Annotated in this window: 230 protein-coding genes, 3 tRNA genes and 3 pseudogenes (1 of these 236 cut by a window edge); 118 read left to right on the top strand and 118 right to left on the bottom strand. The window is 70.8% G+C overall.

The annotated features are described in order from the left end of the window. The 3 genes from ABGB10_RS14390 to ABGB10_RS14380 form a co-directional block, all read right to left on the bottom strand. Nucleotides 1–648: the 5' portion of a hypothetical protein gene (locus ABGB10_RS14390; RefSeq protein WP_347661370.1), read on the bottom strand. 279 nt of this gene lie to the left of the window's left edge; the window shows 648 of its 927 coding nt (coding positions 1–648); the start codon lies at nt 646–648; its stop codon lies off the left edge, out of view. A gap of 206 nt (nt 649–854) precedes the next feature. Then, entirely contained in the window at nt 855–2,984 is a 2,130-nt protein-coding gene (locus ABGB10_RS14385) for a DEAD/DEAH box helicase (RefSeq protein WP_347661369.1), read from the bottom strand. A gap of 38 nt (nt 2,985–3,022) precedes the next feature. Beyond that, nucleotides 3,023–4,687, bottom strand: a complete 1,665-nt coding sequence (locus tag ABGB10_RS14380; RefSeq protein WP_347661368.1) for an AfsR/SARP family transcriptional regulator — start codon at nt 4,685–4,687, stop codon at nt 3,023–3,025. Nucleotides 4,688–4,829: 142 nt separating this feature from the next. Here ABGB10_RS14380 and ABGB10_RS14375 point away from each other — a divergent pair, with 142 nt between their 5' ends. Next, on the top strand, nt 4,830–5,651 hold the full coding sequence (locus ABGB10_RS14375; protein ID WP_347661367.1) for a hypothetical protein: 822 nt from the start codon (nt 4,830–4,832) through the stop codon (nt 5,649–5,651). 115 nt (nt 5,652–5,766) lie between these two features. On the opposite strand, the gene ABGB10_RS14370 is transcribed toward ABGB10_RS14375, so the two are convergent. From ABGB10_RS14370 to ABGB10_RS14340, 7 genes and pseudogenes are all read right to left on the bottom strand, one after another. Then, complete coding sequence (locus ABGB10_RS14370) at nt 5,767–6,870, bottom strand: branched-chain amino acid ABC transporter permease (RefSeq protein ID WP_347661366.1); 1,104 nt, start codon at nt 6,868–6,870, stop codon at nt 5,767–5,769. Continuing rightward, nucleotides 6,867–7,757: a branched-chain amino acid ABC transporter permease gene (locus ABGB10_RS14365; protein WP_347661365.1), complete on the bottom strand. Its 891-nt coding sequence runs from the start codon at nt 7,755–7,757 to the stop codon at nt 6,867–6,869. The genes ABGB10_RS14370 and ABGB10_RS14365 overlap by 4 nt, the downstream gene beginning before the upstream one ends. Continuing rightward, complete coding sequence (locus ABGB10_RS14360) at nt 7,757–8,482, bottom strand: ABC transporter ATP-binding protein (protein ID WP_347661364.1); 726 nt, start codon at nt 8,480–8,482, stop codon at nt 7,757–7,759. The genes ABGB10_RS14365 and ABGB10_RS14360 overlap by 1 nt, the downstream gene beginning before the upstream one ends. Continuing rightward, nucleotides 8,482–8,883: pseudogene (locus ABGB10_RS14355) on the bottom strand (ATP-binding cassette domain-containing protein); the annotation flags it as partial. The pseudogene ABGB10_RS14355 and the gene ABGB10_RS14360, both read right to left, overlap by 1 nt. Next, nucleotides 8,879–9,067: pseudogene (locus tag ABGB10_RS14350) on the bottom strand (hypothetical protein); the annotation flags it as partial. The pseudogenes ABGB10_RS14350 and ABGB10_RS14355, both read right to left, overlap by 5 nt. Nucleotides 9,068–9,171: 104 nt before the next feature. Further along, the gene (locus tag ABGB10_RS14345; RefSeq protein WP_347661363.1) at nt 9,172–10,155 is read right to left on the bottom strand and encodes a hypothetical protein; all 984 of its coding nucleotides are present in this window, start codon (nt 10,153–10,155) and stop codon (nt 9,172–9,174) included. A gap of 3 nt (nt 10,156–10,158) precedes the next feature. Next, nucleotides 10,159–10,791, bottom strand: a complete 633-nt coding sequence (locus ABGB10_RS14340) for an MBL fold metallo-hydrolase (RefSeq protein ID WP_347661362.1) — start codon at nt 10,789–10,791, stop codon at nt 10,159–10,161. Nucleotides 10,792–10,905: 114 nt separating this feature from the next. On the opposite strand from ABGB10_RS14340, the gene ABGB10_RS14335 reads away from it, so the two are divergent. After that, the gene (locus ABGB10_RS14335; RefSeq protein WP_347661361.1) at nt 10,906–11,856 is read left to right on the top strand and encodes a DUF4349 domain-containing protein; all 951 of its coding nucleotides are present in this window, start codon (nt 10,906–10,908) and stop codon (nt 11,854–11,856) included. On the opposite strand, the gene ABGB10_RS14330 is transcribed toward ABGB10_RS14335, so the two are convergent. Both ABGB10_RS14330 and ABGB10_RS14325 read right to left on the bottom strand, forming a co-directional pair. Then, nucleotides 11,813–13,072, bottom strand: coding sequence for an amidohydrolase (locus tag ABGB10_RS14330; RefSeq protein ID WP_347661360.1), 1,260 nt, complete (start codon nt 13,070–13,072; stop codon nt 11,813–11,815). The two genes, ABGB10_RS14335 and ABGB10_RS14330, sit on opposite strands and share 44 nt — an antisense overlap. 446 nt (nt 13,073–13,518) lie before the next feature. Next, complete coding sequence (locus tag ABGB10_RS14325) at nt 13,519–15,102, bottom strand: methylmalonyl-CoA mutase family protein (protein WP_347661359.1); 1,584 nt, start codon at nt 15,100–15,102, stop codon at nt 13,519–13,521. 206 nt (nt 15,103–15,308) lie between these two features. Between ABGB10_RS14325 and ABGB10_RS14320 the strand changes: the two genes are divergently transcribed. Together ABGB10_RS14320 and ABGB10_RS14315 are read left to right on the top strand one after the other, a co-directional pair. Next, nucleotides 15,309–17,381: a serine/threonine-protein kinase gene (locus tag ABGB10_RS14320; protein WP_347661358.1), complete on the top strand. Its 2,073-nt coding sequence runs from the start codon at nt 15,309–15,311 to the stop codon at nt 17,379–17,381. Nucleotides 17,382–17,429: 48 nt separating this feature from the next. After that, nucleotides 17,430–19,097 (top strand): phospho-sugar mutase, encoded by a 1,668-nt coding sequence (locus ABGB10_RS14315; RefSeq protein WP_347661357.1) that lies wholly within the window; start codon nt 17,430–17,432, stop codon nt 19,095–19,097. Nucleotides 19,098–19,230: 133 nt separating this feature from the next. Here the strand turns inward: ABGB10_RS14315 and ABGB10_RS14310 are convergent, their stop codons facing one another. Together ABGB10_RS14310 and upp are read right to left on the bottom strand one after the other, a co-directional pair. After that, a complete protein-coding gene (locus tag ABGB10_RS14310) occupies nt 19,231–19,908 on the bottom strand; it encodes a GPP34 family phosphoprotein (protein WP_347661356.1) in 678 nt (225 codons plus the stop codon). A 74-nt stretch (nt 19,909–19,982) separates the two neighbouring features. After that, entirely contained in the window at nt 19,983–20,615 is a 633-nt protein-coding gene (upp, locus tag ABGB10_RS14305) for a uracil phosphoribosyltransferase (RefSeq protein WP_347661355.1), read from the bottom strand. 123 nt (nt 20,616–20,738) lie between these two features. On the opposite strand from upp, the gene deoC reads away from it, so the two are divergent. The 10 genes from deoC (at nt 20,739) to ABGB10_RS14255 (ending at nt 32,510) form a co-directional block, all read left to right on the top strand. Next, complete coding sequence (gene deoC / locus ABGB10_RS14300; protein WP_347661354.1) at nt 20,739–21,698, top strand: deoxyribose-phosphate aldolase; 960 nt, start codon at nt 20,739–20,741, stop codon at nt 21,696–21,698. Nucleotides 21,699–21,704: 6 nt separating this feature from the next. After that, on the top strand, nt 21,705–23,135 hold the full coding sequence (locus tag ABGB10_RS14295) for an aldehyde dehydrogenase family protein (protein ID WP_145786264.1): 1,431 nt from the start codon (nt 21,705–21,707) through the stop codon (nt 23,133–23,135). Continuing rightward, nucleotides 23,128–23,952, top strand: a complete 825-nt coding sequence (locus tag ABGB10_RS14290; RefSeq protein WP_278137444.1) for an aldehyde dehydrogenase family protein — start codon at nt 23,128–23,130, stop codon at nt 23,950–23,952. The genes ABGB10_RS14295 and ABGB10_RS14290 overlap by 8 nt, the downstream gene beginning before the upstream one ends. Nucleotides 23,953–24,243: 291 nt before the next feature. Further along, nucleotides 24,244–24,705 carry a BlaI/MecI/CopY family transcriptional regulator gene (locus ABGB10_RS14285; RefSeq protein ID WP_347661353.1) on the top strand — a complete coding sequence of 154 codons (462 nt, stop codon included), beginning with the start codon at nt 24,244–24,246 and terminating at the stop codon, nt 24,703–24,705. Nucleotides 24,706–24,715: 10 nt separating this feature from the next. Beyond that, complete coding sequence (locus ABGB10_RS14280) at nt 24,716–25,621, top strand: M56 family metallopeptidase (RefSeq protein ID WP_347661352.1); 906 nt, start codon at nt 24,716–24,718, stop codon at nt 25,619–25,621. Between the two features lie 394 nt (nt 25,622–26,015). Beyond that, nucleotides 26,016–27,266 (top strand): cytochrome ubiquinol oxidase subunit I, encoded by a 1,251-nt coding sequence (locus ABGB10_RS14275; protein ID WP_347661351.1) that lies wholly within the window; start codon nt 26,016–26,018, stop codon nt 27,264–27,266. Between the two features lie 18 nt (nt 27,267–27,284). Further along, complete coding sequence (locus tag ABGB10_RS14270) at nt 27,285–28,292, top strand: cytochrome d ubiquinol oxidase subunit II (protein WP_347661350.1); 1,008 nt, start codon at nt 27,285–27,287, stop codon at nt 28,290–28,292. Then, complete coding sequence (cydD, locus tag ABGB10_RS14265) at nt 28,289–29,965, top strand: thiol reductant ABC exporter subunit CydD (protein ID WP_347661349.1); 1,677 nt, start codon at nt 28,289–28,291, stop codon at nt 29,963–29,965. The genes ABGB10_RS14270 and cydD overlap by 4 nt, the downstream gene beginning before the upstream one ends. After that, nucleotides 29,962–31,767 (top strand): thiol reductant ABC exporter subunit CydC, encoded by a 1,806-nt coding sequence (gene cydC, locus ABGB10_RS14260; RefSeq protein ID WP_347661348.1) that lies wholly within the window; start codon nt 29,962–29,964, stop codon nt 31,765–31,767. The genes cydD and cydC overlap by 4 nt, the downstream gene beginning before the upstream one ends. A 68-nt stretch (nt 31,768–31,835) precedes the next feature. Further along, nucleotides 31,836–32,510 (top strand): permease prefix domain 1-containing protein, encoded by a 675-nt coding sequence (locus ABGB10_RS14255; protein WP_347661347.1) that lies wholly within the window; start codon nt 31,836–31,838, stop codon nt 32,508–32,510. Between the two features lie 47 nt (nt 32,511–32,557). Here the strand turns inward: ABGB10_RS14255 and ABGB10_RS14250 are convergent, their stop codons facing one another. Then, complete coding sequence (locus tag ABGB10_RS14250) at nt 32,558–32,899, bottom strand: helix-turn-helix transcriptional regulator (RefSeq protein WP_347661346.1); 342 nt, start codon at nt 32,897–32,899, stop codon at nt 32,558–32,560. Nucleotides 32,900–33,059: 160 nt separating this feature from the next. Here ABGB10_RS14250 and ABGB10_RS14245 point away from each other — a divergent pair, with 160 nt between their 5' ends. Further along, nucleotides 33,060–34,022 carry a DNA primase gene (locus ABGB10_RS14245; RefSeq protein ID WP_347661345.1) on the top strand — a complete coding sequence of 321 codons (963 nt, stop codon included), beginning with the start codon at nt 33,060–33,062 and terminating at the stop codon, nt 34,020–34,022. Between the two features lie 39 nt (nt 34,023–34,061). Beyond that, on the top strand, nt 34,062–36,488 hold the full coding sequence (locus ABGB10_RS14240; RefSeq protein WP_347661465.1) for a transposase: 2,427 nt from the start codon (nt 34,062–34,064) through the stop codon (nt 36,486–36,488). Nucleotides 36,489–36,752: 264 nt separating this feature from the next. Here the strand turns inward: ABGB10_RS14240 and ABGB10_RS14235 are convergent, their stop codons facing one another. The 4 genes from ABGB10_RS14235 to ABGB10_RS14220 form a co-directional block, all read right to left on the bottom strand. Then, a complete protein-coding gene (locus tag ABGB10_RS14235; protein ID WP_278137435.1) occupies nt 36,753–37,346 on the bottom strand; it encodes an ATP/GTP-binding protein in 594 nt (197 codons plus the stop codon). A gap of 1 nt (nt 37,347) precedes the next feature. Beyond that, complete coding sequence (locus ABGB10_RS14230) at nt 37,348–37,725, bottom strand: DUF742 domain-containing protein (RefSeq protein ID WP_030329021.1); 378 nt, start codon at nt 37,723–37,725, stop codon at nt 37,348–37,350. Nucleotides 37,726–37,823: 98 nt separating this feature from the next. Continuing rightward, on the bottom strand, nt 37,824–38,228 hold the full coding sequence (locus ABGB10_RS14225) for a roadblock/LC7 domain-containing protein (RefSeq protein WP_030329023.1): 405 nt from the start codon (nt 38,226–38,228) through the stop codon (nt 37,824–37,826). Beyond that, nucleotides 38,225–41,833, bottom strand: a complete 3,609-nt coding sequence (locus ABGB10_RS14220) for a nitrate- and nitrite sensing domain-containing protein (protein WP_347661344.1) — start codon at nt 41,831–41,833, stop codon at nt 38,225–38,227. Before ABGB10_RS14220 ends, ABGB10_RS14225 begins: the two co-directional genes overlap by 4 nt. Before the next feature lie 460 nt (nt 41,834–42,293). Here ABGB10_RS14220 and ABGB10_RS14215 point away from each other — a divergent pair, with 460 nt between their 5' ends. Then, the gene (locus ABGB10_RS14215) at nt 42,294–42,629 is read left to right on the top strand and encodes a hypothetical protein (protein WP_347661343.1); all 336 of its coding nucleotides are present in this window, start codon (nt 42,294–42,296) and stop codon (nt 42,627–42,629) included. A 5-nt stretch (nt 42,630–42,634) separates the two neighbouring features. Here ABGB10_RS14215 and ABGB10_RS14210 read toward each other — a convergent pair whose 3' ends face one another. Both ABGB10_RS14210 and ABGB10_RS14205 read right to left on the bottom strand, forming a co-directional pair. Next, on the bottom strand, nt 42,635–43,708 hold the full coding sequence (locus ABGB10_RS14210) for an adenosine deaminase (RefSeq protein ID WP_347661342.1): 1,074 nt from the start codon (nt 43,706–43,708) through the stop codon (nt 42,635–42,637). 45 nt (nt 43,709–43,753) lie between these two features. Then, nucleotides 43,754–44,170 (bottom strand): PPOX class F420-dependent oxidoreductase, encoded by a 417-nt coding sequence (locus ABGB10_RS14205; RefSeq protein ID WP_347661341.1) that lies wholly within the window; start codon nt 44,168–44,170, stop codon nt 43,754–43,756. A 58-nt stretch (nt 44,171–44,228) separates the two neighbouring features. Between ABGB10_RS14205 and ABGB10_RS14200 the strand changes: the two genes are divergently transcribed. Both ABGB10_RS14200 and ABGB10_RS14195 read left to right on the top strand, forming a co-directional pair. Further along, nucleotides 44,229–44,717: a MarR family transcriptional regulator gene (locus tag ABGB10_RS14200; protein ID WP_347661340.1), complete on the top strand. Its 489-nt coding sequence runs from the start codon at nt 44,229–44,231 to the stop codon at nt 44,715–44,717. 1 nt (nt 44,718) lies between these two features. Then, nucleotides 44,719–45,711 (top strand): putative RNA methyltransferase, encoded by a 993-nt coding sequence (locus ABGB10_RS14195; RefSeq protein ID WP_347661339.1) that lies wholly within the window; start codon nt 44,719–44,721, stop codon nt 45,709–45,711. 2 nt (nt 45,712–45,713) lie between these two features. On the opposite strand, the gene ABGB10_RS14190 is transcribed toward ABGB10_RS14195, so the two are convergent. The 11 genes from ABGB10_RS14190 to ABGB10_RS14140 all read right to left on the bottom strand — a co-directional run bounded on the left by ABGB10_RS14190 (nt 45,714) and on the right by ABGB10_RS14140 (nt 58,794). Continuing rightward, a complete protein-coding gene (locus ABGB10_RS14190) occupies nt 45,714–46,394 on the bottom strand; it encodes a DUF4272 domain-containing protein (protein ID WP_347661338.1) in 681 nt (226 codons plus the stop codon). A 111-nt stretch (nt 46,395–46,505) separates the two neighbouring features. Then, nucleotides 46,506–47,786: a thymidine phosphorylase gene (locus ABGB10_RS14185; RefSeq protein WP_347661464.1), complete on the bottom strand. Its 1,281-nt coding sequence runs from the start codon at nt 47,784–47,786 to the stop codon at nt 46,506–46,508. Between the two features lie 70 nt (nt 47,787–47,856). Continuing rightward, nucleotides 47,857–48,567: a cytidine deaminase gene (locus ABGB10_RS14180; protein ID WP_347661337.1), complete on the bottom strand. Its 711-nt coding sequence runs from the start codon at nt 48,565–48,567 to the stop codon at nt 47,857–47,859. Between the two features lie 172 nt (nt 48,568–48,739). Then, nucleotides 48,740–50,020 (bottom strand): ABC transporter permease, encoded by a 1,281-nt coding sequence (locus ABGB10_RS14175; RefSeq protein WP_145786245.1) that lies wholly within the window; start codon nt 50,018–50,020, stop codon nt 48,740–48,742. A 3-nt stretch (nt 50,021–50,023) separates the two neighbouring features. Next, the gene (locus tag ABGB10_RS14170) at nt 50,024–51,400 is read right to left on the bottom strand and encodes an ABC transporter permease (protein WP_347661336.1); all 1,377 of its coding nucleotides are present in this window, start codon (nt 51,398–51,400) and stop codon (nt 50,024–50,026) included. Further along, a complete protein-coding gene (locus ABGB10_RS14165; protein WP_347661463.1) occupies nt 51,397–52,992 on the bottom strand; it encodes an ABC transporter ATP-binding protein in 1,596 nt (531 codons plus the stop codon). Before ABGB10_RS14165 ends, ABGB10_RS14170 begins: the two co-directional genes overlap by 4 nt. A gap of 249 nt (nt 52,993–53,241) precedes the next feature. After that, on the bottom strand, nt 53,242–54,309 hold the full coding sequence (locus tag ABGB10_RS14160) for a BMP family ABC transporter substrate-binding protein (RefSeq protein WP_347661462.1): 1,068 nt from the start codon (nt 54,307–54,309) through the stop codon (nt 53,242–53,244). A gap of 277 nt (nt 54,310–54,586) precedes the next feature. Beyond that, nucleotides 54,587–54,928 (bottom strand): hypothetical protein, encoded by a 342-nt coding sequence (locus ABGB10_RS14155; RefSeq protein ID WP_282262669.1) that lies wholly within the window; start codon nt 54,926–54,928, stop codon nt 54,587–54,589. Between the two features lie 67 nt (nt 54,929–54,995). Then, nucleotides 54,996–55,907 carry an ABC transporter permease subunit gene (locus ABGB10_RS14150; protein ID WP_347661335.1) on the bottom strand — a complete coding sequence of 304 codons (912 nt, stop codon included), beginning with the start codon at nt 55,905–55,907 and terminating at the stop codon, nt 54,996–54,998. Then, nucleotides 55,904–57,544: an ABC transporter permease subunit gene (locus tag ABGB10_RS14145; RefSeq protein WP_347661334.1), complete on the bottom strand. Its 1,641-nt coding sequence runs from the start codon at nt 57,542–57,544 to the stop codon at nt 55,904–55,906. Before ABGB10_RS14145 ends, ABGB10_RS14150 begins: the two co-directional genes overlap by 4 nt. Further along, nucleotides 57,544–58,794 (bottom strand): maltose ABC transporter substrate-binding protein, encoded by a 1,251-nt coding sequence (locus ABGB10_RS14140; protein WP_347661333.1) that lies wholly within the window; start codon nt 58,792–58,794, stop codon nt 57,544–57,546. The genes ABGB10_RS14145 and ABGB10_RS14140 overlap by 1 nt, the downstream gene beginning before the upstream one ends. 199 nt (nt 58,795–58,993) lie before the next feature. On the opposite strand from ABGB10_RS14140, the gene ABGB10_RS14135 reads away from it, so the two are divergent. The 3 genes from ABGB10_RS14135 (at nt 58,994) to ABGB10_RS14125 (ending at nt 62,284) form a co-directional block, all read left to right on the top strand. Then, on the top strand, nt 58,994–60,040 hold the full coding sequence (locus ABGB10_RS14135) for a LacI family DNA-binding transcriptional regulator (protein WP_196920995.1): 1,047 nt from the start codon (nt 58,994–58,996) through the stop codon (nt 60,038–60,040). 32 nt (nt 60,041–60,072) lie between these two features. Further along, entirely contained in the window at nt 60,073–61,707 is a 1,635-nt protein-coding gene (locus tag ABGB10_RS14130) for a glycoside hydrolase family 13 protein (RefSeq protein WP_347661332.1), read from the top strand. A 205-nt stretch (nt 61,708–61,912) separates the two neighbouring features. Beyond that, nucleotides 61,913–62,284, top strand: a complete 372-nt coding sequence (locus tag ABGB10_RS14125) for a VOC family protein (protein ID WP_347661331.1) — start codon at nt 61,913–61,915, stop codon at nt 62,282–62,284. Between the two features lie 4 nt (nt 62,285–62,288). On the opposite strand, the gene ABGB10_RS14120 is transcribed toward ABGB10_RS14125, so the two are convergent. From ABGB10_RS14120 to ABGB10_RS14095, 6 genes are all read right to left on the bottom strand, one after another. Beyond that, entirely contained in the window at nt 62,289–62,726 is a 438-nt protein-coding gene (locus tag ABGB10_RS14120; protein ID WP_278137417.1) for a hypothetical protein, read from the bottom strand. A gap of 81 nt (nt 62,727–62,807) precedes the next feature. Further along, on the bottom strand, nt 62,808–63,194 hold the full coding sequence (locus ABGB10_RS14115; RefSeq protein ID WP_347661330.1) for a GntR family transcriptional regulator: 387 nt from the start codon (nt 63,192–63,194) through the stop codon (nt 62,808–62,810). Then, complete coding sequence (locus ABGB10_RS14110; RefSeq protein ID WP_347661329.1) at nt 63,194–64,120, bottom strand: YhjD/YihY/BrkB family envelope integrity protein; 927 nt, start codon at nt 64,118–64,120, stop codon at nt 63,194–63,196. Before ABGB10_RS14110 ends, ABGB10_RS14115 begins: the two co-directional genes overlap by 1 nt. A gap of 78 nt (nt 64,121–64,198) precedes the next feature. Further along, nucleotides 64,199–64,768 carry a 2'-5' RNA ligase family protein gene (locus ABGB10_RS14105; protein ID WP_347661328.1) on the bottom strand — a complete coding sequence of 190 codons (570 nt, stop codon included), beginning with the start codon at nt 64,766–64,768 and terminating at the stop codon, nt 64,199–64,201. 24 nt (nt 64,769–64,792) lie between these two features. After that, on the bottom strand, nt 64,793–65,818 hold the full coding sequence (gene trpS / locus ABGB10_RS14100; RefSeq protein WP_347661327.1) for a tryptophan--tRNA ligase: 1,026 nt from the start codon (nt 65,816–65,818) through the stop codon (nt 64,793–64,795). A gap of 33 nt (nt 65,819–65,851) precedes the next feature. Beyond that, the gene (locus ABGB10_RS14095) at nt 65,852–67,033 is read right to left on the bottom strand and encodes a hemolysin family protein (protein WP_347661326.1); all 1,182 of its coding nucleotides are present in this window, start codon (nt 67,031–67,033) and stop codon (nt 65,852–65,854) included. Between the two features lie 250 nt (nt 67,034–67,283). On the opposite strand from ABGB10_RS14095, the gene galE reads away from it, so the two are divergent. Both galE and galK read left to right on the top strand, forming a co-directional pair. Next, nucleotides 67,284–68,213, top strand: a complete 930-nt coding sequence (gene galE / locus ABGB10_RS14090; RefSeq protein WP_347661461.1) for a UDP-glucose 4-epimerase GalE — start codon at nt 67,284–67,286, stop codon at nt 68,211–68,213. Continuing rightward, nucleotides 68,210–69,379, top strand: coding sequence for a galactokinase (galK, locus tag ABGB10_RS14085; protein ID WP_347661325.1), 1,170 nt, complete (start codon nt 68,210–68,212; stop codon nt 69,377–69,379). Before galE ends, galK begins: the two co-directional genes overlap by 4 nt. Nucleotides 69,380–69,615: 236 nt before the next feature. Here the strand turns inward: galK and ABGB10_RS14080 are convergent, their stop codons facing one another. The 9 genes from ABGB10_RS14080 to ABGB10_RS14040 form a co-directional block, all read right to left on the bottom strand. Further along, entirely contained in the window at nt 69,616–70,869 is a 1,254-nt protein-coding gene (locus tag ABGB10_RS14080; RefSeq protein WP_347661460.1) for a GTP-binding protein, read from the bottom strand. A 74-nt stretch (nt 70,870–70,943) separates the two neighbouring features. Next, complete coding sequence (cysD, locus tag ABGB10_RS14075; RefSeq protein WP_347661324.1) at nt 70,944–71,855, bottom strand: sulfate adenylyltransferase subunit CysD; 912 nt, start codon at nt 71,853–71,855, stop codon at nt 70,944–70,946. 75 nt (nt 71,856–71,930) lie between these two features. Further along, the gene (locus ABGB10_RS14070; protein ID WP_347661323.1) at nt 71,931–72,761 is read right to left on the bottom strand and encodes an inositol monophosphatase family protein; all 831 of its coding nucleotides are present in this window, start codon (nt 72,759–72,761) and stop codon (nt 71,931–71,933) included. A gap of 136 nt (nt 72,762–72,897) precedes the next feature. Further along, entirely contained in the window at nt 72,898–73,488 is a 591-nt protein-coding gene (gene pth, locus ABGB10_RS14065; RefSeq protein ID WP_347661322.1) for an aminoacyl-tRNA hydrolase, read from the bottom strand. A gap of 93 nt (nt 73,489–73,581) precedes the next feature. Next, nucleotides 73,582–74,280 (bottom strand): 50S ribosomal protein L25/general stress protein Ctc, encoded by a 699-nt coding sequence (locus tag ABGB10_RS14060; RefSeq protein ID WP_347661321.1) that lies wholly within the window; start codon nt 74,278–74,280, stop codon nt 73,582–73,584. A gap of 335 nt (nt 74,281–74,615) precedes the next feature. Next, nucleotides 74,616–75,596: a ribose-phosphate diphosphokinase gene (locus ABGB10_RS14055; protein WP_347661320.1), complete on the bottom strand. Its 981-nt coding sequence runs from the start codon at nt 75,594–75,596 to the stop codon at nt 74,616–74,618. Nucleotides 75,597–75,654: 58 nt separating this feature from the next. Further along, nucleotides 75,655–77,214, bottom strand: coding sequence for a bifunctional UDP-N-acetylglucosamine diphosphorylase/glucosamine-1-phosphate N-acetyltransferase GlmU (gene glmU, locus ABGB10_RS14050; RefSeq protein ID WP_347661319.1), 1,560 nt, complete (start codon nt 77,212–77,214; stop codon nt 75,655–75,657). 101 nt (nt 77,215–77,315) lie between these two features. Beyond that, a tRNA-Gln gene (locus ABGB10_RS14045) sits at nt 77,316–77,387 on the bottom strand. A gap of 52 nt (nt 77,388–77,439) precedes the next feature. Then, nucleotides 77,440–78,291, bottom strand: coding sequence for a helix-turn-helix domain-containing protein (locus ABGB10_RS14040; RefSeq protein ID WP_347661318.1), 852 nt, complete (start codon nt 78,289–78,291; stop codon nt 77,440–77,442). A gap of 122 nt (nt 78,292–78,413) precedes the next feature. Here ABGB10_RS14040 and ABGB10_RS14035 point away from each other — a divergent pair, with 122 nt between their 5' ends. Then, a complete protein-coding gene (locus ABGB10_RS14035) occupies nt 78,414–79,379 on the top strand; it encodes an acyl-CoA desaturase (RefSeq protein WP_347661317.1) in 966 nt (321 codons plus the stop codon). A 224-nt stretch (nt 79,380–79,603) separates the two neighbouring features. Continuing rightward, nucleotides 79,604–80,299: a TetR/AcrR family transcriptional regulator gene (locus ABGB10_RS14030; protein WP_347661459.1), complete on the top strand. Its 696-nt coding sequence runs from the start codon at nt 79,604–79,606 to the stop codon at nt 80,297–80,299. 33 nt (nt 80,300–80,332) lie between these two features. On the opposite strand, the gene ABGB10_RS14025 is transcribed toward ABGB10_RS14030, so the two are convergent. The 6 genes from ABGB10_RS14025 to ABGB10_RS14000 all read right to left on the bottom strand — a co-directional run bounded on the left by ABGB10_RS14025 (nt 80,333) and on the right by ABGB10_RS14000 (nt 86,377). Next, nucleotides 80,333–80,809, bottom strand: coding sequence for a DUF4383 domain-containing protein (locus ABGB10_RS14025; protein WP_347661316.1), 477 nt, complete (start codon nt 80,807–80,809; stop codon nt 80,333–80,335). Nucleotides 80,810–81,041: 232 nt separating this feature from the next. Next, nucleotides 81,042–81,497: a DUF4383 domain-containing protein gene (locus tag ABGB10_RS14020; protein ID WP_347661315.1), complete on the bottom strand. Its 456-nt coding sequence runs from the start codon at nt 81,495–81,497 to the stop codon at nt 81,042–81,044. 101 nt (nt 81,498–81,598) lie between these two features. After that, nucleotides 81,599–83,404 carry an ABC-F family ATP-binding cassette domain-containing protein gene (locus ABGB10_RS14015; protein WP_347661314.1) on the bottom strand — a complete coding sequence of 602 codons (1,806 nt, stop codon included), beginning with the start codon at nt 83,402–83,404 and terminating at the stop codon, nt 81,599–81,601. 120 nt (nt 83,405–83,524) lie between these two features. Further along, on the bottom strand, nt 83,525–84,475 hold the full coding sequence (locus tag ABGB10_RS14010; protein ID WP_347661313.1) for a 4-(cytidine 5'-diphospho)-2-C-methyl-D-erythritol kinase: 951 nt from the start codon (nt 84,473–84,475) through the stop codon (nt 83,525–83,527). Nucleotides 84,476–84,561: 86 nt separating this feature from the next. Beyond that, complete coding sequence (gene rsmA, locus ABGB10_RS14005; protein WP_347661312.1) at nt 84,562–85,431, bottom strand: 16S rRNA (adenine(1518)-N(6)/adenine(1519)-N(6))-dimethyltransferase RsmA; 870 nt, start codon at nt 85,429–85,431, stop codon at nt 84,562–84,564. A 46-nt stretch (nt 85,432–85,477) separates the two neighbouring features. After that, on the bottom strand, nt 85,478–86,377 hold the full coding sequence (locus tag ABGB10_RS14000; RefSeq protein WP_347661311.1) for a TatD family hydrolase: 900 nt from the start codon (nt 86,375–86,377) through the stop codon (nt 85,478–85,480). A 131-nt stretch (nt 86,378–86,508) separates the two neighbouring features. On the opposite strand from ABGB10_RS14000, the gene ABGB10_RS13995 reads away from it, so the two are divergent. Continuing rightward, the gene (locus ABGB10_RS13995; RefSeq protein ID WP_347661310.1) at nt 86,509–87,756 is read left to right on the top strand and encodes a hypothetical protein; all 1,248 of its coding nucleotides are present in this window, start codon (nt 86,509–86,511) and stop codon (nt 87,754–87,756) included. A gap of 46 nt (nt 87,757–87,802) precedes the next feature. On the opposite strand, the gene metG is transcribed toward ABGB10_RS13995, so the two are convergent. Continuing rightward, entirely contained in the window at nt 87,803–89,605 is a 1,803-nt protein-coding gene (metG, locus tag ABGB10_RS13990; RefSeq protein ID WP_347661309.1) for a methionine--tRNA ligase, read from the bottom strand. A 158-nt stretch (nt 89,606–89,763) separates the two neighbouring features. On the opposite strand from metG, the gene ABGB10_RS13985 reads away from it, so the two are divergent. Continuing rightward, a complete protein-coding gene (locus ABGB10_RS13985) occupies nt 89,764–90,876 on the top strand; it encodes a hypothetical protein (RefSeq protein ID WP_347661308.1) in 1,113 nt (370 codons plus the stop codon). 23 nt (nt 90,877–90,899) lie between these two features. Here ABGB10_RS13985 and rsmI read toward each other — a convergent pair whose 3' ends face one another. Beyond that, the gene (gene rsmI, locus ABGB10_RS13980) at nt 90,900–91,748 is read right to left on the bottom strand and encodes a 16S rRNA (cytidine(1402)-2'-O)-methyltransferase (RefSeq protein WP_347661307.1); all 849 of its coding nucleotides are present in this window, start codon (nt 91,746–91,748) and stop codon (nt 90,900–90,902) included. An 83-nt stretch (nt 91,749–91,831) separates the two neighbouring features. Between rsmI and ABGB10_RS13975 the strand changes: the two genes are divergently transcribed. The 3 genes from ABGB10_RS13975 to ABGB10_RS13965 all read left to right on the top strand — a co-directional run bounded on the left by ABGB10_RS13975 (nt 91,832) and on the right by ABGB10_RS13965 (nt 95,974). Then, the gene (locus ABGB10_RS13975) at nt 91,832–93,541 is read left to right on the top strand and encodes a phospholipid carrier-dependent glycosyltransferase (RefSeq protein ID WP_347661306.1); all 1,710 of its coding nucleotides are present in this window, start codon (nt 91,832–91,834) and stop codon (nt 93,539–93,541) included. A gap of 367 nt (nt 93,542–93,908) precedes the next feature. Then, entirely contained in the window at nt 93,909–95,192 is a 1,284-nt protein-coding gene (locus ABGB10_RS13970) for a VWA domain-containing protein (protein WP_347661305.1), read from the top strand. Beyond that, entirely contained in the window at nt 95,192–95,974 is a 783-nt protein-coding gene (locus ABGB10_RS13965; protein ID WP_347661304.1) for a peptidase, read from the top strand. Before ABGB10_RS13970 ends, ABGB10_RS13965 begins: the two co-directional genes overlap by 1 nt. Nucleotides 95,975–96,022: 48 nt before the next feature. On the opposite strand, the gene ABGB10_RS13960 is transcribed toward ABGB10_RS13965, so the two are convergent. Next, nucleotides 96,023–96,292 (bottom strand): hypothetical protein, encoded by a 270-nt coding sequence (locus ABGB10_RS13960; protein WP_347661303.1) that lies wholly within the window; start codon nt 96,290–96,292, stop codon nt 96,023–96,025. A gap of 200 nt (nt 96,293–96,492) precedes the next feature. Here ABGB10_RS13960 and ABGB10_RS13955 point away from each other — a divergent pair, with 200 nt between their 5' ends. Together ABGB10_RS13955 and ABGB10_RS13950 are read left to right on the top strand one after the other, a co-directional pair. Beyond that, the gene (locus ABGB10_RS13955) at nt 96,493–97,149 is read left to right on the top strand and encodes a 4'-phosphopantetheinyl transferase superfamily protein (RefSeq protein WP_347661302.1); all 657 of its coding nucleotides are present in this window, start codon (nt 96,493–96,495) and stop codon (nt 97,147–97,149) included. 173 nt (nt 97,150–97,322) lie between these two features. Further along, nucleotides 97,323–98,195 carry a DUF4352 domain-containing protein gene (locus tag ABGB10_RS13950; RefSeq protein ID WP_347661301.1) on the top strand — a complete coding sequence of 291 codons (873 nt, stop codon included), beginning with the start codon at nt 97,323–97,325 and terminating at the stop codon, nt 98,193–98,195. A 64-nt stretch (nt 98,196–98,259) separates the two neighbouring features. Here the strand turns inward: ABGB10_RS13950 and ABGB10_RS13945 are convergent, their stop codons facing one another. Both ABGB10_RS13945 and ABGB10_RS13940 read right to left on the bottom strand, forming a co-directional pair. Continuing rightward, nucleotides 98,260–99,276, bottom strand: coding sequence for a hypothetical protein (locus ABGB10_RS13945; protein ID WP_347661300.1), 1,017 nt, complete (start codon nt 99,274–99,276; stop codon nt 98,260–98,262). Between the two features lie 108 nt (nt 99,277–99,384). Beyond that, nucleotides 99,385–100,470, bottom strand: a complete 1,086-nt coding sequence (locus tag ABGB10_RS13940; RefSeq protein ID WP_347661299.1) for a Gfo/Idh/MocA family oxidoreductase — start codon at nt 100,468–100,470, stop codon at nt 99,385–99,387. A gap of 70 nt (nt 100,471–100,540) precedes the next feature. On the opposite strand from ABGB10_RS13940, the gene ABGB10_RS13935 reads away from it, so the two are divergent. From ABGB10_RS13935 to ABGB10_RS13830, 22 genes are all read left to right on the top strand, one after another. Further along, on the top strand, nt 100,541–101,281 hold the full coding sequence (locus ABGB10_RS13935) for a hypothetical protein (protein WP_347661298.1): 741 nt from the start codon (nt 100,541–100,543) through the stop codon (nt 101,279–101,281). Nucleotides 101,282–101,356: 75 nt separating this feature from the next. After that, the gene (locus tag ABGB10_RS13930) at nt 101,357–102,208 is read left to right on the top strand and encodes an LLM class flavin-dependent oxidoreductase (RefSeq protein WP_347661297.1); all 852 of its coding nucleotides are present in this window, start codon (nt 101,357–101,359) and stop codon (nt 102,206–102,208) included. Then, the gene (locus ABGB10_RS13925; RefSeq protein WP_347661296.1) at nt 102,205–102,630 is read left to right on the top strand and encodes a nucleoside deaminase; all 426 of its coding nucleotides are present in this window, start codon (nt 102,205–102,207) and stop codon (nt 102,628–102,630) included. The genes ABGB10_RS13930 and ABGB10_RS13925 overlap by 4 nt, the downstream gene beginning before the upstream one ends. 133 nt (nt 102,631–102,763) lie before the next feature. Next, nucleotides 102,764–103,651, top strand: a complete 888-nt coding sequence (locus tag ABGB10_RS13920) for a hypothetical protein (RefSeq protein WP_347661295.1) — start codon at nt 102,764–102,766, stop codon at nt 103,649–103,651. 659 nt (nt 103,652–104,310) lie between these two features. Beyond that, entirely contained in the window at nt 104,311–105,075 is a 765-nt protein-coding gene (locus tag ABGB10_RS13915; RefSeq protein WP_347661294.1) for a hypothetical protein, read from the top strand. A gap of 328 nt (nt 105,076–105,403) precedes the next feature. Further along, the gene (locus ABGB10_RS13910; RefSeq protein WP_347661293.1) at nt 105,404–105,817 is read left to right on the top strand and encodes a hypothetical protein; all 414 of its coding nucleotides are present in this window, start codon (nt 105,404–105,406) and stop codon (nt 105,815–105,817) included. A gap of 83 nt (nt 105,818–105,900) precedes the next feature. Beyond that, nucleotides 105,901–106,218, top strand: coding sequence for an antibiotic biosynthesis monooxygenase (locus tag ABGB10_RS13905; RefSeq protein WP_347661292.1), 318 nt, complete (start codon nt 105,901–105,903; stop codon nt 106,216–106,218). Next, nucleotides 106,211–107,407 carry a helix-turn-helix transcriptional regulator gene (locus ABGB10_RS13900; protein WP_347661291.1) on the top strand — a complete coding sequence of 399 codons (1,197 nt, stop codon included), beginning with the start codon at nt 106,211–106,213 and terminating at the stop codon, nt 107,405–107,407. The genes ABGB10_RS13905 and ABGB10_RS13900 overlap by 8 nt, the downstream gene beginning before the upstream one ends. A 186-nt stretch (nt 107,408–107,593) precedes the next feature. Further along, nucleotides 107,594–107,926, top strand: coding sequence for a hypothetical protein (locus ABGB10_RS13895; RefSeq protein WP_130406273.1), 333 nt, complete (start codon nt 107,594–107,596; stop codon nt 107,924–107,926). 120 nt (nt 107,927–108,046) lie between these two features. Continuing rightward, nucleotides 108,047–108,979 carry a hypothetical protein gene (locus tag ABGB10_RS13890; RefSeq protein WP_347661290.1) on the top strand — a complete coding sequence of 311 codons (933 nt, stop codon included), beginning with the start codon at nt 108,047–108,049 and terminating at the stop codon, nt 108,977–108,979. 108 nt (nt 108,980–109,087) lie between these two features. Beyond that, complete coding sequence (locus ABGB10_RS13885; RefSeq protein WP_347661289.1) at nt 109,088–109,969, top strand: FtsK/SpoIIIE domain-containing protein; 882 nt, start codon at nt 109,088–109,090, stop codon at nt 109,967–109,969. Further along, complete coding sequence (locus ABGB10_RS13880) at nt 109,966–110,151, top strand: hypothetical protein (protein ID WP_347661288.1); 186 nt, start codon at nt 109,966–109,968, stop codon at nt 110,149–110,151. The genes ABGB10_RS13885 and ABGB10_RS13880 overlap by 4 nt, the downstream gene beginning before the upstream one ends. Before the next feature lie 84 nt (nt 110,152–110,235). Further along, the gene (locus ABGB10_RS13875; RefSeq protein WP_347661287.1) at nt 110,236–110,769 is read left to right on the top strand and encodes a hypothetical protein; all 534 of its coding nucleotides are present in this window, start codon (nt 110,236–110,238) and stop codon (nt 110,767–110,769) included. Next, complete coding sequence (locus ABGB10_RS13870) at nt 110,766–111,188, top strand: hypothetical protein (RefSeq protein WP_347661286.1); 423 nt, start codon at nt 110,766–110,768, stop codon at nt 111,186–111,188. The genes ABGB10_RS13875 and ABGB10_RS13870 overlap by 4 nt, the downstream gene beginning before the upstream one ends. Nucleotides 111,189–111,955: 767 nt before the next feature. Continuing rightward, nucleotides 111,956–112,303: an RRQRL motif-containing zinc-binding protein gene (locus tag ABGB10_RS13865; RefSeq protein WP_347661458.1), complete on the top strand. Its 348-nt coding sequence runs from the start codon at nt 111,956–111,958 to the stop codon at nt 112,301–112,303. Further along, nucleotides 112,300–112,974 (top strand): NUDIX domain-containing protein, encoded by a 675-nt coding sequence (locus ABGB10_RS13860; RefSeq protein ID WP_347661285.1) that lies wholly within the window; start codon nt 112,300–112,302, stop codon nt 112,972–112,974. The genes ABGB10_RS13865 and ABGB10_RS13860 overlap by 4 nt, the downstream gene beginning before the upstream one ends. 17 nt (nt 112,975–112,991) lie before the next feature. Further along, nucleotides 112,992–113,273, top strand: a complete 282-nt coding sequence (locus ABGB10_RS13855) for a hypothetical protein (protein WP_347661284.1) — start codon at nt 112,992–112,994, stop codon at nt 113,271–113,273. Next, complete coding sequence (locus ABGB10_RS13850; protein WP_347661283.1) at nt 113,270–114,133, top strand: hypothetical protein; 864 nt, start codon at nt 113,270–113,272, stop codon at nt 114,131–114,133. Before ABGB10_RS13855 ends, ABGB10_RS13850 begins: the two co-directional genes overlap by 4 nt. Continuing rightward, complete coding sequence (locus ABGB10_RS13845) at nt 114,130–115,722, top strand: replication initiator (protein WP_347661282.1); 1,593 nt, start codon at nt 114,130–114,132, stop codon at nt 115,720–115,722. Before ABGB10_RS13850 ends, ABGB10_RS13845 begins: the two co-directional genes overlap by 4 nt. An 88-nt stretch (nt 115,723–115,810) precedes the next feature. After that, entirely contained in the window at nt 115,811–116,014 is a 204-nt protein-coding gene (locus ABGB10_RS13840) for a hypothetical protein (protein ID WP_347661281.1), read from the top strand. Beyond that, on the top strand, nt 116,011–116,199 hold the full coding sequence (locus tag ABGB10_RS13835; RefSeq protein ID WP_347661280.1) for a helix-turn-helix domain-containing protein: 189 nt from the start codon (nt 116,011–116,013) through the stop codon (nt 116,197–116,199). Before ABGB10_RS13840 ends, ABGB10_RS13835 begins: the two co-directional genes overlap by 4 nt. Nucleotide 116,200: 1 nt before the next feature. After that, nucleotides 116,201–117,457, top strand: coding sequence for a tyrosine-type recombinase/integrase (locus ABGB10_RS13830; protein ID WP_347661279.1), 1,257 nt, complete (start codon nt 116,201–116,203; stop codon nt 117,455–117,457). Nucleotides 117,458–117,519: 62 nt separating this feature from the next. Here the strand turns inward: ABGB10_RS13830 and ABGB10_RS13825 are convergent. The 6 genes from ABGB10_RS13825 to ABGB10_RS13800 form a co-directional block, all read right to left on the bottom strand. Next, nucleotides 117,520–117,596: transfer RNA gene (locus ABGB10_RS13825), tRNA-Ala, on the bottom strand. Nucleotides 117,597–117,883: 287 nt separating this feature from the next. Next, nucleotides 117,884–118,666, bottom strand: a complete 783-nt coding sequence (locus ABGB10_RS13820; protein ID WP_347661278.1) for a hypothetical protein — start codon at nt 118,664–118,666, stop codon at nt 117,884–117,886. A gap of 236 nt (nt 118,667–118,902) precedes the next feature. Further along, nucleotides 118,903–119,553 (bottom strand): GNAT family protein, encoded by a 651-nt coding sequence (locus ABGB10_RS13815; protein ID WP_347661277.1) that lies wholly within the window; start codon nt 119,551–119,553, stop codon nt 118,903–118,905. A 109-nt stretch (nt 119,554–119,662) separates the two neighbouring features. Beyond that, nucleotides 119,663–120,976 carry a gephyrin-like molybdotransferase Glp gene (gene glp, locus ABGB10_RS13810; RefSeq protein ID WP_347661276.1) on the bottom strand — a complete coding sequence of 438 codons (1,314 nt, stop codon included), beginning with the start codon at nt 120,974–120,976 and terminating at the stop codon, nt 119,663–119,665. Next, nucleotides 120,973–121,935, bottom strand: a complete 963-nt coding sequence (locus tag ABGB10_RS13805) for a UTP--glucose-1-phosphate uridylyltransferase (RefSeq protein ID WP_347661275.1) — start codon at nt 121,933–121,935, stop codon at nt 120,973–120,975. The genes glp and ABGB10_RS13805 overlap by 4 nt, the downstream gene beginning before the upstream one ends. Before the next feature lie 9 nt (nt 121,936–121,944). Next, nucleotides 121,945–124,362 carry a diguanylate cyclase gene (locus ABGB10_RS13800; protein ID WP_347661274.1) on the bottom strand — a complete coding sequence of 806 codons (2,418 nt, stop codon included), beginning with the start codon at nt 124,360–124,362 and terminating at the stop codon, nt 121,945–121,947. Between the two features lie 85 nt (nt 124,363–124,447). Here ABGB10_RS13800 and ABGB10_RS13795 point away from each other — a divergent pair, with 85 nt between their 5' ends. Both ABGB10_RS13795 and ABGB10_RS13790 read left to right on the top strand, forming a co-directional pair. Beyond that, nucleotides 124,448–125,125: a 5-formyltetrahydrofolate cyclo-ligase gene (locus ABGB10_RS13795; protein WP_347661273.1), complete on the top strand. Its 678-nt coding sequence runs from the start codon at nt 124,448–124,450 to the stop codon at nt 125,123–125,125. Then, a pseudogene (locus tag ABGB10_RS13790) lies at nt 125,070–125,327 on the top strand (FmdB family zinc ribbon protein); the annotation flags it as partial. The gene ABGB10_RS13795 and the pseudogene ABGB10_RS13790, both read left to right, overlap by 56 nt. A gap of 14 nt (nt 125,328–125,341) precedes the next feature. On the opposite strand, the gene ABGB10_RS13785 reads toward ABGB10_RS13790, so the two are convergent. Beyond that, nucleotides 125,342–125,563 carry a hypothetical protein gene (locus ABGB10_RS13785; protein WP_347661469.1) on the bottom strand — a complete coding sequence of 74 codons (222 nt, stop codon included), beginning with the start codon at nt 125,561–125,563 and terminating at the stop codon, nt 125,342–125,344. 284 nt (nt 125,564–125,847) lie between these two features. On the opposite strand from ABGB10_RS13785, the gene ABGB10_RS13780 reads away from it, so the two are divergent. Further along, nucleotides 125,848–126,474, top strand: a complete 627-nt coding sequence (locus ABGB10_RS13780; protein WP_347661272.1) for a flagellar biosynthesis protein FlgA — start codon at nt 125,848–125,850, stop codon at nt 126,472–126,474. A 112-nt stretch (nt 126,475–126,586) separates the two neighbouring features. Here ABGB10_RS13780 and ABGB10_RS13775 read toward each other — a convergent pair whose 3' ends face one another. After that, nucleotides 126,587–126,769 (bottom strand): hypothetical protein, encoded by a 183-nt coding sequence (locus ABGB10_RS13775; RefSeq protein WP_278137378.1) that lies wholly within the window; start codon nt 126,767–126,769, stop codon nt 126,587–126,589. 152 nt (nt 126,770–126,921) lie between these two features. Between ABGB10_RS13775 and ABGB10_RS13770 the strand changes: the two genes are divergently transcribed. Then, nucleotides 126,922–127,254 (top strand): hypothetical protein, encoded by a 333-nt coding sequence (locus tag ABGB10_RS13770; RefSeq protein ID WP_347661271.1) that lies wholly within the window; start codon nt 126,922–126,924, stop codon nt 127,252–127,254. Between the two features lie 17 nt (nt 127,255–127,271). On the opposite strand, the gene ABGB10_RS13765 is transcribed toward ABGB10_RS13770, so the two are convergent. Then, nucleotides 127,272–127,754, bottom strand: coding sequence for a DUF2231 domain-containing protein (locus ABGB10_RS13765; RefSeq protein ID WP_347661270.1), 483 nt, complete (start codon nt 127,752–127,754; stop codon nt 127,272–127,274). Between the two features lie 203 nt (nt 127,755–127,957). Between ABGB10_RS13765 and ABGB10_RS13760 the strand changes: the two genes are divergently transcribed. Both ABGB10_RS13760 and ABGB10_RS13755 read left to right on the top strand, forming a co-directional pair. Next, nucleotides 127,958–128,386: a Fur family transcriptional regulator gene (locus ABGB10_RS13760; RefSeq protein WP_347661269.1), complete on the top strand. Its 429-nt coding sequence runs from the start codon at nt 127,958–127,960 to the stop codon at nt 128,384–128,386. 59 nt (nt 128,387–128,445) lie between these two features. After that, the gene (locus tag ABGB10_RS13755; RefSeq protein ID WP_347661268.1) at nt 128,446–129,309 is read left to right on the top strand and encodes an oxygenase MpaB family protein; all 864 of its coding nucleotides are present in this window, start codon (nt 128,446–128,448) and stop codon (nt 129,307–129,309) included. Nucleotides 129,310–129,330: 21 nt separating this feature from the next. On the opposite strand, the gene ABGB10_RS13750 is transcribed toward ABGB10_RS13755, so the two are convergent. From ABGB10_RS13750 to ABGB10_RS13700, 11 genes are all read right to left on the bottom strand, one after another. Next, a complete protein-coding gene (locus ABGB10_RS13750) occupies nt 129,331–130,158 on the bottom strand; it encodes a PD-(D/E)XK nuclease family protein (protein WP_347661457.1) in 828 nt (275 codons plus the stop codon). A gap of 137 nt (nt 130,159–130,295) precedes the next feature. Next, on the bottom strand, nt 130,296–130,910 hold the full coding sequence (locus ABGB10_RS13745) for a MarC family protein (RefSeq protein WP_347661267.1): 615 nt from the start codon (nt 130,908–130,910) through the stop codon (nt 130,296–130,298). A gap of 40 nt (nt 130,911–130,950) precedes the next feature. Further along, nucleotides 130,951–131,823, bottom strand: a complete 873-nt coding sequence (locus ABGB10_RS13740) for a PHP domain-containing protein (protein WP_347661266.1) — start codon at nt 131,821–131,823, stop codon at nt 130,951–130,953. Nucleotides 131,824–131,884: 61 nt separating this feature from the next. Continuing rightward, nucleotides 131,885–133,147 (bottom strand): hypothetical protein, encoded by a 1,263-nt coding sequence (locus ABGB10_RS13735; RefSeq protein ID WP_347661265.1) that lies wholly within the window; start codon nt 133,145–133,147, stop codon nt 131,885–131,887. After that, entirely contained in the window at nt 133,144–133,917 is a 774-nt protein-coding gene (locus ABGB10_RS13730) for a SigE family RNA polymerase sigma factor (protein WP_347661264.1), read from the bottom strand. The genes ABGB10_RS13735 and ABGB10_RS13730 overlap by 4 nt, the downstream gene beginning before the upstream one ends. Nucleotides 133,918–134,020: 103 nt before the next feature. Next, nucleotides 134,021–134,896 (bottom strand): PH domain-containing protein, encoded by an 876-nt coding sequence (locus tag ABGB10_RS13725; RefSeq protein WP_278137370.1) that lies wholly within the window; start codon nt 134,894–134,896, stop codon nt 134,021–134,023. A gap of 6 nt (nt 134,897–134,902) precedes the next feature. Beyond that, entirely contained in the window at nt 134,903–135,061 is a 159-nt protein-coding gene (locus ABGB10_RS13720; RefSeq protein WP_007455302.1) for a hypothetical protein, read from the bottom strand. 116 nt (nt 135,062–135,177) lie between these two features. Then, nucleotides 135,178–135,855, bottom strand: coding sequence for a DUF6758 family protein (locus tag ABGB10_RS13715; RefSeq protein ID WP_347661263.1), 678 nt, complete (start codon nt 135,853–135,855; stop codon nt 135,178–135,180). Nucleotides 135,856–135,936: 81 nt separating this feature from the next. Beyond that, nucleotides 135,937–136,560, bottom strand: coding sequence for an RNA methyltransferase (locus ABGB10_RS13710; protein WP_347661456.1), 624 nt, complete (start codon nt 136,558–136,560; stop codon nt 135,937–135,939). 52 nt (nt 136,561–136,612) lie between these two features. Continuing rightward, nucleotides 136,613–137,149: a hypothetical protein gene (locus ABGB10_RS13705; RefSeq protein WP_347661262.1), complete on the bottom strand. Its 537-nt coding sequence runs from the start codon at nt 137,147–137,149 to the stop codon at nt 136,613–136,615. A 92-nt stretch (nt 137,150–137,241) separates the two neighbouring features. Then, nucleotides 137,242–137,757: a MaoC family dehydratase gene (locus tag ABGB10_RS13700; RefSeq protein WP_145786186.1), complete on the bottom strand. Its 516-nt coding sequence runs from the start codon at nt 137,755–137,757 to the stop codon at nt 137,242–137,244. 548 nt (nt 137,758–138,305) lie between these two features. On the opposite strand from ABGB10_RS13700, the gene trxA reads away from it, so the two are divergent. From trxA to ABGB10_RS13685, 3 genes are all read left to right on the top strand, one after another. Further along, entirely contained in the window at nt 138,306–138,668 is a 363-nt protein-coding gene (gene trxA, locus ABGB10_RS13695; RefSeq protein WP_030329190.1) for a thioredoxin, read from the top strand. Nucleotides 138,669–138,820: 152 nt separating this feature from the next. After that, entirely contained in the window at nt 138,821–139,261 is a 441-nt protein-coding gene (locus ABGB10_RS13690; RefSeq protein WP_347661261.1) for a hypothetical protein, read from the top strand. Further along, entirely contained in the window at nt 139,258–140,193 is a 936-nt protein-coding gene (locus tag ABGB10_RS13685) for an HTTM domain-containing protein (RefSeq protein ID WP_347661260.1), read from the top strand. The genes ABGB10_RS13690 and ABGB10_RS13685 overlap by 4 nt, the downstream gene beginning before the upstream one ends. On the opposite strand, the gene ABGB10_RS13680 is transcribed toward ABGB10_RS13685, so the two are convergent. Beyond that, the gene (locus tag ABGB10_RS13680) at nt 140,157–140,576 is read right to left on the bottom strand and encodes a DUF393 domain-containing protein (RefSeq protein WP_347661259.1); all 420 of its coding nucleotides are present in this window, start codon (nt 140,574–140,576) and stop codon (nt 140,157–140,159) included. The genes ABGB10_RS13685 and ABGB10_RS13680 overlap by 37 nt on opposite strands. 93 nt (nt 140,577–140,669) lie before the next feature. Between ABGB10_RS13680 and ABGB10_RS13675 the strand changes: the two genes are divergently transcribed. From ABGB10_RS13675 to ABGB10_RS13665, 3 genes are read left to right on the top strand one after another with little or no spacing between them, the layout of a single operon-like run. Further along, the gene (locus ABGB10_RS13675; RefSeq protein WP_347661258.1) at nt 140,670–141,716 is read left to right on the top strand and encodes an Rv2578c family radical SAM protein; all 1,047 of its coding nucleotides are present in this window, start codon (nt 140,670–140,672) and stop codon (nt 141,714–141,716) included. A 25-nt stretch (nt 141,717–141,741) separates the two neighbouring features. Further along, nucleotides 141,742–142,149, top strand: coding sequence for a CoA-binding protein (locus ABGB10_RS13670; RefSeq protein ID WP_347661257.1), 408 nt, complete (start codon nt 141,742–141,744; stop codon nt 142,147–142,149). 55 nt (nt 142,150–142,204) lie between these two features. Beyond that, the gene (locus tag ABGB10_RS13665; protein ID WP_347661256.1) at nt 142,205–142,954 is read left to right on the top strand and encodes a hypothetical protein; all 750 of its coding nucleotides are present in this window, start codon (nt 142,205–142,207) and stop codon (nt 142,952–142,954) included. A 21-nt stretch (nt 142,955–142,975) separates the two neighbouring features. Here the strand turns inward: ABGB10_RS13665 and ABGB10_RS13660 are convergent, their stop codons facing one another. Continuing rightward, complete coding sequence (locus ABGB10_RS13660) at nt 142,976–144,172, bottom strand: acyl-CoA dehydrogenase family protein (protein ID WP_347661255.1); 1,197 nt, start codon at nt 144,170–144,172, stop codon at nt 142,976–142,978. 177 nt (nt 144,173–144,349) lie between these two features. Here ABGB10_RS13660 and ABGB10_RS13655 point away from each other — a divergent pair, with 177 nt between their 5' ends. Continuing rightward, complete coding sequence (locus ABGB10_RS13655) at nt 144,350–144,892, top strand: DUF4190 domain-containing protein (protein ID WP_347661254.1); 543 nt, start codon at nt 144,350–144,352, stop codon at nt 144,890–144,892. A 27-nt stretch (nt 144,893–144,919) separates the two neighbouring features. Here ABGB10_RS13655 and ABGB10_RS13650 read toward each other — a convergent pair whose 3' ends face one another. After that, nucleotides 144,920–145,825, bottom strand: coding sequence for an SDR family NAD(P)-dependent oxidoreductase (locus ABGB10_RS13650; RefSeq protein WP_347661253.1), 906 nt, complete (start codon nt 145,823–145,825; stop codon nt 144,920–144,922). 116 nt (nt 145,826–145,941) lie between these two features. On the opposite strand from ABGB10_RS13650, the gene ABGB10_RS13645 reads away from it, so the two are divergent. After that, nucleotides 145,942–146,472 carry a DUF4190 domain-containing protein gene (locus ABGB10_RS13645; protein WP_347661252.1) on the top strand — a complete coding sequence of 177 codons (531 nt, stop codon included), beginning with the start codon at nt 145,942–145,944 and terminating at the stop codon, nt 146,470–146,472. A 72-nt stretch (nt 146,473–146,544) separates the two neighbouring features. Here the strand turns inward: ABGB10_RS13645 and ABGB10_RS13640 are convergent, their stop codons facing one another. Beyond that, the gene (locus tag ABGB10_RS13640) at nt 146,545–147,501 is read right to left on the bottom strand and encodes a CoA ester lyase (protein WP_347661251.1); all 957 of its coding nucleotides are present in this window, start codon (nt 147,499–147,501) and stop codon (nt 146,545–146,547) included. A gap of 107 nt (nt 147,502–147,608) precedes the next feature. On the opposite strand from ABGB10_RS13640, the gene ABGB10_RS13635 reads away from it, so the two are divergent. After that, the gene (locus ABGB10_RS13635) at nt 147,609–148,457 is read left to right on the top strand and encodes an SDR family NAD(P)-dependent oxidoreductase (RefSeq protein WP_347661250.1); all 849 of its coding nucleotides are present in this window, start codon (nt 147,609–147,611) and stop codon (nt 148,455–148,457) included. 10 nt (nt 148,458–148,467) lie between these two features. Next, the gene (locus ABGB10_RS13630) at nt 148,468–148,788 is read left to right on the top strand and encodes a hypothetical protein (RefSeq protein WP_347661249.1); all 321 of its coding nucleotides are present in this window, start codon (nt 148,468–148,470) and stop codon (nt 148,786–148,788) included. Here the strand turns inward: ABGB10_RS13630 and ABGB10_RS13625 are convergent. The 3 genes from ABGB10_RS13625 to ABGB10_RS13615 form a co-directional block, all read right to left on the bottom strand. Next, nucleotides 148,721–150,103: a hypothetical protein gene (locus ABGB10_RS13625; RefSeq protein ID WP_347661248.1), complete on the bottom strand. Its 1,383-nt coding sequence runs from the start codon at nt 150,101–150,103 to the stop codon at nt 148,721–148,723. The two genes, ABGB10_RS13630 and ABGB10_RS13625, sit on opposite strands and share 68 nt — an antisense overlap. Beyond that, the gene (locus ABGB10_RS13620; protein WP_347661247.1) at nt 150,100–150,627 is read right to left on the bottom strand and encodes a SigE family RNA polymerase sigma factor; all 528 of its coding nucleotides are present in this window, start codon (nt 150,625–150,627) and stop codon (nt 150,100–150,102) included. Before ABGB10_RS13620 ends, ABGB10_RS13625 begins: the two co-directional genes overlap by 4 nt. Nucleotides 150,628–150,709: 82 nt before the next feature. Continuing rightward, on the bottom strand, nt 150,710–151,654 hold the full coding sequence (locus ABGB10_RS13615) for a DMT family transporter (protein ID WP_347661246.1): 945 nt from the start codon (nt 151,652–151,654) through the stop codon (nt 150,710–150,712). Nucleotides 151,655–151,759: 105 nt separating this feature from the next. Between ABGB10_RS13615 and ABGB10_RS13610 the strand changes: the two genes are divergently transcribed. After that, nucleotides 151,760–152,485, top strand: coding sequence for an HAD family hydrolase (locus ABGB10_RS13610; RefSeq protein ID WP_347661245.1), 726 nt, complete (start codon nt 151,760–151,762; stop codon nt 152,483–152,485). 8 nt (nt 152,486–152,493) lie between these two features. Here ABGB10_RS13610 and ABGB10_RS13605 read toward each other — a convergent pair whose 3' ends face one another. Together ABGB10_RS13605 and ABGB10_RS13600 are read right to left on the bottom strand one after the other, a co-directional pair. Beyond that, a complete protein-coding gene (locus ABGB10_RS13605; RefSeq protein WP_347661244.1) occupies nt 152,494–153,021 on the bottom strand; it encodes a hypothetical protein in 528 nt (175 codons plus the stop codon). A gap of 12 nt (nt 153,022–153,033) precedes the next feature. Further along, the gene (locus ABGB10_RS13600) at nt 153,034–153,903 is read right to left on the bottom strand and encodes a PhzF family phenazine biosynthesis protein (protein ID WP_347661243.1); all 870 of its coding nucleotides are present in this window, start codon (nt 153,901–153,903) and stop codon (nt 153,034–153,036) included. 33 nt (nt 153,904–153,936) lie between these two features. Here ABGB10_RS13600 and ABGB10_RS13595 point away from each other — a divergent pair, with 33 nt between their 5' ends. From ABGB10_RS13595 to ABGB10_RS13585, 3 genes are all read left to right on the top strand, one after another. Then, nucleotides 153,937–155,223 carry a CBS domain-containing protein gene (locus tag ABGB10_RS13595; protein ID WP_347661242.1) on the top strand — a complete coding sequence of 429 codons (1,287 nt, stop codon included), beginning with the start codon at nt 153,937–153,939 and terminating at the stop codon, nt 155,221–155,223. Further along, nucleotides 155,216–155,866, top strand: coding sequence for a DUF1003 domain-containing protein (locus ABGB10_RS13590; RefSeq protein ID WP_347661455.1), 651 nt, complete (start codon nt 155,216–155,218; stop codon nt 155,864–155,866). The genes ABGB10_RS13595 and ABGB10_RS13590 overlap by 8 nt, the downstream gene beginning before the upstream one ends. A 76-nt stretch (nt 155,867–155,942) precedes the next feature. Continuing rightward, nucleotides 155,943–157,091, top strand: coding sequence for an Mrp/NBP35 family ATP-binding protein (locus ABGB10_RS13585; protein ID WP_347661241.1), 1,149 nt, complete (start codon nt 155,943–155,945; stop codon nt 157,089–157,091). A 130-nt stretch (nt 157,092–157,221) separates the two neighbouring features. Here the strand turns inward: ABGB10_RS13585 and ABGB10_RS13580 are convergent, their stop codons facing one another. Together ABGB10_RS13580 and ABGB10_RS13575 are read right to left on the bottom strand one after the other, a co-directional pair. Continuing rightward, entirely contained in the window at nt 157,222–157,644 is a 423-nt protein-coding gene (locus ABGB10_RS13580; protein ID WP_347661240.1) for a preprotein translocase subunit TatB, read from the bottom strand. Between the two features lie 76 nt (nt 157,645–157,720). After that, complete coding sequence (locus ABGB10_RS13575; RefSeq protein ID WP_347661454.1) at nt 157,721–158,989, bottom strand: trypsin-like peptidase domain-containing protein; 1,269 nt, start codon at nt 158,987–158,989, stop codon at nt 157,721–157,723. Between the two features lie 439 nt (nt 158,990–159,428). Between ABGB10_RS13575 and ABGB10_RS13570 the strand changes: the two genes are divergently transcribed. Continuing rightward, nucleotides 159,429–160,079: an O-methyltransferase gene (locus tag ABGB10_RS13570; protein WP_278142148.1), complete on the top strand. Its 651-nt coding sequence runs from the start codon at nt 159,429–159,431 to the stop codon at nt 160,077–160,079. A gap of 5 nt (nt 160,080–160,084) precedes the next feature. On the opposite strand, the gene ABGB10_RS13565 is transcribed toward ABGB10_RS13570, so the two are convergent. Continuing rightward, nucleotides 160,085–161,539 carry a leucyl aminopeptidase family protein gene (locus ABGB10_RS13565; RefSeq protein WP_347661239.1) on the bottom strand — a complete coding sequence of 485 codons (1,455 nt, stop codon included), beginning with the start codon at nt 161,537–161,539 and terminating at the stop codon, nt 160,085–160,087. A gap of 148 nt (nt 161,540–161,687) precedes the next feature. Continuing rightward, nucleotides 161,688–161,855: a DUF3117 domain-containing protein gene (locus tag ABGB10_RS13560; RefSeq protein ID WP_007455245.1), complete on the bottom strand. Its 168-nt coding sequence runs from the start codon at nt 161,853–161,855 to the stop codon at nt 161,688–161,690. A 190-nt stretch (nt 161,856–162,045) separates the two neighbouring features. Here ABGB10_RS13560 and ABGB10_RS13555 point away from each other — a divergent pair, with 190 nt between their 5' ends. From ABGB10_RS13555 to ABGB10_RS13540, 4 genes are read left to right on the top strand one after another with little or no spacing between them, the layout of a single operon-like run. Further along, nucleotides 162,046–162,864, top strand: coding sequence for a PaaX family transcriptional regulator C-terminal domain-containing protein (locus ABGB10_RS13555; RefSeq protein WP_347661238.1), 819 nt, complete (start codon nt 162,046–162,048; stop codon nt 162,862–162,864). A 4-nt stretch (nt 162,865–162,868) separates the two neighbouring features. Then, the gene (locus ABGB10_RS13550) at nt 162,869–163,660 is read left to right on the top strand and encodes an enoyl-CoA hydratase-related protein (RefSeq protein ID WP_347661237.1); all 792 of its coding nucleotides are present in this window, start codon (nt 162,869–162,871) and stop codon (nt 163,658–163,660) included. 59 nt (nt 163,661–163,719) lie between these two features. Then, the gene (locus tag ABGB10_RS13545) at nt 163,720–165,018 is read left to right on the top strand and encodes a DUF1800 domain-containing protein (protein ID WP_347661236.1); all 1,299 of its coding nucleotides are present in this window, start codon (nt 163,720–163,722) and stop codon (nt 165,016–165,018) included. 14 nt (nt 165,019–165,032) lie between these two features. Then, entirely contained in the window at nt 165,033–166,274 is a 1,242-nt protein-coding gene (locus ABGB10_RS13540) for a DUF1501 domain-containing protein (RefSeq protein ID WP_347661235.1), read from the top strand. Here ABGB10_RS13540 and ABGB10_RS13535 read toward each other — a convergent pair. Together ABGB10_RS13535 and ABGB10_RS13530 are read right to left on the bottom strand one after the other, a co-directional pair. Further along, on the bottom strand, nt 166,271–166,894 hold the full coding sequence (locus ABGB10_RS13535) for a hypothetical protein (RefSeq protein WP_347661234.1): 624 nt from the start codon (nt 166,892–166,894) through the stop codon (nt 166,271–166,273). The two genes, ABGB10_RS13540 and ABGB10_RS13535, sit on opposite strands and share 4 nt — an antisense overlap. 13 nt (nt 166,895–166,907) lie before the next feature. Beyond that, nucleotides 166,908–167,489 (bottom strand): DNA-3-methyladenine glycosylase I, encoded by a 582-nt coding sequence (locus ABGB10_RS13530; protein WP_347661233.1) that lies wholly within the window; start codon nt 167,487–167,489, stop codon nt 166,908–166,910. 137 nt (nt 167,490–167,626) lie between these two features. On the opposite strand from ABGB10_RS13530, the gene ABGB10_RS13525 reads away from it, so the two are divergent. Then, entirely contained in the window at nt 167,627–168,520 is an 894-nt protein-coding gene (locus ABGB10_RS13525) for a sterol desaturase family protein (RefSeq protein WP_347661232.1), read from the top strand. Here the strand turns inward: ABGB10_RS13525 and ABGB10_RS13520 are convergent. After that, on the bottom strand, nt 168,465–168,962 hold the full coding sequence (locus tag ABGB10_RS13520; RefSeq protein ID WP_347661231.1) for an SRPBCC family protein: 498 nt from the start codon (nt 168,960–168,962) through the stop codon (nt 168,465–168,467). The genes ABGB10_RS13525 and ABGB10_RS13520 overlap by 56 nt on opposite strands. Continuing rightward, entirely contained in the window at nt 168,959–169,576 is a 618-nt protein-coding gene (locus ABGB10_RS13515; RefSeq protein WP_347661230.1) for a DivIVA domain-containing protein, read from the bottom strand. The genes ABGB10_RS13520 and ABGB10_RS13515 overlap by 4 nt, the downstream gene beginning before the upstream one ends. A gap of 153 nt (nt 169,577–169,729) precedes the next feature. Here ABGB10_RS13515 and folP point away from each other — a divergent pair, with 153 nt between their 5' ends. Then, nucleotides 169,730–170,599, top strand: coding sequence for a dihydropteroate synthase (gene folP / locus ABGB10_RS13510; protein ID WP_347661229.1), 870 nt, complete (start codon nt 169,730–169,732; stop codon nt 170,597–170,599). 67 nt (nt 170,600–170,666) lie between these two features. On the opposite strand, the gene ndhC is transcribed toward folP, so the two are convergent. Beyond that, entirely contained in the window at nt 170,667–171,044 is a 378-nt protein-coding gene (ndhC, locus tag ABGB10_RS13505; RefSeq protein ID WP_088986508.1) for an NADH-quinone oxidoreductase subunit A, read from the bottom strand. A gap of 130 nt (nt 171,045–171,174) precedes the next feature. On the opposite strand from ndhC, the gene ABGB10_RS13500 reads away from it, so the two are divergent. The 3 genes from ABGB10_RS13500 to ABGB10_RS13490 all read left to right on the top strand — a co-directional run bounded on the left by ABGB10_RS13500 (nt 171,175) and on the right by ABGB10_RS13490 (nt 175,762). Beyond that, nucleotides 171,175–172,602, top strand: a complete 1,428-nt coding sequence (locus ABGB10_RS13500) for a hypothetical protein (RefSeq protein WP_347661228.1) — start codon at nt 171,175–171,177, stop codon at nt 172,600–172,602. Between the two features lie 285 nt (nt 172,603–172,887). Continuing rightward, complete coding sequence (locus ABGB10_RS13495; protein ID WP_347661227.1) at nt 172,888–174,735, top strand: 2-oxoacid:acceptor oxidoreductase subunit alpha; 1,848 nt, start codon at nt 172,888–172,890, stop codon at nt 174,733–174,735. Then, nucleotides 174,728–175,762 carry a 2-oxoacid:ferredoxin oxidoreductase subunit beta gene (locus ABGB10_RS13490; RefSeq protein WP_347661226.1) on the top strand — a complete coding sequence of 345 codons (1,035 nt, stop codon included), beginning with the start codon at nt 174,728–174,730 and terminating at the stop codon, nt 175,760–175,762. Before ABGB10_RS13495 ends, ABGB10_RS13490 begins: the two co-directional genes overlap by 8 nt. 71 nt (nt 175,763–175,833) lie before the next feature. Here ABGB10_RS13490 and ABGB10_RS13485 read toward each other — a convergent pair whose 3' ends face one another. Then, nucleotides 175,834–176,478 carry an NAD(P)H-dependent oxidoreductase gene (locus ABGB10_RS13485; RefSeq protein WP_347661225.1) on the bottom strand — a complete coding sequence of 215 codons (645 nt, stop codon included), beginning with the start codon at nt 176,476–176,478 and terminating at the stop codon, nt 175,834–175,836. Between the two features lie 82 nt (nt 176,479–176,560). Here ABGB10_RS13485 and ABGB10_RS13480 point away from each other — a divergent pair, with 82 nt between their 5' ends. After that, nucleotides 176,561–177,040 (top strand): MarR family winged helix-turn-helix transcriptional regulator, encoded by a 480-nt coding sequence (locus tag ABGB10_RS13480; protein ID WP_347661224.1) that lies wholly within the window; start codon nt 176,561–176,563, stop codon nt 177,038–177,040. 59 nt (nt 177,041–177,099) lie between these two features. Here ABGB10_RS13480 and ABGB10_RS13475 read toward each other — a convergent pair whose 3' ends face one another. Beyond that, complete coding sequence (locus tag ABGB10_RS13475; protein WP_347661223.1) at nt 177,100–178,113, bottom strand: potassium channel family protein; 1,014 nt, start codon at nt 178,111–178,113, stop codon at nt 177,100–177,102. A 167-nt stretch (nt 178,114–178,280) separates the two neighbouring features. Here ABGB10_RS13475 and ABGB10_RS13470 point away from each other — a divergent pair, with 167 nt between their 5' ends. From ABGB10_RS13470 to ABGB10_RS13435, 8 genes are all read left to right on the top strand, one after another. After that, entirely contained in the window at nt 178,281–178,793 is a 513-nt protein-coding gene (locus tag ABGB10_RS13470; protein WP_347661222.1) for a SigE family RNA polymerase sigma factor, read from the top strand. 11 nt (nt 178,794–178,804) lie between these two features. Further along, a complete protein-coding gene (locus tag ABGB10_RS13465; RefSeq protein ID WP_347661221.1) occupies nt 178,805–179,920 on the top strand; it encodes a hypothetical protein in 1,116 nt (371 codons plus the stop codon). Nucleotides 179,921–180,034: 114 nt separating this feature from the next. After that, entirely contained in the window at nt 180,035–180,532 is a 498-nt protein-coding gene (locus ABGB10_RS13460; protein ID WP_347661220.1) for a helix-turn-helix transcriptional regulator, read from the top strand. Nucleotides 180,533–180,690: 158 nt separating this feature from the next. Then, on the top strand, nt 180,691–181,269 hold the full coding sequence (locus ABGB10_RS13455; RefSeq protein WP_347661453.1) for an ATP-dependent Clp protease proteolytic subunit: 579 nt from the start codon (nt 180,691–180,693) through the stop codon (nt 181,267–181,269). An 81-nt stretch (nt 181,270–181,350) separates the two neighbouring features. Next, complete coding sequence (locus ABGB10_RS13450; protein WP_347661219.1) at nt 181,351–182,118, top strand: hypothetical protein; 768 nt, start codon at nt 181,351–181,353, stop codon at nt 182,116–182,118. A gap of 189 nt (nt 182,119–182,307) precedes the next feature. Continuing rightward, nucleotides 182,308–182,658: a DoxX family protein gene (locus ABGB10_RS13445; RefSeq protein WP_347661218.1), complete on the top strand. Its 351-nt coding sequence runs from the start codon at nt 182,308–182,310 to the stop codon at nt 182,656–182,658. A 103-nt stretch (nt 182,659–182,761) separates the two neighbouring features. After that, entirely contained in the window at nt 182,762–184,216 is a 1,455-nt protein-coding gene (locus tag ABGB10_RS13440) for a right-handed parallel beta-helix repeat-containing protein (protein ID WP_347661217.1), read from the top strand. Nucleotides 184,217–184,334: 118 nt separating this feature from the next. Then, complete coding sequence (locus tag ABGB10_RS13435; protein ID WP_347661216.1) at nt 184,335–185,459, top strand: SGNH/GDSL hydrolase family protein; 1,125 nt, start codon at nt 184,335–184,337, stop codon at nt 185,457–185,459. Nucleotides 185,460–186,063: 604 nt separating this feature from the next. On the opposite strand, the gene ABGB10_RS13430 is transcribed toward ABGB10_RS13435, so the two are convergent. Continuing rightward, on the bottom strand, nt 186,064–186,942 hold the full coding sequence (locus tag ABGB10_RS13430) for a hypothetical protein (protein ID WP_347661215.1): 879 nt from the start codon (nt 186,940–186,942) through the stop codon (nt 186,064–186,066). A 636-nt stretch (nt 186,943–187,578) separates the two neighbouring features. Between ABGB10_RS13430 and ABGB10_RS13425 the strand changes: the two genes are divergently transcribed. Beyond that, the gene (locus ABGB10_RS13425) at nt 187,579–188,127 is read left to right on the top strand and encodes an HD domain-containing protein (RefSeq protein WP_347661214.1); all 549 of its coding nucleotides are present in this window, start codon (nt 187,579–187,581) and stop codon (nt 188,125–188,127) included. Here ABGB10_RS13425 and ABGB10_RS13420 read toward each other — a convergent pair. Together ABGB10_RS13420 and ABGB10_RS13415 are read right to left on the bottom strand one after the other, a co-directional pair. Further along, nucleotides 188,124–188,591, bottom strand: a complete 468-nt coding sequence (locus ABGB10_RS13420; protein WP_347661213.1) for an NUDIX domain-containing protein — start codon at nt 188,589–188,591, stop codon at nt 188,124–188,126. The genes ABGB10_RS13425 and ABGB10_RS13420 overlap by 4 nt on opposite strands. Before the next feature lie 3 nt (nt 188,592–188,594). Beyond that, nucleotides 188,595–189,179: a DUF5919 domain-containing protein gene (locus ABGB10_RS13415; RefSeq protein ID WP_347661212.1), complete on the bottom strand. Its 585-nt coding sequence runs from the start codon at nt 189,177–189,179 to the stop codon at nt 188,595–188,597. A 317-nt stretch (nt 189,180–189,496) separates the two neighbouring features. Between ABGB10_RS13415 and ABGB10_RS13410 the strand changes: the two genes are divergently transcribed. The 13 genes from ABGB10_RS13410 (at nt 189,497) to ABGB10_RS13350 (ending at nt 198,231) form a co-directional block, all read left to right on the top strand. Next, nucleotides 189,497–189,814 carry a hypothetical protein gene (locus ABGB10_RS13410; protein WP_088986522.1) on the top strand — a complete coding sequence of 106 codons (318 nt, stop codon included), beginning with the start codon at nt 189,497–189,499 and terminating at the stop codon, nt 189,812–189,814. A gap of 295 nt (nt 189,815–190,109) precedes the next feature. Then, the gene (locus ABGB10_RS13405; RefSeq protein WP_347661452.1) at nt 190,110–190,994 is read left to right on the top strand and encodes a hypothetical protein; all 885 of its coding nucleotides are present in this window, start codon (nt 190,110–190,112) and stop codon (nt 190,992–190,994) included. Nucleotides 190,995–191,076: 82 nt separating this feature from the next. Further along, nucleotides 191,077–191,949, top strand: a complete 873-nt coding sequence (locus ABGB10_RS13400; RefSeq protein WP_347661211.1) for an FtsK/SpoIIIE domain-containing protein — start codon at nt 191,077–191,079, stop codon at nt 191,947–191,949. Beyond that, nucleotides 191,946–192,155 carry a hypothetical protein gene (locus tag ABGB10_RS13395; protein ID WP_347661210.1) on the top strand — a complete coding sequence of 70 codons (210 nt, stop codon included), beginning with the start codon at nt 191,946–191,948 and terminating at the stop codon, nt 192,153–192,155. Before ABGB10_RS13400 ends, ABGB10_RS13395 begins: the two co-directional genes overlap by 4 nt. Nucleotides 192,156–192,241: 86 nt before the next feature. After that, nucleotides 192,242–192,682 carry a hypothetical protein gene (locus ABGB10_RS13390; RefSeq protein ID WP_347661209.1) on the top strand — a complete coding sequence of 147 codons (441 nt, stop codon included), beginning with the start codon at nt 192,242–192,244 and terminating at the stop codon, nt 192,680–192,682. After that, complete coding sequence (locus tag ABGB10_RS13385) at nt 192,679–192,978, top strand: hypothetical protein (RefSeq protein WP_347661208.1); 300 nt, start codon at nt 192,679–192,681, stop codon at nt 192,976–192,978. Before ABGB10_RS13390 ends, ABGB10_RS13385 begins: the two co-directional genes overlap by 4 nt. Then, on the top strand, nt 192,975–193,385 hold the full coding sequence (locus tag ABGB10_RS13380) for an RRQRL motif-containing zinc-binding protein (RefSeq protein ID WP_347661207.1): 411 nt from the start codon (nt 192,975–192,977) through the stop codon (nt 193,383–193,385). Before ABGB10_RS13385 ends, ABGB10_RS13380 begins: the two co-directional genes overlap by 4 nt. After that, on the top strand, nt 193,382–193,678 hold the full coding sequence (locus ABGB10_RS13375; protein ID WP_347661206.1) for a hypothetical protein: 297 nt from the start codon (nt 193,382–193,384) through the stop codon (nt 193,676–193,678). Before ABGB10_RS13380 ends, ABGB10_RS13375 begins: the two co-directional genes overlap by 4 nt. Then, the gene (locus ABGB10_RS13370) at nt 193,665–194,552 is read left to right on the top strand and encodes a DUF2637 domain-containing protein (RefSeq protein WP_347661205.1); all 888 of its coding nucleotides are present in this window, start codon (nt 193,665–193,667) and stop codon (nt 194,550–194,552) included. Before ABGB10_RS13375 ends, ABGB10_RS13370 begins: the two co-directional genes overlap by 14 nt. Next, a complete protein-coding gene (locus ABGB10_RS13365; RefSeq protein ID WP_347661204.1) occupies nt 194,549–194,815 on the top strand; it encodes a hypothetical protein in 267 nt (88 codons plus the stop codon). Before ABGB10_RS13370 ends, ABGB10_RS13365 begins: the two co-directional genes overlap by 4 nt. After that, nucleotides 194,815–196,611 carry a replication initiator gene (locus tag ABGB10_RS13360; RefSeq protein WP_347661203.1) on the top strand — a complete coding sequence of 599 codons (1,797 nt, stop codon included), beginning with the start codon at nt 194,815–194,817 and terminating at the stop codon, nt 196,609–196,611. Before ABGB10_RS13365 ends, ABGB10_RS13360 begins: the two co-directional genes overlap by 1 nt. Nucleotides 196,612–196,636: 25 nt before the next feature. Continuing rightward, complete coding sequence (locus tag ABGB10_RS13355) at nt 196,637–196,825, top strand: helix-turn-helix domain-containing protein (RefSeq protein WP_088986534.1); 189 nt, start codon at nt 196,637–196,639, stop codon at nt 196,823–196,825. Then, complete coding sequence (locus ABGB10_RS13350) at nt 196,822–198,231, top strand: tyrosine-type recombinase/integrase (RefSeq protein ID WP_347661202.1); 1,410 nt, start codon at nt 196,822–196,824, stop codon at nt 198,229–198,231. The genes ABGB10_RS13355 and ABGB10_RS13350 overlap by 4 nt, the downstream gene beginning before the upstream one ends. 187 nt (nt 198,232–198,418) lie before the next feature. On the opposite strand, the gene ABGB10_RS13345 is transcribed toward ABGB10_RS13350, so the two are convergent. Then, nucleotides 198,419–198,491 (bottom strand) — tRNA-Arg (locus tag ABGB10_RS13345). A 626-nt stretch (nt 198,492–199,117) separates the two neighbouring features. Between ABGB10_RS13345 and ABGB10_RS13340 the strand changes: the two genes are divergently transcribed. After that, on the top strand, nt 199,118–200,458 hold the full coding sequence (locus ABGB10_RS13340) for a hypothetical protein (RefSeq protein ID WP_347661201.1): 1,341 nt from the start codon (nt 199,118–199,120) through the stop codon (nt 200,456–200,458). An 89-nt stretch (nt 200,459–200,547) separates the two neighbouring features. Here ABGB10_RS13340 and ABGB10_RS13335 read toward each other — a convergent pair whose 3' ends face one another. The 10 genes from ABGB10_RS13335 to ABGB10_RS13290 all read right to left on the bottom strand — a co-directional run bounded on the left by ABGB10_RS13335 (nt 200,548) and on the right by ABGB10_RS13290 (nt 207,994). Then, a complete protein-coding gene (locus ABGB10_RS13335; protein WP_347661200.1) occupies nt 200,548–200,997 on the bottom strand; it encodes a SitI3 family protein in 450 nt (149 codons plus the stop codon). 13 nt (nt 200,998–201,010) lie between these two features. Beyond that, nucleotides 201,011–201,397 (bottom strand): hypothetical protein, encoded by a 387-nt coding sequence (locus tag ABGB10_RS13330; RefSeq protein WP_347661451.1) that lies wholly within the window; start codon nt 201,395–201,397, stop codon nt 201,011–201,013. A gap of 209 nt (nt 201,398–201,606) precedes the next feature. Next, a complete protein-coding gene (locus tag ABGB10_RS13325) occupies nt 201,607–202,134 on the bottom strand; it encodes a DUF6244 family protein (RefSeq protein WP_347661199.1) in 528 nt (175 codons plus the stop codon). Between the two features lie 49 nt (nt 202,135–202,183). Then, entirely contained in the window at nt 202,184–202,981 is a 798-nt protein-coding gene (locus ABGB10_RS13320) for a nucleotidyltransferase domain-containing protein (RefSeq protein ID WP_347661198.1), read from the bottom strand. Beyond that, a complete protein-coding gene (locus tag ABGB10_RS13315) occupies nt 202,978–203,658 on the bottom strand; it encodes a hypothetical protein (RefSeq protein ID WP_347661197.1) in 681 nt (226 codons plus the stop codon). Before ABGB10_RS13315 ends, ABGB10_RS13320 begins: the two co-directional genes overlap by 4 nt. Continuing rightward, nucleotides 203,655–204,851 (bottom strand): NUDIX domain-containing protein, encoded by a 1,197-nt coding sequence (locus tag ABGB10_RS13310; protein WP_347661196.1) that lies wholly within the window; start codon nt 204,849–204,851, stop codon nt 203,655–203,657. The genes ABGB10_RS13315 and ABGB10_RS13310 overlap by 4 nt, the downstream gene beginning before the upstream one ends. Further along, nucleotides 204,848–205,411: a cytidylate kinase-like family protein gene (locus tag ABGB10_RS13305; RefSeq protein ID WP_249037694.1), complete on the bottom strand. Its 564-nt coding sequence runs from the start codon at nt 205,409–205,411 to the stop codon at nt 204,848–204,850. The genes ABGB10_RS13310 and ABGB10_RS13305 overlap by 4 nt, the downstream gene beginning before the upstream one ends. Next, nucleotides 205,411–206,334 (bottom strand): hypothetical protein, encoded by a 924-nt coding sequence (locus ABGB10_RS13300; RefSeq protein WP_347661195.1) that lies wholly within the window; start codon nt 206,332–206,334, stop codon nt 205,411–205,413. Before ABGB10_RS13300 ends, ABGB10_RS13305 begins: the two co-directional genes overlap by 1 nt. After that, nucleotides 206,331–207,134, bottom strand: coding sequence for a class I SAM-dependent methyltransferase (locus tag ABGB10_RS13295; RefSeq protein ID WP_278137295.1), 804 nt, complete (start codon nt 207,132–207,134; stop codon nt 206,331–206,333). Before ABGB10_RS13295 ends, ABGB10_RS13300 begins: the two co-directional genes overlap by 4 nt. Beyond that, complete coding sequence (locus tag ABGB10_RS13290; RefSeq protein WP_347661194.1) at nt 207,131–207,994, bottom strand: SDR family oxidoreductase; 864 nt, start codon at nt 207,992–207,994, stop codon at nt 207,131–207,133. The genes ABGB10_RS13295 and ABGB10_RS13290 overlap by 4 nt, the downstream gene beginning before the upstream one ends. A gap of 115 nt (nt 207,995–208,109) precedes the next feature. Between ABGB10_RS13290 and ABGB10_RS13285 the strand changes: the two genes are divergently transcribed. After that, nucleotides 208,110–209,504, top strand: a complete 1,395-nt coding sequence (locus ABGB10_RS13285) for a helix-turn-helix transcriptional regulator (RefSeq protein ID WP_347661193.1) — start codon at nt 208,110–208,112, stop codon at nt 209,502–209,504. Here the strand turns inward: ABGB10_RS13285 and ABGB10_RS13280 are convergent. The 4 genes from ABGB10_RS13280 to ABGB10_RS13265 form a co-directional block, all read right to left on the bottom strand. Then, nucleotides 209,468–210,655 (bottom strand): prolyl oligopeptidase family serine peptidase, encoded by a 1,188-nt coding sequence (locus tag ABGB10_RS13280; RefSeq protein WP_347661450.1) that lies wholly within the window; start codon nt 210,653–210,655, stop codon nt 209,468–209,470. The two genes, ABGB10_RS13285 and ABGB10_RS13280, sit on opposite strands and share 37 nt — an antisense overlap. A gap of 644 nt (nt 210,656–211,299) precedes the next feature. Further along, nucleotides 211,300–211,431, bottom strand: a complete 132-nt coding sequence (locus ABGB10_RS13275) for a hypothetical protein (protein WP_347661192.1) — start codon at nt 211,429–211,431, stop codon at nt 211,300–211,302. Nucleotides 211,432–211,446: 15 nt separating this feature from the next. Continuing rightward, entirely contained in the window at nt 211,447–212,157 is a 711-nt protein-coding gene (locus ABGB10_RS13270; RefSeq protein WP_347661191.1) for a creatininase family protein, read from the bottom strand. A 3-nt stretch (nt 212,158–212,160) separates the two neighbouring features. Continuing rightward, nucleotides 212,161–213,393, bottom strand: a complete 1,233-nt coding sequence (locus tag ABGB10_RS13265) for a helix-turn-helix transcriptional regulator (protein WP_347661190.1) — start codon at nt 213,391–213,393, stop codon at nt 212,161–212,163. A gap of 281 nt (nt 213,394–213,674) precedes the next feature. Here ABGB10_RS13265 and ABGB10_RS13260 point away from each other — a divergent pair, with 281 nt between their 5' ends. The 6 genes from ABGB10_RS13260 (at nt 213,675) to ABGB10_RS13235 (ending at nt 219,706) form a co-directional block, all read left to right on the top strand. Continuing rightward, the gene (locus ABGB10_RS13260; protein ID WP_347661189.1) at nt 213,675–215,081 is read left to right on the top strand and encodes an APC family permease; all 1,407 of its coding nucleotides are present in this window, start codon (nt 213,675–213,677) and stop codon (nt 215,079–215,081) included. After that, nucleotides 215,078–216,091, top strand: a complete 1,014-nt coding sequence (locus tag ABGB10_RS13255; protein ID WP_347661188.1) for an acetamidase/formamidase family protein — start codon at nt 215,078–215,080, stop codon at nt 216,089–216,091. Before ABGB10_RS13260 ends, ABGB10_RS13255 begins: the two co-directional genes overlap by 4 nt. Before the next feature lie 15 nt (nt 216,092–216,106). Then, nucleotides 216,107–216,790 (top strand): GPP34 family phosphoprotein, encoded by a 684-nt coding sequence (locus ABGB10_RS13250; protein WP_347661187.1) that lies wholly within the window; start codon nt 216,107–216,109, stop codon nt 216,788–216,790. 43 nt (nt 216,791–216,833) lie between these two features. Further along, nucleotides 216,834–217,502, top strand: coding sequence for a GNAT family N-acetyltransferase (locus ABGB10_RS13245; protein ID WP_347661186.1), 669 nt, complete (start codon nt 216,834–216,836; stop codon nt 217,500–217,502). Between the two features lie 538 nt (nt 217,503–218,040). Continuing rightward, nucleotides 218,041–218,352, top strand: a complete 312-nt coding sequence (locus ABGB10_RS13240) for a hypothetical protein (RefSeq protein ID WP_347661185.1) — start codon at nt 218,041–218,043, stop codon at nt 218,350–218,352. Between the two features lie 34 nt (nt 218,353–218,386). After that, nucleotides 218,387–219,706: an NYN domain-containing protein gene (locus ABGB10_RS13235; protein WP_347661184.1), complete on the top strand. Its 1,320-nt coding sequence runs from the start codon at nt 218,387–218,389 to the stop codon at nt 219,704–219,706. Nucleotides 219,707–219,756: 50 nt separating this feature from the next. Here ABGB10_RS13235 and ABGB10_RS13230 read toward each other — a convergent pair whose 3' ends face one another. After that, the gene (locus ABGB10_RS13230; protein ID WP_347661183.1) at nt 219,757–221,217 is read right to left on the bottom strand and encodes a tyrosine-type recombinase/integrase; all 1,461 of its coding nucleotides are present in this window, start codon (nt 221,215–221,217) and stop codon (nt 219,757–219,759) included. Between the two features lie 139 nt (nt 221,218–221,356). On the opposite strand from ABGB10_RS13230, the gene ABGB10_RS13225 reads away from it, so the two are divergent. Beyond that, a complete protein-coding gene (locus tag ABGB10_RS13225; protein WP_347661182.1) occupies nt 221,357–221,836 on the top strand; it encodes a hypothetical protein in 480 nt (159 codons plus the stop codon). 366 nt (nt 221,837–222,202) lie between these two features. Beyond that, nucleotides 222,203–222,823 carry a hypothetical protein gene (locus ABGB10_RS13220; protein ID WP_347661181.1) on the top strand — a complete coding sequence of 207 codons (621 nt, stop codon included), beginning with the start codon at nt 222,203–222,205 and terminating at the stop codon, nt 222,821–222,823. A gap of 68 nt (nt 222,824–222,891) precedes the next feature. On the opposite strand, the gene ABGB10_RS13215 is transcribed toward ABGB10_RS13220, so the two are convergent. Beyond that, nucleotides 222,892–223,248 (bottom strand): DNA-binding protein, encoded by a 357-nt coding sequence (locus ABGB10_RS13215; RefSeq protein ID WP_347661180.1) that lies wholly within the window; start codon nt 223,246–223,248, stop codon nt 222,892–222,894. Between the last annotated feature and the right edge of the window lie 421 nt (nt 223,249–223,669).

Raw genomic sequence — 223,669 nt, 5'->3', positions numbered from 1 at the left:
CTGGTAGCCGACCGTGAACCCCTCCACAGTCGTCGAGGTGGCCGGCCCCGGCAGCGGACGAGGCTGGTAGTCACCGGGCACGACCAGGTCCGCGCCGAGGGTCACCGCGGTCTGCGCGCCGTCGTCCGCGACGACCGTGAAGTCGGCGTACGCGCGCCAGACGCCGGGCTGCGCGAGGGTCAACGGCACCGACCAGGTCCCGTCGGCCGCCATGGTCGGGTGCAGGTGCTGGTAGCCGGTCAGGTCCCGACGTACGACGATGAGGTGCATCGGCTTGTCGTGCACGACGGCGAAGCGGGTGACGGGCCGGCGTTGCACGTCGCGCACCTGGAAACGGAGCTGACCGGGACGACCGGCCGTGAACTCGCTGGACAGCGGCACCAGGGTGAGCCCGGCCGAGCTGACCGCCAGGCCACCCGGCTCGGTGGGCGCGCCCTGATCGGTGCCCGTGGCGGTGCCGTGATTGTGCGGGCCGACGCCCGGTGGGTCGGCGTGATCGGCGGCCAGCGAAGGGGCACCGGTGGTGGTGCCGCCCTCGTTCAGCCGGCCGAGGCCGAAACCGAGCAGGACCGCCAGCACCAGCCCGCCGACCACCAGGGCCAGCCGGAGTGTGGCCCGGTCCGGCGCGGCGGAGACCTGGTCAGGCACCGCCGACGCCCAGCACGTGACCCGCCTGGTCGACGGGGCTACTGCCCGCGACGGCGCGGGGGGCGGACTGCTGGTCGGTCATGCCGCCCACGGTACCGCCGCGTCGGGCCGGCTCGGACCGACGTCCGGACGGCGTGGCGACTGTCGCATTCGACGCCGCCCGGGAACTTCCACCAACCAGCCGTGAACGTGAGCCGCCGTGCGGGTCACCCAGCCACGGCGAGTGCGAGCGGAAGCACGTCGGGTGCGCCGGCCCGGCGCAGTGCCCGAGCCACCAGCGTCATCGTCCAACCCGAGTCGATCAGGTCGTCGACGAGAAGCACCGGGCCGTCCAGGCCAGCCAGCGTGTCGGCCAGGTCGGTCGGCACGGTGAAGGTGTCGTGCAGCGCGCGTACCCGTTGGGCGCTGTTGCCGCGCGGCCCGCCGGGGCCGCCCGCCCCGGCCGGCGTGACCTGGCCGAGGAGCGGCAGTCGGCCCACGGCGGCGATCCGCTCGGCGAGCGACCCGACCAGCCGGGGCCGCCGCCGCGAGCCGACCGCGACCACCGCCGCCGGCCGGCGGGGCCAGGGGTCGTCGCCGTGCGCCCACGCCTTCAGCACCTCCACCACGGCTGCGGCCACGTCGTCGGACACCGGCGCGTCCGGCGCCTCCGGACCGACAAGATCCCGCAGCCGGCCACCCCAACCCAGGTCGGAGAGACGCCCGACCGCACGGCCCGGCAGGGCCTGCTCCGCGGGGGCGATCCGGCCCTTGAGGGGTACGCCCACCGCGTCGAGCCCGGTCGGCCAGAGCTTCTTCGGGGCGATCTCCACACCGGGCCGGCCCAGGAAGGTCTGCGCGGCGGCGAGCGCGGCCGTCGACACGTCGGCGGCGAAGAGTGGGTCGGCACACCTGTCACAGCGGCCGCAGTCGACCGCGCCGGTGTCGTCCAGGCGTTCCCGTAGATACCGCATCCGGCAGTCGGACGTGGTCGCGTACTCCCGCATGGCCTGTTGCTCGACGGTGCGCGCCTCGGCGACGCGGCGCAACCGGGCCTCGTCATAGGTCCAGGGCTCGCCGGTGGCGAGCCAGCCACCGCGCACCCGACGGACCGCGCCGTCCACGTCGAGCACCTTGAGCATCAGCTCCAACCGGGCCCGGCGCAGGTCGACGAGGGGTTCGAGGGCCTGGGTGGAGAGCGGTCGGTCGGTGTGCAGGGCGGCCAGCACGGCCCGGACCTGCTGCTCCGGTGGGAACGCCAGCGAGGCGAAGTATCGCCAGATCGCGGCGTCCTCGACGCCGGGCAGCAGCAGCACCTCGGCGTGCTGCACGGCACGGCCGGCGCGGCCGACCTGCTGGTAGTACGCGATCGGCGAGGGCGGCGCGCCGAGGTGGACGACGAAGCCGAGGTCGGGCTTGTCGAAGCCCATGCCGAGCGCGCTGGTGGCGACCAACGCCTTGATCTTGTTGTCGAGCAGGTCCTGCTCGGCGGCCCGCCGGTCGGCGTCCTCGACCTGCCCGGTGTACGACGCCACCGGGTAGCCCCGGGAGCGCAGGAACTCAGCCGTCTCCCCCGCTGCGGCCACGGTCAGCGTGTAGACGATCCCCGAGCCGGGGAGTTGGTCCAGGTGGTCGGCGAGCCAGGCCAGCCGATGCGCCGGGCTGGGCAGGTCGAGCACCCCGAGGCGCAGCGACTCGCGGTCCAGGGTGCCGCGCAGGACGAGGGCGTCGCCCAACTGCTCGGCCACGTCCTGGGTGACCCGGGAGTTGGCGGTGGCGGTCGTGGCCAGCACCGGGGTGCGCTCGGGCAGCTCGGCGAGGAACGTACGCAGCCGCCGGTAGTCCGGCCGGAAGTCGTGCCCCCAGTCGGACACGCAGTGCGCCTCGTCGACCACCAGCAGCCCGGTGGTCGCGGCCAGCTTCGGCAGGACGCCGTCGCGGAAGTCCGGATTGTTGAGCCGTTCCGGGCTGATCAGCAGCACGTCCACGGCCCCGGTCTGGATCTCTGCGGTGATCTCGTCCCACTCGTCGAGGTTCGCCGAGTTGATCGTGCGGGCCCGGATGCCGGCCCGGGCCGCCGCCTCGACCTGGTTGCGCATCAGCGCCAGCAACGGCGACACGATGACGGTCGGGCCGTGCTCGCCGCCGTGCTCGCTGTCGCGCAGCAGCGCGGTGGCCACGAAGTAGACCGCCGACTTGCCCCAACCGGTGCGCTGCACACAGAGCACGCGCCGCCGGTCGACGACCAGCGCCTCGATGGCCCGCCACTGGTCCTCACGCAGCCGGGCGTGGTCACCGGCGAGCCGGCGCAGCACCGCCTCGGCCCGCTCCCGTACCGCTGCTCGATCGTGGCTCATCCGGCATTTCTACCAGCCGTCGCCGGAGAACCCCACGGTCAACGGTGCTCAGCGGGCTCCGACCGCGCCGTCGTGGGAGTGTGCACCGGCAGGACGGGCGGCGGCAGGAAGAGCAGGACGTCGCGGAGCCCGTCGACAACCGCGAGGGGCAGCGGGCAACGCGCCGCCAGCTCCTCCATCGACGCGTACGGGCCGCGTACCCACCGGTCCATCGCCACCTGCCGGCGTTGCGCGTCGGTGAGCCCGGGCAGCATGGCGAGCACGTGGTCGGGTACGGCGTTGACGTCGACGAGCCCGCCGTCGTCGAAGGCGCGGGGCAGGTCCGGTCGGCCGATCGCGAACTCCAGCCGCGCCGAGGGGTAGCGGTGCAGCAGGTTGCGCGCCTGCTGACGGCGAATCCGGCGCTCCTCGTCGCGGGCCTGGGCCACCTGCGGCCGGCCCGTGACCCGCCCCCAGACCCACCGGTTGAGCAGGACCACGTGCAGGGCGCCCACCAGCCAGCAGAGGCCGATCACGCCGAGCCCGAAGAACGCCTCGGCCGCCGAGTCCTCCTTCTCCAGGTCGTCGGTGGCGATCATGAAGACCAGCAACACCGCAGTGAGGAGATAGCCGACGGCCGCGAGCCCGAGCCGTCGACTGCGCCGCCGCACCGCGTACGCCAGCATCACCAACCAGGTCCCGGTGCCGAACGACAAGAGTGGCAGGAAGGTGCCGAGGACGGTGGCGGTGGTGCTCACCCACGTCGGCAGCGGCTGCCGCTCCCGGCGCGGCTGGTCGACCGCGAACGGGGAGGGCGGCCCGGCGGGCAGGCCGGCCAGTGCGGGGTGAATCGGCGAGGGTAGATCCGCGTAGCGAGGGACGGGTGCCGCGACCGGCGGGGCGGGTGCCTGGAGCGGGACGGCCGAGGCGGGCCGCTCTGCGTACCGGACCTCGGCGGTGAGGGTCGGGTCAGCGCGCAGGATTCGCCCGTGCAGCTCGCGGAGCGCCTCGCCGGGCCCGATGCCGTGCTCCTCGCGGAGCAGGCTGTCGATGTCCCGGTACGCAGCGAGTGCCTCGGCCTGCCGCCCGCTGCGGTACAACGCCAGCATGTACTGGTGGCGTAGCCGCTCCCGGACCGGAAACTCGGCCACCAACTCGACCAGCTCGCCGACCGTCTCGCGGTGCCGCCCGCTGTCCAGTTCCAGCTCCGCACGGGTCTCCAGGGCGACCGCCCGCAGCTCCACCAGGCGGTGCCGGGCGGCCTCGAACACGCCGCCGGAGAAGCCGGTGAACGGCTCACCGTGCCACCGGGCCAGGGCATCCGTCAGCTCGGCCAGCGCCTGCTCCGGACTCTCGGACGCGTGCCGCCGGGCGGCCTGGACGCCCCGCTCGAAGCAGATCGCGTCCACCGCCTCGGGGTCGACCCGGAGCAGATAACCGGCATCGGTCAGGCTCAACACCTGCCCGGGGGTACGCGGCGAACGGTCCGGCTCCAGCACCCGGCGCAGCCCGGCGACGTACTTCTGCACGACGTTGGGGCCGTTCGCGGGCGGATCCTCCGGCCAGACCGCCTCGATGATCTGCCCGGTGGACACCGGACGACCCGTAGAGAGCAGCAGTACGGCGAGCACCGCGCGCTGCTTGCCCGGACCGAGGTCGATCTCCCGGTCGGAGTACCAGGCCCGCTGAGGCCCGAGGATCTCGAATCGCAGCTGTCCTGACATGCGAGTTTCCGCTCCTGACACCCCCGCGAGCACCGGACGGCAGTGCCCGGCAGCCGGACGGCAGCATATCGGCAGCCGGACCGCCGTGCGGGTCGGCAGCATCGTCGTCGGCAGAAGCCACGCAGCGAGAAAGAGACATGTGATGACACAGGCAACGGGCACCGCCGGCACCTTCCGACGGGCGGTCGGCACGGTCACCGCCGTACTGGCCGCGACCACCCTCCTCGGGGGTTGCGGGCCGAAGGACGAGCCCGCCGCGGCGCCGCAGAACAGCCCGGCCGCCAGCCCGAGCGCCAACCCGAAGGACGCGCTCCTGGACGCCGTACCGGACGGCTCCGAGGGGGCGTTCCGGTTCAGCGGCAAGGACTCGTCGAGCACGATCGACGGCCGGATCGACCCGGCGGCGAAGGCGTTCGAGCTCAACATGAACATGCCGCCGGACTCCGACGGCATCGTGGTGAAGATGTCGTTCCTGGTGATCGAGGACCAGAACTGGGTGAAGGCGAAGTTCAGCGGCCGTTCCGGCCTGCCGAAGTTCCCCGACAAGTGGATGAAGGTGGACCCCAAGAAGCTGACCGACGCCGCGAGCATCCCGACCTACGACGGCGTGGACCAGGGCAACGCCGGTCCGCTCATCCAGGCGGCCACCTCGGTCGAGGAGAAGAGCCCCGGGCAGTACGTCGGGTTCATCGACGTCAGCGACGCGGAGGCGGCGAAGGCGTTGGAGGACGGCGAGGCGGCGGCGCTCGGTGAGGCGGCCAGGAAGGTGCCGTTCACCGCCGTGGTCGGTGCGGACAAGCGCCTGGCCTCGCTGACGCTGAAGATCCCGGCCGCCGGCAAGGCGAAGGCGTACGACTACGTCGTCAACTACGCCGACTACGGCACCGCACCGAAGATCACCGTCCCGACGGCCGCCACCTCGACCCAGGCCCCGGCGATGGCGTACGAGATGTTGAACGGCTGACCCACAGGACGAGGGGCGGCGGCCACACGGGGGGCCGCCGCCCACAGCCGGTTGATCAAGAGGTTTGCGTCATCGTTCGGCCGAATCCTGACGCAAACCTCTTGGTCAACAAGGGTCAGCGGCGGGGGCGGAGGGCTCGGGTCAGGTGGGCGACGCGGGGGGCCAGGCCCGCCAGACCCCCGGGGAAGAAGTAGACGGCCAGGATGAAGACCGTCCCCAGGACGAACAGGGGCTGGCTCAACGGGTGACTGAGGACAGCCGGCAGGTTGTCGACGGCGTCACTCGTGCCGAACGCGGTGAGCCGGTGGTCCAGGTACATGTAGAGGACACCGCCGAGCACCGGACCCCACCGGGTGCCGGGCCCGCCGAGCACCACCATGACCAGCAGCGACAGGGTCAGCTCGGAGGACGTGATGTGCGGCGACGCGCCGCCGACGATCAGGACGTAGACCACCCCGCCCGCCGACGCAAGCCCGCCGGCCAGGGTGAACGCCACCAGCTTGTAGCGGTACGGGTCGAGGCCGAGCACGCCGATCCGCCGCTCGTCGTCGCGCAGCCCGGCGAGCACCCGACCGGTCGGTGACCCGCTGACCCGGTGCACCACGAAGACCACCAGCGTCAGGTACGCCAGCGCCAGCCAGTACAGGTTGACGGTGTTCGTCACCCCGACCAGCCCGGCGGGCAGCCCGGACACGTCCAGCGGCAGGCCCTCCTCACCGCCGGTGAGCCCGCCGAAGTCGCGGGCCACCAGGATCGCCCCGACCTGCGCGAAGGCCAGCGTCACCATGGCGAACGCGATGCCCACGGTCCGCAGCGCCACCGCGCCGAGCAGCGCGGCGAGGATCGTGCCGCCGGTGACGGTCAGCAGGGCTGCCTGCCACAGCGGCAGACCGGCCCGGGTGACGAGGATGTCGGTCCCGTACACGCCGGCGGCGAAGTACAGCGCGTGCCCGAAGGAGAGCATCCCGGTCCGGCCGAAGAGCAGGTCGTACCCGGCCGCCAGCCCACCGAAGATCAGGCAGATGGCGAGGAGTTGCAGGGTGCCGGGCGAGTTGACCGGCCCCTCGAAGATCCCTGGCAGGGAGATCGTCGAGTACGGCAGGATCGCCAGCACGACAAGCGCGACGAGCGGCAGGAACGGGCGGACCCGGTGCCACCGCCCCCGCTGCGGGGTCAACTCGTCCGGCACCTGCGCGGGAGGCGCGTCGATCACCGTCATGCCGTTGCCACCTTTCCGGCGATGCCCTGCGGACGCAGCAGCAGCACCACGGCCAGCAGCCCGACCACGCAGATGTCGCCCAGCCCGGACGTGCCGTAGTAGTTGACGAACTGCTGCACCAGCCCGACCACGACCGCCGCGTACGCGGAGCCGACCACCGAGCCCATCCCACCGATCACCACCACGATGAACGCGAAGATCAGCAGTGAGCTGCCCTGACCGGGCGAGACGGTGCCGAAGTAGACGCCGCCGAGCGCGCCGGCGAGCGCGGCTGCCGCCCCGCCGATCGCGAAGACCAGCGTGAACGCCTTGCGCACGTCGATGCCGAGCGCGGTCACCATCTCCCGGTTCTCCACTCCGGCCCGGATCACCAGGCCGTACCGGGTCCAGCGCAGGAACGCCAGGATCGCGCCGAGCACCAGCACCGCCGCGATGATCAGCAGCAGACCCCCGTTCGGCACCTGCGCGCCGAGGATCCCGGTCACCTGCCGGGTCCAGTCGGGGCGCGGGAACGGCCGGGCATCCGCCCCCCAGGTGGCCTGCAACAGCGCCACCCCGGCCAGCGACAGGCCGACGGTGACCAGCACCTGCTCGATGGTGCGGGAGTAGAGCGGACGGATCAGCACCAGCTCGACCAGGATCGCCACCAGCGTGCCGGCAGCCACCCCGAACGCGACCGCCAACACGAAGCCGAAACCGTCGGGGCCCGCGCCCGGCACGTTGCCCGCCGCCCACCAGGTGCCGTACGCGCCGACGCCGAGGAACAGCCCGTGCGCGAAGTTGAGCACGTCGGCCAGGCCGAAGACCAGGGACAGGCCGGAGGCGACCAGGAAGTACAGCGCCGCCAGGCCGAGCCCGGTCAACGCCAGGAGGATGACGGTCCCCATCAGTGCTTCACCTCCGCCGAACCGACACCCAGCAGCGACCTGGTCAACGCCGTCTCCAACAGCAGCTCGTGGGCGTCTCCGGTCCAGGCCACCTTGCCGGCGGCCAGCACCACCGCGTCCCGGGCCAGTCGTCGTACGACGGCCAGGTTCTGCTCGACGAGCAGCACCGGCACCGACTCCGCGACCCGTTCCAACACCTCGGCCACCTCGGTCACCACCTTCGGCGCCAACCCCTTGGTCGGCTCGTCGACCAGCAGCAGTCGGTTGTCGTTGAGCAGCACCCGACCGATGGCGAGCATCTGCTGCTGCCCGCCGGAGAGCGAGCCGGCCCGTTGCCGTCCGCGCCGGTCCAGCTCCGGAAAGAGCGCGAAGACCTTGTCGTACGCCGGGGTGGTGCCGCGCCGTTCGGCGAGCCGGAGGTTCTCGGCGACGGTGAGGCCGGCGAACACGTCCCGGTCCTCGGGCACGTAGCCGAGCCCACCGCGCACCAGCCGGTGGGTGGGCTGGGTCAGCAGGCTCTGCGCGCCCATCCGGATGGTGCCGCGGACCTCCCCGGCGGGCGGGGTGAGGCCGAGGATCGCGCGCAACGTGGTGGTCTTGCCGACGCCGTTGCGGCCGAGCAGGACGGTCACGCCGGTCGGGGCGACCGTGAAGGACACCCCCTGGAGGATGTGCAGTCCGGAGATCCGGACCGACAGCTCCTCCACACTGAGGATCGGTTCCATCAGAGCTGCTCCCCCAGGTAGGCCTCTTGCACCGTGGGGTTGGCCATCACCGTCTCGGGGGTGTCGCAGGCCAGCAGAGCGCCGTGGTGCATGACGGCGATCCGGTCGGCCAGCTCCAGGATGACGTCCATGTGGTGCTCGACCATCAGCACCGCCCGGCCGCTGTCGCCGGTCAGCGACTTGATGACAGCGACCAGCTCCGGGATGTCCTCGGCGCTGACCCCGGCCATCGGTTCGTCCAGCAGCATCACCCGAGGTTCACCGGCGAGCAGCAGGGCGATCTCCAACTTGCGCTTCTCGCCGTGGGCCAGGGTGCCGGCGAGTGCCGTACCCCGGTGGGCGAGGCCGACCCGGTCGAGTGCCGCGTCGGCGGCGGCGGCCACCTCCCGGTCGGCCGCCGAGGGCGGCGGCGGCGGTCTCGGCCCGCACATCGCCGAGGGCGCCGGCCCGGCCGCCGATGTAGAACGCCCAGCCGGAGATCCCGAGCAACCGGGCCCGGCGCAGCGTGGTCGGGTCCCGGCTGAACGCGTCGCCCAGGTCGAGCACGACGGGTTTGCTGGCGGCGGCGGCCTGCTCCGGTGTCATCCGGGCACCGCCCTCGGACAACCCGACCGGTCACCCACGACGACTCCCCGACCCGGGGTCACCCGCCGTGGACGGTCCGCGTACTCGTCGTCGTCCATCGATGGTCAGTCTGCCGCGCCGACGCCCGCGTCCGCATCCCCCTCTTCGGCCGCCAACGCCTCGATCGCCGCCTCCACCTCACCCGCGCGCCGCCGAGCCGAGGTGACCGCACGCTCGGCAGCGCGCCGAGCGAGCTTGGCCCGGCTGAGATCCTGCTCGGCGACCGCCCGTCGCCGCTCCAACTCGGCCAGCTCGGCCTCGATCCCGTCGAGTACGGCAGCACCGTCCCGCTCCTGCGCGGTGGCCTCGGTCAGCTCGGCCTCGACGCGTTCCTGGTCGGCCCGGGCCAGAGCCATCTCCCGGTCCAGGGTGCGGCGCTGCCGGGCCCGCTCGGCGCGGGCCGCCCGCTGCGCAGCCCGCTCGGCCTGCTCCGCGCGCTCCGCTGCCCGGTCCGTGCGGGAGGCTGCCTCGGGGCGTCCCCGCTGGGCACCCGGTCGGCGGGCCGGGCGCTCCTCCTGCTGCTCTTCGTCGTCGCCGGTGACCAGCCGCAGTTGTGGCCGGGGCACCTCACCGAAACCGGCGTAGCTGGTCGCCCGGAGCAGGCGTCCCGCCCGGACCTGCTCGGCGACCTCGGCGTCGGAGAACGCCGCGTTGAGGGTCGCCTCCACCTCGGCCAGTGGCAGCCGACCCGCCGGTGGCGCGTCCGGCTCCGCCGCGGCGAGCTTGCGGACCTCGACGACCAGGGCACCGACCACAGCCCGACGCTGCGCGGACAGCTCCCGCAGCCGGGGTCCGCGCAGCTCCCGCTGGGCGGTGCGGAGCGCGTCCGCGAGTTGCACCAGGTCGGCCACCAGCTCGGGGCGACTGATGGCGAGCAGGTTCACCAGCCAGGCGGCCACCGTCGGACGACGCAGCCGGGCCAGCTGTCGGGCGGTGGTCGCGTCCCCGGCACGGCGGGCCTCGGCCACAGCGGCGTCCCGGGCGGCCACGAACCGGTCCGGTGGGGTGCGGTAGAGCTGCTGCACCAGCTCCGTCGAGGGGCCGGGCATCGGTCAGACGTCCACCCGGCTGCCGGGCTCCAGCCGCTGGTAATCGGTGCCCGACAACGCCGTGTACTGCCGGTCGAGCACACCCAGCCCGTTGTCGTTGAGCAGGGCGTCGTGCAGGGCGTACACGCGTCGGGGTGCGACCGCCCGGATGAAGTCGAGCACCTCGGAGAACTTCGACCAGGGGGCGTGGATCGGCGCGAAGAGCGTGTCGACGGGTGTCTCGTCGGGCACCACCAGGGAGTCCCCCGGGTGATAGACGACGTCGTTGATCAGGTAGCCGAGGTTGTCGATCACCGGGATGTCCGGGTGGATCACCGCGTGCCGCCCCCCGTACGCGCGGACGGCGACCCCGGCGGCGGTGAACGACTGGCCGGCGGTGACCGGACGCAGGGCCTCGGCCGCGTCGCCCAGGGTCTCGGCGAGCGAGGCGGGGCCGTGGATCGGGAACGGCCGCCGGTCGAGCTGTAGGCGGACCGCCGCCAGGTCGAGGTGGTCCGGATGTTCGTGGGTGATCAGCACCGCGTCCGCACCGTCCAGGGCCACCGTCGGGTCGCTGAACACCCCGGGGTCGACGACGAGCACTCCGCCGTCGTGCTCCACCCGAAGGCAGGAGTGGGCGTACTTGGTGAGCCGCATCGTGACTCCTCGATTATCGAATCGTGACGTCCTCAGCGCAGTCTGCCGGAACCAGCCGACGCGTGCGCCGCGTCCGAGCTATCGCCACACCGGACGACGACGATGGGAGCGGGGATGGACGGACGGACGGTACGACGCCGGGGCACAGCGCTGGCGGTAGCGGCACTGGCGGCCGCGCTGGTGCTGACGGGTTGCAGTGCGAGCGACAGCGGGGCGAAGGACACCGCGGGCTCGGCCGCCGAGGCACCGGCGGCGGCGAACGGCGGCGAGGCGGGCAAGGACACCGCCAAGGGCGGGACGCAGGAGGCGGCCGGTGCCGGCGCACCGGACCTGCGGGTCGACCAACGGGCGATCATCTACACGGGGACGATGCGCGTGCAGGTGGACGATGTGGACGTGGCCGCCCGTGAGGCTATCGCCGTGGCCACCCGGGCCGGTGGCTTCGTCGGCGGTGACCAGAGGCGCAGTGCTGACGAAGACGCGGTGGCGGAGTTGCAGCTGCGGGTGCCGGCACCGAGGTTCGCCGGCGCGGTGGAGGAGATCTCGAAGCTCGGCCGGCCGCAGAGCCGGGAGATCGACACCCAGGACGTCACCGAGGAGACCGTCGATCTGGACGCGCGGATCACGAGTCAGCGTGCCCGGGTGGACAGTGCCCGCCGTCTGCTGTCCCGTGCCACCACGATCACGGACCTGGTGACGTTGGAGAACGAGTTGGGTCGCCGGGAGGCCGACCTGGCGTCGCTGGAGGCGAAGAAGCGTCGACTGGCCGACCTGACCGCGCTCTCCACGATCACCGTGTCGCTGGCCGGGCCGGCGACGAAGAAGGCGAGTGAGGAGAAGGCCGAGACCGGTTTCCTGGTCGGGCTCAAGGGTGGCTGGAAGGCGTTCGTCGCCTCGTTGACCGTCCTGCTCACCGTGCTGGGGGCGCTGCTGCCCTGGCTGGTGGCAGTCGGCGTACCGGTGGCGGTGCTGCTTCTGGTGCTACGTCGGCGGAAGAGGACCTCGGCCCCGGCCGCTCCGGTCAGCGCGCCGCTGCCAGTGCCCGCAGCGCGGTCTGCACCATGACGCGTACGCCGGCCGGGATGGCCCGCTCGTCCACGTCGAAGCTGGCGCGGTGCAGGTCGACGTTGGGGCCGGAGCGACCCACGCCGAGCCGGGCGAGGGCGCCGGGGACGTACTCCAGGTACCAGGAGAAGTCCTCGCCACCCATGCTCTGCGGCGTCTCCGCGATCCCTTCCGGGCCGAGCGCGGCGGCGGTGGCGGCGGTCAGCACCTGGATGGCCCGGGAGTCGTTGCACACCGGCGGCCGGCCCCGCAGGTATTCCAGGTCGACCGTGGCGCCGGTCGGGGCGATCACGTCGCGGACCACCTGAGCGACGATCTTGGGAGCCTGCTCCCAGGTGTCGCGGTCCATCACCCGCAGGGTGCCGGAGGCGCTCGCCTCGGACGGGATGACGTTGTACCGGGTGCCGGCCGAGGCGTGGCCGAACACCAGCAGCAGGCCACTGTTGGCCGGCACCCGGCGGCTGACCAGGGCGGGCACCTCGGTGATCAACCGGCCGAGAGCGTCGACCAGGTCGACGGTCAGGTGCGGGCGGGCGGTGTGCCCGCCCGGACCGGAGAGCCGGACGGTGACGTTGTCGGCGGCCGCGGTGATCGGGCCGACCCGCAGGCCGACCTTCCCCACCGGCTGGTTCGGGTCGCAGTGCAGCGCGAAGATCTGCACCACGTCGTCCAGGCCGCCGGCTTCGATGACCTCCAGCGAGCCGCAGGGCAGGATCTCCTCGGCCGGCTGGAAGATGAGCCGGACCCGCCCCTCCAGCTCGCCGAGGTCGGCGAGCTGGGCCAGCAGCATGCCGACGCCGAGCAGGATCGTGGTGTGCACGTCGTGCCCGCAGGCGTGGCAGACGCCCGCCACGGTCGACCGGTAGGGCACGTCCTTGGAGTCGTCGAGCGGCAGGGCGTCGATGTCGGCGCGCAGCGCGATCACGGGGCCGTCCGGCCTGCCGTTGACGTCGCAGATCACGCCGTTGCCCTTGGGCAGCAGGCGCGGGTTCAGCCCGGCCAGCGACAGCTCCCTGGCGATCAGCGCGGCCGTCTCGAACTCGTTGCCGGACAGCTCAGGGTGCGAGTGAAGGTGACGGCGCGTAGCGATCAGCCCCGGTACGCGGAGCGCGAGGAGGTGGTCCAGTTCGCGGGGCAGGGGCTGGGAGCCGGGCGGCGTCTCCAGCCAGGACGACGCCAGCTGGCCATCCGTGGGCAGCGTCAACGCACTCGTCACGTCGAATTCTCGATCACTAGAAATGGATGGATCATCGGGGACAGCAGACAGCCTAGACCTCCGACGGTGACGCTGCGCAACCTCGTTACGGTAATGATCGGACCGCGTAGCGTCACGTATGCCCTGCTGGGAGCGCTCGGAGATGTGCGGGACAGCAGGTAGATCGTGCTCGAACGCCGTCATCCGCCCCTCACCTCCTACAACGCGTAACCGATCGCGGCGGTCACGAATCCGGCGCCACTTAGGGGCCCCTGTTGCAAATTGTCGCATTAGTCGGGGTGGTGAACTGACACTCCGACAATTAGCCGACGACACTCCGCAACGAGCCGGATAAGGACGCTCACACGCAGGCACCCACGACGGGCGCACACGGTGTGCGTTCGCGCTCGACGGACGGGGTACCCGCTGAGCGCGATGGACACACCGCGCTCAGCGGTCGGCGATGGTCAGAAGCGATCGGTCGGCCGGTACAGCCCCCACGCCTCACGCAACGTCCCACAGACCTCACCCACGGTGGCTCGGGCCCGCAGCGCCGCCTTCATCGGGTACAGCACGTTGTCCGTGCCGTCGGCGGCAGCCCGCAGATCGGCGAGCGCCCGCGTCACCGCGTCGCCGTCCCGCTCGGATCGCAGCCGCGCCAGCCGCTCGGCCTGGGCCGCCTCGATCGCCGGGTCGACCCGCAGCGGCTCGTACGGCTCCTCCTCGTCCACGGTGAACCGGTTGAGCCCGACCACCACCCGCTCGCCCGAGTCGATCTCCTGGGCGATCCGGTACGCGGACTGCTCGATCTCCCGCTTCTGGAACCCGGCCTCGATCGCGTCCACCGCGGAGCCGTGGTCGGCCACCCGCTCCATCAACTCGACGGCGGCGGCCTCGATCTCGGCGGTCATCGCCTCCACCACGTACGAGCCGGCGAACGGGTCGACAGTGGCGGTCAGGTCCGTCTCGTACGCCAGCACCTGCTGCGTGCGCAGCGCGAGCCGGGCCGCCTTCTCGGTGGGCAGTGCGATCGCCTCGTCGAAGCTGTTGGTGTGCAGCGACTGGGTGCCGCCGAGCACCGCGCCCAACCCCTGCACCGCCACCCGGACCAGGTTCACCTCCGGCTGCTGCGCGGTGAGCTGCACACCTGCGGTCTGGGTGTGGAAACGCAGCATCATCGACTTCGGGTCCTTGGCGCCGAAGTCGTCGCGCATCAGCCGAGCCCAGATCTTCCGGGCGGCGCGGAACTTCGCCACCTCCTCCAGCAGCGTGGTGCGGGCCACGAAGAAGAACGACAACCGGGGGGCGAAGTCGTCCACGGCGAGCCCGGCGGCCAGCGCCGCCCGCACGTACTCCACGCCGTTGGCCAGGGTGAACGCGATCTCCTGCGCGGGCGTCGCACCGGCCTCGGCCATGTGGTAGCCGGAGATGGAGATGGTGTTCCACTTCGGCACCTCCTTGCGGCAGTACGCGAACGTGTCTGCCACCAGGCGCAACGACGGCTTCGGCGGGAAGATGTACGTCCCCCGGGCGATGTACTCCTTGAGGATGTCGTTCTGGATCGTGCCGTTGAGCGCCGAGCCGGCAACCCCGTTCTCCTCGGCGACGAGTTGGTAGAGCAGCAGCAGCACCGAACCGGGCGCGTTGATGGTCATCGAGGTGGAGACCTTGTCCAGCGGGATGTCGGCGAAGAGCAGCCGCATGTCCTCGATGGAGTCGATGGCGACGCCCACCTTGCCGACCTCGCCGTGCGCGATCGGCTCGTCGGAGTCGTACCCCATCTGGGTCGGCAGGTCGAAGGCGACCGAGAGGCCCATGGTGCCGGCCCGCAACAACTGGTGGTACCGCGCGTTGGACTCGGTGGCGGTGCCGAAGCCGGCATACTGGCGCATGGTCCACGGACGGGAGGTGTACATCGTGGGGTAGACCCCCCGGGTGTACGGGAACTCGCCGGGGTCGCCCAGCCGGGAGTCCAGGTCCTCCGGAAGGTCGGCCGCCGTGTAGACGCCGTTGATCGGAAAACCGGACTCGCTTGACCGCCGTTCACTCATCCCCGGATGGTAGGACGCCTGGCCACGCCGTCGGGTGAGGGATACCGCACAGTGCGTCCCGACCGGTCGACACGAGGTGAACGACAAGGCACGTTCTGTCGACTTCGATAAACGTCCGCCGCGTCGGCTTTCGCATCGGGCGTCGGAACCAGCAAGATAGGGGGGTTGTGTCCCAGCCCCCCTCGATTTCCCCCGGTGGCTTTTCTGTGACTCAGATCCCGACGTGGAGCGGCGGACCAGTCAGTCCCGCCAACGGCCGAGCGGCGCCCGGCACCACCATTGGTGGCCGGTACTCGCTGCGGTCCTCGGTGGGCAACGGCGGCATGGGCACGGTGTGGCGCGCCACCGACACCCTGCTGCGCCGTGACGTGGCGGTCAAGGAGGTCGTCCTGCCCCCGGGGCTGGCCCCCAGCGACCGTGACGCCATGTACGAACGCACCCTGCGCGAGGCCCGCGCCGCCGCCGCCATCCAGCACCCCGCGGTGGTGCAGGTGTACGACGTGGTCACCGAGGCTGGTCGGCCGTGGATCGTGATGGAGCTGCTGGACGCCCGCAGCCTCGCCGACATGGTGATCGAGGACGGGCCGGTCGCGCCCCGGGCCGTCGCCAAGATCGGCATCGCGCTGCTCGGCGCGTTGGAGGTCGCGCACGCGATCGGTGTGCTGCACCGTGACGTGAAGCCCGCGAACGTGCTGATCTGCACCGACGGACGCTGCGTGCTGACCGACTTCGGGGTCGCCCGGATGCCGACCGACGTGCAGCTCACCACGCCCGGCATGGTGCTCGGCTCGCCGCACTTCATCTCGCCCGAGCGGGCCATGGGCCAGGAGTTCGGCCCGCCGAGCGATCTCTTCTCGCTGGGTGTGACGCTCTACACCGCGGTCGAGGGGCGGCCACCGTTCGACAAGGGCGACCCGATCGAGACCATGCACGCCGTGGTCGAGGACCCGCCCGCGCCGCCGCAGCGCAGCGGCCCGCTGACCCGCGTGCTGATGGGTCTGCTGGAGAAGGACCCGGCCCGCCGGCTGGACGTGCACACCTCCCGGGCCATGCTGCGCGAGTTGCTCGCCGGCCCGCTGGGCAGCACCGCGACCGCCGTGCACTCGGTCACCGACCCGTACGCCGTGGTGCCGGTCCAGCAGCGCCCGGTGCCCGTCCTGCCGCCATCTCCACCGACGCCGAAGGCGGACAACCAGATCGGCGGCCCCGCCATGCTGGCCCCCGGCGAGTCGTTGACCGACCGGCTGGCGTCGCTGAACCGGGGCGAACGCCCAGCCCTCGCCGGCTCGGCCGGCGCCACCGGGCTCGACGAGACCAACGCCGACGCGTTGGCCGGCCCGCTGCACACACCCACCGGGGCGATGCCCACACCCGGCCGCCCGCCCGCCGGGCGCGCCTACGGCGGCAACGCGGACGCCACCCAGCGCGTGGACGCCGGCGCGCACCCGGACGCCACCCAGCGGGTCACCTACGGCACGCCGGCCGACGCCACCCAACAGGTCGGCTACGGCGGCGCACCGGAGGCCACCCAGCGCATCGGTGGCACCTACGGCGGCGGCAACCAGTGGTCGGTGCCGGGCACCGGCCAGCCCTGGGCCAGCGCACCCGCCTCTGGTGGCAGCGCTCCGGGCGGCGGCGCTCTGGACAAGGTCCGCGCCGCCGGTGGTCAGCTCGTCGGCAGGGTCAAGGGCTGGCCGCGCAAGGTGCAGCTCGCCGCGGCCGGTGGCCTGGTCGTCGTGCTGCTGCTCACCGCGGTGGCGCTCTCCGGCGGCGACGATGCCCCGCCGAACACCCCGGCGGCGCAGCCCACCCCGTCCGCGGAGGCGAACCCGGGCGTCGAGATGCAGGAACACGCGGCCCGGGGCATCCAGGTCATGGTGCCGAAGGGCTGGAAGAAGGCGACCGGGCCCTCGTACACCGACTACATCGACCCGGAGGACAGCGGCCGCAAGGTGCGCATCATCACCGAGAAGTGGTCCAGCAGCTCCACCCGTTGGGCGGAGACGGCCGAGAACGGCCTCAAGACCAGGAGCACCTCCTGCGTCAAGCCGTACCAGCAGATCAGCGCCACCGAGACCGAGCTGGCCAGCAAGCCGGCCGCCGAATTCGAGTACACCTGCGGCGAGGGCGACACCATGCGGCACGGCGTCTGGCGTGGGGTGGCGGAGGGCGGCAAGGCGTACTCCTTCTACCTCACCGCCACCGACGCCAAGTTCGCGGAGAGCAAGCCGATCTTCGACGAGATGGTGCGGACGTTCCAGCTCACCGGGGACGGCTGAGCCGGAGGGAACCCGCAGCGGTGATCCGCCGCCGTGCTATCAAGGGGCATGGCGGCGGACACCACTGACATCGACGACATTCGCGAGCAAGCCCGGCGCTGGCTGGCCGACGACCCCGACCCGGCCAGCCGGGACGAGCTGACGGCGGTGCTCGACGGGCTGCCGGCGAGCGCCCCGGAGCTGGCCGACCGGTTCGCCGGCCCGCTGACCTTCGGCACGGCGGGCCTGCGCGGCCCGCTACGGGCCGGCCCGAACGGGATGAACCTCGCCGTGGTCACCCAGGCCGCTGCCGGCCTGGTCGGCTGGCTCGCCGCCCAGGGCGGCAGCGGTCCCCTGGTGATCGGGTACGACGCTCGGCACGGCTCAAAGCAGTTCGCCGAGCGCACCGCCCAGGTGGCCACCGGGGCTGGCCGGCCGGCGCTGCTGCTCCCCCGCCCGCTGCCCACCCCGGTGCTGGCGTACGCGGTGCGGCAGCTCGGCGGAGTCGCCGGTGTGATGGTCACGGCCAGCCACAACCCGCCCCAGGACAACGGCTACAAGGTCTACCTCGGCGCGGAGCTGGGCGGTGAACTGGGCGCCGGCGCACAGATCGTGCCGCCCGCCGACGCTGGCATCGAGGCGGCCATCCGATCGGTCGGCCCGCTGACCGAGGTGCCACTGGGCCAACCCGGGCAGGTGCTCGGCGACGACCTGGTCGCCTCGTACGTCGAGCAGGCCACCGCGGTGATCGACCCGGACGGGCCACGGGACCTGTCGGTGGCGTACACCCCTCTGCACGGGGTGGGCGCGGCGGTGCTCACCGCCGCCTTCGCCCGCGCCGGTTTCCCGGTGCCCGGCGTCGTCCCCGACCAGGCCGAACCGGACCCGGCGTTTCCCACCGTGTCCTTCCCCAACCCGGAGGAGCCGGGGGCGGTGGACCGGCTCATCGCCCTGGCCGATGCCACCGGCGCCGACCTCGCCATCGCGAACGACCCGGACGCCGACAGGTGCGCGGTGGTGGTCCGCGAAGAACGCGGCGGCTGGCGGATGCTGCGTGGCGACGAGGTGGGGGTGCTGCTCGCCGACCATCTGATGCGCCGAGGGGTGACCGGGCTCTACGCGACCACCATCGTGTCGTCGTCACTGCTACGGGCGATGTGCGCGGCAAGGGGTCTGCCCTACGACGAGACGCTCACCGGCTTCAAGTGGATCGTGCGGGCCGGCGGCGGGAGCGCGCCCCTGGTGTTCGGCTACGAGGAGGCGCTCGGCTACTGCGTCGCACCGCAGCACGTCCGGGACAAGGACGGCATCACGGCCGCGCTGACCGTGGCCGAGCTGGCCGCCGGCCTCAAGACGCAGGGGCGCACCCTGACCGATCGGCTCGACGAGTTGGCCGCCGAGTTCGGCGTGCACCACACCGACCAGCTCTCCGCCCGGGTGGACGACCTGCGGGTGATCACCGACGCGATGGCGAGGATCCGCGCGGACACCCCGACCACCCTGCTCGGGCAGCCGGTCGACAGCGTCCGGGACCTGCTGCCCGAGGCGGACGTGGTGATCCTGCGTACCGGGTCGGCCCGGGTGGTGATCCGCCCCTCCGGGACCGAGCCGAAGCTCAAGGCGTACCTCGAGGTGGTGGAGCCGGTCACCGACGGTGACGTCCCGGCGGCGCGCAGCCGGGCGGCGCAGGCCGTCGCCGGACTGCGCGCCGAGGTCGGCGCCGCCCTCGGCCTCTGACCTAGCAGGCACCCACCCACCCGCCACGGCCCCTTTGCTCTGCACCCATGGACGCACCAGGCGGCGAACCGCCCGGTGGTGCACCCGCGGGTGCAGAGCAAAGGATGGTCAGGGGGTGGGTGGGGTCCGACGGTCAGGCGCGCTTGCCGAGTGCCGCGTCGACCGCTCCGGCCAGGGCGGCGACGACCAGACCGACCGACGGGCGGACCACCGAGTCGTCGGTGCTCACCTGACCCGAGAAACCCGCGCCGGTGGCGATCGCCTCCAGCCGCCGGCGAGCGGTGGCGACCTCCTCGCCACTCACGCCCAGCGCGGTCTCCATCCGCAGCACCACGACCAGGGTGGCCAGCGCGGCGGTCCGCTCGTCCGGGGCCGCCGCGCCGGTCAGTGCCTCGGCCAGCCGCTGGCGGGTCTCCGCCTCGACGGAGGCGTCCACCACCGGATAACGGTGCACGTGGATGAAACCCAGCTCGGTCTCGTCGACGTCCCGAACCACACCCTGGCTGCACAGATCACCGAGGATCCGGTCCCGCAGGCCGTGCCGCAGGCGCTGCACCCACGAGGCCGGGGTGTGCGGGGTGTCGGCCGCGATCCGGCCCAGCACCTCGTCGGCGACCGGCTCGCCGGTAGGCGTCGGGTCGACCACGGTCAAGGACCCGTCGGCGTACGCGATCCGGCCGGCGATGGCCAGCTCGACCAGCACCGCGGCGGCCATGCCGAGGTCCAGGCTGATCCGCGGCATGGTCGCCTTGCCGGTCGTGTCGTCGTAGGCGAGAAGCAGCAACTCCTCGGCGAGCGCAACACCAGTCATGGCCGCAGACGGTAGCGGGTCCGCGCACCACCGCGCACGGACCCGCCGGACCCGGCACCGACCGGGTGTAGCCCTCAGAACCGGGGCATGCCGCCGAACTGACGGTCACCGGCGTCCCCGAGCCCGGGGACGATGAACATGCGGTCGTTGAGCCCCTCGTCGATCGAGGCCGTGACCAGGCGCAACGGCAGACCGGAGCGTTCCAGCCGCTCGATGCCGACCGGGGCGGCGAGCACACACAGAACGGTGATGTCGGTGCAGCCCCGGTCGGCCAGCAGCCGGCAGGAGTGCTCCAGCGAACCACCGGTGGCCAGCATCGGGTCGAGCACCAGCACCGGCAGCCCGGCCAGGTCCCGGGGCAACGACTCCATGTACGCGCGCGGCTCGTAGGTCTCCTCGTCGCGGGCCAGGCCGACGAAGCCCATCGACGACTCGGGCAGCAGGCTGAGTGCGGCGTCCGCCATGCCGAGGCCGGCCCGCAGCACCGGGACCAGCAGCGGCGGGTTGGCCAGCCGGGTGCCCTCGGTGCCGGTGACCGGCGTCTGCACCGGGTACCGCTCGACGGGGAAGGTACGCGCCGCCTCGTACACCAGCATGGTGGTCAGTTCGTGCAGCGCCGCCCGGAACGTCGAGGAATCGGTGCGCGCGTCCCGCATGGCGGTCAGCCTGGACTGGGCCAGCGGGTGGTCAATGACGTGTACGTCCACGATCGCTCAACCTACCGGTCCGTACGGCACGGTGGTGCGGGTGCGGTCGGACCAGCGACGCCGCTCACGCCGGGCCCGCCGTGACCAAGATCACTCGCCGCTCCGGTGCGTAGACTTCTCGGCATGACGGCGACAACGACGTCGGCCCGGTCGGAGCTCTCCGAGCTGGGACGATCCGAGACCGCTCTGCGGACCTTCCTGCACGGCCTGCCCGGCGTGGACCAGGTCGGCGCGGAGCAGCGGGCGGCACAGCTCGGCACCCGATCCATCAAGACCACCGCCAAGGCCCAGGCGATCGACCTGGCGATCCGGATGGTCGACCTGACCACCCTGGAGGGGGCGGACACCCCGGGCAAGGTGCGCGCGCTGGCCGCGAAGGCGCTGCGCCCGGACCCGGCCGACCCGTCCTGCCCGCACGTCGGCGCGGTCTGTGTCTACCCGGCGATGGTCCCGTACGTGGCCGAGGTGCTGCGCGGAAGCGCCGTGCACCTGGCCAGCGTGGCGACCGCGTTCCCGTCGGGCCAGGCGCCGTTGGAGATCAAGCTGGCCGACACCCGGGCCGCCGTCGCGGCCGGTGCCGACGAAATCGACATGGTGATCAACCGGGGTGCGTTCCTGGCCGGGCGCTACAAGGAGGTCTACGACGAGATCGTGGCCACCAAGGAAGCCTGCGGGGACGCCCACCTCAAGGTCATCCTGGAGACCGGCGAACTGGCCACGTACGACAACGTGCGGCGCGCCTCCTGGCTGGCCATGCTGGCCGGCGGTGACTTCATCAAGACCTCCACCGGCAAGGTCCCGGTCGCGGCGACCCTGCCGGTGACCCTGGTGATGCTGGAAGCGGTCCGCGACTTCCGGGCGGCGACCGGCCGGCAGGTGGGCGTGAAGCCCGCCGGTGGCATCAAGACCACCAAGGACGCGATCAAGTACCTGGTGATGGTCAACGAGACCGTCGGCCCGGACTGGCTCGACCCGGACTGGTTCCGCTTCGGCGCGTCCAGCCTGCTCAACGACCTGCTGATGCAGCGCACCAAGCTGACGACCGGCACCTACTCCGGTCCCGACTACTTCACCCTGGACTGATAGCCGATGTTCGAATACGCCCCCGCCCCCGAGTCCCGCTCGGTGGTGGACCTCAAACCCTCGTACGGGCTGTTCATCGACGGCACCTTCGTCGACCCGACCGACGGCGGCAGCTTCAAGTCGATCAACCCCGCCTCGGAGGAGGTGCTGGCCGAGGTCGCCGAGGCCGGCGCGCCGGACGTGGAGCGCGCGGTGCGTGCCGCCCGCAAGGCGTACGACAAGGTCTGGGGTCCGATGCCGGGCCGGGACCGGGCGAAGTACCTGTACCGGATCGCCCGGCTCATCCAGGAGCGCTCGCGTGAGCTGGCCGTCCTGGAGTCCCTGGACAACGGCAAGCCGATCCGGGAGTCCCGGGACGTCGACCTGCCGCTGGTCGCCGCGCACTTCTTCTACTACGCGGGCTGGGCCGACAAGCTGGGTCACGCCGGCTTCGGGCCGAATCCGCAGCCGATCGGCGTGGCCGCGCAGGTCATCCCGTGGAACTTCCCGCTGCTCATGCTGGCCTGGAAGATCGCCCCGGCGCTCGCCGCGGGCAACACGGTCGTGCTGAAGCCCGCCGAGACCACCCCGCTGACCGCGCTGCTCTTCGCCGAGATCTGCCAGCAGGCCGACCTGCCGGCCGGTGTGGTCAACATCCTCACCGGCGCCGGTGACACCGGCCGCGCCCTGGTCGAGCACCCCGGCGTCGACAAGGTGGCCTTCACCGGCTCCACCGACGTCGGCCGTGCCATCGCCCGGTCCGTCGCCGGCACCCGCAAGAAGCTCACCCTGGAGCTGGGCGGCAAGGCCGCCAACATCGTCTTCGACGACGCACCCATCGACCAGGCCGTCGAGGGCATCGTCAACGGCATCTTCTTCAACCAGGGCCACGTCTGCTGCGCCGGCTCCCGACTGCTGGTGCAGGAGAACGTCGCCGACCGGGTGCTGGAGTCGCTGAAGCGGCGGATGGCCCAGCTCCGGGTGGGCGACCCACTGGACAAGAACACCGACGTCGGCGCGATCAACTCCGCCGCCCAGTTGGAGCGGATCCGCGAGCTGTCCGACGCCGGTTCCGCCGAGGGCGCCGAGCGCTGGTCACCGCCGTGCGAGCTGCCCGACCGCGGCTTCTGGTTCGCGCCCACCATCTTCACCGGCGTCACACAGGCCCACCGGATCGCCCGCGAGGAGATCTTCGGCCCGGTGTTGTCGGTGCTCACGTTCCGCACCCCGGCCGAGGCCGTGGAGAAGGCCAACAACACGCCGTACGGGCTGTCGGCGGGCATCTGGACCGACAAGGGCTCCCGGATCCTGTGGATGGCCGACCGGCTGCGCGCCGGCGTGGTCTGGGCCAACACGTTCAACAAGTTCGACCCCACCTCGCCGTTCGGTGGCTACAAGGAGTCGGGTTACGGTCGCGAGGGCGGCCGGCACGGGCTGGAGGGCTACCTCAATGTCTGAGCGGGTCGCGGTACGCAAGACGTACAAGCTCTTCATCGGCGGGAAGTTCCCGCGCAGCGAGTCGGGACGGTCGTATCTCGTGCAGTCCTCGAATGTGTCACTGGCCTCCCGCAAGGACGCCCGGGACGCGGTGGTCGCCGCCCGCGCCGCCGTGAAGGGCTGGGCCGGCGCTACCGCGTACAACCGGGGTCAGATCCTCTACCGCGCCGCCGAGATGCTGGAGGGTCGCCGCGAGCAGTTCGTCGCCCTGGGCATCCCCGGCGACGAGGTGGACGCCGCGGTGGACCGCTGGGTCTGGTACGCCGGCTGGGCCGACAAGCTCGCCCAGGTGTACGGCGGCGCGAACCCGGTCGCCGGCCCGTACTTCAACATCTCCGCGCCCGAGCCGACAGGCGTGGTGGCGGTGGTCGCCCCGGAACGCCCGGCGCTGCTCGGCCTGGTCAGCGTGATCGCCCCGGCGATCGTCACCGGCAACACGGTGGTGGTGGCGGCCTCCCCGACCGAGCCGTTGGCGGCGGTGACGCTGGCCGAGGTGCTGGCCACCTCCGACCTGCCGGGCGGGGTGGTCAACATCCTCACGGGTGCGATCACCGAGACCGCGCCGGCGTTGGCGGCGCACATGGACGTCAACGCGCTCGACCTGACCGGGGTGACCGACGCCTCGCTCGCCACCGAGTGGGAGGTCAAGGCGGCCGAGAACCTCAAGCGGGTGCTCCGACCGGCCCCGGCCGACCACGACTGGTCCGCCGACCCGGGCCTGGCCCCGATGACCGCGCTCCTGGAGACCAAGACGGTGTGGCACCCCAAGGGGGTGTGATTCGTTCCCGGCCTCTTGGGTTTTCCGGGGGAGCCCGCCCACTCCGGGCGGTCAGGCTTGATCCCTGCGTGGGCGGGCTCCCCCGGAAAACCTGACGTGGGGTCGGTTCGTCGGGTGGGTCAGCTCACGGGTTCTGCCTCGGGTCGGTCCGCCGGTCCTGGTCGGCGATCATGGGGTTGGCGGGGTTTTTGATCTCGCTCGACCCGGTCAACCTCATGATCACCGCTGGGAGGGGTGGGAGTGGGAGTGGAGGGGGAGGGTGGGGTCTACTACCGGGGGTAGGATTGTTGCGTGACTCGGCTGGGCGATCTTGAGCGTGCGGTGATGGACGTGTTGTGGGACGTGGTCCCCGGCACGTCGGATGGTGTGACCGTGCGCGAGGTGGCCGACGCCCTCGACGGGCGCGAGTTGGCGTACACCACGGTGATGACCGTGCTGGACCGACTCGCCGGCAAGGGCATGGTGCAGCGGGAGCGCGAGGGCCGGGCCTGGCGGTACCGGCCGTCGGCCAGCCGTGAGGCGCACATCGCCCAGCTCATGCTCGACGCCCTCGATCTGGGCGGCAGCCGGGACGCCGCGCTGGTGCGGTTCGCCCGCTCGGTGACCGGCACCGAGGCCGAGGTGCTGCGTGCGGCTCTGGGGAACGAGGCCGGCCTGACCGGTGGGGGTTCCGCCGACGGCGGTTCCGAACTGACCGACCGCCTGGACGGGCCGACGGGCCGACGGCCCGCCGGCGAGGCAGCGGAGCGGTAGGGCGCACGCCGTGGCCTACGCCGTGCACTTCGCCGCCACCATGCTGGCCTGCTATCTGACGGCCCAGGTGATGGCCCGCTCCACCTGGACGTGGCGCAGCCCCCGGGTGGCGATCATCTGCTGGCAGGCCGTCGGGTTGGCGCTGGGGCTCTCGGCGATGGGGCTGCCCATGGCACTCGGGCTGAGCACGTACGGCCTGCCGACCGGGAGCGCACTGCTCGCCCTGGCCGACGACCTCGCCCACGGCACCCTGCCGGTCGGGCTGAGCACCTTCCACCTAGCCGGCGTCGGGGTGGGTTTCGGCATCGGCGCGGTCCTGGTCACCACGACCGTGCGCAGCATCCACGGCACCGTACGCGCCCAGCGCCGGCATCGGGACCTGCTCTCGCTGGTCGCCCGGGACGATCCGGCCGCGCCCGGCGCGCTCGTGCTGGATCATCCGAGCGCCGCCGCGTACTGCCTGCCCGGCGTGAAGCCGCAGGTGGTGGTCAGCGCCGGCACGCTGAGCATGCTGGACCACGCCGAGTTGGCCGCGGTGCTCAGCCACGAGCGCGCGCACGCCCACGAACGGCACGATCTGGTGCTGTTGCCGTTCACCGCGCTGTGCCGGGCGTTGCCCTGGTTCGGCTGGGTCCGCGACGCCCACGAGCGGGTCGCCCTGCTGGTCGAGATGCGCGCCGACGACAAGGCGCGTGAACTGCACGCGGATGCGCCGCTGGCGGGAGCGCTGCGCCGGTTCGCCGCGGCCGGTCACCGGATCACCCCGGCCGGCGCGCTGGGTGTGGGCGACCGGGATCTCGACGTACGGATGCAGCGCCTGCTGGTCAGCGACCGGCCGCCCCGGGTGCTCGGTGCCACCGCCCTCGCGGTCGCCAGCACGCTGGTCGCCCTCCCGATCACCCTCTTCCTGTCCTGAGCTGACCCCAGCGCACGCACGCGCCTCGCCTGACCCCCGAGCCCTGCGCGCCGCGCCCCACGCCCTACCCCTGCGCCACGCCCCCGCGCCCACGCGGCACGCCGCGCCGCGCGCCCACGCCGCACCCCACGCCCGACGCCGCGCCGCGCACCACGCCGCGCCCCCGCGCCGCAGCGCCCGCCTTCCGATCCCAAGGTCGCGCCTGATCCAGGTTCGAGTGGCATCCCACGGCGGACCAGGCCACTACATCCACGATCGAGCGCGATCTTCCCGGCCACACAACTACTACGCAATGTCGTAGACTTGTCTACGACGTCACGTAGTAGTCGAACGTGTAGAGAAACTACGTGTAGGGTGGCTACGACAAGGGAGCCAACACTACGGAGGGCCGGCCATGGACACCCTGCTCCTCGCCCGCCTGCAGTTCGCCACCACCACGTCGATCCACTTCCTCTTCGTGGTCGTCACGCTCGGGCTGGTCACCCTGCTGGTCGCGATGCAGACCGCCTGGGTGCTCACCGGCAACCCGAAGTGGGAACGGCTGACCCGCTACTGGGGTCAGCTCTACGTGATCAACTACGTGCTCGGCATCGCCACCGGCATCGTGATGGAGTTCCAGTTCGGGCTGAACTGGAGTGGCCTGTCGCGCTACGTCGGCAACGTCTTCGGCGCACCACTGGCGATCGAGACGCTTGTGGCGTTCTTCCTCGAATCCACGTTCCTCGGGATGTGGATCTTCGGCTGGCACCGGCTCGGCAAGGGCGTCCACCTGGCGCTGCTCTGGGGCGTGGCGATCACCGCGTACGCCTCGGCGTTCTGGATCATGGTGGCCAACTCCTGGCTGCAGAACCCGGTCGGCTACGAGGTACGCGACGGCATCGCCCACCTCACCGACTTCGGCGCGCTGCTCACCAACCCCAGCCTCGGCATGGCGTTCGGGCACGTGGTCTCGGCCGCGATGCTGGTGGGAGGCATGCTGATGGCGGCGGTCAGCGCCTGGCACCTGATCCGGCGCACCCCCGACTTCGCGCTCTTCCGCACCTCGCTGCGGATCGGCGTGGTCACCTCGGCGTTCGCGATCACCATGGTGCAGGGCTTCGGCTTCGCCCAGTTCGGCCCGGTCGGCTCGGTGCAGCCCACCAAGTTCGGCCAGGGCCCGGAGGGCCAGGCGTTGATCGCCGAGTGGACCGCGCGGTTCGGCCCCGGTGACTACACGCCGCCGGTGCTGGCCAACGTCGGGCTGGGCTTCATGATCCTGATCGGCTTCACCCTCGGATGCGTGTGGTTCCTGCTCCCCCTGCTCTTCCGCGACTGGATCATCCGACTGCGCTTCCCGCTCTGGCTGGTCCTGCTCGCCCTGCCGCTGCCGTTCGTCGCGGTGATCCTCGGCTGGATCGCCCGCGAGGTCGGCCGCCAGCCCTGGGTGGCGTACGGGCTGCTCCCCACCGAGCAGGCCGTCTCCCCGGTCGGCGCACCGGTGATGCTCACCTCGCTGATCGGGTTCAGCCTGCTGCTCGGCACGCTCGCCGTCACCAACTGGGTGCTGCTCGCCCGGCACGCGGCCCGGGGCGCGGCCGACCCGGCGCTCGGCCGCCCACCGACGCCCCCGAACGAGTCGGCCCGCCCCGAACCCGCCCTCGTCTGAGCACCTGAGGAGAAGACCGTGGACCTCGCCTGGTACGCCCTGCTCGGCCTGTTCTTCGCCGGCTACCTGGTGCTCGCCGGTTACGACTACGGGGTCGGGCTGTTGCTCGCCCGAGGCGGCGGCGCGGCGCGGCGGCGGGAGGCGCTCACCGCGCTCGGCCCGTTCTTCCTCGGCAACGAGGTCTGGCTGGTGGCCGCCGTGGGCATCCTCTTCGGCGCGTTCCCGATGCTGGAGGGCGAGTTGCTCTCCGGCTGCTATCCGGCCGTCGCCGGTGCCCTGGTCGGCGTCATCCTGGTCACTGTCGGGGTGCAGTTGCGTAGCCGACCCGGCGACGAACGGATCCGCGCACGCTGGGACCGCGTCGTGGTGATCGGCAGCGCACTCGCCGCACTGGGCTGGGGTGTGGTGCTCGCCGCGCTGTTGCAGGGCGTGCCCCGGCAGGCCGACGGGCACGTCGCCGGGGTGTCGCACCTGGCCACCCCGTTCGCGGCTGCCGCCGGGCTGGCCATGGTCGCGCTGGTCGCGGTGCACGGCGCGACCTTCCTCGCCCTGCGCCTGCCGACCGACGCCGCCACCGTGGTCGGGCGCACGGCCCGCCGACTGGTGCCGGTGGCGCTCACCGCGGTCGCCCTGGCCACCGTCGTGGGCCTGCTCTCCGCCCGGGTACGCGACACCGTCCAGCGGCCGGCGGTGGCCGTACTCCTGCCGGTGCTGCTCGTGGCGGCGCTGCTGGCGGCCCACGCGGCGCTGGCGCGACGGCGGCCGGGGTGGGCCCTGGCCGCCACCGGCGCGGCCCTGGCGCTGCCGGTGGCGCTGGTCGGTGCCGCCCTCTGGCCCTACGTGCTGGTGTCCACGACCGACCCCGGCGCCTCACTGACCGTGGCCGACGCCGCCGCGAGCGCACCGACGCTGCGGCTGCTCGGCTGGGTGGCGCTGCCGCTACTTCCGGCCCTACTAGGCTTCCAGGCGATGTGCTGGTGGGTTTTTCGAGGACGGACCGACGGTAGGGCACCGGTGTACTGGTGAAGCGCCGTCCGTTCGACCCGCGTCTGCTACGCCGGGTCCCTGCGGCCCGGCGCGACCTTGCCGTGCTCGCGTTCCTGGGTGTGCTCGCCGCCGGGTTGATCGTGGCGCAGGCCACCGCCCTCGCAGCGGTGCTGGCCACCGCCTTCGACGGTCGGCTCGACCGACCGGCGCTGGGCGCCTTCGTGGTCGCGGTCGCCGCCCGCTCCGCGCTCGTCTGGGCACAGGGCACGGTCTCGGCACGGGTCGCCGCCACGGTCAAGGCCACGCTGCGCGCCGACCTGCTCGGCGCGGTCGGCCGACACGGGCCCGGCTGGGTGGCCGGGCAGCGGGCCGGCCAGGTCGCCACCCTGGCCGGGCGAGGGCTGGACGCACTGGACGCGTACTTCACCGGCTATCTGCCTCAGTTGGTGCTCAGCGTGACGGTGCCCGTGGCCGTGCTGGCCCGGGTCGTCTTCGCCGACTGGAGCTCGGCAGTGATCATCGCGCTGACCCTGCCGCTGATTCCGGTCTTCGGCGCGCTGCTGGGCTGGCAGGCACAGGCCGCCACCGAACGGCAGTGGCGGCGGCTCTCGTTGCTCGGCGGGCACTTCCTGGACATGGTCGCCGGGCTGCCCACGCTGCGGGCGTTCGGGCGGGCCCGGGCACAGACCGACGTGGTACGCCGGATGGCCGACGGCCACCGGGTCGCCACCATGAAGACGCTGCGGATCGCGTTCCTCTCCGCGCTGGTGCTGGAACTGGTCGCCACCCTCTCGGTGGCACTGGTCGCGGTGCCGGTCGGCATCCGGCTGCTCGGCGGCGGGCTGGCCCTGCAGACCGCGCTGCTGGTGCTGCTCCTCACCCCGGAGGCGTACCTGCCGCTGCGGGCCGCCGGCAGCCGCTTCCACGCCAGCATGGAAGGCCTCGCCGCGCTGGACGAGGCGCTGACCGTCTCGGCCGCGCCCGTCGCACCCCGGGCCGCCGAGGGCGCCACCACTCCGGACGCCCGGCGCGAGATCCGGTTCGAGGGGGTGACCGTGGCGTACGAACGGACCACCGCGCTGCGCGACGTCACCCTGACCATCCGGGCCGGCGAACGGATCGCCGTCATCGGCCCCAGCGGCGCCGGCAAGAGCACTCTGCTCGGCCTGCTGCTCGGCTTCGTGACCCCGACCACCGGCCGGATCACCGTGGGCGGGGTCGACCTCGCCACCGCCGACCCGGACGCATGGCGCCGGCAGCTCGCCTGGGTGCCGCAGCGGGCTCACCTCTTCGCCGCCTCGCTGGCCGACAACGTCCGGCTCGGCGCACCGGACACCCCGCCGGACGCCCTCGCCACCGCGGTGCGCGACGCCGCTCTGGACGACGTGGTGGCCGGCCTACCGGACGGCCTGGACACCCTGCTCGGCGAGCGCGGTCACGGGCTGTCCAGCGGGCAGCGGCAACGGGTGGCGCTGGCCCGGGCCTTCCTGCGGGACGCGCCGGTGGTGCTGCTCGACGAACCCACCGCCCGCCTGGACACGGCGGCCGAGGCGGTGGTGCTCGACGCCACCCGGCGTCTGGTCAGCGGGCGGACCGCGCTGCTGGTGGCGCACCGGCCGGCGCTGCTCGCCGATGCCGACCGGATCCTGCGTGTCGAGGACGGTCGGGTGACGGAGCTGACGCCCGAGCCGACCGGGAAGGCGGCCCGATGAGCGCGGTACCCGAGCCGGCCCCCGGGGACGCCGGGCCGGTCGTCGACGCGACACCGGCCGGGCGGGGCGCCGCCGAGCGGGCCGTGCTGCGGCTGGCCCGCCCGTATCTGGGCCGTCTGGTCGGTGCCGGGCTGCTCGCCGCCGCCACCGAGTTCGCCGGGCTCGCCCTGATGGCCACCGCCACCTGGCTGTTGATGAGCGCCGCCGGCCAGCCCCCACTGGACCGGCTCACCGTGGCGATCGTCGCGGTGCGGGCGCTGGCGATCGGCCGTGGCGTGTTCCGCTACACCGAACGGCTCGCCGGGCACGACGCGGTGCTCCGCATGATCACCGACGTCCGGGCTCGGGTCTTCGCCACCCTCGCGGCCCGCCGCGACGTCGCGCACCGGTCGGGGGACGTGCTGAGCCGGCTGGTCTCCGACGTCGAGGCCGTCCAGGATCTGCTGCTGCGGGTGCTGGTTCCCGGCTCGGCGGCGGCCCTGGTCGGTGTGCTGGCGGTGGCTGGTGCGGCGCTGATCTCGCCGTCCGCCGCCGGGGCGCTCACCGTCGGGGTGCTGGTCGCCGGGGTGGCGCTGCCCGCACTGGCCACCGCGGTCACCCGCCGCAGCGCGGCCCAGGTGGCCCCCCTGCGCGGCGCACTGGCCACCGACGCGATCGACCTCACCCACGGCGCTGCCGACCTGGCCGCGTTCGGAGCGACCGACGTCGCGCTGCGCGCCGCCGAGCAGCGCGCCCGTCAACTGGCCCGGTTGGAGCGCCGGCTGGCGGCCACCGGGTTCGCGGTGGACGCGGCCGGTGTGCTGACCGCCGGGCTGACCGCGGCGGCGGTGGTGCTGGCCGCGCTGGCCGCCGACGTGTCGGGTGTTCTGGTGGGTGTCCTGGCCGTCGGCGCACTGGCCGCCGTCGAGGTGACGCTGGCCCTGGTCACGGCGGCACGGCAGTGGACGCAGCTGCGGCCCGGCCTGGCCCGGGTGGCATCCCTGCTGGATGCGGGCACGCCGACTCCCCCACGCACCGACGGACCGGGCGACCTGGTCGGCCCGCACGAACTGCGCTTCGTCGACGTGACCGTGCGGTACCGGGCCGGCGCGGCACCCGCCCTGGACAGCGTCAGCCTGGACCTGCCCGCCGGGCGGAGGATCGCGGTGGTCGGCCCGAGCGGCGCCGGCAAGAGCACCCTGGCCGCCGTGCTGACCGGCACCGTCCGGCCCGGGTCCGGCCGGGTCACCCTCGACGGTCACGACCTTTCGGCGTACGCCGAGGAGACGCTGCCCCGGGCGGTCGGCGGTCTGCTGGCCGAGGCGTACGTCTTCCATGCCACGGTGCGGGAGAACCTGCTCCTCGGGCGGGCCGGTGCGGACGAGGAGGAGTTGACGGCGGCCACCGCCGCTGCCGGGCTGCTGGAGTGGGTACGCGCCCAGCCGGCGGGCTGGGACACGCTGGTCGGCGAGGAGGGCGGGCAGCTCTCCGGTGGCCAGCGGCAGCGTCTGGCGCTCGCCCGGGCCCTGCTCGCCGCGCCGCCGGTGCTGGTCCTCGACGAGCCCACCGAAGGTCTGGATCCGGCGGCGGCGGACGCGGTACTCGCGTCCGCTCTCGCCGCCACACCCGCCGCGCACACGGTGCTTCTGATCACCCATCGGCTCAGTGGGCTGGCCGAGCTGGACGAGATCGTCGTCCTCGACGGCGGTCGGGTGATCCAGCGCGGTCGGCACGCCGACCTGGTCGCCGTCCAGGGCTGGTACCGGGACCAGTGGCTGGTCCAGGCAGCGGCCGAACGGGGTTACCTGGCGCTCGCCCCCTGACCGGGCTCCGGGACGGACCAGGGTTCTCCCCGACGTCGGGGGTCGGGCTTCCATGGCAGGGTGGTGCCATGCCGCACCGCGAGGACGTGTTGGTCGACGAGCACCTGCGGGAGTTCGCCGCCCGGTTGCAGGGGCCGGCGCGACTCAAGTCCGACCTGTTGACCGAGGCCCGGCACGGGCTGCTGGACGCCGTGGAGGCGTACCGCGAAAGTGGGTTGCCGCCGACCGAGGCGCAGCGCCGGGCCGTGGTCGAGTTCGGCTCACCGGCGCAGCTCCTCGCCTCCTGGCAGACCGAGCTGGCGGCGGGCGCGCTGCGCGGGCTGTCCCTGCGGGTGCTGGCGATCGCCGGGGTGGGGATGGTCGCCGGCGATCTGACCTGGAAAGGGTCGAGCTGGAGCGACGGCCCACGCCCCCCGGCCGGTTACCTGCTGCTCTCCAACTCGGTCGACTGGATCTGGGCGGGCGCGCTGCTGCTCGCGGTGGCCGGTCTGCTGGTGGTCGCGGCGAGCGCCCGCTCGCCACGGCCGGGCCTGGCGCTGGCGCAGCGCGCGGTGGGTGCCGGCCTGACCGGGGTGCTGGCGCTGTCCATCCTCGCCGGCTGCGCCCTCTTCGGCTGGTCGCTCAACCTCTGGGATGCCGCGCTGCACTGGCCTCCGATGATCATCGGCGCGGTGCTGGTCGGCGGCGCCTACTTCTCGCTGACCCGTGCGGTGCGCGGTTGGTTGCTGGCCGTCGCCCGCTGAGCCAGGCCCACCCGTTCGGGCCCACCACTCGGCGGCTCCACCAGGGGTCAGGCCGGGGTGGTGGGTGGGTTGGCGGGGTCCAGGAACCGGCCGACGGTCAGTTGGAAGTCGTGCCAACCGGCGCGTTCCCCGGCCAGCGCCCGGCGGCCGGAGTCGGTGAGCTGGTACGTCCGCCGCTCCCGACCGTTGACCGTGCTCCAGGTGCTCGCCACGTGCCCGGCGCGCTCCAGGCGACGCAACGCCGGATAGATGGTGCCGGTGGGCAGATCGAGACTGCCGTCACTGCGCTCGCGCAGCGCCTCGATGATGGCGTAGCCGTGCAGCGCGCCCTGTTCGAGAACGGCGAGCAGCAGAGCGTCGAGGTGGCCGTGCAACGCCTGGGCCTTCATGCGTAGCAACGCTACTTGTCGGACGGCCGGTTCGCCAGCGCCCACCACCAGCAGGTCGGATCCGTGCGCCAAGCGGCCACCGGGGTGCGGGCATCGGTCACCCAGGTCCGCCGACTAGGGTATGTGCCCAGAGTCACTCGTCGGGCAGAGACCCCGGCGGGTGGGCAACCCGAAGCACACGGAGGTCAGCGTGGCCCGCCAGTCGCCCCAACGGCCCGACGCCGACGAGCCCGAGCTCGACGACACCACCGGCGCGGCCCAGCCAGACGAGATCGAGGAGACCGACCGCCCAGCGGTTCCGGTCGACCGTGCGCTCTGGGACGAGCTGCGCATCGATCCGGTGGAGATCGCCCTGCCCGCCGGCACCGGCTTCACGCTGCGGGCGTACCGGCCGGCCAGCTCGCTGACCCCGACCGACGCGACCGAGCGCGACCTGGACGACCCGTTCCTCGCCCGCCGTCAGGTGATCGAGGAGGAAGAGGACGACGAGACCGTCGTCATCCTCGACGAGGAGCTGGCCGAGGAGTTCGCCGACAGCGACGAGGACGAGTCGACGCGCCGCCGCCGCGACGGCGCCGCCGACACCGAGACCGCCGACGACGAGGCCGACGAGGACCTCACCGACGAGGCGGACGACGAGGAGGTGCCGGTCTTCCTCAGCAACAAGGGCAAGCTCCTGCTGTTCAAGACCCCCGAGTCGTTGGTCAGTTTCATCCGGTCCGGCGCCCCCAACGATCTGTCCCAACTGGACAGCTGGAATGAATTGTCCGAACGGGTGGAGCCGGCAGATATCGCGCCGCTCGACGAGGACACCTACGAGCTCGACCTCGTCGTGGAGAACCTGCGCGGCGGGCACGACACCTGGGATTCGACCCTGCTGATCGAGGCCGGCGAAGTCGCTCGTGACCTCTCGTACGCATTGCGGCTGCCTGCGGTGCTCGACATGCTCTCCGCCGGCTCCAGCCTCGACGATCTGGACGAGGCGCTGCGGGCCACCGCCAACGGTGGAATCGGCGCTTTCATGGGCCGGCGGCGGCTGAAGAAGATCGGGGCGCAGACCGCGAGTTTGGGTTGGCGGACCATTGTCGGCAAGATCTCTGCGGTGGTGGACTGGCGCGACTGACCCGTACCGGGGAGCATCAGTTGCTGGCAGAGGAAAGACCTGTCCCGGGAGGAGGACGACGCCGTGGCGCTCGTGCGCGTTTACTGCGGTCTGGCCTCGGCGGATCCGGCTGATCGACCGGCCTCCGCCGGCTCGACGCTGACGTCCGCTGTGGTCGACGACGCAGGCCGTCTGCTGCATGTCTGCGAGATCAGCGACGACGCCGCTGGCTACGCCCAGCTCGTCGCGCTGCTCGTGGAGCGGTCGGGCGGGCCGAGCGGTGCGGCCATCGCCGCCGACAGCGACGACCACACGGTCATCTCGCTGTTGAGCGCGGCGGGTCGGCCCCTGGCGATCGCCGACGACGACTCGGTGGACGACTTCGCCGAACGGTTCGCTGACGACGACTCCCTCGAGGAGATGCAGTCGCCTCCGGCCGAACGACGGGCCGTCGGCCTGGCCCGCGCGTTGCAGGCGGGCGCGCTCTCGGCGGTCACCCTGCCGGCACCCCGGGATCTCGCCGGCTACAAGCAGGTGCTCGCCGCGCACGCCGCGCTGGCCAGCGGTCGACACTCGGCCGCCGTGGCGCTGCGCGAGGTCCTTCGTGAGCTCTACCCGGCGGCCCTGCGGGCGTACCCGGATCCGGCCGAGCCGGTCTCACTGGCGGTGCTCGACGCGCTGCCCGAGCCGGGCATGCTCGGCGGCACCGTGGCGCGTGGCCGCGAGGTGTCGGTCGCCGCCGACGCCATCGCCGCGCATCTCGCCGCCGACGGGGTCGCCGACGCCGAGGAGATCAACGAGGCGGTCACCGCCCTGCGGGTCGCCATCTCCGAAACGCCCCGCCGCGCCGCGGTCAACCGGGCGCTCACCTCGGCGGTGGCCGAGACGGTCCGCCAGGCCGTCGCCTCGGTGCGGGCCTGCGACGCAGGGTGTGAAGCCCTGGTCAGTGCCCTCGGTTCACGGGTCACCACGCCTGCCCAGGCACCCGGCCGCCGCGCCGCCGCCCGCCGTGGCGAGTCGGTCGGTGAGCTGACCGGGATGACCGGCACCAGTGCCGGGCTACGTTCGGTCCGGCCCACCCCGCCCGCTGAGCCCGCACCCACCGTGGGCCGGCGCAGCCGTCCCGAGCCGATTCCCGGCAACGCTCCGGTGGCGTCGCCGCGCCCGCTCGGGCCGCCCCCGACCGCACCGGCTCCGGTCATGCCGCCGCCGGTCGCACCCGCACCGGTGGCCCCGGCCGCGATGGCCAAGCCCCCGGCGTCCACACTTCCCAGCCGCACCGAGCCGGCGCCCAGCCGGATCGACGGTCCGACCAACCGACCGGTCTCCTCGCCACCACCCCCACCGCCGGGGATCACCCCGATCGCACCCGCGCAACGCGGCACGGTGCCTCCGGCCGAGGCCGGCGAGCCGTTCCGGCCGACGCTTACCACCGCCGCGATCAACAACGCGCGGGCCGAACGGCAGCGTACGGTCATCCCGCCCCGCCCGAAGACCAACGGCGAACGGCCGAGCCACCTGCAACGCCCGGTCGACGAGCCGCCCACGGGCGGGTTCAGCGCCACCGACCTCAGCATTCCGGTGCCGACCCCCCGGCCCGGCCAGGACGCTGCTCCCCCGGGATCCCGGGCCAACTGGCCGCTTGTCAACAACCCGGAGGACCCGGCCGACAGCTCGCCGAACAACCCGGTGGCCTACTCGTACGGCGGCAACCGCGGCATCGACGCCCCGACCGATCCGGGCCGCGCCGACGGTCGCGTGACCCCGCCCTGGTTGGCCGACGACCTGCCCCAGGAGCCGCCCATGCTGCGGCTGGTGGAGCCACCGCCGCTGGCTGACCGGGCGCTGCGAGAAGGGCTCAACCCGACCGCGGACCCGCACCTGGAGACGCCGCCGCTGCGGTTGGTCGACCGGGAGCAGGCTGCCCGTGGCGGCCGAGCGGCTGCGCGCCCCGACCGTGCCGCCGAGCACCGGCCGCCCCCCATGGAGCACCGGCCTCCCGCCATGGAGCACAGGCCGCCGCCGGTCGAGCACCGGCCGCCGCCGGTCGCCGACGAGGGCGACGGCGACCTGCTGATTTTCGCGCAGGCCAAGTCGGCCTGGTTCGTCGGCCAGGCCGAAGAGTCCGATCTGGACTGGTCGACCACTGCCGACACCGGCTGGCAGGCCGCAGAGCAGGCCGCCCGTCCCGCGGTGGGCGCCGAGACCAACGCCGGGTTGCCGAAGCGTGTTCCTCAGGCCAATCTGGTCCCGGGTTCCCCGCTGCGCGAGGAGCGTCCATTGCGGATAGTGCGCGATGCGGCAAGTCTCGCGGAGAACACCACCGGCTACTTCCGTGGCTGGCGTCGTGGCCAGGAGATCGGCGGTTTCGCGGTGGGCGGACGGCCCGGTCGCGAGGCGGCCGGTGGCTGGGACTTCAGCCGCGACCACGGGGACCGCGACGACGACCGGGAGTACGAGTACCGCTCCGCCGGTTACCAGTCCTGAGCGTCGCTCTCACGTACGCGTTCCTTCCGCCCCCAGTCCCGGTGTACCGGCTGGGGGCGGAAGTGCGTTCAGGAGCCAGCTGAACGGCACGGCGGCACGCACCCAGCCACCGGCCAGGCCCCATCAGGCGCCAACGCAAGAGATCTTGGAAGGAAACCGCCCCCGGAGGGGCCGATACCTTCCAAGATCTCTGGGGTCGCGCGGCGGGCAGCATTCAGCGCCCGGTGGCGGCCAGGGCCACCACCGGGCGCGGGAGCGTCCCGATCAGGCCGGGGCGACGGCGCGCGTACGGCGCATGGTGAGCACGTACTCGACCAGCGAGATCAGCACGTGCTTCGTCGACTCCCGGTTACGGGCGTCGCAGGCCACCACCGGCACGTCGCTGGAGATCGCCAAGGCGTCCCGAACGTCCTGCGGGTCGTGGTACTGCATCCCGTCGAAGCAGTTGATCGCCACCAGGTACGGGAGGCGTCGGTGCTCGAAGAAGTCGATCGCCGCGAAGCAGTCGGCCAGCCGGCGAGTGTCCACCAGCACGACCGCGCCGATGGCACCCCGAACCAGTTCGTCCCACATGAACCAGAATCGGGTCTGACCCGGCGTACCGAACAGGTACAGGATCAGGTCACGGTCGATCGAGATCCGGCCGAAGTCCATGGCCACCGTGGTCGTCGTCTTGCCCGGCACCTGCCGGGTGTCGTCGACGCCCACGCCAGCCGAGGTCATGATGGCCTCGGTGGTCAGCGGCGTGATCTCCGAGACCGAGCCGACCAGCGTCGTCTTACCGACGCCGAATCCACCGGCGATAACGATCTTCGCCGACGTCACGCGGCCGCTCGGGCTCGGCGGGCGGTGCGACATGTCAGAGCCTGCGAAGTCCACTCAGCACCCTCTCCAGCAGTTCAGTGCCCACCGCGTCGTCGGAGTCGTCCAGGATGGTCGGCTCGTGGACCGCGACCAGGCCGTCGGTCGCCATGTCGGCGATGAGCACCCGGGCCACGCCGAGCGGGAGCTGCATCCGCGCCGCGATCTCCGCGAGCGATTGCACGCGTCCGTCACACAGCGCGGCGATGTACTGGTGTTCGCGGCCCTGGCCGCCGTTGCCATTGGCAGCGGCCCGACCGCGCACCGTCGTCTCGACGAGCGCCTCCAGCGCGATGTCGAGCCGGGGACGGGTACGACCACGGGTCACGGCGTATGGACGGACCAACGCTCCGGTCGGTTCGTCACGATCGGCCATCTCGCCGCTCACCTCCTTCGCACCCGTTACCGGCTCCCACCGGTGGAACCCGTCGTTGTTGTCCTTGCAATTGTGCCGACCTCACGATCGGCGAGTCGTCAACCCAACATGCCCGCAGCCGCACGCGGCTGCGGGGTCAGCGCGTCACCGACCCGGTCGACCAGCAGCGCCATCTCGTAGCCGACCTGGCCCACGTCGGAGCTGCGAGCAGCCAGCACGGCGAAGGACGAGCCATCCGAGATGGACATCAGGAACAGGAAGCCATTGTCCATCTCCACGACGGTCTGCAACACCGCGCCTCCCTCGAAGCAGCGAGCTGCCCCCTGGGTCAGGCTGACCAGACCGGACGAGATCGCGGCGAGCTGGTCGGCCCGGTCGCGCGGCAGGTCCCGTGACGACGCCAGGAGTAGGCCGTCGGCCGAGACGGCGACCGCATGCGCGACACCGGGCACCCGGTCGGCGAAGTTGGCCAGCAGCCAACCAAGATCCTGAGTAGTTGTCATCCTTCTTGCTCCTTCTGCCCGCTCCCGGCCACCGGGCCTGAGCCAGACTGCGAGGATTGCCCTCCCGAAGTCGCCTCCGGGTTGGTCGGGTTGTCCGAGGTGCTACGCCCTCGCTGCACGCCCCGGTGGTAGGCGGAGAGCAGGCCACGGACCGCCTCCGGGGAGCGCCGCTGGACCGAGGTGGTGGGCTTCTCCACCGCACCCGGCACCAACTGCGCCATCGGCTTGCGCTTCGGCAGACCGGTCGTGGTGGTCTCGCTCACCGGCGCCGCGTCAGCCGCTGCCGAGGCAGCACGCCAGCCGTCGTCGGCTGCGGTCTGCCAGCCGTTGGTCTGTGGTTGGGGCCGGCGGTTCGGCAGGCTCTCAGCAAGGCTCGGGCGTCCGCCCTCGTTCGCTGTGGAGCCGTTGCCCCGCGGCGCTCCTCCGGCCATCGGAGTGTCTGCCATCGGTGTGTTACCTGTCGTCCCGGGTGGTGTCTTGTGGACTGCCTGACCGGTGGCCTCGACTGTGGCGAACTGCTGGGTAGCGTTGTCGCCGTTCTTCGCCGGCTGGGCACCGGCGGCGCCCTCCTCCGAACCCGGGCGGCGAGTACGGAACCAGGCCGACTCGAGCTCCCGGAAGATCGGCAGCTCCATCGTCTCGTCCGCGTACCGCTGGCGGTTCTGCGCCTGCGGTTGCTGCGGAGCCGGCCGACTCTGCGGAGCTGGAGCCGGCACCGGGGCCGGAGGCTGGACCGGAGCCGGAGGCTGGGCTGCTGCGGCCGACGGCTGCTCGCCGGGTCGCGGCACACGCGGCAGCTCCGTCGTCATGTCCAGAGCGGCGGCGAGCCGCTCAGGCACCGGCGGGGTCGCCGCGTCCCGGTCACCGTTCGGTACCGGCGGCCAGGCAGGGGGTGCCGGGGCTCCGGCGGCCTGCGCGGGCGGGGCCGACCGGGGCGCGAACCCGCTGAACGACTGGCTGGAGGCGGGCGGCACCGAGTACGGCTGAGCCGAGTACGGCTGCCCGGAAGCCGGCGACGCCGACACGGGCGAAGCGGACACCGGCGGACCGGCGTACGGCTGCCCGGAAGCCGGGGCGGCGGACACCGGCGGACCGGTGTACGGAGCACCCGAGTAGGGCTGCCCGGAGTACGGCTGGCCGGACGCCGGCGAGGCGGACACCGGCGCGCCGGAGTAGGGCTGCGCGGACACCGGGGGCGCCGAGTACGGCTGCGTCTCGGGGCTGCTCGGCAGCTGTCGAGGAATGGACGGCTGCTGGCCGGTGGTCGGGGTGTCGTCCCCGGCGCGACGCTGCGGCAGCGGGTCGATCCCCTGGCCGTTGGCGGGCCGCGGAGTGAACCCGTCGCCACCGTTGACGCCGTTCGCCCCGGCCGCGCCGGTCAGATCGGACCAGGCCGGCATCGAGCGGTAGCCACCGGTGTTGGCAGGGGTGCCGGATCCGTTGCGCGAGGCCGGCTCGAACGGACGACCGCCGAGGGTGACCTGGTTGCCGGACTCGCTCGGACGAGGGCCGTTGCCCAGCGCCGGCAGCGCGCCGAAGACCGGGGCGGGCCCGTTCTGCTGTGGGCCGCCGGCCGCGGGCAGAGCCGGGGGCTGCTGCACCCGACCGGAGAGCGCCCGGGGCACCAGCACCGAGGTGGGCAGGGTCACCTCCGCGACGGTCCCACGGTCGGAGCCGGGGCGGAGCTCGACCCGGACGCCGTGCCGGGACGCCAGCCGGGCGACCACGACCAGGCCCATCATCCGGGAGACGGCCACGTCCACCTGCGGCGGCGTCGCGAGCCGCTCGTTGAGGTCGTGCAGCTGGTCGGCGCTGATGCCGATGCCGCGGTCCTCGACGTAGAGCGAGGACCGGTCGCCGACCCGGCGGGCCTCGACCATGACCTGCGAGTCGGGCGGAGAGAACGCGGTGGCGTTGTCGAACAGCTCGGCGACGAGGTGCACCAGGTCGTTGACCGCGTGCGCGGCGACCTCGATGTCGCGGTCGATGACGCCGAACTCGATCCGGGTGTAGTGCTCGACCTCGGACTGCGCGGCGCGCAGCACGTCGATGAGCGCGGCCGGCTCGCGCTGCACACGGGTGGAGTCGGCACCGGCGAGCACCAGCAGGTTCTCGTCGTTGCGGCGCATTCGGGTGGCCAGGTGGTCGAGCTGGAACAGCTCGGCCAGCCGGTCCGGATCCTCCTCGCCGCGCTCCAACCGGTCGAGGTGCCCGATGAGGCGGTCGACCAGGATCTGTGAACGGCGGGCCAGGTTGACGAACATGGTCGCGACGGAGGCGCGCAGTGCGGCCTGCTCGGCGGCCGTGCGGACGGCTTCCAGGTGGACGGCGTTGAACGCCTCGGTCACCTGGCCGAACTCGTCGCGGCTGCGGACCGGTAGCGGCTCGGCGATCTGGTTGGCCAGCTGCACCGGGGTGAGCTGGCCGACGACCTGCGGGTCACGCAGTCGGGCAACCGCCTGGGGCAGGCCGTACTGGGCCACGGAGAGGGCACCCTGTCGCAGTTCGCGCAGCGAACGGGCCATGGATCGGGCGACCAGGTACGCGAAGAGGATGGCCAGCAGCAGCATGCTGAGCAGCAGGCCGGTCTCCAGGAACACCTGGCGCTGGACGTCCGAGCGGAGGGCGTCGGCCTCGTTGACCACTTCGCGGTCGAGCTGCGTCTCGACGGTGCGGATCAGCTTCGCGTTGGCCGTCATCGCGGCTTCCCACTGGTCCGGGCCGAACGGCGCACCACGCATGTCGCCGGTGGTGTTGCCGTCGATCCAGCCGGTGTAGTTCTGCGCCTGCCGACGGTCGCCACCCGCGACCGTCTGGTCGTGGAACTTCGCGTCGTCCGGGGTGGCCACGGCCTTGAAGCTCTGCAACGCCTGTTGCTGGCCGGTGCCACTGGCGATGTAGTCGGTGCGCAGCGCCGGCGTGAGGCGCTTTCCGCCCTTCACGCCCAGCGCGCGGTGCACCACGACCCGGCGTACGGCGAGGAACTCCTTCTCGCGGGCGACTGCCGCGGCGGCACGCATCCGGTCGCTCAGGTCGTTGTCACCGGCGAGCTGCGTGGCCGAGTCACGGATGGCGAGCAGGTCGGTGATCAGGCCTTCGTACGCCTGCACGGTCTCGGTGAGCGCGAGCTTCCCGTTGAACACCTGGCTGCGGACGCCCGAAAGGTCCTGCAGGTTCTGGTCGATGCCGTCGAGCAGACCCTCGAGGCTGCTCGGCAGGTCCTCGACCTCGGCCCGCTGCTGCCGGTAGGGGATCGCGTCCTGGTCCACCCGGGCGTTCACCCGGTTGTAGGCCTCTTGGTACTGAGCCGTCGGCTGCGTCCCGTCCGCGCCCAGCAGCAGCACGGCGGCTGTCCGCTCGTCCTGCAGACTGTCGACCAGGTCACCCGAATAGCTCGACAGGTTCGCCAGGTCGCCGGCCCGGTTGGCATTGTTGAGCGTCTCCACGTGGTCGACCAGACCACTGGTGCCCACCACGACCGTGGCGATGGTCGGCACGATCATGATTAGACCGAGCTTGGACCAGATCGGCATGTCCCCGAGCCGGCTGGCCGGCCGGCGCAGCCGCGACAGGAGGGAGCCCGCCATCTTTGGCCGTTTGCTCACAACACCGCCCTCGCGATTACAGCTTCAACGCGTTGCCCCGGGCAACGCCCAGCGACCGACCCGGCGGGTCGGACCCCCGAGATTCCATCACGCCGGTCGGCAAGAAGAAAGCCCAGGTTGTCACCTGCCGAAGGTGTGATGAGATGTTGATGCGATTTGATAGCAGTCTGTCTGGCCGGAGTAACTGAAGGTAATGGAACATCCGCACCGCGTTGTCCTGCTCGCCGGCCCTTCGGGCTCCGGAAAGTCGTACATAGCGCAGCAAACCGGGTTACCGGTGCTCTGCCTGGACGACTTCTACAAAGACGGCGATGACCCTACGTTGCCGCGACGAAACGGCCAGGTGGATTGGGAATCTCCCCAGTCCTGGGACGCCTCCGCCGCGGTGGAAATCATTGCCCGACTTGCTCGTGAAGGCCGAGCCGATGTGCCGGTTTATGCGATCGGTGCAGACCGAAGGGTGTCCACCCGGCCATTTGATGTCGACGGATCGCCACTTTTCGTAGCCGAAGGGATCTTCGCCGCGGAGATCGTCGAGGAGTGCCGTCGCCGTGGGCTGCTCGCCGGGGCGTACGCGCTGCGTCGGCCGCGCGGGGCGACCTTCCTCCGTCGGCTGGCCCGCGACCTGTCCGAGCAGCGCAAGGCTCCCCGGGTGCTGGTCCGGCGGGGCGTGGCGCTGCTCCGGGCCGAGCCCGCGGTCCTGCGTCGGCAGACCGGGTTGGGCGCGGAGGCCGCCCGCGCCCGGGAGGTGCTGCGCCGGGTGGCCGGCCTGCTCGCCGGCCACCCGCACGGCTGAGGAGGTCAGGCCAGCAGCTTGGCGTACGCCGGCTTGATCACCTCATCGATGATCCGCAGCCGCTCGTCGAACGGGATGAACGCGCTCTTCATCGCGTTGATGGTGAACCACTGCAACTCCTTCCAGCCGTAGCCGAACGTGTCCACCAACAGCGACATCTCCCGCGACATGGAGGTGCCGCTCATCAGCCGGTTGTCGGTGTTGACCGTCACCCGGAAGCGCAGGTCCCGCAGCAGGCCGATCGGGTGGTCCGCGATGGAGGACACCGCTCCGGTCTGCACGTTCGACGAGGGGCACAGCTCCAGGGGAATCCGCTTGTCCCGGACGTACGCGGCCAGCCGACCGAGCGCGCCGTCGGGGGCGATGTCGTCGACGATCCGCACCCCGTGACCGAGGCGGTCCGCCCCGCACCACTGGATCGCCTGCCAGATGGAGGGCAGACCGAACGCCTCACCAGCGTGGATGGTGAAGTGGAAGTTCTCCCGCTGCAGGTACTCGAAGGCGTCCAGGTGTCGGGTGGGCGGGAAGCCCGCCTCGGCGCCGGCGATGTCGAAGCCGACCACCCCGGAATCCCGGTGCCGCACGGCCAGCTCGGCGATCTCCTGGGATCGGGCGGCGTGCCGCATCGCCGTGAGCAGTGTGCCCACCCGGATGGTGAGGCCCGCCTCGACGGCCTGCGCGGTGCCCTCGGCGAACCCGGCCAGCACCGCCTCGACCACCTCGTCCAGGCTGAGGTCCTGCTCCAGGTGCTGCTCCGGAGCGAAGCGCACCTCGGCGTAGACCACCCCGTCGGCCGCCAGGTCCAGGGCACACTCGCGGGCGACCCGCCGCAGCGCCGGTGCGGTCTGCATGACTGCCACGGTGTGCGCGAACGTCTCGAGGTAGCGCTCCAGGGAGCCGGAGTCGGCTGCGTCCGCGAACCAGCGTCCGAGCGCCTCGGGATCCGTGGCGGGCAGCTCGTGGCCCACCTCGGCGGCCAGGTCGACGATTGTCGCCGGCCGCAGCCCGCCGTCGAGGTGGTCGTGCAGCAGTGCCTTCGGAACCTTGACGATGTCCTCGTAGCGAATCGTTGCGACCATGCTCAGACCCTAGCCAGCCAGCTCCTGCCCATCCGACCAGGTCACTCATCCAGGCCAGCCGTAGACGCGGTCGACGGCAAGTCGGATGACCACGCGACCGTCGGCGACCATGGCGGCCCGGTACTCCGCCCAGTCGGGGTGCTCGCCACGAATGCGCCGGTAGACCTCGACCAGTTCCTCCACGGTGGCGTCGTCCTCGGTCCCGGCGGGTGGGGTGAGGGTCGCGGTGCCGTCTGCGACCGCGTACGCGCCACCGTCACCGGTCGTCACATGGAAGCTGGCCCGGGGGTCCCGGCGCAGGTTACGGGCCTTGGCCCGGTCGCCGACGGTCGAGCAGCGGAGGAGCCCCGGCTCGGCCAGGTAGTCGAGGTTCGACAGTTGGGGTCGGCCGTCGCGGCGAAGGGTGACCAGGACCCCACGCCCGCGTTCGCCGAAGAGCTGCCAGAGATCTTTCGTTGACATGTCATCGACCGTAGGGGGCATTTCGATGACATGTCAACGATCCGGATAGACTGGGGGCATGGACTCGCCCCGGTGGCTGGACGAGCGGGAGGACCGCGCGTGGCGTGGCTACCGCCGAATGCGTCGGCTGCTCGACCTGGAGCTGGCGCGGCAGTTGACGCAGGACAGCGGTCTCTCCGAGCCCGACTACGACGTGCTCTCCGACCTCTCCGAGTCACCGGAGGGACGCCTGCGCCTCCGCGAGCTGGCGGACCGGATGCTCTGGTCCCGTAGTCGGCTCTCACACCACCTCACCCGGATGCAGCAGCGCGGCCTGGTGACCCGCGAGGAGTGTGCCGACGACGCCCGGGGCTCGGTCGTCGTACTCACCCCGGCCGGTCGGCAGGCCGTCGAGTCCGCTGCCCCTGGGCACGTGGCCGCCGTCCGCCAGCACCTGATCGACCGGCTCACCCCGGCGGAGATCGACGCCCTCGGCGCGCTCACCCACCGGGTGGTCGACCACCTCAACGGGCGGACGCCCCACCCACGGCACGATCCGGAGGCCTGACGTGGACCCCCGCATCCTCGACCGACTGCGCTGTCCGGTCTGTGGCGAGCCACTGGCCGAGGTGACCGCCGGCACCGCCAGGGCGCTGCGCTGCCCGCGCCGGCACAGCTTCGACATCGCCCGCCAGGGTTACGTCAACCTGCTCGCCGGTCGCGCCCCGCACGTCGGCGACACGGCCGAAATGATCGCGGCCCGGGCGGACTTCCAGGCCGCCGGCCACTACGACGTCATCTCCGCCGCCCTCGCCGCCGCCGCGACGGACGCCGTCGACCGTCCAGGCACGACGAACGCCCCCCGCCCCCTGGGCTCTGCTCCCACCAAGGCAACGGTCTCCGACCAGGAGTGTCGCCTGGAGGTAAGCAGAGCAAAGGACACCACGGCAGCGGTACGGTCCGAGCCCTCGGCACCCGACGTCGACGCGTACCCCCTGGTGGTGGATGCCGGCGCCGGCACCGGCCGTTACCTCGGCGCGGTGCTGGCGGCGCTGCCGGACGCCGTTGGTCTGGCCCTGGACGTGTCCAAGCCGGCGCTGCGACGCGCGGCCCGCGCGCATCCCCGGGCCGCCGCCGCCCTCGCCGACACCTGGCAGCGGCTGCCGCTGGCGGACGCCTCGACGGCCGTGCTGCTGAACGTCTTCGCGCCGCGAAACGGCCCGGAGTTTCACCGGGTGCTCGATCCGGCCGGCACTCTGCTCGTGGTCACGCCGGACAACGACCACCTCGCCGAGTTGGTGGACGCGCTCGACCTGCTCCGGGTGGACCCGGAGAAGGCGGACCGGGTGACCAGCAGCCTGGACGGGCACTTCACACCGGTCAGCTCCACGGTGCACCGGGCGGAGCTGACGCTGACCCGGACGGAGGCCGCCAGCCTGGTCGGGATGGGCCCGAGCGCGTGGCACACCGATCGCGCCGCCCTCACCGAGCGGCTGACCGCACTGCCCGAGCCCGTCCGGGTGACCGTGGCGGTCCGGGTGGCCGCGTACCGACCTCGCTGAACTCAGGTGGAGAGGTCGACCTCTTCCCAGCCCGGGGGCTCGTCGTGGTACGGCCCGCGCAGGATCACCGCCCACTCCAGTGCCCAGCGCCGCTGCCCGATCGCGTTCGCGTCGACCAGGCCCGGTGCCCTCCGGCCGTCGCGCTCGGTCTCCAGATAGGCCCAGTCCAGGCAGTAGTGCAGGTCGAGCAGCGCCGCCGCGTCGGCCGGGTGCTGCGGCGCCGTGAGGATCCGGGAGCGCCAGTGCGGGAAGGTCTCCCCTCCGGCGATGTGCGGCAGCCGTTCGACCAGCCGCTCGTCGACGGCCAGGGTGGGGTCGAGCTGCTTGCTCAACCCGAGCACCCAGGCCAGCGCGAAGAGCGCGTCGTGGTGCAGCACGAACGACCGATGGTCCCCCTTGCCGCCCATCACGAACTGCCACTCCGGCGGGGTCACCATCTCCACCAGGTGTGAGCCGAGCAGCCAGCTCATCGCCGCCTGCGGGGGCATCCCGAAGCACCGGGCCAGGATCAGGTGCAGCACGGCGATCCGGGCCTCGATCTCCGCCGTGGGGCGCAGCTCGATCGCGTCACCCGGCTCCCACACCAGCGGGAACTGGGCCGGCGGCAGCGGCAGGCCGAGCCGGGACAGCTCGTCCAGACTCGCCTCGCGCACCTCACGTGGGTCGGGGGCAGCAACGCTCACGGCGGATCTTCCTGTCTGCTCGCGCCGGCGCACGGCCGGTGGTCCCCCCTTGGCCTGCGACAATAGCGCTCCCAGGTGACCGGCACCATGCCCACCCCGGCCCCGGTTCGATCAGCCGATGCGCTCGATGACCAGCGGCGTCGACGCCGGAGCCGTCGGCGCGACGCGCACCGCGGTCGCGGCCTCCGCCAACGCCGCCGGGATCCGCGTCGCGTCCTCGGCACGCAACTCGTAGAGGGCGTCACCGGCCCGCACCGGGTCACCCGGCCGCTTGTGCAGCACCACACCGGCCGGCACGCTGACCGGGTCCTCCTTGCGGGCCCGACCCGCGCCGAGCCGCCACGCCGCAACCCCCATGGCGTACGCGTCGACGGCGGCGACGTGTCCGTCCTGCTCGGCGCGGACCACCTCGACCTCGGCGGCCTCGGGCATCGGCGCGTCCGGGTCGCCTCCCTGCGCCCGGATCATCGCCCGCCAGGAGTCCATCGCCCGACCGTCGCGCAACGCCGCCGCCGGGTCGGCGTCGGGCAGGCCCGCGGCGTCGAGCATCTCCCGGGCCAGGGCGAGGGTCAGCTCCACCACGTCGGCCGGCCCACCGCCGGCCAGCACCTCCACCGACTCGGTCACCTCGACGGCGTTGCCGATCGCCAGGCCGAGCGGGGTGGACATGTCGGTGAGCAGGGCGACCGTCCGGACGCCGTGCGCGCCGCCCAACTCGACCATGGTGCGAGCCAGCTCGCGGGCCTGGTCGACGGACTTCATGAAAGCGCCCGAGCCGACCTTGACGTCGAGGACCAGCGCCCCGGTGCCCTCGGCGATCTTCTTGCTCATGATCGAGCTGGCGATCAGCGGGATCGCCTCCACCGTGCCGGTCACGTCGCGCAGCGCGTACAGCTTGCGGTCCGCCGGTGCGAGCCCCGCGCCGGCCGCGCAGATCACCGCGCCGACCTCGTCCAGTTGCTTGATGAACTCGTCGTTGCTCACCGTGGCCCGCCAGCCCGGGATGGACTCCAACTTGTCCAACGTGCCACCGGTGTGCCCGAGGCCCCGGCCGCTCAACTGCGGTACGGCCGCGCCGCACGCCGCCACCAGCGGAGTGAGCGGCAGAGTGATCTTGTCGCCGACGCCTCCGGTGGAGTGCTTGTCGACGGTCGGCCGGCGTACCGCCGAGAGGTCCAACCGCTCGCCGCTGGCGATCATCGCGGCGGTCCACCGGGCGATCTCCGGCCCGGTCATGCCGTTGAGCAGGATCGCCATCGCCAGCGCGGACATCTGCTCGTCCGCGACAGCCCCGCGGGTGTACGCGTCGACCACCCAGTCGACCTGCGCGTCCGACAGCACCCCGCCATCCCGCTTGACCCGAATGACGTCAACAGCAGCAAAACTCATCAGAAGATCTTTCCTAGTCGTAGGGATCAAGCCTGACCGCCCGGATCCGGGCACGGTCGGCCCAATCCCCACCTCAAGAAGCAGACCAGCGCACCGGGATCTCAGCCGGCGGCTCACCCTCACCGGCCCAGAAGATCGTGCCGGTCTCGTCCACCACCACGACCCGGGGCGTGCGTGCCATCCCCCAGGTGATCGCCTCGGCCGGATCATCCCAGCTCGGGGCCTCCTCCAGCACACCGGTCTCGGCACCCGCGTCGTCCCCGGCGGAGCGTTCCCAGTACGCCGTCCAGACCTGCCGGCCGGCGGACATGTCCGCGTGCACGAAGACGGTGCCGCGCCCGCGCCACGCGGCCAGCCGCTCCGGGACCACCGGCACCGGCGTCTCCCCGGTGACGGCTTCCAGGTCCTCCACGCCGAAGGCGTGCGGCAGCAGCTCGGCCATCCGCAGGGGGTTGCTCCTGGTCTCGATCAGGCACTCCGGGCCGCCGTGCTCCCAGAGCAGCTGACGGCAACGGCCGCACGGCATCAACGGCTCGCCGGTGGCGTCGACGCAGGACAGCGCGACGAGGCGACCGCCGCCGGTGGCGTGCAGGCTGGAGACCACCCCACACTCGGCGCAGAGCGTCACCCCGTACGCGGCGTTCTCCACGTTGCAGCCCACCACCACGCGGCCGTCGTCGACCAGCGCGGCGGCGCCCACCGGGAACGTCGAGTACGGCGCGTACGCGTGCCGCATCGCGTCGGTGGCGGCGGCGCGCAACCGCGCCCAGTCAATGTCGGTCATGCCGCCATTCTGCCCAGGTAGCCCAGGTCAGCAGCCCTCGGGGTACTACCGCTCCCGAGGAGGAGCGCCGACCCGCCGACTCCGTCGATCATGCAGTTGTGGTGGGCGACAGGTGCCACTTTGCGCCTTTTGTGAGGCGCCACAACTCCATGATCGACGGACCGGTGGTCGGTCAGCCCTTGATGTACGGCTTGCCGTCGGCGGCCGGTGCGCGGACCCGGCCGACCAGCCCGGCGACGGCCAGGATGGTCGCCAGGTAGGGCAGCATGGCCAGGAACTGGCTGGGGATCGAGCTGCTGATCGCGCCCAGGTAGGTGGCGAGCTGGTCGGCGAAACCGAAGAAGAGCGCGGCCAGGAGCGCGCCGGTCGGGTTCCACCGGCCGAAGATCAACGCGGCCAGCGCGATGAAGCCCTTACCGCCGATCATGTTCTTGGTGAACGAGTAGAGCGCCAGCGTGTAGGAAGCGCCACCGATACCGGCGACGACTCCGGCCAGCAGCACGTTGCGGTAGCGGACCCGCAGCACCTTGACGCCGAGCGTGTCGGCGGCGATCGGGTGCTCGCCGACCGAGCGGGTACGCAGGCCCCACCGGGTACGGAAGAGCCCGATGTGGATCACCAGCACGAGCAGCAGCCCGAGGTAGAGGAAGATGTTGCCGCGGAACAGCGCCGGCCCGAGCACCGGGATGTCCTTCAGCAGCGGGATCTCCCAGTTACTGAAGCGCGGCGCGCTGTTGTATTTCGCCGCGTCGGTCTGCATCAGCCGCTCGTAGAGGAAGCCGGTGACACCGACCGCCAGCAGGTTCAGCACGATGCCCATGACGACCTGGTCGACCAGGTAGCGGATGGCGAAGACCGCCAGCAGCAGCGAGATGAACGCGCCGCCGATGGCGGCGGCGACCAGGCCGACCCAGACGCTGCCGGAGATGCTGCCGAACAACGCACCACTGAAGGCGCCCATCAGCAGTTGGCCCTCGATGGCCACGTTGACCACGCCGGAGCGTTCGCAGAGCACCCCGGCGAGCGCGCCGAAGATCAGCGGCAGGGCCAGGATGAACGTACCCCGGATGATGTTGACCAGCGGCATGAAGTTCTGTCCGGCCGGCGCGGCGGAGACCTGCCAGCAGAGGAACGAGAGCACGAAGGCGACCAGCCCGACCCCGAGCACGAGGAGGAACCACCGCTTCGGCACCCCGGCGAGCAGCGCCGCGCCGGCGGCGATCGTGATGATCCCGAACAGGATCGCCCCGATCGTGCCGTTGATCTCCAACGCGGCGCCGGCCGCGTCGTCGCTGAGCGTGAACCGGGCCTGCTGGTTGGTGGCGAGCGCACCGAAGAGCACCGCCGCCAGCAGGCCGAGCCCCAGCAGGGTGAGGCCGACCTTGCGGCTACGGGTCCAGAAGCCCTCGTCGACCGGCGCGACGGCGATGTCGGGGACAGCCATGGTGGACATGAGTTACCAGCCCTTCGCCAGGCTCGTCTGCAACCGGGCGGCGCGTGCGGCCCGGAGCTGGAAGATCGCCTTCACCAGGGCCGGCGCGGCGATGAAGATGACGATCAGCGCCTGGAGCACGGTCACCAGCTCCAGCGAGATCCCGGAGTACGACTGCATCCGGTTGCCACCGGCCTGCAAGGCCCCGAACAGCAGCGCGGCCAGCAGCACTCCCCAGGGCTTCACCCGTCCGAGCAGCGCCACCAGGATGCCGTCGAAGCCGATCTGCGCGACCACCAGCGGCGTCAACGCGCTGGCGGTGGAGCCGAGCACCATGTTCGAGCCGCCGAGGCCCGCCAGGATGCCGGCGAAGACCATGATCAGGATGTACGTCCGGGTGACGCTGATGCCGGCGGTGCGCGCGGCGTCCGGGTTGGCGCCGACCGCCCGCAGCTCGAAGCCGAGCGTCGATCGGTTCAGCAGCCAGGCGACCGCCCAGGTGGCCAGCACGGCGAGCAGGATGCCGGCGTGCACCCGGAGGTTGTCGCCGAGCAGTCGGGGCAGTTGGGCGGAGGTGTCCACCGCCTTGCTGATCGCGTCGGTACGGTTCGGGTCCTGCACGCCGTTCTGCACGATCAGCCAGGTGAGGAAGTACGTGGCGACGTAGTTGAGCATGATCGTGTTGATCACCTCGTGTGCGCCGGCGCGGGCCTTGAGGATGCCGGGGATGAAACCCCAGATCGCCCCGCCCAGCGCGCCGGCCAGCACTGCCACCAGCAGGTGCAGGCCGGGCGGCAACGGCAGCAGGAAGCCGGCCAGCGCCGCCATGATCACGCCGATGGTGGCCTGACCCTGTGCACCGATGTTGAACAGGCCGCCCCGGAAGGCCAACGCCACCGACAGGCCGGTGAAGACCAGCGGCGCGCTGTAGGTGAGCGTCTCGGAGATCGGCGCGAGCACCGGCTGCCACCCGTTGGTGCCGTTCAACCAACCGGTGAACGCCTCGGGGTCGAAGACCGAGCCCTTGAACAGGTTCGCGTACGCCTCGCTGACCAACGTCCAGCTGGAATTGATCGCGTCGGACGGGCGAGAGGTGATGTACGAGTACGTGGACAGCACCGCCGGATCAGAGATGATCATCAGCACCGCGCCGACCACGATCGCCAGCACCAACGACAGCAGGGTCACCGTGAAGGTGTTGGCCGCCCACAGGTTGTCCAGGAACAGCCGGCCCAGGCTGGGCTTCGGCTCCGGGTTCTGCTCCGGCGTCGAGGCGGAGCGGTCCGACTGGGTCGCTACCTCGGCCCGTTCGGTGTTGCCCAGCGCGTTCTGCGCGGCCTGCGCCTCGCTTGCCGGCTCCTTGTCCGGCGAGCCCGACTGCGGGTTGGGGGAGTCGCTCATGCCTCGTCCTCGCTCGCGGAGCCCGCGTCGCTCGCCGGGCTCCCGTCTGCCACGCCGGACTTGTCCGCGGCCGGTGCGTCGGGCTTGTCGGCGGCCGGTGCGTCGGGCTTGTCGGCGGCCGGTGCCGCGACAGCCTCGTGTGCCGCGTCCGGGCTGATGCCGGCCATCAACAGGCCGATCTCCTCGCGCGGGGTGTCCGGGCCGACGATGCCGATGATCCGGCCGCGGTACATCACCGCGATCCGGTCGGCCAGACCGATGACCTCGTCGAGTTCGCTGGAGACCACCATGACGGCGGTGCCGATGTCCCGCTCGCGGATGATCTGGCTGTGGATGAACTCGATCGACCCGACGTCGACGCCACGGGTCGGCTGGGCGGCGATGAAGAGCTTCAGTGGCCGGGACAGCTCCCGGGCCACGATCACCTTCTGCTGGTTGCCGCCGGAGAGGGTGCCCACCGCCGCGTCGGCCGATGACGTGCGGACGTCGAACTGCTCGATCCGCTCCTTCGCGGAGGCCGCGATCGCGTCCGGCTTGAGCGCGAGCCCGGCGCCGAACGGCGGACGGTCGTAGATGTCCAGCACCAGGTTCTCCGCGACGCTGAACTCCTTGACCAGGCCGTCCACGCTGCGGTCCTCCGGCACGTAGCCGACGCCCGCCCGGAGCACCTTCTTGGGCTTCCAGCCGTCGATCCGGTCACCGGCCAGGCTGACCGTGCCGGCGAGCACCGGCCGCAGGCCCATGATCGCCTCGATCAGCTCGGTCTGGCCGTTGCCCTGTACGCCCGCGACGCCGAGCACCTCGCCCGCGCGCACGGTCAGGTCCACACCGTCGACCGCGCGGATCTGCCGGTCGTCGTCGACGACCAGCCCGGCCACCTCCAGGACCGGCTCGCCCGGCGTGGCCGGGGTCTTGTCCACGGTGAGCCGGACGTTGCGCCCGACCATCAGGGCGGCCAGCTCGTCGCGGCTGGCCCCCGGCGAGGCTGTGCCGACGGTCTTGCCACGTCGGATCACGGTGATCCGGTCGGCGATGGCCTTGACCTCGCCGAGCTTGTGGGTGATGAAGACGATCGACTTGCCGGCCGCCTTGAGCGACCGCATGACCGTCAGCAGTTCCTCGGTCTCCTGGGGGGTGAGCACCGCGGTCGGCTCGTCCAGGATGAGCAGGTCGACGTCGCGGGTGAGCGCCTTGACGATCTCGACTCGTTGCTGGATGCCGACCGGCAGGTCCTCGATCACCGCGTCCGGGTCGACCCGCAGGTTGTAGCGCTCGGACACCTCGGTGACCTCGCGCCGGGCGCGACGCCGGTCCAGGAAGCCGGCGATGCCGCCCCGGACCTGTTCGGCACCGAGCATGATGTTCTCGGCGACGGTGAAGACCGGCACCAGCATGAAGTGCTGGTGCACCATGCCGATCCCGGCGTCGATCGCGTCGGAAGGGCCCTTCAGCTTCAGCGGCTTGCCGTCGACCAGGATCTCGCCCTCGTCGGGCTGGTAGAGCCCGTAGAGCACGTTCATCAGGGTCGACTTGCCCGCGCCGTTCTCCCCGAGGAGGGCGTGAATCTCTCCAGGCTCCACCGTCAGGTCGATGTGGTCGTTGGCGACCAGATCACCGAACCGCTTGGTGATGCCGCGCAGTTCGAGTCTCAGCGCAACCTCCTGGAGTGCGAGCGATGGTGCAGCCTAGCTGCCGTCATCCCGGCCAGGGCGGCCCGGCCGACGTGGTGCGCGATCGGCCGCTCCGGCCCCACGGTCACCCGCAGGGCCAGAGCGGCCGATCGGTCGTACCTGTCCCCCGCCGACCTCCCCGATGATCTCACCGGAGGGGTCGGCCGGTTGTCACTTGGTCGGCTGGGCCTTCGAGGTGACGGTGATGGTGCCGGCGGCGATGTCCGCCTTGATCTTGTCGACCTCGGCCTTCAGCTCGGCCGGAACCTTGCTGTCGAAGTCGTGGTACGGGGCGATCGAGACACCGGTGTTGGCCAGGGTGCCGACGAAGCCCGGCTTGGCCTCCAGCTTCTCGCCCCCGGCGGCCTTGATCACGGCCTCCTTGACGGCCTCCGGGATGTTCTTGACGACCGTGGTGATGATCGCCGAGCAGTCCGGGGTGCTCTCGCAGCCGTCGACGTCCACCCAGATGGTGCTGTACTTGCCACCGGACGCCTTGGCGGCGGCGGTGGTGCCGAGGCCGGAGCCGCCGGCGACCGGCATGATGATGTCCGCGCCCTGGGCGACCAGCGCGTCGGAGACCTTCTTGCCCTCGTCCTGCTTGGCGAAGTCGTTGGTGAAGGAGCCCTTCTGGGTCTCCTTGTTCCAACCCAGCGCCTGGACGTTCTTGCCCTTGGTGGTGTTGTAGTACTTCACACCGTCGACGAAGCCGTCCATGAAGATGGTGACCGGCGGGATCGGCAGACCACCGTAGGTGCCCACCTTGCCGCTCTTGCTCATCCCGGCGGCCAGGTAGCCGGCCTGGAACGCGGCCTGGGCGGTGTCGAACTGCATCGGGTAGACGTTTGCGTCACCCGGGTTGGCGTCGACGATGCCGAACTGCTGGTTCGGGTTCGCCTTGGCGATCTTCGAGGTGGCGTCGCCCATCAGGCCACCGACCGCCAGGATGAAGTCGCACTTCTGGTTGACGTACTGCGTCAGGTTCGGCTCGTAGTCGGCCTCGGCCTTCGACGCGACGAACTTGATGTCGATGTTGTCGTTGGCGGCCTTGGCCTCCTGCAGACCCTTCCAGGCCGAGGTGTTGAACGACTTGTCGTCGATGCCGCCGACGTCGGTCACCATGCAGGCGCTGAACTTCTTGGCGCCACTGCCGGCGTTGTTGTCATCCTTGGGGGCCTCGCCGCAAGCGGCGGCGGTGAGCGCGAGCCCACCCACCGCGAAGATCGAGGCGATCCGCATCCCACGCACCGAGCGCAAGACGTCTCCTTCCCATTGCTCACCGCGCCTTGTGCGGTGGCAGCCCATCAGCCGGCCTGCGGGTGTGCCGCCGGCTGTCCCACGTTACGGACGGGAGCGTACGCCCGCGCCCACCCACCGGCCGACAATCGTGCACGACTGTTGAGCGCCTGTTACCCGGGTGTAACCCTTGCGTGGGGCAAGTCACTCTTCGTGCTGGTAACCAAGCGCCAAGGCGTCCGCAACGTCCGTTTTCGGGCGGCGTCCCTCTCCCCGGACGTTACCTCCAAAAGACCGCGACCGCCGCGTTGACCAGGGTCAGGCCGACGATTGCCAGGAAGTGACCGCGGTTCACCACGTCCCGCTTCCGGGAGAAGAAGACCATGACGAAGATCAGCAGAGCGATCACCAGCTTCGTCACAAGTTTCGCCGGCGCCGGCTCGTCGCCGTCGCGGAGCGGAGCGGAGAGTCCGAGCCCGGTCAACAGCTGGATCACCGCCCCCCAGAGCATGGCCTGGTTGATCCGGATCGGGCCGCTGACGTACTGGGCGATCGAGCCGCCGAGCAGCAGGGCGAAGCCGATCAGATGGACATAGAGGAGGATTAGTCGCAGTGCTTCCACGCCGCTCATCCTCCCCCATCAACGACGGTTTGTAGTAGTGGGGCCGACCGGTCGGCGCGTCGAAGCCTCATCCCTTGACCGCGCCGGAGGTGAGGCCGGAGACGATGAAGCGCTGGAGGAACTGGAACACCAGCACGGTGGGGATCGCGGTGAGCAGGGTGCCGGCGGCGAAGATCCCGAAGTTGGTGTTCCGCTCGCCGCCCTGCAACATGCCGCGCATGCCGACAGCGAGGGTCTTGGCGTCCGTGTCGGTGAGGAAGACACTCGCCATCAGGAACTCGTTGATGGTGTTGATGAAGGCGAGCAGCCCGGTCACCGCGAGGATCGGCGCCACCAACGGCAGCATGATCCGGAAGAAGACCTGGGCGTGCGAGGCGCCATCCATCGTGGCCGACTCGTCCAGCTCCCGGGGCAGGGTGTCGAAGAAGCCCTTCATCAGCCAGGTGTTCACGCCCAGCGCGCCACCCAGGTAGAGCAGCAGCAGGCCCCACGGGGTGTTGAAACCGATGGCCGGCCACAGATCGGTGATCGTGCCGAAGATCAGGAAGATCGCCACGATCGCCAGGAACTGCGGGAACATCTGGATCAACAGCAGCGACAGCAGCCCCACCCGTCGCCCCTGGAATCGCATCCGCGAGAAGGCGTACGCCGCCAGCGCGGACAGGAAGACCGAGACGAACGAGGCACCACCGGCGATGAGCAGCGAGTTCAGGAACCAATTGGCGAACTCGGTGCGCGCGAACAGATCCCCGAAATTCCCGAACGACACCCCGCCGGTCGGCACCAACTCGGTGGAGGACAGGGTGCCGAGCGGATTGAGCGCCGCCGAGACGACGAACACGAGTGGGAAGAGACTGAACAGCACACCGAGCACGCCGGCCAGGTGCCGCCAGCCGACCTGGGCGAACCAGCGGTTCCTCCGCCTCCCCGCCGCGCGGTCGACCGCCGCCGGGCGCTCCGTGCCGCTGAGCGTGGTCACGAGTACACCTCCTCCTGTTGGCGGGTCCGCCGGAAGCTGACCGCCGAGACCACCGCGACGATCGCGAAGATGAACAGCGAGATCGCCGCGGCGAAGCCGAACTGCGCGGCCTGCCCACCGAACGCCAGCCGGTAGGTGTAGGTGATCAACAGGTCGGTGGCGCCGTTGCTGGGGTTGTCCGCCGGGAACGGCGCCCCCTCGGTGGTCAGGTAGATCGCGTTGAAGTTGTTGAAGTTGAACGCGAACGACGAGATCAGCAGCGGCGAGAGCGCGACCAGCAGCAGCGGCAGGGTGACCGCCCGGAACGACTGCCAGGGCGACGCCCCGTCGACCGAGGTGGCCTCGGTCAACTCCCGTGGGATGGCCTGTAGCGCGCCGGTGGCCACCAGGAACATGTACGGGTAGCCGAGCCAGAGCTGCACCAGGATCACCGCGGCGCGGGCCGACCAGTCCTGCCCGAACCAGTCGACGCTGAGCCCGAACAGATTGTTGATCAGCCCGAAGTCGGTGTTGAACATGTCCCGCCAGACCAGCAGCATCGCGAAGGACGGCATGGCGTACGGCAGGATCAGCAACATCCGGTAGAGGTTGGTGCCCCGCATTCGGGGCGAGTGCAGCGCCAGGGCGATCAACATGCCGAGGATGAACGTGCCGCCGGTGGAGCCGATGGCGAAGGCGAAGTTCCAGATCAGCGTGCCGAGGAACGGCCCGGAGATCCGCTCGTCGGTGAGTACCCGGGTGAAGTTGGACAGCCCGACGTTCACCTTCCAACCCTGGGCCAGCCGCTCGCCGTCGGCGGCGACGAACGCGCCGACCTCGCCGTCCGCGGTCCAGGTCTTGCCGCTGTCGCTGTCCCGGACGCAGTCGCAGCCGGCGTCGTACGCCCGGACGGCCTTGCCGTCGTACGCCCGGGACAGGCCGGACGAGCGCAGCGCGCCTCCGGCGGTCGGCACCACCAGGTCCGTGATGTCCTTGCTGCGGGCGCTGGCCTGGCCGACGGTGAGCACGGTGTAGCCGTCGACCGCGGTGACCTTCCCTCCGGCGGCGACGGTGGCCGCGCCAGGGTCGAGCGGGCGCAGGCCTCGAGCGTCGCCGACGGAGACAGCGCCGGTCTGCGGGTCGGTGATCAGGAAGACCAGGGCGCCGGTGACCGGGTCGCCCTTGGTGGCGACCGACATCGGGTACTGGGTGGAACCCGGGACCTGCTTCACCGAGGAGCTCTGGATCGCGACGATCGCGTCGCCCTTGCTGCCCCGGTGGCCGTCGCCGAAGTTGGTGAAGGCCGTGCTCGCGGTGTAGAGCACCGGCACGATCTGGAAGGTGATCAGAAAGAGCGTGCCCGGGACGAGGTACTTCGCCGGGACGTGCCGGCGGCCCAGGTACAGATAGAACAGCACGGCGGTGGTCAGCACCAGCACGGCCAGCCCGACCCACTGCTCGGCCTGCACCAGCGGGAAGGCCGCCCAGATCGCGATCCCGGCCACCAGGCCGAGCAGGATCACCTTCGCGGCGAGGCCGGCCACGGTGATCGGCGCGTGGTTCCGCGCGGTACGGGAGGTGCGCGGGGACCCGGTGCGGACGGGCCCCCGGCCCGGGGCCTGCTGGGCAGGCCCCGGGCCGGACAGCGGCGCGCTCATTACTTGATCGAGTCGGCGATCGTCTTGCCGGCCGCGGTGACCGTGCTGGTCGGGTCGGCGCCGCCGATGACAGCGGCCTCGGCCTTGCCGAACGGGTCCCAGATCGCGGCCATGGCCGGGATGGCCGGGAGCACCTGGCCGTTCTTGCCGGCCTCGATGAACTTGGCCAGGTCCGGGTCGCTGCTCTTGACCTGGTCCAGCGCGGCGGTCAGCGCCGGCGGGCGCGGGTCGGCCTGGTAGAGCGCCACGGCCAGGTCCGGCTTGGTGACATGGTTGGCGACGAACTCCTGGGCGAGAGCCTTGTTCTTGCCCTTGGCCGCCACGTAGAAGGACTGGACGCCCACGAACGGCGCGGCCGCCTTGCCGCCGGCGAAGCCGGGAACGGCGGAGATGTCGTACGTGATGCCGGCCTTCTTGACGTCGGCGGTGGCCCACGGCCCGGAGACCAGGAAGGCGCACTTCTTGCCGGTGAAGGTGGCGGTCGCGTTGGTGTCGGCGATCGAGCGCTTCAGCACGCCCTCGCCCTTCTCGCCGAGCGCGGCGATCTTCTTGAACGCGGCGATCGACTCGGGCTTGCCCACGCCCAGGTCCTTCGGGTCGTAGTCGCCGTTGGCCGTGGTGCCGAAGAGGTAACCGCCGGCCGAGGTGTACAGCGGGTAGATGTGGTACGCGTCGCCCTTCTGGCCGACCTGGAGGCAGAGCGTCTCGGTGACCTTCTTCTGCGCCTTGAGCTGCTTGCCGGTGGCGACCAGGTCCTCGATCGTCTTCGGTGCCTCGGGGGCCAGTTCGGTGTTGCGGATCAGCGCCAGGTTCTCCTGGGCATAGGGCACGCCGTAGAGCTGGCCATTGAACGTGACGGCCTTGACGGCGGTCGCGTTGAAGGCGCCCTTCTGCTCGTCGGACAGCTGCACCGGGTCGATGGCACCGTTCTGGACCAGGTTGCCGATCCAGTCGTGCGCGCCGATCACCACGTCCGGGCCGCCGCCCTGGCTCGACACGGTCACGAAGTTCTTCTGGAGGTCCTCGTTCGGGACGGCCTGGACCTCGACGCTGACGCCGTTCTCCTGGCCGAACTTCTCGGCGAACGGCTTGAGGGCGGCGGTCCGTTTGTCGTCCGCCCAGATCACCAGCTTGCCGCCGGCGGCCTTGGGGGTGTCCTTCGCGGCCGGCTCGTCGCTGTCGCCACCGCAGCCTGAGGCGGCGAGCGCCAGGGCGAAGAGGGCGACCACACCCGCGGTACGGATGCGCATCGGTGCTCCTGTCGTCATGGCGGGTCCGCCGGGGGAAGGGCGGCCCGCCAGTGGAAACCTCTGGAAGTTCTTGCCAACCGGCGCAGGGATGCTGCGCCGCTGCTCTCGCATGTTGCGGGGACGTTAGCAAGACGTTGCAAGTAATGGAAGGGCTTGCAGATGACCCCGCAAGAACTTGCCGGTGGGCTAAAGTGCCGCCATGCGCGCTCGACTGTCCGACATCGCCCAGCAGGCCGAAGTCAGCGAGGCCACGGTGTCGCGGGTGCTCAACGACCGCCCCGGCGTGGCCCCGGAGACCCGGCAGGCCGTCCTCACCGCCCTCGACGTGCTCGGGTACGAGCGCCCGGCCCGGCTGCGTAAGCGCAGCGCCGGGCTGGTCGGCCTGGTGGTGCCGGAGCTGGACAACCCGATCTTCCCCGCCTTCGCCCAGGTCATCGAGTCCACCCTGGCGCAGAGCGGGTTCACCCCGGTGCTGTGCACCCAGACCGCCGGAGGCGTGACCGAGGACGAGTACGTGGAGATGCTGCTGGACCGGCAGGTCTCCGGGATCGTCTTCGTCTCCGGCCTGCACGCCGACACCGCCGCCAACCACGACCGCTACCGGGCGCTGCTCGCCCGGCCGTTGCCGGTCGTGATGATCAACGGGTACGTGCCCGGCATCGGCGCGCCCTTCGTCTCCTGCGACGACCGGGAGGCGGCCGAGCTGGCCGTCGCCCACCTGGTCGCCCTCGGGCACCGGCGGATCGGCCTGATCACCGGCCCGGACCGGTTCGTCCCGGTGCAGCGCAAGGTGGCCGGCTGGCGCTCCGCGATGACCCGCCTGGCCGGCGTCGCCGAGGCCGACCTGGGCCCACTGGCCGAGCTGTCACTGTTCGGAGTGGAGGGTGGCGAGGCGGCGGCTGGCCGACTGCTGGACCGGGGCGTCACCGGGGTGGTCTGCGGCTCCGACCTGATGGCGCTCGGCGCCGTCCGGGCTGCCCGCCAACGCGGTCTCACCGTGCCCGAGGGCCTCTCCGTGGTCGGCTATGACGACTCCCCGCTGATGGCCTTCACCGACCCGCCGCTGACCACGATGCGGCAGCCGGTCACCGCGATGGCGGTGGCCGCCGTCCGCGCCCTGGTCGACGAGATCAACGGGCACGGCGCCCCGCACTCGGAGTACCTGTTCCGCCCGGAGCTGGTGGTACGCGGCTCCACAGCTGTCGCGCCGAGTTCCGCCCGTCTTTCTTACGCAAGATCTGCTTGACTCTTGCAGCGGCGGGCCGGCATATTGCTCCAATGATCAGCACCGCCGCCCCGCCGCACGCCACCGACGACGACTGGTGGCGCTCCGCGGTCGTCTACCAGGTGTACGTCCGCAGCTTCGCCGACAGCGACGGCGACGGCACCGGCGACCTCCAGGGCATCCGGCAGCGCCTGCCCTACCTGCGCGACCTCGGGGTGGACGCGCTCTGGCTGACCCCCTTCTACACCTCGCCGATGATCGACGGCGGGTACGACGTGGCCGACTACCGGGACGTCGACCCGATGTTCGGCACCCTCGACGACTTCGACGCGATGATCACCGACGCGCACGCCCACGGCCTGCGGATCATCGTCGACCTGGTGCCCAACCACACCTCCAGCGCGCACCACTGGTTCACCGCCGCGCTCGCCGCCGGCCCCGGCTCACCGGAGCGGGCCCGCTACCTCTTCGCCGACGGCCAGGGCGCGAACGGCGAGCTACCGCCGAACGACTGGGAGAGCATCTTCGGCGGCCCCGCCTGGACCCGGATCGCCGATGGTCAGTGGTACCTGCACCTGTTCGACAGCTCGCAGCCGGACCTGAACTGGCGCCACCCGGAGGTCCGCGCCGAGTTCGAGGACGTGCTGCGGTTCTGGCTGGACCGGGGCGTGGACGGCTTCCGTGTCGACGTGGCGCACGGCATGATCAAGGCGGAAGGGCTGCCGGACGTCGGCTTCAGCTCGATGACCACCGGCCAGCGCCAGGTCGAACTGCTCGGCAGGGGTCGCCTGCCCTACTTCGACCAGGACGAGGTGCACGAGATCTACCGCGCCTGGCGACCCATCCTGGACAGCTACCCGGGCGGTCGGATGGCGGTCGCCGAGGCGTGGGCCGAGACACCGCAGCGCCTGGCCCGCTACATCGGTCCGGACGAGTTGCACCAGGCGTTCAGCTTCGACTTCCTCGACGCCACCTGGTCGGCCGACTCGTTCCGCAAGGTGATCGACACCGCGTTGGCCGAGGCGACAGTGGTCGGGGCGCCGACCACGTGGGTGCTCTCCAACCACGACAAGCAGCGGCACGTCACCCGCTACGGCGACGGTGCCGAAGGGCTGCGCCGCGCCCGCGCCGCCAGTCTGCTGATGCTCGCCCTGCCCGGCTGCGCCTACCTCTACCAGGGCGAGGAGCTGGGCCTGCCGGAGGTCCTCGACCTCCCCGACGAGCTGCGCCAGGATCCGGCGTTCCTGCGCACCGGCGAGAGCCGCGACGGCTGCCGGGTGCCCATCCCGTGGAGCGGCGAGTTGGCCCCGTACGGCTTCGGGCCGGCCGGCAGCGAACTGAGCTGGCTCCCCGCCCCGGCGGTCTGGCAGGCGCTCTCCGTCACGGCGCAGACCGACGTGCCCGGCTCCACCCTGGAGCTGTACCGGGCCGCGCTGCGGATCCGCCACGTTCACCCCGCGCTCGCCCTCGACGCCGGCGGGGTCACCTGGCGGGAGAGCGAGCCGGGCGTGCTGGCCTTCTCCCGCACCTCCGGCGCGACCGTGCTGACCTGCGTGGTCAACCTCAGCGGCGCGCCGGTCCTGATCGACGGGTACGGTCAGCCGCTCGTCGCCAGCGACGAGCTGACCGAACAGGGCTCCGGCCAGCTGCTGCCAATTGACGCGGCAGTCTGGTTGGAACAGCGCTGAACGGGTAACTCGTTCTCGACCTGGTCGTTCGTCGTGCCCCGCGCCGACGGGCGGCTGGGCTACCAGCCCCTTGTGGTGGGGGGTGAGGTGCCACCGGCGCCGCGCGGAGTCCGCTCCGTGTGGCGCCGGTGTCCGTATACGCCGGTGGTTAGACCCAAGGCGTGGTGGGTACCGCATCGGGCACCATCGCTACGGAGGTGACCCCATGGTGGTACGGATCGCCCAGTGCACGCTCGACGTCGAGGACCTGGACCTGATGGTCTCGTTCTGGTCGGCGGCGCTCGGCTACGAGGTGGAGCAGGGCGACGACGGCAGCGCCAGGCTCTGGCCGCCGGGGCAGTCGTCCGCCGCCGCGCCCACAGTGTGGTTGCAGGGCTCGGGCACCGCCAAGCGGGGCAAGAACCGGCTGCACCTCGACCTGGTCGCCGACGCGGACCCGCAGGCAGAGGTGGGGCGGCTGCTGAGCCTCGGCGCGCGGCAGGTTGACGTCGGGCAGACCGGGGCCGAGCAGTTCACTGTGCTCGCCGACCCCGAGGGCAACGAGTTCTGCGTGCTGGACCGCCCGCCGACCCGCTGACGTCTCACTTCGCGGTGAGCAACGCCGCGATCCGGGTGAAGCCGGCGCGTACCTCTGCCTCGTTCGGCGGCTCGACGGGCTCACCGTGCCCCGCCTCGTCGGCGGCGGCGTCCAACTCCTCGTCGATCACGTCCTCGAAGTCACCGTATAGGTCGGCCCCCTCGACCTGCCGGGCCTCGTCCTCGGCGGCGACCTGCGCGGCGGCGATCTCGCTGCGGATCTCGTCGGCCGACAGCGCCGGCAGTAACGGCTCCACCACGGCCATCAACTGCTCCTCGGCCACCACCGCCTCGGCCAACGCCAAGGCGTGCGGCCGTTCGTAGGGCCCGCAGACCACCGGCTCCCACTCGTCGAGGTCACCGAGTGGACCGAACGTGATGATCCACGGCAGGCCGAGAAGCGGTGAGTCCCCCGGCAGGTCCAGTGTCATGAGTGCGCCCACCGGCTCATCATGGTCCGCGAACGCGATTCGCGATGTCTTTCGGCCCACTTACCGCCCGTCCGGCGATCGATCGGTGGTCGGTCAGCCAGGGCGGGCGGCGTCCAGGGCCGCGCGGACCAGAGCGAGCGCGGTGGCCGGCGCCACGCCGAGCCGAGCTGCCTCGGCCGCGTACCCGGCCGCCGCCCGCTGCAACCGGTCGACGGCGTCGTCCCGGCCGGGAGCGACGAAGGTGCCGTTGCGTCCCCGGGTCTCCAGCAGCCCGGCGACCTCCAACTCCCGGTACGCCCGGGCCACCGTGTTCGCGGCCAACCGCAGGTCGGCGGCGAGTTGCCGGACGGTGGGGAGGCGGCTGCCGACCGGCAACCGTCCGTCGCCGATCAGCTCGGCGAGCTGCCCGCGTACCTGCTCGAACGGGGGCACCGACGAGTCCGGGTCAACCGAGATCAGCACCTCTGCACCTTCCGTCATCAGCCGGCACCGCCCGGCGTACCGGGATCGGTGTCCTCGTCCACGTCTCTCGGCGGGGCGGCGGCCTCCGCCAGGTCCACCACCCGCCCGCTCGAACTGGTCGCGAGGAGCGCCGCGCCGAACAGCACCAGCTGGTTGAGCAGGTAGAGGTAGAGCAGCAGACCGACGGCGCCAGCCACCACGGTGTACGCCGGGTTGCGCTCGGTACGCACCACGTAGTACCGCCCGACCGTGTTCAGCAGCGTGATGCCGACCGCCACCAGCAGCACCACCGGCCGCAACCGGGACCTGCTCATCCGCAGCCGGGGCACCGCGAGGAGCAACGCGGTGGCGAGCACGGTGTTGACCAGCACGCTGAGCACCGCGCTGATGGTGGTCAGACCGACCGACCCCGTGCTGCGCAGCAGGAAACGCAGCAGCGACTCCAGCGCGTCCACCGCCGCCACCGAGACGCCGAGCAGCACGAAGACGCCGATCATCACGCCCAGGTCGACCAGCCGCCGCACCACCAGATTGCCCGGCTGCTGGTTCAGCGCGTACATCAGCCGCTGCGAGGACCGGATCGCCTCCACCCACCCGATGCCGGTGAAGACGAGGATGACGAGGCCGACCACACCTACCGTGTTGCTGGAGTTGGCGATCTGCTCGGCGTCCAGGAACGGCAGGTTGTCCTTGAGGAAGTCGGCCGCCGCCGCGCTGACCTCGTCGTTGTCCTCCAGGATCGCGCCGAAGATGGAGTACGCGACCAGGGCGAGAGCGAACACCGCGAAGAAGCCGTAGTAGGCGATCGCGGCGGCCAGCCGCCCGGCCAACACCTCGGCGTACAGCGCGCCGGCACGCCACACGTGGTCGAAGAGCCCCGACCGGTGGCGCGCGGCGCTCACCCAGCGGTCGATGCCCGCCTCGATCCGGCCGATCACGTTCACGCGATCATCCTCGCCGATCTCCCACTGCTGTGGTGGCAACGGCTCCCGATGCTCGCCGGCCGGCGCGTCGCCGACAGGTCAGTCGCCGAGACGGTAATCCCGGCGCGGCTGCCACCGGGCCTGCCCGCTGTGCGAGAACAGGGTGAACGCGTCGACCTCGAACATCGCGGAGAAGTCGGCCAGATCCTCGTACACCTTGTCCAGGGCCTCCGGCGCCACGTCCTGTGCCACGGTGACGTGCGGATGGTACGGGAAACGCGCCTCACGATGCAGGCCCGGCGCCGCGGCGATGGCGGCGGCCAACAACTCGCACTCGCTGATCCCGGCGGCCACCGCGACGAACACCACCTGGGTGACCGGGCGGAACGTACCGGTGCCCCGCAGGTGCAGCGTGAACGGCAGGTGCGCGGCGGCGACGGCGGCCAGATGCCGCTCGACGGCGGGCAGGTTGGCCGTCTGGATCTCGGTCGGCCCCAGCAACGTCACATGCGCGGGAACCGCGAGCGGATCGCCGGCCTCGACCCGCCGCCGGGTGAGCTGGCCACCCCACGGCTCGGGAATGTCCACCGCGATGCCGATCTGGGTGGAGTCGCCGGTCGGCGACACCCCGCCACTGCGATCCACGCTTCGCGCCGCCCCTCCGGCCACCGACCCGTCCACCTGTCCGTGGAGCTACTCGCCGCGGACGGGCGGGAAGAACCCGACCCGCTCGTACGCCGCCCGCAGGGTCGTCGCGGCCACCGCGCGGGCCTTCTCCGCACCACTGGCGAGCAGCTTGTCCAACTGAGCCGGGTCGTCGAGGTAGGTGCGGGTGCGCTCCTGGATCGGTCGGACGAAGTCAGTCACGACCTCGGCCAGCTCCTTCTTCAGGTCGCCGTAACCGCGGCCGGCGAACGCGGCCACCAACTCGTCGATGCCGCGCCCGCTGAGCGCCGAGTGGATGGTGAGCAGGTTGGACACACCCGGCTTGGTCTCGGCGTCGAAGACGATCTCCCGACCGGTGTCGGTGACCGCCGACCGGATCTTCTTGGCGGAGCGGGCCGGGTCGTCCAGGAGGTCGATGATGCCGGCCGGTGACGACGACGACTTGGACATCTTCGCCGTCGGGTCCTGAAGATCGGTGATCTTCGCAGTGTCCTTGACGATGTGCGGCGCGGGCACCGTGAACGTCGGGCCGAACGTCGCGTTGAACCGCTGGGCCAGATCCCGGGAGAGTTCCAGGTGCTGACGCTGGTCCTCGCCGACCGGCACCGCGTTGGCCTGGTACAGCAGGATGTCGGCGGCCTGCAGGATCGGGTAGGTGAACAGCCCGACACTCGACCGTTCGTTGCCGTGCTTCTGCGACTTGTCCTTGAACTGGGTCATCCGACTGGCCTCGCCGAAGCCGGTGATGCAGCCGAGCACCCAGGCCAGCTGCGGGTGCTCGGGCACCTGCGACTGCACGAACAGGGTGCTGCGTTCCGGGTCGAGCCCGACGGCGAAGAGCTGGGCGGCGGCCACCCGGCTCCGTTGACGCAGCAGCGCCGGGTCGTGCCCCGCGGTGATGGCGTGCAGGTCCACCACGCAGTAGAAAGCGTCGTGGGTCTCCTGGAGAGCCACCCAGTGCCGGACCGCGCCCAGGTAGTTGCCGAGGTGGAACGAGTCGGCCGTCGGCTGGATGCCGGAGAAGACGCGGGGGCGGGCGGGAGCGTCGGACATGGCGACAATTCTGTCAGCAAGCGACCGGGTCCGTCATGACGGGCCGGCGGGTCGGCTGCGGCCCGCCGCTGTCGGGCTGCTGACCTCGCGTGTGTCGCCCACGCCGACCCGCCGCGTCGGCCCGACCACGACCCGGCGCTGCTGCCCCGCCATGGTCTCGCGTATCTGCCCGGGGCCGACTTCCCGAACCGACTCCCGGCGCTGCTCGGGGTTCTGCTCCCGGCGCTGCTCGGCGTCCTGCTCCCGGCGCTGCTCGGCCGGCCGGACGGCGGACACCGCGAGCCGGGCCACCCGGCGGCCGTCCAGTGCGAGCACCCGCAGCAGCCAGCCGCCCTGCGGCCCGGCCGGGTCGGGCACGCCGACCTCGTCCGGTTCACCGGGCACCGGCACCTCGTCGCCGGCCACCGGCAACCGGCCCAGCACGGCCATCACGAACCCACCAACCGTCTCGTACGGGCCGGCGGGGAGCGCCACTCCGGTCCGTTCGGCGAAGTCGGCGAGGTTGAGGCGGCCGTCCACCACGGCGGGCAGGCCGGCATGCACCGGGTCCGGAGCGGCGTCGTACTCGTCGTGGATCTCGCCGATCAACTCCTCGATGAGGTCCTCCAGGGTGACGATCCCGGCGGTGCCGCCGTACTCGTCGACCACCACGGCCAGGTGCTGGCCCTCCCGGCGCATCTCGGTCAGCGCGGGTAGCACCCGCTTGCTGCCGGGGAGCCGCTTCACCTCCCGGGCCAACTCGCCGACGGTGACGCACTTGTCGGCGTCCGGGCGCAGCAGCACGTCACGGAGGTGCACGAAGCCGACCACGTCGTCGTGGGTGCCGTCGGTGACCGGGTAACGGGTGTGCGTTTCGGCGCGGACCAGCCGGGCAGCCTCGGCGATGGTCAGCCGCGCCGGCAGGAAGACCACCTCGGTGCGCGGCATCATCACCTCGCGGATCAGGCTTGCTCCGGCTACCAGGACCTCGTCGATGATTCGCCGTTCGTCCGGGTCGAGCACCGTGTTCGCCGCGACCAGGTCCCGTAGGTCGGCCTCGGAGATGCGCTCGCGGCCTGCCGCCGGGCCGGCCCCGAGCAGATCGGTGACGAGTCGAGTGGCACCATCTGCGGCGCGGACCAGCACGCGGGCGACGGCCCGGGCGAGCGGACCTGGATCGCGGCGGGGCGGCACCCGCACGCGTCGCCGGAGCCCGGTACGGGCCTCTTCCCGCATGACAGAGATGGTAGACACCGTTCGCTCATCGCACCGGAGATCGCACGGACCGGGTCCGTGAATGTTCGGGTCTGTTTAATCATGAGAGATTATGATGAAATGGGGATGATGGCGGTGTCGACGACAGTGTCGACCGCCGCCTTAGGGTGATCACCGAAGGCCACGTCCCGGGCGGGCCAGGCAGGGAGGCAACGACGTGAAACTGCTCGTCACCGGGGGCGCCGGCTTCATCGGCAGCGTGGTGACCCGGATGCTGCTCGACGCGGGTCACCAGGTGGTCGTCCTGGACGACCTGCGCACCGGGCACCGCGAGGCGCTCGCCCCGGACGCGACCCACGTCGAGGCGTCCATCCACGAGGCCGCCCGCATCGTCACCGCGGACGCCGGCTTCGACGGGGTGCTGCACTTCGCCGCCCTGATCGCCGCCGGTGAGTCGATGGTCAGGCCGGAGCTGTACTGGCAGAACAACACCGTCGGCACGCTCGCCCTGATCGACGCGGTCCGGGCCGCCGGGGTGCCGCGGATGGTCTTCTCCTCCACCGCCGCCGTCTACGGCAACCCCACCGAGCTGCCCATCACCGAGACCGCGGTCAAGGCACCCACCAACACGTACGGCGCCACCAAACTCGCCGTCGACATGGCACTCACCTCCGAGGCCGTCGCGCACGGGCTCGCCGCCGTCTCACTGCGCTACTTCAACGTGGCCGGCGCCCACCTCGACGGTGACGTCGCGCTCGGGGAACGACACGACCCGGAGACGCACCTGATCCCGATCGCGCTGGAGGTCGCCGCCGGTCGGCGGGAGAAGCTCCAGCTCTTCGGCGACGACTACCCCACGGTCGACGGCACCTGCGTCCGCGACTACATCCACGTCGCCGACCTCGCCCGGGCGCATCTGTTGGCGTTGGACGCCGCCACCGCAGGTCGGCACCGGATCTACAACCTCGGCAACGGAAACGGCTTCACCAACCGCCAGGTGGTCGACGTGGTCCGCGAGGTCACCGGGCGACCCGTTCCGGTCGAGGTGGCGCCGCGCCGCGAGGGCGACCCCGCCGAGCTGGTCGCCTCCTCCGCGCTGGCCCACGACGAGCTGGGTTGGATGCCCCAGAAGCCGACCCTGCACGACATGGTCGGCGACGCCTGGGCCTTCTACGGCAAGCACATCCTGGGGCAGTCATGACCAACCCGAACGGCGACGTCGCCGCACGGGCCGCCGAGGGCTTCACCAACCAGTACGGCGGCGGCGCGGCCGGCCGCTGGGCGGCTCCCGGCCGGGTCAACCTGATCGGTGAGCACACCGACTACAACGACGGGTTCGTGTTGCCCTTCGCGCTGCCGCTGCGGACGGTGGTCGCCGCCGACCGGCAGGACGGCGAGCAGTGGACGGTCTGGTCCGAGCTCTCCGACGAGACGATCACCTTCGGCGCGGACGACGTCGCCGAGCCAGGTCGGGTGACCGGCTGGGGCGCGTACGTCGCCGGGGTGGTCTGGGCGCTCCGCGAGGCCGGCCACCCGGTGCCGGGCGCCCGGTTGGCGATCGCCTCCGACGTTCCGCTGGGCTCGGGGCTCTCCTCCTCGGCCGCACTGGAGTCAGCCGTGCTCGCCGCCCTGCTCGACCTCGGCGGGCTGGAGCTGCCCCCGGAGCGGCAACCCCGGCTGGCGCAGCGAGCGGAGAACGTCTACGTCGGTGCGCCGACCGGCATCATGGACCAGTCTGCGGCGATCCGCTGCCGCGCCGGCCACGCCCTCTTCCTCGACTGCCGGGACGAGTCGGTCGAACACATCCCGTTCGACCTGGACGCCGCCGGGCTGGCGGTGCTGGTCATCGACAGCCGGGCACCGCACCGGCACGCCGACGGTGAGTACGCTGCCCGCCGCCGCTCCTGCGAGGCCGGGGCGAGCGCGCTCGGCGTCGCCGCGCTGCGGGACGTGGGTGTCGACCAGCTCGACGCCGCGCTGGCGCAGCTCGACGACGAGGAGACCCGGCGACGGGTCCGGCACGTGGTCACCGAGGACCAGCGCGTACTGGACACGGTGGCACTGCTCCGCGCCGCCCGGGTGCGTGACATCGGCCCGCTGCTCACGGCTTCACACGTCTCGATGCGCGACGACTTCGAGATCACCGTGCCGGAGATCGACACCGCTGTCGAGGCGGCGTTGGCGGCTGGCGCGTTGGGTGCCCGGATGACCGGCGGTGGTTTCGGCGGCTGCGTCCTCGCCCTGGTCGAGGCCGACCGCGCCGACGAGGTCGCCACCGCCGTCAAGGCCGCGTACGCCGAACGAGGCTTCAGCACCCCCGGCACCCTGACGGTCCTACCCTCCCCCGGCGCCACCCGCCTCCCCTGACTCGCCCACCCCACCCCCGCACCCCACCCCCGTTCGGGTTGATCAAGAGGTTTGCGTCAAATTCCGCGCCTGGACTGGCGCAAACCTCTTGATCACCGGGCCGAGGCGGGGCGCGGAGGGGGGGGTTGGGAGATCGTGCTCGTACATGGAAGTAGTGGCCTCGCCCGGCGGGTGAGGCCACTACTTCGTGGATCGAGCGTGATCTTGTGGAAACCCGGGCTCGGGTCAGGCGTCGGCTAGCTGGCTTCGACGATCATGGCGGCGCCCACCGTGCGGTTGGTGGTCTCGTCGATGATGACGAAGCCTCCCGTGGTGCGGTTGCGCCGGTACTCGTCGGCCAGCAGCGGCACCGTCGTCCGCAGTCGCACCCGACCGATCTCGTTGAGCCGCAGTTCGTCGGCCGACTCGTCGCGGTGCAGCGAGTTGATGTCCAACCGGTAGTGCAGCCCGCGCACGATCGCCCGCGCCGAGCGGGTGGTGTGCTTGATCGCGTACCGGCCGCCGACCCGCAGCGGGGCCGTCTCGTCCATCCAGCAGACCATCGCCTCGATGTCCTGGGCGACCGCCGGTGCGTTGTTCGGGCGGCAGATCAGATCACCCCGGGAGATGTCGATCTCGTCGGCCAGTCGTACCGTCACCGACATCGGCGGGAACGCCTCCGCGACCGGCCCGTCGGCGGTCTCCACTGCGGCGATCCGGCTGGTGAAGCCGGACGGCAGCACCATCACCTCGTCACCCGGCTTGAGCACACCGGAGGCGACCTGGCCGGCGTAACCGCGGTAGTCGGTCACCGTGGTCGACTGCGGACGGATCACGTACTGCACCGGGAACCGGACGTCGACCAGGTTGCGGTCGCTGGCGATGTGCACCCGCTCGAGGTGGTGCAGCAGCGACGGGCCCTCGTACCAGGGCATGTTCTCCGACCGGGCGACGATGTTGTCGCCGCGCAGCGCGGAGACCGGCACCACGGTCAGGTCCGGTACGTCGAGCTTCGCCGCGAACGCGGTGAACTCGTCGGCGATCCGCTCGTAGACCTCCTGCGACCAGTCGACCAGGTCCATCTTGTTGACACAGAGGACCAGGTGCGGCACCCGCAGCAGGGAGCAGAGGAACGCGTGCCGGCGGGACTGCTCGACGAGGCCCTTGCGCGCGTCCACCAGGATCAGCGCCAGGTCGGCGGTGGACGCCCCGGTGACCATGTTGCGGGTGTACTGGATGTGCCCGGGCGTGTCGGCGATGATGAACTTGCGCCGTGGGGTGGCGAAGTACCGGTACGCCACGTCGATGGTGATGCCCTGCTCCCGCTCGGCGCGCAGGCCGTCGGTGAGCAGCGCAAGGTTGGTGTATTCGTCACCGCGGGCCGCGCTGACCGCCTCCACCGCGGCCAACTGGTCGGTGAAGAGCGACTTGGTGTCGTAGAGCAGCCGACCGATCAGGGTCGACTTCCCGTCGTCCACGCTGCCGGCGGTGGCGAACCGGAGCAGGTCCATCGCCCGGGCCTCCGGCCCGGCCCCGGTAACAGCCCGGGCCTCCGCATTCGCGGATGCCACGATCTCGGTGCTCATCAGAAGTAGCCCTCCCGCTTACGGTCCTCCATGGCGGCCTCGCTGACCCGGTCGTCACCACGGGTCGCGCCGCGCTCGGTGATCCGGGTGGCCGCCACCTCCTCGATGACCTTCTCCACGGTGTCCGCGTCGGAACGGACCGCGGCGGTGCAGGAGGCGTCGCCGACGGTGCGATAGCGCACCTGCTCCTTGAACCGCTCCTCGCCCGCCCGAGGGCGGAAGAACTCGTTGACCGCGTACAGCATGCCGTCCCGCTCGATCACCTCACGCTCGTGCGCGTAGTAGATCGAGGGCAGCGGGATGTGTTCCCGGGCGATGTAGTGCCAGACGTCCAGCTCGGTCCAGTTGGACAGCGGGAAGACCCGGATCGACTCGCCGGGGTGGTGCCGACCGTTGTACAGCGACCACAGCTCCGGCCGCTGGTTCTTCGGGTCCCACTGGCCGAACTCGTCGCGGAAGCTGAAGACCCGCTCCTTCGCCCGGGCCTTCTCCTCGTCTCGGCGGGCCCCACCGAAGAGCGCGTCGAAGCGGTGCTTCTCCACCGCGTCCAGCAGCACCGGCGTCTGGATCCGGTTGCGCATGCCGTCGCCGGACTCCCGGACCATCCCACTCGCCAGAGCCTCCGGCACGCTCGCGATCACGAGCTGCAACCCGAGCTCGGCGACTCGTTGGTCGCGGTACTCCAGGACCTCGGGGAAGTTGTGCCCGGTGTCGACGTGCATGACGGGGAAGGGGATGTTGGCCGGGGCGAACGCCTTCTGCGCCAGCCGCAGCATGACGATCGAGTCCTTGCCGCCGGAGAAGAGCAGCACCGGGCGTTCCATCTCGGCGACCACCTCGCGCATCACGAAGACGCTCTCCGCCTCCAGTGCGTCCAGGTGGGAGACCCGGTACGCCGCCGGGGTGGTCATGACACCGACTCGATTCGCTCGATCATCCGATTTCCAGACCTTTCCGGTCGGGCATGTCAAGAAAGTGCGCTCAGGCTACCCGGAATGTCGCTGCAGCGCTGCAAGCAACCGGGTGGCGAGATCCTTGCGGCAGACCAGAAGGTCCGGCAGGCGTGGATCCGCCTCGTTGTATCTCAGCGCAGATCCGTCGATCCGGGAAGCGTGAAGTCCGGTGGCCGTCGCCACAGCGACCGGGGCAGCCGAGTCCCACTCGTACTGCCCACCGGCGTGGATGTACGCGTCGACCTCACCGGTGACCACGGCGGCGATCTTCGCTCCGGCCGAACCCATCGGCACCAGGTGCGCCCCGACGTCCTCGGCCAGGTCGGTGAGGAAGACCGGCGGCCGGCTCCGGCTCGCCGCCAGGCGGATCTTCCGCTCGCCGGCCGTCGCCGCCTCCACCGTCATCGGCGGGTACGCCGGCGGATAGTCCGTGCCCAGCACCCGGTGCTGCGCCGGCAGCCCCACCGCCCCGGCGACCAGCCCGTGCGGGCTCGGCGCGCTACGCGCCCAGAGCGCCACGTGCACCGCCCAGTCCGAGCGGCCCTCCTCGGAGAACTCCCGGGTGCCGTCCAAGGGGTCGATGATCCACACCCGGTCCGCGGTCAGCCGCGACACCGCCCCGGTGTTCACCTCCGCCGCCCAGGCCAACCGCGATCCCTCGTCCTCCTCGGAGAGCACCGCGTCGCCCGGTCGCCACTTCGCCAACTCCGTGCGAATCAGGTCGTGCGACACCTTGTCCCCGGCCGACTTCAGCGCGCCGGTGTCCGCGAAACCCATCTCCGTACGCAGGTCGAGCAACGCCTGCCCGGCCCGGGACGCCAGCCATCGGGCGAACGCGCCATCGATCATCGGAGGACTGCTCATCTGCCCGCTCCCGTCGCCTCGCCGCGAGCCGTGCCCGCACAGGCCGATTCGTCGCGACCCGCGTCGCCGGTCGCGGCACGCCGAAAGGCGCAGACTACCGGCCCACCGTTTCCGATCCGGTACGCCTCGCCACGGCTCAGCCCCCGTGGTAGAGGTTCTGCGTCGGCTCCACGCCCTTGACGATCACCGACTCCACCACGTCGGCGGCCCGGTCCACCAGGAAATCCAGCTCCTTACGCTCTGCCGCGCCGAAATCCGACAGCACGTAATCCGCAGGGTCCTGCCGCCCCGGCGGTCGACCGACGCCGAACCGCACCCGGGCGTAGTCCTTCGTGCCCAGCGACTTCGACATCGACCGCAGGCCGTTGTGCCCACCCTCGCCGCCGCCGAACTTCACCCGCACCTGACCGAACCCGATGTCCAGCTCGTCGTGCACCGCGATCACCTGGGCCGCCGGCACCTTGTAGAACTGCGCCAGGGCCGCCACCGGCCCGCCGGACAGGTTCATGTACGTCAGTGGCTTCACCAGCACCAGCTTCGGTCCACCGAAGCCCAGCCGCGCCTCGGCCACCTCGGCCACCGCCCGCTTGTGCCGCCCGAACCGGGCACCAACCCGCCCGGCCAGCAGGTCGGCCACCATGAAGCCGACGTTGTGCCGGTTCCCGGCGTACTCCCGACCGGGGTTTCCCAGGCCGACCACCAGCCACGGCCCTGCCTCGTCCGTCACGACCTGTCCCTCCCGATGCCCATCCACCGACTCCCGATACGCCGACAGGCGCCCCCGACCATCCGGGGACGCCTGTCGCAGAGTACGAACCGATCAGGCCTCGGTGCGCGCCTCGGTGTTCTCGGCGCCCTCGGCGGCCGGAGCGGCGTCCGCGCCCTCGGAGCCCTCGGTGGTCTCGCCGACCTCGGCCTCGGCCTCGTCGGTGGCCACCTCGACCTCGGGCAGCGTCGCCTCGAGCTGCTCGGCGGTCGGGGCGGCGGTCACCGACGCGACGGTCAGGTCCGAGTCGGCGGCCAGCTCGACGCCGGCCGGCAGCTGGACGTCACCGGCGGTCACCTGGGTGCCCGCCTCCAGGCCCTCGATCGAGGCCTCGAGGTGGTCCGGAACCTTGGTGGCGTCGGCGGTCACCGAGAGGGTGTCGTGGTCGTGCACGATCAGGGTGTCCCGCGCGGCCTCGCCGGTCAGCTGGACCGGAACCTCGACGGTGACCTTCTCGCCCCGGCGAACCAGGATCAGGTCGACGTGCTCGAAGGTGTCCCGGATCGGGTCACGCTGGATCGCCTTCGGCAGCGCCAGCACCTGGGTGCCGTCGGTGATGTCGATCGCGAAGAGCTGGTTGGCACCGCCCTTGCGGATCGCCGCGGCGAACTCCCGCGACGGCAGCGCGATGTGCTTGGGCTTCTCGCCGTGGCCGTACAGCACGGCGGGCACCTTGCCGGCCCGGCGGGTACGGCGGGCACCACCCTTGCCGAACTCGGTGCGGGGCTCGGCGCTGATCTTTACCTCGGACACGGGGAAACTCCTGATGCTTTTCGCTGCGGCGGCTTGTCGTCTGGCGGTGCTGGGGCGAGGGGCTCGCTGGGGCTCATGCGTCATGAACGACTGCCCGGAGCACCGCGTCGATGACGGTGCCTCCGTGCGGCGCTTTTCAGCGGCCCGCCGGGCACCCTCGCCGTGGCAACCGCACCAGTCTACCCGAGCTGTTTCCAGGGTTTCCGGCAGTCCCCGATCACGGCTCCAGACCGGCGCGTCGGTGGTGCTCCCCACCAGCGCGCCGGCCCTGTTTCCACCAGTTTGACAGCCCCGCCCCCACCGGAATGCAAAGTGGCGGAAACGGGGCTAGGTGATCAGCTCAGGCCGCCGAAGAGGGTGGTCACCGAACCATCGTCGAAGACCTCCCGGATCGCCCGCGCCAGCAGCGGCGCGATCGACAGCACGGTCAGCTTGTCCAACCGCTTCTCCGGCGGGAGCGGCAACGTGTTGGTCACCACGATCTCGCTGATCGAACTGTTCTTGAGCCGCTCGGTGGCCGGGTCCGACAGCAGCGCGTGGGTGGACGCGACCACGATCTCCGCCGCGCCCGACTCCTTGAGGATGTCGGCAGCCTTGGCGATGGTGCCCCCGGTGTCGATCATGTCGTCGACGATCAGGCAGACCCGGCCCTCCACCTCGCCGACCACCCGGTTCGCCACGACCTGGTTCGGCTTCATCGGGTCCCGGGTCTTGTGGATGAACGCCAGTGGGCAGCCGCCCAGCCGGTCGGTCCACCGCTCGGCCACCCGCACCCGGCCCGAATCCGGTGCCACCACTGTCATCGGCCGGCCGGCGTACTTGTGCTCCACGTACTCGGCCAGGATGTCCATCGCGAAGAGGTGGTCCACCGGGCCGTCGAAGAAGCCCTGGATCTGCGCGGTGTGCAGGTCGACGGTGAGGATGCGGTTCGCGCCGGCGGTCTTCAACAGGTCCGCCACCAGGCGGGCCGAGATCGGCTCCCGACCCCGGTGCTTCTTGTCCTGGCGGGCGTACGGGTAGAACGGCAGCACCACGGTGATCCGCTTGGCCGACCCCCGCTTCAGCGCGTCCACCATGATCAGGGTCTCCATGACCCAGGTGTTCACCCCGTGCGTGACGGACTGCACCACGAAGGCGTCCGAACCTCGTACCGAGTCCTTGAACCGTACGAAGATCTCACCGTTGGCGAACTCGTACGCGTCGGCCGGCGTCGGCGCGACGCCGAGCACCTCGCCGATCTCCTTGGCCAACTCCGGAAAGCCACGTCCGGAAAAGAGCATCAGGCTTTTGCGGTTTTCGGCGACGATGCTGCCCATGGGCCCGTCTGCTCCCGTTATGTCGGCGGTACCCGACCCGGTGGTGGTGGGTCAGGGACTATTCGGTTGCAGTATCTCCCGCGCCGGATGCGCCGCCCACCGTCTCGGTCGCCCCGTGGATTGCCTCACTGTGGCTTGCGGCACCAGCCCTACCGGACGCACCCTTCGCGTCGCCGGCTGGCTGCACATCCTTCGCGTCGCGGGCCCGCTGCGCCGCCTCCGCCGCGGCAGTGCCGGCGCGTCGCTTCACCACCCAGCCCTCGATGTTGCGCTGGCGGGCCCGGGCGACTCCCATCGCCCCTGCCGGCACGTCGTCGACGATCACCGAACCAGCCGCCGTGTACGCCCCGTCACCCACCTCGACCGGTGCCACGAACATGTTGTCCGCACCGGTCCGCGCGTGGCTGCCGATCACCGTGTGGTGCTTGTTCACCCCGTCGTAGTTCACGAACACCGACGCCGCGCCGATGTTGGTGTGCTCGCCGATCGTCGCGTCACCCACATAGGTCAGGTGTGGCACCTTGGAGCCCGCGCCGATCTGTGTGTTCTTCACCTCGACGAACGTGCCGACCTTCGCCTTCTCGGCCAGCCGCGCGGCCGGCCGCAGGTACGCGTACGGCCCGACGGTCGCGCCCGCGCCCACCTCGGCGCCGACGGCGTGGCTGCGGACCACCGACGCGGCGGGACCGACGACCGTGTCGATCAGGGTGACGTCCGGCCCGATCAGCGCGCCCGCGCCGACCACCGTGCCACCGCGCAACTGGGTGTTCTGGTCGACCACGGCGTCCCGGTCCAGCGCGACAGTGACGTCGATCCAGGTGGTGGCGGGGTCGAGCAGGCTCACCCCGGTGCGCATCCACGCCTCGTTGATCCGGTCGCGCAGCAGCCGGCGCAGCGTGGCCAGCTCCACCCGGTCGTTGCAGCCCAACGTCTCGACGTGGTCCACGGCGACGTGCACCGCGACCGGCTCGCCAGCGGATCGGAGCAGGCCGAAGACGTCGGTCAGGTACTCCTCGCCCTGGTCGTTGTCGGTGGAGAGCTTGCCCAGCGCCTCGCGCAGCCGTACCGCGTCGAACGCGTAGATGCCGGCGTTGATCTCCCGGATCGCCCGCTGCGTCGGGTCGGCGTCGCGTTCCTCGACGATCTGCTCCAGGCGGCCGTCGGCGTCCCGGACGATCCGCCCGAGGCCGGTCGGGTCGGGCACCTCGGCGGCCAGCACGGTGGCCGCCGCGGCGGCCTGCTCGTGCGCGGTCACCAGCGCGCCCACCGTCTCGGGTCGCAACAGGGGCACGTCACCGTTGATCACCACGACCGTGCCGGCACCGTCCGGTACGGCCTCCAGCGCGATCCGCACGGCATGCCCGGTGCCGAGCTGCTCGGCCTGGAGCACCGGCGTGGCGTCCGGGGCCACCTCGGACAGGTGCGCCCGCACCTGGTCGGCACCGTGCCCCACCACGACGACGGTGCGGTCCGCGCCCAACGGGGCGGCGGCGCTCAGCACGTGACCGAGGAGCGTCCGACCGAGCAGGGGGTGCAGCACCTTGGGCAGTGTCGACTTCATCCGCTTGCCCTCACCGGCGGCAAGTACGACGACGGTACGGAGGTGGGGCTGGGGCACGACGTGGCTCCCGTCGGGACGGCGGACACTCTCGCGGCCATGCTAACCAGACGGAGTGGGAGGATTGTCCGATACCCCACCCAGGTGCTGTTGATCAACTGCTCGGCCGCCAGGGTTCGAACCTGAAACTCAAGAGCCAAAATCTTGGGTGATGCCAATTTCACCACGGCCGATCGCGACGTCGGAACCACCGCCGCTTCAGGATGGGCATCCTGCGGCTACACCTTAGCGCCCAACCGCCGCGACGCCATCACTCATACCCTTCATGATCCCCTCGATCTTCCAGTAGAGCCGCGTCGACTTGAGCACCTCGACCACGAGACACCCCCGGTAACCGGTCCCGGTGTTGTGTCGGTTGGTGCCTGGGTTGTGACGCTTGAGTGCGGTGGGTTGAAACTCGTCGACCGGTACGCCGACCTGCTCGGCCCACCAACGGGTCGCAGCCGCCGGGTCGGCGGATTCGTGGATGCTGACGCGGAACCGCAGGGTCCGCTTGTCCACGCCCATCGCCTCGGTGAAGCGGAGGAACAGACTGATGAGCATCGGGTCGCTGTTGACGAACCGGACTCGGCAGTCGTTAGGACGCCACGGCTTGGCTTTGGTGCCTTCGGCCCAGTAGATCGCCGCGCCGACCGCGATCAGCTCCCGGTAGCGCAGCTGTTTCACCCAGGCCGCAGCGGCCTCGATCGTCTCCTGCCGGGCGGCGTCCCGCGCCTCCCGGTGAGCTGACCATCGCGCGTCGGTCATGGCCTTCGAATGTGCTCTGCGCCGAGCCAGAGCTGCCGCAGCGTCCGGGTCGAGTGGAAGGTGGCGCAGCCAAAGGTAGGCGGTGGACCGACTGACCCCCAGCCGCTCGGCGACAACCGGAACCGACAACCCACCGAGCCGCAGGCCCACGGCCTGATCACGCAACTCGTCCTTCGCGTTCGGTCGCCGGGTCCAGGCCGGCGGAGGGACCCCGCGCAGCATCGCCCGCGCCCGGTCTCTGCCGACGCCGGTGCGGGCCTGGATCTGGCGGACGGACAGCTGCTCCTCGGTGCGTAACCGACGCACCTCGGCGGCAAGAGGATCGGTCATGAGCAGCAGTTTAGGACTGGCGTACGACGCTCTTTCCGAACTTCCCCGTGCGATCTACGGTGCCGTAAGTTACGGTGACGTAGGCGTAACTTCGTGATCGTCACCATCCCCTGCGAGGTCCCATGTCCACTGCTCTGCTCGATCCCAACCCCGCCGCACCCGGCCCCAAACCCCTCACCGACGGCAGCCAGTCCCCCGGCATCCTGGCCGCACTGTGGGCCTTCGTGGTGATCCCCTTCGTCGCCCTGCTGGCCGCCGTGCCGGTTGCCTGGGGCGGCTGGCTCGGCTGGACCGACGTGATCATCGGTCTGGTCTGGTACGTCGTCTCCGGGCTCGGCATCACCGTCGGCTTCCACCGCTACTTCACGCACGGCTCGTTCAAGGCCAAGCGGTGGCTGCGGGTGACGCTGGCGGTCGCGGGTTCGCTGGCGGTGCAGGGCGAGATCATCCAGTGGGTCGCCGACCACCGCCGGCACCACGCCTTCTCCGACCTGGAGGGCGACCCGCACTCCCCGTGGCGCTTCGGCACCAGCTTCTGGGCGTTGACCCGGGGCCTGTTCCACGCGCACGTGGGCTGGCTGTTCCGTCGCGAACTGTCCAACCGCGAGCGTTTCGCACCGGACCTGATCGCCGATCGCGACATCAGCCGGGTCGACCGCCTCTTCCCCGCGCTGGTGGCCGTCTCACTGCTCGGCCCGGCGCTGATCGGCGGCCTGGTGACCTGGTCGTGGCAGGGCGCGCTGACCGCGTTCTTCTGGGCCGGGCTGGTCCGGATCGGCCTGCTGCACCACGTCACCTGGGCGATCAACTCGGTCTGCCACGTCTACGGCGAGCGGCCCTTCGCGATGCGTCAGGGTGACCGCGCGTCGAACTTCTGGCCACTGGCGATCCTGTCGTTCGGCGAGAGCTGGCACAACCTGCACCACGCCGACCCGACCAGCGCCCGGCACGGCGTCCTGCGTGGCCAGGTGGACATCTCCGCCCGGGTGATCTGGCTGTTCGAGAAGGTCGGCGCGGCGACGCAGGTGCGCTGGCCGAAGCCGGAACGCCTCGCCGCGAAGCTGGTGAAGCCGGTCGCACCCCGGTAAAACCGGGCGGTGTGCCGGGATGCCGCCTGGCAGGATGGCCAGATGACTGAGCCACGCGGGGGGACCGGACGGCTCGGCCGACGGGGAGCCGGATCCGATCCGGATACGGTCGGACGACGCGGCAGGGCGGTCGGACCGTCCGACAGTGAGGCGACGACGTGAACGGGCACAGCGGAGGCACCATCCCACGGCAGGGCGTCACCGAGCGCCAGCGAGGCGGCGACATGCCCGAGGTCAGTGACGGCGACGGTGTCGGCGGCCGGCGGACGACGCCGCCCGCCCCGGCACCGAAGGCCAAACCCACCTCCCGGGTCCGCATGTCGGCGGCCCAGCGACGGGAGCAGTTGATCGCGACCGGCCGGCAACTCTTCGCCGAGCGCGGCTTCGACGCCACCTCGATCGAGGAGGTGGCCGCCCGCGCCAAGGTCTCCAAGCCGGTGGTGTACGAGCACTTCGGCGGCAAGGAGGGGCTGTACGCGGTGGTGGTGGACCGGGAGGTCCGGGCCCTACTGGACCGGATCACCACGGCGTTGACCGCCGGGCATCCTCGGGAGCTGCTGGAGCAGGCGGCGCTGGCCCTGCTGGGTTACATCGAGGAGGAGGCCAGCGGCTTCCGGGTCCTGGTCCGCGAGTCGCCGCTGATGTCCGGCACGGCCAACTTCAGCAGCGTGATGAACGATGTGGCGCACCAGGTCGAGCACATACTGGGTGCCGAGTTCAAGAGCCGCGGGTACGACCCGAAGCTCGCCGAGCTGTACTCGCAGGCGCTCGTCGGCATGGTGGCCCTGACCGGGCGCTGGTGGCTGGAGGTCCGCAAGCCCCGCAAGGAGACGGTGGCGGCGCACCTCGTCAACCTGGCGTGGAACGGGCTGTCGCACCTGGAAGCAAAGCCGACTCTGATCACCGCGCGCCGACACTGAGCACGCTGACCGCCCGCCGCCGCTGAGTCCCGCTCAGCGGCGGTGTGCGTCGGCCACCGGGTGTCTACGGCGTTCCAGCTCCGCCTCCGCGTGCTCGGCCGGGCCGACCTTGTCGTACAGGCCGGTGCCGAACAGGATCAGGCCGAACAGCATCGACACGACCACTGTCGACATCGAGAAGTTGAGGAAGTTCGCGTCGGTCTGCAGCACGGACATCATCAGGATGCTGGTCACCAGGAACACCACACCCGCGGTGAGGTTCATGTAGTGGCCGAGGTTGCTCCGCCGCGACGCCCCGATGATCAGGACGATTCCGAAGATCACCGAGGCGAGCGAGAAGGCCAGGTTGGTCCGTAGCCCGAGGGCCCAGGTGCTGCTCCGGGCGAAGAGCGGGTCTCCGATCGTCTCGGCGACGCCCCACACGCCGAAGACCAGGATGTAGACGCCGACCAGACCGGAGAGGACCCGGTAGAGCGGCCGTGCCGGATGATTAACCGGAAAGTGCGGCATACCCCTGACCCCCTGATTGACCGTTTCAGGAGGATTGTCGCCCAGGGCGGAGCCGACTGTCCGAAGAACCACAATGCCGGAAGTCCGCCGAAGGCTGGGCCAAGGTCAGGTTTTCGCCGGAGCCCGAGCTGCGCAGGGATCAAGCCTGACCGCCCGGAGCAGCTCGGGCTCCGGCGAAAACCCCGCCGCAACAATCTCGGGCTCCGGCGAAACCCACGGCCGCGACCAACGATCAGAGAATCAGACGAGCCTTGTGGAAGGCCTCCGCCTCCTCCTCGGACCCGACCTTGCCGTACATGCCGACCATGAGCAGCACCAGGGAAGCCGTCAGCACCACGACCACGGTGGTGATGCTGAAGTTGAAGATGTTGGCGTCGGTCCGGATGAACGCGAGACCACCCAGGCCGATCACCATCAGGGCGTACGCCAGCCACTGGTTGATCACCACGTCGATGTTGCGGCCGAGCGCGGTGCCGACCAGCACGACGATCCCGAGCAGCACGCTGAGCAGCGAGAAGCCGAGGTTGGTGCCCTGACCGAGGACCCGGGTGTCGTCCTGGGCGAGGATCTCGTTGCCGGTGCTCGTGATGATGCCGAGCACACCGAAGACCACCAGGTACAGACCGGTCAGCCCGCCGATCGCCCGGTAGATCGGCCGCGCGGGGTGGTTGACGGGGGTGTGGGCCATGTCTGTGTCTCCAACGCCGTGGGGTGAGGTGTCGCCGACGATTGTCTCGCATGTGGCGGTGTGACGCCGCACACGGTCCCGGGCCGGCGCGCCCGGACCGTTCAGCTCTCCGGCAGGTCCTCGGCGAGGGTCATCCAGCTCTCCTCGATCTGCTCCCGCTCGGCGCGCAGATCCTTGAGCTGGGCGTCCAACTCGGCGACCCGGGCGTAGTCGGTGGCGTCCGCCGCGAGCTGATCGAGCAACGTGGTCTCGCGCTGGTCGAGCTTGCCGAGCTGTCGCTCCAGTCGGCTCAGTTCCTTGCGGGCCTGGCGGACCTCGGCGGCGGACATGCCACTCGCGGTCGGGCCGGCGGGCGCGGCGGTCGGGTTGGCGCCGGGCCGGGTGGTGCCGGCCCGCTCCGCGGTCCGCGCGAGGTACTCGTCCACGCCGCCCGGCAGGTGCACCAGCCGGCCGTCGCCGAACATGCCGTACGCCGTGTCGGTGACCCGCTCGATCAGGTAGCGGTCGTGACTCGCCACGATGATCGTGCCGGGCCACGAGTCGAGCAGGTCCTCCAACGCGGCGAGGGTGTCGGTGTCCAGGTCGTTGGTGGGCTCGTCGAAGAGCAGGACGTTGGGCTCTCCCGCGAGCAGCCGCAGCATCTGCAACCGGCGGCGTTCCCCACCGGAGAGGTCGCCGACCGGGGTCCAGAGCCTGCGGTCGTCGAAGCCGAACACCTCCGCGAGCTGGGACGCGGAGACCTCCCGGTCACCGAGCTGCACCCGGCGGGCGACCTCCTCGACGGCTTCGAGCACGCGCAGGTGCCCGGGCAGCTCGGCGAGCTCCTGGGACAGGAACGCGGGCCGTACGGTGGAGCCGGTGCCCAGACGGCCACCGTCGGGGCGGGTGATGCCGGCGAGCATCCGCAGCAACGTGGTCTTGCCGGCGCCGTTGGCGCCGAGGATGGCGATCCGGTCGCCGGGACCGACCAACCAGGTGACGTCGCGCAGGATCTCCTTGGGGCCGGCGTGCAGCTCGACGTTCTCCAGCTCGTACACCTGCTTGCCGAGCCGGGAGACGGCCATGCGTTGCAGGGACATGGTGTCCCGCGCCGGCGGCACGTCGGCGATCAACGCGTTCGCGGCGTCGATGCGGAACTGGGGCTTGGAGGTTCGGGCTGGCGGACCACGGCGCAGCCAGGCGATCTCCTTGCGGAGCAGGTTCTGCCGGCGGGCCTCGGTCGCGGCGGCGACGCGCTCGCGCTCGACTCGGGCCAGGGTCCAGGCGGCGAAGCCGCCCTCGTAGGCGCGAACGGTCTGGTCCGCGACCTCCCAGGTGGTGGTGCAGACCGCGTCGAGGAACCACCGGTCGTGGGTGACCACCACCAGGGCGCCCTTACGGCCGACCAGGTGCCGGGCCAGCCAGTCGACACCGCCGACGTCGAGATGGTTGGTCGGCTCGTCGAGGATGAGCAGGTCGGAGTCGCGGACGAGCAGCGCGGCGAGCGCCACCCGGCGTCGTTCGCCACCGGACATCGGGCCGACCGGCTGGTCGAGACCCAGGTGCGGCATGCCGAGACCGTCGAGGATGGCACGCACCCCGGCGTCACCGGCCCACTCGTGCTCGGCGCCCATGCCCTCGTCGAGCCAGGCGGTGCCCAGCACCACGTCCCGGACGGTGGAGTCGGGGGCGAGCGTGAGCTGCTGCGGCAGCCACAGCACGCGCAGGTCGCGACGGTGGGTCACCCGACCGTCGTCGGGGCCCTCCTGCTTGGTGAGCAGCCGTAGCAGGGTGGACTTGCCGGCGCCGTTGAGGCCGACCACGCCGATCCGGTCGGCGTCGTCCAGGCCGAGCGAGACGTCCGTGAGCAGCCGCCCTGCCGCGCCGTACCCCTTGGACACCCGGTCCAGATTGACGATGTTCGCCACGTTCCACCCTTCATGATCAAGGCGTCCCGGTGCCGGCGGGCACCTGGACGCCTGTCCCAAGGGTACGCGGACACCCCGGGCGACCGCGCCGCGCGCCCGCGGGACCGGTGGGACGTGCCGTCAGCCGACGCGGGCGCCGGCGACCGGGCCGTGTGCGACCCGCGCCTCCCGGCACACGTCCGCGGCGGTCAACTCGGCGGCGATCCGCTCCGCGTCGGCCGCGTCGGCGGCGAGGAACACACAGGTCGGGCCGGAGCCGGAGACGATCCCGGTGAGCGCGCCGGCCTCCTCGCCGGCCTTGAGGGTGTCGGCCAGCGCCGGGTGCATGGCCAGCGCGGCGTCCTGGAGGTCGTTGCCGAGCGTCCGGGCGAGCACCCGGGGGTCGCGCTGACGCAGCGCGCCCAGCAGGGCGTCGGTGGAGCCCAGCGGGGCACCGGCGGCACCGGAGTCGCGCAGCCGGTCCAGCTCGCGGTACGCGGTGGGGGTGGAGAGGCCGACGTCGGCGATCGCCACCACCCAGTGCCAGGTGGTCGGGCGGACCAGCACCGGGCTGATCGCCTCACCCCGGCCCGTGCCCAGCGCGGTGCCCCCGTAGATCAGGAACGGCACGTCGGAGCCGAGGTCGGCGGCGATCCCGGCCAACTCGTCGCGGGACAGCCCGGTGCCCCAGAGTGCGTCACAGGCCACCAGCGCGGCGGCCCCGTCGGCGCTGCCGCCGGCCAGCCCGCCGGCGAGCGGGATCTGCTTGCGCAGGTGCAACCGGGCGTGCGGCGGCACACCCGCGTACCCGGCGAGGGCGTGCGCCGCGCGGATCACCAGGTTGGTGTCGTCCAGGGCCAGCTCGCCGGTGCCCTCGCCCTCCATGGTCAGGGCGAGCGTGTCACCCCGACGGGCCGTCAACTCGTCGTAGATCGAGATGGCGTGGTAGACGGTGTTCAGCTCGTGATAGCCGTCACGGCGCAGCGGGCCCACCCCGAGGTGCAGATTGACCTTCGCGGGCACCCGGACCTTCACCGGCCCGATGGCCCCGCGTCGCTCGTCCTCGCCGTCCGGACGCCAGGCCTCGGTCACGGGGTGATGTCCCGGATGCGCAGGCGGATGTCGAACGGCTTGGCCACGATCAGCTCCTCGGCGTCCTCGGCGGGCACGGCGTCAGCCTACTTCGCGGCCGGCGTACCGACCGGAGCCGACGCGGCGATGGCGGCGAACTGCTCGACGGTCAGGGACTCCCCCCGGGCACCGGGGTCGACGCCGGCCGCGGTGAGCGCGGCGGCGGCCCGGTCCGCGCCACCGGCCCAGCCGGCGAGCGCGGCGCGCAGTGTCTTGCGCCGCTGCGCGAACGCCGCGTCGACCACGGCGAAGACCCGTTCCCGGGGTACGTCGGCTCGGGGCGGTTCGTGGCAGGTGAAGGCGACCAGGCCGGAGTCGACGTTGGGCACCGGCCAGAACACGTTCGGGGGCACCCGTCCGGCGCCCCGGGCCTGGGCGTACCAGGCGAGTTTGACCGACGGGATTCCGTACACCTTGGAGCCGGGCCCGGCGACCAGCCGGTCGGCGACCTCCTTCTGCACCATGACCAGGCCATGCCGCAGGGTGGGCAGCACGGCGAGCAGGTGCAGCACCACGGGCACCGCGACGTTGTAGGGCAGGTTCGCCACCAGCGCGGTCGGCGGCGGGTCGGCCAACTCGGCGGCGTCGACGCGCAGGGCGTCCGCGCGGTGCACGGTGAGCCGGTCGGCGTCCGCCCCGGCGTACCTCGCGGCGGTCTCCGGCAGCGCCCCGGCCAGCACCGGATCGATCTCCACGGCGTGCACATGCCCGGCGATCGGCAGCAGCCCCAGGGTCAGCGAGCCGAGTCCGGGGCCGACTTCCAGGGCCACGTCGTCGGGGGTCAGGCCGGCGGCGGTGACGATCCGGCGCACGGTGTTCGGGTCGTGCACGAAGTTCTGGCCCAGCTTCTTGGTGGGCGCGACGCCCAGCCGGGCGGCGAGCTCCCGGATCTCCGCCGGGCCGAGGAGACCGGTCATGCCTGGAAGCCTAACGACGGGGTCGGCATCGACCGTCGGGCCGGGCTCACCACGGGCCGAAGGCCCGGTCACCGGTGGCGGAGATGGCCGCGCACAGCTCGTCCAGGTCGGCGCCGGTGGTCTGGGCGAGCGCCCGGACGGTGAGCGGGATCAGGTACGACGCGTTCGGCCGGCCACGGTGCGGCGTCGGGGTGAGGTACGGGGCGTCGGTCTCCACCAGGATCTGGTCGACGGGGGTCAGCGCGGCGGCCTCGCGCAGCGCGGCGGCGCTGCCGAACGTGACGGTGCCGGCGAAGCTGAGCAGGTAACCACGGCGGACACACTCGCGGGCGAAGTCGGCGTCACCGGAGAAGCAGTGCAGCACCACCCGGTCCGGCGCGCCCTCGTCGTCGAGGATCCGCAGTACGTCCGCGTGGGCGTCCCGGTCGTGGATGACCAACGCCTTTCCATACCGCTTGGCGATGGCGATGTGCGCCCGGAAGCTCTCCTCCTGTGCGGCACGCCCCTCGTCGCCGGTCCGGAAGAAGTCCATTCCGGTCTCGCCGATCCCCCGAACCCGCTCGCGGGCGGCCAGCGACTCGATCTGCCGCAGCGCCTCGTCGAGGTCGGTCAGCCGGGGCGCCTCGTTGGGGTGCAACGCCACGGTGGCCAGCACGGCCGGATACCGCTCGGCGATGTCCGCGCCCCACTGCGACGAGGCGACGTCCACGCCCACCTGGACCAGCCGGTCCACCCCGACCTTGGTGGCCAACTCGATCGCCACCGCAACCGGGTCGTCGGCCGACCCGCCGCCGGGCACACCGGCCTCGCTGACCGTGATGTCCAGGTGGGTGTGACTGTCCAGTACCGCCCGGGGCAGCGGCTCGGGGGCCGGCGGAAACTCTCCGGCCCGCCGGGCGGCACGCTCTCGGCGCGATTCAGTCGGCTCGCTCATCAGCGACAGCATCACACACCGGGCCTGTCCATCTGCCCGCCACCCGACGTTCACCTCGACTACGCCGCGCGACTCTACGGTCACCACCGAACGGACGCGACAGGTTGCACACCCCATCTCATCGAACAGAGGGACATGACGGCATGAGCGTCACCCCCCGGGCCGATGGCACCGCCGGCGAACGGACCGGCCTGCACGTGGCGTTCGGCGGCGGCATGTACCCGGCCGAGGAGATCGCCCGGGGCGCCGCGTACGAGCTGTTCAGCGCCGACGAGGTGGCCGGCTTCGAGTGGGCGCCCCGGCCGGGCAGCGCGCTGCCGTGGCACCGGTTCGTGCACGTCAGCGAGGTGACCGCGGTGCACGGGGCCACCGAGCCGGCCGACGAGCCGGAGATGCCGCTGATGATGCCCGCGCACCGCGAGCGGGGTTGGGCGTACCTGCACCAGCTCAGCCAGCAGCCGGCCGCAGCGGGTGACCCGGTGCTGGCGGCGGCGCGCGCGTCGGCGGTGGTCCGGCGGGGCACCCGCATGGTGAAGGTTCTCTCCGCCCAGCAGCTCGCCGGCTATCTGCGGGGCTGGCTGCCACACGGATTCTGCTACCGCGAGTACGACGTGGCGCACCTGCGTACGCCGGCGGCGACGAAGGTGCTGCGCAGCGACGGTGACGTCGGCCGGGAAGGGCCGGATGTGACGTACGCGCTGCGCTGGCGGGCGTCCGACCCGGGCGACTACGACGTGCCGGTGGGCGAGGCGCACCACGGCCTGACCGCGCTGGCGTCCCGGGACCGGCTCGGGGCGCCGGTGCTGGGCACGGGCTTCGTGCCGAGCAACGGCCAACTCATCCCGGAGTTCATCACCCGAGACTTCGCCGACCTGCCGATGCCGTCGAACGCTGCCCTGATCGCCTACCCGGCGGAGGGGGTGGAGGTCGTGCTCTACACGTACCAGGCCGAGCAGCGCGGGTGGCTGCGGATGGTGGGCCCGCAGTGGCGGCACCTGCTGGCCGGGGTGCCGGGCCTCTCCCCGGACCAGGAGTACGTGCCGAACGGGGACGCGCCGCGCTCCACCCAACTTGTCGGTCTCTACGGCGACACCGAGTACGAGGCGGTGGCCGACCTGCCCGGCGGGTTCCGGGTGCTGGCGATGACCCGGGCGGCCCGCTACCCGGTGGACGCGGTGGCCCGCCGGCTCCGGTTCGCCCAGTGGCGGGGTGTGCCCTGCCTGGTGCTGCGGGAGGAGGCCGGCTGGCTGCGGGTGCGCCTGCGCTTCCCGAACCCGGAGGCGGTGGTGGCGACCGGCGCGCAGTGCCACGAACGGGGCGTCTACGAGGCGTGGGCGCTGGGCACCGAGGTGACCGACGACCAGGTGATGGACACCCGGTACGCGATGTGACCGCCCTCGGCGGCAGGGCTGCCCTGCCGCCGAGCGCCTGGTGCGTTCAGCCCGCCAGCCGGGCCAGTTCCTCGTCGACGATCGACGGGTCGAGCTTGCGGAACACCGGCTTCGGCGCGGCCAGCGGCCGACCCGCCTCGATCGGCACCGACTCCCAGCGCGCGCCCACGGTGTAGTCACCGGTGAGCACGGGGTACGCCGGGCCGCCGTCCAGGTCGTCGACCTGCTCGATGACGGGCATCGGGGCGTGCACACCGGTGCCGCCGAGCAGCTCGTGCACCTGCTGCGCGGAGTGCGGCAGGAACGGGGTGAGCAGCGTGTTGGCGTCGCTGATCACCTGGAGGGCGACGTGCAGGATGGTGCCCATCCGGGGCTTGTCCGCCTCGTCCTTGAGCTTCCACGGGGCCTGCTCGGAGAGGTACCTGTTGGCCTCGGCGACCACCTTCATGGCCTCACCGATGGCCTGCTTCTGCCGGTGCCGGCCGATCAGGTCACCGACCGTGGCGAACCCGGCCCGGGCCACCGCGAGCAGCGCCTCGTCGGCCTCGGTGAGCCCGGCCGGGTCGACCGGCGGGATCGCGCCGAAGTTCTTCGCCGCCATGGAGACGGACCGGTTGACCAGGTTGCCCCAGCCGGCGACCAGCTCGTCGTTGTTGCGACGGAGGAACTCGGCCCAGGTGAAGTCGGTGTCGTTGCTCTCCGGGCCGGCGGCGGCGATGAAGTAGCGCAGTGCGTCCGCGTCGTAGCGCTCCAGGAAGTCGCGGACGTAGATGACCACCTTGCGGGACGAGGAGAACTTGCGCCCCTCCATGGTCAGGTACTCACTCGAGACGACCTCGGTGGGCAGGTTGAGCCGGCCCAGCTCGCCCGGCTCACCGTCGCGGGAGCCCTCGCCGGAGTAGCCGGAGAGCAGCGCAGGCCAGATCACCGAGTGGAAGACGATGTTGTCCTTGCCCATGAAGTAGTAGGACCGGGCGTCCTTACCCTCCGCGTCGGCGGACCAGTACTTCCGCCACGCCTCCGGGTCGCCGGAGCGGCGGGCCCACTCGATCGAGGCGGACAGGTAGCCGATCACCGCGTCGAACCAGACGTAGATCCGCTTGTCCGGGCGGTCCCGCCAGCCGTCGAGTGGGATCGGCACGCCCCACTCCAGGTCACGGGTGATCGCCCGGGGCTGGAGGTCGTCGAGCAGGTTGCGGGAGAACCGCAGCACGTTGGGCCGCCATCCCTCCCGGGTGTCCAACCACTGCCGCAGCACCTCGGCCAGGGCGGGCAGGTCCAGGAAGAAGTGCTCGGTCTCGACGAACTTCGGCGCTTCCCCGTTGATCCGCGACTTCGGGTTGATCAGGTCGATCGGGTCGAGCTGGTTGCCGCAGTTGTCGCACTGGTCGCCCCGGGCGCTGTCGTACCCGCAGATCGGGCAGGTGCCCTCGATGTAACGGTCGGGCAGGGTGCGCCCGGTGGACGGGGAGATGGCACCCATGGTGGTCTTCGGCACGATGTAGCCGTTGCGGTACATCCCCTCGAACAACTCCTGTACCACCGCGTAGTGGTTGCGGGTGGTGGTGCGGGTGAACAGGTCGTAGGACAGACCGAGACCGTGCAGGTCCTCGACGATCACCCTGTTGTACCGGTCGGCCAGCTCGCGCGGGGTGACCCCGTCGGCGTCGGCCTGCACCTGGATCGGGGTGCCGTGCTCGTCGGTGCCGGAGACCATGAGCACGTCGTGGCCGGCCATCCGCATGTACCGGGCGAAGACGTCGGAGGGAACGCCGAAACCGGAGACGTGGCCGATGTGGCGGGGGCCGTTGGCGTACGGCCAGGCCACTGCCGCGAGAACGTGACTCATGAGCAGCAAGCCTAGTGACCCGTCCGGGGCGCCCGCGAACCAATAGGGGGTGCCGCGCCAGCGGACCGGGCCGACCGCCTCGACCATTGGTCCGATTTGTCGCCGACACGCGGTCAAGCTGCCCGTTCCGCCCCCCGGACCGGTGTGCAATGAACGTCGTGACTGGCAGACGAGCGGCACGGGACCACGAGGACCGTCCCACCGGGCCGGCGGTCGACGACGACCCCGGCCCCGATCCGGCCTCGCCCCGGAGTGCCGGGGTCGCACCCCAGCCCCGGCTGGTGCCCGGCACGGACCCGGGTTCCGCGGCACGACCCGGTCCCAGCCCGCGACCGAGCCCGGCCGAGCGGGCCGACCGGCCGGAGAAGCAGCAGAGCGCGTCGGTGGGGCATGCCGCCACGCCGGCCCGGCCCACGACGGGCGCGCCGACACCCACCCCGGCCCGGCCGACCCCGGCGGCACCCGTGCCGAGCCCGGCCCGACCGAGCCCTCCGGGGCCGACCGTCGGCTCGCCGGTCCCCACCACGGAGGCCGTCGAGGTGGAGCCGACCACCGGGGCGCCGGTGGACGCGATACCGCGTCGAGTGCCCGTCCGGCAGCAGGGTCGACGGCACCGGGGCCGCCGGGTCGACGGTGACACACCGGACGGTGACGACGCCTTCTGGGCACCGATCGAGGAGGTGCACTGGGACGGCACCCCGGTCCGGGAGGATCCGGCGCCGGACCGGGACCTGGACTTCCGCCCGATGCGGCGCCGGCCGCCGGGCCGGGCGGCCCCGCCCCCCGATCCGCTGCCCGGGCTCGCCGCGCTGGTGGCGCTGAGCCTGGTCGCGGCCTTCTTCGCCTGGGTCAGCGCCGGCCCGTTCTGGCTCGCGGTCGGGCACGCCCGGGTGGGCACCGTGGTGATCGACGGCTGCACCGGCGACGGGCTCACCCAACGGTGTCGGGGGACGTTCACGGCGCAGGACGGGCGGTTCATCGCGCACGGTGTACGGGTGAGCGGCGTGCCCGGCGTCGCGAACGCGGGCGGTACGCCGCTGTCGGCCCGGATGACCGGCCCGGACGCCATCACCGCGTACGCGGACACCGGCGTGGGCCGGCATCTGCGCTGGCTGCCCGGCCTGCTGGTGGTGCTGGGCTGCACCGCCGGCATCGTCCGGTGGACCGGGTCGGCCCGGCTGCCGGGCCGTCGGCACCGCCGCTGGGCCGTGACCGCCGCCGTCGCCGGCCCCGTGCTGATCACCGCCGGCTTCCTGGTCGCCGCCTGGTGAACCCACCACGGCCGGCGCCTGGGTCAGCTGTGCACGATCGTGTAGACGTCCCGGCGGCGCAGCGCGTACTCGGTGGCGACCTCGGTGATGGCGTCCCGGCGGGACCGGCCGGCGGCCTCCCGCTCGGCGACCGCCGCGCGCAGGGTGTCGTCGTCCGGGCGTTCCGGGGCGGTCACCGGCGCTCCGGCCACCACCAGCGTGATCTCTCCGCGCGGGTCCCCCTCGGTGGCCCACCGGGCCAGCTCGCCGAGCGGGCGGCGGAGCACCTCCTCGTAGGTCTTGGTGAGTTCGCGGCAGAGCGCGGCCGGCCGGTCCGCCCCGAACGTGTCGGCCAGGTCGGTGAGTGTCGCAGCGATCCGGTGCGGCGCCTCGAAGAAGACCAGGGTGCGCTCCTCGGCGGCGAGCGCACGAAGCCGGGATCGACGCCCGCCGGGGGTGCGGGGCAGGAAGCCCTCGAAGCAGAACCGGTCGCAGGGCAGCCCGGAGACGGCCAGCGCGGTGGTGACCGCGCTCGGCCCCGGGGCGACGGTGACCGGCGCCCCGACATCCAACGTGGCACGGACCAGCCGGTAGCCGGGGTCGGAGACGCTGGGCATTCCCCCGTCGGTGACCAGCGCCACCACGTACCCGCCGAGGATGGCCTCGACCAGCTCGGGGGTGCGCCGTTCCTCGTTGCCCTCGAAGTAGGAGACGATGCGACCGCCGACGGTGATGTCGAGGTCACGGGCCAGCCGGGTGAGCCGGCGGGTGTCCTCGGCGGCGACCACGTCGGCGCTGCTCAGCACCTCCCGGAGTCGGGCCGAGGCGTCGGCGGGGTTGCCGAGTGGAGCACCGAGCAGAATCAGGCGCCCAACTTCGGACATTTCACCCACGAATTCGTCTCCTTCATTGCTGGGAATACCGGTATCAGGGACGACGGACGCCACCGGACACCTTGGCAGCCTACGATCGCCGGGTGACGAGTGCGTCGACAGCGCAGAGCCCGAGCGCCGATCCGGACAAGATGATCCAGGTGACGGGCGAGCCCAGTGCCACCCGGGAGCCGACGGCACCGAGCGCCGAGGGCGGTGGGCTTGCCGCCGTGGTCCGGCGACGGTTCGCCACCGTCGACACCCAGGTGGACCGGTTCTCCTGGCTGGCCACGGCAGTCGTGGTGGCCATCGCGGCGATCCTGCGCTTCGTGGGGCTGTCCAGCCCGAAGGGCAAGATCTTCGACGAGACGTACTACGCCAAGGACGCCTACGGGCTGATCTCCCGCGGCGTGGAGTGGAACTACAAGGACAACGTCGCGTCGTACGTGGTGCACCCGCCGCTGGGCAAGTGGTTGATCGGCGTCGGCGAGTGGGCCTTCGGCTACCAGGACGCCGAGTCCAAGGTCTCCGTGCCCGGCCACCTGATCACCACCGCGCCGGCGTTCGGCTGGCGATTCTCGGCGGCGGTGATCGGCACGCTGTCGGTGCTGCTGCTGGTCCGCATCGGTCGGCGGATGTTCCGCTCGACGGTGCTCGGCTGCGCGGCCGGCCTGCTGCTCGCCCTGGACGGCTTCCACCTGGTGCTGTCCCGCGCGGCGCTGCTCGACATCTTCCTGCTCTTCTTCGTGCTGGCCGCGTTCGGCGCGTTGGTGCTCGATCGGGACGCCCGCCGTCGCCGCTGGGCGCGGGCCCTGGACGACGGGCTCGATCCGAGCCTGCCGGGCCGGGCCGGCCGCCCGCCGACCGGTTGGCGCACCTGGCCGTGGTGGCGGCTGGCGGCCGGGGTGCTGATCGGCTGTGCCTGTGCGGTGAAGTGGAGCGCACTGTATTTCGTCCCGGCCTTCGCGCTGCTGGTGCTCTTCTGGGAGGTCGGCGTCCGCCGCTCGGCGGGGGTCCGCCGGCCCTGGCGGGACACCCTGCTCGACGAGCTGCCCTGGCTGGTACTCGCCGGCGTGGTCATGGTGGGCACCTACCTCGCCACCTGGTCAGGCTGGCTGCTCACCGACGACGGTTACTACCGGCTCGCGTCGGCCCACCCGGGCGCCCCGCTCAGCGACCGCCCGGTGATCGGTCCGTTGATCAATCTCTTCGAGTACCACCGCGCGGCGTACGGGTTCCACGCCCAGCTCGACGACACGCACAAGTACCAGTCGTGGCCGTGGCAATGGCTGCTGTTGGGCCGGCCGGTGGCGTTCCACTACGCCAACGACGGCGTCTGCGGCGCGCCGACCTGCTCCTCCGAGATCCTGCTGCTCGGCACCCCGCTGCTCTGGTGGTCGTTCCTGCCCGCCCTGGTCGCGCTGGCCTGGCTGGGTCTGGCTCGTCGGGACTGGCGGGCCGGCGCGATCCTGCTCACCGTCGCCGCCGGGCTGCTGCCGTGGTTCTGGTTCGCCCTCGACGGCCGGACGATGTTCTCGTTCTACGCCGCGCCGGCGGTGCCGTTCCTGGTGCTGGCCGTGGTGTACGTGCTGGGCGCGCTGATCGCGCCCGCCGGGGCCGACGTGGGTGCGGTGGCGCCGCTGGTGCCCGGTGACCCGAGCTATGAGCGCCGACTGGTGGGCAGCATCGCGGCGGGGGCCTACGTGCTGCTGGTGGCGCTCTGCTTCGCGTACTTCTATCCGATCTTCGTCGGCAAGGTGATCCCGTACTCGGACTGGCTGTCCCGGATGTGGCTCGACGGTCGGTGGATATAAGCATCGACAGGCGACGCGCCGCACAGCGCGACGGAAGAAGGGCCCGCACGCCGAAGCGTGCGGGCCCTTCTTGACAAAGACGCGCGCCCCGATCGCCTGCCACGGGGGAAGCGGGCGATTGGGGCGCGCATGAAGAGCTTAACCACCGCGCACCACCGGCACAACGGGTCGACTTGGGTCAGATTTCCGACGGTTGACGGCCGGACCGCCACCTTCCTTCCCGCCGTTGACCGAGGGTGACCTGGCGTGGACCCAGAGCGCGGAAGCGACCGGTCAGAGGCGGTCGCCGGCCTGGTCGGCGGGCGTCGGGGTTCGATCTTCACCACCCAAACGATCATCCAAAGTGGATCTCACTACACTGCGGGCCGTGATCAACTTCAGACGATCGACGGCTGTCCTTCTCGGACTGCTGGCGACCACCGCGCTGACCGGGCCCGCCCCGGCGTGGGCCGACGAGGAGCCGGCGCCCGAGCCACCCCGGGTCGAACTGGTGCTGGACGTCAGCGGCTCGATGCGCGCCGCCGACATCGACGGACGCAGCCGGATCTCCGTCGCCCAGCACGCCTTCAACGAGGTGGTGGACGCGCTGCCGGAGGAGACCCAGCTCGGCATCCGGGTGCTCGGCGCGACCTACCGAGGTAAGGACAAGAAGGTCGGCTGCCAGGACACCCAGCAGATCGTGCCGGTCGGCCCGGTGGACCGGACCGCGGCCAAGGCGGCGGTGGCGACGCTACGGCCGACCGGATTCACACCCGTCGGCCTCGCACTGCGTTCGGCCGCACAGGACCTGGGCAGTGGGGCCACCACCCGTCGGATCGTGCTGATCACCGACGGCGAGGACACCTGCGCTCCGCCGGACCCGTGCGAGGTGGCCCGCGAGTTGGCCGCCCAGGGCACGAGTCTGGTCGTCGACACCCTCGGCCTGGCCCCCGACGAGAAGGTCCGCCGGCAGTTGCTCTGCATCGCCAGCGCGACCGGGGGCACCTACACCGCCGCGCAGAGCGCCGAGGAGCTGACCGGCCGGATCAAACAGCTCGTCGAGCGGGCCGGCGACACGCACACCCGCGCCCCGACGGTGGTCGGCGGCGCGAACGCCTGCGACTCGGCGCCGCTGCTCGCCCCCGGCGTCTACGCCGACCGGGAGGCGTTCTCCGAGCACCGCTACTACCGGGTGCCGGTACGCCCCGGCCAGGAACTGCGGGCGTCGGTGAGCATCGCGCTGGACCGACCCGTGAACCGGGACTACGGGGTGCTGCTGCGGGCCACCGCGGCGGACGGTCGGGAACTGGTCCGGGGCGCGGACGCCGGCAGCGGGCGCGCCGATGTGCTCTCCGCCGGGCTGCGCTGGTCCGCCACCGCCGACGACGAGGATGCCGCGGAGACGACGGAGAGTTCCGCGCCGGTCGTCGAACCCACCACCGTCTGCCTGGTGGTGAGCAACTCGTTCGCCCCGCGCCCCGGCACCGCGGCCACCCCGGGCATGCCGGTGGAGTTGACCGTCGACGTGGTCGCCGCCGCACCCGCTCCGGACGGGCCGGATCTCGGCCGCGGTTGGGTGCTGCTCGCCCTGCTCACCGTCGCCGGGTTGATCACCGGGCTGCTCGCCGGGCTGCTCACCCGCTGGTGGGTCGCCACCTGGAGGGAGAACTGATGCGTAGCGCACTGTTCCGGTCGCTGGCGGCGTTACTCGCCGCAGGCGGGGCCACCCTGATCCCCGCCGCCGCCGTTGCCGCTCCGACCCCCTCGCCGGGAGCCACACCGGTGAACCGGGCCGGCACGTCGTTCCTCACCGCCACCCCGATCTCCGCCGGACAGCCGGTGCGGGTGGACGCCTCGATCGGCGACCACCTCTACTGGGCGTTCTCCGCCACGGCCGGTCAGGTGCACGAGATCACCGCCACCGTCACCTTCCCGAAGGGGCGCAGCGGCGCATCCACCTGGACGGTCGACGTCTTCGACGGGCTGCGCCGACGTCAGGCGTGCACCGCCGGGGCGCAGACCCCGACGGTGGACGCGAAGGCGTCGACCGTGTCGCTGGGCTGCACGTTGCGCGAGGTGCGACCGTGGGCGGAGCCCTGGTCGGCCGACCCACTGCCCGGCACGTACGTCATCCGGCTCTCCGTGATCGACCTGCCCGAACCGGATCTTGGCGCACCTGTCGACGTGGACCTGCTGGCCGGCGCAGTCGCCGACCACGGCGCGTCGGCCGACGACGGCGAGTTGGCCGCACCTCTGGTGCCGAACACCAAGGCGGGCACGGTGCTCAACGCCGTACCCGTGGCCGACCCGGAGGCTGACGACGACGCCGGCTCGCTCGCGGACTGGTTGCCGGATCTCGGCTCGCGCTGGGTCTGGACCGGCATCGGCGGCGTGCTCGCCGCGGTGGCCGGCGTGGTCGGCTTCGCGATGACCAGGCGGCCTCGGCGTCGCTGAACCAGCCGCGCCGCTGGTGGCCCCGCCCGCAGCGGGGCCACCAGCGGTTCAGGCGCGCCGGGAACCGCGTGGCAACCAGCCGATGAACCGGTCCTGTAGCGACATCACCGGGGCGGCTCGCAGATCCTCAGTGGCAGCGGCGAGACAGGAGCCCAGGTAGACGCTGAGCATTGCCCGGTCACCCCCGTACTCCACCAGCAGCCGGCTGCGCTTCGTCGCGCACGGCCACTCGTCACCGCAGGAGCCGCAGCTCCAGCAGGGGGTCTTCGGTGCGTGATCGTCGACCCGCACCCCCGGCCGTTCCGCACCATCGGTCATCGCACGTCCTTCCAGATGTCCACGGGGCTGGGCGACTGCTGTGCCCGGCAGGTTGTTGATGGTGGTCCCCCCGGAGCCATCAGAGAGGCGCTGCGCGTCCCTCCGGTGTTACATCTTTGCGGTACCTTCTCCGGTCGTGGGAGTCGGAAATTTGACGCTTGACCGCATGCTCCACTACTACCAATCAGTAGGCCGACACCGTGCGTGACATTTTTCCCTCGACTGTCGCGGTTGCCGTCGCCGGGTCGGACGACTGGCTCGGCGAACTGCTCCCCGCCGAGCAGGCGTGCCTCGGCGAACGGGCCGTGGAGACCCGTCGGCGGGACTTCGCCGCCGGCCGGTCCTGCGCACGCCGGGCCATTACCGATCTCGGCCTGCCCCCGACCGCCGTGCCGGCCGCCGCCGACCGCGCGCCCATCTGGCCCGCCGGGGTGGTCGGCGCCATCACCCACACCACCGGCTACTGCGCCGCCGCGGCGGCGCTCACCGCCGACGTCCGGTCCGTCGGGATGGACGCCGAGCAACACCAAGAGATCGATCCGGGAGTACGCAGGATCGTGCTGCTGCCCGAGGAGGAAGCCCTCTGTGCGGGGCTACCCAGTGGCACCTCCTGGCCGGTCGTCATGTTCAGCGCCAAGGAGACCGTCTACAAGGTCTGGTATCCGGTCGTCGGAACGTGGTTGGGCTTCCTCGACGCCCAGCTCGACGTCGACCCGGACGCGGGTACGTTCACCGCCCGGATCGCACCGGCCCGACTGGACGAGGCGACGGTCGACGATCCGCCGGCAACCGTCGTCGGCCGGTTCGTCGTCGCCGACGGGCTGGTCCGTACCGCGGCCGTGCTTCCACTTCGCTGACCTTCCCGCGTCCACGGTGGCCGAAAACGATCGGCTGACGGTCGTCCAGGTTGTCCGGACCGACCGGACGCGGGCCGTGGGACGGGTTCCAGAGCGACGACCGGCCGGTCCGCCACGCACGGTAGCGTCGGCGGGTTCCCCGAACCGCACGTACCGAGGCGTCAAGGAGTACGGTGACCCACCCCCAGCCCTCCGCCGGGCCGCAGGACCCCCCACAACCGAACCAGGAGCCACCGACGCAGCCGTCCCCGACGACACCGCCGCAGCCAGCCGGCGACCCGGCGGTTCCGCAGGCGCCGCTGCCGCCCAGTCCGTGGTCGGCAGCGGGGAGCGCGTCGCAGCCGCCGTTCTCGGGTGCCGCGTACCCGGCGGCCGGCGGAGGTTACCCGGTCGCTGGCGGGCTGGGCCATCCGCTCGCCGCACCGCCACCAGTGCCGCCGCACGGGTCCAAGAAGACAGTCGTGGTCGTCGCTGTCACCGCGGCCGTACTCACCCTGCTCGTCTGCGCCGGCGGCATCGTGGCCGTCGTCATCGGCGCCAACCGGGCGGCGACCAGCGTGACCGAGGCGGGCCCCACCCCCGGGGTGACCCGGGGCGCGGCCCAGCCCCGGGCCAAGGTCCCCTCGTCGACGCCGCCGCCGGCTGGCGACACCCGCAACATGTCGCCCGGCGACACCCTGGTCATCGATGGCGACGAGGGCACCATCGAGATCACTGTGACGAAGTTCAGCACCGCCACCAAGCCCTGCACGTCCTACGGACTCAAGCCCGACGGGGGCATGTACGTCATCGCCGACGTGACGCTCACCGTCACCAAGGGCACCGCCTCGGCGAATCCTCTCTTCTTCAACTGGGTCGCCGCCGACGGCAGCGAGGCCAACGCGGTCGCCGGGGCGTTCTCGGGCTGCGGCAAGCCGATGCCGTCCGCCGAGGACCTGACGGCCGGCACCAGGCGCACCGGCAGCGTCGTGTTCGACGTCCACGACGCCTCGGGAGTGTTGGAGTACCAGCCCATGTTCGAGACCGCGGGCTCCTGGAAGCCGTGACCCGCTGACGCGGTGTGGGGCCGAGCCCGAAGGGCCGGCCCCACACGGTTGTCGAGTCGACGGGTCAGCAGCCCGTCCAGCGCACCGGAGTAGCCCGGTCGGCGTTGCGCCACCCGACGACGGTGCCGTTGTCGGAGATGGACCGACCACCGATGTTCACCCCGTCGCCGCCGCCCGGCAGGACCCGGGAGGTGGAGCCCCTGCCAACGCGGTCACCACCGACCACGACCCCCTTGGCGTTGACGTCCGTCAGCGAGGGCATCTCCTGGTCGAGCGTGATGTACGAGCCGTTGCGGAGGTCCCACCGCACCTTGGTCGCGGAGGGGCCACCCAGCCAGACCAGGCCGACCGCCCAGCGGCCCGCAGCCGCGGAGACCGTGGTCGACCCACCACCCGGGACCCCGAGCGCCTCGATCCGGCCGTTCGGCCGGCGGACCCAGCCGGTCCAGTCACCGAAGGGCCCGGCGTGGCCGACGATGGTTCCGTTCGGCGTGATCCCCATCGGCTGGGCGTTGGCCGGGGCCTTGAGCACCTCGACCGTGCCCGGACGGGCGGCCGGCCAGCGCAGCCCGACGAATTCCCCGGGAACGATGTCCGAGCCGTAGCCGACGATGTCGCCCGCGTCGTTGATGTCAGTGACGAAGATGCCGGTGGACGGCAGCACCGGCAACTGCTCGAGCTTGCCGTCGCGGTAGATCCACGGTTGCCCGGTGCCAACGCCCGGTGCCCACCCGTTGCCGATCACCACGCCGTCGGCGTTGATGCCGACCGGTTCCGCCATGCTCGGCACCTCGACCTCGGTGACCTGCTGCCCGTCCCAGAACAACAGCAGGTACTGGTTGTCGATCTCACCGACCCGCAGAGCGGTACCGGCGACGTAACGACCCGTCGGGTCGACGGCGTACGCCTCGGCCCGGTAGGTGTCGGCCGGGTACGGCAGCGTACTGATCTTGCAGGTGCGCAGGGCCGCGCCCCCGGGCGCGGCGGTCGCCGCCCCGGAGACGGCGACGCCGAGAGAGGTCGCCAGCAGGGCGGTGGCGGCGGTGCCTGCGAGCATCCTGCGCCGAGTGCTTCGATTCATCCTTGCTCCCCGTGTCGGCCCGGGTGCACCGGGCGTCGGTCGATACCGGTCTCACGGGTGAGTGGGTCTCACGGTTGCGGCATGTCGGGGAAGAGACAGAAGCGGGGGTTACCTCGCCCAGGCCTGGGTGCTGGTGGCGACCGGCCGGCCGGTGCGTACGGACTCCTCGATGGCAAGGCTGATCAGGTGGTCCTGGCAGGCTTCGGCCAGCGGATACGGCGCCGGGCCCTCCTCCCGAGCCCACGCCCCGGCGCGAACGACGATGTCGGCGACCGCGATGTCGTCGTCGGACATCCCACTGCCGACGAACGGGTTGCGATAGACCACGTCGCCGTCGAAGCTGATGTGCTTCAGGTCGAGCCCTTCCAGGTTGAGGTCGAGACCCGTCTGACGACGCACCAGCGTCGACTCCACAGGTGTGGTCGGGTCGACCAGGCGGACCACCCGATCGTCCACCAGCTCGCCGAGCGAACCACGCACCACCAACCGACGTCCTCGCAGCGGATTCCACCACTGGTTGTCGGTGAAGTCGTACAGCCCCATCCGCCCGCCGAAGTCGATGGTCGCCAGGGTGGTGGAGAGCTGCCGCGGCGCGTCGTCACCACTCCAGCCGGCCGGTGACAGCGGGTCGGCCAGCGGCGCGACGAAGGCCCGCGCGCTGACCTCGGCGGTGTCGTGACCGACCCCCAGCAGGCCACGGATCAGCGAGACCGCGTGGTAGAGGTGAGTCGAGGAGATCTGCACGGAGGTCGGTTCGCCGAGCACCCCGGCGCGGACCAGCGCCAGGCGGGCCGCGTGCCCGGGCATCAGCAGGTACTGCTCGGCGACCTGCACCAGACCACTGCCGCCGACGTCGGCCCAGAGCGCGCGCAACCCCGCCAGGTCCGGCGCGGGCGGCGTCTCGGCGAGCACCGGTACGCCGGCAGCGACCAGTTCCCGGGTCACGTCGGGGGTCACCGGCCAGGGCACCGACACGATGACGAAGTCCGGTCGCTCGTGGGCGAGCAGTTCGGCCGTCGTGCGGAAGGTCGGCACGTCCCATGCGGCAGCCACCGCCGCACCACGTGATTCGGTACGCGTGACCACCCCGGTCACCCCCAGCCGCTCCGGCAGGTGCCGCGCCAGACGGAGGAAGAACTCACCCCGCCAGCCGCTGCCGACGAGGCCGAACCGGGTCTGGGCGGCGGAATTCATGTGCGCTCCTCACGTCGGGATCCGGATGCTAACCGCTCTGGAGGCGGCGCTTCTCGCTACGGTTGCGGCCGTGACCGCCGATTCGCTCCACGCAGTGCCCGTCGAGGTGGCCGCACGGCGACCACCGCTGGACTACTACCTGGTCCGATCCCGGCACGACCGCTCCGGGTCGACCGACGTCGCGGAGGGGATCGTCGTCGAGGAGTTCACCCGACACCGCGACTTCTCCACCTCGGGACTGAACAGCGCGGGATGGACGCCGGAAGCCGGCTGGTGGAGTTCCGCCTCGCTGAGCCGTGGCCTGCGTACCGACCCGGAGTTGCTGGCCAGGGTCGTTCCCGTCTCGCGTGCCGAGGCCGAGGACGTCTACCGGAGGCTCGGCGGCGGTCGGCTGCCCACCGAAGCAGCCCTGCGCACCTCGTTCGGTGAGCACCAACCGATCGCGACCGCCGCACCGCTGCGGCTCGGCCCCGCACAGGCACCGGCCGGGTTCTCCGAGCGACGCGTCTACCGTGTCCTGTTCGCCAAGGACCTCCGGGATGACCAGGTGGAAGGTCTCCGGGCCGCCTGGTACACGACAGACTCCGCTCCGCGTCCACCAGGGTCCGCGGCAACCGGTTACCTGGAGCGGGGAGGGGATCACTTCACCTGGGTCCTGCGCCGGGTCGGTGGCGGGCTCGCCTGGTGCCTCGACCTAACGGTCCTGTTGACGACGGACACCTCTCCGGAGGTCGGACCGATCCTGTCCGGGCTGACGAGCGCCCTACGGCAGCGCGGCCTGATACCTGTCACGACCGAACGGTTCGCCTGACCCTCCACTGAGTTCGGTGGTCGCCGGCGGCCGTGCCCGTTCCCAAGTTGATCCACACTGACTAGCCTCGATCCCGTGCAGATTGGCGTGAACGTACCCAACTTCGCCCCCGGCACCGATCCGCAGGTGCTGCGGCAGTGGGCGCAGACAGTCGAAGGTCTCGGCTTCGACCTGCTGATGGTGTCCGACCACATCGCGGTGACGCCGGACGTGGCCGAGCAGTATCCTGCGCCGTTCTACGAGCCGTTCACCACGCTGTCCTGGCTGGCCGGGGTGACCCACCGGGTCCGGCTCGGCACCACCGTGCTCATCGTCCCCTACCGGCATCCGTTGCTCACCGCCCGGATGGCGGCGAACCTCAACCGGCTCAGCGGGGGCCGGCTCGTCCTCGGTGTCGGCGTCGGCTGGGCCCGGCAGGAGTTCGAGGCGCTCGGGGTTCCGTACCACCGGCGCGGTGCTCTCACCGACGAACACCTACAAGCCATGCGCGACGCCTGGCGCAACACCGACGACTACGACACCGAACCCGTCCCCCTCTGGGTCGGCGGCAACAGCGAAGCTGGCATGCGTCGCGCCGTACGACTGGGAGACGCGTGGCACCCACTACGACTCACGCCCGACAAACTCACGGACGCGGCCGGACGCCTCGAGGCCGTCGCCGCCGACATGGGCCTCCCCAAGCCCGCGCTGACGCCACGCATCGCACTTCAGGAAACCCGCGAACCGGTCACCGACCCGGACCGGCTCGCCGGTGTCGGCACCATCGAGCAGATCACCGCCGACCTCGACCAGATCCGACTGCTCGGCGCGGAGACGGTGGTGCTCGACCCGTTCAACGGCGACCTGACCGAGATCCGCCAGCCCGAACGCGCCTGGCGGACCCTCGCGGCCGTCGCGTCGTGCGCCAAGATCCAGGAGGACCGATGACGCCCGACGACGAACGACTTCTCCGCCGTGCCGTGCAGATCGCCGGCGAGGCCGGCGCATCCGGCGAACGGCCGTTCGGCTCCTTGCTCGCCGCCGCGGACGGCACCGTCCTGATCGAGGACCACAACACAGTGGTCTCCGACTCGGACATCACCGCCCACCCGGAACTGAAGCTGGCCCGGTGGGCCGCCCGGGAGCTCGCCCCGGAGGTGGCCGCCGGCACCACCATGTACACCAGCTGCCAGCCCTGCCCGATGTGCGCGACAGCGATCGACCGCTCCGGCCTCGGTCGGGTGGTGTACGCCCTGTCCTCCGAGCAGTTCGAGGAGGTCAAGCCGGCCACCCCGCCACTGCCCCCGGTGCGCTACGAGGGCCCGGCACTGTTCGACGAGGCACGCCGGCCCATCGACGACCACTACTGACCGGCCGGACACTCTCCACTTTGTACGATCTGTCGCTCCGGTCAGTCGAGCGCGTCGATGCGTGCGGTAATTGACCGACAGCAATCATCGGGCACCAGCCCGCGGCTGTCTCGTCTTCCAGAGAGGAACGGGGATGCAAGGATCCTGGCGTAAGGCGGCGCTCGCAGCCGCCCTGTCGATCGTAGGTATGGCGGGTGGGTTGGCCCTGGCGGCACCCGCACAGGCGCAGACCGTGGAGTCCGGTTCGGTCTCCTTCAGCGGCGACCCCGGTGACTACATCACCGGCGGTGACTCCTACTCGTACTCCACCGGCGACGGCGACCAACTCACGACGAACGGCTCGGTCGACAACAGCCGCGTGTCGGTCAGCATCAGCGGCTACAACGGCGACTGGTGGTCCCTGAACTTCGACGCGCCCGGCAGCGCGGCGCTGACTCCGGGCACCTACGAGGCGGCGACCCGTTACCCGTTCAACGGGGCCGGCCCCGGCCTCGACCTGTCCGGCAACGGGCGGGGCTGCAACGAGCTGACCGGCACCTTCACGATCATCAACGCGGTGTTCGGCCCCAACGGCTACGTACAGACCTTCGACGCCACCTTCGAGCAGCACTGTGAGGGCGGGACGGCGGCCGCTCGCGGCGAGGTGCACATCGCCAACCCGGCGCCGCCCGCGCCGCTGGAGCTCGAACTCGCCGTGGCGACCGACGGCATCGCCCACCGGGTGAACGGCAACGCCGTCCTGCACGGCACGGTGACCTGCAACGTGCCCGCCTCCGTGACGATGGATGGCACGGTCACCCAGGTCGTCAAGAAGGTGATCATTCGCGGCAACTTCTCCACCACCGTCACCTGCACCCCGGGCAGCCCGACCCCATGGACGGCCGCAGCCGCCCCGGGCGGCACCACCCCGTTCGCCAAGGGTCTGGCCGAGGCCGTCACCTCGGCCAGCGGCTACGACACCGAGTACGGCGAGTACGTCAGGGTGAGCGACACCACCACAGTGAAGCTCACCCGGTCCTGACCCGTCGACGCCTGGCGGCCGGCACGTCCCGGCCGCCAGGCGCTACGGTCGCCGGATCAGCTGGCGGCAGCCCTGATCGCCCCTACGGTCGACGACTGCCGCACTTCCCTGCCGCACAACATCGAAAGGCCGTTTCCGACGAGCGGAAACGGCCTTCGATCTTGGGTGGAGCTGAGGGGATTTGAACCCCTTACACCTTCGCGGAGGAGAGATCAACACGGGTCGGACACTTCTGTGGCACGAGCTGCGCAACCGTCGCCAAGTCCTTACGACGTTTGACACGACTTGCCGGTCGCAGTTGTGCCGGATCTGTGCCCGATGATCTTTGGCAGCCCTCCCCCGGCTGCGCCCTCTAGCCATCCCGTCGGCCTTCGTCCGCACACTGTGGAGCGGGTGGGGCCTGCCCGGTCAAGGTGGAGCACACCACCGTCTGAACGACCTTGACCGGGCAGGCCCTGCCCGCTCGGCTTCGCCCGGACGAAGGTTGTCGGGGTGGCGCCAACCATCCCGGAGCGCCTGAGCGCCCCGCCGGAGGCACGGGCTCGTTCGGACAGATCCGGGCGTCGGGCGATATGCAACTGCCACGACACGTCAGCGCGACTCCCAGCGGCATGCTTCGCTACTCGGCACCCTGGTCGCCGGTCGATAGCGTGTTGGTCATGACGGAGCCTGCCAGCGAAGCCAGCGTTGACGAAGCACCCCGTGACGACCTGGCCGATCCGCTCAACCGTGGGGCACGGGCTATGGCTGTGGCTCTGGGAACGGCGGCAACGGGCGCGGGCGCTGTAGCGGTCTTTGTTACCAGCAACCAGGCCGGCACCGCTGTACTGCTCCTCGTCGGGGCAGTCCTCGTCCTACTCGGTTTGCAAGGGACTCCGCTCCGTAGCTTTGGTGGCGGCGATTACCGCTTTGAACTAGCTCAGTTGCGCCGCCGCGCGGCTGCTGTCGTTGAGGAAGCAGTTCGCCAGGAGTCGCCGGATGTGGCTGCCGCAGTTGCGGAGGCGGTAAGCGCCATAGATCCAGGAATCCGGTTCCCCGATTGGCCGACGATGCTGTGGGAGGGCCAGGTACGGGACGCAGTTGAAGCTGCGGGCGCTTCCGTCGAGGCAGCCGGGCGGTCAGCAGCTCACGGCAGGGGGGTGGACATCCGTGCCCACCTCCCAGAGGGCACGGTCAACATCGAGGTCGTCTATCGCAAACGGGGTGTCGTGACGTCAGGTGAAATAGCTGCGGCTGCTGCCAAGCTTGTTCGATGTGACCTCGACGGTGGTCACCTGATTGTCACGAACGAACCTCCGCCGGCCGACGTGGTGAGTCGTGCTGCCAACCTTCTCCGCCTGTCTGAGCCGATTGATGTCGTTCCCTGGTCTCACTACCGGGACACTGGAGAGTTGAGCGCTGCCCTGCGCCGCAACGCACGTTGAGCAATCTTTGTTGACTTGACATCCAACGCCCCGGAGTCCGTCCGCCTTCTAGGCTGGCGGCCCGGGGCTTCGTCGTATGTCGCGCCGCTCGGCGGGCTAACACCGACGCGCTGGCGGCCGAAGGCCAGAGGCGCGGCGGCGGGCCATCGGCCCGGCCCAGGTTCGGCGGCGCGAGCGGCCCGCGACGCGGGTCGCCTTGATCCCGTACAGAAAGTTCTCACACGAGCTGAGAATCAACGATGTCCGGTCTCGGGACATGCGTGACAGATCGGTATCAGGACCTGCCTGACGCCGGCCCTCGCTGTGCTCTTTCTGGCAGGCTCTCCGCGTGACCGACATGCCACCCGAAGACATGGTCGATGGACTAGCAGAACGCCTAAACCCCTACATGCATCGGATCCTCGGCGGCAGCGAAGATCCGCATGATGTCGTCTACCAACTGATGTGGACGCTGACCGAAGCACCGCAGATTGAGCACTCCTGGGGTGTGGACTGGTTGTACCGAATCTGGGGAGACCTCTCCGACATCATTGACGGGTATCCCGTTGACCTTGGTCCCGACAGCGAAGCCATCGCGATCCGGGAGTTCAGGCACGCCGCTCAGGATTGGTTACGTACGCCGCGCACCCTCGCCGGGCTGGAGAGCTACATCGAGCGGCAGAGGACCCGCCTCGCGTCGCTGTGGTCCCCCGTGCCAGCGAGCCAACCCCCTCGCCGACTACCTCACCGAGGCGATCCGTAATAGAATACGGGTGGCCGAACAAGAGTACGGCCAGAGTTGCGTACGCAAGCCGTGACTCTCGGTTGAACAAGGAGGGTGGCTGCATGTTCGCATTGGTGGTGCGCTTCGATCTGAAAGACGACGAAAGCGCGAAGGCGTTTGACGCGCTTGTCGCAGAGACAGGGATTGAGATCCGTGCCCGCGAACCAGGAACGCTGATTTATGCGACGCACTCTGTCGAGGGGGAACCTCTTGCCCGAGTCTTCTACGAGTGCTACGCAGACCGAGAAGCATTCGAGGCGCACGAAGTGCAACCTCACGTCATCCGTTTCCACAAGGAGCGCGAACCGTACACGCAGGAGGCGCGGGTTGAGTTCCTAGCGCCCGGACCTAGCAAGGGCCTTGGTTCACTAGATGCCTGACAGCAATGAGCAAGGTCGACTTATAGCTAGGCGGCGGCAAAAGCGTGGCCTGTCTCAGCGTGAGTTCGCCGAGATGATCGGGCGGTCCGAGGCTTGGCTCTCGCAGGTCGAGCGCGGGGTACGTTCGATCGATCGGGTCTCCATCTTGGAGCGGATCGCGGGTGCGCTCGGTATCCCCATGTCCGAACTGGCCCCGGGCACTGAGGACACGGTGAGCGCTGAGGTTCCCTCGGCGGCTGCCGCCCTGCGTTCAGTGCTAAGCACCAGCTACCTCATGGCCGCGATTCTCGGCAAGGACCGAGAACTGCCCCTGCCGCAGACAGCCGAGCGAGCCGATCTGTGCTGGACGTACGCACACGCCGCCCGTTACGAAGACTTGGCCGAGCTACTGCGGGGCCTATTGCCGGATCTGGAGAGAGCAACACGATCCGCCAACGGCGATACGCGAAAGACGTACCTCACAGAGCTAGCGTCGGTGTATCACGCTCTGTCGGCCGCACTGTCGAAGCTTGGTCAGCATGAGGCGGCCTGGGTCGCAACCGATCGGGCGTTGCTCGTTGCAGAGCAAGTCGGAGACCCGCTACTGGTCGCCGCTGGGACCTTCCGCCTTGCGCTGGTATTTCAGGGCGGGCGGCAGTTCGAGCAGGTGATAAGTGCGGCATCCTCGTCTGCGTCAGCGCTTGAGCCCGAGGTGTCGGCAGACAAGCCGGCGGCTGTGTCGCTGTTCGGTGCGTTGAATCTGCAACTGGCCGTAGCCTCTGCGCGGATGGGAGATGATCAGAGAGCGCACGAGTATCTCGGAGTAGCGCGAGAGGCAGCCCGGCTCCTGGGGATCGACCGCAACGACTACGAGACCGAGTTTGGCCCCACGAATGTCCAGCTGCACGAGGTCGCGGTGGCAGTCGAACTCGGCGACGCGGGTTCTGCACTCCGGGCAGCCGAGCGGATCGACGCGTCCGGCCTATCGTCTGAGCGGCAGGCCCGGCTCCTCATGTACGTCGCAGCGGCCTGGACTCAGCGTCGCAGGGTGTCTGAGGCAGTCGATGCGCTTGAGCGGGCCGAGGCCCTAACGCCGGAGCAGGTCAAGGGACATCCGGTGGTCGAGACGATGGTCTCCGACCTTGTACGGATGGAACCCGCTCCCTCCGACCGACTAGCAGCCTTGGCTCGCCGCGTAGGAGTGGCCTAGCTACCGTCACACGTTCCGAGCTGCACCGAAGGGCGTCCCACAGCGGGGCGCCCTTCTTCGTACCAAGGTATTGATGAATGACCCGTACTCAAGTACTAGACACGTACTTTTGTACGGGCTACGCTGATGCCATCGAAAACGGGCAATCGCTCAAGGTGAGCGAGCCCTAGTTGAAGGGAGTCAGTCATGGGACGTCTGCTGCTGGACACCTCGCGGGTGTCGTACGAGGTCGCGGTGAACCCGGTTCCGAAGCTGGATCAGACGGGTCAGCAGAAGTTCGACCGGGAGACGAAGCAGCCGATGTGGGCGGTGCAGCTTTATGCCCTGTCGGAGGGAAGCGCGGAGGTCATCAACGTGACGGTGGTCAGCCCGGTGATGCCGGCGGTGGCTGTTCGTCAGCCGGTGGTGCCGATGGACCTGGAGGCGCTGCCCTGGGTCAACGACCGGGACGGCAAGGTCCGCTCCGGTGTCGCGTTCCGGGCTTCGGCGCTGACCGCGATGGAGACCGCCGCCGTCTAGCGGCCGGTGTTCCTGTTCAGCTCCACAGAAGCGAGAGGTGGACACGGGGTCGCCGTTGATTGGCGTCGTCTGCGACCCCGCGTCCTGTCCAACAAGGTCCCTACTGAGGGAGGACTTGTCGTGTCCAAGTCTAGCCAGAGGTCCCCGTTCGGCTGGTCGAACCGTGGGGGCAACAACGTCACTGTCATCGAAGCGCCCGTTGCCCGCTCGTACCGACGTCGGGCCACCATCGCGTTCTGGGTCACCCTCGGCGTGGTCGGCCTCCTGGCCGCCACGGTGGCCTCCGAGTACATGCACCCGATCCTGGGTGGCCTGCTCGGCATCGTCCTCGGCGCTGTCCTCGGCGCGGTGCTGTTTGCACTGATCGTGGCGTGGCCAGTCCTACGGGTCTTCTGGCACTGGCTGCCAGAGATCCTGCTCGGCCTGGCCTGCGTCTACGGCTGGACCACGCTGATGCAGTCGACCCCGATGTGGGGCTCGCTACTCATCATCGCCCTGGTCGTGGGCCTCCCGGCCGCGATCGCACCGGTGCGCCGTCGGGTCATGGCCTGGATCTGGTGCCTGATCGTCCGGCACCGCCTGCGGTTGTGCTTCGCGGCGTTCATCGCCACCAACCGGCACGGCTCACTGCCGCTGATCCTGCCCGCCAAGCCGACCCCGGCCGGCGAACGGGTCTGGGTGTGGCTGCGCCCTGGCCTGTCCCTGCGGGATCTGGAGCAGGACGGGCAAATGCAGAAGCTCGCCGTGGCGTGCTGGGCCAACGAGGTCCGCGTCATGCGCGCCGGCCGCAAGTACGCCGCGTTCATCCGCATCGACATCACCCGCCGCGAACCCCTCGCGGGCAAGGTCGTGTCGCCGCTGCCGGACTACGTCCCCACGGATATCCCGGCCAACGCTCCCACCTCTCCGGGCATGCCGCCTATCGGCCTGGACCTGCCCGACGTGCCCGACGTGCCGGTCACCCCGATCGACACTCCCCGCCAGCGCAAGCCGCGCAACCCCACCACCACTACCGCGAGCCCGAACGGGTTCGACCCCTCCGACTACGCCTAAGCACCGGGACGGCGCGGACCAGGCACCCCTGACGGGTCAAGCGTCCGCGCCTCACCCATCCCCCACCCGCTTTGACACGTAGGTGTCAACCGACCCCGGGAGCCATCCATGGACCTCACGGACACCATCGAACTGCCCCCGCAGCCAGACGCGCAGACGGTTCCGGTCGGCGCGGGCCTGTCCATCTTCGACCCGGTCTTCCTCGGCATCGACGAGTTCGGCCACCCGGCCTACCTGCCGATGATCTACCGCAACATCCTCATCGGAGGCGAACCCGGCGCGGGCAAGTCCAGCCTGTTGAACACCATCGTTGGGCACGCCGCCCTGTGCCCGGATGTGCGGTTGTGCCTGCTCGACGGCAAGCAGGTCGAACTCGGGCTGTGGAAGGACGCCGCCGACGTGTTCGTCGGCCCCGACATCGACCACGCCATCCGCACCCTGCGCCGCGTCCAGACGGTGATGGACAACCGGTACTCGTTCCTGCTGTCGCACCGCCGCCGGAAGATCGGCCCTAAAGATCTGTTCGGTCAGATCCTCGTGGCCTGCGACGAGATCGCCTACTTCTCCGCCACCGCCGGAGACAAGAAAGACCAGGACCTGTTCGCCGCCCTGCTGCGCGACATCGTCGCCCGTGGCCGCGCCGTCGGCATCATCGTCGCCGCCGCGACCCAGCGCCCGTCCTCGGACATCATCCCGCCGTCACTGCGGGACCTGTTCGCGTGGCGCTTCGCCGGCCGCTGCACCAACGACGTGTCCTCCGACATCGTCCTCGGACACGGCTGGTACGCCCGCGGCTTCTCCTCCAACAGCATCGACCCGAACAACCAGGGCGAGGGCTACCTCATCGCCGAAGGCGGCATCCCCAACCGCGTCAAGGCCGCCTACATGACCGACGCCGACATCATCCGCGTCGCCGACTACGCCACCTGGACCCGCCGCCGCAGCGGCCTCGCCGCCCCCGCCGAGTCCGCCGCGAAGGTCGCGGCATGAAGACCCGGACCGCTGTATCGACTCGCGTCCTGGACCTCGTGCTGATCGGTGACGGCGAAGACATCGCCGCACTCACCGCCATCGCCCGACACGCGGGCGCGCTCGTCTTCCGCTCCGCACCCGCTCTTGTCAGCGACGGCAGGCAACGGGTGATTCTCCGGCTCCACCTGCACCACCGATAGAAGCGGCCGACAGACCGGCCAAGGCCCTGAGAAAGCTGCCCGGTCTGCCGACCCAACCACCGCCCACGAAAGGACGTGGCCGCCATGAACCCTACCCAAAAACAGCCCATCGCCCCCGGCGCGCTGGCCGACCTGACCCCGGCCGACACCCTGCGCTGCGCCGCCCGCTACCTGGAGATCCGAGGCTGGACCCAGGGCGACCCGTACGAGCTGGCCGAGAATCCGCCGTTCCCGCCGGCCTGCACCCTCGGTGCCATCGCCATGGCCATCTACGGCCACCCCGTCTCCATCGAGGACCGCTACTGCGGCAACGGCGCCGCCGCCGACCTCTGGGACACCACCGTCACCTGCCTGGCCGACTTCCTCCGGCACGACGGCCGCACGCCCAACTTCGACGACAACACGCCCTCGACCTCGGCAACGGAGACCGTCGCCGACTGGAACGACGACGCCATCCAAACCCTGCCCGGCGTCCTCGACGTCCTGCGCGCCTGCGCCGACGACTACGACTGGACCCACGCCACCGAAGACCAGCTCGAAACCTACGCCGAACACGAGTACAGCCAAGAACGGCTTCCCACCCGCTCCGGGTTCCTCGTCTGGCGGGCCACCCGATGAGCACCGTCGCCGCTCTGCCGACCGGCAACGTTCACGCCGTCCTCGACCGCGCCGCCCTCTACCTGGGCCGCTACGGCTGGACTCCCACCGGCCTCTACGACGCCCATGACGCCTGCCCGGCCAAGTGCGCCTGTCACCGCACCGGCACCTACCCGGCGTCGATCCTCGGCGCGATCCGGGCCGCCGTCTTCGGCCGACCCCGCTGGTACCTGACCGGCATCACCGACGCCGACCAGCGCACCTACAGCGCCGCCGTCGAGTGGTTCAACACCTACCTCATCGCCGTCGGCCACGCCGGCCTTCACGCCCCGGTCTTCGACTGGGAAACCCTGCCCGGCCGCACCCCGGCCGACGTCATCGAGGCGCTGTGCGCCGCCGCCATCGCCTACCGCCGACACACCATCCGGAGGGCCGCATGAGCACCGCCGCCCACACCCCCGACCTGACACGTACGTGTCAAAACGACATCTCCACTGCCGCACTCGTCGCCGCACTGGAAGCCGCCTGGTCCGCCATCCGCGACCAGCACACCGAAGTTCCGCCCGCCGTCCTCGTGGTCGGATCCGGCTCACCCACCAAAGCGAGCCAGGGCATGAAGTGGGGCCACTTCGCCGCCCTGCGCTGGCAAGCCGGCGATCAGCAACTGCCCGAAATCCTCATCTCCGGTGAGGGCCTGTCCCGCGAGCCGGAGGCCGTGTTCACCACGCTTCTGCACGAAGCAACCCACGCCCTCGCCGACGTGCGGGGCGTCCAGGACACGTCTCGGCAGGGCCGCTGGCACAACAAGAAGTTCGCCACCCTCGCCGCCGAACTCGGCCTGTCCACGACCAAGGACGACAAGCTCGGCTACTCGCCCTGCACCCTGACCGACCTCACCCGCGCCCGCTACCGGACGACCATCGCCGGTCTCACTGAGGCGCTGCGGTTCTACCGCCACCCGGAACCGACCGGGGAAGGCAAGACCCGCACGAACAACAACAACGGCGTCTCGTGCGAATGCGAGTGCCCCCGCAAGCTGCGCATCTCCAAGGCCGCCTTCGAGGAAGGCCCGATCGTCTGCGCCCTGTGCTCGGCGGCGTTCCTGCCCGAGGACATCGACCGCGACACCTACGAACACCCCACCTTCGCCACCGGCACCCCTGCCGGCGACGACCACGACCAGGCCGACGACGACTCGGAGGACCCGATGGTGTTCTACGACCCGACCGGCGAGCGCTACGGCCTGCCGACCTACCCCTACAAGTTCGCCCCCGACGGGCTCCTGACCCGTCGGCAACTGCGCACCCGCAACCTGCGCCCCGGCGGCCAAGACCCCGCCGCGCAAATCATGTGGCGTCGCGGAAAGCGCGTCGCCTACCTGTTCCGCCTCGACCTGGCGATGCCCAAGCGCACCGCCACCCCCGCCCAACTGGCGGCCATCGACAAGGCGCTCACCGCCCGGCGTACCTGCCCCGACTGCGGCCAGGTCAAGCCCTACTACATCCCCCGCCGTACCGGCTCCTGCCTCGACTGCACCCCTGGAGGTTCCCTGTGACCACGACGACTCCTGTCACCTACACCCACCCGAGTGTCCTGGCCGGTATCGCTGCCGGCGCTGACTGGGCCGATCCCACCATGGATCCCGCCCTCATCGACTGGACGACCCGGCAGGCCCACGCCGCCATCCCGTTCACCGTCATCGACGGCCGACCCGTCAACCCCTGCCAGCAGACCCCGGTCCGCTACGGCCGCAACGAACTCGGCCACTGGGGCGAACAGCTCTGCGCCGACGCCCTCGTCTCCCTCACCGACGCCAACGGCCACCGCTGGGTCCTCCTGATCGAACGCGCCGACGGCCACGGCTGGGCGCTGCCCGGCGGATACGTCGACCCCGGCGAAACCCCCGGCCACGCTGCCGCCCGTGAACTGGCCGAAGAAACCGGCCTCACGATCCCCCACGCCACCTGGGCTATCGAGCCCCCGCGCTACGTGCCCGACCCGCGCGCCTCCGACGAGGCATGGATGGTCACCGTCCTCGCCCGCACCTACCTCGGCACCTACCCCGCCGACGCCTTCCCGGCCATCGCCCACGCCGACGACGCGGCACAAGCCGCCTGGATCCGCGCCGACACCTACGACGCGCTCACCACCCACCTGCCCTGCTGCGACATCTTCGCCGCCCACCGACCTCTACTCACCTCGGCCCTCAACACGGCCAACCACTGACCCGAAAGGACACCACCATGCACCGCTACTACGTCTCGTTCAGCTACCAGGCCCCGCAGGGCTTCGCCATCGCCTCTCTCGACATCACCGCCCGGCAGCGCATCGCCACCGCCGATGAACTCGCCCCCATCACCGCCGACCTCATCGGCCGGGGCTACCACTCCGCCAAGATCCTGGCGTTCTCCCTCTACGCCAACCCCCAGCGCGAGGACACCGCCTCCCGCCCCAACCCCAACCGCGACGCCCGTCGCGACCCCCACACCCCGCCTCGGCCCACCACCCGAGGACGGCGGTCATGACCGCACCTACGCCCAAGTCCCCGTTCATCGCACGTCTCCAGGACGGCGTCCTGGTCCTCATCGTGCTGCTCGTCGGAGCCATGGCTGGTGCCGCCTCGTTCAACCACGTCCACGACTGGACCATCAGCAACAGCCCCACCGGAACCGCCGACTGGTTCGGCTGGGCCAACGCCGTCATCACCGAACTCATCCCGATCGCCGCAATGATCGTCATCATCCGCCGCCGCAAAACTGGCGGCCCGATCGGCTACCCGATGTTCCTGCTCATCGCCGCCGTCGGACTGTCCCTGACCGCACAACTGGCCGTCGCCAAGCCGACCGTCTTCGGCTGGATGGTCTCCGCGCTGCCCGCGCTGGCCTTCTTCGCCCTGTCCAAGCTCGTCTTCACCGCAACCCGGCCCACCAACCATGTCCCGGCACCCGAGCCGGCCACCTCCGCCCCGGCGTCGTCGCCCGACACCACCGCCGACGCGAAGGTCAGCCCGGCAGCCGCGACCATCACGGCCACCGCACCCATCGAAGAGAACACAACCGACGAGCCCTCGACTGAGGCGAAGGAGATCGCCCCCGCGATCGCAGCACCGCAGACCACCCCGACCGAGGACGCCCCGGCCCCGGCGACCCCGCCGGCTGCACCCGTGATCCCAGCGGTCAAGCCCGCTGCGGCGCTGCTGTCAGGTGCCCGGATAGTCGCCGACGCCCACGCTAAAGCCCACGGTGAACCCATCACCCCCGGCCAACTCGCCGTGCGACTGCGCGTCCCCACCCAAACCGCCGCCGACATCCTGACGGCCCTCACCAACCAACCGACCATCAACGACAAGCACCACAACGGCACCGCTGTTGGAGCCTCTGCGTGACCTCCTCGACGCTGCCTCTCGCGCCCGAAACCACCACGGTTTCGGGCACGGGAGCCTCCGCTGTAGCAGGAAACGACTACTGGCCCTGGGCCACGCCCACCCGCACCACCCGCAACCTGGCCGCTGACGGGTGGGTACGCGGCCACGATCCCCGCACCGTCGCTTCCGGGCGTGCCCGCGCCCAAGACCCCGACTACTCCGAATGGCTCGGCCACGTCCGCGCGGCGTCGGCGTGCAAGCACCCCATCCGTCTGGCTGGGCAGATCCACGTCAACGACGCTGACGGCAACCGCATGGCGACCGTCGACACCGAGGACATGCCCGACGGGGCGATCTACACCCCGTGCGGCAACCGCCGCGCCGCTGTGTGCCCGTCCTGCGCTGAGCTGTACCGCCGCGACACCTACCACCTGATCAAAGCCGGCCTCCAGGGCGACCGGTGGGGACTGCCGCCGCTCAACGAGCACATCGCCATCTTCCTGACCGCCACCGCCCCATCGTTCGGGCCGGTGCACCACCGGGTGGTGAAGGTCCACGCGGCGGACTGCCGGAAGAAGGACGGCTGCACCTGCCGGGCCTCGGTGTGCCACCCCTTCGGCCGCACCTGCCCCCACGGGCAGGAGCTGCGCTGCGGGCAACGCCACAAGGCCGCAGACACCCAGCTCGGGCAGCCGTTGTGCCTGGACTGCTACGACCACGTCGGCCAGGTCGTGTGGAACCACGAGGCACCCGAGTTGTGGCGCCGCACCATCCAGCAAGCCGACCGGGAGCTACGCCGTCTCGGCCGGGCACACGGCGTTGACCTGCGCCGCCGCTACATCAAGGTCTACGAATTCCAAGTACGCGGCGTCATCCACTACCACGCCCTGATCCGCCTCGACGGCTACAACCCCGACTGCCCCGAAGCGATCGTGCCGCCGCCCCGCGTCATCACCCGGCAGATGTTCGCCGACGCCGTGGAAGCCGCCTTCCTCAAAACCGCCTACACCTCCGCTGGCCACCCGGACAACGGCGGGCAGGGCTGGCACATCGCCTGGGGTGACAAGGGCCTGGACCTCAAGCACGTCAACGCACCCGGCCACGAAGTCAACCTCGCGCAGATCACCGGCTATATCGCCAAGTACGTCACCAAGAGCACCGAGGTAACCGGCCTGAGCCTGCGCCGCGTCGACGACCTCTCCGTGGAAGTTCACGGCGACCCGGGCACGCACCTCGGCCGGCTCATCCGCGCGTGCTGGGACGTCGGGGAGCACCCCGACTACGCCCGGCTGCGGCGGTGGGCGCACCAGTTCGGCTATGGCGGGCACATCGCCACCAAGAGCCGCGCCTTCTCCGTGACCCTCGGCTTCCTCCGGTTGCAGCGCACGATCTGGCGGCGCACCGAGGGCCACCCCCACACCTGGGACGACGAGCAAACCGAGCGGGTCATCTACGAACTCGGCTACCAGGCAACCGGCTGGATCACCACCGGCGACGCGCTGCTCGCCAACACCGCCGCCGCCATGGCCCGCGCACAACACCTCGCCGGCATCGACGCCCTGGCCGACGAACTCGCCGCCGCTCGCGCGGTCCAACCCCTGGCCGCTTGACACGTACGTGTCAACGCCAGTGAAGCCGTTCCTTGACAACTCCACAGCGCACGCAACACCCCGACCACTCGATCTGGAAGGAGCACCCGTGCCCACACGTCCCCGCCCCCTGGTCGCGGTCCGACTCATCGGCCCGACCACCACCGTCACCACCCACGCCGCCACCATCGCCGCTCAACTCACCGCCTACTACGGCCGCGAGCGGGTCACCTGCCGCACCAGCACCCGACCCGCCGGCTACAGCGGCGAAAGCCGCACCTACATCACCATCACCCGAAAGGAGCCCCGATGACCGCACCCACACCGATCCCGGACCTGTGGTCCATCAGCGACACCGCCGCGTTCCTGCGGGTGCCGGTCGGCACCCTCTACCAATGGCGGCATCGCCGCACCGGACCGCGGGCCTTCAAGGTCGGCCGTCACCTGCGCTACGACCCGGCCGACGTCCGGGCCTGGCTGGAAGACCAGGCGGCCTGACATGGCGATCGATGACCTCTGGTACCTGACCAAGCGCGGCCCCAACAAGGAGCGCTTGAAGTCCAAGCGCTACGGGCGCGGTAAACGGTGGCGCTGCCGGTACGTGGACCGCAACGGTGAAACCCGGGAACGCCTCTTCGACCGGAAGGTTGACGCCGAAGCCTGGGATGCCAACGCCCGCGCCGGAATCGCCGAGGAAACCCGGATCGACCAGGCAGAGCGCCGGCTGACCTTCCAGGACTACGGCGAGCGGTGGCGACTGTCCCGCCAGATCAGTCAGGCCCTCGACTACCAGCGCCACACCGAATCTCGGCTCCGCCACCACCACTACCCGCACTTCGGTGACCGGGCCATCCGCGCGATCACCGTTACCGACGTCCTGGAGTGGGTCGCCACGCTGCTCCGCAACAACGTCGCCCAATCATCGGTGAAGACCTACTTCGACCTGCTCAACAACATCATGAACTCCGCCGTCGCCGACAAGGTGATCCCCGACAACCCCTGCAAATCGATCCGGCTGTTCGCGATCCTGCGGGGCTTCTCCCGCGCGCCGAAGTGGGTACCGACCGACGACGACGTGCTCGCCCTGGTCGACGTGGTGCCCGACGAGTATCAGGCGGCCATCTGGGCCGGCGCAGGTGAGGGACTGCGACTCGGGGAAGTCCTCGGCCTGGAGGACAGCACCCGGTGCATCGACCCGGACCGTCAGGAGCTGCACGTCGTTCAGCAACTGCGGTTTCACAAGGTCGCCTATGGGGGCTTCTACCTCGCCCCACCGAAGGCCGGCTCGGTCGGGGATGTCGACCTGGACGACCACGTCGCCGCAGTCTTCGCTCAGCACGTCCGCACCTACCCGCCCGCCCTGGTCGAGCTGCCCGACATCACTGCCGGCACCCCCGACCCGGGTCGGGAGCCCAAGCGCCGGATGGTCCCGCTGCTGTTCACCGACGACCAGGGGCGGCCGATCCATGACCAACGGTGGTCGCAGATGTGGCGGACCTGGCGCGAGGCGGCCGGCTGGCCCGATGAGGGCACCTTCCACTCCCTGCGGCACTACTTCGCCACTCGCCTGATCACCTCGGGTGCCGACCCCACCGACGTGCAGAACGCGCTACGGCACTCCAGCCTGCGGATCACGCTGGAAACCTACGTTCACTGGTGGCCCAAGAAAGATCGCCGCCGCAACATCATCAGCGGCGCACTCCGCGACGCGAGCGCCAAACGAAAACAGGGCCCGAAGGCCCTGGATTCTCGCTGATTTGTGCCGGATCTGTGCCCGCTGATCTTGCTAGCGGGGTTTCCCCAGGTCGTACGTGTTGCTGGTGGAGCTGAGGGGATTTGAACCCCTGACCCCCTCGATGCGAACGAGGTGCGCTACCAGTCTGCGCCACAGCCCCCCACCGGCGAACCGGCTTCGGTCCCACCCGGCTTACACCGGGCGGGCCGGCAGCAAGGCTAACAGGTCGCTGGCCCCCACCGCGAATCCGCCCCCGGAGCGGCGCCGCCGCCCGCCTGGAGATCGACTCCAGATCGCCGACGTGGGGGTGTCACCCTGCGGCTGATGCCGCCACATCGCCGAGCCGGAGTGGATCAACGCCGGAGCAACGCCGGATCGACGCCCGCAACGACGGCCGCCGCGGCACGACCCACGCCGAGGGCCGGCAGCGCCGCCCGGAGGACGCGGTCAGGCGCCTCGGCCGGCCTCGTAGGGGCGGCCGCGTAGCCCACCCGACCGCCGGTACGAGACCGACCCACCGTTGACCGCCGCCGGCAGGTCGCCCGGTCGGTCCAGGCCCATCGCGGCGCGGCGTACCCCCTCGCGCTGGGCGGCGAGGCGGCGCTGCGCCTCACGGCGGGCCGCCGCCCGGCGGGCCTGCTCCCGGCGCACCTCGGCCTGCCGGTCGGCGAGCCAGGCGGCCTCCCTGGCCCGGGCGCGGCGGCGGCGACGGCCGGCCAGGGCCCGGCGGCGAAGGTGGACGACGTACACGGCCAGGAGCAGGAAGGTGACCCCGAAGCCGATCCAGAAGCCGGGGCTGACGAACACCACGCCGATCAGCTCGACGACGTTGAGGAGCAGCAGGGCGGCGAGAACCCGACGCCGCCGGTACACGGCGGGGGTGTGCTGTCGTCGGGGCGGTGGGCGGCGGCGCGACCTCCTCGGTGCGGGTGGCACGGCGCGCAGCCGACCGGAACGGCGGGCGGCCGGCGGTGCGGAGACCGGCGGAGCAAGCGCTCCGGTAGTCGCGTCTTCACTCAGAGTGACGGTCAGTGAGCGCGGAGGGTGGACGGGGCGCCGTCCGGGCACAGTGCGGCGTCGCCGGCGGCGCTGGAGCACCCGCGCCGTCGACTGCGCCCGCTCCGCCACCAACCGCTCGGTGGCGTCGTACCGGCGAACCAGCGCCGGGGCCAGGGCGAGCAGGCCGGCGGCGGCGAGGACGGCGAGGAGCACCGAGGTCGGCACCCTCACCCCTCCCGTCACCGAATTCGAAGCAACCGACCTCCGACCGCAGGATCTTCCACCGATCCCGCCAAGGTGCGTGGATCATCCGGCCGGGGAGCGCTTGCCGCAGCTTGCAGTTACTTGAGGTTACGGCGCGCCGACCAGGTTGCCGCCGCGCCGCGCCGATCCCGTCCGTGGGACGGCTGGGAGGAAGTCGGAAAAACTCCGTCCCGGCCACCCGCCCCGGGAATCCCGACGTCCTCCTACCGCGCGTCGGCGCGTACCCGGTGCCAGCGGGCCAGCAGGCCACCCTCGGCAGCGATCTCCTCGCTCGTCATCGCGTAACCGATGTGGTCCCGCCAGGCGCCGTCGATGTGCATGTAGCGCACGTGGTACGACTCCTCGCGGAAACCCAGTTTCTCCACCACCCGCCGGGACGGTCGGTTCTCCGGACGGATGTTGACCTCCACCCGGTGCAACCCGCCCGGACCGAAGGCGTGGTCCACGGCGAGCGCGAGTGCCGTGGGGATCACGCCTCGCCCGGCGACCCGAGCGTCCACCCAGTAGCCGACGTAGCCGGAGCAGAGAGCCCGCCGCACGATGCTGCCCACATTGATGTGACCGACCAGGCGGTCCCGGTCGGCCTCGCGCAGACAGACCGCGAACGGCATGCCCTCACCCTCGCGGGCCGAACGCCGCTGGTCCCGGTGCACCCAGCGGAACGCTGCCGGTGAGTTCATGTCGTCCCAGGCACCGGGCAGCGACGACTCCCAGGGTGCCAGCCAGGCCCGGTTGGCCCGCCGGATCTCCGACCACGCCGCGGCGTCGGTGCGCCGGTACGGCCGCAGCAACACCGGGCCGTCCGCCAACTCCACCGGCCAGCCCGGTGCCCGCGGGGGTCCGAAGAGACTCACCCGCACAGTCTCCCGCGCGGGACCGCGTCGCGCGCAAGTGGATCCACCCCGACGACCAGACGACCGCGCGACGCCCGAGCGGCCGGCCGGCGGGTCGACCGGGACACCGTCACCGACGGCGGTCCAGCAGCAGGACGTCCACGGTGGATCCGGCGGCGGCCGTGGTGACCCGCTCGCCGAGCACCAGCAGGCCGTTCGCCTCGGCCAGCCCGGAGAGGGTGAACGGCCCACCGCTGAGGGGCTGGACCGTGTACCCGCCGCCACGGCGCTCGGCGACGTGCGCCGGCCGGAACTCACGCAGCCCCGCGGGCGACGACACGGTCTCCAGCAGGTGCGCCCGCACACTGGGACGGAACACCGGCTCGGCGCCGGCGAGCAGTTGGATGGCGGGGCGGGCAAGCACCTCGAAACCGATCAACGCGGCACCGGGGTCGCCGGGCAGGCAGACCACCGGCACCTCCTCCGCGCCGACCGTGCCGAACCCGAGCGCGGTGCCGGGATAGAGCGCCACGTCGGTGAACGTGACCGGCCCGGCCCGGCCGCCCTCGCGGCGGGACAGGATCCGGCGCACCATGTCCCCGGGGCCGGTGCCGGTGCCTCCGGTGGTGATGATCAGGTCGGCGCGCAGGGTCTGGTCCTCCAGCAGCCCGCGCAGCCCCTCCGGGTCGTCGTCGCAGATCCCCACCCGGTACGCCAGGGCGCCCACCTCGGCCGCGGCGGCGGTCAACGCGTGCGAGTTGGCGTCCACCACCTGTCCCGGTTGGCTGCCCCGGCCCACGTCGACAAGTTCGTCGCCGGTGGCCACGATGACCACCCGCGGGCTGGGCCGGACCACCACATGCCCGATTCCGGTGGCCGCGAAGACCGCGACCAGCGCCGGGGAGACGTACGTGCCGGCGCGGGCGAGCAGGGTGCCGGCGGGCAGTTCCTCACCGGCGCGGCGTACCCCGTACCCCCGCTTGGGGGTGCGGAAGATCTCCACGGCGGCCATGCCCTGGTCGGTCCACTCGACCGGGACCACCACGTCCGCGGCTACCGGCAGCGGCGCCCCGGCGGCCACCGAGAAGCACGAGCCCGGGGTGAGGCGGACCGGCCGCCAACTCGCGGCACCCAGATCGCCCACGACGTTGAGCCGGATGGTCCGTCCACCGGGCTTGCCGGAGGGGGCCGGGACGTAGCTCGGGCCCCGGCCCCCTCCGGAAATGTCCTCCCAGCGGGCGGCGTAGCCGTCCACGGCCGCCTGGTCGAAGGCCGGGAAGGCGTGCGGCGCGACGACGTCCTCGGCGAGGACGTTGCCGTGCGCCTGGGTGAGGTCGAGGTCGAGTGGCGGCAGCGCACGTAACCTGCGCAGCACGCTGCCCAGGTAGTCGGCGAGCGGCGTCAACTCGTTCGCGGCCGCCTCGGCGTCGGCCGTCGCGGTCATGTACCAGATCCGCCTGCCGCGTCGGCCTTGACGAAGTCGGCCAGCCAGGATCGGAACTCGCTGCCGAGGTCGTCGCGCTCGGCGGCGATCTGCACCACCGTCTGGAGGTAGCCCAGCGGCATGCCGGTGTCGTAGCGGGTGCCCCGGTAGACGATCGCGTGCACCGGGACGCCCTCGGTGCGTAGCAGCTCCATCGCGTCGGTCAGCTGGATCTCGCCGCCGCTGCCCGGCTTGGTCCGCCGGATCGCGTCGAAGATCTTGCCGGGGAGCACGTAGCGGCCGAGCACCGCGAGGTTGCTCGGCGCGTCCTCCGGCTGCGGCTTCTCCACCATCCCGGTCACCTTGACGACCTCGCCGATGTCGGTCAGCTCGGATTCGGCCGGTTCGACGGAGGCGATCCCGTACCGCTTGGTCTCGGCCGGGTCGACCTCGAAGAAGGCGAGCACCACACCACCGGTGCGGGCCTGCAACTCCAGCATCGCCGGAAGCAGCGGCTCCGACGGCTTGACGAACTCGTCACCGAGCAGCACCGCGAACGGCTGGTCGCCGACGTGCGACTCGGCGTACCCGACGGCGTGGCCGAGCCCGAGCTGCTCGGGCTGCCGCACGGTGTAGATCTCGGCCAGTTCACTGGGCCGACGCACGGCGGCCAGCCGCTCGGCGTCGCCCTTCTCCTCCAGCCTGGTCTCCAGGTCGGGGCGGCGGTCGAAGTGGTCCACCATCGACGTCTTACCCCGACCGGTGATCAGCAACACGTCACCGATGCCGGCCTGCGTGGCCTCCTCGACGATGTACTGCAGAACCGGCCGGTCCACCACCGGCAGCAGCTCCTTGGGCACCGCCTTCGTGGCCGGCAGGAACCGGGTGGCCAGTCCGGCGGCCGGGATGACGGCCTTGACCGCCAGGGGACGGCCGGTTGCGGCGGCCGTCGATGAGGGGTTCGCTGAGTGCTCCGACATGCCGCGAGACTATCGGCCACGGCTCTGCCGCGGCGGCTGTGGCCCAGAAGACGCGCCGCCACCCGACCCCGGCCGCGCGGCGTCCGGGCCGGCCCCCGCGCTGTCCGGTGGGTCGTCGGCCGGGTCCGGCCGGGCCTGCGTGGGGCCGGCCGGCGAAGATTCGGGTACGCCCACCGCCGACTCCGACCGGGCGTGCCCGCCCGGCTCCCGGCTGACCTGCACGTGCTGGCCGGCGCGGGGCAGCACGTCCGATGGGCTCACCGCCCCCGCGAGCACCGGTAGCTCCCGGGTCGTCACCTCGGGGCGTACCTCGGCGACCCGGTACGTGTCACGGCCGGCGGCCTTCGCGGCGTAGAGCGCGTCGTCGGCTGCCTCCAGCACCTCCCGCCCGGTGCTGCCGTTGTCCGGATAGACCGCGATGCCCACCGACACGGTCACCAGGACCGGCCCGGCGTACGCCTCGACGGCGATCGGAGTCTCGCGCACCACCGCGCCGAGTCGCTCGGCCACGATCGCCGCGCCCCGCGCGTCGGTCTCCGGCAGCAGCAGCACGAACTCCTCACCGCCCTGCCGGAAGGCCAGGTCGACCTCGCGGATCTCGCCGCGTACCCGCCGGGCGAACTCGGCCAGCACGGTGTCCCCCGCCGCGTGCCCGTACGTGTCGTTGACGTCCTTGAACCGGTCGAGGTCCAACGCGAGGATGCTCAGCATCCGCCCGAACCGGCTGGCCCGTTCCACCTCCCGCCGGATCGACTCGCGCAGGTAGCGGTAGTTCCACAAACCGGTGAGCGGATCGGTGAGCGAGAGCCGCTGCGCCTCCTCGTGCACCCGGACGTTGTCCACGGCCACCGCCGCGTGACCGGCGAAGGTGCGCAGGGTGACCAGGTCGTCGTCGTCGAACTCGTCGGCGCCCAGCCGGTCGTAGAGGGCCAGCACCCCAAGTGCCGCCGCCCCTGCGCCAGCCTCGTCGGTCGCCGTCGGGGACCCGGAGAAGCTCGCCGTGGCACCGCCGGTCGGGGCGGCGAACGGGACGGCGACATAGGTGCGGCAACGCGGCTCACCCGACGGGGTCTCGGCCGGTTCCACCCTCCCCCGCTGCGGTTCCCCGGTGGCGGCGACAGCCCCGACCACACCGACACCCACCGGCACCCGGAGCGGCGACGAACCGTCCGTGTCGCCCTCCGGCCACCGTCCGTCCAACCCCTCGGTGCACTGCGCGACGAGCACCCCGCCGGCCTCCACCAGCAACACCGCGCCGGCGCGCGCGCCGGTGGCGCCGATGGCGCTGTGCAGGATCACCCGCAGGATGCGTTGCAGGTCGTGCGTGCTGGCCAGGGTGTCGCCGAGCACCCCGAGGTGCCCGCGGAGCTGGTCCCGGTTGCTGGTCAACGCCGCGACGTAGGAGCCGGTCTCCCGGGTCATCCGGTTGAAGGCCGCGGCCAGCCGGCCCAGCTCGTCGCGGCTGCGGACCGGCACCCGGGCGGTCAGGTCGCCGTGCGCCACCCGGTCGACCGCGCCGGCCAACTCCACCAGCGGCCGGGTGGTGACCCGGGCCAACCGCCAGGCGCTCAGTACGGCGAGGAGCGCGGCCAGGACCACCACCCCCACCAGCGTGGCGTGCAGCCCGGGCGGCCGTTCGCTGGGCACGGAGAGCACCAGTGGCAGTGGCTGCGCGTCGGACGGCCCGATCCTCCGCACGTACCGTCCCTCGCTGGTCTCGGTGACCTGCTCGCCGTCGACGGTGCTGGCGGCGGCCAGCACCGCGTCGCGTACCTCGCGGGACTCGGTCGTGTGGGTGACCCGCGCGGCGCTCGCACCGCTGTCGAGCAGGGTGACCGCCACCCCGGTCACCGCCGCCAGCCGGGCCACGAAGGCCGGGTCGACCAGTTGCGCGGCGGTCACCGTGCCCAGCAGCGTTCCGGAGCGGTCGCGGAGGTCGACCTGGGCTGCCAGCGCACGGACCGGGCTGGCCGAGCCATTGGTCTCGCTGTTGGTCGGGCCTGTGGTTCCGCCGCTGGCCGGGCCTGTGGTGGGGCGCTTGGCCTCGCCGCTGGTCGGGCTGTTGGTCTCGCTGTTGGTCGGGCCGGAGCAGTCCCGCCAGGGGGCCGCCGGCGCGCCGGGCGAGACGTAGCTGACCTGGCCGCTCACATCGGTGATCGACACCGCGGCGGCCAGGCCACGGCCGACCAGTTGGGCGGCGGCGACGGGCGGATCGGCGGTGAGGGCCACCGCGTCGGCGGTGGCCCTCAACTGCTGGCAGAGAGCGTCGACCGAGGTACGCACGGTGGACGCCGCCACCGCCAGCCGCTCGGTGGAGCGGCTGCGGTCCACGGCGGCGACCGTGGAGGCGACGAATAGCACGCCGAGCAGGACCGGCCCGAGCACCACCACGAGGAAGGCTGCCGTCAACCGCCCGCGTAGCGTCACTCGGTCCCCCCGGAAGTTCCGCCTCCGTTGCTTGCGATGCTGACACAGAGCAACCGTGGGAGAGGCGTTGCGTCAGGAGTGTTGCGTGCCGGAATTTTCTGATGAAGCGGAAGTGACGCGTACCGCGAAGCGGAACGTCCGCGTGGAACTGCTCGCCCGCCGCCGGTCGCTGCCCGGTTCCACCCGGGCCGCCGCCGCCGGGCGCGTGCAGGCTGAGCTGGTCACGCTGGTACGCAGACTGCGCCCGCGCAGGATGACGGCGTACGTGCCGATCGGCTCCGAACCGGGCGGCGCCGACCTGCCGGAGGTGCTGCGGGCCGCGTTGCCAGCCGACGCCGAGTTGCTGCTGCCGGTGCTCCTCACGGACCTGGATCTGGACTGGGCGGCGTATACCGGGCCGGCGGACGTGATCGCGGCCGGTCGGGGTATCCGCGAGCCGACAGGTGTCCGCCTCGGGGTGGACGCCGTGGCGGACGCGGACTTGGTGGTCGTACCAGCCCTCGCGGTCGACCGCCATGGGCGGCGGCTCGGGCGGGGCGGCGGCTCCTACGACCGAGCCCTCGCCCGGGTGCCCGAGGCGACGCTGACCGTGGTGCCTCTGCACGACGGCGAGCTGGTCGACGCGCTTCCGGCGGAGCCGCACGACCGGCTTGTCCGCGCGGTCGTCACCCCCGCCGACGGGGTGCGTACGCTTGACGGCGGCCCGGGTGCGGCGCACGGTGTCGCGCCCCACACGTCCGCTGGACGAACCCGGGGCGAATGACGCACCATTGGCACTCGAATACGTCGAGTGCCAACTGGCCGAGCCCGATCCGGAGGAGAACGTGCCCACGTACCAGTACGCCTGCACCACGTGCGGTCACCAGCTCGAGGCGGTGCAGTCCTTCTCTGACGAGCCGTTGACCGAGTGCCCGGCGTGTCAGGGGCGGCTGCGCAAGGTCTTCAACTCGGTCGGAATCGTCTTCAAGGGCTCGGGCTTCTACCGCACCGACTCGCGGGCGTCCGGCGCCGAGACGACGGCCGGCGGCACGGCCAGCAAGCCGGCGAAGTCCGAGTCGTCCTCCGGTGAGGGGTCCAGCTCGTCCTCGTCCGGCTCGTCCTCGTCGTCCGGTTCCTCGTCGGGGTCGTCCTCGGGGTCATCGTCGTCGGGCGGGTCGTCGTCCTCCGGCGGGTCGTCGTCGGGCGGGTCCAGCGGTGGCAAGGCTCCCGCGGCCAGCTCCGCGTCCTGAGCCCCACCTCGCTCGCTGGGCCGTTCGGCGTGAGTCCGGACGGCCCTCTCGGCCCCTCGGGCCTCATGTCCGACGATCCCTTCGGCCCGGCCCGACCCGGCCGCCATAGCAGAACCAGCCGATTGCCGGGCGTTATCCACAGGCCGGCCGGTTATCCACAGGTGCCGGCCGACGGCCGACGAACCACTGCTGGAACTGCCTAACCTGCCGCCGAGGGTGTCGCCGCGACGCCCTCGGACGGGAGGCGGCAGAGGCGATGGGTGATCCAGACTCCGCGCGGGCGCTGCGTCCGCTGCGCCGGCTCACCGCGCCCGGCGGACGCACCCTGTTCCGGGCCGTTCTGGTCGCCGCACTGCTCGGCCTTGCCGCTGCCGTCCTGCACACCCCGCCCAATTGCCCGCCGACCGCCGCGCCCTCCCCTGCGCCGTCGGGGACCGACGGCACCGCCGACCGGGTCGACGGGGGCGGCTCAACCGATCCCGACGAGGGCAGCTCAGCCAGCACCGACGACGGCTCCACCGACGGAGGCAGCAGCGCCGGGCCACCGCCAACCGGCCCGATCGGAGGAGGGAGCACAGCCACCGGGAGCGGCTCGGCCGGAGCGTTGCCGCTGCCCAGCGGCGCTGTCGGGGTGCCGGTCCGACTGGCCGAGCCGGCCGCGCTCGCGGTGGCCCGCCCCGGAACCCGGGTCGATCTGCTGGCCGCGACGCCGGACCGGGCAGGCAGCGACGCAACAATGCTCGCGCCCGCAGCACTCGTACTGGACGTACTGGACGCGGACGGCGGATCTCCCGCGCTCTACCTGGCCCTCCGCCCGGACCAGGCACAACGCGCCGTCGGGCTCCCCGAAGGCACCCGGTTCGCCGTAGTCGTCCGCAACTGAGCGACCACAGCACCGCCGTAGGCCGGGCCGACCGGCCACAGCACCGCCATCCGCAGCTGCTCGACGCCGCAGCCGTGCACCGGGCTGAGCGACCGCCGCGCCGCCCTCGGGGTCAGTCCCAGTGTGGGGGGCGTTCGGCGAGCAGCCAGTCGTCGTTGCCGCCGGACCGCTCACCCCAACCACGGTCGGTGTCGTCGGAGGTCTGCTCGGGCAGCACCACGAAGTCTTCGCTCAGGTCGACGGTCCGGTCATCGTCGCCGCGCACGCCCTGCTTGCCGGGGTCTTCGGTGCTCACGAGCGGCAAGACTAGCGCAATCGGGCACCTCCACCGTGCCGACGCGGGTCGGGTCCAGGGCCGGGTCGGACGGCTGCGGAACAACTCCGCCGACGGTGGCACGCCGGCAAGAGACAGCCGGGCCGCTGCCCGCGTTGGTAGCGTCGGACGGCGTGACGACCCCCAGCGGTGGCAGCACCCCGGACGACTACTGGCGACGACCCGGCAGCGGTGCCGACGCAGTGGCGAACCAACCTCCCACCGCGCCGACCAGCAGGCCCGAGAGCGGGTACGCCGGTCCGCCGCCGAGCGTGCCGCCGCCGACGGATTGGCGTCCCCCCGTACACCTGCGGCCGGCGCCACCTCGGCGGCTGCCGCCGCAGGACATGGCCGGCCTGGATGCGGCCGAACAGCGTTCGCAGCGGGTCACCTACGGCTTCGGCGCGGCGGCCGGCGTGGTGCTGGTGTTCCTGGTCTGCCTGCTCTGCTCACGGATCATCTTCTGAGTCGGGAGCAGCGCAGGTCAGAGGGTCGTACCCCAGACGGCCTCGGCACCGGTGTGGCCGGTCAGGTAGACGTAGACCAGTGCGGCGATGGACAACGCCACGGTCACTACCGCCAGCACCGGGGTCACCAGCCCTGGCAGCTGCGGCACCCGAGGGTGCCCGCTGGTCACCACCAGCAGCAGGATGGCCACGACCCCGAGCGGCACCACGATGCGGAACAGGATGTCGCCGTAGCGGGAGTGTTCGAAGATCTGGTCGAGGATCTGTCCCTGGAAGCCCCGAGCGACCAGCGCGTCGGTGAACACCTCACCCGACTTGACGGCCACGAAGGCGGTCACCGGTGCGGCCACGGCGAGGAGACCCAGGGCCCAGTCCAGCCGGTGCCGCCACCGGGGCAGACCCACGTATGCGATGGCCAGCACCGCCAGCAGCGGCACGAACACGACGACCGCGTGGACCACCAGGACGTGTACCGGTAGACCCAGGATCTCCTCGAACATCCAACCCTCCAGGTGGATCACGGTCAGGGGTGGTCAGCGTACGGTCCGCCAATCGTCCCCGGGCTCTCGACCGGACACACGCGTGGCACGACGATCGGGTTCACCGTCTCGGGCCGCGGTCCCGATCTTCCCGGGGCTGTGTCGGTGGCCACCCGGACCGGACGACGGTTGTCGATGCTGATCGCGCGTGCTGTCATTGGCCCATGTCCGGTGCCGAGGAGCTGCTGCGATCGAAGGGCCTGCGTGTCACGCGGCCCCGCCTCGCGGTGCTCGACGTGCTCGGCGGCGGTGGCCACCTGGACGTCGACGAGATCACCCGGCGGGTCCGTGAACGCCTCGACTCGGTCTCCACGCAGGCGGTCTACGACGTGCTGGGCGCGCTGTCCCGGGCCGGGCTGTCCCGTCGGATCGAGCCGGCGGGTGGTCCCGCCCGCTACGAGGCACGGGTCGGCGACAACCACCACCACGTGGTCTGCCGGGGTTGCGGCGAGATCGCCGACATCGACTGCGCGGTGGGCAGTGCGCCGTGCCTGGAGCCGAACGTGTCGCACGGCTTCGAGGTGGACGAGGCGGAGGTGACCTTCTGGGGTCTCTGCCCGGACTGCCGGGCTCGCCGCTCCGCCGACGTCTGACCCGGCAGCACCGACGGACGTGTCCGACGAGGTCAGGCAGACCGTGGCACTCTTGGACGGTGGACTCCGATGACCTCGGCCTCTTCGGTCCGGGTTCGGTCACGTGGAAGGTGCACGAGGAGCCGATCCTGATCGTCGCCGGCCTGCGCTCGCTCTACCTCCAGGCCTTGCACCCCCGGGCGATGGCCGGGGTCGCGCAGAACAGCAACTACCGCACCGACGCCTGGGGCCGTCTGGTCCGCACCGCCACCTACGTCGCGACCACCGTCTACGGGACCACGGCGGAGGCCGAGGCGGCTGGCGCGCGGCTGCGCCGGCTGCACGACCGCCTGCGGGCCACCGACCCGCTGACCGGGGAGTCGTTCCGGATCGACGAGCCGGACCTGCTGCGCTGGGTGCACGTCACCGAGGTCGAGTCGTTCCTCAGCACGGCCCGCCGGGCCGGACTGCCGCTCACCGACGACGAGGTGGACGGCTACTACACGGAGCAGCGCAGGTCCGCCGCTCTGGTCGGCCTGGACCCGGCCACCGTGCCCGCCACCGCGAACGAGGTCGCGGAGTACTACCGAGCCGTACGGCCAGAGCTGCGGATGACCCGGGAGGCGGCCGAGACCGCGATCTTCCTCACCGCCCCGCCGTTGCCGTGGAAGCTCAGCCTGCCGGCCCGGTTGGGGCTCACCCTCGGCCCGCCGCGCTGGGCGTACCTGGGGATCGCCGGCACCGCGTTCGGACTGCTGCCGGCGTGGGCGCGCCGGATGTACGGAGGGCTCGGCCTGCCCACCACCGCGCTGTCGGCGGATCTGACGGTGCGCGCCCTGCGGCTCGGGTTCGCCGCCGTGCCGCGCCGCTACCTGGAGGGGCCGTTGATCCAGGCTGCCAAGGAGCGAGCCGCGCGCCACGCCGCCACCTCGCTGGCCGGCTGACCCGACTGTCCGCGCCGGAGGTCAGCCGTCGGCGTGCCGGTCCACGGCCGCCCACGGTTCCTTGCCCGGCACCTGCGCCCCGGTCGGGCAGTGCCGGCGGAAGTCACACCAGCCGCAGCGCGGGCTGGGTGCCACCGGGAACGCCTCGTCCGCGTCGGCCCCGTCGGCGACCGCCCGTTCGGCGGCCATGATGTCGCGGGCCGTCTCCTCCGCGCGGGTCAGCTGCCGGGCCAGCGACTCGACGGTGTGATCGTGGCCGGCGACCGTGCCGGTGGGCAGGTGGTGCAGCTCCACTCGACGACACGGTCGGCGGAACACCCGCTCGGCCGCGTAGGCGTAGAGCGCCAACGCCTGGGAACCCCGCGCGTCGTCCGTGTCCAGCCCGCTGCGACCGGTCTTGTAGTCGACGATGACCAGCTCCGGCCCCTCCGGCCCGGGCCGTGAGTCGATCCGGTCGGCGCGACCGTTGAACGCCAGCACGGCGGTCTTGACCGCCACCACCCGCTCCACGCCGAGCGGGTCGGAGTCGTCCTCCAACGTCTCGACGTACGCCTCCAGCCAGCCCAACGCCCGCCGGTAGGCGGCCCGCTCCTGCTCGTCGTCGCGGTAGCCCTCGCGGACCCAGGTGCCCTTGAGCAGAGTGGCCAACGCCTCGGGCCGACGCCGGTCGGCGGGCAGCGCGTACCAGTTCTTCAGGGCGGTGTGCACGCTGGCACCGAGCGAGTTGTGCGCCCACGGCGGGCCCTTGGGCGGTGTCGGCCGGTCGACGTACGAGTAGCGGTAGCGACGCGGGCAGTCAGCGAACGCGCCGAGTTTGCTCGGTGTGCAGACGAAAAGCCGCTCCGGCATGCCTTCGAAGCCGAGTTGCTCGGCACCACCGTCGCGTTGTCGGGGAGCCCGGCCACCGGCCGCCGGCCGTCCCGCTGAGGAGGATCGTCGCACGCCTGCGATCCTGCCATCCACGTCCGACAGCGTGGGTGTGCCGGTCAGGTCATGTTGACGTACTGCGTGACGAAGGCGAACACCGCGTCGGCGATGAGCTGCACGGCGATCGCGGCCAACAGCAGACCGGCGATCCTGGTCAGCACCTCGATCCCGCCGGGACGCAGGATCTTCACGATGCCGCCGGAGAAGCGGAGGACGATCCAGACCGCGAGCATCACGGCGAGGATCGCCACGGCGATGGCGGTGTAGTCGCCCAGTCCGTCGGCCTGCTGGACGAAGAGCATGGTGGCCACGATGGCACCCGGGCCGGCCAGCAGCGGGGTGCCCAGTGGCACCAGGGCGATGTTCGAGGTGGCGTCCGAACTGGGACCGTCGGTCTTGCCGGTGAGCAACTCCAGAGCGACGAGGACGAGCAGCAGCCCACCGGCCGCCTGCAACGCCGGCAGGTCCACGTGCAGGTAGTCCAGCAGGGTCTGCCCCGCCACCGCGAAGACCACGATCACGCCCAACGCCAGCGTGACGGCCTGCCAGGCCGCCCGGTTGCGGTCGCGGGCGGGCAGCGGGCCGGTCAACGCCAGGAAGATCGGCATCATGCCCGGCGGGTCGGTGATCACCAGCAGGGTCACGAAAACCTCGCCGAACAGCTTCAGATCCACGTGATCAACCTAGCCGCGCCGAGATTCCCCGAAATGGGGATCAGCCGGAAGCGACCTCGGTCACCCCTTCGGCGACGATCCGTTCGTACGCCTCGATGCCGGTGGTGAACGCACCGAGCTGGACGGTCTTGTGGGTGCCGTGGAAATCCGAGGAGCCGGTGACGAGCAGGCCCAGGTCGGCGGCGAGCGCCCGGACGTGCGCACGCTCGGCGGGGCTGTGGTCCTCGTGGTCGGCCTCGAGCCCAGCCAGCCCGGCGGCGGCCAACTCGATGATCAACTCGTCGGGCACCACCCGGCCACGGCGGGTGGCCCGGGGATGGGCGAAGACCGGCACGCCGCCGGCCGAGCGCACCAGCCGGACCGCCTGAAACACGTCGATGTCGTCCTTGGGAAGTCGGTACCGTTCGCCCAGCCAGTCCGGGCCGAACGCCTCCCGGGTGCTGCCGACCAGGCCGACCCGGATCAGCGCCTGGGCGATGTGCGGCCGGCCCACCGTGCCGCCGGCCGCACCGGCCAGGATGTCCGGCCAGCTCACGTCGATGCCGTCGGCACGCAGCAGCGCGACGATCCGTTCGCCGCGGTCTTCCCGGGCGGCCCGCACCCGGGCCAGCTCGGCCACCAGTTCCGGGTGGTCCGGGTCGAACAGGTACGCCAGCAGGTGCAGCGGCACCGCCGGTTGTGTGCCGGACCAGCGACAGGAGAGTTCCGCACCCCTGATCAGGCGCAGTCCGGGCGGCAGCGCGCCGACAGCCGGTGCCCAGCCGGCGGTGGTGTCGTGGTCGGTGATCGCGAACACGTCCAGCCCTGCCGTGGCGGCAGCCCGGACCAGCTCGGCCGGTGTCAACGTGCCGTCGCTTGCCGTCGAGTGGGTGTGCAGGTCGATCCGCAGGGCGGCGCCGGTACGCGAGGTCACCTCATGACGCTACCGAGGGAGCACCCGGCCTGCCTCGCGGAGGTCGTTCCGACCGGGTGGGTCAGAAGCTGCTCACCAGGACGGGTCGGTCCCCGGCCGGCACGTCGGGCACCGGCGTGGGAGCCGCCGGTTTCCCGGCCCGTACCCGGCCGACGTCGACCCGGACCAGGTCACCGCCGCCGTCGAGATACACGGCCTGGGTGTCGTTGCTCCAGACGATCGCACCGGTCATCGGCGGCCCGGCCGGAACGGCGGTCGGCTCCGGCCCGAGTCGTCGCAGGTCGACCAGAAGTGCCTGATCGGCCTTGCCCACCCGTCCGTTCACCAGCAGCCACCGCCCGTCGGTGGAGAGCCCGCCGACGCCGTCCTGGCTCAGGTCCGCGCCACAGCCGGACTCCACCGGTTTCAGGTGACGCGTCGGGTCGAGTACGGCCAGGCAGGTCCCGCCGGGGTCGGTCGCGACGGTCTGGCCGACCAGTCGCCCGTCGGGCAGCGCCCCGTAGACGTTGAGGGTCTGCCGGTCGACGGCTGCGGGCATCTGCCCGGCGCCCGGCCGCCAGAGGGTGTGACCGGCACTCGCGGGGTCGAGCCGGACCAGCACGCTGTCACCGACGAACCGGACGGGCTCGGCGGCTGCGGGCACGGGGGTGCGCGCCGCGCCGATGAGCTGGGTGCCGACCACCCCCGCCACGATCAGGTCGCCGCCGTCGCGCCAGGCGACCTGTCGACTGTCCGGTGCCAGGACGATCGGGCCTGCCCCGGCGAGCAGCACCTGCACCAGGCCGTCGTTCTGCACCACCCAGAGGGATCGGCCGGCGGTGGTCGGCGTGCTGACCACCAACCAACCGCCTCCGCCGGGCAGGAGCTGGGCGTGTTCGGCCGGCCCGATGTCGCGCAGCACCAGCCGCTGCCCATCGGGGTTGACAAGCGTCTCGCTCACGACCAGGGAGGCGGACGTCCCGGACGAGGAGTCGGCACCTGGAACGCTCGCCGTCGGGACCGGCCGGTTGGATCGGTCCGGATCACCGATCACCACGATGGGCGTGCTGTCCCGCCCGGTCCCCGCGCCGAGTTGGACCATGCCGGCGCCCAGCAGCACGGTGACGGCCGCCGCGAGCGCGAGCCCGGCACCGGTACGCCGCCGCCGGATCCGGTTCGCACGTCGAATCGCCTGGCCAGCGGGGTCGGCGCTCAGCGGGCGGGCAAGGGCCACCTGGTGCGAGAGGCTCTCCCGCACCGCACCTTCCAGCTCGTCAGGCCGCACCTCGTATGAACGCTTCGGCCCGGCCGTCAGGTTGTCGCGCCGACCTGGCAATCCGCTCACTGCTGCTCCCCGGAGCCCGTGCCGACGGGCACGGCCGCCGGGGCGGTGGGCAACACGACCTGCGGGCCGACCGGACGCGGTGTGGCCGGGCGGGGTGTGGCCGGGCGGGGTGCGACCCGACCGGTCGTCTGCCGGGGTCGGGGCGTCGCGGCGGTGGCCGGGAGTTGCCCGGCGGGGACGCCCGAGCCGGCCGGACGGACGGCGCCGGCGCCGGCCGGCCGACCGGCAGCAGCCGCTGACCGACCGGCGGCACCGGCTGCGGCGGGGAGCTCCGCCGCGTCGGCTCCCATCCGCCGACGCAGCGTGGCCAGGGCTCGGGACGTCTGGCTCTTCACCGTGCCGGGTGAGATGTCCAGCATCGCGGCGGTCTGCGCCTCCGACATGTCCTCGTAGTAGCGCAGCACCAACACCGCCCGCTGCCGGTTGGGCAGCTGCCGCAGATGCCGCCAGAGCAGGTCACGGTCGAGCTGCTGCTCGATCTCGTCGACTCCGGCCCGTTCCGGCAGCACCTCGGTCGGGCGTTCACCGTGCCAGCGCCGCCGCCACCAGCTCGTGGATGTGTTGACCATCACACGTCGGGCGTACGGTTCGACGGCCTCGATCCCGCCGAGCCGCTTCCACGCCAGGTAGGTCTTGGTCAGCGCCGTCTGGAGCAGATCCTCGGCCGTGGCCCAGTCGCCGGTGAGCAGATAAGCGGTGCGTAGGAGCGCGGCGGAGCGGGCCGCGACGAACTCGCGGAACTGCTCCTCCAACGAGTCCTTGCTCGTCACCGCCCACCTCCACACCCCAGTTGTCCTGGCAGAGTGCCACGTCAGAGGCGTTCCGGTCCATGACGAAAGGTGCGCACTTACTCCGATGTTCGGTCGAAAACCTTCACGCCCCGTCGTCGGCCTTGGCTTCGTCGGCCTCCTTGCCGAGCCGCGCCTCGACTGCCTGCGGCTCGTACATCTCCTCGACGACGCGCAGGTAGAGCTCGTTCGGGTTGGGTAGGTTCTTGATCTCGCGGAGCGCCTGCTCCTGGCCGGCGGACTCCAGCACGAAGGTGCCGTAGTTGAGCGCTCGCCCGGTCGGGGTCTGCTCGTACTTCATGTCGGTGACCCGGACCAGCGGCATCATGGCGACCCGGCGGGTGATGATGCCGTTGACCACCATGACCCGCTTGTTGGTCAAGATGAAACGGTCATACCACCAGTCCGCGACCTTCCACGCCACCCAGCCCATCACGGCGAACCAGAGCAGCACGGCGATGGTGGTCAGCGCTCCCACGTTCTGCCCGGCGAGGAAGCCGGAGAGGTAGCCGAGCACGAAGGTCGCCGCGATGCCGATCAACAGCGGGGTGGTGAGGTGGATCCAGTGCCGCTTCCACTCACCCCGGTAGCGTTCGGTGGGGAAGAGATAGCGGGCGACCAGCGAACTGGGCTCGTCCTCCAGAGGCAGCACCCGCCGGGGAGTCGCTCCGGTCGCGTCGGCGCGCAACCCGGCCAGTTCGTCCTCGGAGATCTGCGGCGGCTGGTAGCCGGCCTCCGGATCACGGATCCACGCCCGACCGGAACGACCCTGGCCGGCATAGCCGGGCCCGTCGCCATAGCCGACGTCGTCCGAAAGGGACGGACCATCGGACAGGCTGGGCCCGGCCCCGTAGCCCGGGCCGTCGTCAGGCCCGATCCGCGGGATCGGCTCGGTGTCGCGCTCGCGGCGCTCCCGGTCGGGGTCGTCCGGGTCGAAGGGTGGACCGGAGGGGCTACCCATCGGCGGCTAGGCGACGAGACTGGTGAAGAAGTCGCCGAACCCCTGGGCAATATCCATGATCCCGCCGCCGAGCGACTTGAACACGTCAGCCGCAGAGTTTGGCCGGTAGGCGACGAAGAAGATCAAGAATGCGATTCCGGCCCAGGTGAGGACCTTCTTGACCATGGCGGGCCATCCTCTCGCGCGGCGCCGGGTCCCATTACCGCAGCGGCACCCAGAGTATCAGTGTGGTGTCGTACAGTGAATATCTGCGTCCGTTCTCCGTCAAACCGGGAGACTTGTCAAGGCCTCCCGGGTAAGTACGGGGACGGTGCGCCGTACACGAGCTCGGGCGGAGTCCACTCGGTCAGGTCGTGTAGCACGACGTCTTCCGCGAGCAGGTGACCCGCACTCGCCGGCCAGGCTATCGCATGGAGCCACATTCCCCGAGCTTCGCCCGCGTACGCGCTTCGATCCGTTGGAGAATTCACCAACCACAGTGGAGTCGGGTGCCCGGCGACCCTGATCCTGGCCTGCCCGACGTGGTCGGGATGCCCCGGCCCCGGGTCGGTCAACGCGTCGGCCAACTCCGGTCCCGGGTCCGGCCCGGCCAGTCCGGCGAGCCGGGTGCCCAGGCCGACGCCCGGCTCCTCGGCGACGAAGACCAGGTCGGCCGGACCACCGCCGAGGGGCGCCGGGCCCGCGCAGGCCACCGCGGTCGCCCGCACTCCCGTCCGGTCGTCCCCGGCGTACGCCACGCCGGTGAGCGTCCAGCCGGTCGGCAGCGGCCACGGGCACCACAGCGGCGTCACCGGCGGATCCGCGGTCGCGGTGATCCGTTCCACCACGCTCGCCACGATGTCCGCTCCGATGTGCTCGGGCACGTGCAGCGGCGGCACCGGGCCGCAGCGCACGCATCTCGAGTCGGTGTGCATCAGATCCGGCGCCCGTACCGGGCCCCCGCATCTCGGACAACTCACCGCGACACTCACATCCCCACCGTCACCCCGTACCGTCGGCACGTCAAGCGGGAACGTCCAATTCGGCGCCCGGGGCGCGGTTCAGTCCGGCGGCGGGCCGGCGTGCGCCCGAATCCAGGCGTGCATCGCGATGCCGCTGGCCACACCCGCGTTGATCGACCTCGTCGACCCGTACTGGGCGATGGAGTAGAGCTGGTCGCACGCCGCACGGGCCGGCGCGGAGAGTCCGGGCCCCTCCTGACCGAACAGCAGTACGCAGTCCCGAGGGAGGGCACCGGTCTCCAGCGGACGCGACCCGGGCAGGTTGTCGATGCCGAACACCGGCAGCCGGCGCTCGGCCGCCCAGGCCACGAACTCCTCGATCGTCTCGTGGTGTCGCACGTGCTGGTAGCGATCGGTCACCATCGCGCCGCGCCGGTTCCACCGTCGCCGTCCGACGATGTGCACCTCGGCGGCGTTGAACGCGTTGGCGTTGCGGACCACCGTGCCGATGTTGAAGTCGTGCTGCCAGTTCTCGACGGCGACGTGGAAACCGTGCCGGCGCCGGTCCAGGTCGGCGACGATCGCCTCGCGCCGCCAGTAGCGGTAGCGGTCGACGACGTTGCGCCGGTCCCCCTCGGCCAGCAACTGCGGGTCGTAACGCGTGTCGTCCGGCGGGTCCCCCGGCCAGGGGCCCACACCCACCTCAAGCTGGTCTTCGGTCACGGTCATCAGAGGGTACGGACCACGTCGGGGCCCGCAGCGCCGACCTGCCGGATCAGCACAGCCCGAGCGCGGCCCCGAGCCGCTTGAGGAAGCGCCGGTCCGCCGGGGTGGCCAGGTGGTCCACCCGGCCTTCGCCGGGGTTGGGCACCGCGCGGCACACCCGGGCCGCGACCGACTGCACCCACTGGCGGTACGCGGCCGAGTCGGCAGGGTCGGCATGCCGGCGCAGAACCCGGTTCGCCGCTCGGCAGGCGGCCAACAGGTCCACCAGGTCGGTGAGCTGCTCGGTCGGCTGCGGGGCGCCGTCGTGCCGGGCGTAGATCGCCGCGACCACCGCACGGACGAGATCACTGTCGAAGGCTCGGCCTGCGGCCACGGCGTCCAGGCCGGCGAGACCGGCCATGACCCCCCGTTCGGCTCGGCCCGGGCCCGAGGCGGCAGCGGCCACGAGAACCCGACCGGGCAGGCTGGCGAGCAGGTCCCATTCGGCGGCGGAATAGGCAGCCGTGGTCGACGGTGCGGCTCGGCGGCCGGCAGAGGACGGCTCTCCGGCGACGGAGTGGCTCATCGGAACCTCCGGCGTCAGCATAAGCCCCGAGAACGGGAGCAGGGCCCCTTCCGCAGCAAACGCGCTGCGGGGAAGAGGCCCGGCGTCCGCGGAAGGTCAGCCCGCCGTGCCGCTCACCGTGGCTCGGGGAAGCTGGGTCGCTCGGGATCCACCCCGTCGGGGACGGCGCTGGCCGCGTACTCCCGTTTGGGGACCATGACCTTGCGCCGGAAGACGCAGACCATGGTGCCGTCCTGGTTGTAGCCGCGGGTCTCCACCGACACCACCCCCCGGTCGGGCTTGGAGCCGGACTCACGCTTGTCGAGCACCGTGGTCTCGCCGTAGATGGTGTCGCCGTGGAAGGTCGGCGCGACGTGCCGCAGCGACTCGACCTCCAGGTTGGCGATGGCCTTCCCGCTCACGTCGGGCACCGACATGCCGAGCAGCAGGGAGTAGATGTAGTTGCCGACCACCACGTTGCGCTTGAACTGGCTGGCCGTCTCGGCGTAGTGCGCGTCCATGTGCAGCGGGTGGTGGTTCATGGTGAGCAGGCAGAAGAGGTGGTCGTCGTACTCGGTGACGGTCTTGCCCGGCCAGTGCCGGTAGACCGCGCCGACCTCGAACTCCTCGTAGTAGCGGCCGAACTGCATCCTGGTCCCCTTCGACGGGCGGCGATGGAGTTCGGCACAGCATGCCTTACCGAAGGTTAAGGCGACCGGCGGGGCGCGTCGGCGGTGGAAAAGTCACACCGGTCACTGGCACCCGGGGGGAGACGCAATGAGCGGCGGGGCCCTCCCCGGCACCCGCCGCCCACGCTCTGATGCCGAGAAGTCTGCCCTACGACAGCGTAGGTTCGACAGAGATCGGCGTCACATTTATCTTTTTGTAACACTACTCAGGGTGACTATTCGGAGGTTGATCAGCGATCTCCGCAGGCCGGATACCGCCTTGTCACGGGCCAAGTTACCGATTCGTAGAGCTCAATCGGGTTGATCTCCCTGGAAACGCTCCCATCACCGCAGGTCACGCAAGTGCGTCGTGCATTTGCGTTCCGCAGGACGGAAGAAACAGACGCAGGTCGATGATCCCCGGGCCCCTGACTGGACCGGGCACGTTTCGCAGCCCACCCCCCGGGAATTCGATACGGTCAGCCCTGGTTCTACGGGTCGTAGACAAACCGCGGTGATCGGAGAGTGCAATGGCAACCGTTGAGCTGACCTCGGCGAACTTCGACGAGGTGACCGGCAACGACGGCATCGTCCTGGTCGACTTCTGGGCCGACTGGTGTGGTCCGTGCAAGCGGTTCGCCCCGGTCTACGAGCGCTCCTCGGAGAAGCACCAGAACATCGTGTTCGGCAAGGTCGACACCGAGGCCCAGCAGGAGTTGGGCGCCAAGTTCGACATCCGGTCGATCCCCACGATCATGGCGATCCGCGACGGCGTCATCGTCTTCGCCCAGCCGGGTGCCCTCCCCGAGTCCGCGCTGGAGAACCTGATCGAACAGGTCGAGGCGCTGGACATGGACGACGTCCGTAAGCAGCTGGCCGAGCACAACCACTGATTCGTCAGCACGACACGAAAGGCCGGGCCCGATGCGGGCCCGGCCTTCGTCGTACTCCTGGAAGGCACCTGCATGATCACCTACCCGGGCAGGCCGAACTGGCCGTCGGTGGGACCCGGCACGGCCGGAACATCCCGTATCGTCACGACCCGATGGAGACCCTGACCACCCGCGGGCGCGTGACCCGGCTCGGCGCGACCGCACTCGGCCTCGCCCTGCTGCTGGTCGGCACCTTCTGGGGCAGCGACGACGACTTCCCGTTCGGCCCGTTCCGGATGTACTCCACCTCCAACCCGCCGAACGCACCCGCCCCCGACACCCGCGTCGAGGGAGTGAACAGCGCCGGGACGGTGATCGACCTCGACCAGGAGGCGACCGGCATCCGCCGCGCCGAGATCGAGGGACAGCAGGCCCGATACGCGGCCGACCCGACGCTGCTCACCGAGGTCGCCGACGCGTACGCCGAACGCCACCCGGACGCCCCCGCGCTGGTCGAGGTCCGCATCGTCATCCGCTGGCACGGCATCCGCGCCGGTCGGCCGACGGGGCAACACACCGACCAGACCGTCGTCAGCTGGCAGGCGCCCCGATGACCCGCTGGCTGACCGAGGCCGTCCCCCGAGGCCGGGTGGCCGCGTTCCGGACCCTGATCTACCTCTTCGTCGCCGCCGACCTGGTGGTCTTCACCCCCTGGGTGCGCACCCGGGTCAGCGTGCCCGGCGATCTCTACCAGCCGCTGCTGATCGGCCGACTGCTCCCCCTCCCGACGCCGACCGCCACGCTGGTGGCGGTGATCTTCTGGTCGTTGCTGGCACTCGCACTCCTCGCCGCGACCGGACGAGCACCCCGTCTGCTCGGCTGGGCGGTCTGCGCGCTGTACCTGGAGTGGATGATCATCGCGATGAGCTACGGAAAGGTCGACCACGACCGGTTCGGGCTGCTCATCGCGCTGGCCGTGCTGCCCACCGCCGGCCGGGCGCGGCACGGCGACACGACCCGCACCGAGGCCGGCGGCTGGGCCCTACGAGTCACCCAGATCGCGGTGATCTGCACGTACTTCCTGGCCGCCTTCGCCAAGCTGCGCTTCGGCGGCCTGGACTGGCTGACCGGGTCGGTCCTGGCCCGCGCGATCATCCGGCGCGGCACCGACCTGGCCGACCTCATCGCCCAGGTGCCGTACCTGCTGATCGTCGCCCAGTTCGGCATCGTGGCGTTCGAACTGCTCAGCCCGACGGTATTCTTCCTGCCACCCCGCTGGCGACTCGCCATGGTCGGCTTCTTCTACTCGTTCCACGTGGTCACCATCGCGACCATCACGATCTCGTTCGCGCCGCACCTGGCCGCGATGACCAGCTTCCTGCCGCTGGAGCGGGTCCGCCCGCTGATCTGGGCCCGCCGGCTCGTCGGCCGCAGCCCCACCGCGCCCACGTCGACACCACCTGATCAGCCCCCGGTCGACGCCCGTGCGGAGGCGTCGCCGCTCGGCGATCAGGTCCCGGCGGTCGGGCGTCCAGCCGGCCCGTAGAGCCGTTCACGGGCTTCCTGCGGCAGGGAGCAGGCCGCCGTGCCGCCGGGCAGGCGGTGCCGGTTGCGCGCCACCCAGCGGTACACCGGCCACGCCACGACACGCACCGGCGGGAACCGCAGGCCCGCACCGGCCATCCGCCAGACCGGGCCGCTGCCGGCGAGCAACTGCGCGATGGCATCCGGGCCGGCGGCGCGTACGCCATCCGCGCCAACCCACTGCACGGCCTCCTCGCACTCGGCCACGGTGAGGCCGAGCGTGTCCAGGTCGGCGAACTGCCAGGGCACCACCCGCGCGCCGGTGGGGATCCGGCGAGCAATGAAATCCGCGCACTGCGTGCAGAACGCGCAGTCCCCGTCGTAGACGAAGGTCGACGTCTCCATGCCGCCCATCCTCCCCTCTCCGCCCACCCGAACGACCACGGGTGTACGGCGGGTCACTTGCGCACTGCTCGTACACGTGTTCGAATAGTGCCCATGCGCTGGGACAACCTCACCGCTCCCCCGGTTGAGGGAGACCCCGAGCGGGCAGCGCCAGCGACGCCACCCCTGCCGCTGGCGCTGCCCGGCGCCATCGCCCGCACCTTCGACACCCCCGAGTTCGCCGGGATGACCTTCTACGAGGTGCAGGCCAGGTCCATCCTCAACCGGGTGCCCGGGCAGTCCCGCGTGCCCTTCGAGTGGACCATCAACCCGTACCGCGGCTGTTCTCATGCTTGTGTTTACTGTTTCGCGAGAAATACTCACACTTACCTCGACCTCGATGCCGGTGCGGACTTCGACCGGAAGGTGATCGTCAAGGTCAACGCCGGTGAGCTGGTGCGGCGGGAACTGGCCGCGCCGAAGTGGCGGGGCGCGCACGTGGCGATGGGCACCAACGTCGACTGCTACCAGCGGGCCGAGGGCCGCTACCGGCTGATGCCGCAGATCATCGCGGCCCTACGGGACTTCGCCAACCCGTTCTCGATCCTGACCAAGGGCACGCTGATCCTGCGCGACCTGCCCCTGCTGCGTCAGGCCGCGGAGGTCACCAGCGTGGGCATCTCGTTCTCGGTCGGGTTCGTCGACGAGCAGCTCTGGCGGTCCGTCGAGCCGGGCACTCCGCACCCGCGCCGCCGGCTGGACGCGGTTCGGGCACTCACCGACGCCGGTTTCGCCGTCGGGGTGCTGATGGCCCCGATCCTGCCGGGCCTCAGCGACGACGACGCGTCGATCGACGCCACCGTGTCGGCGATCGCCGCAGCCGGGGCGACCAGCGTGACCGCGCTGCCCCTGCACCTGCGTCCCGGCGCTCGGGAGTGGTACGCGCCCTGGCTCGCCCGGGAGCACCCGCACCTGGTGCCCCGCTACCGCGAGCTGTACCGGGCCGGTGCGTACGCCCCGCAGGCGTACCAGCGGGAGGTCACCGCACGGGTGCGGATCGCCGTCCGCCGGCACGGGATGCATCGGGGCGAGCGAGGCGACAACCGCAACCTGCCCGAGTCGCCGCCACCCGCGGCGGCGGAGCAACTGACCCTGCTGTAGTCAGGCTCGGAGCTACAGTCGGCGGGTGCGTACCGCTCAGCAGATCCTCGCCGATTCCGCCGTGATCGCCGTCGTGGGCGCGTCCCGCGACCCGTTGAAGGCCGCGCACGCCGTGCCGTTGCAGATGCAGCGTTACGGCTGGCGCATCATCCCGGTCAACCCGACCGTCGACGAACTGTTCGGGGAACGGGCGTACCCGACGCTGGCCGACATCCCGCACCCGGTCGACCTGGTGGACGTGTTCCGGCCGGCAGCCGACGCCGTGCAGGTGGTCCGGGACGCGGCGGCGATCGGTGCCCCGGCGGTCTGGCTGCAACTGGGCATCGTCTCGGCCGAGGCGCGGCGCATCGCCGAGGAGGCCGGCATGGAGTACGTCGAGGACCGCTGCCTCATCGTCGAACGTGCCGCCGGCGACCTGACCCGCCTCGCCTGACCGATCGGCCCTGGCGCCCCGGGAGGGTGCTGCGTGGGGGCCGTACGCTGCGGTCATGCTCTCTCCGCGGCTGAGCCGCGTGCCGTCGCCGCGCGACGGACTGTGGCCTCGCCGGCTGCTTGCCGCTGCTCTTGCGGCGGGGGCGGCGGGGGTGATCCTCGCCGGTCTGCTCCGGGTACCCGAGGTGGGCGCCTCGGTCGTCAGTGCGGCGGTCTGGTCGAGCATCGGCGTTCGGTGGCTGACCGGACGGTGGTGGCCACGGCGGGACGGCCAGCTGCGCTGGCGGGAGCGTGTCGGCGGCCTGGACCGGATCGAGCCCGGGTTGGTGGCACGCCGTTCCCTGGCCGGCTGGGCCGACCTGGTGGCGGAGTGGGTCGTGCTGATCGTGATCGGGTCGGGTCTGCTGGCGAGCCTGCCGCCGCAGGCTCGCTGGGCCGACATCGTCCGGCCGGTGCTCGCTGTCGGCGTCGCGGCGTGGCTGGGTCGGACGGTCTACGAGCAGGCCCGGTTCACGGGTCAGTTGGCGTTGACTGCCGGCGCGATCCGGCACGGCCGCACTGTTCTCGGCTGGTCGAACATCGACCGGGTCAGCCCGCACCGCCGGGACGGTCGGTTGAACGGTGTGCGGCTGCGGCCGGCGGTCTGGCAGTCGCTGCGGCCCGCCCCGGTGGTCGGCGGCCGGGACACGGCGGTGCCGGAGGATCGGCTGATCGCCGCGATCGAGGAACACCGACATGATCCGCAGGCCCTCGTGGCGCCTCGGCCGGAGGTTAGGAAGGGCCCCTTCCTATACACGAGGCGTTAATAAGGTGCCCTTCCTTGCGCCTTAGAGCTTGTATTCCTTCAGCAGGCCGCGGGAGATGATGGTCTTCTGGATCTCCGAGGTGCCCTCGCCGATGAGCAGGAACGGAGCTTCCCGCATCAGTCGCTCGATCTCGTACTCCTTGGAGTAGCCGTAGCCGCCGTGGATGCGGAACGCCTCCTGGACGACCTCGGCGCAGTATTCCGACGCGAGCAGCTTGGCCATTCCGGCCTCGACGTCGTTGCGCTGGCCGGCGTCCTTGAGGCGGGCGGCGTTGACCATGAGGGCGTGCGCCGCCTCGATCTTCGTGCCCATCTCGGCGAGCTTGAAGGCGATGGCCTGGTGCTTGGCCAGCGGTTGACCGAACGTCTTGCGCTGCTGGGCGTAGCTGACCGCCAGCTCGAAGGCGCGGATGGAGATGCCGCAGGCGCGGGCGGCCACGTTGACCCGGCCCACCTCGATGCCGTCCATCATCTGGTAGAAACCTCGGCCCACCTGGTCGGCGCCGCCGAGGATCGCGGAGTCGGGCACGGTCACCCCGTCGAGGACCATCTCGGTGGTCTCGACACCCTTGTAACCCATCTTTTCGATCTTGCCGGGGATGGTGAGGCCGGGCGCGGTCTCACCGAAGCCCGGCTCCTTCTCCAGCAGGAACGTGCTCATGTTGCCGTACACCGAGTCGGCGCCGGTGTCGGTCTTGACCAGGGTGGCCACCACCGAGGAGTACGCCCCGTTGGTCAGCCACATCTTCTGCCCGTTGAGCACGTAGCTGTCTCCGTCGCGGACGGCCCGGGACTTGATCGCTGAGACGTCGGAGCCGGTCTCCGGCTCGGACATCGAGAACGCGCCGCGCACCTCGCCGGTCGCCATCCTCGGCAGCAGGCGGGCCTTCTGCTCGGCGGAGCCGTGCTGGGAGATCAGGTACGCCACGATGAAGTGGGTGTTGACGATGCCGGAGATCGACATCCAGCCGCGGGACAGCTGCTCGACCACCAGCGCGTAGGTGAGCAGCGACTCGCCGAGCCCGCCGTACTCCTCGTCGATGGTGAGGCCGAACAGCCCCATCTCGCGCATGCCGTCGAGGATGTCGGTGGGGTATTCGTCGGCGTGTTCCAGCCGCTGCGCGTGCGGGATGATCTCCTTGTCGGCGAAGTCCCGAACGGTCTCCAGGATCGACGTCTGCACATCGGTCAGGCCGGGCGTCTGGGCGAGTCGGGCCATCTCAGCCTCCGGGGATCCGCGCACTACTCGTGGGTAACTGAACGCTGGGTCAGTATCGGCCTCCGGGGCCGACGAGGCCAAGGTGACCAGTCCACACAACCGCTGTGAAAAGGTTCACCGCTGCGGGTAGCGTCCGGCAAGAGGGACTTTTCCGGCACCGGCAGGAGGAGGACAGCCGTGAGCTACCCGCCGCCGCCGTCGGGACCACCAGGGGACGAGCAGCCACCGTCGCCCTACGAGCCACCCCGGGACCAGTCGCCGTACGCGCCGCCGCCGGGCGGCCAGCCGCCGTACGCGCCGCCGCCGGACCAGCCGGCGTTCGAGCTACCGGCGGAACGCTCACCGTACGGGCCACCGGCGGACGAACCGTCACCGTACGCGCAGCAGGGCCAGTACCAGTCGGCGCATTGGAGTCAGCAGCCGCCGTATCCCCCGCAGGGCCCCTACGGTCAGTACGGCCCACCGCCGGGCGGCCCGGGTCGGGGCACCAACGTGCTCGCGATCCTGTCGCTGGTGTTCGCCTTCGTGTTCCCGCCGGCCGGTGCCGTCCTCGGCCACGTGGCGAAGCGGCAGATCCGCACCAGTGGCGAGGACGGCGACCAGCTCGCCACCTGGGGACTGATCCTCGGCTACGCCTTCACCGGGCTCACCGTGCTGGCCTGCTGCGGCTGGCTGGCGCTCGTCGCGCTGGGCAACACCGGTGACGGCAGCAGCTACTGACCGGCGGGCCGACGTGGGCCGTCGAGATCAGCGGAACCGGGCCTCCCGGACGCTGTTGCCGCCGTCCACCACGAGCATCTGACCCGTGATGTACGAGGCGGCCGGCGAGCAGAGGAAGCTGATCGCCGCCGCGACCTCGTCCGGGGTGCCCGGTCGACCCACCGGAGTGCCCAACCCCTGCTTGATCTCGGCCATTGTGGACGCGGCGGTGTAGATCGTGCCCGGCGCCACCGCGTTCACTGTCACGCCGTCGGCGATCATCTCCATGGCGAGCGCCCGGGTCAGCCCGACGACCCCGGCCTTCGCCGCGGCGTACGCGGCCTCGGTGGGCAGTGCGTTGACCGGGCCGGCCGTGGCCGCGAGGTTGACGATCCGCCCCCAGCCCCGCTCGGCCATCCCCCCGATGAACGCGCGACTGCACAGGAACGCGGTGGACAGGTTGCGGTCGATCTCACCGCGCCACTCGTCGTAGGTCAGCTGCGCGACCGGCCGCAGCACTCCCTGGCTGGCCCGGCTGGCCAGGCCGGCGTTGTTGACCAGCACCTCGACGTCGCCCAACTGCTCGGCGACCGCGTCGGCGAGCGCGCCGACCTCGGACTCGTCGGTCAGATCCGCGACGAAGCCGGTCACCCCCAGCTCACCGGCCCGCTCGTGGATGCGCCGGGTGGTGGAGACGATGGCCACCCGAGCGCCCAGGTCGGAGAGTCGGCGCGCGGTGGCGTACCCGATGCCGTCCGGGCTGCCCGCCCCGGTCACCAGGGCGACCCGTCCGTCGAGCCGCATGGTCACCGGATCGGCGAGCGCGACCGGCTCGTCGGGGCCGGGGCTGCCCGCCGGTGTGGCCGCGCGGGCACGTCGGGCCCCGCCGGGGCGGCTGACGTCCCGTCTGGGTCGGCTGCCGGAGCGGTCCGCGGCGCGCGCGTCGAATGCCATGCCAGGATCCTGCCCGCTGGGACCGGCCCGAGCAACGCGGCACCCGGTAGCGGGGCCGTCGGGTTTGGGCGGCGCTGGCTACCCTGATGCCGCACCCGACCTGACGGAGAGTTCGTATGACCAATCCCCCGCCGCCCGGAGGCTGGAGCGACCCCACGTGGTCGACTCAGCCGTCGAGCCCCGCACCGGACCCGACCCTGGTGGCCGGTCAGCCGGTACCCACCCAACCCGGCCCCACCAACCCGTACGCGCCCACCGATCCGTACGCGCCGGGCGACCCGTACGCGGGTGCGACGGTGCCGCCGGGGCAGCCGATGGGGGCGTACCCGCCGCCCGGCTATCCGCCGCACCCCGGTTACGGCTACCCGGCACCGCAGAAGACCAACGGGCTGGCCATCGCGTCGCTGGTGCTGGCCCTGGTCGGCCTCACCTCCTGCGGCATCACCGCGCCGATCGGGGCGATCCTCGGCCACGTGGCGCAGAAGCAGATCCGGGTCAGCGGCGAGGGCGGTGAGGGAATGGCGAAGGCCGGCATCATCGTCGGCTGGATCATCACCGCGCTGATGGTGCTGGGCATCGCCTTCTACGCCGCCGCGATCATCTTCGCGGTCACGACGAGCGACGGTAGCGGCAGCGGCAGCTACTGACAGCGGCGACCGGGTCGGCGTACCACCCGGGCCGGATCGACGGCCGTGCGGCGGTCGACCCGGCCCGACCGGTCACTCCGCTGGTGGGGTGAACGACGAGGTACGGCTCATCCCGGCGGCCCGGCCCTTCGCGGAGATGACGAGCGCCATCTTGCGGGACGCCTCGTCGATCATCTCGTCGCCGAGCATCACGGCGCCGAGCCGGCCACCGGCCTCCGAGGTGTAGTGCTCGTATGCGTCGAGGATCAACTCGGCATGGTCGTAGTCGGCCTGCGCCGGCTGGTAGACCTCGTTGGCGGCGTCGATCTGACCCGGGTGCAGCACCCACTTGCCGTCGAAGCCCAGCGCGGCCGAGCGCTTGGCCACCTCGCGGAACCCGTCGACGTCCCGGATCTGCAGGAAGGGGCCGTCGATGGCCTGCTTGTCGTGCATCCGGGCGGCCATCAGGATCCGCATGAGGATGTAGTGGTACGGGTCGCCCGGGTAGTCCGGGATCAACGCGCCGACGACCAACGACTTCATGTTGATCGACGCCATGAAGTCGGCCGGGCCGAAGATGATGGTCTCCACGCGCGGCGAGGCGGCGGCGATCGCGTCCACGTTGACCAGTCCGGCGGCGTTCTCGATCTGCGCCTCGATGCCGATCCGGCCGACCTCCAGGCCGAGCGACTTCTCGATCTGGGTGAGCGTCAGGTCCAGCCACTGCACCTGGGCGGGGGTCTGCACCTTCGGCAGCATGATGCAGTCCAGGTTCGCGCCGGCGCCCTCGACGACCTCGATGACGTCCCGGTAGGTCCACGGGGTGGTCAGGTCGTTGACGCGGACCACCCGGGTCTTGCCGGCCCAGTCACCCTCGTTGAGCGCGGCCACGATGTTCTTGCGCGCGTCCGGCTTGGCCAGCGGGGCGACGGCGTCCTCCAGGTCGAGGAAGACCTGGTCGGCCGGCAGGCCCTGCGCCTTGCCGAGCATCTTGACGCTGGAGCCCGGTACGGCGAGGCAGGACCTGCGGGGGCGACCGACTACGGCCATGGATGCGCTCCTTCCAGCGTCCGGCGGGCATGCCGACGCCACCTGACGACAGATCCGTGAACTTAACGATCCCAAAGGGCGTTGTGACGTCACGGTAACCTCGCGCCATGACCGGGGTGAATGGACCTGTGGAAGATCTCACTGGGCGTCGACGACTGGTGGTGGTGACCGGAGCCAGCTCCGGGATCGGGTTGGCCGCCGCCGTGCGGCTGGCCTGCCGGGGTGACCAGGTTGCGCTGGTCGGACGGGACCCGGCGCGCCTCCAGGCCGCCGCGGAACGGGTCCGCGAAAACTCGGGCGAGCGGCCGGAGTTGTTCCGGGCCGACTTCGCGATCCTCGACGACGTGCGCCGGCTCGCCGAGCAGTTACGGGCGACGTACGACCGGATCGACGTGCTCGCCAACAACGCCGGAGCGATCGCGTTGCAACGGCTCACCACGGTCGACGGCTTCGAGATGTCCATCCAGGCCAACCACCTGGCCCCGTTCCTGCTGACCAATCTGCTCGCCGACCGGGTGGACCGGGTCGTGGTGACCGCCTCCGGCGCGCACCGCTTCGGCGCACTGGACCCGGACGACCTGAACGCGCCGCTGCGCGGCTACCGCTCGACGATCGCGTACGGCACCAGCAAGCAGGCGAACGTCCTGTTCACCGTCGAGGCGGCCCGGCGCTGGCCGAATATGTCGGTGTACAGCTTCCACCCAGGGGTGGTGCGTACCCGGTTCGGCAACGACAGCAGACTGGTGGCCATCGGCATGCGGTTCATGCCGTTCCGCAGCCCGGAGAAGGGCGCCGAGACCCTGGTGTGGTTGGCCAACCAGGACCGCGCACGGCTGGTCGACGGGGGTTACTACGTCGACCGGCGGCTGCGTCGGCCGTACCGGAAGGCCGCCGATCCGCACCTCGCGGCCCGGCTCTGGGAGGCCAGCGCCAAGGCCGTCGGCATCGGTGACTAGCGTGGCCGCCATGCTGACACTCGTCGCGATCGTCGAGTTCGCCGCGGGCGCCGAGACGGCCGGACAGCGTTACGAGGACGCCGTGCTGGCCCTGCTCGCACGACACGGCGGCCACCTCGACCGGCGGCTGCACGGCACCGACGGCCAGACCGAGGTGCAGGTGATCCGGTTCGACTCCCGGGCCGGGTACGAGTCGTTCCTCGCCGACCCGGACCGGGCGGCCCTGCGGAGCACGCTGGGCGGGTCCGCACCGACCACCCGGGTCATCGAGGTGCACGAGCCCGTCCCCGGTCACGCCAACGACGGAGCATCGCCAACACCGGCCGGGTGACGAGAGCGGCCAGGACGAACCCCACCACGAGCGCCCAGAACGGCGGCGGCCCGTAGTGGGGGCGGCCAGATTCGCGTACCGCCCCGGCGATCGCGAGGTCGGCGGCGACCGACAGCGCGGTGATGCCCTCCGGGGTCCGGAAGAGGACCTCCGGCGCGGCGGCGCCCCGGCGCAGCGTCACGAGCTCCACCGCCTCCGTGCCGGGCTCGTGATACGGCCCCCAGGCGGTGTCGTGGTCCTCCGGGAGGTCCACCGCCTCCGGACCCGGCACGCCGACCAACGCGACCGCCTCGTCGGCCGAGCGCCAGCCGAGCAGTTGCACGAACGAGCGGGAGCGCAGCGGCGGGAACGCCGCGCCGGCCACCGGGCTGCCGTCGACACTGGACCGCAAAGCCACCGTCCAGGTGCGCCGGTAGGACGGCACCGGACAGTCGGTGCAGGCAGAACGCTCCAGGACGGCCACCGAGCGGCCATCCGGCAGCCAGGAACCGGCCCCGGCGAGCCGCCCACCGGCCAGCGGCAGCTTCCGGTACGGCTCGGCGACCCGATCCGCGCCCGCGTCGTCCACCCGGACCAGCCAGACCTCGTCGCGGATCTGGAGGGCGAGATCGCCGCCGCCCGGGGACATCGCGGCCGTACGCCCCGGCGGGATCCAGGCGGTGCTGAGCGGCACCCGCAGCACGTCCACCCCGCGATCCCGGTCGTAGACACCCACGTACGGGGTGCGGTAGGTGTTCGGGGACGTGAACGTGATGTCGTCGTTGGCGTAGACCAGGCGTTTCCCGTTCGGCGCGAAGGCGAGCGGGTAGCCGTCCGGGCGGTCCGGGACGGTCTTACCGGACTTCAGATCGAGCAGGGAATCGCCCACCCAGGCGTACCGGCCGTCCGGGGAGAGCGACGCCTCGAAACCCGCGACGGCCTGATCGCCGTCCAGCACGCGGTAGCGGTCGTCGTCGGCGGCCACCACACCCATCCGGGTCTCGAACCAGTTGGTGCGCACCGCGGGACCACCGAAGAGCATCGCCGCCGCGCCCGGTGCCGAGTAGCCCACCGAGGCGGTCCGCAGCGGCGGGTCGACGAGCTTGGTGGGCAGGCCGGGGGTGTCGTGACGCGGGCCGGCCGGCAGGGGCAGGGCCACCGGGTGCAGCGCGTACCCGGTGCCGAGGAGCAGGACCAGGACGGCGAGCGTGCCGGCGACGACGGCCCGGCGACGACGGTGCCGGGTCCGCGCCGCGTCGAAGAGCCCGTCCGGTACGCGCGCCGGTGGCACGTCGGCGGCGAGGCGACGCAGCGCCTCGGAGAGTCGGGCGGTCATCGGGCGGTCACCTCCTGCGGGCTCTGGCCGACGAGTTCGGCCAACTCGGGGGCGAGCACCCGCAGCCGACCCAGGGCGTGCCGGGTCTGACTCTTCACGGTGCCGACCCGGCAGCCGAGCAGTGCGGCCGTCTCGGTCTCGGTGCGGTCCTCGTAGTAGCGCAACACGAGAACCGCACGCTGCCGCACGGTCAGCCGGGCCAACGCCGTCCACAGCACCAGCCGGACGTCGGCGTCGTCACCCGGGTCGGGTCGTTCCGGCACCACCCCGCCCAGCCGCTCCGGTGGGCGGGCCCGCCGCCAGCGCCACCAACTGGCCGCCTGGGTGCAGAGCACCCGACGCAGGTAGGCGTGCGGCTCGGCGACCCGCTCCCAGCGCACCGCGACCCGAGCCAGCGCCACCTGGACCAGGTCCTCGGCATGGTGCCGGTCACCGGTCAACAGGTACGCGAGCCGGGTCAGCCCGGCGGTCTCGGCCCGGACGAAGTCGGCGAAGCCGTCCCGGGTGCGGTCCTCAGTCGTCAACGGATCGCCCTCCTCACCGAGACAGACGCCGGGCGGACCCGCCACGGAGGGAACCAGCGCCCAGATTCCTCACGTCGTGCGATCAGTCGTCGAGCGGAGTCGGATCGGTCGGCAGCGCGGTCGGTGCGGTCCGACGGCCGCCGAGCACCACCACCGCCACACCGGCCAGCAGCAACGCCATCCCCAGCAGCGCGTACGGGCGGGGAACCTGCCCCAGCCAGGCCCATCCGAGCAGGGCCGCGCCGGGCGCCTCCAGCAGGATCAGCACGCTCACCGTGGTCGCCGGGATCTTCTGCAGGGCGTAGTTGAACATCGAGTGCCCGAGCAGTTGGGCGCCGACCACCAGGGCCAGGATGGCCAGCCAGGTGCGCCCGTCGAACCCGGTCAGTCGTACGCCGCCGACCAGGCACATGACCAGCAGGATCAGCGCGCAGATCCCGTAGCAGATGGTGGTGTACGTGGTGGTGCTGATGCTGGTCCGGGCCCGTTCGCCGAAGGCGGTGTAGACGGCGGCGAACATGGCGCCGGCCAGCGCCAGCACGTCGCCGAGAACGGCCCGGCCGGAGACACCCACGTCCACTCCGGTGGCGACCGCCGCCCCGCCGACCGCCACCGCGATGCCGATCCACACGATCCGGGGCAGCCGACGCCCCTGGGCGCGGGCGATCAGCCCCTGCCAGACCGGCTGGGTGGCCACCAGCGCGGTGGACGTGGCGACGGTGGTGAGCTGGGCGCTCGGCACCCAGGTGGCGAAGTGACCGGCCAGCGCGACCCCGGACAGGACGCAGAACAGGCCCTCCCGGCGGCCCACGCCGGTGGTGAGCCGACGGAACTCGGCACGACGCCGGGCCAGCGAGAACGGGCTCAGCACGGCAACCGCGAGCAGGTTGCGCCAGAACGCGATGGCCAGTGCGGGCGCGGCGGCGTACGCGATCAGCGGCGCGGACGACGACACCGCGACCACGGCCAGGCCGACCGCGCCGGTGGTCAGCGGGTCCAGGGATGGCCGGTGTGAAGGTGGGGGCACGGGACGTAATCCTCACACGTATGACGGTCAGCACGGAGGGTCATCACTCCGTTACGATCACACGGGTCGGCGCCGGCGACCCTCGACCGCCTGGAGGCGCTCCCCATGCCCACCTACCAGGCGGTGCTGTTCGACTTCTTCGGCACCCTGACCCGTTCGGTGCAGCGCGGTGTCGCGCACGCCGGCACCGCCGAACTGCTCGGCTGTCACACCGACACGTTGACCGAGGTGCTGGACCGCACCTACTACGAACGGGCCACCGGTCTGCTCGGCAACGCGGAGGCGACCCTGCGCTGGGTGTGCGCCCAGGCCGGCGTACACCCCAGTGACCATGCGGTGCGGGCGGCCGTGGCGTCCCGACATCGGGCGGTCCGCGCGGACACCTGTCTGCGGGCCGACGCCGTGCCGGTGCTCGCGGCCCTACGCCAGCGCGGCCTGCGCACCGGCGTGATCAGCGACTGTACGCACGAACTGCCGGCCTTCCTGCCACAGCTCGCCGTCGCCCCCCTGCTCGACGTGCGGGTCTTCTCGGTGCAGGTCGGACGGTGCAAACCGGATCCGGCGCTCTACCTGACCGCATGCCAGCGACTCGGGCTGGCCCCCGGCGACTGCCTGTACGTCGGTGACGGCGGCAGCCAGGAGTTGACCGGCGCCGAGCGGGCCGGGATGACCGCCGTCCGGCTCGCCGCACCGGACCTGGCCACGCACATGGTGTTCAACGCCGACCTGGACTGGCACGGGCCCACGCTCGGCACCCTGGGCGAGGTGCTGGCCCTCGTCGACACCGACACCGACGCCGAGGTGGTGGGGGTCGGCGGCCGGGCGGCGTGACGAGCCGATCAGCGACGACGGACCCGGTGCAGGCGAAACGGCTTGCGCGTGGCCCGCACCGCCGGGGTGGCCCGAGGCGGCTCGGCCTGAGCGTCGGCGGGCAGGTCCGTGCCGGCCAGCGGCGTTCCCGCCGGAGCGAGCCGGTTCACCGCGCACCCCTCGGCGGCCCAGCGGGCCACCAGGTCGGCGGTCGGCCCGGGCGCGTTGAGGCGCTTCGCCGCCACCAACGGCGCGATGGTGTCCCACTCCTCGGTGCCCGGCTGCACCCGGCTCACCCTCGCCGACCAGGTGACGATCCGACCACCGTGGTCGCCACGCAGGGAGACCTGCGCCTCGCTCGCGTCGGCCAGACCCGGCGCCGCCTGCTCACCCGGCCCACTGACCACCAGGAGCGCGCCCTCGAGTGGAGCGCACCAGAGCGCCAGCGCCGGCCCGCCCGAGACGCTCACCCAGGCCACTGCGGCCTTCTTCATCGCCTCGTCGACCAGCGGCGTCGACCCGTGCGCGTCGTCAGTCACCCTCGCATCCTCCCGCATCGACGTCTGGGATCAGCCAACGAACGGCGGGACGGCGATCTCGCCCCGGGCCACCGGCATCACCTGGCCGGCGACCGTCGCGCCGACCGCCGAGCCGTTCGCCGCGGTGACCGTGCAGGCCAGCGCCGACGGACGGTTCATCTCCACACCCTGGCGGACCGCGTAACGGGACAGCCCCTCGCCCGGCAACAGACCCGTCGCCACCAGCCAGACACCGAGACCGAGAGCCGCGGAGCCGGTCGCCGGATCCTCCGGAATGCCGATCCCCGGCACGAAGACCCGGGCGTGCGCGGTTTGCGCGTCCCCGTCCCAGGAGAAGACGCTGACGTGCGACACCCCGTACCGCTGCGCCGCCGCCACGTTCACCTGGGCGCGGGCCACCGCCTCCGGACGCACCGGCAGGTACGGGAACTCCAGGCCACAGCCGGCGACGCGTGGAGCTGGGCCGACGTGGTCCTCCGCGGCCAGCCCGGCGATCTCCAGCAACGGCTCCGGATCCAGCTCCGGCCCGAGGGTCGGTGTGCCGCCGGTCAGCGTCGCCCCGGAGGCGGTCACCTCGATCGGCAGCACCCCGGCATGGCACTCCTGGGTGACCTGCCCCACACCGAACATGCCCCGCCGGCTCGCGGTGACCGCCGCGCCGACACTCGGGTGCCCGGCGAACGGCAACTCCTCCACCGGAGTGAAGATCCGGGCCCGGTAGGTGACGCCGACCTGGGTCGGTGGCAGCACGAACACCGTCTCGGAGAGGTTGAACTCCAGCGCGAGCGCCTGCATCTGCTCGGTGGCCAGCCCTTCCGCGCCGAACACCACAGCCAGCGGGTTGCCGGCGAAGGGGCGGTCGGTGAAGACGTCCACGATCTCGTAGGCCAAGGTCGACATGTTGATAAACACTAGGCGCTTAGGCTGGTGCCCGTGAGCACGCCGACCCGGGTCTACATCGCCCGTCTCGCCGGAGTCGCCGTCTTCGATCCGAACGGTGACCAGGTGGGCCGGGTCCGCGACGCCGTGGCACGGCTCCGGGCGACAAAACGTCCGCCGGAGGTGGTGGGCCTGGTCGCGGAGATGCCGATGCGTCGTCGGATCTTCCTGTCCATCAACCGGATCACCTCCATCGACGCGGACGCCGTCGTGCTGGGCTCCGGCACCCTCAACCTGCGCCGGTTCGAGAAGCGCCCCAACGAGTTGCTGGTGCTCCAGGAACTGCTGGACCGGCGGGTGCAACTGGACCCGGGCGGCCAGCCCGGCGCGGTCGTGGACGTCGCCATGGAGTGCTCCCGGGGCGGCGAGTGGTCACTGACCCGGGTCGCCGTACGGGAGCAGACCGGTCGACTCAGCCGCCGAGGTCACCTGCACCAGGTCGAATGGGACCGGGTGCGCGGGCTCAGCGGCATCGCCGACAACCGGGGTACGGCGAACCTGCTCGCCGTCCTGGAGGACATGCGCCCCGCCGACCTGGCCAACGCGTTGCAGGACCTGCCCGACGCGCGACGCAACGAGGTGGCGGCCGCGTTGGACGACGAGCGGCTGGCCGACGTGCTCAGCGAGCTGCCGGAGCACGACCAGGTGGAGATCCTCGCCGCCCTCGACCGTGAGCGCGCTGCCGACGTCCTGGAGGAGATGGACCCGGACGACGCCGCGGACCTGCTCAACGAGCTGCCCCCACCGGAGCAGGACGTCCTCCTGGACCTGATGGAGCCCGACGAGGCCGACCCGGTGCGTCAGCTGCTGAAATACACACCCGGCACGGCGGGCAGCGTGATGACCTCGGAGCCGGTCATCCTGCCGCCGGACGCCACCGTCGCCGAGGCGCTGGCCCGGATCCGGGAGCCGCAGCTGTCCCCCGCCGTCGCCGCGCAGGTCTTCGTGACCCGGGCACCGCAGAACACGCCGACCGGCCGCTACCTGGGCATGGTGCACTTCCAGGCGCTGCTGCGCGAACCACCCGCCGACCTGCTGGGCAAGGTGGTGGTCAACGACATCGACCCGCTGCGCCCCACCACGCCGCTGCCGGAGATCACCCGTCGGATGGCCACCTACGACCTGGTCGCCATGCCGGTGATCGACCGGAACAACCGGCTGGTCGGGGCGGTGACGGTGGACGACGTGCTGGACCACTCGCTGCCCCGGGACTGGCGGGACCGGGACGCCCTGCCCGCCCCGGGCACCACCGACCCTGTGCTGGATGGCGCGGATGGCTGAGCAGCGGCGGACCGAACGGCTGGACCAACCACGCGAGCCGCGGGGCATCAAGCTGCCCCGCTTCGACGCGGAGGCGTTCGGTAGGTGGTCGGAGGGCATCGCCCGGGGCATGGGGACCGCGAACTTCATCGTCGTCATGACGGTGGTGATCGCGATCTGGTTCGTCTGGAACACGTTGGCCCCGGCGGACCTGCGCTTCGACCCGTACACGTTCACGTTCCTGACCCTGGTGCTGTCGTTGCAGGCCAGCTACGCCGCACCACTGATCCTGCTGGCCCAGAACCGGCAGGCCGACCGGGACCGGTTGGCGTTGGAGGAGGACCGGCGGCGAGCCACCGCGCAGAAGGCGGACACCGAGTACCTGGCTCGGGAGATCGCCGCGCTGCGGATCGCGCTGGGTGAGGTCGCCACCCGAGACTTCCTCCGCTCCGAGCTGGCCCGGCTGGCCGAGGAGCTGGACGAGGCGGGGCAACGCCGGCAACGACTGGAGCGCCGCCAGCAGGAGAAGGACAGCCGGCAGGAGCGACGTGGCCAGCGTCCGACCGACGGTGTCGGCCTGGACGAACCCCGCGACGACCTGGACGGCGACTTCACCCGCGACGGCCGGCCGGACGGCACCGGGCCGCGCCGGTCGGAGGGCTGACCACCGGGCCATCGATTGGCTCACACCGCCCCGGGCAGCGGCGGTAGGGGATGCCCCGCGACGTAGCATTGCGGGCATGTCAGCACCCGTGAGCACCGTCGAGGACGCGATCCAGGCCGCCCTGGCCACCGTCAACGACCCGGAGATCCGCCGGCCCATCACCGAGCTGGGCATGGTCCGCTCCGCCACGATCGCTGCCAGCGGCGTCGTACGCGTCGAGCTGCTGCTCACCGTCGCCGGATGCCCGCTGAAGGACAAGCTGCGTAACGACATCACCGCCGCCGTCGCCGCGGTGCCCGGCGTCACCGGCGTGGAGATCGACTTCGGGGTGATGACCCCCGAGCAGCGGCAGTCGCTGCAGTCGCAACTGCGCGGCGGTGGCGCCACCGAGGAGCCGGTCATCCCGTTCGCCCAGCCCGGCTCGCGTACCCGGGTGTACGCGGTGGCCAGCGGCAAGGGTGGCGTCGGCAAGTCCAGCGTGACGGTCAACCTGGCGGCGGCGCTCGCCGCGCGTGGGCTCTCCGTCGGCGTGGTCGACGCGGACATCTACGGCCACTCGGTGCCCCGGATGCTCGGCGCGGACGGCCGACCCACCCGGGTCGAAGACATGATCATGCCGCCGCAGTCGCACGGCGTGAAGGTGATCTCCATCGGCATGTTCACGTCCGGCAACGCCGCCGTGGTGTGGCGCGGCCCGATGCTGCACCGGGCGTTGCAGCAGTTCCTGGCCGACGTCTACTGGGGCGACCTGGACGTGCTCCTGCTGGACCTGCCGCCGGGCACCGGTGACGTGGCCATCTCGCTGGCCCAGTTGCTGCCCAACTCGGAGATCCTGATCGTCACCACCCCGCAGACCGCCGCCGCCGAGGTAGCGGAACGCGCCGGGGCGATCGCCCTGCAGACCCACCAGCGCGTGGTCGGCGTCATCGAGAACATGTCCTGGCTGGAGCTGCCGGACGGCTCCCGGATGGAGATCTTCGGTGCCGGCGGTGGTGAGGCCGTCGCCGAGTCGCTGAGCCGGACCATCGGCGCCCAGGTGCCGCTGCTCGGGCAGATCCCGCTGGACACCCGGGTCCGCGAGGCCGGCGACGCGGGCAACCCGATCGTGCTGGCCGCCCCGGAGTCCCCGGCCGCGCAGGCACTCGGCACGATCGCCGACCGGCTCGCGGTACGCCGTGAGTCGCTGCTCGGCAAGCCGCTCGGTCTCAAGCCCGCTGGACGCTGACCGCCACGAACACCGTCAGCCCGTCGGCCGCTGTTGGCCGGCGGGCTGATTCGTGCCCGCGGGGGCCAGCCAGGAGGTGACGGCAGGTCGCCGCGCGGACCGAGCGCGGCCCGGTCAGGTGGCGGGTCGGTCAGGTGGCGTCGTCGTAGCTGACGCGGGGGGCTGGCGCCGACGGGCTGCTGGTGGCCGTGCTGGACCGGGAGCCGCCCGAGCGCAGGTCCGCGGAGTTGGCCACGTCCTTCAGGTCGTCGTGCACGCTGCCGACGTCGGCGCGGAGGTTGTCGTAGACGCCCTGCAACGGCTTGCGGATCGCCGCCTCGTCCTCCTCGCTGAGGAGGTGCTTGCGGATGAACGCCTTCGGGTGCAGATCCTCCAGCTGGATGTCGGTGCCCAGCTCGCGACTCAGGTCGCCGGTGGCGTTGCGAGCCATGTTGCGCAGGTTGCGCACCAACCGCAGGCCGTCGGTGATGACTGCGGGCAGCCGGTCGCCGAAGATCAGCAGCGCCAGGAGCAGCAGCGCTCCGATCTCCCACCAGTTCAGGTTGTCGAGCATCCCGTTGGCCTCCTCTCGGCGTCAGCAGCAAGACTACGCACGCCGGGCGGCGTTCGGGCAAGGGGTGAGCCGCTGTTCACTTCGCGTCCGCAGCGAGTCTCACCGAGGTGTTCTGCCGCGCGGAGCCTCGCCGAAACTCGACGGTCACCACCGAGCCCGGCGCGTACTTGCGCACCAGCGCGGTCAGGTCGGTCGGCTCGGTCATCGGCCGCCCATTGATCTTGAGGATCACGTCGCCGACCTTCAACCCGGCGCCGTCCGCCGGGCCGGAAGGCTCCACCTCCGCCAGCCGTAGGCCACCCCCGACAACTCCGGTCGGGCCGTCCACCCGGGCGCCGATCACCGTACGCCGGGCCTTGCCGGTGCCGATGATGTCCTGGGTCACCCGCTTGGCCTGGTTGATCGGGATGGCGAACGCGAGACCGATGTTGCCCGCCTCCTGCCCCTCGGCGACCAGCGACTTGATGGTGGAGTTCACTCCGACCACCCGCCCGGCACCGTCGACCAACGGGCCTCCCGAGTTGCCGTGGTTGACCGCGGCGTCGGTCTGGATGGCCGCGTAGTAGCGCACCGGCCCGCCCGGCTCGCCCGCCTGCATCGTCCGGTCCAGAGCACTGACGATGCCGGCGGTGACCGTGTTGGCCAGCGACAACGGTGAACCGATGGCGAGCACCGGGTCACCGACGGCCAAGGCGTCCGAGTCGCCGAACTCGACCGCCTGCAACCCCGGACGACTCACCTTGATCACGGCGATGTCCGACTCCGGGTCCTGGCCGACGATGGTCGCCGGAGCGCTGCTGCCGTCGTTGAAGACCACCGAGGCCTTGCCGCTGCCGCCGGCCACCACATGGTCGTTGGTGATCACATGGCCGTCGGCGGTGGCGATGAAGCCGGAGCCCTCGCTGGTCCCGCCGAGGCTGCTCACCCGGACGGTGACCACGCTGGGCAGGACACGTTCGGCGACACCGGCCAGTGACTCCGGCTTGCGCTGGGCCAGCGCCGGCACCTCTGCCGGCGCACCGCCGAGCACCGCCCCACCCGCACCGCCACGAACCGCGACCGCGTAACCCAGCGCCCCGCCGAGGCTGCCGGCCAGGAGGGCGGTGATCACGGGGATGAGCAGCAGGTGGCGCAGTGTCGGTCGGCCCGGCGCGTCCGGATCGGTGACCGGCTCGGGCTCGGCGCCGGCCACCACCGGCCCGGGCACCACCACTGCGGTCGGCGCAGCCGGGTCACGCCATGGATCGGCGAGCGCGTCCGACCACCAGGGCGACGCCCCAGCCGGGCCGGGCACCCCGCCTGCGGTCGGTGCCGGCCAGCTCGGCGGCGGCCCGGCGTTCGGCACACCGGCCACCGGCGGATGCCCCGGTGCCGGCCAGTTCGGCGAGGGCGCACCGGCCACCGGCGGAAACCCCGACGCCGGCCCGCCCGGCGGCACGACGGGCGCGTTGCCCGCCTCCGGCGTGGTCGGCGGCCCGGCCGGAGGGTTCCCCGCCCCGGGCGGTCGCGCCGGAGTCTCACCGCCCCGGCGCCAGTCCCAGCCGTCGGTCACGTCGGTGCCTCCCAGTCCGTCCCCGGATCCCGCGCCGCGTCGCCCGGCCACGGGCCGGTTCGGTCGCGGCTGACGGGATACCGCCTCCAGGATTGCACGGATGTACGCGGTGGAGTCACCGGTTGCCCCGGTGATCGCTACAGACGGAGGCGCGGCTGCGCCCCACGACGGTCGCCTCTACGCTCACAGTGCCAACCCGCCCCCGCACCACGCACCGCCCCGGAGGTGCCCCATCGCCACGGTCGCCGGTTCCGGCAGTTCGACGGCCCAGGCTCAGCAGTTCGCCGAGTCGTACGTCGCCGAGGATCTCGTCCTGCGCACCGCCCGCAGCCTGGCCCGGGAGGTGGGCCTCGACGCGGTCACCCCCGGTGCGGGCGCGGCGCTGCGGCTGCTGGCCGCCGCCGGCAACGCGCGCGCCGTGGTGGAGATCGGCACCGGCACCGGGGTGAGCGGGGTCTGGTTGCTGCGCGGCATGCGCGCGGACGGGGTGCTCACCACCATCGACGTGGAGGTGGAGCACCAGCGGATCGCCCGACGGATCTTCGCCGAGGCGGGCTTCGCGGCCGGGCGCACACGGATCATCACCGGTCGTGCGCTCGACGTGCTGCCCCGGCTCGCCGACGGCGCGTACGACCTGGTGTTCGTGGACGCGGAGGCGACCGGCTTCCATGCCTGTGTGGAGGCGGCGCTGCGGCTGTTGCGCCCGGGGGGCGTGCTCGCGCTCAACGGTGTGCTCGCCAGCGGCCGGATCGGTGACCCGGCCGCTCGGGACGCGGAGACGGTGACGGTCCGCGAGACGATCAAGGCCGTCCGGGAGTCGGAGCACTGGATTCCCGCGCTGCTCCCGGTCGGGCACGGGCTGCTCGCCGCGGTGAAGTGCTGACCTGGTCAGTCGACGCTGGCCAGCCAGCGCAGCAACCACCGGACGCCCCAGCCGGTTGCGCCCCGGCTGACCTCGGCGTGGTCGCCGTCGGCCCAGGACGGGGCCGACATGTCCAGGTGCAGCCAACGGTCCCGTAGTTCGCCGGTGAACTCGCGCAGGTAGAGCGCGGCCAGCACCGAACCGGCACCCTGCGCCGGGGCGCTGTAGAGGTCGGCGATCTCGCTGCCCAGGTATTCCACGTAGTCGGTGTGCAGGGGCAGCCGCCACGCCGACTCGCCGGCCGCCTCGGCTGCGGCCAGCACGTCCGCGGCCAGCTGGTCGTTCTCGCTGTACAGGGCGGCGGTGCGCTTGCCCAGGGCCACGGCGTTGGCACCGGTGAGGGTGGCGAGGTCGAGCAGCAGGTCCGGCTTGAGCTGCTGCACCGCGTACGCCAACGCGTCGGCGAGGACCAGTCGGCCCTCGGCGTCGGAGTTGGTCGTCTCGCTTGTCGTCCCGCCGTAGTGCCGGATGACGTCGCCGGGCCGGAACGCCGCGCCGCTGACCATGTTCTCGGCGAGCGGGGCCAACGTGGTGATCCGGACCGGCAGCCGCAGTTCGGCCGCTCCGAGGGTGGCGGCGACGACTGCGGCCGCGCCGGCCATGTCCTTGCGCATCAGCTTCATCGCCGGCACCGGCTTGATCGAGATGCCGCCGGTGTCGAAGGTGATGCCCTTGCCGACCAGCACCACGTGGGTACGGGCGTCGGCCGGGTGCCAGTCCAGCTCGACGAGCCGGGGGCCGCTGGCCGAACCGCCTCCCACGGCGAGGATGCCGCCGAAGCCCTCGTCGGCCAGTTCGGCCGGCCCGCGGACCCGCAGTCGCAGGTCCGGCAGGTCGGCTGCGGCGGAGGCCACCTGGTCGGCGAACCACTGCGGCGTCTTCACCGAGGAGGGGGTGTTGGTCAGGTCACGGGCGAGATGGGTCATCGCCGCGGTGGTCCGGGCGGTGGCGATGGTGGTCTCGAACGCGGTCGGGTCGGCGAGCAGAAGGTCGACGCTGTCGAGCGTCGGTGCGGTGCCGGCCTCGGTCATCCGGAACCGGTACGAGGCGAGCAGCAGCCCCTCGGTGAACCCACGGACTGCGGCCGGAGTCACCCCGAGAGGCAACGCGATGGTGATATGCGTCTCATCCGTGGTGGAGCGGGCCACCGCGGCGCCGGCCGTCCGCCAGGCCGCCTCGCCACCGTCGCCGACCCCGAGCAGGAGCATCCGGCCGGGGGTGCGCCCGGGGCGCAGCTGAGTGTGGATCTCGCCGGCCCGGCCGGTCAGTCGGGCCGCCGGCACCAGCGCGGCGGCCTCGTCGGCCGTGCCGTCCGGAGGTGCCACCGCGGTCGGAACGAGCTCGGCCGAATCGGCGGCACGGACAGGCAGGACGAGGACGTCGAGCCGGTCGGGCTCGGCGATCAGACGGATGGCGAGCACGCGGGACCGTACCTCCAGAAAAGTGTCGCGGAGCGGAACCGGACCCGCCTACCCGCACCGATGAAGACCCTGAGCCACCGGTACCACCGGTGGCTCAGGGTCCAAAAGAACGCTCCGGGCGGCGTGCGCCGCCCGGACCACTCCTTACTCAGCCGGCCGCCGCCTTCAACGCGTCACCGAGCGCGTTGGCCTCGTCGGGAGTCATCTCGACGACGAGCCGGCCACCGCCCTCCAGCGGGACCCGCATGACGATGCCCCGACCCTCCTTGGTGACTTCCAGCGGACCGTCGCCCGTCCGCGGCTTCATCGCCGCCATGTTGTCTCCCCTCAGACCTACACCAGGGTCGGTGGGTTGCCCCACAGCCACTTCGTCACGACCACCCGCAACGCTCACGGGGGCGTCGACCAACGATTTTCCCTGATGAACACCGCCGGACCCAAACCGGAGCAGCATTGATGTAACAGCATCTAGCTTATCTTGAGAAGGCCTGTCACAATGTGCGGTCATGCAGGCACGGTCGGCACTCTTCGACCTGTACGGCGACCACCTCCGTCCGAGGGGTGGCCGGGCACCGGTCGCTGCCCTGGTCAAGCTACTGGCACCGCTGGGAATCGCGCCGCCCGCCGTTCGCACCGCCGTGTCCCGGATGGTGCGCCAGGGTTGGCTCGAGCCTCTCCGGTTGGTCTCCGGGCCGGGATATTCGATCACACCGAAAGCAGCACGACGACTCGACGAGGCAGCGGCCCGGATCTACCGGACCGGCCGGGTCACCTGGGACGGCCGATTCGATCTGCTGGTGCTGGAGGCCCCCGGCTCCCGACGGGACAGGCAGCGGCTCGCCGCCAATCTGAGCTTCCTCGGCTACGGCACGCTCGACGAGCAGACCTGGGTCGCCACCCGACCGGCCGACGACGTGGACCTGCTCCTCGCCGAGGCCGGCATCCGGTTCGAGCGGTTCACCGCCGCCCACTTCGCCGGCACCCCCGGCGCGATGGGCGTGGTCCGGCGCGCGTGGAACCTGACCGAGATCGGCCACGCCTACGAACGGTTCGTCGCGGACCAGCGCCCCCTGCTCGCGGCGGTCACCGTGCGTAGCAGCGACGAGGAGGCGTACGCGACGCGGTTCCGACTCGTGCATGCGTGGCGTACGTTCCTCTTCCGGGACCCGCAACTGCCCCCGGCGCTGCTGCCCGAGCGCTGGCCCGGCACCGCCGCGGCCAGCTTCTTCGACCGGCACGCGGCACGTCTGCGTCCGGCCGCCGACCGGTACGTCGAACAGTGCCTCGACGCCGGCAACCGCATCGTCCGACAGAAGGGTCGTTAGACACGTGACCGAACCGCTGCTGGTCGACCGGACCGACGCCGTCGTCACCCTCACGCTGAACCGGCCGAACGCGATGAACGCGCTCGACGTGGCGCTCAAGGAGGCGCTGCGGGACGCCCTCGCCGAGCTGGAGACCGACCGGTCCTGCCGCGCGGTCGTCCTGGCCGGGGCCGGCGGGTCGTTCAGCGCCGGTCAGGACCTGCGCGAGCACGTGGCCACCCTGGAAAGCTCCGCCAGTGACCCGCTGGGCACCGTGCGGGCGCACTACAACCCGATCGCCGCCCGGCTCGCCAACCTGCCCAAGCCGGTGATCGCCGCGGTCCGTGGGATGGCCGCCGGGGCGGGCGCGTCGCTGGCGTTCCTGGCCGACATCCGTATCGGCGGTCCGACCACCAGTTTCCTGATGGCCTTCGCCAAGGTCGGCCTCGCCGCCGACACCGGTGCCTCCTGGACGTTGCCCCGACTGGTCGGCCACGCCAAGGCGGTGGAGTTGCTGATGCTGGCCGAGCCGGTCCGTGCCGAGGAGGCCTGCCGGTTGGGCCTGCTCAACCGGTTGACCGACGACGACGAGCAGGTGCTGCCGGCCGCCCAGGAGTTGGCCGCCCGCCTCGCCGCCGGCCCGACCGTCGCGTACGGGGCGATCAAGCGGCAGCTCTCCATTGCCGACGCCGGCACCCTCGCCGATGCCCTCGCGGCCGAGGCGCAGGCCCAGTCGATCTGTGGTGCCACCGCCGACCACCGGGCATCCACGCTCGCCTTCGTCGGCAAGCAGAAACCGGTCTTCGAGGGACGCTGAACGCGATTCGGACGCCGCCCTTACCGTCCTCGAACACGGGCCGCCTAGCGTCGGCCGTTATGAGCGATCGTGAAGCGGTGGCGCACCTGCTGCGCCGGGCCACCTTCGGGCCGACCGCCGACGAGGTGGACGCGGCCGAGCGGGCCGGGCCGGCAGCGACGTTGGACCGCCTGCTCGACCCCGGGCGGGCCGACCGGGGCGCGGCGGCCACCCCGCCGCCGACGCTGGCCCCGGACCCGTACGCCGCACTGGCCAAGGAATCCACCCGGGAACAGCGGCAGAAGGCCAACGCGGAGCGCCGCGAGCAGCTCCAGCAGGTCACCGGGTGGTGGCTGGACCGGATGGTGGCCGCCGAGGACGGGCTGACCGAGAAGCTGCTCCTCTTCTGGCACGGGCACTGGGCGACCAGCGCTCAGAAGGTCAAGTCCGCACGGACGATGATGGGCCAGTTGGACACTCTGCGCCGCCACGGGCGGGGCCCGCTGGGTCCGCTGGTCGACGCGATGGTGCGCGACCCCGCCCTGATCATCTGGTTGGACGGGCAGAAGAACACCCGCAAGGCCCCGAACGAGAACCTGGCCCGCGAGCTGATGGAGTTGTTCACCCTCGGCATCGGCAACTACACCGAGGCGGACGTGAAGGCCGGCGCGCGTGCCCTGACGGGCTGGGCGGTCGACCGGCGGACCGGGGTGGCCCGCTTCGAGGAGAAGCGACACGACCCCGGCGAGAAGACCATCCTCGGGCAGAGCCGCCGGTTCGACGCCCAGACGTACGCCGCGCTGCTGGCCGCCCAACCCGCGGCGGCGACGTTCGTGGCCGGGCGGCTCTGGTTCCGCTACGCCGGCACGGACGTCCCGGCACCGGACGGTCTGGCCGGCGCGGACACCGTGGCGACCCTGCGTGCGATCTTCTCCGCGCCGGCCTTCGCGCAGACCCGGGGCACGCTGGTCAAGCAGCCGGTGGAGTGGCTGGTCGGCGCGCTACGCCAGCTCGGAATCCGGCCCTCCGCGCTGCCCGAGCAGCAACGCAAACAACTGCTGACCGGTCTGAACGCGCTGGACCAGGTGCCGCTGCGACCGCCCAGCGTGGGCGGCTGGCCGGCCGGGGCGGCCTGGCTGACCACCTCGTCGTTGCAGGCCCGGTTGCGGACGGCCGGGATGCTCGCCGCCGCCACGGCGCCGACGGTGCTGGCCCGGCTGACCGCCGCACCCGCCGCCGGCCGGCCGGACGCGTTGGCCCGACTGCTGGTGGTCGACGGCTGGGGCCCGCGTACCCGCACCGCCCTCACGCCGCTGGCCGGCGAGCCCCGCAAGCTGCTGGCCGCCGGCCTGGTCAGCCCCGAATACACCGTCAGCTGAGCGGAGGAGTCGACATGGACACCCTGACCCGACGCAGGTTCCTGCTGACCAGTGGCGTGGTCGGCGCGGGCGCGCTGGCCGCCGGAGCCGGCGCGTACACCCTGCGGGACCTGTTGGACACCAGCGGGGACCGCGATCCGCAGGCCCGCACGCTGGTGCTGGTCACCCTCTACGGCGGCAACGACGGGCTCAACACGGTCATCCCGTACGGCGATCCGGCCTACCGGGCGGCCCGCCCGGAGCTGGCGTACCCGGACTCGGAGGTGCTCCGGTTGGACGACGGCTTCGGCCTCAACCCGGCCCTGGAGGGTCTGCACCAGCGCTGGTCGAAGGGTGGGCTGGCGATCGTGCGTGGGGTCGGCTACCCGAAGCCGGACCGCAGCCACTTCCGGTCGATGGACATCTGGCACACCGCGCAGCCGGACCGGCCGGGCAACACCGGATGGCTGGGGCGTTGGCTGGACCGGGCCGGCGGCGACCCCCGGCTGGCGGTCTCCTTCGAGCCGGCGCTGCCACCGCTGCTGGCCGGGGCGCAGAGTGCCGGTGCCGCAGTGCCGGTGACCGACCGCAAGGCCGCCAAGGGGCTGTCGGCGGAGACGTTGAAGGCCTTCGAAGCGGCCGAGCCGGGTGAATCCGCCGCGCGGGCCCGGGCCGCCTCCTGCTTCGCCGACCTACGGTCGGTGGACGACATGATCCGCCAGGTACGCGACTCCGCCGACCCCGACACGGCCGACCCGGACGGCGAGCAGGCCCCCGCCACGGCCACCGGCGGGGCACGCACACCGCTGGACGCTCAACTGGACCTGGTCGCGCAGTGCGTCGAGGCGGGGGTGTCCACCCGGGCCTTCTCGGTGTCGCTCGGTGGCTTCGACACGCACGCCGACGAGAAACAGTTGCAAGCCGTCCTGCTGGGTCAGCTGGACCGGGCGTTGACCGGGTTCGCCGACCGGATGAGTCGCACCGAGGCGGGGCGGAAGGTGGTGGTGGCGGTCTACTCCGAGTTCGGCCGCCGCGTCCGAGCCAACGCCTCCGACGGCACCGACCACGGCACCGCCTCGGACGTGCTGCTGCTCGGTGCGGGCGTGCACGGCGGTTGGCACGGGGCACCGCCGAGCCTCACCGACCTCGACGACGGCGACCTGAAGTTCACCACCGACTTCCGGGACGTCTACGCCACGTTGCTCGAACGCGTGCTGGACACCGACCCGGGCCCGGTCCTCGCCGACTGGCGGGGACGGCTGGACAAGCTGTTCTAGTCGTCCTCTTCCGGGTCCTGGTTGGCCTCCGCGCCCAGCACGAACGCCTGCATGGCCAGCTCGTCGCCGGCCGGTGACACGAAGGCGGGCAGCTCACGCGGGCCCAGCTCCTGCACGTAGGACCAGAACAGGCGGACCGCCTCGGCCGGTGTGCCGGCCTCGATCGGCAGGTCGAGGCTGACCAGCCAGGTACGCCGTGCCGGTGGCGGCCCGAGTTGGTCGGCCAGCGCCCGGAAGGCCGCCGGCTCCAGCGCGCTGACCGGCCCGTCGAGCGTCAGCAGGTCGGCCGGCACCGGCTCGTCGAAGGCCCGACGGGTGTACGCCACGACGAGCGCCCCCGCCTCGACCTCGGACTGCGGGTCGTCCGGGTCCTCCTGGTGACGTGGACCCGCCGCGGCGACCCGGCCGAGCGCCACCAGCCGCGGTGGCGCGTCGACCAGCACCGCCACCTGGTCTCCCGGGCCCGGCCCGGCGACGTCGGGCAGACCGCTCAGCTCCAACGTGTCGTGGTGCACCAGCCGCTCGGCTTCGTACCGCTCGGCTGGCAGGAGCACGGCCCAGGTGCCCACCCCGTCGGCTCGGCCGGGTCCGCCGGCCCGGTACGCGGTCTCGGTCGTCATGCCTGCCATCCCATCATGTCGCCGGTGGGAGGGTGACGTGACAGCCGACGATGTGATCGTCGACCATGCCGGTGGCCTGCATCAGCGCGTACGCGGTGGTCGGCCCGACGAACCGGAAGCCGCGCTTCTTGAGGGCCTTGGCCATCGCCGTCGACTCGGCGGTGATCGGCGCGAGCTCGGCGAACGAGGCGGGACGGGCCGGCCGGCGCTCCGGCGCGAAGGACCAGAGCAGCGTGGACAACCCCTCCGGCAGCTCCAGCGCGGCACGGGCGTTGGCGATCGCCGCCTCGATCTTGGCCCGGTTGCGGACGATGCCCGCGTCGGCGAGCAGCCGGGTCACGTCGGACTCGTCGTATCCGGCGACGGTCGGGATGTGGAACTCGTCGAAGGCCAGCCGGAACGCCGGGCGTTTACGCAGGATGGTCAACCAGGACAACCCGGACTGGAACGCCTCCAGCGTCATCCGCTCGTAGAGCGCGTCGTCGCCGTGCAGCGGCCGCCCCCACTCCGTGTCGTGGTAGACCGCGTAGTCGGGGGTGCTCGACCCCCACGCGCAGCGAGCCAGCCCGTCGGCACCGATCACCAGGTCCGTCACCTCGTACACGCTAGGGCATCGCACCGACACCCCATTGCCACCGGTCGCTCGGCTGCCTATGGTGCTTGTTACCGACCGGTAAGTCGGGGTCACCCAGCGGTGTGCCCCGGCCGGCGACGGCGAGCGGAGGCCGCGCGATGAAGGAGTTCCCGGACGTCATCGCCTGGTCGATCCCGGCCTTCGTACTGCTCATCGTGCTGGAACGGGTCTCCTACCTGCTGCACCGCGACGACGACGAGGTCGGTTACGGCGGCGCCGACACCGCGACCAGCCTGGCGATGGGTCTGGGCAGCATCTTCACCGACCTGCTGTGGAAGGTGCCGATCGCCGCCGCGTACGCGCTGCTCTACGCGCTCACCCCGCTGCGGGTGGCCGAGGTGTGGTGGACCTGGCCGCTGATCCTGCTCGCGCAGGACTTCCTCTACTACTGGTCCCACCGCGGCCACCACGTGATCCGGATCCTCTGGGCCTCGCACGTGGTGCACCACTCGTCGGAGCGGTTCAACCTCTCCACCGCACTGCGCCAGCCGTGGACCGGGCTGACCAGTTGGGTCTTCTACATCCCGCTGATCCTGGCCGGCGTGCACCCGGCAGTGGTCGCGTTCTGCGGCTCGGTCAACCTGCTCTACCAGTTCTGGATCCACACCGAACGCATCGACCGGATGCCGCGCTGGTACGAGGCGGTGTTCAACACCCCGTCGCACCACCGGGTGCACCACGCCTCGCAGGGCGGTTACCTGGACCGCAACTTCGGCGGCATCCTGATCGTCTGGGACCGGCTCTTCGGCTCGTTCGCGCCGGAGCGGGAGCGCTGCGTGTACGGCCTCACCAAGAACGTGGGCAGCTACAACCCGGTCCGGGTGGCCTTCCACGAGTACGCCTCGATCGCCCGGGACCTCCGGGCTGCGGTGACCTGGCGCCATCGGGCGGGGTATCTGTTCCGAGCGCCGGGCTGGCAGCCGGCACCGGGTGCGGTCAGGGCAGCCGGCCCTGCTCGACCAGACGGGCGAACCTCTTCAGCGACTGGGTGAGGCCGATCTTGGAGCCGGGCCAGAGCAGCGGCCAGGCCACCCGACCGGCCCGACCGCCCGGCAGGTGGAACCACTCGTGCCAGACCACCTGGGTGCGGGCCCGACCCAGCTGGGTGCAGCGCAGCACCCCTGGGCCGCGCAGCAACTGACCGTGGTGCACCACGCCGATCTCGTACGGCTCGTCGACCCGGACCACCCGCATCTCGTCGCGCAGCGTGGCCCGGCCGAGCGCGGTCACCGCCTCGATCCGGCTGCCCTCGCGCCCGTCGCCCTCGACCACCCGCACGCGGGTGAACGGGATCCAGTCGGACTGACGTTCCCAGGCGAGCAGCGCGGCGAAGACCTGCTCCGCCGGGGCGTCGACGATCACCGTGGCGGTCACCTCACCGGCACCGGGTTGGGCTGCCTCCCGAAGGTCGTCGACGCCTCCGGGGTCGGTCACGCCGTCTCCGACCGGACCACCGTGTCGCGCTGCCCGGCGCCGTCGGCGGGCGCGCCGTCGGTCTGCTCACGATCCGCCGGCTCGTCGCCCGCCGGCGCCACGGACGGTGCGACCCCGTCGGAATCCGCCGGGGACGAGGTGGCGGCCGGCAGCTCTGCCGCACCGGCCGAGCCGACGGGCGCCGAGCCGGAGCCGGCGTCCCCGTCCAGCGGCACATCCCCGCCCGGGTTTGCCACGTCCGCGGTCGCCACCTTGCTGGTGGACTGCTCGCGGGCCTGACGCAGCGCGTCCGCGTCGTCGGTGCGCCCCTCACGCAAGGCGATGACCTCCGCTTCCAGCACGCCGATCAGCTCCGACTTGTAGCCGATGTCGTAGGCGGCACGCCGCATCGCCTGATCGACCTGATCCATCCGGTACCCGCGCAACCCGGTGTCGAAACGGACCGCCCCCACGTCGGATTCGCGCAGTGGTCGGGTGTCGGGCAACGCCACGGCCTGCGAATCCGGCTCGGCGGCCACCAGGCCGGGATCACGGCCACTGACCAGCACCGTCACGCCGAATACCACCGCCGCGACGGTCAATGCCACGACCAGGAGGAGCAGAAGCTGACCCATGTACTGATCGTGGCATGGCAGCGGGCCAGGAGCGACCCCGCCACCCGTCCCGATCATGATCTGTGCGGACGCCCGCCCACAGTTGCCCTCCGACGACCGACTAGCGTCGGGTTCGGCCGCCGCGGCGACGGCGCGGACTCTCAGGAGGCGGGCATGGCGGGGGCGCTTCGGCTGGGTGGGCGCACGTTCGCCCCCGGCGAGCTGGTGGTCATGGCGATCATCAACCGCACGCCGGACTCGTTCTTCGACCGAGGGGCCACCTTCGCCGCCGACAACGCGCTGCGCGCGGTCGAGCGGGCGGTGGACGAGGGCGCGGCCATCCTCGACATCGGTGGCGTCAAGGCCGGCCCGGGCCTGGACGTGGACGTCGCCGAGGAGATCCGGCGCACGGTGGACACGATCGCCGCGGTCCGGGCCGCCTTTCCGGAGGTGGTGATCTCCATCGACACCTGGCGCGCCGAGGTGGCGACGGAGGCCGTGGCCGCCGGCGCCGACCTGCTCAACGACACCTGGTCGGGTGCCGACCCGACGCTGGCCCGGGTGGCCGCGCAGACCGGCGCGGGGCTGGTCTGCTCGCACGCCGGCGGTCTGGTCCCCCGGACCAGACCGCACCGGGCCGCCTTCGACGACGTGGTCGCCGACGTGGTGACGACGGTGACCGGGCTCGCCGAGCGCGCGGTCGCGGAAGGGGTACGCCCCGACGGAATCCTCATCGACCCGGCTCACGACTTCGGCAAGAACACCCGGCACTCCCTGGAGATCACCCGTCGACTGGACGAGCTGACCACGACCGGCTGGCCGGTGCTGGTGGCGCTCTCCAACAAGGACTTCGTCGGTGAGACGCTGGATCTGCCGGTAGCCGAACGCCTGGAGGGGACGCTCGCCGCGACGGCGGTGTCGGCCTGGCTGGGCGCCCGGGTCTTCCGGGCCCACCAGGTCGGCCCGACCCGTCGGGTGCTGGACATGGTGGCCTCGATCCGGGGTGACCGCCGGCCGGCAGCGACTCGCCGGGGCCTGGCCTGACCGGTCGTCGCCGTAACCGACCGCGAACGGCCGGGTCGACCGGCACGATCGCCGGAGGTCGCGACGCTCAGGTCCAGCGCAGGATGTTCCTGCGCCAGGCATAGAGGATGCCGAGCGCGAGCACCGCCACGAACACCGCCATCTCCACCACCGTCACCAGACCGAAGCCCGGCCGGTCGAAGACCACCGCCCAGGGGAAGAGGAACACCGCCTCGACCGCGAACAGGACGTACAGGTAGGCGTAGACGTAGTAGCGGATCTGCATCTGCGCCCAGTCCGCACCGACCGGGTCGAGCCCGCACTCGTAGCTGGCCCGCTTGCCGGGCGGATCGGCCGGACGGGCCGGACGTAACACCCGGTTGGCCGAGAACGCCGTAACGAAGAACAGGACGCTGGCGAGCAGCAAGAGCCCGAGCGTCGCGTACGAGCCCAGGTATCCGGTCACAGTTCGGCAGCCTACCGCCCGGTCGGAAGCGCCGTCCCGAACACGTTACGGATTTGTTTCCAGTCGGGACTAGTGCACCAAGGCAACTGTTACCGAATACTGGATCCCCACCCATGGCACCGGAGGACAGATGGCCCGCCCGAAGGCATCGCCCGGTCTCCGGGCCGAGCGGCGTCGTTCCGCGCCCCGGCTGGCGACCGCGCTCACGCTCGGCCTGCTCGCGGTGCTCGCCGTGGGACCGACCTGGGCCAGCGCGGCGACGCCCGACCCGGACCCGGTGGTGGTGGTCACCGATCCGGTCAGCGAACCCGAGGCCACCACGTCGGAGGAGCCGCCCCCGACCGAAGGGCCGACCGATCCGGCGCCCACCGATCCGGCGCCGGAGACCACCGCTCCCGCGCCGGAGACGACCCCGCCGGCACCGGTGACCACCGCTCCGGACGTGCCGCCAGCGCCGACCATCACCGCACCCGCGCCGGGCGGGCAGCCCACGGCGGCGCCTCCCGTTCCGCCGACACCCCCGGTGCCGCCGGTCCGCCCACCCGCGTCCGGTCCGGTGCCGCCGCCGAGCCCACTGGGCGTCCAGGTCACCACCCACGACGTCACCCTCGGCGAGGCGTACTGGAACACGGCAAGCACGGCCACCACGTTGCAGGTCACCGTCCACAACACCGGCACGACCTTGCAGCGGATCCGCCTCTCGTACAAGCTGCCGGCCGGGCTGTCCGACGCCGGGACGAAGGGCTGCACCGCCGCCGGTGCCGACACGTACCGCTGTGGGGCCTGGACGGCCGAGGCGGGCGCGCGCTTCAGCGCGCTGCTCCGCCTGCGGGTCGACGGCGACGCCTGGAGGCAGATGCCGCTCGCCGGCTCCGTCCAGGTCGTCGCCGAGGCGCCGGGAGTGCCCGGGGAGGCGTCCGACGACCAGGGCTTCGCGGTGCTCTTCCCGCCCGGTCCGCCGGTGCCCGGGATCGCTCTCGCCGCCGACGAGGTGGCGTTCGACATCAGCGGCACCGCCAGCATCCTCGCGCTCCGGCTGGGCAACACCGGCTCGGTGGACGCCGCCGGGCGGGTGGAGGTCGTCCTGCCGGCCGGGGTGACCGTTCCGACTCCACCGGCCGGCTGCGTGGCGGTCGACCCGACCCGGACCCGCTGCGACGCGGGCGTGGTGGCGGCGGGCAGGACCGCTGAGCTGCGGTTGCCGGTGGAGGCGACGCCGGAGGCGCAACGGGAAGCGCCGTTGTCCGGGGCCGTGATCGGTCTACTCGACCCGCGCAGCGGCGCGACCCGCCAGGTGCAGATGAGCTTCCGGATCACCGCTGCGGCCGCTCTGGCCACGCCGGTGGTCTCGCCGCCCGCGCCGACCGGCTCCCAGGGCGTACTCCCCGGGGGTGCTGCCGGCGACGACGGCGGGATGACCTCGGTGCGGCGCACCGCGATCATCCTGATCGCGGTCTCCGCGCTGCTGGTGGTGCTCGCCCTCACCCTGGCCACGATCTCGCTGCGCCGCCGCCTCAACGGCCCGGCACCCGGGCCCGCGCCCAACCCGGTCGACTGATCGCTCGGCGACCCCGCCGCACCCGGTCGGGGTCGCCGTGGTGATCCGGTCGTGATCTGAATTACGGCGGGCGGGGCGTAACGCCGCAAACCGGGGCAGTCCGCAGCCGTTAGGGGTCCCAGTCGGCGGACCTCCGGGGATGGTTAGGGCTCCCTTAGACGTAGGCTCTCAGGTGAGGTACGACAGCGGCCGGACCAGCCTGGGCGGTGCGGTGAGACGTTGCGTCGAGGAGGTTCCGTGGCCGGGCAAGGCGAGAGCCCCGCAGTCGCGAACGAAGGTGGCACAGTGACCAAGCAGATCCGTCAACTCGACCGGGTGGTCATCCGGTTCGCCGGCGACTCCGGCGACGGCATGCAGTTGACCGGCGACCGGTTCACCTCGGAGACGGCGCAGCTCGGCAACGACATCTCCACGCTGCCAAACTTCCCCGCCGAGATCCGAGCCCCCGCCGGCACCCTGCCCGGCGTGTCGAGCTTCCAGGTGCACTTCGCCGACTACGACATCCTCACCCCGGGCGACGCGCCCAACGTGCTGGTGGCGATGAACCCGGCGGCCCTCAAGGCCAACCTGGCCGACCTGCCGCGCGGCGCGGACATCATCGTCAACACCGACGAGTTCACCAAGCGCAACCTCGCCAAGGTCGGCTACCAGACCAGCCCGCTGGACGACGAGTCGCTGGCCGGCTACGTCGTGCACCCGGTCGCGCTGACCTCGATGACGGTCGGTGCGCTCGCCGCGTTCGAGGTGTCCAAGAAGGACGCCGAGCGGTCGAAGAACATGTTCGCCCTCGGGTTGCTCTCCTGGATGTACTCCCGGCCCTACGAGTCGACGCTGCGCTTCCTGGAGCGCAAGTTCGCGTCCCGCCCGGAGCTGGTCGCGGCGAACGTCGCCGCCTTCAAGGCCGGCTGGAACTTCGGCGAGACCACCGAGGACTTCGCGGTCCGCTACGAGGTCAAGCCGGCGAAGATGAAGCCGGGCACCTATCGAAACATCACCGGCAACGCGGCGCTGTCGCTGGGGCTGGTCGCCGCCGGGGTCCGTTCCGGGCTGCCGGTCTTCCTCGGCGCGTACCCGATCACGCCCGCCTCGGACATCCTGCACGAGCTGAGCAAGCACAAGCGTTTCGGCGTTCTCACCGTGCAGGCCGAGGACGAGATCGCCGCGGTCGGTGCCGCGCTGGGCGCGTCGTACGGCGGTTCGCTCGGTGTGACCACCACCAGTGGTCCGGGCGTGGCGCTCAAGAGCGAGACGATCTCGCTGGCCGTCGCGCTGGAGCTGCCGCTGGTGATCGTGGACGTGCAGCGCGCCGGCCCGTCGACCGGCATGCCGACCAAGACCGAGCAGGCCGACCTCAACATGGCGCTCTACGGTCGGCACGGCGAGGCGCCGGTCGCGGTGATCGCGCCCCGCTCACCGTCGGACTGCTTCTTCGCGGCGCTGGAGGCGGCCCGGATCGCGCTGACCTACCGCACCCCGGTGATCCTGCTGTCCGACAACTACGTCGCCAACGGCTCGGAGCCGTGGCTGCTGCCCGACGTGGAGTCGCTCCCCGACCTGCGGGTCGAGTTCGCCACCAAGCCCAACGGCGAGGACGGCACCACCTTCCTGCCGTACCTGCGTGACCCGGAGACCCTGGCCCGGCCGTGGGCGATCCCCGGCACGGCGGGTCTGGAGCACCGGATCGGCGGCCTGGAGAAGGCCGACAAGACCGGCGACATCTCCTACGACCCGGCCAACCACGACTTCATGGTGCGGACCCGGGCCGCCCGGATCGAGACGATCCCGGTGCCGGACATCGAGGTGGAGGACCCGGACGGCGACGCCCGGGTGCTGGTCCTCGGCTGGGGCTCGACGTACGGGCCGATCGGCGCCGCCTGCCGCGGACTGCGCCAGCGCGGGCTGTCCGTCGCCCAGGCACACCTGCGGCACCTGGCCCCGATGCCGGCCAACCTCGGTGAGGTGCTGCGCTCGTACGACAAGGTGGTCATCCCGGAGATGAACCTGGGTCAGCTCGCCCACGTCATCCGGGCCCGCTACCTGGTCGACGCGATCAGCTACAACCAGGTCCGCGGTCTTCCGTTCACGGCCGCCGAGCTGGAGACGACGCTGGAAGAGGTCCTGAAGAATGTCTGAGCCCGTCGCCCTCAAGCTCACCGCCAAGGACTTCAAGTCCGACCAGGAGGTGCGCTGGTGCCCCGGCTGCGGTGACTACGCGATCCTGGCGGCCATCCAGCAGTTCATGCCGGAGCTGAACATCCCCCGGGAGCGCACCGTCTTCGTCTCCGGGATCGGTTGCTCGTCCCGCTTCCCGTACTACATGAACACGTACGGGATGCACTCGATCCACGGTCGGGCCCCGGCGATCGCGACCGGCCTGTCGGTGTCCCGGCCGGACCTGTCGGTCTGGGTGGTCACCGGTGACGGCGACGCGCTCTCCATCGGTGGCAACCACCTGATCCACGCCCTGCGGCGCAACGTCAACCTCAAGATCCTGCTGTTCAACAACCGGATCTACGGCCTGACCAAGGGTCAGTATTCTCCCACCTCCGAGGTCGGCAAGATCACCAAGTCGACCCCGGCCGGCTCGGCGGACGCCCCGTTCAACCCGCTCTCGCTCGCGCTCGGCGCGGAGGCCAGCTTCGTCGGCCGGACCATCGACTCCGACCGTAAGCACCTGCAGTCGGTGCTGCGGGCCGCCGCCGAGCACGAGGGTTCGGCGTTCGTGGAGATCTACCAGAACTGCAACATCTTCAACGACGGGGCGTTCGAACAGCTCAAGGACCCGTCCACCCGGGACGACTACCTGATCCGCCTGGAGCACGGGCAGCCGATCACCTTCGGTGCCGATGGGCAGTTCTGCGTGGTGCACCCACCGGGCGGCTTCGGCCTGGAGGTCCGGGAGACCAGCTCCGTCAGCCCGGAGGAGATCGTCGTGCACGACGCGACGGTCACCGACCCGGCGTACGCGTTCGCGCTCTCCCGGTTGCCCGGCCTGGACCTGCGCAACACCCCGATCGGAGTCTTCCGCTCGGTGGACCGGCCGTCCTACGACAGCGTGGTGCAGGGTCAGCTCGCGGCCGCCAAGGCGACGGTCACCGAGACGCCCGAGCAGCAGCTCGCCGGCCTGCTGGGCAGCGGCGACACCTGGACGATCCTCTGAACCGTCGTATCTGACGAGAGCGGCCGTCCCCGGGATCGGGGGCGGCCGCTCTCGTTCGTGCCGGTGCTGGCTCAGCGCAGGGCGGAGGCCGGCGTCCAGAGGTTGTCGATCTCCTTCTCGGCCGCCGCGAGGCTCGCCTCGTGCAGCGGGACCAGCTCGGCCATCGCCGGCACCGACGGCGCCAGGGTCAGCTCGGCGCTGATGAAGCGCGGCTGCATGCCGGTCATCGAGAGACCGTGCGGGAGCCACGGCTCGGCGTGGTCCCAGCCGTAGCGAGGGGTGCCCTCGCCGTAGCCGCCGCCGCGGGTGGCCAGCACCACGAACTCACGGCCGCCGAGCATTCCCTCCTGCGTCGTCGGGTCGTACGCCAGCCCGGGAACGATCAGGTGGTCGACCCAGGACTTGACGCTGCTGGGCGCACCGAAGTTGTAGAGCGGCAGCCCGAGCAGCACCACGTCGGCCTGCTTCACCTCGTCGACCAGCCGCTCGCTCAACTCCCAGGATTCGCGCTGCGCCGGGGTGTGCTGATCCGGTGGCGTCATCCGAGCCAGGCCGCCCTCCGCGTCCAGGTGCGGCAGCGGCTCGGCGCCCAGATCTCGGTAGGCCACCGTGCCGTCTGGGTGAGCCGCACGCCAGGTGGCGACGGCGCGGGCGGTGAGCCTCCGACTGACCGACCAGTCACCCCGAATACTCGAGTCGATATGCAGCAGATGCATTATTCCTCCTCCAAGGATCGTCTGTGCAGCACCAACTATTTATAGCAGGCCGATGTTCCGCTGAGTCGGTAGACTGGGTCACATGTCCGCGCAGCCGCTCGACTCCGCAGAGCACCGCTCGGGCGCACTCCTGGACCATCTGGCCCGGCGGATGCGACTGCGCTCGGAGTCGGTGCTGGCGCCGCTGGGCCTGCGACCCCGGCACCTGGTCGCGCTCACCGTGCTGCGCGCCGGCGGCGGCACCGGCCAACAGGCGCTCGCCACCATCCTGGAAATGGACAGCACCAACATCGTCGGGCTGCTCAACGACCTGGAGGCCAAGCAGCTGATCGAGCGTCGGCGCTCACCCGAGGACCGCCGGCGACACGTCGTCGAACTCACCGAAAGCGGGGCAAAACGCCTCAGCGAGGCGGAATGCGCTCTCGCCGGCGCGGAGAACGAGGTGCTGGGAGCGCTGGGCCCCGACGAGCGGGAGACGCTCTACGAGCTGCTCAGCCGGGCCTCCGCCGGCACAGCGGTCAACTGCACCGAGGCGATCTGCGCCGGGGACGACCCGCTCTGACGACAGGCCGCCGAGGCCACCCTGACGGCAGAGCGGTCAGGTCACACGCGGTGGAACCGTCAGACGGTCGTGGCCGACTGGGGGCGGTCGTCGCGTACGTGCACCAGCATGTCGCCGGTCTCGATCACCGCACCGGCCCGGTCGGCCAGGGTGACCACCTTGCCCCGCCGCACCAGGGCGATCACCAGGGAGTCCAGCTCACGCGGTGAGCGGCCCACCTCGTCCCGCTCCGCCGAGCGCATCGCCAACGCCATGCCCTGCCCCGGAGTGAGCAGGTCCTCCACCACGTCGATCAGCGGCGGAGCCGAGGTGGACAGACCGAGCAGCCGGCCCGCGGTCGCCGAGGAGACGATCACGTGGTGCGCGCCGCTCTGCTTGAGCAGCGGGGCGTTCTCCGCCTCCCGCGCCGCCGCGATGATCCGGACCTGGCCGGCGGTGAGCTGCCGGACCGTCAGCGCGACCAGGACCGAGGCATCGTCGCTGTCGGTCGCGATGATCACGGCCTTGGCACTCTTGACGTGCGCCTCGTTCAGCACCGACGACCGGGTCGCCGAACCCTCGATCGCCACCAGCCCGGCGGAGGTGGCCTGCCGCAGCGCGGTGGCGCTGCGCTCCACCACCACGATCCGAGAACGGTCCAGACCGTTCTCCATCAGGGCGGAGACCGCACTGCGCCCCTTGGTGCCGTAGCCGCAGATGATGACGTGGTCCTTCACGGCTCTCCTCCACCGCGACAGGCGACGGCCGGTCCGGTACTGCTCGGTCAAGACTTCCAGGGTGGTGCCGACCAGGATGATCAGGAAGATCACTCGGGCCGGCGTGATGAAGAGGACGTTGACCAGCCGGGCCGACGGCGAGGCCGGCGTGATGTCCCCGTAGCCGGTGGTCGAGAGCGACACGACCGCGTAGTAGAAGCAGTCGAGCAGGGTGAGGCCGTCCTCGTTGACATCGCGGTAGCCGTCCCGGCCCAGGTAGACCGCGGCGACCACGGCGAAGACCAGGCCCAGGGCAGCGGCGAGCCGTAGGCTCAGCGCGCTCAGTGGGCCCCGACGCTGTGCGGGGAAATGGATCACCGTCGAACCTGCTCCCCCGCCGTCGCCTGCACGCCCACAACATAGCGGGTACGCCGGGAATCGCACGCCCGGGTCGCTCACGGACAACCGACAGCGGTCTCGCACCCGACTACTGGACGACAACAACGAACCGGTACGGGCCGGCAGACGGAGGGGGCGCGACCCTCGTGACGACGAGCGGCAGACGACGAGCCGAGGCCGACGATGAATACACCGAGTACGTCCGATCCCGGATGCTCCAGTGGCGACGCACCGCCTACCTGATGTGCGGGGACTGGGACCGGGGCGACGACATCCTGCAACGCGTACTCACCGAGCTGTACCGAAACTGGGCACGAGTCCGGCAGGCCGACCACCTGGATGCACTCGTACGCACCATGCTGCTGCGGCGGCTGATCGACGAGCGGCGGTTGCGCTGGGCGCGGGTCCGGCTCGGCACCGCACTGCCCGACGTGTCGACGCCCGCGACCGACCCGACCGACCGGATCACCCTGGTCGGGGCGCTGCGTCAGGTGCCGCCGCGCCAACGTGCGGCGCTGGTCCTGCGGTACTTCCAGGACCTCAGCGTCGAGGAGACCGCCCAGGCGATGGGCTGCTCGACCGGGACCGTCAAGAGCCAGACCGCCAAGGGCCTGGCCACCCTGCGCACCCTGCTCACCCCCAGCCTGACCGGCAACTGAGAGGAGCGACGATGCTTGACGAACGCCAGATCGGCGACCTGATGCTGACCGAGATCGAATCGGCGGAGCGGCCCTCCACCCTGCTCGACGTGGACCGGGCGATGACCACCGCGCGGCGGCAACGCCGCCTCGCCCAGGGGGCCGGAGCCGCGCTGCTGGCGGCGGCCCTGACCGTCGGCGGCCTCACCGTTCCCGACCTGCTGGCCCCGGACCGGGCGCCGACCCCCACCCCGTTCGGCACGGCGCCCGCCGGCGGCGAGACCGGCCTGCCGGTCGCGCTCACCACGGTCGACCCACAGCGGGTGTACGTCCGGTTCGGCTGGCTGCCGGACGGGTTGCGCAATCTCCAGTACCAGGCCGGCCTGCTGCTCTCCGGTCCCGGTGTCCACCTCGGCGCGTCCAACGGCCGCACCGACGACCAGCGGCAGTTCGTGGCGGTCTCGCTTCTCCCGAAGGGCGTGCAACCGCCGGCGCCCCAGCGGGACAACGGGGAGTTCGCCCTGGCCGGTGCCACCGAGGCCGGCCCCGAGCTGAACGGTGGGCCGAGCGTCTTCACCAGCTACTCGGGCGCCGAGAAGCCCGAGGCGATCCTGCGCTGGGAGTACGCCCCGAAGGGCTGGGTGCAGGTCCGCGTGTTCGGGGTGGGACCAGATGCACGGGACGCTGCGGTGCGGGTGGCCCGTACGCTGCGCTTCGACACGGGCATCGTCCCGATGCCGGCGGCGGTGACAGGCGTGCCGGCCAACCTGGGGCTGATCCAGGTCGACGTGTCCGAGTCCCTGGATGAACCTCTGACCTGGTACGCCGGGATGACCTGGACCGCGGAGCCAGGCACCGATCCCGGCCGGCAGCGGGCCCGGACGCTGACCGTTGGCGTCTCCCGCTACCGCAACGTCACCGACCCCGCCGACAAGGCGTACGTCGACCCGAACACCACGGTCGACGGGCACCCGGCGCGGTTCGGTGGCGAGAAGGGCAACGAGTCGCTGACCGTCTACGACGTCAACGGGGCAAACGTGACGATCGACGACAGCGCTCTGCTCCCCGGCGGCGGCACCCGGGCCTTCTTCCCGGCGGTCACGCTGGTCCCCGATCCGGCAACCTGGCACACCCACCTGTACCGGTGAGAGCCCCGGGCCCGCGCCGAACGAGCGGCGCGGGCCCGGGACGGGTCGGCCCGGACGGCCGGGGACAGGCATGATGAGGGTGTTCCCGACGACGACCGCGAAAGTGAGGCCGGCATGTCGTTGCTGCGACGAGTCATCGGCGGAGTGCTCCGCCGCCACCGCCAGCGTCAGGGCCGCACGCTGCGCGAGGTGGCCGCGTCGGCAGACGTCTCCGTGCCCTACCTCTCGGAGGTCGAGCGGGGCCGCAAGGAGGCCTCGTCGGAGGTGTTGGCGGCGATCTGCCGGGCGCTCGGCATCAGCCTCGCCGACCTGCTCGGCGAGGCCCGCGACGACATGCGCAGGGTCGAGCCCCGCCTCCCGGCCGCGCCGCGCGCCGCGCTCACCCACCTGGAACGGGTCGATACGACTCGGCGCGAGATCGGCAACGCCACCCTGCTGGTGGGTCCACGTGTCAGCGGGTTCGTCCTGCACTGCGGGCCGGTGCCGAGCCAGCCGACCCTCAGCGTCGGCGGAAAAGCCTCCGCTGGTGGCTGTTGCCCCGGTCCGCGTACCGCCGCCCTGGCTGACAGCGCACAGACCCGGCTCGGCCTGCGGCGGCTGACCGCCGCGTAGGCCGCGCTGGTTCTGCCGTCGGCGGATCTGCCGGCGGCAGAATCACTGGGCCAGCCACCGCCGTCGCCCGCACGCTGAAGGGGCCGGTCCACCGGGCGGTCCCCGCCGCCCGCCGGCACGGTGGAAGGCGGCGGCACATGCTCTGGTTCGACGCGAACATGCGGGACGGCGGACAGCCGTCCTTCGGCGATCAAGTGTTCGAGCGGCTGCTGCGGGAGCGGATCGTCTTCCTCGGCACCGAGGTGACGGAGGAGTCGGCCAACCAGATCTGCGCGCAGATCCTGCTGCTCGCCGCCGAGGACGCCGACTCGGACATCTACCTCTACATCAACTCGCCGGGTGGCTCGGTGAGCGCGGGGATGGCGGTCTACGACACGATGCGCTACGTCCGCAACGACGTGGCCACGCTCGCGCTCGGATTCGCCGGCTCGATGGGGCAGTTCCTGCTCTGCGCGGGCGCGGCGGGCAAGCGGTACGCGCTGCCGCACTCGCGGATCATGATGCACCAGCCCTCCGGCGGGATGGGCGGCACCGCCTCCGACATCACCATCCAGGCGGAGAACATGCTGCACGTGAAGCGGACGATGCAGGAGCTGATCGCCCAGCACAGTGGACGGACGCTGGACGAGATCCAGCGCGACTGGGACCGGGACCGGTGGTTCACCGCCGAGCAGGCACGGGAGTACGGCCTCGTCGACCAGGTGCTCAGCCGAGCCGAACAACTGACGACCGTCTGATCCTGCCCCTGCCGCCCGACCTGCCGCGCGGCGGCTGCCGCTCGTGAAATCGGGTGGCAGTCGCCCGTTAGGGTCACGTCTATGCGTCGACTGATCCCAGCCCTTTCGATTGCCCTCGCCGCGACCCTCGTCGCCGGCTGCGGCACCAACTCCGGCACCCCGGCGGCCTCAGGTTCCTCCGCCGCGCCCGCAACGTCCAAACTCGAGCCGACCGCTGCCGTCCAGCAGGGCATGGACCGCAGCCTCGCCGGCACGCTCACCATGGACGCCTCGGTCAAGGCCGGCAACCAGTCGATCACCCTCACCGGAAAGTTGGACACCGCCGCCCGCACGCTCCAGGTCACCGGCAAGGCCCCGGAACCGGTCGAGGCACGACTCATCGGGGACGTCGCCTACATCAAGTCGGATTCCGCTGACGGCGGGAAGCCGTGGATGAAGATCGACCTCAGCAAGCTCAGGCCGAACAGTTCGCTGCGCCAGTCCTTCGACCTGAAGGCGCAGACCGGCCTCATCGGCGGCGTCGTGTCCGCCCAGGAGGTGGGCAGTGGCCGTTACACCGGCGTCGCCGACCTGGAGAAGGCCGCCACGGCCGCCAACACGGACGGCGGAATGCGCGCGGGCCTGGAGTCGACCGCCAAGCTGGCGAAGGACCCGAAGGCGATCCCGTTCGAAGCGACCCTCGATGCCGACGGCCGCCTCACCGCACTCTCCTACACGATCGCCACGAAGACGCTGGGTGACCTCGTCACCGACATGCGCATGAGCGACTTCGGCAAGCCCGTCACGGTGGAGGCACCGCCGGCCGGCGAGACCGAGGCCGCCTCCGAGGACATGTACAAGTTCCTCTGACCCGTCGGCACGTCCCCGGCGTCACCGGCGTCACCGGCGTCACCGGCGTCACCGGCGTCACCGGCGTCACCGGCCGAGCGTGGGCTGCGGGTCTCCCGCAGCCCACGCTGTGCCACAGGTCACAACGATCCACGTAACATCCCGCAGCCCCACCCCGTCCTTGCGGCAGACAGCCACAAGGGAGGGCACATGTTCGCCGCATACGTCACGGTCACCATCCTCGCCTCGGTCTTCACCGGCATCGCCGCCGTCACGTACCTGATCGGCCACGACTATCCGAAGGCCCAGGCGGACATGAAGGGCGTGCCACACTCCTGGCTACCGCGGTTGGGCGCAGCGCTGGCCGCCGGGTCCCTCGGGCTGTTGGCCGGGTTCGCCGTGCCACTGCTGGGCACACTCGCCGCCGCCGGTCTCGTGCTCTACTTCGTCGGCGCGCTCATCGCACACCTGCGGGTCGGCTCCCGCAACCTCGTGGGATGGGCGATCTTCTTCGCCACCTCGATCGCCGCCCTGGCGGTGAACCTGACCTACCACTGGTGATCGATTCCGCCGCGGGCCCGACAACGTTCCGCGAGCGGGTCAGTGCGGATCGGTGATCTTACGTAGTCTCTCCGCACCAGGAAGATCAGCGGGGAGGCTCTTGATGGAGATGGTCAGCAGGCGGAGCGCACTGCGCGCCGGTTTGGTCTCGACTGTGGCGGTCGGCGGCTTGGCGGTCAGCGAAGCAGCGGCACAGGCGGCCCCGGTGGGCGCGACGGCGGACACCGGCGTGGGCTGGATCTCGGTCCTCGACCACGGCGCGGTGGGTGACGGCACGACCGACGACACCGCAGCCATCCAGGCGACGCTGAACGCCGCCGCCACCGGCAAGCAGAGCGTGTACTTCCCCGCCGGGCGGGTCTTCCGGGTACGGGACCAACTCACGGCGCAGGGTCTCACCGACGTCGTCATCGCCGGCGACGGCGCGACCCTGGCCCTCACCGGCGCGGCGCCGTCGGTCATTCCCACGCAGAGGGCCGTGCTGCTGTTCCGTGACTGCCGGCGAGTCAAGGTGGTCGGGCTCACCGTGCGCGACACCGACCGCTCCCAGCAGTACGACGGCGTCCGCATCTCCTCCTCCACCGAGATGGTGGTGGACGGCGTCCGGGTGCACAGCGTGCGGGTCAACGGCATCGTGGTGTTCGACGCCGTGCCTCGCGCGAGCGATGACGTCCTCATCACCAACTGCACGACCGAGGACACCCGGTTCGGCATCTCGTCCAACGGCAAGGACGTCCGCATCACGGACAACCACGTCGCGATGGACTGGCCGTCGACCGACGAGGCCCGTCGCTACGGCGGCGTCCACCCCGGCTACGGCAGCGACTCCGACTACTTCGACGGCATCTGCGTCTGGGCGGGCGCCGACCGCACGGTGGTCGCCAACAACACCATCACCGAGTGCGGCCAGAGCGGTGTCTACGTCCAGGCGGTCTCGAACATCGTCGTCGCAGACAACACGGTGACCGGATGTCAGTTGCGGGGCATCGAGATCGACGGGCTCGGCGACCCGGGCAAGAGCGTGCACGGGCGGGCCATCGGCGTCTCGATCACCGGCAACGTGGTGGTCAACTGCATCGGTCAGATCAATCTCATCGCGACCACCGATGCGACGGTGGTGGGCAACCGCGTCGCCAACGGCAGCGCCACCAGGCAGTCGTCCGGGATCGCGGTCAACCTCAAGTGCAGCAAGATCGTCGTGTCCAGCAACCACGTCCGGCAGGCGAACCCGACGATGCCGGCGCTCTTCGTCCAGGACAACGACCCGAAGAAGCCCGAGGAAGTTCTGATCTCGACGGACGTCACCCTGGCCTGGAACACCATCGAGGGCACCATCCCATACACCGCACCGGCGGAGACGGTCGTCATACACCGCTCAGGTCCGGCGATGATCACGGCGCAGGGCTCACTGAAGACGAGCGGCAAGGTGATCGCCGGCGGCGGGCTCGGCGTGGGCAACAGTGTCGCGGCAACGTCGCTCGGCTCGATGGTCCGCAAGATGGAGGTCTTCTCCTCGACCGGCCAGAGCCTCGGCTGGGTCGCGATCCACAACAGCTGACATGCGCGCACTCATCGCAATCCTTGCCGCCGTCGCACTGCCCGTCGCGACGCCCCCGAGTACGGATGACCCGTCGGCACCAACGTTCAGAGCCCGGGTAGGCATCTGGGCGCCGGCTGTGGAGGGCTCCGGCGAGTCCTTCTCCAACCAGACGATCCGCCAGGTCGTCTACGCGTCCAGCGGTGGCACGTCACCTCGCGTGCGGGTCTCCAACCTGCGGGGCACCACAGCCCTGGCCGTCGGCCACGTCGACCTCGCCGAGCAGAGCATCGGCGGGGTCGCCAAGACCGGCAGTCACCACCAGCTCACCTTCGACGGCTCCGCGACGGTCACGATCCCGGCCGGCCAGGAACGGATCAGCGACCCGGCCGACATGAGAGTGACCTCCGGGCAGAACCTCCTGATCAGCATCTACCTGCCCGGCACCACCGGCCCGTCGACGGTGCATCCGGCCGCACTGATGGACACCTACGTCTCCACCGCCGGCAACCACGCGGCGGACGACAGCAGCGCCGACTTTCCTACGCCGCGACGGTGGTCCTGGTTCTTCCTCACCGGTCTCGACGTGGTCAGCACGACCGCCGCCGGCACCGTCGTGGCCTTCGGTGACTCGATCACCGACGGGTATTCGTCGAGCCATCTGACCAACCGGCGGTACCCGGACTACCTGGCCCGCCGCCTCGCCGCCCAGCCCGGCGGACCGAAGCTCGGCGTGGTCAACGCGGGCATGGCGGGCAACAGGGTCCTCAGTGACCGCAACCCGACGGCCGGGGGCCGCAGCGCCCTCAACCGGTTCGACCACGACGCGCTCGACCATCCCAGGGTGCGGTCCGTCATCCTGCTCGAAGGGGTCAACGACCTCGCCGCCGACGCGACCGCGACCCAACTGCAGGAGGGGTACCGGCAACTTGTCGGCAAGGCCCACGCCCGTGGGGTCGCTGTTTACGGCGGCACGATCCTCCCCTTCGGCGGGGCCAGCCTCCACACCGCCGCCCGTGAAACGGTCCGGCAGGAGGTGAACACGTGGATCCGGACCAGCGGCGTGTTCGACGGGGTCATCGACTTCGACGCGGCGCTCCGCGATCCAGCGGACGGGTCGAAGCTGCTCCCGGCCTATGCGCACAGCGACAACCTGCATCTCACCGACGCTGGGATGAGCGCCATGGCCAACTCGGTCGACCTCACCATGATCACATCGACCGAGCGGCGGGAAAGCGTATCCGCAGGCCATGCAGCGTTCTAGCTGATCTTCAAGGTGCCCCCCGTCGCACTCCGGTCGGTCACGCCCGGCGGCGGGCCCGTCGAACGAGTTCCCGATCACCGGCATCCCGCCCTGGTCCGGTCTCTCGGGCACCGGTAGCGCGGGACCGCGTGGCCTTAGCCGATCCACGGCCAGACGATTGGCCTCAACGGAGCAGCAGCTCCACGCGCAGCGGAACGCCGAGAGACGCGCGCAACGCCAAGACGGCGATCGACGATGCAGCGCCTTGCGGTTGGAACCTGCCCCCAACGTCCACCGGATCAGGCAGCACCTCGCGGTGACGATCTGGCCCGAGGCTGCCAGATCGTCACTTCCTGCGCGTGTCGGGGAAGTGGTGAGGCCAAGAAACTGCCATCAAGATCAATTGATCCGCGTTTCGCCTGGTGCCCCCGGCAGGATTCGAACCTGCGACACACGGTTTAGGAACGGTCTAGCGCCTGCTGAGCCATCTGCGGTCTAGCCAGGGGATACGCGCGAAGGCTTCCCAGCGACGCGCCTGATCGTTCCGCGCATGTTCCGGATCTTGCTGTTCCGCCGCACGCCGGCTCCGGCACATGTCATACCCGTCGCCCTGGTTCACGTGTGGCTACACCAACTCCTTGGTTCCTCTCCCCTTAACCCTTTCCCAAGGAAGCTGCAATTCCTGCGCAAAAAATTGCACAACGCGCAAAACATGATTGTTGTACCAATCCGTGATTCCGTCTACATGCACTACGTCGTACCGGAACCGCCCCTTTACCGACTTGGAGGAAAGTCTCCGATCCAAGGTCACATGCTGGACTTCTTCAACCTTCGGTTCGGCCTCTGAGGCAGACACTGCGTATATCGGAGACGACAAGAAGATCGCGGGGAAAAGAAGGTGAGCTTCGCGTCTAACTTGCCTGAAACTGATATCCTTTTCCCGACTTTTGAACTCTTCGCCGAGGAAGGATACCGCCTTGGCTAGAGGGTAGGTCACTTCGTTGAATATGTCGCTGGAATGGGTTTCCCACCCGCCCGACTTCTTGTTCAGCTTCGCCAACTGAACTGCTCGGGCCTGACTGCGGAAACGAACTCGTTCATATTTCCTCGCGAAGTTGGGCTTCGATACACTACTTAGAAAAGGGTCCTCATCCGCCTTCAACTCGATTCTGGTTGCCGCCGTAAGCATGAGCTCAGGGGCATCAAGGAACCTCGCCTCTCGTTCCCACCGTTTAGTCAGAGCGACCCAAGGCCACTGATAGTTTTTGCACTCACCCAATATCGTCCAGCGTAAAGTAGTCTCGCCTTCGTTCGACCAGAACGCAAAGCCGGTTGAGTAGATGTCTATCTCGCGGCTCGTGCCCGTGTCTTGATCCTGAAAGGCCCAACCAGTGTCGGTACTTTCCCCTAGAATCGCCGCGACCCTCTGTTCGAAGAGGAAGCCCGTACGATCTAGAGCGCCTATAACTTGATCGGCAGTCGGCAATGGGGGTTCTGCTGGCATCCGGCCAGTCTTACACCTACGTCAAGATTCCAGTAGGTCTGCTATCCCGTCTGCCGTCGACCCGCCCTCCTGGGGAGCGGGCCTCCGCCCGGCCCGCCACGTCAAGACGGCCTTGACGCACGGTCGGACGCTGGCGGGTCGGGCGGTGGTCTGCTCGGCTTGCCCGGGTCGATGGCAGGCGGGATGGCCTACCGCAACCACCCACGGCCCGGCACCCGCCGGCGGAGCCCTCGGCCATCCTGGAGCCCGAGCGCCCCCGCCGGAGGCGTACTAGCCGCAACCCCGCGACCGACGCCAGCTCGCCGACGCGCCCGACGTGCGCTTCCCTGCGCCGCGCGGGCTCGTGGCCGCGCGGCCCCGGCCGGCTGCCGGCCCATCACCTCACTGGTCACCCCCTGTCGTTCTGCGGCGGCCCCTTGGGCTTCCCGCTTCCGCGCCAGCCGCCGGGCGTATTGCGTGGCCGGAGTCGGAGCGCCAGCGGAGCGACGGACGCGCGCCCAGGCGGCGGCGCGTGCGGCCCGTCTCGGGCCGCCTTGAAGACGTACAGAAACTTTGCACAACGTCGCCGGCAGTCCGGCCGGCTAGCCGTACGAATGGGGAGTGCTGTAGGGCTACTGACGGCGTTATGGTCTATCCATGTCGCTGGTTCCGTGGGCCTATGAGGTCTCCCGCCAAAACCTGTCGGACACTCTGCCTCGCCGCTGGGCTCACGTTCAGGGTGTCGCTCAGAAGGCACAGACCCTTGCCGCAGCTGTTGGTGATGACGCTGCTCTGCTTGAGGCCGCAGCGATCCTGCACGATGTCGGCTACGCCCCTCACCTAGCGATGACTGGATTTCATCCCCTCGATGGTGCGGTCTATCTGAGGGGCATAGACGCCCCAGATCGACTCGTCCATCTCGTCGCGCACCACTCTTGCGCCGTGAGAGAGGCCCATCTCCGAGGTTTGGAGGGACAACTGGCCGAGTTTCAGGACGAAGAAGGGCCGGTCAGAGACGCGCTGTGGATGTGTGACCTCACCACAACGCCTGACGGAGAACCGACGGATTTCGTGAGTAGGGTTGCCGAGATCAAACAGCGGTATGGCCCGGGCGACTTGGTAACCGTCTTCATAGACAGCGCCCAGCGAGACTTGGCAGATGCTATTGCCAGAACGACGAGCCGACTTCGCGAGTTTGCCGGCTAACCCAGGTAGGGTGCGTTGTTCTCCAAGCCGTGCTTGATCCGTAAAAGCATGGACGGATGAATCGGAAGGGTCTGTAAATTCTCCGGTTCGACCCACTTCACCTCTGATGACTCGCTGCTAGTACGGAGTCGGCCGCTGACTAACCGGGCTCGTAGGCAGATCGAAAACTCCTGCCGCACCTCGCCGTCGTCGTAGGCGATAACGTGCGCAGGGTCTGAGTAGATGCCAGAGATCCCGCTCGGTTCGACGCGGAGGCCCGTCTCTTCCTCTACTTCACGCACAGCCGCTTGCGCGGTCGACTCCCCGACGTCCTGCGCCCCACCGGGTAAGGCCCATAGGCTGTTGTCAGATCGCCTGATGAGCAGGACATGTCCTCGCTCATTTTGGACGAAGACTGTCACGGCCACCACCAGGGAGTTGGCCTGAGGTGCAGTGGGGTCGTTTAGGTAGTCAGTCTTAGACATCTACTAGCTCCTGCTTTCGCGTGCCGATTCCCAGACCGCCTCGAAGCTGTCCGCGTACGTGTTAAAGAGGCCGTACGTTGCTGTCTTGCGGAGGTGCATCGCAGGTGCCATAGGTGCGGTCTTGCCGTAGACGTGAGGATTAACAATCATGTCGTTGTCGAAGCGATAGACGGAGTTGTAGAGCACTGTCGAGTGGTTCCGCACCTCAATGTTCGGCACGCCCGTGAGCGAGCCGAAGAAGGCGTTCGCCTGGTCGATTTTCGCCGAGATTGTTTCTCGTCCGATCCCTTCATCCACACTTCGCTGCTTGACCGCGCTACTTTCCCGGTCGCCGAGCAGTATGCGTATCCTCGCGCCAGTGGTCGCCTTCTTGTGCAAGCGGTCCAGGAGGTCGGGCTTCTCGGTGAGGAACATTCCCACGTACACAAGGATGCCGACCTCTGCTGTCGCCGCGTCGAGCAGTCGGTCCCAGAGGTTCGGGGGCACCGCTCCTCGTGTGGGATAGAACTGCACCATCCCGGCCGAGTCCGATACGTCGTCGGCGACTCTGCGCGCTCCCGGCCACAGGTAGTCCTCGTCCTCCTTCAACCGCTTTGCGATCTTAAAGCGGGTGCGAGGATGCGGAACCCTGCCAGCGAGCCAACGGCTCACGGTTTTGACGTCGCACTCAGTGAGAAGCGCTAGTTCGGCTGGCGAAACCCGAGATCGGTCAAGCGCATCTCGCAGACGATCGTTTGCCATCGTCGCTCCTCGCGATCGGGACGTTTCTATCACTATAAACGTCCCAAGCGTCCATGCAAAGGCGTTCCGGCGTCACCTACGTCGATGTCTCCTTGAAGTGCGAGCGACAAGCCGCACAGGAGCAGTCGTCCACTGGGGACGCGCTCAGACACAGGAGGTCTGTTGTGAAGCTGTACGTGGACACCACGAGCAAGCAGGTGACGGCGTCGAAGGACCCGGAGCCGAAGAACGACCAGAACGGCAATCAGAAGTCCGAGAAGAACACGGGCCGGCTCATGTGGTCTACCCAGGTCTTCGTGCTCGACGAGAACGGCGGGGAGGTCATCACCATCACCACGGCGGGAGAGAAGCCGGGCGTGAAGGTGGGCGACTTCCTGGCTGTCGAGCAGTTGGAGGCCATTCCGTGGGCGACCAACGGGCGCAACGGCGTCGCGTTCCGGGCGGTCTCGCTGAAGCCGAAGACTGGTTCTCCGGCCAAGTAGGTCCCTCGCACGACGTGCTGTGTGAGCCACCTGGTGTCCGTGGCAACCGAAGCGGCCTGACGGTCCGCTGAACTCAACAACTGGCATACAGGCCCGGGAACGATTCCGATTCCTACGTTCCTGGTCCGGTCATCACCTGCGGTGGTGGCACCTCGCAAGAGCTGGCGCGGGGTCGGTACCGATTCCTACATCTGCCGACCCCGTGCCCTCCAACTCATCCAACCCAATGTGCTTGGGAGGACTCGTCGTGTCCAAGTCTAGCCCCCGCCGGTTCGCCGGCAGGTCAACCGGAACGGTGACGGTCATCGAGGCCAAGGTTCACCGTTCCTCCGCGCGGAACGCCAAGATGGCGTTCATCCTGACGGCGGTCATCGTCGGCCTTCTGGCGGCCGTGGTGGCCGCTTCTTACTGGCACCCCATCGTGTCCCTGTTCGTCGGCGCGCTGATCGGCGTTCCGACCGGTGCCGTCGTGTGGGTGCTCGTTCGCGTCTGGCCGGTGATCCGGCTGCTGTGGTGGTGGAGCCTCGAAACCGTCCTGGCGGTTCTGCTGCTCACCGCGTGGGTGCAGCTGGCCAACCACACTCCAACCCTGGTGACCCTGCTGGTGGTCGCCCTGGTCGTCGGCGTTCCCGCCGCCATTCGCCCGGTTCGTCGGCAGATCAAAGCCTGGGGATGGTGCCTCATCGTCCGGCACCGGCTGCGCGTCTGCTTCGCGCAGTTCATCATCGCCAACCAGTCCGGTTCGCTGCCGCTGATCCTCTGGGCCAAGCCCACCCCTGTCGGAGAGCGGGTCTGGGTCTACCTGCGCCCCGGCCTGTCCGCCAAGGATCTGGAAGGCCGCCTCGACAAGATCGCGGTCACCTGTCACGCCTCCACCGTGCTCATCGAGCGCGCTTCGGAGAACAACGCCGCCTACCTGCGGTTCGACATCAAACGCCGTGAGGTGCTGACCGCCCACGTCGGCTCCCCGCTGGTCGACGTGATCGACCCGACCGCACCCGTCTCGGCATCGCCGCTGACGGTTCCCACCGCCCTGGACCTGCCGGACGTCGACGCTCCGACGATCACCCTCCCGACCCAGGGCAAGCCGGCGAAGAAGCCGGCCACCACGGCCAACGGCAGCAAGCCCGCGGCTTCCTCGTCGTCCGTGCCGGACGACGACACCTCCGACTGGATCTGACCCACACCCAACCCGGACGCGAGGAGCCATGGCGGCTCGTTCGTGTGGCTCCTCGCGCCCACAACGCCCAGGAGGGCACCTCATGACCACCACGATTCCCACCACCGCCGATGCGGTGCCGGTGGGTCCTGGCCTGTCGATGTTCGACCCGATCTTCATCGGGATCGACGAGTTCGGCCAACCCGTCTACCTCGACGTCATCTACCGCAACCTGCTCACCGCAGGCGAACCCGGCGGCGGTAAGTCCGGCCTCATCAACAACATCTGCGGCCACGCCGCCCTGTGCGACAACACCCGCCTCGTGCTCTTCGACGCCAAACTCGTCGAACTCGGCCCCTGGCGCGACCTCGCCGACGCCTTCATCGGCCCCGACATCGACCAGGGCATCGACGTGCTACGTCGCCTCCTGATCGTCGCCACCAACCGCTACGCCTGGCTCCTGGCCAACCGGCGCCGCAAGCTCGCCGACGGCGACGGCATGTCCGTCATCGTCACCATCATCGACGAACTCGCCATGTTCTCGACCGTGCTCGGCACCAAAGCACAGCAGGAGGAGTTCTCCACCCTGCTGCGTGGCCTCGTCTCCCTCGGCCGGGCCTGCGGCATGCCCGTCATCGCCGCGACTCAGCGCCCAAGTTGGGACATCATCCCCGCCAGCCTGCGGGACCTGTTCGGCTACCGGGCCGCGTTCCGGTGCACCTCGCTGAACAGCTCGAACATCATCCTCGGTCAGGGCTGGGCCGAGCAGGGCTACACCGCCTCCGACATCTCACCCACCAACCAGGGCGCGGCCTACCTCCTCGCCGAAGGCGGCGTTCCCCGCCGCATCAAGGCCGCCTACCTCACCGATACCGACATCTACAACATCGCCGACTACGCCGCCTGGACCCGCCGCCCCACCAGCGGCACCAGCACCCCGGCGGTCAACCCGACCGAATGGGAGATGGCGGCATGACCACCCGCGAGCGCGCCTACGCCAAGGCCAACAACCAGCGGGCCGCCCAGTTCACCGAGCTGTGGATCACCGGCAGTCCCGAGGACATCGCCGCTCTGGTCCAGGCCGTGGCCCGCAGCGGGCGACTCGTCTACCTCTCCGCACCCACCCGCGCCCCGGGTGACGACAACCGGCACCGCCGCTACCTGCGGCTACGCGCCCGCTAACCGGCCGACGGAACCGGCTCAAGCCCTGGAAAGCAGACCGGTTCCGCCGACCTCCCACCAAGCCCTTCTGAAAGGACGTGGCTGCCATGAAGGCTACCCAGAACCCACCCACCGCAGCACCGGTCACACTGGCCGATCTGCTACGGACGGCTGCCCTCTACCTGCGCCGGCACGGCTGGCACCAGGGCACCTACTACGCCCACACCACCGACAACCCGACCCCGCCGGCCTGCGCCGCCGGGGCCATCGGCATCGCCTGCGCCGGACACAAGGTCGAGCACTTCTCCCAACTCGACCCCGACGCCCTCGCCGACTACCTCGCCGCCCTGGGCGTGTTTGTCGACTACCTCGACACCACCGCCCCGGTCTTCCTCATCGACGAGGACGGCTACCTGCTCGACGAGCACACCTCCCCGTACTCGTGGAACGACGACCCGGCCCGTACCGCCGAACAGGTCATCACCGCCCTGGAAGCGGCTGCCGACGAGTGGAACTCCCTCCACAACGAGGGAGGCGAGAACCGATGAGCACCGTCAAGAGGCCCTTGACGCCGAACCTGCCCCGGCAGAAGCGCCGCGTCGTGGTCGAGAACGACGAATTCGCCGCGTTCGGCCGCCGGATCATCCGCGCTCACGGTCGCCGCGTCGCCACTGGCGATGTGGAAGCACTGCGCGACCTGGTCGCCCTCTCATCGGTCATTGACGACGCCATCGGTGAGGCCGTGATCGGCCTTCGCGCATTCGGCTACTCCTGGTCGGAGATCGGCTCCCGGCTCGGGATCTCCAAGCAGGCCGCCCAGCAGCGCTGGGGAGACAAGCCATGACCGACCTTCGCAGCGTCGACCTCGACAACATGGCCGAGCGCAGCGGCATCCGGGTCGAGTTCTACGACCCGCTCGGCACCCGCTACGGGTTCCCCACCTTCCCCTACCACGCCGCACCTTCCGGGCTGGCCACCGTGCGGCAGCTCCGCGCCGCCGGCCTTCGCCCCAACGGCCAAGACCCCATCGCGCAGATTTATTGGCGGCACCGCAAACAGCGTCGGGTCGCCTACCTCTACCGCCTTGATATGGCCGCGCCGAAGCGCACTGCCACGCCCGCTCAGCGGGAGGCCATCGCCAAAGCACTTCGTGCCCGCCGGACCTGCCGCGTCTGCGCCCAGGTCAAGCCCTACTACATCCCCCGCCGCTACGGCGAATGCCTCGACTGCCACGAAGGGAACCCGTCGTGAGCTTCCACCTGTCTGACCCCTGCCTGTGGTGCATCGAGGGCAGCTCGCCCGCCGGCATCCACGACATCCTCGGCCCGGTCTACAAGCCCTGCCCCGTCTGCCTCGGTCCCTGCGCCCTCTGCGAGGGCGACGGACTCTTCCCGGCCGACTTCGCCTGCCTGCCCTGCTTCCGCGAGCAGCTCGCCGCCCAAGGGCTGGCCCCCATCATGTGCGCCCACTGCTCCGGCGTGGTCGACCTCATCCCCCTCGACGCCATCCCGGCTCCGGAGGTGACTCCCCATGGCCACCACTGACCCCGCTGCCGTCACCGAGCAGTTCGCCGCCGAGTACGCCCGCAACGCCGTACCGACCATGCTCAAGGCGATCGGCTCCATCAAGCGGTACAACCGCTTCGTCCTCCTCGGTGCGCTGCTGACCAGCTACCTACACCAAGCCCACTACCTGTGGACCCAAAACGCCGGCTACTTCGCCTACCTCGTCCCGCTGATCTTCGACGCCGCGATGGTGTCGATGCTGACCGTCGTCCGCACCTCCGGCATCGCCAAAGACGCCAAACGCGGAGCCATGGTCGTCTTCGCCGCCGCCGCCATGCTGTCGGCCACCATCAACTTCGCCTCCCCGGGGAGCCTCGGCCTACGCCTGGTCTTCGCCCTGGTCGTCGTCCTCGTCATCGGCGTCGAACTCGTCGCCGGACGCATCCGCCCCGACTTCGCCGCCATCCAAGCCGAAGCCGCCGCCCTCCTCGCCGCCGTCAACGACCTCACCGACACGACACCGGCCACCGAGCCGACCACCACCCCGGCCGTCGACACCACCCCGGCCCCTGTGCCGACCGTCGACACCCCGCCGGAGACTGCTCCGGTCGTCGACACCCCGCCGGAGACTGCTCCGGTCGTCGACACCCCGCCGGCGCCTGCGCCGGCCGCCATCACGGCACCCGCCTTCACCCCGATCCCGACCGCCCGACCCGAGGTCCCGGCGCACCTGATGCCCACCGCCCGATTCGTCATCGGACGCCACGAACAAAGCACCGGCCGACCCATCACCACCGAAGAACTCGCCGACCTGCTCTCCGTCACCCCGGACATCGCCCGGGAACTGCTGCACACCATCACCGGCCACACCCCGGCCGTCAACGGCACCCCCGTCACAGGTGGTGCCCGATGACCATCCACGTCGTCGACATCGAATACACCTTCCACACCTGCCCGGCCTTCGCCGAGCCACACCCCTACGACACCCGACGCACCGTCATCGACGTCATCCCCGGCGGTCCCTGCCGGACCCCGGTCACCATCCGCTGCGGCGACACCATCGCCACCATCGCCTGTCACCGGCACGAACCGGCCGACCGACAGTGCGGCGCCTGCCGCATCATCGTCACCCAACACACCATCACCACCCGGCACCTCGACGAGGTGTCCGCCTGATGGATTCGACGCTGGACCTCACACCCCGCGCTTCGGCCCGGGGTGTGGGCTCGAACGCCGACACCATCCCGTTCGTCGGCTACACCGCCGCCGGCTCCGCGTTCACCCGCGCCCAGCAACCCGACTACTTCGGCTGGCTCGAACACGTCCGCGCCGCCGCCGGCTGCACCCGCCCCATCCGCCTCGCCGGCCAGCTCCTCACCGTCGAACCCACCACCGGCCGACTCCTCGACGCCCGGCACACCGATCACATGCCCGACGGCGCGATCTACAAGGCGTGCGGCAACCGGCGCGCCACCGTCTGCCCCACCTGCGCCAGCGTCTACCAACGCGACGCCTACCAACTCCTTCGCGCCGGCCTCGTCGGCGGCAAAGGCGTCCCCGAAACCGTCTCCCGACACCCGGCGGTGTTCGCCACCTTCACCGCCCCGTCCTTCGGTCCCGTGCACGTCCGCGCGGTCAAGCGGCACACCTGCGCCAATCGCAAGCGCTGCGACTGCCGACCCGACCCCTGCCACGCCCGCCGCAGCACCGATCCCACCGCCGGCCTCTGCGCCCATGGCCGCCCGGCGGTCTGCTGGGCACGCCACGAACCCGGGGACCAGGTGCTCGGTCAGCCGCTGTGCCTGGGTTGCTACGACCATGACCACCAGGTCGTTTGGAACGTGTTCGCAGGCGAACTGTGGCGGCGGACCAAGCAAGCCGCGGAACGCTACCTGGCTCAGCTCGCTCGCCGACGTGGCATCCCACCGGCCCGGATGGTCACCGACTCGGGCAAGGTCCGCACGGTCGCCCCGGTCCGGCTGTCCCACGGCAAAGCCGCCGAGTTCCAAGCACGCGGCGCAGTCCACTTCCACGCCCTGGTGCGCCTGGACGGCGTCGACCTCACCGACCCCACCGCCGTCATCCCGCCACCTGCCGGGTTCACCGCCGCCGACCTCGATGACGCCATTCGCCACGCCGTGGACCAAGTCGGCTACACCACCCCGACCCACCCCGACCGGCCCGAAGGCTGGTCGATCGTGTGGGGCGACCCGTCCAAGGGCCTCGACATCCGACCCATCAGCCTGACAGGCCGGGGAGAGGTCACCGACGGCATGGTCGCCGGATACCTTGCCAAGTACGCCACCAAGAGCACCGAGGTAACCGGGCACCGCTCCGTCAGGCTCGACGCCGACAGCATCGGCGACTACGCCGACCCCGACGGCGACCACACCGCCCGCCTCATCGACGCCTGCTGGCGACTTGGCCGACCCACGAGCACACCCATCCCGCTCTCGCAGCGGCCTCGGGATCACCGGCCTCGGCCCGGCTTCGTGCAGCGCTGGGAATGCCCCGACTGCGGCACCCACACCCGCTACGCCGCCTGCCCCGTCTGCGTCGCCGAACGTCAAGCCAGCCTTGACGCCGAACCGGCGAAACCAGCGACGACCAACCCGTACGCCCGGCTGCGCCGCTGGGCACACATGCTCGGCTTCGGCGGCCACTTCCTCACCAAAGCCCGCCGATACTCCGTCACCTTCCAACTCCTGCGCGACACCCGCGTCACCTACCAACGCAACGACGACCAGGACCAGGCCGTCACCGACCCCATCAGGGCCGTCGACCACCTCGACGACACCACCCTGATCGCCGGCACCCTCACCTTCGCCGGCGTCGGCTGGCACACCACCGGAGACGCCCTGCTCGCCAACACCGCCGCCGCCATGGCCCGCGCCCGACACGCCGCCGGTCGCGAAGAACTCGCCCACGAACTCGGCACCACCCCCACCGGCACCGTGCCGGTAGCCGCTTGATTCGACAGGAGGAAGGACCCCGACCGTGGATGACGAACTGATGACCGTTCCGGAGGTGCTCGCCGCGCTTAACAACGTGTCCCGCCGGACGTTCTACCGGTGGCGTGAACTCGGCATCGCCCCGGCCTGCATCCGGCTCCCCAATGGAGAGCTTCGGATCGCGAGGAAAGACCTCCGGATCTGGCTTGAGCAGCGGCGCGAGGTGGCGGCGTGAAGTCCCGTCGCGTCCGCATCTGGGCGATCAAACCGAACGCCGGAGGTGTCGGGTCAAAGAAGGCCAAGCGGTCGTACACCGTCCGATGGGTGGTGGCTGGCCGCGAGAAGTCCCGCACGTTCGTCACCCGCGCCTTGGCCGACAGCTTCCGCTCCGACCTGATGCAAGCGGCCAACCAGGGCGAGGCGTTCGACACTGGCACCGGGCTACCGGACTCTCTGACGGAAACCCCGGCGGCCACGACCTGGCTGGACTTTGCCACGAAGTACGTCGATATGAAGTGGGCAGGCGCGGCGGCCAAGTCCCGCGACAGCATGACCGAAGCGCTCGCCGCCATCACGGCGGCACTCGTCAAGGACGCCCCCGGCCGGCCACCGGTCGAACTGCTTCGCCAAGCCCTGCGCAACCACGTGCTACCGCCGCCAGCTCGTGGCCTGGACATGCCGCCGGACATCGCCGACGCGACGCGCTGGCTGCGCCACGCCTCCCTGCCGCTGCCTGAGCTTCGAGAGGCGGGGACCGTTCGGAGTGCGCTCGACGTCCTGGTGGTGAAGCTCGACGGCAAGCCGGCCGCCGCGACCACCGCGCGCCGGAAGCGGTCGGTGTTCTACAACGCGCTTCAGTACGCGGTCGAGCTGGAAGAGTTGGAGTTCAACCCGATCGACAAGCTTCGGGTGCGGTCGCAGCGGAAGAAGATTGCCGAGGTCGTCGATCGCCGGGTGGTCGTCAACCAGCGCCAGGCGTTGGAACTGCTGATCGCCGTCACCTACGTCGGTCAGCGCGGACGGAAGGCCAAGCGTGGTGAGCGCCTGGTCGCGTTCTTCGCCTGCTTGTACTTCGCCGCGCTCCGTCCGGCAGAGGCGTTGGCGCTACGTGAGCAGGACTGCGACTTACCCGCGAAGGGATGGGGTCGGCTGACGCTGGCCAAGAGTCGACCCCAGGCGGGCAAGCGGTGGACCGACAGCGGCGAGGTTCACGACGATCGAGGGCTTAAGCATCGAGCCGAGGATGAGCCGCGTAGCGTGCCGATCCCGCCCACGCTCGTGGCGATCCTGCGGGGGCACATCGAACGGTTCGGGGTCGCCAAGGATGGCCGGCTGTTCCAGAGTGAGCGGGGCAATGTCGTTGCGGCCTCGACGTACTCGCGCGTCTGGGATGAGGCGCGTCGACTGGCGTTGACGCCGCGTCAGGTTGACTCGCCGCTCGCTGGTCGGCCGTACGACCTTCGGCACGCCGCCGTGTCGCTGTGGCTCAACGCTGGTGTGCCGGCGACCGAGGTAGCCGACCGGGCCGGACACTCCGTTGACGTTCTGCTGAAGGTCTACGCCAAGTGCATCGACGGCGCGGAGGCGACCGTCAATGACCGGATCTCTGAGGCTCTGACCGGCGTGGCCTGGCCCGTATGATGGTCGCCGTTCCGGATCTTGCCTCGGACGTGCCAACTGACCTGCGCAGATGCCGCCAAGGTCATTCCGCGCCGGTTCCGCGAGCTGCGACAAACGGCGGCTTCCGGTGACCTACGGCTGCACACCTGTTCTAATTGAACGGCATGCGTATTACCAGCTCAGGAAGCGTTTCGGCTGTGTATCGAGGTGCCCCCGGCAGGATTCGAACCTGCGACACACGGTTTAGGAAACCGATGCTCTATCCCCTGAGCTACGAGGGCGCGAGGGCACAGTCTAGCGACCTGGGGTTCACCCGGGGTGGCAGGGAGTGGCCCACGTTCACCCGCGTTCCCCGGCCCCGTGTTCGCGCAGCCCTGGACCACACCCGGAGCACACGAACCCCGGCTTGCGACCGGCGGTCGGCCGGGGTGACCCGCGTTGACACCGGTTCGCCCGGGTTGGCATCCGCTGGAGAGCACACACCGCGCACAACATCGGAGATCATGACGTGCGCGCGACCCGAGCCCGGGACCGCCAGCCGCAAGGGGCGCGGCTCCGCGAGCTTCGTTCGCTGGCTCAGGTTGTCGGCGTACCGGTCCGAGTACAGAAGCAGGTACGGCTTCAAGTGCCGCGGATCTTGACCTGTGCACAGCGTCGCGGCCCCCTCGACTTGGCGACGGTCCAAGCCGGTGACGTGAGCGCCAAATGAGAGCCACACGACTAGCGTGGGCAGCCGAAATGAGAGCGAGGCCCCCGGCCACCCCGAGTCCAACTAATGCATGGACACTCGCGAACCTTGAGCCTATAGTCGCGGAGTTGTCCGATAAGGATGGCATTGGCTTCGATATAGGAAGACTTAGTGACAGAGCAGATCTCTCGGAAGCCCCGGGGGCAGGGCCCTCGTGCCATGAGGGCAGCGGCGCTCCGCGCCCTCGAGGAGGGGATCGTCCGCGAGCGCCAGGAGAGGCAGAAGCGCGAACGCCAGCAGGCGGAGGCGATCGACAGGTTGGTTGCTGCCGCCGCCGCAACCGGAGCGAACCTCACGCGAGGCGACCATCGCCTGGCCCTGCGCTTTGAGTTGGCCGGACAGCCATTCGAGGCTCCCCTTTCCGACGACCGCCCAGGGTCGATAGACAGTCTGACGGCGATGGTGGGGCCCGGCTTGGTGATTCTCGGTGCGTACAGCGCGTTCGCCCAACTTGACGAGGGCTACATCGAAGCCCTCGTCGTTGGAGCCGGCCCTGAGCCGGAGGCGGACACCGTAGAGGAGTGGCACCACTGGGACAGTTACCGCCCCGGAATCATCCGCGCGGTAGCCCCTGACGGTGGTTGGCGAATCGAGTTGTCGCCCGGCTCGGCGGTATTTTGGTGCCTGCGCGAGCGATTTGTCGATATGAGTAGGGAGTTCAACCGGGACGAACCGACGTATACCACACTGAAGATCAGTGGCCGGCCGCTATCCACCCCGGACGAGGCCTTGAAACTGCTGACTCTTGCTGCCGGTTCGTGGTCTTTTGACATCGACGGGGAGTGCGGGCTGGGTTTCCGTCTTGCGCTGCGTCCGCCGTGGCCGCTGCCCGACCACCGGCGTAGTCCAAGGCGGGCACGTCCTGCGGCAATCGAGCCCTCTGTTGAAGGGCCGTCACGGGCGTATGACTCCGAAGCGTTGGCGTTTTACTGGTACGCCCGGGCCATGCCGCGTGCCCCGTTTGTGCAGTTCCTGGCCTTCTACCAGGTGCTTGAATACCACTTCACCCGCTACGCCCACAATCGAGGCGTCCAAGAGGTGGCCGCGCTACTGGCCAGCCCAGGCGCGGATTTACACAGTCTTGCCTTCCATGCCAAAGTCTTCGACGCGATCGCCCAGGTGGCCCGGTCACAGCGCACCGAACTGGCCCAGCTACGGGCCACGATCGAGGCCACGGCGACGGCAACCGGACTCAAACAGCGGATCTTGTCCGACCCGGCCTTGAGGGCCCACCTGCGAGCCAACGCCGTGACCGGTGTCGCATCTGTACGCGTCAACGCCAACAGCTCGCCCGCCTCAGTTGTCGAGGCCGTCGCCAAACGCGTTTACGACCTGCGCTGCATGGTGGTGCACAGCAAAGAAGGCGGCGGTGCCAACGCGCAGGTACTGCTGCTGCCGCAGACGCCCCAGTTCCTCGCCGTCGAGCGTGACTTGCCGTTGATGCGCTACCTGGCGCGAGCCGCCTTGTCGGCTAGCAGCTCACCGCTGCCGCCCCTGTGACACGCGATCGACGCCGCGATGCCGGCGATCCGACTCCGATCGAGCGGGGGTGAGTGCCTCTGGTGGGTCCAACCGAGGACGCAGGTCCGTCAGGGGTGAAAAATCCTGTCGTAGCTGTAGTCGTACCAGCCGTCGGTGTTGTGCTTGTGAAGGGTGCCAGCGACGCGTGTCAGCATCAGCACGTCGCCGTTGAGGGTCAGGGCGGCGTCCTCGGCCCTGCCGGCGAGGATTCTGGCCACGGTCGCCAGCATGTGAGGTTTGCCCTTGTCGGCCAGGGTGTCCTTGCGCATGTAGAAGCTGACGTCGACGTAGGTCTCTGGCTCCCATTCCCACAGAGCGCCACCGTCGTCCTCGGCGCTGTAGTAGCCGTGCCGGCCGCCGGTGATGTCCACGACGTACCCGCGCTCGTCGTTCAGGTCGGCGCTGAGCATCCTGCCGCCGGACGCCGTGGACGTCTCGACCGCTGCGGGAGCAGCCAGCTCCGCCACCTGCTCGAGTGGAATGTCGCCCGCCAGCGTCAACCGGTACTCGACAGCCATCTGCATCCCTTCGTTAGTCTCGCCGGATGATCTGAATGATCGCACCGTCGCGCGTTACCGCCGCCAGTTCCTTCAGCCCTGTGATGGGCCAGTCGTGAAACTGCTTGTGCAGGGTCGCGAGCTCTCCTCGCCAGTCGTGGAGGTTCAACATGACCCGTTGGGTCTGCTCGGCGTCGACCTTTTTGGATACCGCGCTCCACACGGCGCGGGCCGGCACAGGAGCAGTGGGCGCGTAGCAGTCGAAGACATGCCCCTCGATGAGGAAGTCGGGTGCCTTTTCCGGCCTCCCAGAATCCCCGGTCTCGCGTCGCGCGTCCGCGACCTCCTGCCCCGTGGGGTTCTGGTGAACCCGGTACCCCTTGCCGGCGACCCTGTCGGCACACTCGTTCTCCAACTCCAGGGCACGCCGCTCCCGTGGCTTCTCGTTTGCGGAGATCCGGGTTCGACGTCCGGTAGGCGACCCACCGCCGACGCCGGTGGGACGCCTGGTCCACGGGGTTGCTGCGTCAGGGTCCGTGGAGACAGTTCTGCCCAGGGTGGGGGCCGTCGGGGATGGGCTGCCGGTGGTATGAGGGGCGGGGCTGGCCGGTGGATGACCGCCAGCCCCCGTCAGTTTCCCGACGACCCCAACTGCCGGGCCTGCACGATCGCCCCTTCGATGGCCTGCCGGGCCCCGCCGGTGCGCTGAACGACCAGCACCAGGACCTGCTTGATGGCCTCCAGGGCCTGCAACAGCGGCCCGGGCTGCCCACCCTGCAGGACCACGGCGACGAGCTGCTGCGCCTCCCCGACTCCGGTGATAGCCCCGGCCGCCGCGTCACGAGCAGCGTCCACGGCGGTCAGCACAGGCGCCAGCCCGGCGATCGTCTCCTGCGGGGTGGCCTCGTTCGGCACGGCCGCGGTCGCCTTCGCCGCCTCACCGATCGACCCGGCAAGACTTCCCAGGGCACCCTGGATGCCCGTGATCGCGTTACGCACCCGCGCCACACCCGCCGCCACGGCGACGAAGCCGGCGCCCGCAGCCCGCAACGCCACCTCCTGCGCCTGACTGTCGGCGGCGGCTGCCAACCCCTGCGCGCGTTCGACCCCGGTCATCAACGCGCGGAACTCACCGGTGATCTTCTCGATGTGCGACACGTGGCCGGCATCCCCAATCGATGACAGTAGAAGTGCTCGACAGCTGAAACTACCTGGCGTTCCTAGAGGGCCCACCGTCCCGTGTCAGCCCGTCGCCGGTAACGGTGTCGACGAGGTCGAGGAGGCGGTGGGCCGCGTTGATCGCGGGGCGCATGGCCTCGGCGGCGGCTTGGTCGACACGTTCGTCGAGGATCTGCCGCAGCGTGACGATCTCGACGCCGGATGGAAACCCCAAGTGTCGAGTGATGGCGACATGGCGCTGTCGGTCGCCACGGGCGAGATATTTCGCGGCCAACTGCACCAGGAGCAGGATGCTCGCCGGGTGATTCGCGTCGGCACCGGTGGAGTCCGGGGTGCGGTGCTGATCCAGCAGCGGCATGAACGCCAAGCCGGTGCGCGGTGGTGGTGTTTCGCGATACAGCAGGAGCCGACCGTCGGTGGGTATGGCGGCGGTGATGGCGGGCCACAAGTAGAGATCGATCAGAACGGGTAAGGCGGCCAGCTCGACGCACACGGTCACGTAACCGCCACCGGCGGGGGCATTGCGGGGCTTACCTCTGGTGAACAGCAGCCGGCCGGGCAAATGCAGGCCGGCAACCGGATCGTCGAGCACGCTCTGGGGTGTGGTGTCGTCAACGGCCACGACGAGGTCGACGTCGCTGTACGGGTCAGCGCTGCCTCGTCCGAGAGATCCCACTAGCCACGCCGCCCCCACAGATTTCCGCTGGTGCAGCACGTCGACAGTGGCAGCGAGCCAGGCCGTACGGGCTTCAACTACGGCTGCCAGCAGTGCGGCCGCTCGCCGCCCTCGTGGCGGTGGGACGTTGGCGGGCACGCGTTGGCTCATGCCCTGCGGTCCCGTCCGTGTGCGGGCACTGCTGCCCCTACGTCCGCACGACTGTTCATGATCGTCTGGAGGCAGAGTGACTCGATGACCGCCACGCAGTTGGATTCGGCCGACATGGAAACGTCAAGTCGTTGCGTTGGCAGGCCCGGCCAGTCGCCAGAGGTATGCATCTCTGTGGCGAATGCTTGCAAATACCTTAGGTAACCGGGCGTCACGGTCTGAGACGACGTGAGGCGTGGCAAGGCCGTCTGGAGCGCCTCCTCGCCCTCCCCGAGTTCGATCGAAACGCACGGCTGGACGTCGGTGAGTGCTCGGACCGAGGCTGCCAGGTGTTCCCGAAGAGGTTCGAATTCGGTGTGTCGGGCGTGGGCGTGGGCGGATGCGTAGACGGTCTTCGGCCCGCGATCAACCAGGCGCACTCGGTCTTGTGCGACGCTCAGATCGCGGAGATCATCGAGACGATCAATCATCGCCCCGATGAGCGCCTCTGCAACGTCCATACCTGGGGTACTGACGACCCAGGAAGCGAACTGTTCCGGCGCGGCGATCGTGGGGAGGTAACGCCACAGTGGGCTGGAGACGACTGCTTCAATGCCACTGCTGTTGAGGGCGGTGGCAAGGTGTCTGATCAGAGTCGTCTTCCCGCTACCATCGATCCCGTCGACGAAAATGATCATAGGGATGCCGACTCTTCGAGCATGCTCCTCACGGCCACAAGCGCACCTGGCACCCGTGCGGCGAGCAGTTCGGCCTGCGCTACGTCGTCTGCGCCTGCACGGCGGTAGGCGTCGTAGTCTCCAAGGAGCGATCTGAGCTCGGCGCCCGGCCAGTCGCGCAGCGCCTCGACCACCTCGGGAAGCCGCAGGCCGACCTCTGGCGCTCGATGTGCCACAAGCAGTCGACCGGCGCTCGACAGCACCGACAACACTCGGCGTGCGGTGTCCTCGCGCTCCGATTCTGTGTGGTGGCTGGCGGCCAGACGGGCGACGGCGAACTCGTGCAGTACGCCAACATCACCAGCGAGATCGGTCAGTTCTGTGGTGGCGGCCGGCGTAGCTGCGGTGGCACCTGCGATCACGGCGGTGTCGAGCCCTACGCGACGCAGCACCGCCCGCATCTTCATGTCGTCGAGCGGACCGAGGCGACGAGCGTCGCCCCCGTGGCTGTCGGCGAGGTGCAGCGACGCTCGAGAACCGTGGCGTCGGGCCGCTTCACTGACGATCTCGTGGAGCGACGTGGCGGCGGCCGACGTGGGGGGCAGGTTCCAAGCGATGAAGTCGACGTCGCTCCAGCCCTCGATGAAGTCTCCTCGTGCGGCGGATCCGCACAGCCCCACCCCGGCATCCGGATGTCCGGCGATGACGGCCTCGGCATCTGCCGCCACTTGGTTGACCAGGTAACTGAGCTTTCGGCTGAACGGCAGGGGATGAGCGGCACGCCAGGTGATGACGGCAAGGGCGTGATCCAGCACCTGCTGGAACTGGGGATGGCTGGCGGCCTGCCGGGCGGCGGAAGCCTCGAGCCAGCGGGCCTGGACGAAGCCTTCGTCCCGGGCCGGCGTCGTGGTGGTGGTGGACGTCGAGAAGAGGAACCAGTCGACGATCTTCGCCGCTGGCGTGCCGTCGTTGTCGGTGAACGTGTAAGCCTCCTGCCCGAGATACGCGCTGTAGTGCGTGTCGGTGAGGCCGGCTTCCTCGGCCACCTCCCTCCTGGCTGCCTGAAGTGGCGCCTCGCCCGGCTCCAGTCGGCCTTTCGGCGCGACGGTCTGTCGTTCACCGGTCTTTCGGACCTGATCGAGGAGCAGGACTTGTGGAGAGCTGAGGTCGTCGGTCGCGACGACGGCACCGGCGGAGGCGTATCGACGAGTCATGGCTGGATGCCTCCTGGGGCTGTCTGCATGGTCTGGAACGCGTCGCGGAGACGAGCCCTGAAGCTGATGATGTTGGCAGTGTTGTCGACCCAGTGATCGGTAATTGCGCGCCAGGCCGGAAGCTGTTCGTGGACGCGTTTCCGCTCGTCTTTGCGTCGGATGATGCGTCGGGCCTCGTCGGCGGTCAGCCCTCGGGCCTGCGCGAGGCGTCTGACGCGGATGAGTTCTGGAGCGGTGATGAAGATAATCGAGCATGGTGCCGGCCACGTTCGCTTCACAGTCATAGCCAAAGCGGCATCGATGAAGCTCTCGACTGCCAAGGGGGCCTCGCCGCGGTCGGTTAGTACGAGGAGTTTCGAGACGAACTCGTCGTACCCGAAGCCTTCCCGCGTCTCCACGCCCTCGTGGTAGGCCTGCCGGCCTGAGGTGAGTTGCACGAGGACCGTCCTGATCTTGACGCGGCGGGCGCCGAGGGCGGCCAGGTACTCGCCCGCGCTCGACTTTCCAGCCTCGCTGGTGCCGGCGAGGAGGAGCATCGGTGGCGCGGCCGGCTGCCGCATCACGAATCTCCTCTTGTCCGACGGATCACCGCGGCAACACTGGTGGGCAAATCGTCTGGCTTGCCGATGCCGACGCGGATGACCGGTACAGCGGCAAGTGCGTCGAGCGCCTTCTCCGCCAAGTTGAATGCGGGAAGACTGCGGCTGATGGTGACCTCGTCAGTCGAGGAGAAGATCGAGACGTGGTCAAGAGTCGGGTCGCGTAGCTTCGCCTCGTGGTCGGTCACCGCCGCGCGCAGCAGATCCCGGGCTGCGGGAGTAGGCGTCTCGCGCAGTTCACCCGCCGCAAGACCCTGATCCGGAATGACGATGAGGCTCAGCGGCAGCAGGCGGTGTCCGGCAGTGGTGGGGGTGGGAAGATCCACCGCGTAGAGGAGCCGTTCGGTGGCGTGAGGTGCCAGCAGCGACGCCATGTCGGCGCGTACGTGCCAGGGCAGGGTGGGCATCGGCACCACGCAGGGCTGACGGCAGGGGAAAGCGGTGAAGGCGAACTCGTCGACCAGGAGGCTGCCTCCGTGAGCGGCGACGCCCAGCGCGAGTGATGTCTTGCCCTGCCCGCGTCCGCCGTCCAGCACCGCTATGGCCGACCGTCCGCCGTCTATGGTCACCGCACTCCCGTGCAGGAGCGTCAGCTCGCCGTCCCCCATGACGGCCAAGGAGCGTGCCGCGGCCTGGAGCACTCCGATCTCCAACGTGGGTGGATCGCCAGCCAGCTCTGCGGCTAGTTCCAGGAGGACCTCACCTCTACTGACGTCGACGGTCAGCCGGGTTCGGTGCCCATCACGTACCTGCATGACCTGCCCGGCCGGCATGGTCGGCAGTTCCGTGTCAGCGAGTCGGGCGACGAACCGCCGCAGGCAGCGTGGTGCCGACTCAGCGATCCGGATCTCCAGCGCGTGGTTGCCGACTCTCAACAAGCTCATGACCGCTCCCCGGGCTTGCGGAGGACGAGCCACATCGAGTACCGGCGGTGTCTGCCGCGTACCGGGAGCGCGGGGGCCGACAGGACACCCTCCTCCGATGTCACGGTCGCGTACTGCCGGATCCCGCATGTCGCCGCGAGGAGGTACAGCTCGTGGGCGGTGGTGAGGTGGGCGTAGCCGGGTGCCGCTCCGCTGGTCTTGTTGGCGAGGTAGATGATGTCGCGCGCTGGCAGGGGCCGCGAGCCGGTGCGGCGCTGCCCCCGCCATCGCGCGGCGCGGGCGGCCAGGTCCAGCAGATTGGCGATACGGACAAGCCCGAGCCGGCCGGCGTAGTGCCAGTTGAACGTCTCTACCAGGACGGTGCCTCCCGGGGCGCACACCCGCCACATCTCGTGCAGGGCTTCCACACGTTCTGCCTCGGTTGCCAGCGCGTTGAAGGAGAAGCGGAGGCACCACACCTGGTCGAAAGTGTCCGCTGGTAGTGGCAGGGCGTTCATGCTGCCGTGCACGAAGGTGCCGTTCGGGCACGCGGCCCGGGCAACTGCCAGAGCCACCTCGTTGATGTCGACGCCGACGATGTCGCCGCCCAATACGGTTATCGCTTGGGTGACGCGACCGGCACCGCATCCCACATCGAGGATTCGCGCCCCCGCACCGAGCCGGTGATAGAGCGCCTCCTCGCAGGGGCGCAGTGGTGCTGTGTTGTAGAACGACGTCTCGCCCGCGTAGTGGACCTGGTTCAGGGCGCGGATCATGGCTGCGTAGTCGATCTCGGCGATGCCGCCGTGGGTAGTCGTCATCGCAGTCCCAGTCCTCCGTCGACGTGCAGCGTGCTGCCGGTGATGTACGACGCCTTCGGCGACAGCAGGAACGTGATCGCGTCCGCCACCTCTTCCGGTTCACCGCAGCGCCCGAGGAGGCAGCGGTGACCGGCGGCGGCCTTGTCGGGGGTCATCTGGGTGGCGATCGCACCCGGCACGACCGTGTTGACGCGGATGCCTCGACCGGCCAACTGCCGAGCAGTGACCCGGGTGAGGGCCTCCACGCCGCCTTTGGCGACCGCGTACCCGAGTCGCTCCGGGTGCCCGTAGTGGGCGTTCACGGAACTGACGTTGACGATGGCGGCAGGAAGGGCGGCATACGCAACGAACTCACGGATCACCAGGAAAGCCGAGCTCAGGTTGACCGCGAGCATCCGTTCCCACTCGGCTACGTCCGCATCGATGATCGAGGTGCGCTCCACCGCTCCCGCGCAGTTCACCAGCCCACCCACCGAACCCGGCTTGACGTGATCGGCGAAGAACGACCGCACCTGCTGCTCATCCGCGACATCGACGTCGTGCCAGGAAGGGCCCTGGTCTCCGCGCGGAACGTCCGCGGGCACGTGAATATCCAACCCGTACACATGAAGGGCCCTGCTCATGGTCGCCCGCACGATGGCGAGCCCGATACCCCTCCCGGCACTCGTCACGATCAGGGCGGATGGAACGACTTCGTGCTCCACTGGCACCTCCCAGGTTCGTGAACAACCAGAGGGCGGATCTGACGAGTGATCGCGCCCCTCCTCCTCACACTCACCCTCAGCGTCGCTGTCGTGAATGGCGAGCATGCGGACGAAGGGTTTGTCCGCATGCGGCGCGCCGAACAGGCCGACGGTCATGCGGCGTAGTTAAGGGCGATCCTGGTTGCGCCGCGCTGAACACTGAGTGACCCTATGTACGCGATGTCCACGCTGCTCAATGCCGTCGGCGGCGAGCAGCCCGAAAGGCGGTGTCATGGGCCAGACCCCGCGGGAGCTCGAGCCATCCCTGTCCGAGCGCCACTTCTTCGGCGCCGAACTGCGCCGACTGCGCGAACGCGCGAACCTCTCGCAGGCGCGGCTCGGCATCATGATCCGCTTTAGTGCCGATCTCGTACGTCGTGTGGAGACAGCCGATCGGTTCCCCTCCCGGGAGTTCGTCGAGGCCTGCGACAAGGCGCTGGTGACCGGCGGCTCTCTGATGCGCCTGCTACCGCTGCTCGACAAGAACCGGACCAGCGACGGCAAGCCGAGCGCCCCCTCACCGGCCGACGGCGGCCTCAGCAGCGCGCTGTCCAATCGCCCGACAGGAACGTTGGGGCTGGCCGAGATGGTCGCTCGGGTTCCGTTCCAACCCGGTGTCCTCGATCGCGCCGCCCTTGACTGGCTGAACGCTGCGGCGGGACCCCGGCCGCCCGCGGCCGGACGGCCCGGCTCGCCTGACCAGATTGACGAAGAGGATCTTCATTCGGCGGAGACCGCTCTGGCGATGTTCCGGCAGTTGGACCACACCCACGGTGCTGGACGAGTTCACGCGCAGGTGCAGCGGTACGTCGAAGGCGAGCTGAACCGACTGTTGGCGAATACTCCAACGTCTACGGCGGTTGGTCGCCAGCTCTACACGCTGGCGGCGGGGTTCTTCGAACTCTGCGGGTACCAGGCGGTCGACACTGGCGCCCACGGCCTCGCCCAGCGCCGGTACCTTCGCGCTCTACGTCTGACGGAAGCTGCCGACGACCGCCTGTACGGCAGCTACCTGCTCGCCGTGAACATCGGCCATCTCGCGCTGCACTGCGGGCACCCCGAGCCGGCACGCAGAATGGCGCTCACGGCGGTGAGAGGGAGCGAGACCCGGGCGACGCCCGCTGTGGCAGCCGCACTGCACGCGGTGGTGGCGCGCACGCACGCCCGCCTCGGACGCGAAGGCGACTGCCTGACCCAGCTTGACATCGTGGAGACGCAACTAGCCCGCAGCAAGCCCGAGGACGAGCCGGCGTGGATCCGGTACTTCGACGCGGCGTACCTCGCCGACGAGATCGCCCACTGCTTCCACGACCTGGGCCGACCGCAGCACACTCAACGGCACGCGGGCGACGCTCTCGCCGCGCTGAGCCCCACCCATGTCCGGCGACTCGCCATCGACACCGCGCTCATGGCCTCGTCGCTGGCCGCCGCCGGCCGCATCGACGAAGCCTGCGCCACCGCGCGCGAGGCAGTCGACTTCGCGGCACGAACCACCTCGCACCGCTGCCTGCAGCGCATCGTCGAGGTACAGGCTGACCTCGAGTCCTATCGGGGTGAGCCCGAGGTCCGCGAGTTCGGCGAGTACGTGCGTCACCGACTACCGCTGGCGGCTGTGCAACCCGGTTGATCGTTGGCCGCACCCGCCATCACCGAGCGATAGTGAGCCAGCTCCGCCTCCAGCGCCGCGCCTGCTCGACGGGACGACGCCACATAGTGGCCGACATCAGGAAGAAGCAACACCTCGGGCGCCATGCCGAGAGACGTCAACTCGTCGGCGAGGTCGCGGACATCCTCGACCACGGCCACCTCGTCGCCGGTGCCGTGAATGAGCAGCACCGGCCATTGAACCGTGGCGGCACGGACCGGGCCGGCGCCCCCGCGCAGCCGCATCGCGTGCGCCCGCTGGAACCGGGGCACCGTCAGCGCCCACCGCTCAGGATCGACGATTGCCGACACCGCGGTGGCGGCGGCGAACGGGCCTTCCTGTGACACCGCGTGCAACGCGCTGTAGCCGCCGGCGCTGGCACCGCGGATGAACACCTGCCCCGGCACCGCCCGCCCGGTGGACAGCAGGTGCACCGCCACCGCCGCGCAGTCATCGACGTCGTCCAGGCCCCACCGGCCGTACAGCGATTCCCGGAACACGCGGCCGTACCCGGTGCTACCCAGGTAGTCGACATCAACGACGGCGAACCCGCGACTGGTGAAGAACTGCGCCTGCCAATCCAGGCGAAGCAGGCAGGAGGCGGTAGGCCCGGGATGCGCCCGAACGATCACCGGCGCCCGCCAGTCCGCCGCCGAGCCCGTCGGCGGGTACACCAGGGCAAGCACCTTCCGACCGCTGGCCACTCGGACGCGCAGCTCCGTCGGCGTCGAAACGCACGCCCCGTCGAGCGCGGCGTACTCCGACCTGGCAAGCACCTCCACCTGGGGGGCAGCGTCAGCCAGGTTTACGAGCGAGACCTGCGGGGCTGCGGTCGGTGACGATCCGATCAACGCCACGGTCGTCCCTTGCACGGCGAGGTACGGCTTGATCGACGTGTACGGGAGGTCGACCGCGCGGACAGTGCCGTCGGGCTCGACGACGACGAGGCGGTGCCGCGGCCCTTCCTGCACCGCCACAACGATCCGACCGTCGTCGAGGAAGCCATACGACGTGTAACCCAATTCCCACGGCTCCGCGGCGCACTCACCCGCGATCGGCGCCACCGCCTCCGCCTGGAGGCCGTTCCACCGGTAGAGGTTCCACCAGCCATTGCGGTCCGACACGAAGTACAACGCCCCGCCGGGTCCCCACTGCGGCTCCAGCGCAGACTCATCCGGACCGCCGGCGAGCCTTACTGGGTCCTCGGCCCCACCGTGCGGTGAGTAGGCGGCGGCCCACACCTCACACGCGTCCCAGGGCATGTCGTGCTCGCTCCAAGCGGTCCAGGCCAACGAGCCCGGACCTGGCCGAGGCGCGCCGAGGAACCCCCGGGACGAGACGAGAGTTCGCATCTGCGGAGCACCGGTGAGCGACACCGCGACGAGTTGGTCACCCTGCTCCGACTCCCGCACAGCCAGCAACTCGCCGTCGCCGATCGTCAGGTCACCGAAGCATCCATGGCTGACCAATTCGAGTTCATCGCCGTGACGACGGCTCCGATAGAGGCCATCTCCGCCGACGCACCACAACGTCCCCTCGACGACAGCGAACGATCCGCCCCCATACGCGTGCACGCCGCTGGCGACATCGAAGCCCTTCGGACTGACATCATGCTTGCCCTCGCCGGACCGCCACCGTGTCACCGTCGTACCCCCGCCGGCGTCGGGGCGAGTCTCCAGCCAGTACAGGCCGTCATCACCGGTACGCAGCTGGTCATAACTCACGGAGGCGCGGACGGCGTCGTCCACCGACACTTCAGCGATCCTGTCGCCCAGCCTCACAGGTCCTCCTCGAACAACTCCCACGCGGGCCGGACGACGGCGGGCTCGTCAACCGGTCGCCGGGACACCGGCGCGGCCACCGGCAGGGCTCGGTCTTCCGGGCCGGCGTATGTGCTTTCGTCCAGCATCATTCCTGATCATGCCTAGGGTCTCGGCAGGAGGCCGTAGTGGTCGGCGAAGGAGCGAACAAGGTCTTCGAGTACGGCTTTGCCCTTGGCCGCGGTGCCGTGGGACGGCAGACCAATGACGCCGTTGGTGGTGTAACCACTCATGCCCCTCGTGAGGAGGTGACGTCGATCGTCCGCTAGGTGGTCTGCATGCTGGAAGCCATCACGCACCACTTCCGGCGCAACGTGCAGAAGCAGCGAAACCTCGAGCTCGCCGGCGTGCATGTCCTGGTGGGCTGTGCTGTGCAGGCCGGCGGCAACTCGAGCGTCGTCCCAATCGGCCCGAGCGGGGAACAGGGTCATCCTCGGTCCGGCGACGTTGGCTTCCTGAACGATGTTGGCAAGCGCGTAGTTCCCGCCGTGTCCGTTGATCACAGCGAGCCGGTCGACACCCGATTCACGCAGGGAGTCAGCGATGTCAACGACCACGGCGGCGAGGGTGGTGGCGCTGATACTGACCGTTCCACGCCACGCGGCGTGCTCGTGGGAGCAGGAGATCGTCACGGGCGGCAGCAGAAAGAGGCCGTAGCGCTCGGCGACTGCCTTCGCAATCGCGCATGCCACGATAGTGTCCGTCAGCAGCGGGAGGTGGGCGCCATGCTGTTCGAAACTCCCGACTGGGAGGACCGCGACGGACGCTGCTCGGTCGGACTCGTCGGTGCTCGTCGCCGTGGTGATGAGATCCACGGGCTAATGGTTGCACGCTTCGAGGGTCGCCCGCCGATAGGCGAGCACGAAGGCCGCCGCCTCGGGAATGGCTGTCTGCTGGCGCAGGGCCACCGCCGTCGGGTTCAACCAGCGCAGAGCCCGCGCGGAGGAGGTGCCAGTGGCCAAGGCCAAGGCGTTGGCGGCCTCGGTGGCCGCGCGCTCGACGTCGCCACTGTTGAGATAGGCGGTGGACAGGGCCGATCGCCAAAGGGCCTCGTCGACGCGCCACTGAGCTGGCCAGTGGCGCAGGAGTTGCTCGTAGAGATCGGCAGCAGCCGCCGGTTGGCCGAGGAGCAGACGGCATTGCGCTTCGTGGGCAGCCACGTACACCGTGTCGCAGTGGACGCCGACATCGATCGGCAGTTCCGAGCCCCAGTCGGCGCTGCCGGCGGCCCTGTGCGCCTTGTCGATGCTGGCTGCACAGGCGTTCTGGTCACCTCCCATCGCGTAGGCCTGGGCTTGGCGGATCAGGAGTAGAGCGCGGATACGGCCTGGTAGCCGGACCTCCTCCAGCGCCCGCTGCGCCAAGGCGATGGCCTTACGCGGATCGAAGCGTTCGAGGGCGCGTTGGCTCTGCCTCATCAGGACGTAGCTGGCGAGCGCCGGCGCGTTGGCTTCGACGGCCTGCTGCTGGGCACGTCGCAACCAGGCGTCAGCCTCGGCGGCGTCGCCCTGCTCGTCGATCCAGCTGAGAAACTCCGCCCATAGTGCCTGCGCGATGAGTACGTCTCGGCGATCGCCTGAACGGCTCCGCCGCCCGACCGCGGCCGCGATGCTGATCTGTGCATGGGCGGTGGACGCCATCCCGGCGTATCCGGTGCGGTTTCCGGCAATGGCCAGACCGGCGAGCTGCTCGTGCCACGAGCGGAGCAGGTAGGGCCTGTCGGGATGATCGATGGAGGCCCGGAGTTGGCCCTCCGCACCGTCGACCAAGCGGTAGCCGACGCTGGTGAGGCGACGCCCACTCTCGAGGTCTGATAGAAAGCGGACCAGCTCACCACCCGTCTGCAGTGCGCCCTCACACGACTCGACGAAGCGGGCGGACGGCCAACGTTCGGCCTTCTCCACCTTGCCGACGAGGTCCCCACTGACGTGCACCAGCCTGCCTAGAGCGCGCTGGGACAGACCGCGGCACTCGCGCCACTGCCGAAGCGCGGCCCCGAATCCATGCAGCGCCGATCGGTGCGGGGTCAGCCGTCGTGGAGTTTGCGCCACCGGTACTCCTGAGTGCTGTCTGTCCGTCACTGCCGCATCCGGAAGGTCTGACCGTACGTGGTCGAACGCTACGCGGACAGTTGCATGCGGACAACACCGTGTGTCCGCATCAACGCTATCGACTCATCTGTCTCGGTGAGCAAATCTCGTTGCTGAGATACCCGTCGGCTTGCTGGTCGAAATCATTAGCAGCGGTTCAGGTTCGACGAAGCAGTTGCCTTCGCTGACGAGTCAGCTGCGAGTCGCGAGATTGGCTAGGACGCAAACATTTGAGGAGTGTGATGAGTTTTCAGAACGACCTCTCCCGATATGGATATCGACAGGAACTGAGCCGCCAACTTCGGTTTCGGGACTTGGTCGCGTATGGGTTGGTGTACATGGTGCCGATCGCGCCGATGGCGATCTTCGGCAGCGTGTACGCCGGCTCCGGCGGGATGGTGGCACTGGCGTACGCGGTCGGTGTGGTGGCGCTGGTGTTCACCGCGTTCTCGTACGCACAGATGGTCAAGGCGTTCCCCATGAGCGGCAGCGTCTACAACTACGCCGGCCGTGGCATCAGCGCGCCGGTCGGGTTCCTGGCCGGCTGGGTGATCCTGCTCGACTACGTTCTCGTGCCGGGTCTGCTGTACCTGGTGGCGTCGGTGGCGATGCACGCCACCGTCCCGGCGCTGCCGGTGTGGTTGTGGCTGCTTGGGTTCGTCGCGGTCAACACGGTCGTCAACTCGGTCGGGATCCGGATGACCGCGGTGGTGACCCGGGTGATGCTGGTCGGCGAGTTGATCGTCCTAGCGGTCTTCCTCGCTGTCGCCGGTTGGGCTCTTGCCTCGGGCAGGGGCCGGTTCAGTTGGGACGCCTTCTACAACGCCGACACGTTCACCTGGTCCCTCGTGGCGGGCGCCGTGTCGATCGCGGTGTTGTCCTTCCTCGGCTTCGACGGGATCAGCATGCTGGCCGAGGAGACCAAGGGCGGTTCCCGGCAGATCGGCCGCGCCATGGCCGCCGTCCTGGTCTTGGCGGGGGTGCTGTTCATCGCCCAGACCTGGCTGGCTGCGATGCTCGTCCCCGAGCCGGCCTCGCTGCTCAGTGACGGGGATCCGAACGGCACCGCCTTCTACGACGCCGCGCAGGTGGCTGGCGGAGGGTGGCTGGCGACGTTGTGCGCGGTAGCGACCGCGATCGCGTGGGGCCTGCCGAACTCGATGGTCGCGCAGGTCGCCACCTCACGCCTGCTGTACGCGATGGCCCGGGACCGACAACTGCCCGCCTTCTTGGCCAAGGTGTCGATCCGCCGCAACGTGCCGATCAACGCCACCCTGCTCACCGGCGCCGTGTCCCTGGTGCTCGGCCTGTACATGGCCACCCGCGCCGACGGGATCACACTGTTGTCGTCGCTGATCAACTTCGGGGCGATGGTCGCCTTCCTCGTGCTGCACGTCTCCGTGGTCGTGCACCACCTCATCCGCCAGCGCAGCGGCAACTGGTGGGCGCACCTGGTCATGCCCGGTATCGGGTTCGCGATCCTCGCCTACGTGGTGGTCAACGCCAATATCGCCGCGCAGCGCCTCGGCCTGGCCTGGCTCGCCCTCGGCATGGTCGTTCTCGCCGGCCTGTACCTGGTCGGCCGCCGGCCCGCGCTGTCGGGTTTGGCGCCCGCGCAGCCGCAGGCCCGTCACGTGGAACGGGTGTGACCGGCATGGACACGATCACTTACCGTCCGGCTCGCGATGAGTTGGCCTACACCTTCGGTGGCCGGATGCCGGTGGCCCACGTCCGCTCCGGCGACGTGCTGCGGGTGTTCACGGAGGACTGCTTCGGCGGTCTCGTGCGCGGGCCGGCGGATTTGCCGTCGCGGGTGTGCCGGATGCCGTACCTGAACCCGGTGTCGGGACCGTTCTTCGTCGAGGACGCTGAGCCCGGCGACACCCTCGCGATCTACCTCGCTGCCATCGAACCCGCCCGGGACTGGGGAGTCTCGTCGACGTTCCCGCACTTCGGAGCACTCACTTCGACCTCGCACACCGCTACGCTGCAGCCGCCGCTGGAGGAGCGGGTGTGGGTGTACGACATCGACCGGCAGGCCGGGACGATCCGCTTCCACGCCACGGGCAGCGACCACAGCGTCGACCTGCCGCTGGATCCGATGATCGGCACGATCGGGGTCGCGCCCGGCGGGTTCGAGGCCCGCTCCACGATCGTCCCCGACTCCCATGGAGGGAACCTGGACAGCCCGGAGCTGCGCGCCGGGGCCACCCTGTACCTGGGGGTGAACGTGCACGGGGCGATGCTCGCCCTCGGCGACGGGCACGCCCGCCAGGGCGAGGGTGAGGCCTGCGGGGTCGGGGTGGAGATCGCCACGACCACCACCCTGATCATCGAGGTCATCAAGGGCGTCCCGACGGTGTGGCCCCGCCTGGAGACAGACACGTCGATCATGTCCGTTGGTTGCGCCCGTCCCCTGGAAGACGCGTACCGGGTCGCGCACCGCGACCTGGTCGGCTGGGTGGGTGACCTCACCGGCCTGGAGCAGCTCGACGCCTACCAGCTGGTGTCGCAGGCGGGGCGGGCGCCGATCGGCAACGTCTGCGACCCGAACTACACGGTCCTCGCCGCCGTCGACAAGTTGCTGCTTCCGCAGCCGCAGGCCGCCTACGGCGGGATGCACGCCCGCCTCCGACAGCACGCCGGCGGGCCGCGGTAGAGGGGACTGGACCAAATGACCTCCTCGATCCCCCAGTTGCCGTTGCGCGACGAGTTGTTCCTGCTCGGTCACGACGACGACACCGGTCAGCCGCACATTCACCGCCGGGCCCTCGCCCTTGGCCTGGCTGGTGCGGTTCTTATCGACCTGTTCCTCGCCGGGCGGATCGCTCTCGACACCACGGACGACACCCCATCGGGCGAGGAACAGCGTCTCTGGCTGCACCTGGACCGCCCGGTCGGGGACCTGATCGCCGACACCGCCCTGGCCTCCATCCGCTACGCCCACCCGACCCCGCCCCTGCGGGGGTGGCTGCGCGGGTTCGCCGACGATCTGTACGACCGCACCCGCGCCGGCCTGCACGCCGGCGGGATCCTGCGCCACGACGTGCGCCGCCGCCTCGGCGGGCTCGCCCGCACAGACCGCTACCTGCCCGCCGACCTGAAGTGGCCGGTCGTCGCCCGCGCCCGGCTGCACTACATCGCCACCGGCCGTGACCAGCCCGACAACCACACCGCCGCCCTCGGCGGCCTCGTCGCGACCCTCGGCCTGACCAACCACCTGTACCTCGCCGACGACATCGCCGCCCTCACCGTGCAGCTACGCACCATCGCCGCGCAGCACCACCGGCAGGTACGCGACATTACCGCCGCGGTTGACGCCGCCGTCGGTGACCTCGCCACCGCCACCTATCGGTGAACCCGCACCATCCCACCCGATCCGCTGCCCTTGGAGACATCTCATGGACGTCATTCCGCGTATCCGTGCCGCCCGGTGGGCGGACAAGGAACCGGTCGCCGCGATCGTCGCCGACGCCCTGCATTCCGGCCCGCTCGCCCAGTGGCTGGTGCCCGACCTGACCTGCCGGCGCCGGATCCTCACCGACGTGGCGGTCATCTGGGTGGAACACGCCATGTTCTTCGGCGACATCCAGATCACCGACGACCTGAGCGCCGCCGCGATCGGGTTCCACCGCTACCGCAGCATCCCGCCACCGTCGAACTACCGCAGCCGACTGGCCGACGCCGCCGGCCCGCACGCACGGCAGTTCGAACTCCTCGACCAACTACTCACCCAGGTCCGACCCACCGAACCTCACTACCACCTGGCAATTCTCGCCATCCTTCCCGCCGCCCAGCGGCGCGGGATCGGCAAGGCGATGCTCACCCACCACGAGAGCCGCCTCGACCGCATCGATCTGCCCTCGTGGACCGAAACCACGCCCTACACCCAGCACGTGTACCGCCGGCACGGCTACCTCCCGAGACCCGCGCTCACCCTGCCCGACGGGCCGGTCATCGCCCCGATGCGCCGCAACCCTCACCCGGCTCGCGCATCCTGGCCCGTGAACACCGCCAAGCCGGCGACCGTCACCGCGCCGACGCTCGCCCAGCCCGACACGCAGCGCTAGGCCGGGTGCAGACGCCCAGGTCCAGGTCACAGCCCCCACCGATCGTCCCGCCTCGCTGCCCGCCAGCTGCGCTGGGCCCACCTCGGGGCGTACAAGCCGGTCGCCCGCCCGTAGAGGCACGGCAGCGGCGACCGACGTGGCCGGCGACGACAGTCCCCCGCTGTCGCCGCCGGCCACACCCTCCGCCATGTGCGCAGCCCTCGGTCGTGACCGCCTGCGCCACTCCAGCGGCGCTACCCACACCCACCACCCAAGCACGAGCAACAGGAAGGAACGCCGATGTCGACGCGGACGCCAGTCCTCGCCGCGTGGACACCCGCCTTGTCGCTGATGTCGTCGCCGGGAGGATCGAGCACGCCGCCGTTGACGGCCTGCACTGAGCGTTCCGGGACGCGGCCCGCAGCCATGGCCTGTCGCCGGCGACGGGCGAGGCATGGGTCTCGCGGGCCCGCGTGACCGGCACAGACCAACACATCACCTGGAGGGCGTCTCCCGGCAGATCACCGGCCCGATGATGGCCATGGCCCAGCGTCTGCACATGGCCCAGCGCCACACCGCCGACAACACGCCCGGGCGTGCCATCGACGTCCTGCACAGCGGGCTCCTGCACATCGACCCCACCAGCGGCAGGCTCGCCCTGGACACCGTCACCCGCCACGGCTACCGGCCGCAGACCCCGATCCGTCTCCCCGACGGCCCGACCCTGCTCGGCATGCACCGACCCGCCGGCAGCGCCGACGCTGGCCCACCAACCCCATCCACGCTGGTACGCGGCCGGTTCCACCCGCTGCCCCATCACCTGCGGTCACCACCCGATAGGCCTACTGCCACTCCGGCAGCACGAGCGTGATCCCGTCCTTGCGCTGCGTTGGTAGGTTGCGCTTGTGAATCGCGTTCGGGCGGCGCTGTACCTCGACTTCGACAATGTTTTTAGCGGCCTCTACAAGCTGGACCCGGATGTGGCAGTCCACTTCGCCGAGGATCCAGGGGGATGGCTGCGCCGGTTGGCGACGACGGCCACGACGGACGGCGAGCGGCGCTGGCTGGTCCTACGCTGCTACCTCAACCCCGCAGGCTGGGTGTACCGGCCAGACGCGGGCGAGGAGCAGCCCAGGTTGTACTTCTCGAAGTTCCGGCCCTTCTTCGTCCGCGCCGGGTTCGACGTGATCGACTGCCCGCGCTACAGCAGCACGAAGAACGCAGCCGACATCAGAATCGTCGTGGACGCGGTCGACGCGCTGTCCGTCGACACCCGGTACGACGAGTTCGTGATCGCGTCCGGCGACTCCGACATGACCCCGCTGCTACAACGCCTGCGCCGCGCCGACCGGCGAACCATGATCGTGTCACCGGCCGACGCGGCCGAGGCATTCACCGCCATCGCCGACCAGGTTCTCGATAGCCAGCACCTGCTGGCATTGGCGCAGGGCGAGTCGGTCGACCTCGACGACGAGACCGGCAGCGAGGTGGAGGACGGGTACGACGATCATGTGGCCGCTGCCGACGGTGTGAATCCTGCCGCTGGTCAGAGTGAGGCGTACGAGGCCTTCCGGTCCATCCTGACCCAGGAGTACGCCACGGCGACCGCGCCATTGAACATGGCCTCGCTCGCTTCCCGGCTGCGGACACAGCTCGGCCCGTCCGTCAGCGGCAGCAACTGGTTCGGCTTCGGCAGTTTCGCCCGCGCCGTGGGGAGCCTGGCATTGCCGAACCTGCGGACGTCGCAGCACCTGCTCTGGGACACCAGCCGGCATCCGGCCCCGCCGACCGCCATCGCACCGCCGCGGGTCGCTCTACCGGATCCCGTCGAACGCCTGGTCGATCAGCTCGACCTGCCGCGAATGCCGCAACACTGGTGGCCGGCGCTCTACCGGGCACTCGCCGAATACGCCCAATCCCAGCGGTTCAACCTGACCCAGTGCACCGGCTGGGTCCGTGACAATCTGCATGAACAGGGGCTGCCGGTCAGCCGCAACGCTGTCGGGTTCATCGTGCGGGGCGCCTCATACGGAGGGTGCCCGTTGCACCGCCAGCCCGCACCGACAGCCGAGGAGATGGCCGCAGCGTTTGTCGGCAACGTCCTCAGCCGCGCCGACGCAGCCGAGATCACATTCTCCGACGAGGACATCGCGACGGTCCGCGCCTGGCTGGGAGCACGGCCTGACAGTGCGGAGCGGGCAGGCCGGACGGACGGCCCTTCGTAGCCACTGGTACCGCGCGGCACGCGTCGGCCATCGACCACGCGGGACGTCCCTCAAGCGGTCTTCGGGCGGCGCCGATCGATCGTGTTGGCCACCGCGTCGGCGGCACTGCGGTGTAGTTCCTTGGTGACGCTCTGGTAGGTGTCGCGGGTGAGGGTTGTGGTGGAGTGGCCGAGTTGTTCGGCGAGGACCTTGATGTCTACGCCGGCGTCGAGGGCGACGGTGGCGGCGCTGTGGCGGAGGTCGTGCAGCCGGATCGGGGGCAGCCCGCCCTGGCGGACGAGTCTGCGGAAGCGTTGGGTGACGGCGTTCGGGTGCCACGGGCGGCCGTCGGGACGGACGAAGAACAGGCCGGTGTCGGGCCAGCTGCTACCGGCGGCAAGCTGCCAGGCGGCGCGGCGGGCCTTGTAGGCGGTGAGGACCTTGACGGTTTCGGCGTCGAGTACCAGGTCGCGGATGCCGGCTCTGCTCTTGGGCGGCTTCTGCACCGCGGTGTAGCCGTGGGTAGCGATCTGGTTGTTGATCGTCGTCTCGCGGCGGTGGAGGCGGACCTCGCTGTCGCGTAGCCCGCACGCCTCACCGCGGCGGGGCCCGCGGTAGGCCATGTAGTGCCACATTGGGTACAGGGCGGGGGCATGTTCGGCTGCGTAGTCGAGGAACCGCACGATCTGCGTGTCGGTCCACACCATGACGGGGCCGGGGACCTTCCCGGTGGCCTTCCACCGCTGCACCCGTTCGTCCTCCCACACGAGGGGCAGCGGCCGGTTGCCGGGAGTCTTGACCAGGGCTGCGGGGTTGGAGCCGACGATGAGTTCGTCGGCGAGAGCGTCGTTGATCGCCTTGCGTAGGCAGGCGCGGATGCGTTGGCGGGTCGAGGGTCCGGTCGGGCGGACGCCTACGACCGTGGCGCGGGCGCCGGGATCGGTGCTGGCCTTCGCGGCCCGGATCTCCTCGTTGCGGCGTTCGATGGCGGTGAACATGGCGCGGATATGACCGGTGCGCAGCTTGTCCAAGGGGATCTGGCCGAGGTGCGGGATGAGGTGTACCCGCACTATCGACTCGTACCCGCGGATGGTGTTGGCGTCGATGGTGAGGTCGCTGAGCCACTGGGTGAGGTACTCGGCCACGGTTGGCATCTGTCCGAGTGGGCCGTCGCCGCGCAGCCGCTGGCGCACGCCGTCGATGTTGGGAAGGACGCCGCCTGCGCGGACCGTGGTTTGGAGCAGGTCGGCGATCTCGGTACGGCGGCGGCGGTCATGCCCGGCCAGCGCGAGGAGCGCGCGGGCGTGGTCGAGTTCGGCGGCGGCGTCGCGTCGGCTGTCCAGCCCGGCGCGGCGTAGTTGCCGGCGGCGGCCGTCGCCGGTGGCGGGGAGTTCGAGTTGGTAGGCCCAGTGGCCGTGTTGCGAACTCCAGGCCCGGTTCGGGCGGCGTAGTTTCGGGCAGGCGTTGCCGAGGGGCTTGCCGGTGTCGGGGTGGCGGCAGCCGCAGCGTTTGAAGATGCTTCCGTCTGGCATGGCTGGTGGTGCTCCCGTTCGTGAAGGGGTGGGGCATCGGTTTTGTCGATCGACATCCACGCGTGATCGGGGGGCGTGATCAAGTCGCGGCGGGCCCAGTCCGGCGAGGGGAATTCGCGCGCGCCGGAACCCTGTGGCGGTGAAATTCGGGTGCGCGCCGCTGACGGTGCTGGGATCCTGGCCGGTTCGCTTGATTTCGGGTCATGGAGGATGGGCAATGGTGGCGGATGAGCTGGTGGGGTATCGGGTACGGCGCCCACAACTGCGTGCGGCGGCGGCACAGTTGATGGCGGCGGTACTCAGCAACCTCGCCGCTGACGACAGGGCCCCGGTGTTCGCGACCGTTCCTGACTTCGGCGAGTGGCACCGCCACGGGCAGGAGTCGTTCGTAGCGATCCGCCGCGGGGCCTGGCAGATGCCGGGCCGGGTCGCCGACTACCAGTTCCTGGACACCTTCGCCGAGATGACGGCGGTACGCGCCGTCGTGGCCGCCGATGAGGTGCTGCGCGAGCGGGTGGATTGCCTTGTCGGGGTGGAGTTCGCCCTCACGCTCCGGCAATTGGGGTGGACGCTGGTACAGCGCATCCTGGAACCCATGGTTGCCGCCGGTCGGAGCTAACGGTTCGACCAGGACGCCTTCGACGCCGCGTACAGCCGGCTGGAGGATGGACTGCTGGTCACGCGGGCGCGGCTGGTCGAGGTGGTTCCGCTCAACGCCTTCACTCCCACCGCGGGCATCGAGGCGGTCACCTTGCCAGACGGCCTGGTGCTGCAAGCGATGAGCGACCGGCAGATGAGCGCCGCGATCGGGTACCACGCAGTTCCTGTCACCTTCGCCGGCGGCCCGAACTCGGTGACCGTGTCGCGGTTCCACCAGTGGGCCCTTACCCGCTGCACCTCGTATCCGGTGTGCTCGTCCACTGACGTACCCGCCCACCCAACAGCGCCGGAGTTTCCCTCGCTGGTCGAGCCGGCCAGCCGCCTCGTGACCGCGCTGCGGTTGGTGTGCGGCGGGTCCGTCACAGCGACTCGGGCGATCCGCTGCCAGCCCGACGACGACTTTCCCCTGGGTCTCGGACCGACGGCGTTACTGTCGGCGCTGCCCACCTTCGACGAGGAGCGACCGACGATCCTTGGGCGAGAGCAGGTTGAGGCGGTGCGCGAGGTGTACGGCCTCCTCGCGCGTCCCGTGGTTCGGGAGAACCGGGGTCTGCAGACCGCCCTGCGCCGGCTGGTCCTGGCGGGGGCCGACCGGGTGCCGGCCGACCGGCTCATCGACCTGATCGTCTGCGCCGAAGTGCTGTTCATCAAACTTCCGGGCCTGCCAGCGGATCGTTGGAAGCAGGACAAGGTCGTTGACGGAGCGTTCGCACTCTTGGCGGACGATCCTGTCCTGCAGGCGCCGCCCGAGCGGCTCGAGGCTCTCCTGCGTCTGGGATACCGGCTCCGCAACGACGAGATGCACGGCGACGACCCGAGCGGTCGGGAGCTGCGCACGCTCACCGGTCAGCCGACAGATGACCTGTCAGCCGTCGTGGATGACATCGAGCGGGTGTTGCGCCGTGCCCTGGTTCGGCTCCTATCCGACAGCGTCGTGGAGCAGTAGTGGGCGCGATTGCACCGGCACGACTTACGGAGCCGTGCCGGTGCACAGCGCGTACTACCGGGCGGAGGTCACGACGGAGGGCTGCAGTCCGTGGTGGCCCTGTCCCCGCCCGCCTCATCGGCACCCGCCCTGTCGGGGCCATCAACTGTCGATACCGGTGAGGACTCGAGGTGCAGTTTGCGCAGGATCGGGGCGGTCGGTACGCGGTAGTGCGCGCCGGCCCGGAACAGGGGCACCGGGAAGGCGGCGCGGGCGGCCAGCTTGTAGGCCGCCGAGCGGGAGATGCCGAGGATGGCGGCGGCGGTGGCGAGGTCCGTGGTCGCCCCGAGCGCCAGGATGCGCTCGGTGGTCCAGGTACAGGGGGCACCATCGCTGCCTGGGTCGGCGGCGGTGGCGGGGGTGCGGGTTCGTCGTGCTGATCGCATGGGCTTGGCTCCTACTCGGAGAATCGCAGTCACCAGTTGCAGGGATGGGGTCCTGGGTTTCAGATGAGGGCTCGCTCTTCGCAGCCGCCTGCCATCGAAATGGCGTTGCGCTCTCAAAGGTGAGGCTGTGGAGGCAAACGGCCGCCCCAGATCGGGGTCGGTGGCGTGGCCTGGGTCGAGGCCCGTGAGCCACTCCACGTACGGCGGCGCGCGGACGGGTCCGCAGTGCCGGCCGGTCTGCCTGGTTCCGGCGTGGGCCGGATGAGCAGCAGCTCCCAGCGGGCATCCGAGGGCCTAGGCAGTGTCTTCAAAGGTTCACAACCATTGGAGTAGCGCGGCGATAGTGACTGTGGCCTGGAACGAGGTCGCGGTCTTGTCGTAACGGGTCGCGACGCTGCGGCACTGCTTGAGCCGGTTGAAG

It is taken from the genome of Micromonospora sp. B9E7, assembly GCF_039871815.1.
GTDB lineage: Bacteria > Actinomycetota > Actinomycetes > Mycobacteriales > Micromonosporaceae > Micromonospora.
The sequence above is the reverse complement of the archived record's forward strand: the minus strand, read 5'-3'. Positions and strand labels throughout refer to the sequence as shown.

What these genes read in the sequence shown, in the direction of transcription:
- ABGB10_RS14385 (WP_347661369.1), bottom strand. Translation starts at nt 2,984, where the DNA reads ATGAGCCACGATCGAGCAGCGGTACGGGAGCGGGCCGAGGCGGTGCTG.
- ABGB10_RS14380 (WP_347661368.1), bottom strand. Translation starts at nt 4,687, where the DNA reads ATGTCAGGACAGCTGCGATTCGAGATCCTCGGGCCTCAGCGGGCCTGG.
- ABGB10_RS14375 (WP_347661367.1), top strand. Translation starts at nt 4,830, where the DNA reads ATGACACAGGCAACGGGCACCGCCGGCACCTTCCGACGGGCGGTCGGC.
- ABGB10_RS14370 (WP_347661366.1), bottom strand. Translation starts at nt 6,870, where the DNA reads ATGACGGTGATCGACGCGCCTCCCGCGCAGGTGCCGGACGAGTTGACC.
- ABGB10_RS14365 (WP_347661365.1), bottom strand. Translation starts at nt 7,757, where the DNA reads ATGGGGACCGTCATCCTCCTGGCGTTGACCGGGCTCGGCCTGGCGGCG.
- ABGB10_RS14360 (WP_347661364.1), bottom strand. Translation starts at nt 8,482, where the DNA reads ATGGAACCGATCCTCAGTGTGGAGGAGCTGTCGGTCCGGATCTCCGGA.
- ABGB10_RS14345 (WP_347661363.1), bottom strand. Translation starts at nt 10,155, where the DNA reads ATGCCCGGCCCCTCGACGGAGCTGGTGCAGCAGCTCTACCGCACCCCA.
- ABGB10_RS14340 (WP_347661362.1), bottom strand. Translation starts at nt 10,791, where the DNA reads ATGCGGCTCACCAAGTACGCCCACTCCTGCCTTCGGGTGGAGCACGAC.
- ABGB10_RS14335 (WP_347661361.1), top strand. Translation starts at nt 10,906, where the DNA reads ATGGACGGACGGACGGTACGACGCCGGGGCACAGCGCTGGCGGTAGCG.
- ABGB10_RS14325 (WP_347661359.1), bottom strand. Translation starts at nt 15,102, where the DNA reads ATGAGTGAACGGCGGTCAAGCGAGTCCGGTTTTCCGATCAACGGCGTC.
- ABGB10_RS14315 (WP_347661357.1), top strand. Translation starts at nt 17,430, where the DNA reads ATGGCGGCGGACACCACTGACATCGACGACATTCGCGAGCAAGCCCGG.
- ABGB10_RS14310 (WP_347661356.1), bottom strand. Translation starts at nt 19,908, where the DNA reads ATGACTGGTGTTGCGCTCGCCGAGGAGTTGCTGCTTCTCGCCTACGAC.
- deoC (WP_347661354.1), top strand. Translation starts at nt 20,739, where the DNA reads ATGACGGCGACAACGACGTCGGCCCGGTCGGAGCTCTCCGAGCTGGGA.
- ABGB10_RS14295 (WP_145786264.1), top strand. Translation starts at nt 21,705, where the DNA reads ATGTTCGAATACGCCCCCGCCCCCGAGTCCCGCTCGGTGGTGGACCTC.
- ABGB10_RS14290 (WP_278137444.1), top strand. Translation starts at nt 23,128, where the DNA reads ATGTCTGAGCGGGTCGCGGTACGCAAGACGTACAAGCTCTTCATCGGC.
- ABGB10_RS14275 (WP_347661351.1), top strand. Translation starts at nt 26,016, where the DNA reads ATGGACACCCTGCTCCTCGCCCGCCTGCAGTTCGCCACCACCACGTCG.
- cydC (WP_347661348.1), top strand. Translation starts at nt 29,962, where the DNA reads ATGAGCGCGGTACCCGAGCCGGCCCCCGGGGACGCCGGGCCGGTCGTC.
- ABGB10_RS14255 (WP_347661347.1), top strand. Translation starts at nt 31,836, where the DNA reads ATGCCGCACCGCGAGGACGTGTTGGTCGACGAGCACCTGCGGGAGTTC.
- ABGB10_RS14250 (WP_347661346.1), bottom strand. Translation starts at nt 32,899, where the DNA reads ATGAAGGCCCAGGCGTTGCACGGCCACCTCGACGCTCTGCTGCTCGCC.
- ABGB10_RS14235 (WP_278137435.1), bottom strand. Translation starts at nt 37,346, where the DNA reads ATGTCGCACCGCCCGCCGAGCCCGAGCGGCCGCGTGACGTCGGCGAAG.
- ABGB10_RS14230 (WP_030329021.1), bottom strand. Translation starts at nt 37,725, where the DNA reads ATGGCCGATCGTGACGAACCGACCGGAGCGTTGGTCCGTCCATACGCC.
- ABGB10_RS14225 (WP_030329023.1), bottom strand. Translation starts at nt 38,228, where the DNA reads ATGACAACTACTCAGGATCTTGGTTGGCTGCTGGCCAACTTCGCCGAC.
- ABGB10_RS14210 (WP_347661342.1), bottom strand. Translation starts at nt 43,708, where the DNA reads ATGGTCGCAACGATTCGCTACGAGGACATCGTCAAGGTTCCGAAGGCA.
- ABGB10_RS14205 (WP_347661341.1), bottom strand. Translation starts at nt 44,170, where the DNA reads ATGTCAACGAAAGATCTCTGGCAGCTCTTCGGCGAACGCGGGCGTGGG.
- ABGB10_RS14200 (WP_347661340.1), top strand. Translation starts at nt 44,229, where the DNA reads ATGGACTCGCCCCGGTGGCTGGACGAGCGGGAGGACCGCGCGTGGCGT.
- ABGB10_RS14180 (WP_347661337.1), bottom strand. Translation starts at nt 48,567, where the DNA reads ATGACCGACATTGACTGGGCGCGGTTGCGCGCCGCCGCCACCGACGCG.
- ABGB10_RS14175 (WP_145786245.1), bottom strand. Translation starts at nt 50,020, where the DNA reads ATGTCCACCATGGCTGTCCCCGACATCGCCGTCGCGCCGGTCGACGAG.
- ABGB10_RS14170 (WP_347661336.1), bottom strand. Translation starts at nt 51,400, where the DNA reads ATGAGCGACTCCCCCAACCCGCAGTCGGGCTCGCCGGACAAGGAGCCG.
- ABGB10_RS14160 (WP_347661462.1), bottom strand. Translation starts at nt 54,309, where the DNA reads ATGCGGATCGCCTCGATCTTCGCGGTGGGTGGGCTCGCGCTCACCGCC.
- ABGB10_RS14145 (WP_347661334.1), bottom strand. Translation starts at nt 57,544, where the DNA reads ATGAGCGCGCCGCTGTCCGGCCCGGGGCCTGCCCAGCAGGCCCCGGGC.
- ABGB10_RS14140 (WP_347661333.1), bottom strand. Translation starts at nt 58,794, where the DNA reads ATGCGCATCCGTACCGCGGGTGTGGTCGCCCTCTTCGCCCTGGCGCTC.
- ABGB10_RS14135 (WP_196920995.1), top strand. Translation starts at nt 58,994, where the DNA reads ATGCGCGCTCGACTGTCCGACATCGCCCAGCAGGCCGAAGTCAGCGAG.
- ABGB10_RS14130 (WP_347661332.1), top strand. Translation starts at nt 60,073, where the DNA reads ATGATCAGCACCGCCGCCCCGCCGCACGCCACCGACGACGACTGGTGG.
- ABGB10_RS14125 (WP_347661331.1), top strand. Translation starts at nt 61,913, where the DNA reads ATGGTGGTACGGATCGCCCAGTGCACGCTCGACGTCGAGGACCTGGAC.
- ABGB10_RS14115 (WP_347661330.1), bottom strand. Translation starts at nt 63,194, where the DNA reads ATGACGGAAGGTGCAGAGGTGCTGATCTCGGTTGACCCGGACTCGTCG.
- trpS (WP_347661327.1), bottom strand. Translation starts at nt 65,818, where the DNA reads ATGTCCGACGCTCCCGCCCGCCCCCGCGTCTTCTCCGGCATCCAGCCG.
- ABGB10_RS14095 (WP_347661326.1), bottom strand. Translation starts at nt 67,033, where the DNA reads ATGCGGGAAGAGGCCCGTACCGGGCTCCGGCGACGCGTGCGGGTGCCG.
- galE (WP_347661461.1), top strand. Translation starts at nt 67,284, where the DNA reads ATGCTGCTCGACGCGGGTCACCAGGTGGTCGTCCTGGACGACCTGCGC.
- galK (WP_347661325.1), top strand. Translation starts at nt 68,210, where the DNA reads ATGACCAACCCGAACGGCGACGTCGCCGCACGGGCCGCCGAGGGCTTC.
- ABGB10_RS14080 (WP_347661460.1), bottom strand. Translation starts at nt 70,869, where the DNA reads ATGGACCTGCTCCGGTTCGCCACCGCCGGCAGCGTGGACGACGGGAAG.
- cysD (WP_347661324.1), bottom strand. Translation starts at nt 71,855, where the DNA reads ATGACCACCCCGGCGGCGTACCGGGTCTCCCACCTGGACGCACTGGAG.
- ABGB10_RS14070 (WP_347661323.1), bottom strand. Translation starts at nt 72,761, where the DNA reads ATGAGCAGTCCTCCGATGATCGATGGCGCGTTCGCCCGATGGCTGGCG.
- ABGB10_RS14055 (WP_347661320.1), bottom strand. Translation starts at nt 75,596, where the DNA reads ATGGGCAGCATCGTCGCCGAAAACCGCAAAAGCCTGATGCTCTTTTCC.
- ABGB10_RS14040 (WP_347661318.1), bottom strand. Translation starts at nt 78,291, where the DNA reads ATGACCGATCCTCTTGCCGCCGAGGTGCGTCGGTTACGCACCGAGGAG.
- ABGB10_RS14035 (WP_347661317.1), top strand. Translation starts at nt 78,414, where the DNA reads ATGTCCACTGCTCTGCTCGATCCCAACCCCGCCGCACCCGGCCCCAAA.
- ABGB10_RS14030 (WP_347661459.1), top strand. Translation starts at nt 79,604, where the DNA reads ATGCCCGAGGTCAGTGACGGCGACGGTGTCGGCGGCCGGCGGACGACG.
- ABGB10_RS14025 (WP_347661316.1), bottom strand. Translation starts at nt 80,809, where the DNA reads ATGCCGCACTTTCCGGTTAATCATCCGGCACGGCCGCTCTACCGGGTC.
- ABGB10_RS14020 (WP_347661315.1), bottom strand. Translation starts at nt 81,497, where the DNA reads ATGGCCCACACCCCCGTCAACCACCCCGCGCGGCCGATCTACCGGGCG.
- rsmA (WP_347661312.1), bottom strand. Translation starts at nt 85,431, where the DNA reads ATGACCGGTCTCCTCGGCCCGGCGGAGATCCGGGAGCTCGCCGCCCGG.
- ABGB10_RS14000 (WP_347661311.1), bottom strand. Translation starts at nt 86,377, where the DNA reads ATGCTGTCGCTGATGAGCGAGCCGACTGAATCGCGCCGAGAGCGTGCC.
- ABGB10_RS13995 (WP_347661310.1), top strand. Translation starts at nt 86,509, where the DNA reads ATGAGCGTCACCCCCCGGGCCGATGGCACCGCCGGCGAACGGACCGGC.
- metG (WP_347661309.1), bottom strand. Translation starts at nt 89,605, where the DNA reads ATGAGTCACGTTCTCGCGGCAGTGGCCTGGCCGTACGCCAACGGCCCC.
- ABGB10_RS13965 (WP_347661304.1), top strand. Translation starts at nt 95,192, where the DNA reads ATGCGTAGCGCACTGTTCCGGTCGCTGGCGGCGTTACTCGCCGCAGGC.
- ABGB10_RS13960 (WP_347661303.1), bottom strand. Translation starts at nt 96,292, where the DNA reads ATGACCGATGGTGCGGAACGGCCGGGGGTGCGGGTCGACGATCACGCA.
- ABGB10_RS13945 (WP_347661300.1), bottom strand. Translation starts at nt 99,276, where the DNA reads ATGAATCGAAGCACTCGGCGCAGGATGCTCGCAGGCACCGCCGCCACC.
- ABGB10_RS13940 (WP_347661299.1), bottom strand. Translation starts at nt 100,470, where the DNA reads ATGAATTCCGCCGCCCAGACCCGGTTCGGCCTCGTCGGCAGCGGCTGG.
- ABGB10_RS13925 (WP_347661296.1), top strand. Translation starts at nt 102,205, where the DNA reads ATGACGCCCGACGACGAACGACTTCTCCGCCGTGCCGTGCAGATCGCC.
- ABGB10_RS13920 (WP_347661295.1), top strand. Translation starts at nt 102,764, where the DNA reads ATGCAAGGATCCTGGCGTAAGGCGGCGCTCGCAGCCGCCCTGTCGATC.
- ABGB10_RS13915 (WP_347661294.1), top strand. Translation starts at nt 104,311, where the DNA reads ATGACGGAGCCTGCCAGCGAAGCCAGCGTTGACGAAGCACCCCGTGAC.
- ABGB10_RS13905 (WP_347661292.1), top strand. Translation starts at nt 105,901, where the DNA reads ATGTTCGCATTGGTGGTGCGCTTCGATCTGAAAGACGACGAAAGCGCG.
- ABGB10_RS13900 (WP_347661291.1), top strand. Translation starts at nt 106,211, where the DNA reads ATGCCTGACAGCAATGAGCAAGGTCGACTTATAGCTAGGCGGCGGCAA.
- ABGB10_RS13895 (WP_130406273.1), top strand. Translation starts at nt 107,594, where the DNA reads ATGGGACGTCTGCTGCTGGACACCTCGCGGGTGTCGTACGAGGTCGCG.
- ABGB10_RS13885 (WP_347661289.1), top strand. Translation starts at nt 109,088, where the DNA reads ATGGACCTCACGGACACCATCGAACTGCCCCCGCAGCCAGACGCGCAG.
- ABGB10_RS13880 (WP_347661288.1), top strand. Translation starts at nt 109,966, where the DNA reads ATGAAGACCCGGACCGCTGTATCGACTCGCGTCCTGGACCTCGTGCTG.
- ABGB10_RS13875 (WP_347661287.1), top strand. Translation starts at nt 110,236, where the DNA reads ATGAACCCTACCCAAAAACAGCCCATCGCCCCCGGCGCGCTGGCCGAC.
- ABGB10_RS13870 (WP_347661286.1), top strand. Translation starts at nt 110,766, where the DNA reads ATGAGCACCGTCGCCGCTCTGCCGACCGGCAACGTTCACGCCGTCCTC.
- ABGB10_RS13865 (WP_347661458.1), top strand. Translation starts at nt 111,956, where the DNA reads ATGGTGTTCTACGACCCGACCGGCGAGCGCTACGGCCTGCCGACCTAC.
- ABGB10_RS13855 (WP_347661284.1), top strand. Translation starts at nt 112,992, where the DNA reads ATGCACCGCTACTACGTCTCGTTCAGCTACCAGGCCCCGCAGGGCTTC.
- ABGB10_RS13850 (WP_347661283.1), top strand. Translation starts at nt 113,270, where the DNA reads ATGACCGCACCTACGCCCAAGTCCCCGTTCATCGCACGTCTCCAGGAC.
- ABGB10_RS13835 (WP_347661280.1), top strand. Translation starts at nt 116,011, where the DNA reads ATGACCGCACCCACACCGATCCCGGACCTGTGGTCCATCAGCGACACC.
- ABGB10_RS13830 (WP_347661279.1), top strand. Translation starts at nt 116,201, where the DNA reads ATGGCGATCGATGACCTCTGGTACCTGACCAAGCGCGGCCCCAACAAG.
- glp (WP_347661276.1), bottom strand. Translation starts at nt 120,976, where the DNA reads ATGACCGCGACGGCCGACGCCGAGGCGGCCGCGAACGAGTTGACGCCG.
- ABGB10_RS13805 (WP_347661275.1), bottom strand. Translation starts at nt 121,935, where the DNA reads ATGTCGGAGCACTCAGCGAACCCCTCATCGACGGCCGCCGCAACCGGC.
- ABGB10_RS13780 (WP_347661272.1), top strand. Translation starts at nt 125,848, where the DNA reads ATGGGTGATCCAGACTCCGCGCGGGCGCTGCGTCCGCTGCGCCGGCTC.
- ABGB10_RS13765 (WP_347661270.1), bottom strand. Translation starts at nt 127,754, where the DNA reads ATGTTCGAGGAGATCCTGGGTCTACCGGTACACGTCCTGGTGGTCCAC.
- ABGB10_RS13760 (WP_347661269.1), top strand. Translation starts at nt 127,958, where the DNA reads ATGTCCGGTGCCGAGGAGCTGCTGCGATCGAAGGGCCTGCGTGTCACG.
- ABGB10_RS13750 (WP_347661457.1), bottom strand. Translation starts at nt 130,158, where the DNA reads ATGCCGGAGCGGCTTTTCGTCTGCACACCGAGCAAACTCGGCGCGTTC.
- ABGB10_RS13725 (WP_278137370.1), bottom strand. Translation starts at nt 134,896, where the DNA reads ATGGGTAGCCCCTCCGGTCCACCCTTCGACCCGGACGACCCCGACCGG.
- ABGB10_RS13720 (WP_007455302.1), bottom strand. Translation starts at nt 135,061, where the DNA reads ATGGTCAAGAAGGTCCTCACCTGGGCCGGAATCGCATTCTTGATCTTC.
- ABGB10_RS13705 (WP_347661262.1), bottom strand. Translation starts at nt 137,149, where the DNA reads ATGCTGACGCCGGAGGTTCCGATGAGCCACTCCGTCGCCGGAGAGCCG.
- ABGB10_RS13700 (WP_145786186.1), bottom strand. Translation starts at nt 137,757, where the DNA reads ATGCAGTTCGGCCGCTACTACGAGGAGTTCGAGGTCGGCGCGGTCTAC.
- trxA (WP_030329190.1), top strand. Translation starts at nt 138,306, where the DNA reads ATGGCAACCGTTGAGCTGACCTCGGCGAACTTCGACGAGGTGACCGGC.
- ABGB10_RS13690 (WP_347661261.1), top strand. Translation starts at nt 138,821, where the DNA reads ATGGAGACCCTGACCACCCGCGGGCGCGTGACCCGGCTCGGCGCGACC.
- ABGB10_RS13685 (WP_347661260.1), top strand. Translation starts at nt 139,258, where the DNA reads ATGACCCGCTGGCTGACCGAGGCCGTCCCCCGAGGCCGGGTGGCCGCG.
- ABGB10_RS13680 (WP_347661259.1), bottom strand. Translation starts at nt 140,576, where the DNA reads ATGGAGACGTCGACCTTCGTCTACGACGGGGACTGCGCGTTCTGCACG.
- ABGB10_RS13675 (WP_347661258.1), top strand. Translation starts at nt 140,670, where the DNA reads ATGCGCTGGGACAACCTCACCGCTCCCCCGGTTGAGGGAGACCCCGAG.
- ABGB10_RS13665 (WP_347661256.1), top strand. Translation starts at nt 142,205, where the DNA reads ATGCTCTCTCCGCGGCTGAGCCGCGTGCCGTCGCCGCGCGACGGACTG.
- ABGB10_RS13660 (WP_347661255.1), bottom strand. Translation starts at nt 144,172, where the DNA reads ATGGCCCGACTCGCCCAGACGCCCGGCCTGACCGATGTGCAGACGTCG.
- ABGB10_RS13650 (WP_347661253.1), bottom strand. Translation starts at nt 145,825, where the DNA reads ATGGCATTCGACGCGCGCGCCGCGGACCGCTCCGGCAGCCGACCCAGA.
- ABGB10_RS13645 (WP_347661252.1), top strand. Translation starts at nt 145,942, where the DNA reads ATGACCAATCCCCCGCCGCCCGGAGGCTGGAGCGACCCCACGTGGTCG.
- ABGB10_RS13640 (WP_347661251.1), bottom strand. Translation starts at nt 147,501, where the DNA reads ATGGCCGTAGTCGGTCGCCCCCGCAGGTCCTGCCTCGCCGTACCGGGC.
- ABGB10_RS13635 (WP_347661250.1), top strand. Translation starts at nt 147,609, where the DNA reads ATGACCGGGGTGAATGGACCTGTGGAAGATCTCACTGGGCGTCGACGA.
- ABGB10_RS13630 (WP_347661249.1), top strand. Translation starts at nt 148,468, where the DNA reads ATGCTGACACTCGTCGCGATCGTCGAGTTCGCCGCGGGCGCCGAGACG.
- ABGB10_RS13625 (WP_347661248.1), bottom strand. Translation starts at nt 150,103, where the DNA reads ATGACCGCCCGACTCTCCGAGGCGCTGCGTCGCCTCGCCGCCGACGTG.
- ABGB10_RS13610 (WP_347661245.1), top strand. Translation starts at nt 151,760, where the DNA reads ATGCCCACCTACCAGGCGGTGCTGTTCGACTTCTTCGGCACCCTGACC.
- ABGB10_RS13605 (WP_347661244.1), bottom strand. Translation starts at nt 153,021, where the DNA reads ATGCGGGAGGATGCGAGGGTGACTGACGACGCGCACGGGTCGACGCCG.
- ABGB10_RS13600 (WP_347661243.1), bottom strand. Translation starts at nt 153,903, where the DNA reads ATGTCGACCTTGGCCTACGAGATCGTGGACGTCTTCACCGACCGCCCC.
- ABGB10_RS13590 (WP_347661455.1), top strand. Translation starts at nt 155,216, where the DNA reads ATGGCTGAGCAGCGGCGGACCGAACGGCTGGACCAACCACGCGAGCCG.
- ABGB10_RS13585 (WP_347661241.1), top strand. Translation starts at nt 155,943, where the DNA reads ATGTCAGCACCCGTGAGCACCGTCGAGGACGCGATCCAGGCCGCCCTG.
- ABGB10_RS13580 (WP_347661240.1), bottom strand. Translation starts at nt 157,644, where the DNA reads ATGCTCGACAACCTGAACTGGTGGGAGATCGGAGCGCTGCTGCTCCTG.
- ABGB10_RS13560 (WP_007455245.1), bottom strand. Translation starts at nt 161,855, where the DNA reads ATGGCGGCGATGAAGCCGCGGACGGGCGACGGTCCGCTGGAAGTCACC.
- ABGB10_RS13555 (WP_347661238.1), top strand. Translation starts at nt 162,046, where the DNA reads ATGCAGGCACGGTCGGCACTCTTCGACCTGTACGGCGACCACCTCCGT.
- ABGB10_RS13545 (WP_347661236.1), top strand. Translation starts at nt 163,720, where the DNA reads ATGAGCGATCGTGAAGCGGTGGCGCACCTGCTGCGCCGGGCCACCTTC.
- ABGB10_RS13540 (WP_347661235.1), top strand. Translation starts at nt 165,033, where the DNA reads ATGGACACCCTGACCCGACGCAGGTTCCTGCTGACCAGTGGCGTGGTC.
- ABGB10_RS13535 (WP_347661234.1), bottom strand. Translation starts at nt 166,894, where the DNA reads ATGACGACCGAGACCGCGTACCGGGCCGGCGGACCCGGCCGAGCCGAC.
- ABGB10_RS13525 (WP_347661232.1), top strand. Translation starts at nt 167,627, where the DNA reads ATGAAGGAGTTCCCGGACGTCATCGCCTGGTCGATCCCGGCCTTCGTA.
- ABGB10_RS13515 (WP_347661230.1), bottom strand. Translation starts at nt 169,576, where the DNA reads ATGGGTCAGCTTCTGCTCCTCCTGGTCGTGGCATTGACCGTCGCGGCG.
- folP (WP_347661229.1), top strand. Translation starts at nt 169,730, where the DNA reads ATGGCGGGGGCGCTTCGGCTGGGTGGGCGCACGTTCGCCCCCGGCGAG.
- ABGB10_RS13500 (WP_347661228.1), top strand. Translation starts at nt 171,175, where the DNA reads ATGGCCCGCCCGAAGGCATCGCCCGGTCTCCGGGCCGAGCGGCGTCGT.
- ABGB10_RS13490 (WP_347661226.1), top strand. Translation starts at nt 174,728, where the DNA reads ATGTCTGAGCCCGTCGCCCTCAAGCTCACCGCCAAGGACTTCAAGTCC.
- ABGB10_RS13485 (WP_347661225.1), bottom strand. Translation starts at nt 176,478, where the DNA reads ATGCATCTGCTGCATATCGACTCGAGTATTCGGGGTGACTGGTCGGTC.
- ABGB10_RS13480 (WP_347661224.1), top strand. Translation starts at nt 176,561, where the DNA reads ATGTCCGCGCAGCCGCTCGACTCCGCAGAGCACCGCTCGGGCGCACTC.
- ABGB10_RS13465 (WP_347661221.1), top strand. Translation starts at nt 178,805, where the DNA reads ATGCTTGACGAACGCCAGATCGGCGACCTGATGCTGACCGAGATCGAA.
- ABGB10_RS13460 (WP_347661220.1), top strand. Translation starts at nt 180,035, where the DNA reads ATGTCGTTGCTGCGACGAGTCATCGGCGGAGTGCTCCGCCGCCACCGC.
- ABGB10_RS13455 (WP_347661453.1), top strand. Translation starts at nt 180,691, where the DNA reads ATGCGGGACGGCGGACAGCCGTCCTTCGGCGATCAAGTGTTCGAGCGG.
- ABGB10_RS13450 (WP_347661219.1), top strand. Translation starts at nt 181,351, where the DNA reads ATGCGTCGACTGATCCCAGCCCTTTCGATTGCCCTCGCCGCGACCCTC.
- ABGB10_RS13445 (WP_347661218.1), top strand. Translation starts at nt 182,308, where the DNA reads ATGTTCGCCGCATACGTCACGGTCACCATCCTCGCCTCGGTCTTCACC.
- ABGB10_RS13440 (WP_347661217.1), top strand. Translation starts at nt 182,762, where the DNA reads ATGGAGATGGTCAGCAGGCGGAGCGCACTGCGCGCCGGTTTGGTCTCG.
- ABGB10_RS13430 (WP_347661215.1), bottom strand. Translation starts at nt 186,942, where the DNA reads ATGCCAGCAGAACCCCCATTGCCGACTGCCGATCAAGTTATAGGCGCT.
- ABGB10_RS13425 (WP_347661214.1), top strand. Translation starts at nt 187,579, where the DNA reads ATGTCGCTGGTTCCGTGGGCCTATGAGGTCTCCCGCCAAAACCTGTCG.
- ABGB10_RS13420 (WP_347661213.1), bottom strand. Translation starts at nt 188,591, where the DNA reads ATGTCTAAGACTGACTACCTAAACGACCCCACTGCACCTCAGGCCAAC.
- ABGB10_RS13400 (WP_347661211.1), top strand. Translation starts at nt 191,077, where the DNA reads ATGACCACCACGATTCCCACCACCGCCGATGCGGTGCCGGTGGGTCCT.
- ABGB10_RS13395 (WP_347661210.1), top strand. Translation starts at nt 191,946, where the DNA reads ATGACCACCCGCGAGCGCGCCTACGCCAAGGCCAACAACCAGCGGGCC.
- ABGB10_RS13390 (WP_347661209.1), top strand. Translation starts at nt 192,242, where the DNA reads ATGAAGGCTACCCAGAACCCACCCACCGCAGCACCGGTCACACTGGCC.
- ABGB10_RS13385 (WP_347661208.1), top strand. Translation starts at nt 192,679, where the DNA reads ATGAGCACCGTCAAGAGGCCCTTGACGCCGAACCTGCCCCGGCAGAAG.
- ABGB10_RS13380 (WP_347661207.1), top strand. Translation starts at nt 192,975, where the DNA reads ATGACCGACCTTCGCAGCGTCGACCTCGACAACATGGCCGAGCGCAGC.
- ABGB10_RS13370 (WP_347661205.1), top strand. Translation starts at nt 193,665, where the DNA reads ATGGCCACCACTGACCCCGCTGCCGTCACCGAGCAGTTCGCCGCCGAG.
- ABGB10_RS13365 (WP_347661204.1), top strand. Translation starts at nt 194,549, where the DNA reads ATGACCATCCACGTCGTCGACATCGAATACACCTTCCACACCTGCCCG.
- ABGB10_RS13360 (WP_347661203.1), top strand. Translation starts at nt 194,815, where the DNA reads ATGGATTCGACGCTGGACCTCACACCCCGCGCTTCGGCCCGGGGTGTG.
- ABGB10_RS13340 (WP_347661201.1), top strand. Translation starts at nt 199,118, where the DNA reads ATGAGGGCAGCGGCGCTCCGCGCCCTCGAGGAGGGGATCGTCCGCGAG.
- ABGB10_RS13335 (WP_347661200.1), bottom strand. Translation starts at nt 200,997, where the DNA reads ATGGCTGTCGAGTACCGGTTGACGCTGGCGGGCGACATTCCACTCGAG.
- ABGB10_RS13320 (WP_347661198.1), bottom strand. Translation starts at nt 202,981, where the DNA reads ATGAGCCAACGCGTGCCCGCCAACGTCCCACCGCCACGAGGGCGGCGA.
- ABGB10_RS13315 (WP_347661197.1), bottom strand. Translation starts at nt 203,658, where the DNA reads ATGATCATTTTCGTCGACGGGATCGATGGTAGCGGGAAGACGACTCTG.
- ABGB10_RS13310 (WP_347661196.1), bottom strand. Translation starts at nt 204,851, where the DNA reads ATGACTCGTCGATACGCCTCCGCCGGTGCCGTCGTCGCGACCGACGAC.
- ABGB10_RS13305 (WP_249037694.1), bottom strand. Translation starts at nt 205,411, where the DNA reads ATGCGGCAGCCGGCCGCGCCACCGATGCTCCTCCTCGCCGGCACCAGC.
- ABGB10_RS13300 (WP_347661195.1), bottom strand. Translation starts at nt 206,334, where the DNA reads ATGAGCTTGTTGAGAGTCGGCAACCACGCGCTGGAGATCCGGATCGCT.
- ABGB10_RS13295 (WP_278137295.1), bottom strand. Translation starts at nt 207,134, where the DNA reads ATGACGACTACCCACGGCGGCATCGCCGAGATCGACTACGCAGCCATG.
- ABGB10_RS13290 (WP_347661194.1), bottom strand. Translation starts at nt 207,994, where the DNA reads ATGACCGTCGGCCTGTTCGGCGCGCCGCATGCGGACAAACCCTTCGTC.
- ABGB10_RS13285 (WP_347661193.1), top strand. Translation starts at nt 208,110, where the DNA reads ATGGGCCAGACCCCGCGGGAGCTCGAGCCATCCCTGTCCGAGCGCCAC.
- ABGB10_RS13275 (WP_347661192.1), bottom strand. Translation starts at nt 211,431, where the DNA reads ATGCTGGACGAAAGCACATACGCCGGCCCGGAAGACCGAGCCCTGCCG.
- ABGB10_RS13260 (WP_347661189.1), top strand. Translation starts at nt 213,675, where the DNA reads ATGAGTTTTCAGAACGACCTCTCCCGATATGGATATCGACAGGAACTG.
- ABGB10_RS13250 (WP_347661187.1), top strand. Translation starts at nt 216,107, where the DNA reads ATGACCTCCTCGATCCCCCAGTTGCCGTTGCGCGACGAGTTGTTCCTG.
- ABGB10_RS13245 (WP_347661186.1), top strand. Translation starts at nt 216,834, where the DNA reads ATGGACGTCATTCCGCGTATCCGTGCCGCCCGGTGGGCGGACAAGGAA.
- ABGB10_RS13240 (WP_347661185.1), top strand. Translation starts at nt 218,041, where the DNA reads ATGGCCCAGCGCCACACCGCCGACAACACGCCCGGGCGTGCCATCGAC.
- ABGB10_RS13230 (WP_347661183.1), bottom strand. Translation starts at nt 221,217, where the DNA reads ATGCCAGACGGAAGCATCTTCAAACGCTGCGGCTGCCGCCACCCCGAC.
- ABGB10_RS13215 (WP_347661180.1), bottom strand. Translation starts at nt 223,248, where the DNA reads ATGCGATCAGCACGACGAACCCGCACCCCCGCCACCGCCGCCGACCCA.